We start from the raw sequence: 218,423 nt of genomic DNA on the forward strand, positions 1-218,423 counted from the left end.
CTGGCGCGGCCCATGCTGGACAACCTGGTCCGCTATACGCAGGATTTCACCTTCGAACCCCAGCTTCTGGACCGCTGGGAGGTGAACGACGACGCGACCACCTATGTCCTTCGCCTGCGCCCCGGCGTGACCTGGACCAATGGCGATGCCTTCACCGCCGATGACGTGGTGTTCAACCTGACCCGCTGGTGCGACACCACGATTGCCGGGAACTCGATGGCCGGCCGCATGTCGGCGCTGATCGACGAAGCCACCGGCAAGGCGCGCGAGGGCGCCATCACCCGGACCGACGACATGACGGTGACCGTGCAGATGGCGCGGCCCGACATCGCCTTCATCTCGAACCTCGCCGATTATCCGGCGCTGATTGTCCACCGTGGCTTCGACGGCACGGTCGATACGGCCAAGGGCGGATTTGTCGGCACCGGCGCCTTCGAAATGGAAAGATACGCTGTGGGAGAGCGCGCCACCTACCGCCGCCGGACTTCGGGTGCCTGGTGGGGCGGTGAGGCGCATCTCGACGGGGTGGAGTTTATCGATCTCGGCGGCGATCCCGCGACCGAGGCGGCGGCCTTCGGCGGCGGCGAGATCGACGCCAACTATGCCACCGCTACGGACTATTACGATGTGTTGACCGGCCTTGGCCTGACCCTGCACGAAACCGCCTCGGCCAACACGCAGATGCTGCGGATGAACGTCACCCAGCCGCCCTACGACGATATCCGCGTGCGCCGCGCCTTGCAGATGGTGATCGACGCGCCCAAAATGTTGCAGATCGCGCTGTCGGGGCGCGGGACGCTGGCGGAAAACCACCATGTTGCGCCACTCCACCCGGAATATTTCGACCTGCCCGAGAAGCCGGAGCAGAACATCGCCGAGGCGATGCGCCTGCTGGCCGAGGCGGGCCAGGCCGACACCGAGTTCGAACTGATCTCGGTCGATGCCGATTATCTGCGCCTGCCTGCCGATGCCTTTGCCGGCCAGATGCGCGAGGCGGGGTTGAAGATCAAGCGAACGATCATTCCGGGGTCGAGCTACTGGAACGACTGGACAAAGTATCCGCTGGCTTCCACCTCGTGGTCGATGCGTCCGCTGGGTGTGCAGGTGCTGGATCTGGCCTATCGCTCGGGGGTGGCCTGGAACGAGACGGGCCACTCCAACCCGGAGTTCGACGCCGCGCTGGATCGGGCCCTGGCCACGGCCGATGTCGAGAAGCGCCGCGCGATCATGGGCGATCTGGAACGGATGCTGCAGGACAGCGGTGTGCTGATCCAGCCCTTCTGGTCCAGCATGGGCCGCCATGCCACACCGGCCGTGCAAGGCTTGGGGATGCATCCCACCTTCGTGGTCGATTGCGCGCAGGTCTGGCTGGATGCCTGATTGCGGCAATTCAGACCGCAGGGAAAGGGGGGGCCTCCCCCCTTTCGCCAGCGCGCGCCGAGGTGGGTCATGATCGGCTTTGCGCTCAGGCGCCTGGGAATCCTTGTGCTGACGATGTTGTTTCTGGCCTCGATGGTGTTCTGGCTGACCAATCTGCCCTCGAGCCTCAAGAAGATGGCGAAAAGCGAGGCCAGCGTGCGGATGAGCGACGCCGATGTGGACCTCTGGCTAAGCCAGAACGGCTATGACCGGCCGCTGACCGCGCGTTTCGGGGAATGGCTGGGGGTGCTGCCCGCCTGGCAGCCCGAGACCGAATCAACCCTGCCCGGGCGCTGCGCCGCGGTCGCGGCCGACGGCGGGCAGCCGTTCTGCGGAGCGCTACAGGGGCATCTGGGCCGCTCTACCGTCTTCGACATGCCGGTTTCCGATGTCATTGCGCCCAAACTGGCCGCTACAGGCTGGCTAATGCTCTATTCGATGCTGATCCTGACCCTTGGCGGGATCGGGCTTGGGGTGGTCGCGGGGATCCGCGAAGGTTCGGCGACCGACCGCATCGTCTCGGCCCTGGCCATCGCCTCGACCGCGACGCCGGATTATGTCTGGGCCGTACTGCTGGTCGTCACCTTCGCCTCGGCGACTTCCGGTGTGTCGCCGATCCTGAGGGACTGGGGCCTGATCGACACGCCGACGCTTTTGCTCGGCACGGCCACCAGCGCCGAGACGGCGATCGACTTTCGAAACTTCACCCTGCCGGTTCTGGCCATCGGGCTTTACGGGGTGGGCTATATCGCGAGCATCACCCGCGCCTCGATGGTCGAGGTGATGAAGGCGCAATATATCCGGACGGCCCGTCTGAAAGGGCTGGGCTTGGGCCGCATCGTCCTTCGCCACGCGCTGCGCAACGCGCTGATCGTCCCGGTGACGGTCGTCATGCTGCAGTTCCCCTGGCTTCTGAACGGCGTGGTGATCATCGAGATCATCTTCAACTACAAGGGGTTCGGCTGGCTTGTCGTGCAGGCGGCCGGCAACAACGACATCGAGCTGCTGATGGGCTGCGCCATGGTCGCGGCGGTAATCGTGCTCATCACGCAATTGGTGTCGGACATCGCCTATACCCTTCTCAACCCGCGCCTCCGGTTCGGCTGAAGGCGCGATGACCCGGCTGTCGCTTCTCCAGACCATTGCAGCGATCCTCTCGCAGCTCGGCCTCGTCACGGCTGCCCTGATCGTCCTACTGGGGGCAGCCATGATCTTCCGCCGCCGCCTCGGGATCCTTGGCCACACGATGACCAGTCCGGTCGGTCTGATTGGGCTGATGCTGGTGCTGTTCTGGGTTCTGGTGGGCCTGATGGCGCCCGGTCTGGTGGTGCAGGATCCGCTGTTGCAGATCACCGACATGAAGAACGCTCTGCCGGGAAGCCGCCTGACCCTGCCTGATGGCACGACCGTCACCTATCTGCTCGGCGGCGATGTTTTGGGACGCGACGTGTTCAGCCGGGCTCTCGCCGGCGCGCGCGAGGTGCTGATGATCGCTCCGCCCGCCGCTGCGTTGGCCTATATGGTCGGCATCGCGCTTGGCCTGCCCGCCGGCTACTTCGGTGGCGCCTTCGATGCCGTGGTCGGTTTCTTTGCCAATGCGCTGCTGTCCTTCCCGGTGATCCTGCTGTTCTTCCTGCTGGTCAGCCCCGAGGTGCGCGACTCGGCCATCCCGGCGGGAATCGCAGCTGTGCTTTTCGTGCTGCCGACATTCTTCCTGCTGGCGGCAGTCAACTCCCGTCTCTTCGTCGCTCCAACCCGGCGCAACTGGGTTCTGGGGCTTCTACTGGCTTTCATGGCCTGGCTGGTGGCCGGAGTGGTGTTCGACGCGGACCCGTTGGGCATGGTCTCGCTGGATCCCAACATTCTCAACGTCTTCGTCGCTGTAGCCTTCATCAACGCGCCGACCGTGTTCCGCATCGTGCGTGGCGCGGCAATGGACCTGCGCGCGCGTGACTATGTGCAGGCCGCCCTCACCCGCGGCGAGGGACCCTGGTACATCATGTGCTGGGAGATCCTGCCCAATGCGCGCGGCCCGCTGATCGTCGATTTCTGCCTGCGTATCGGCTATACGACCATTCTTCTCGGAGCGCTCGGCTTCTTCGGGCTGGCCGTCAGCCCCGAAAGCCCCGACTGGGGATCGACTATCAGCGAGGGGCGAAAGCTGATGGCAATCTTTCCTCACATCGCGCTCGCTCCTGCCCTCTGTCTGGTCAGTTTCGTCCTCGGACTGAATCTCCTGGCCAATGCGCTCCGAGAGGAAAGCCTGCGCGACTGAGCGCCGGATGGCGGGCAAGTGAAGGCACCGGAGCGCTGTTCAAGAGTCCGTCTCCAGATAAACCCCTGCGCAATCGTAGGCGACGGCGGCGTCGGTCGCCCCGGTCTTCAGGAACTGCCGCTGCGACAGAAACTGCGTATTGGCGGGCAGCTCGGCGGAAATCTCCTGCTCGAAGACCTCCCTTGTTCTGTGTGGGCCATGGGTGAGTAGCCAGCCGATCACCGCTGGCTCCGCTTCCAGTCGTCCAGTCTTGCGTGGATGGTGACCGCGATGCCGATCAGCGCGATGGCGATCAGCACCCAGCGCAGCGTGTCGAGATAGGGCACCAGCGGCTGGATGGTGGACTGGGTTTCCGCGAGGACGTCCTGCAGCACCTCCACCCCGGCTGCGCCAACGGTCGCTGCACCTGCCGCACCGCCACCGCGCAGCGTGCGGCTTTCCGACAGGACTTCGCGCGCGGGCGGAAGTTCCTGCGCGAAGGGCACGGGCCGTGCTGTGAAAGGATCGCCCCAAGACCGGGCGGGCCCGAGGTCGATGTGCATGAAGCCGGATCGAGGGTAGTAGCCGAAGCCGAGGAAGCCAACCGCCCGAGCCGCCGCCTCGAAAGCCGCGGGATCGTGGTTCGCCATGGCGATGTCGAAAGCGGTGCCCTGCATGTGCTTCGACGCCGGGGCCCCGCCGACGGCGCGGTTGTGTTCCGGGCTGCGATAGGCCGAGCGGACGATCAGCGGCTTGCCAAGGCGGTCGCGCAGGGCCTGCAGCTTGTCCATGGCCTCGGTGTTGATCCTGATCGCGCCAGTGCCGCGGCAGGCGATCTCGGCGGGCGAGAAGCTGGGCCAGCGCCACGCCTTCTCAGGAACGTCGCGCCAGGTCGGGAAAGACAGGGTCGGCATGGTGGATCCTCCAAATGGAAAAACCCGCCTTTTGGGCGGGCGAGGTGGTGGTTTTGATGATGAAATCGGCAGCGCCTCCCGGTCAGGGCGCGCTGCCAAAGATCTTCAGCTTGATCGCAATCCCCGCGAGTAGCGCGAGAATGACGCCGGTGGTGATCAGGTGGACCGCGCTCTGGACGGCCGTGCGGCGGACAAACCGGATGGCATCGAGCAGCGCGCGGAGATCGCGAATGTCGAGGGCCGCTTCCTTGCCGTCGAGGCCAACATCGGCCAGTGCGCGCTTGGCGCCTTCCTCAGCTGCCCGCGCGAGGAGTTCCTCGAACTCGGTATCCGGCATGCGGACGTGGCCCTCTCCTGAACGGCGCGGGCTCATGCGGAGAGGATCCCGACTTCGGCAGGCACCGTGACCGAAGTCCACGCGCTACTGTCGGTGGGGTTCAGCGCCCAAGTGGAATAGACCGACCTCGGCGCGAGCGTCGGCACGGTGACGGAGGGCGCATCGTGATTGACCCCACCCATGCGCAGGAAACCTCCCGTGGCCTGCGGCCCGACCGTCCCTGCCTGCGCGACCTGCTTCACATGCACGCCCGCGATGGCTGCGACGGCCGCAGGTCCGGTCGGCCCGGTCAATGAGAAGGACAGCCGCTGCCCGGCCGCATTGCTGGACACCCGCGTGCCGACATCCTCGTCCTTCAGCGCATCGATGCTGCCCGCCATCTGGCTGAAGGTGGCGATGGCATTGGGCGTGCGGCGGACAAAGCGCCGCCCGATGGTCGACACGCCATCCAGCACCGCGAAATGCGCATAGTACCAGGTGCGGGTGACGCTGGTGCCGTGCAGCCCGACGTTCGGGAAAACGATCTGCACCGGCTTGCCCTTGCCTTGGGTGTTGGCGGCCGTGGCCGTGCTGTGCAGGACGCCATCAACATAGAAGTCGATGGTGATGCTGGCGCCCACCGCCACGCGCACGTCGATCCATTGCGGCTGGCCATTCGGCGGGGTGTAGCTCGAGTTGCCCTGCACGCTCGTGTCGCCGCGTGCGACAGCGTGGTAGCGATCAGTGCTGGCGACCGGCTGGATTTGCGCGACGCGGACCTGGTTTGCGTCGAAGAACTCGATGAAACTGGCATTGCTTTCGGTGATGAGGTCGGCATCCCCGTTGGGCGGCACGTAGCGGAAGCCGAGCCAGAGATCGCCCGCGGGTGCCGCAAATCCGAGGGAGAACGGCATGGCATAGCTGCGCGAGGCGATGAAGCGGATGCCGTTCACGTCGAGGTTGGCATCGAAGCCGATGGCCGTGGTGTTCAGAAGCCCGGAGATGCCCGAGACGTCGGTCGGCTGGTGGCCGAGGTGCAGGATGTAGCTCATGGCAGTTCCACTTCGATATAGAGGTTGGCTTGGGTCCAGGTGGCACCGCGACCCCCACCGTGCTCGAGGAAGAGCGCGGCATCCGCGGCTGTGAGATGCGACCCGCCACCCCGGCTGATCCAGAGGGAGGCACCCGCGATGCTGAGACCGCGGTCCCAACCGATCTCGAGGAAAGCTGCGGCGTCGAAGAAGCGCAGATCCGGATCGAGATAGCCGAGCGCCTTCACGCTTGGGGGGACGGGATAGCTGAACTGCGAGGGCAACGAGCGGAGCGTACCGCCGTCGCCGGGGTTCCGCCCCTGGACTTGCGGGTAGAAGGCCGAGCTTCCGCCTGCGGTCCAGGTGGCGGCGCCGCTCACCGGGTCATCGCGCCAGATGCCGTTCTTGCCGATCCAGAGACGGCCGAGGGCGGGGTCGAGGACGAACATCAGCACATCGTTCGCGCCGAAGGTGGGCAGACCGGTCAGGCGTTGCTCGGCGGTTGCGGTGGCCGAGGACCACAGCGCCCCGGTGCCGCGCCAGCCGATCGAGCCCAGCGTGATCGGGTTGAGGCCTGCATTGAACTCCTCGCGCTGTGCGGCTGCGACGACGCCCATGTAGCCGTCGAAGGTTGCGGCACCCGGGGCGCAAAGGACTTCCCAATAGCGCCGCCCGTCCGTCGGCAGGATCGCTTTGGCGGTTGGCACCCAGCGCAGGTAGTTGGTGCCGCCTGACGTGTTCACTGCGGTCTGGTTGCCGTTCGACAGGGTATAGCCCATGGGACGGCGGGTGGTGTCGAGCTGCCAGACTGCGCCGATATCGACCGGTGGTGCGGTATCCCCGCCTTGGGCAAGAATGGCGCCGCGCATCATCAGGAGGCTCATGCGACGGCTCCCGCCAGCGCGCCCTGGATGATCCAGGCATCGGCCCCGCGCTTCACGAGGGCGACCCCGGACCATTGGCCGTCGACGGCAACGGAACCGCCCACCACCCCATTAAGCGACACTCCGGCCGCAGCCGCCACGGTCGCGACCCCGGCGCCAACCTGCGTCACGTTGATCAGCGCGCCGAACTCGAAGGGAACAGTCGCCTCGGGGGGAATGGTTACGGTGACAGCCGAGGAACCGGTGGTCTCAATGATGCTACCGAGATCGACGGCTTCCAGCGTGTGGCTCGTAGCGGTCAGGGTCCGGATGCGCACGATGCCTGGACGTGGCACCTCGACCCATGCTCCAGCTGCAAACCGCACATGCCGCGCCTCGTCGGCGAGCCAGACCTGCCAGCCCTCCTGCGGGGTGAGATAGACCCAAGCCGCAGCCCCGGCTGGCGACTGGTCCCAGAGTGCGAGCGCATTGGCGTTGGGCCCGGCCGCTGCGGGAACGATGAGCATCTGGCCCATGCTGCCCGTTGCAGGCAGCGGCGTGGTGCGGGAGGTCGCGCGGGCCTGCACGAGGGCCGAGAGGCGGCGCAGGTCTTCGCTGAGGCTGGTGCCCCAGTTGCGCTGGCCGGGATCGTAGAAGGCGCGCAGCCCCAATCCCGGCATGATCCGTTCCGGCATGCTCGTCCTCGTTCATGATGGTGGTCGGTTTGATTGCCGGGGTCAGGTGCCCCAGAGGAATCCCCAGCCGCGATCCCATCCGGCGGCGAAGGGTGCCGTCAGCCGGAACCACCGCGCCTCGCGATCGGTGACCCAACTGCCCTCGACCAGACGCCGGGACCGCACGGCCAAGTCGATCTCGGCCGTGCGGTCGGGAGCGCCGAGTTCCGGGATGGCCTCGGGTGCGAGGGTCCAGCTGGCGGCACTGCCTGTGTCGATGACTGCGCCCGCGAGCAGGATGGCCAACCCCGTGTCAGGGTCTACCCAGCGCACCTCGATGATGTAGCTGACCCCCGGTTCCGGCCCGATGGAGGCCCCGGTGTGGTCGACGATCACGGGACTGGTCTGGGTCAGCCGGTCGCGGTGCGTCCAGGTCATGGCGAGAGGGCCCATGACAAGCGCATCAACATTGGGCTCGTAGCTGCCATTCCCTTGCACACGGCCGGGCGGCAGGGGCCGGATGGCGCGGCGGTCCAGCGTCACGACATCTTCCGGCGCCAGCGCAAATGCCAGCGTGCCGCGCCCGGTCTCGGGCAGAAGCCGCGCGGCCAGCGTCTCGCCAGCCGCCCAGCTGTCTTCGGTGATCCGAGCCCCGTCGTCGAAGAAGATGACCAGCGTGCCGGAGGCATGCGCGCGCGGCACAGTGTCGAGGCAACCCCGACCGACGGTGATGCTGGTTGGCGTGATCCCGTCGACGCGGACCAACTCGCCATTGATGCTGGCGAGCGTCCCGATCTCGACCTCGCCGATATCACGCCAGCTGGTGACCGGGACCACGCGCGCTTCCGGGCTGTCTGTCACATCCGCAGCGAGCAGCGCCGTGGGGGCGAAGGCCACCACGCCCTCCTGCGCGGGTCCGGTGCCGGGATCGATCCAGAGCTGCGCCGCCAGGGCATCGGCGCTGGGGCGTTCGCCAGTGGCGACCAGCGCACCTGCATCCGGATCCTCGGCAAGGCGGCGGTCGGCCTCGCTGTGGCCAAGCTCGCGGACGAGAAGCCAGTACGGCGCTTCCTCGACCATGCGGCGGGACAGTGCCCGCGGCGGGGCGGCAACGCCCGAGCTGGTCGGCATCCGTCCGCCCGCGATGGCGGTGGTGCCCAGCGCGAAGACATCCTCGGCGATCTTGAGCCGGATGCCGTTGTCACGGCCGTCGCCTTGGCCGATCTCCGAAATCCGCATCACGACGTCATTGAGACCCAGCCGCGTCGAACGCAGCCGGATCACATCGCCCGGCTCGAGGTCTGCGCCTTCACGGTTGACGACGATCTCGCCGGTCAGGAGGGGGGCGGACAAGGCACGCAGGTCACGTTCGGCCACGCGTACCGCCAGCCCCTGATAGCGGATGCCGGGATAGTCGAGCGTGGTCGCCAGCACCTCGCCCATCGCCTGGACGCGCGCGGTGTCGGTCACGCTGACGGCACCGGTATCGTCGGTCCAGGCATCGGTGAACCGCACTGTGACGCTGTTCACCAGATCGGAGGGCGAGCGACGGCCAAGACGACCCCAATCCACAACATTGGTCTCGTCGAACAAGGGCAGCGTTGCGGCTGCATAATCCGCCCGGATCAGCTTCAACTCCCAGAGCCCGGTGCGCCGGTCGATGAAGAGCGTGGCATCGATATGGTCGAGGACGCTGGCGATGAACTCCTCGATGGAGGAGTCCTGCTGCCAGATCAGCGAGAGGCCGAAGCCCTCGGTATAGAGTGCATCCGCGGCGGTGGTAAAACTCGCCCCGATCTCAACCGAGGAATAGCCAAGGCCCCAATCCCGGTTGGTCAGGCATTCCCGGATGATATGCGCCGGGTTCATGTCCGGGCCGTTGCCGAAGGCGCCGCGCAGGGAGGCGACCAGTGCCTGCGGGTTGCCGGGCGGGATCACCGGCACGCCATCGACGGGGGTGTTGTCGATCTGGGCCGTGTAGGACGTGTTCGCGAGCGAGATGTTGAAGCCGAAGATGTCGGCAGGCGGTAGGGTGCGGATGATTGCCAGCGCCGCATCGACCGAGGAGACCGGTGCCGGTTCCCCATCGGTCACGAAGATCACGATCCGGCGCTTCGATCCGCCGCCTGCGAAGAAGGCACTGGCTTCCGCGAAAGCCGCGTTGAAGCTGGTGCCTCCATTGGTGGCGTTCGAAAGCCCCAGCATCCAGGTCTCGAGCGCGGCATAGTCCGCAGGCCCCATGTTGCGCCGCTCGATCGATCCGGCGACGGCCGCGTTCCAGAGGACGATGCGGATATCGTTCGGCCGGTCGGGATCCACGCCCGCCGCGATCTCGCGGATCAGGGCGGCGACGCCTGCCTTCTGGGCCGACATTCGCGTGCCCGACATGGAGCCCGAGACATCGAGGGCGATGTAGATCGCGGCATCCGAGATGTTGGCCTCCGGCACGATGGCCGCCTTCTCGGGATACCATTGCGCCGCGCCCGCCTCGCCCGTCAGGACGCGGGTCACGCGCACTGCCCATGGCTTCAGGTAGGGGTTGATGCCGAGATAGACCTGCCGCAGCACGAGGCTGCAGAGGCCGCGATAGGCGGGAACGTCCCCGCCCATGCGCGCGGCGAGGTAGTCGTTCGGCCCCTGTGCAGGCCCGCCCATCAGCACATCGACATCGCCGCGGATCCCACCCTCCCGGCTCTCGCCGCCGAAGAGGTCGGGGTTGTCGATCCGGATGCGCCCGCCGCCGGCACCGGTATTGCTTACGCCGGTCGTGGCCTGGAAGACCTCGACGGTTTGGGCCGCAAAGCTCAGGGCCTCGGGCAGGACTGTCCAGCGTGTGATGTCGGTCGCGGCATCAAAGGTGACGGATTGCAGGGTGATGGTCTGGCTCGACCCGTTGGCGAGGGCCAGTCGGTAGTCACGCCCGATGCGCACGCCCGCGCGGGTGCCGGGAAAGCTGAGGGTTGCACCGCTGTCGCCCGCCAGTGCCGCGGTGGCGGCCATGCCCACGACGGTGCCAATGCGCGTCTCGACTGCAGCCCCGCCGCCTCCCGAAGAGCTCCCGCCGGTCGTTACGGACCAAGCGGTGCGACGGTCGACGAGGATCTCGCGGATGGCGTCGACCGGCCCGTGGCAAAGCGCCAGATGCACGCCCAGCGAATAGCGGTAGCCGACGGTCTGCGCCTTGCTCCTACCGCCCATCGTTTGCCTCCGGCATCGTCGCTTCCCTTGCTTCAGCCTGCAGGATCACCGGTTCCACGAGCGCATCGCCCGTGGCGCGGAGCGTTTCGACGTCAATGCCGCTGTCGAGAAACGCCTGCCAGTCCAGACCATGGCGACGGAACCATGGCCGCACGCCCGCGAGGCAGTAGCGCGCCGCACGCAGGTCCTGGATCATGACGCGTGTCACTTCTTGCCGCCTTTCTTCTGGATGGGATCGACCCTCAGGTCCCCGGCCCAGACGACGTTCGGGCCGGTGATCAGTACCGTGCCGAAGACGACCGGGATCGGACGCCCTTCCTCAGCCGTGGGCAGTGTGAAGTCGTCGAGCCCTGCCGCCTGGGGCTTCTCGACCTTGGGCCGCGGGCTCAGCGCATAGGAAATCGCAGAGAGCACGAGCCCGAGAACGAGCCGCGCGATGAAGGTCCAGACCATGGGGGCGTCTCTTAGTGGTCGCGCTCGCGAACCGAGAAAGTCTGCAACTTTCTCTGCAAGCGCTCGCGTCAGACGATGGAACTGCCGCCGAAGGGGTTGCGGCCGGGGATCTCGGGGAAGCCGCCGAAGTTCGGGAGGTTGCCGAACTTGGCCGCACAGGTGGAGGCGCGAAGATCGCAGCCTGGGGCGATATCAGCTACAACGGGGAGCGGATCGCCAGTCTCGGGGTCGAGCTCGGGTGCGGCCTGCGCCTCTGCCACCTCAGGCATCGGCCGAGATAGCGTGAGGGTCGTCCCGACATGGCCAGTGATGAACCCAAGTTGGACCCCAAACCTCAGCACCCCACCGCGAAACCAGCCATCGGGTTGGCCTGCGGCCTCGGGAACGGTCAGGGCATTCCCCGACACGGCCGTCACCGTACCGGTCTGCCAGTGGAACCCGATATCGAGCCCGCAGCCGCGCCCGTAAAGCGCGTGGCGGCAGAGGCGCTGGTACTTTGCGCGGACACCGGCTCGGCGCAGGGTGCTGAAGACGGATTCGCAGTTCAGTAGGATCCGGACGCCCTCGACCTCGGCACCCACAATGCGCCCCTTCCAATGCGCAACGGTCTCGCCCAGCACCTGCTCGTGGCCGCGGAAGATAGTCAGTGTCACGGGCGTGTTGCCCAAGGGCGCGAGGAACCGGCGCGCGAAAGGGTGCGAGAGCGGCCAGGTCAGTTCCAGCCGCCCACGTTCGATCTCGCTGGTTTGAACAACATCGCCATGGGAGATGGCGGCGGCTTCCCAGCTGATCGTCTCGCCCTCGCTGGCGGCACTGGTCCAGTCGGTGGCCCGGCTGGTGAAGCGCCAGACCTGATCGCCCTCGACGAACTGGTACAGGTAGTAGGGGCGGCCCTCGGCAGTCGAGGACTCGATGGTGGCGTAGGTCATGATTGGATGAGCTCATTGCCGATTGGGATACAGCATGCTCCCGTAGCCACTGCACCGCATGAGGCCCTTGCCGGGAAACGGACGAAAACAGGTTATCGGTACGCCTCTCCTTTGGCTTGAGCAAAGGCACGGCAGATCATAGGCTTGGCTGCAGTAATGGTGCTGTTTGGCTGATCGGGATCAACGTGGCAGGAGTGAGGATGAACATCGACCTGAGCACAAAAACGGACGCCCAGATCAACGCGCTCATCAAGAACCACGAGGACAAGAACGCACGGGATCGTCCGATCTATCCACTCCTGCTGGAAGAAAGGGCGCGGCGTGCCCAAGCCAAGGGTCGTCTCGATTTCAACAAGTCCATCGCACTACTGCGAGATGCAGCGATCAATCAGACCTGTACCTCTTACGGTCAAATTGCCGAGGCCAGTGGAGTAGAGTGGAGCGTCGCCCGTCACCAGATGAATGGGCCGAATGGCCATCTGGACCGGCTTCTGGATCTTTGTCATTCCCGCGGACTACCGATGCTGCCCGCAATCTGTGTAAATAAGCCGAACCTGCTCGTTGGCGATCTCGACCCGACTGCACTTTCCGGTTTCGCCAATGGCGCACGGCGTCTGGGATACGACTTCACCGATGAGCGTGTCTTTCATCGTTCATGCCAGGAAGAATGCTGGGCTTGGGGTCGGGAACAGAAGGCATAGGCAGCTTTCATTGCTGGTTTCTCTCAACTGCAAGAAACCCATAGCAGCCCAGCTCGACCCTATTCCTTGACCTCCACGACCGGCAAGGTCACCTCACTCGCCACCGCCCCATACCGAATTTCGATCCGATCCGCATCAGACCGCACCAGCGTCAGGAAATGCACCTTGGTCCCGATGGCCACCGGCTCGCCGAGGCTGGAAGACAGCGTCAGCCGATAATCCGCACCTTCCGCCACCGCAGCGTTGATCGTCCGGAACCGGAACCCGCTCGGCATCTCGAGCAGGATGGCGCGGCCTACATAATCCGCCAGGTCCGTGATGGGCGCTACGCGCATCAGCGTGGATCCGGAAGTCATGGCCGTACGCAGTTGCAAATCGCGCCCCCAGGTCGGCAGCCAGAAGCTGGCTTGTCGGCCCCGCAACGACCACAGCCAGCGACGCAGTGCCCAACGTTCCGCTGTGCCCTGCGCCTTCAGGGTAATCGCCTCACCCCTCTCGAACAGATCCCGCAACGGTTCGACCACGACCGGCCCGAAGCCGTTGTCGACGTATTCCACGGCGCGACGCAGGCTGGTGGTGATCGGCGAACGGGTCAGGCTCGGGTCGGTCTGGACCGGACGGCCGAGATAGGTTGGCATGACCGGTGCGGACAGATCAGGAGCATCGCACAGCAGGAAGGTTGCCGTGACCATGCCGTCATTCTGGCGGCGACGCGCGATCTCGACGGGGGCAGACAGAACGCCCTCTCGCACCGGCGCAACGGTGATGCGCGCCGCTGCCACAATGGCTCCCGGCAGCTGCCCACCCAGCGGTTCCACCAGGATCAGCCGATCCGCCTCTACAGCGGCGATCTCCGCGACAGATGCCTCGCGGCCATCCACCGCGATAACTAAAGCATCCCCCGCCCGGAAATCCGCTACTGTGATGTCGACGATGATCTCGGTCGCCCCCTGTGCCACATCCGCCGTCGGCTGGACCGCCATATGCCAGAGCGGCACCCGCCAGTCTCCCGCAAATCCCGCCCGCGCAAGTTCAATCGCCCGAGCCATGCCCAGCGCATCACAGCGATGCTGGAAGGTGACGATCTCCCGCGGAAGGGATCTGAGCGCGATGCGCTGTTCGCCCGTCCGGGACTGCAGCACATCTGTGCGCCATTCCAAGACCTCGATGATCTCCTGCGCCGCCGGAAGGGGCCAGAGTTCAGGCATTGATGGCGCCCCTGTTGCGGCGGATCACGTTCAGGATGGCCCGCTCGCCCGAGGGCGTGGCGAGATAGTCGCCGACGACAGACGGGTCGAGCACGTTGATGATGCGGGTCGACATCGAAGATGCAGCAGCCGCGCCATCGCCATTCATCTCGACGCCGAGCCTGCCGCCCTTTCCGCGGCGCAAGGGCAGAATGGCTTCGGGCCCAGCCTCGCCCATCAGTCCCACGCCCTTGGCGAAGGGAAAAACCGTTGGCCGGTTCACCACACCACCCCGCGCGAAGGCGGTCAGTTCCGCGCCACCGGCAAAGACCCCGCCCTTGGCAAAGCCGAAGAGGCTGGCGAAGAACCCGCCGCCCCCCCCGGCACCTCCACCAGTGAAGGCGTTGATCAGCGCGTTCTCGATCGGCTTGAAGGCCAGATCGATCAGCCGCGTGGCGAGGTTCTGCGCGATCCGCGAAATCGCCCCGGCAAAACTCTCCCAGGTGAACTCGCCCGAGGTGAGGGCCTGCTTGATCGGCCCGGTGAGGTCCTGCGCGAGGCCTTGGGCGATCTCGCGCGATTTCTCCTGCGCCCTGCGTACCGCCTCGGCCGTGGCCTCCCAGGCATTCCTTGCCGCATCGGCTCCCTCGCGCAGCGCATTGCCTGCGCCGCGCCCAGAACTGCCAGCGGCGTCCGCGGCCTCGCCTGCCCCCTGCAGGGCGGTGCCGAGGCCTGTTGCGGCCGTGCGCGCATCCTCGAGCCCTACCGCTGCTTCGGTGCCGGATGCCGAGACGGCATCCCGCAGGGCGGCCACGGATTGCAGAGGAGCGGTGGCCGCTGTCGCCACTTCGCCCATCATGTCGCGCAAACGCGCGGCCTCGCCACGCGCCGCCTCGGCTGCAGCGGTGAGGCCCAGATCAGGGGGTGCGATGGGATCGCTGCTGAAGGCCGCCTCGAAGGCCGCGCGCGCTTCCGCCCCCGCATTGGCCGCAGCCCCTTCAAAGGGGTTCTCGATCCCGCCCAGCTCGATGGTCCCGATGAGCGGCACCCGTTTCTCGATGCCCAGCACATCGAGACCGGCATTGATGCCTTCTAGGAAGCCATCGATCCGTGCCGCCACGCCGTTCAGCATGGCCTCGACCCCGCCGATCAGCGCATTGGCTGCACCATAGGCGAACTCGCCGATGGTGGCAGGGAGGGCCGACCAGAGGACCTTCACCGCCTCCATCGCCCCCTGAAACGTGTTCAGCGTGGCATTCCCGAAGCCCACGACCGCCTCGAGCCCGGTCTGCAGCGCCGCAGTGATGCCCGCACTGATCTCGGCCCAGCCCGCCATGATCGAGAGACCCAGCGCCACCATGCCGAGCTTCATGCGGTCCCAGACCTCGCGAGCAGCGTCGCCCAGAAGGCCCAACGCGGCTCCGACACTGCCCGTGCCTTGCACCAGCCGACCGAACTGGAAGATCAACTCGCCCGCGCCGACGATCAGCGCCCCGATGCCGGTGCGGATCAGCGCGCCGCGCAGAGCGACAAGCGCGGTCGCAAGACCCCGGACCGAAAGTGCCGCCGTGGCCAGCCCCGCGACCCAGCGGCCCGCCATGACGCCCACAAAAGCCGCGGCATAGGACGCCATGCGCCCCAGGTTCTCGCCCAGCGCATCGAGTGCCGTCCGAAGCGCGCCGCCTTCGGACGCCAGCGCCACGAAAGCCTCGGCAAGCGAGGTGACGGCGGGCGCCACGGCGACGGCGATCTGATTGCGGATCCCGTCGAAAACCATGCCGAGACTGCCCAGTGCGATCTGGGTCTGGCGCAGCGAGGACAGTGCCTCGCCGTCGAGAATCGCGCCGACCGAGCGGGCCTGATCGCCGAAGCGGGTCATCTCGGCCCCGCCATCGCGCAGGAGCGGCAGGAGGCGCGTGGCGTCCGAGGCCATGGCCTCGAGATAGAAGGTCATCTCCTGCTGGCTGAGCCCGGCCTTCTCGAGCGAGGTCACGTAGAGCTGCAGCGCTTCCGGCCCTGAGAGGCGCGCGAACTCCTCGGCCGTGACGCCCACGCGCGGCGCGATCTGCTCGAAGAAATTCTGCATCGGCCCGCCGCCGGTCTGCAGGAAATCCCCGACCCGGTCGTTCACGTCCTTCAGGATATCGGCAAGCTTCTCCTGCTCGACCCCGACCGTGCGTGCCCCGGCCGCCCAGCGCTGGAAGCTCTCCGGCGTGGCATTGGCGACTTGCGCAAACTGCCGGATCTGGTCGGCGCTCTGGGCTGCATTGCGCACGATGATGCCAAGCCCTGCAGTCGCGGCAGAGGCCGCCGCAGCCATGGCGATCCCGGCACGGCGCGCGAAAGCGGCAAGCCGGGTGTTTGCCGCCTCCATCTCGCGCGACAGGCGCCCGAAGCCGCGCGTTCCGGCCTCGCCGATCCCTTCCAGCTCGGCGCGCACCTGGCGGCCGCCGACGGCCGCGAGGCGGACAGAAACGCGCTTCTCAGCCATCGCGGCGACCTTCTCTCTCTTCGTTTAGCTTGCGGACCATCACCGCCTCGATCACCGGGAGCAGTTCGACGACCGCGCGCGGGGAAATGCCCATGGCGGCGGCCATGGCCAGTGCGGCCGTCATGTCCCAGCCAAGGACAGCGCCCGGGACGGCGCGGATCTGCCCACCCATGCGCTGCGCAAGATCCCAGACCTGCCAGCCCTCATGGCTTAGGGGGGCGTTCAGGATTTGCGGGCAGTCCCGGCAGCGCGCTTCACAGGCCTGGCAGTAGCCGTCGCCCCCACCGAAGACCCATTCGGCGAGGGCGATGAGACGTTTTTTTCCACCTCGAGCTCCAGACCCTTGGCGACATAGGCGGTCTGGAACTTCTCGAAGATAGGCCAGAGGTCGAGAAGCGCGTCGATGGCGTCTGGGCTGATCGGGATCGGGGCGCCATCAGCATCACCCACACCGTCCCAATCGACGATGGCGCGGGCTGCGATGGCCTTCGCGAAGATCACCGCGATGCTGTCATCGGGCGTGCCGGGTGCGATGCCGCGCACGGCCTGGTCCGTGCGTGCGGCGACCATGATGGCGGTGGTCAGGGGTTCGACCTTGACGCGCACGCCCAGCGCGAGGTCCAGCCAGCAAGCCTCACGGGCGAGGTTCAGGCGCAGCATGATCAATACTCCTCGATGTCGTTGACGAGCGTGGAGGTGCACATCCGCCCCAGCGTGGCATCCCGTGCGGCCTGCCAGTCGAAACTGGCCTGGATGCCCTGCGGCCCCGGGATCTCGATCCGCGGTCGTGGCAGATAGACGGCATGCGCCGTGAAGCTGAAGCTCTCGCCCGAGGGCAGGACATAGGCGAAGGTCAGGGCGCAGGGATCGCCCGCAATGGCCTGATTCACCAGCACCTGATCGGCGAAGCGCACCTCGATCTTGCCGGTCAGCGCGGCAATGGAGGGGTCTGCCCCGTCGATGCGGCCGTCAGAGCGGATGGTCTCCACCCGGTCGAGGTTGTTGGCATAGGTGATCTCGGCCGAGATGATGTTGCCGAGCGGCTGGCCGTTGCGCGTGATCGCCCCGTTGAAATGGCCGAAGCGCTGGAGCTCGAGATCGGCCAGTGTGCCTGCGGCGGAGATGCTGGCGATGGTCTCGCCTTGCGCAACGAGGCTTGCCGTCGCGGTTAGCAGCCCGGAGCGCTGCATCTGCCAGCTGAGGCTGTCGAGGACGCAGCCGGAATACATGGCATAGCGCGGCACCTCGGGCATACCGGTCTCGATGGACATGGATGGCAAGGACCAGGCACCTGAGCGGAACTCGTGGGTAAACGGCCCCGGTGCAGCGCCAGTCGTCACAGGCGTCCCGAAGGCGGCCTCAAGCCAGAAGCCAAAGGCCGCGGCATCGATCGGGACGACCACGCTGCCATCGGCCGTCACCGCATCCTTGATCGGCGCGAGTGGATCGCGACCGTAGCCCAGCAGTTCGCTGTTGAGGAGCGGCTGTTCCGACCCCAGCGTGGTGCTGGCGAACGGCATCTTCGTGAAGCCGCCCGTGGGCGGGGTGCCATAGGTGGTCTCGAACGCAAGCGCCATCTGCGCCCGCGCGCCTTGCGCACGTGCCATGGATAGGTCCCTTCTTCCTTAAGCAGTCGATGGTTGTCTTGCAGCAGAGCTGTTTCTCGGGTCTGCTGTCGCAATGTTTGGAAGGTTTCTCATTCGCCGCGTTACCGGCCCGTTCCGCCGTGCGCTTTTTCTTATGGTCGTCCTTGCGATTGGGGCCTCCCTCGCAATCAAGACTGAGGCGCAAAGCCGCTCGTCCGATATGTTCGAGGCAAGGGTCAGCAAGATCCTTGACGGAGACACCTTCACACTTAGCGGAGAGTCCCGCCGTATCCGGGTCTGGGGTCTCGACGCGCCGGAATGGAACCATCGCGGGGGTTCGGCTGCTACTGCCATGCTGCGCGGCCTGATCTCCGGCAAGCGCCTGAGCTGTGCTGTCCTTGACATCGATCGGTACGGTCGCCTCGTCGCCCAGTGTTTCCTGCCTGATGGCCGGGACATCGCCGCAGAAATGATCCGCTCCGGTGCGGCAGATGAATACTGTCGCTATTCCGGCGGTTTCTACGGAACCTGCTGAGCGGGCATGGCAGAGATCATACCATCGCGAGGTACTGCCGGAGCATGATCGAAGGTTTCTTATTTCTGATCGCCGGGCTGGCGGCCCTCTACATCACCCTTTGGCTGTTCATCCTGCTGCCGGCCAGGATGGCAGAAGCGAGGGGACGCAGTGCCATCGGCTGGGTTCTGGTGAGCCTTTTCTTTTCGCCCCTTCTAGCAGTTTTTCTGCTGTGGGTGCTGGGCGACGCTCCAGACCGCAACGCCTGACTGAATTCAGGGCTGATCACGCTCCGGTCCTGGCCCGACGCGTGCCAGTCCACGGCATGAGCATCAGGCAAGCGGATCAGCCGTGGAATAGTGCAACATTACCGGGATCACCGCGGCCTTTAGGCTAGCAGCACCTTCGACCGGCAGATCGACCGGGCGCGGTGCTTCAGCTTCGATCCAGTCGCAAAGACCGCCCAGCGTCCGGTCGGCGGCAATCGCCGCGCCGATGTAGGCGCAGAGAGTATCGAAGGTCGCCTCACGGGAAGCGCCCTGAACGACCGCCTCAATCTCGGCGCGGTGCTGATAGTGGTAGCGAAGCGGCGACAGTGTCACCTCGGGCTCCCCCGGCTCGCCGTCGCGCATGATCAGCAGGCCCGCGGCTGGCATGCGCTCAGGCAGAACGTCGCCGCGGAGGGCTGTGGGAGGTAGCGCCGAAAGCCGCGCGTGCAGCGCGGCGAGGATGGTTTCGCGGGTGGTAGGCATAAGCTCTAACCTAAATGGACGGCGTCAGGCGCTTATCGCGCCCCCTTCTTGCCGAAGATCGGTTGCAGTGTGTCCCACAAGGAGTCTTCAAGATCTTGCCTGCAATCCCGACTAACTTCAGGCGAAAACGACTGCACTCTGACAGTCACCACGCCATCAAACTGTGGGCACCAACGCTGCATATTCAGGGCATAAGTCCCGGCCGCTGCCGACCCGACATGCTCTCTTAATCTACGACGGATGTCTTCCGAGCCGCCAACATACAGTGCGGTTTGCTCTTCCCTTTCAGGATTGCGCCGTGGGAGCCGATACCCTCTCACCTGCTCGGCCGGTAGCCCATCAAATGCATGTCTGATCGTCTGAGCGGCTTCGGCATTATCGACCGAAAGCGAGTAGAGCGATGGACGCGTGATGTTTACACTGAGACTTTGCGCCAGCCATGGCCCAAGCTGTTGCGCTGCGACACCTTCACGGATCTGTTCTGCCGTGAACTGACGCTCTACCGGATTGTTGAACTCGGCATTGCGGATTGATCGCGCGCGATGAAGCATTTTCATTCGTGCGGATCGGATGACTTCAGCGGTAAGCATATATCTTTTCAGCCCGACTATCATTTGTCTTGCTGCAAACGATCACGAACTGGCTTTTCCGTCCACCCAGATCGCCGCGATCAATCCGGGCACACCGTCCACTGCCCGTTCGGCATCCCGCGCCAGATCCAGTCGCTTTGGGAGCTTCACCTGTGGCACCAGCAGGAAGATCGGCGCGGTCACGAGGCCACGGCCGGTTTTCGATCGTGACGCCACGGCGCGGCCCTTTGTGTTCAGCCGCCCTTCGGCTACCAGCAGGCTTGGCCCACGACGACGATAGATGAACCGCAGGCTTAGGCCAGTTCGGCGCTCCCATTCGCCGGGGGTGATCCGGCCGCCGCGCTGGGACTTGCCGGCGGCGGGTGTGGGTATCGCCAGCCAGAAGCCGTTCTTCGAGCGGATCAGCGGGCCGGTGTCATGCGCGCCGATGATGACCGGGGCGTTGGACCAGACCACGGCCGCCGCGTTGAGGCTCGGCGTGGCCTTGGGGAATTGCTCCGACCGGATGGTGCGGGCGAGCCGGGGCCCGAGGCCCGCACCGGTGATCTGCAGCCGCCATGCGGCCTTCAGCCCGGTTCCGGCTTCGCGGATCGCGGCTGAGACAGCCCGCTCGCCCGCCGCGACCTCGGCCGCCATCATCGCGGCGATGTCAGGATCGATGTCGAGCTTCAGTTTCATCGCGGTCACGCCGGGCGGAGGTCGATGGTCCAGACCAGCCGCTCGCGGTCGCGGACGGGCGCTCCCTGGATGAGGAAGGCGTCGCCCTCGATCTCGATGCGGTCGCCGGGGCGTGGGGCTGGAACCTCGGCGACGCGCAGGTCGATCCGTGTGGTCTCGGACCAGAGCCGCGCGTCGCCGAAATCGGTGACCGCATCGGCACGCCGGGCGACGATGCGCACGAGCACCGGCGCGCCACCATCGGCGATGTAGACCGCATCCCGGCCGATGTTCGGATCGGCGAAGAGCGCCGCAAGTGCGACAGAGAGGGCGTCCGGCATGTTTCCTCTTTCCTCAGAAAGGAAGTGATACTATGTTTGCAGCAGACAGGAGAAAGCTATGCCCCTTTCCCATCAGATCGCCCAAAACCCTGTGGCCGGTGCCGTGCTGACCAAGGCCGCGCTGCGGGCGGCAGACCGGCTCGGCCTTTCGGGCCGACAACTGGCCGACATCGTCGGCGTCTCCGAGGCGACCGTGTCGCGCTGGAAAAGGGGCGAAAGCCTGCTCGAGCCTGGCTCGAAGCCCTTCGAGCTTGCGGCCCTTCTGGTGCGGACCTTCCGCTCGCTCGACGCGATCACCGGGGGCGACGAGGCGGTGGCGCGGCGGTGGCTGGTCGCCCCGAACACCGCGCTCGTGGCACGGCCCGTGGAGCGGATGACGCAGGTGCAGGGGCTTGTCGATGTCACGACCTATCTGGACGCACGACGCGCTCCGCTCTGAGGCGCGGCCCTACGCGGGCCCGGCATGGCGGTTCGTCGAGGCCCAGCATCGGGTCTCGACCCTGAAACTTGTCGACAGCCTCGCCGAGCAGGGGGCGCTTGAGGAGATCCTCGAGGCCACAAAGCCGCCCCTGCCGGAGGACTGCCGCGCGCTCGACTACTTGCTGGCCACGCCTTTCCGGTATCGCCCCTATCCGGCGGGATCGCGGTTTCGCCGTGCGGGACTGACGCCCGGCGTCTGGTACGGGGCCGAGGCACCCGAGACGGCAGCGGCCGAAATGGTCTTCTACCGCTTCCTGTTCTACGCCGAGAGCCCGGAGACGCCCTTTCCAGACGATGCGGCCGAATACACCGCCTTCTCGGCGGAGGTCGCAACGCCCGTGGCAGTCGACCTGACGGCCGGGGCACTGGCCAACGATCATGCCGCCTGGGCCCACCTCACCGACTACGCGGCCTGCCAGGCACTGGCCGAGGAGGCCCGCGCGATCGGTACAGAGGTAATCCGCTACGCCTCTGTCCGCGATCCTGCCCGGGGTGCGAACCTTGCCGTGCTGACCTGCCGGGCCTTTGCCGCCCCTCAGCCGGTCGAACGTCAGACCTGGCGCATCCGGATCGGCCCCACCGGCGCGCAGGCGCTGCGCGAGCATCCGCGCCTCGGGATCGAGTTCCCGAAGGACAGCTTCGCCCCGGACCCACGCCTTGTCGGCATGCTATGGGACCGCCCCCGCGCCCGATAGGCCGTCATCACGTCCGCCGCGCCGAACGCAGCACCTGCGGCCGGGTGCAGATCGGCAGCGGGTTGCTCTCGATCTCAAGGCGCACCCATTCGTCGCGGTCGCGGTCGGGGATCATGCGCGCATAGAGCGGCAGGCCAAGCGTGTTCACCGTCTCGAAGGTGTCGGCGGGGGCGAAGTAGATCTCGAACAGGCCCTCGACGCCTTCGGGATAGAAGTACGCCTTGTCGGTCGGCACGCCGAACCCAAGGCCGCCCCGGTAGCGGCGGAAGGTGATGCCGCCGAAGCTGACCTCTTCGCCCACGCGGCCGCGCAGATCGGCGGCGGCTGCGGTGTTGAGATAGGTCTCGCGCACCTCCTTGTGGGCCACGAGATCGGCGAAGAAGGCCGAGCCGCATTCGGCGCGCAGCTGGACCTGACCGGCCGCCAACCCGCCAAGGCTGTCCTCGACGCTCTCGATCAGCGCCTGGCAGCGCTTCCTGAGCGCGCCCGACGCGGGGCTCGCGTTGTCGAGGTCGAAGTCGACCTCCGTGGCGGGCGTGATGCCGAACTCGGTGAAGTAGTTCACCACCGTCGCCCCGTCCTTCGGATCCTTCACCACGCCCTGGATGCCGTTGAAGAGGTGGAACTCGAAGGTGGCCTCGGCGTCGTTCCGGAGTCGCCCCAGCTTGCGGGCCACCTCGGTCTGCACCTGCTGGGTGGCAGATTCCGACCCGTGGTCGCGGATGCCCTGGATCTCCGAGGCCCAGAGCACGTCCTGCTTCTTGAACTGCCGCACGACAAAGGCGCGCATCTCGCGGCGTTCCGGCACTTGGCTCTCGTAGGCCGAGCCACGTTCGGAGAACGGGATCAGTTGCAGCGTGCCGTCCCGGCTCTCGATCACGACAGTGCGCGACCGCACGCCGCGCGGCCCGAAGAGGTTGGCGCCCGAGAGGATCGCGGGCTTGAAGGGGATGTTCTCCAGTGCGCGGGTCAGTTCGATGATCGAGAAGGCATCGCCTTCGAAGATGTCCATGGTCGCCATGGGGATGTCCTTTCGAGGAAGTGATCAGCGCAGCAGGATGCCGAGCGCGGCCAGCGCCGCAGTGGCGGCGGTGATCTGGGGTTCCGTGGCACCCTCGGGCCACACGAGGTCGTTGCGGTTGACGATGGCCGGGCCGCGCAGGACCGCGACGGCGGCGGCATCGGCGGCCGTCGCGTCAGCCGGCCCCCAGAGTATCCCGGCGGCGTTCTGGCTGCCGTTCGACGCGGCGGGGGCAAGCTGGGTGAACTTCCCGCCCGTGGTGATCTTGCCCAGCACCGTTCCGGGGTCGAGCTTGCCCGCGCCGGAGGTGAGGGTGACGGTCTCACGGGTGTAGTCGCGCGAGGTTTCCCAGACGAGGAAGCCGCCCGCATGTCTGCCTTCGGTCAGCGTGGTCATGGAGGATCATCCTTTCAGCTTGAAGGTGCGGGCGATCACGTCGCCCCAGGGACGGGCGGTGGGAGTGGGCCCGGGTTGCGGGTGATGGGGGCTGATCTGCGCCTCCGCCTCCGCCCTCGCGGCAAGAAGGCTCGCGCGCACCGCATCGAGGTTGGCGTCCTCTTCGAGGAAGCGCCCGGCCATCTGCGGCTGTCCCGCAAGGCGACAGAGGTCTACCACGGCACGGGCATGGGCGATGGCGTCACGCCGGATGGCGGTTGGATCGATGCCTGTCACCACAGGGTCTGGACTTGGCGGTGTGCCCGGCTCAGGCTCGGGTTCACCTTGGATCGCGAGAGCCTCGTCGCAGATCTCGCCGCCTGTGACGTCTCCGGCGGCTTCATTGACGTCCTGATTGCTCTCGGAAGCCGGATCAGCGATGGCTTCCGCAAGTGCGGGTGGCGCGTTGCGGAACCGCCCGATGTCAAAGCTGGCTGCAATCCGCACTGGCTCGATCATGCGGGTGGCAAGCCCCGCCTCGAGGGCCGCTTCCGCATCGAACCAGGTCTCGGCCGCCATCAGCGCCGCGATCTCCTCTTCGGTGCGTCCGGACCGGGTCGCATAGCCACGGATCATGCCGTCCGCGATCTTGTCCATGGTGTCTGCCATCTCGCGCATGTCGGTGGCGGTGCCCATGACCAGCCCCGAAGGGTCGTGGATCATCAGAAAGGCATTCTCGGGCATGACGATCTCGTCACCCGCCATGGCCACATAGGAGGCGGCCGAGGCGGCCACGCCGTCGATCCAGACGGTGATCGTTCCGTCATGCCGGTGGAGGGCATTGTAGATTGCCACCGCGTCGAAGACCGAGCCGCCCGGACTGTTGAGGCGCAGATCGATGGGCACCCCGTCCGGCAGTGCGCCGAGTTCCGCGAGAAAGCCCTTGGCACTGACGCCATAGGCGCCGATCTCGTCATAGATCAGCACTTCCGCCCCGGTGCCGCGGGCGCGGATCGTGTACCAGTTCTTCATCCTGTCACTCCTGTTCGGATTGCGCGGCCGCGTCAGATCCATCGGTTTCCGGGTCGGGTCGCCTTGAAGGCGTTGCCCGCGCGCCTTGCGTCTCGCCGGGGCTTGTCCGGTAGCGGAGGCCCAGATCGGCCGACCGCTTGGCATCAGCCGCGTTCTCGCGGTCGACCTCCTCGACGTCGTAGCCGGTGGCCTCGACCACCTTGCGCCGCGAGGTGATGCCCGCCTCCATGGCGAGGACCTGTGCCTGGATATCCTTCAAAGGATCGACCCAGTCCCAGCGCGGCGGGATCCATTGTGCTGCGCGGAATCGGCCGGGTGTGGCAGCGAACTCGGGCAGATCGAGCGCGCCCGACAGCGCCGCGGTTTCCATCCAGCGCGCCCAGATCGGACGGCAGAACTGGTGGACAATCACGCAATGTTGCAGCTGGCCGATGCGGCGACGGAACTCGACCAGTTCGGCCCTGAGGCTCGAGTAGTTCGCCTGCCGTACATCGCCGGTGACCAGGTGATAGGGCAGACCGAGCGAGGCCGAGACGGCGAGCAGCGTGCGGTACTGGAACGCCTCGTAGCCCCCGCCCACATCGGCCGGGCTCGAGAACTTCACGTCCTCTCCGGGCAGCAGAACCTGCATCGTGCCGGGCTCGAGGCTGGCAATCGCGGCACCCTCGGGGTCGGCGGCGCCTTCGCCCATCATCGGCTCTTCCGGCGCGGTCTTGGTGATGAAGCCCGCGAACATCGCCGCGGTCTTCTTCCGGTCGAGTTCCGCATCATCGTACTGGTCGAGCAGGAACAGCCGCACCATGGCAGGTGCCACATACGGCAGGCCTCGGATCTGGCCCGCATCGATGGGCCGGTAGATGTGCAGCACGTCCCCGGCCGGCACGCGGACCGTGTCGGGCACTGCCACCCGCTGGTCCGTGCTGTCACCCGGATGGCGGCGGCGGAAGTGATAGGCCACGCGCCGCCCGATCCCGTCGAACTCGATCCCGCACCGGATGCGGTTGCCGTTGGCGGCTGTCTCGGTCTTCTCGAAGGGCAGCATCTCGGACTGCAGGAGTTGCAATTGCAGCGGCACCATCAGCCCGTCTTCGACGCGTCGGGGACGCAGACGCACGAAGCACTCGCCCGCCACGAACATTTCGCGCGCGACCATGGCCTGCAGTCCGTAGAAGTCAGTCAGCCCGTCCGCGTCGGCCTCGTCCGTCCATGCCAGCCAGAGCTTCTGGACCCGATCGCGAAGGCCCGCATCCTCGATCAACGAGGACGGCTTGATCCCGTCGCCGACCAGGTTTGCCGCAAAGGCCTCGCAGGCGTTTGCCGCATACCCGTTGGTGACAACCAGTTCACGGGCACGGGCCAGAAGGCGCGGACCGCCGGCGGCCACCAGCGCATTGATATTCTCGAGCGGTGGATTCCAGCCCTTGAGCCGTCGCCGCGCCATGGCCCCTTCGAGCCGAGCGCGCACGGCTGCAGGGCTGCCGCTGGCCCGGCCGGGAATGGACCCGCCGCGGAACCTGTCGAACAGCCCCATGCTCAGAGCCCCTTTTCCGTGATGACGCGCACTTGCCGCACGATCCGCCGCCCTTCGGCTGAAGCGATTTCGCGATCCAGCGCCTCGAGGGCCCGGTCGATCTCCGCCACGGTACGGTAATCCACTGTCTTTCCGTCATAGCTGACACGGGCCACGCCCGAGGCACGCTGTGCGGCCAACGCCTCGCGACGGGAGCGGAGGTCCGTGATTGTCGCCATGACGGCCCACCTCTATCCTGCTCGCAACCCGTCCTGACCAGGCCCGCCATGACCGACCGGATTGCCCGCCTTCGCATCGAACTGCTGCATCTCGAGCCCTGCATCTGGCGTGAGCTCGAGGTCAGCCTGACCACCAACCTCCGCGCCCTGCACGAAATCATCCAGGCGGTGATGCCGTGGGAGAACTACCATCTCTATGATTTCCGGGTCGGCGACAGGGTCTATGGCGAACCCGATCCAGAGGACGCAGTGTGGGGCCGCAAGATCTATCAGGCCAAGGGCATGCGCCTCGGCACGCTGATCGATCGCGGCGTGACCGAGTTCCTCTACACCTACGATTTCGGGGACGACTGGCAGCACCGCGTCCTTGTCGAACACGTCGGCGCGGCCGATCCCGGCACAGATTATCCGCTGTTCGTCGCGGGCGAGCGCACCGCGCCGCCCGAGGATGTGGGTGGTCCACCCGGCTTCATGGAGTTCGTCGAGGCCATCGCAAACCGCCGCCATCCGCAGCACAAGGACATGGTCCGCTGGTATGGCGGCCCCTTCAACCCGGTGGACTTTGGCGAACCCGAGATCGCGGCGCGCGTGCGCGATCTTGCCAGCCGGCGCAAGGTTTCCCTCGAGGCCTTCGCCCGCAGCCGCGTGCTGCGACAGCAGTAGTTCCGAAGGTCAGCCCATATAGGTCGAGCGCACCGTCCTGCGCCGAGGCCCCTGTGGAGTCCCTGGAATACGCGCTGGCGTTGGTCCGCTCTCGGCCCGAATTGCGTCCCGGTCCGGGAACTGCCGTTCCAGATCCTGCCACCGGGCCTCCGGCCAGCGATCCGCGCCCGCGATCCAGGCAGCGGCGCGGGCGTAGACCCGGCAGTCCAGCGCCTCGTTGCGCTCGCGCAGCTTCTGCCATTCGAGCTTGGCGAAGCCCCGCTTTGTGCGAACCGTCACCAGCTGTTCGGCCACGACCTGCTTCAGCCATTCGCTATCCACCCATGTCGGCAGGTGGATCGTGCCAGGCGGGAAGGTCGTGCCCTCGGCGCGTTCCTCGGTCGTCGGTCTCTCCAGCCGCAGGAAGCGGTAGGTCTCGGCTTTGAAGGTCGACACCGCCACGGTCCAGAGCCGCGCCCCGCGCCGCAGGCGTTTGCCGCCTTCGGTCGCATCGACAAAGGTCGGGCCCGACACCGGGCTTGCGCGGTTGAACCCCTCGACGCCCTTGACCGGCGACACCTGCGCAAACCCTTGCGCCCGCGACCAGGAGTAGACCGCCGGGGCCTCGTAGCCGGTGTCGATGGCAAGCCGTGCGATGCGCAGGTGCGCGCCGCGTTCGTGAGGCCAGGACCGATCCAGCAGCGCGGTCAGTTCCGACCAGGCGCCATGCCGGTCCGGCCCGCCCTCGATCACGACGTGATCGACCAGCCAGCTTTCCAGCCCACGCCCCCAGGCCCAGACATCGACCTCGATCCGGTCCTTCTGCACATCGGCCCCGGCCGTCAGGAACAGCCCGCCCGCAGGCACCGTGCCGGATGTCCAGCGCTCGCGCCGGTCGTAGAGCCGCTGCCAGTCCGGGGCTTCCCCGGTCTCGACCCAGGTCTCGCCGAGGATGGTATTGCGGAACGCCTTGATCGCCTCGTCCGACCCCTGTGACGCGTCCCATGCCCGCACGATCCGCTCCCAGCTCAGCCAGCCGATCGGCGAGTAAAGCGCCGAGAGGTGATATCCGACCGTGGTCGGATCGGCGGCCGTGGCGGTCGCCCGCCATGCGCCGCCCTCCAGCATCGCCGTCTTGTAGTGTTCCGCGATGGGCTGCTCGCAGCCCTCGCAGTGATATTCAGCCGTCTCCGGGCGGCCCTTCTGCCATCGCAGCCGGTCGAACTTCAGCCACTGCGCGTGGCTGCAATGCGGGCACGGCACGAAGTACCGCCGCTGATCGCTGGCCTCGTACTCGCGCTCGATCCGGCTCAATCCCCGGATGGTGGGCGTCGAGACCAGGAACACCTTGCGCCGGTGGGCGAAGGTCAGTGAGCGCGCCTCAGCCAGCGTGACCGGATCGCCTTCCTCGTCGGCCGAAGCCGGATAGGCATCGACCTCGTCGAGGAAGATGTAGCGCGCCGGGGTAGACCGCAGCCCGACCGCCGAATTCGCCCCGGTCATGATCAGGATGCCGCCCGCGAACTCCTTCGACAGCATCGTGTTGCCCGCGTCGCGGGACCGGGCCGGCTTGACCCGCTCCCGCAGCTCGGGGCTTTCGTCGATCAGCGGATCGATCCGCTGCCGCGAATTGCGCTTGGCCAGTTCCACGGTCGGCTGGACCGCCAGCATCGGGCCCGGTGCCTGGTGGATGGCGAACCCGATCCAGTTGTTCCCGGCCTCGGTCGCGCCGACCTGCGCGGCCTTCATGAACACGATCCGCTGCGTGGGATCGCCGGGCGATAGCCGGTCCATGATCTCGCGCATGTAGGGCGTGCGCGCGGTGCGATAGCGCCCCGGTTCTGCCGAGGCGCGGCCCGACAGCACCCGGTGCCGGTCCGCCCATTCCGAGACGGTCAGATCCGGATCGGGTCGCAGCCCGTTGCCCCAGGTGCGCAGGATCTCCGCCGCGCCGTCGAAGTCGGTCAGGCTCTCATCATCACCGGAAGTCGGGCCGGACCTCGGCAAGCTCGTCGAGGTGGGCACGGACATGTTTTTCCAGGACCTTCTGCATCGCGGCTGGCTCGACGCCCAGATCGGCCGCCATCAGCGCCGCCGCGCGTGCAGGCCAGTTCACCCAAGCATCCCGCACCTCCCGCGCGAGGCGAAACACCAGCGACAGCGCGCGGGCCCGCTCGATCAACTCCCCCTTCAGCTTCTGGAGCCGGATACGCCGCTCCTGCGCCTTCAGCACTTCGTTCGCCGTCTTCGCCTGCAGGAAGGTCGTGCCGCCGCCGACCGCCGGGACCGCCAGCCCCTGTTCGCGGAGCGTGTCGCCGACAGCTATGACGGCAGCTTCTGGCACCGGCTTCAGCTTCGGTTGGGGTGGCTTGCGCGTCTTCGACGGGTCGGTTGTCTCCGCCCGCCTCGCGTCGCTGGCGGCCGCGTTGATGCTGCCGTCTGGATAGAGGACGAGCCGTTCGGCGGTCTTTGCCTTCTGGATCGCGCCGCGCGACAGCCCGACATGCGCGGCGTACTGGCGCTCGCTCATGCCCTGCATCGACGGCTCCGATTATCATTCATTTTCATGTGCTTATCGAGTTGATAAGCGTCGCGGACAGAGGGAACGTGTCGTCAGAAGGACGATGCAACTCACCACGGAGCCACCAGAATGACCCGCCGCGCCACCACCAACGAGAAAGCCCTCGACGCCTTCATCGCCGCCAAGGCCGAGATCGACGCGATGCTGGAACGCCTCGCCGCCCTCAGCGCCGACCACTTCGAGACCCATCCCGACGAGATCAATTGGGGCCATGTCGGCGCCCTGAACCACTACCGCGCCAAGCTGCGCGAGATCACCGACATGGCCTTCCACGAAGGCGAACACGCCGAGTGAAACGATCCGTCCCCGGTCCCGCCCGCCGACTGGCGGGCTCGACCTCGTAGAAGGGCCCGCATCACGCGCGCCCCGATACGGGAGACGACGATGACCAAGCTTTCCGATACCCAAGCCCCGATCCTGAGCGCCGCTGCCCAACGTCCCGAGCGCATCGCCCTGCCGCTGCCCGAGAGCCTGCGGGGGGGCGCCGCCGCCAAGGTGGTCGGCGCGATGATCGCCAAGGGCCTCCTGCAGGAGGTCGACGCCGACCTGCGCAGGGGCGAGCCCATGTGGCGCGAGACCGGAGATGGCCACGGCGTCACGCTGGTCGCCACCGACGCAGGACTCGCCGCCATCGGCATCGAGCCCGAAGACGCGAACCCCGCGCCTGAGGCCGCGACGGACGCGCCGAGCGAGGAGCCTGCGCCCGAGACCCCCAGCGACCCAGACGTCAGGCCCAAGGCGCGCACGCCGCGTGAGGGGACCAAGCAGGCAACCCTGATCGCCATGCTGCGCGCGCCGGAGGGCGCGAGCATCGAAGAGATAATGGTCGCCCTCGATTGGGCTGCACACACGATCAGGGGTGCCATGGCCGGGGCGCTCAAAAAGAAGCTCGGGCTTGGAGTGACCTCGGAGAAAGTCGAAGGGCGCGGGCGGGTCTACACCCTGAAGTAGACACCGAAGACCTCGACGCGCATCGAAATCTGCACTATATTCGCACCTAATTCGATGCGCGTCAGGAGGCCAGCCATGAACATTACCAAGGACATCAGCCCGCTGACCGAGTTCAAGCGGGATTCGGCGCGTCTGATTGCGCAGATAAAAGAAACCGGACGGCCGCAGATCCTGACCGTGAACGGCAAGCCTTCCGTCGTCGTGATGGATGCTGCCGCGTGGCAGGAGATGCAGGACCAACTCGACTATGCCGAAACCGTCGCCGGGATCCGCAAGGGTCTGACGCAGGCCCGTGCTGGTGAAGGCATTGAAGCGGGCCAGTTCTTTGACGGCCTCGCACAGACCAAATGACCACGCCTCTGCCGGTGATCATCACGCCGAACGCGGCGGAAGATCTGACAACATCATGGAACTACCTGCGTGATCGCAACCCGAGGGCGGCGGACGAATGGTTGGCGGGCGTCCGCGACACCATCCTCGCCCTTGGCACGATGCCGGAAGCTCATCCGATTGCCCCGGAGTCGCGTGAATTCGATCTACCGATCCGCCGCGCGCTCTATGGAAAGGCAACGCGCTGGCGGATCTACTATGCCGTCATCGACGGGTCTGTGCGGGTTCTGCATGTCCGCCACGGTCGCCGGAGCGATTGGCAACCCTGATCCCTTCAAACAGCCGTCGCAGTAGGTAGGACCGCGCGATGCTGACCACGGTGAAGACCGCGCCTATCTTCAGGTTCTGCGCCAGCGTCGTGTGCAGGCCGAAGATCGGGAAGATCAGGATCTGCGTCATGACCGCGACGCCGTAGCCGACGATCACGTTGGCGACGGACTCGACCAGAGACATGAAGCGGGATTGCTTCATGCCACCACCTCATCCATCGGCCAGCAGTTCAGCCGCCAGAGTTCGCAGCGCATGCGCCGCAACCAGCGGGACCACTCCGTTGCCACAGAGCCGAAGCCGGTCCACCCGGTGGGCCAGCCCATCAGCGCCTCGACGAACAGCGGGTTCAAGGTCCGGCGCGCATCGGAGGTATCGTGCCCAGCCATCGGCGTCACCAGGACCTGGCGGCCAAGCAGGCCGTTCACCGGCGTATTCGCCAATGTCGTCGCCCCGTCCTTGTGGTCGCGCGCCGTCGGCGTCATCCACATCCCCGCCGAATGGGTAAGGTCGGCCGACCGCCGGTTGCCCGCGCTCGGCTTGCAGCCGTCGTTCGCCATCGGCGTCGGCCACATGGCGGCTGTCGTCGCGAGGTTCATGCCGTGCTGGCCCGCTGTCTGCGACGGCGTCGGCTTCGTCTGCCGGTTCTCGTTGGCGCTGGCCCTCGGCGTCGGCCACAGCCGAAGCAGTTCCGTCCGGTTCCCGCCACTCGACCGGGTGCCAGAGCAGGCGCGCGGGGTCGGCCAGCTCGTCCCCCTCGCGGATGGCGAGGATGAAGAGCCGCTCGCGCTTGTGAGGCGCGCCGACTTCCGCCGCCGTGAAGAGGCCTGCCGCAAGGCGGTAGCCCATGCCGACCAGTCCTGCGGCGACTTCGGGGAAGCCGAGGCGGAGATGATGGGCGACGTTCTCGAGGAACACGAAGGGCGGCCGGACCTCGCCGATGACGCGGGCGACATGAGGCCAGAGGTGGCGCGGGTCGTCCGCGCCCCGGCGCTTGCCCGCGACAGAGAACGGCTGGCACGGATAGCCCGCAGTGACGATGTCCACCGCGCCGCGCCACGGGCGGCCGTCGAAGGTTCCAACGTCGTCCCAGACAACAGCCTGATCCAGGGACGCGTCCTCCATCCGCGCCACGAGAGCGGCTGCGGCGAAGGTCTCCCGTTCGACATGGCCCACAGCACGATATCCGGGGATGGCGATGGCAAGCCCGAGGTCGAGCCCGCCCGCGCCGGAACAGAGGGAGAGGCCGAAGAGGCATGCGTCTCCGACTCCGGAAGCGCGTCCGGAGGAAGGTAAAGCCAGGTCATGCATGTCACGCGGCGGTCTTGCGCTTGCGCGCGGGTTCAAGGGCGGCGTCCTTTGCCGTGGCGTCGGCGGGGGCTTCGGCATCGTCGCCCAGCCGCTCGGTCCTCACTTGCGCGAAGGTCCGGCCATCACCGTCGAGGATCGCGTCGCGGCCGGCCTCGGCCTCCCACCGCTCCACGGCGACGTCGACATAGGCCGGGCTGATTTCCATCGCGAAGACGCGGCGGCCGTTGGCTTCGCCCGCCATGATCTGCGAGCCCGAGCCCGAGAACGGCTCGTAGCAGAGCCCGCCACGGGCGACGTGCTGGCGCATCGGGATGCCGAAGGCGTCGAGCGGCTTCGGCGTCGGGTGATCCGGGCGCTCGTCCTTCGCGAAGGACGGCATTTCCCATGTTGAGGGCAGCGTTTGCTCGGCGACTTTCGGCGGCCGGTTCGGGCGCCGCCAGCCCATGAAACAGGGCTCGTGCTTCCAGAGGTAGTGAGACCGGGTCAGCACCCCTCGCTCCTTCACCCAGATGATCTGCTGGTGGACAAAGGCGCCGGCCTTCTCCCAACAGGCCTCGAGCATCGCCTGGCGGCGCGACGCGTGCCAGCAGTACCAGGCGGCGTCTTCGGTGATCGCCTCGGCGACCGCGGCGGCGATAAAGCCGTCGTAGAGTTCCGCCCCCTGCGAACTGTCGTCCCAGGTGACGCCGTAGGACTGCGACCAGTCCTTGTTCCGCGTCGGATGGTTCGAGCCATCGTAATCCACCAGATACGGCGGGTCAGTGGCGAACAGGATCGCGCGCTCGCCATTCATCAGGCGGCGGACGTCCTCGTGGCTGGTACTGTCGCCGCACAGCAATCGGTGATCGCCGAGGATCCAGAGATCACCTGTCCGCGAGGCCGGATTGCGCGGCGGTTCGGGGATGGTCACCGGCGGCACGGAGCCCCCGGCGCCACCTTCTTCCCCGTCCCCCTCCGGCACGAAAGCCAGCAGCTTGTCCAACTCGCCATCCGAGAAGCCAACCAGCGACAGGTCGAAATCCTCGGCCAACAGGTCGTTCAGTTCCGCCGACAGCAGCGCCTCATCCCAGGTCCCCAGTTCCGTCAGCTTGTTGTCCGCGATGCGGTACGCCCGGCGCTGCGCTTCGGTCAGATGCCCGAGTACGATCACCGGCGCCTCGGTCAGCCCCAGCTGGGTTGCCGCCAGAACCCGCCCATGGCCTGCGATCAGTTCGCCATCCTCGGCCACGAGGCAGGGCACGGTCCAGCCAAACTCTGCCATGCTGGCGGCGATCTTCGCGACCTGATCCGCGCCATGCGCCTTCGCATTGCGGGCATAGGGCTGCAAGCGCGCGAGCGGCCATTGCTCGATGCGCTCCGGGGCGAAGCTCAGGGTCATATGGGGCGTCCTGTTGAAGGATAGGCTGGCTTCGGGGGTGGACCCCGGATGTGGAATCCACACCGGATTTCACCGGCTGCAGGAGCCCGGCGGTATCCACCCCGGAGTCCACCAGCCAAGTGCCTGTTTTATTGTGCTATCTCAGCCGTTTTCGGGTGGCTTCCCGAGGGGGTGGCTTCCCAAAAATCCGGCCCTGTCGCTAGCGATGTGCCGCGCTTCGCCCGCCAGCATAGGAATTTCGCCCGGAAGGAACCGCCAACTCGCCGGCGCTGGACCCCGACCGGACTCTGGAGGCCTGCGGGGGTATCCCCCTCGGGATCAGCCCCGCTTCGCCCGAGCGCACGACCCCGAGCATATCGCCATGGATAGCTTCAGAAAGGCGATCCGTCTCGCTGTCTGGTGTCTCGCCGGAAATTGTCTCACGCGCCTGCCGAGCCTTGACACGCTCACTGAGTCGCGCGGGCCACCACGAACTCCATCGACCGCTTCCCGGTTACTCGCCTCCCGTTCATCCGCCAGACTATGACCGCGATGCCGTACTGCCAGCGCCGGTTCGCGGTGGCGCGGCTGATGCCCAACTCCCAGCAGATCGGCTTCCACTGCTTGCGGTTCGCCCGCAGCCAGAGCAGGCGCGCGTCGCCGGGATCGAGCCAGCGCAGCCAGAGGAGAGCATCCTCGGCCTGCGTGATCTCACGTGGGCCGGGCTTGGGTCGGCGCATCCGAGGCTCCTGGCCGACCTGATCGGCGAAGCTGTGGAAGTACTCGGGCCAGGCATTGAAATAGCCCTGAGGCTTCACCTCGGGCAGCGACCGGAACACGTCGGCAGCACTCTCGAGCCGGTCCTCGACCATGGTGGGCGTCCAGTCAGCCATTCGCGGCCTCCCGTTCGGCCACGAGCGGCCCATACAGCTTTTCGCCCAGCTGACGCACCAGTTCGCGTTCGGGCCAGGTGAGGCGGGGTTCTTCGACAGAAATCGCCAGCAACCCCTGTTCCTGCCACCCCTCCCGCTTGACTTGCTCGGGATCCCGGCGTTGGCCGCCGTAGCCCTTGGGATGCCACCTCATGCGACGCCCCCGTTCGTCTCGATGGCCCAGTGCAGAATTGCGATGGCATCAGCTTCATTGTCATCAGCTGGACTAAACCCCCGGGCCCGCGCTGCGGCGACCATTGCATCCTTGTCGGCGTTTCCCTTCCCGGTGGCATGGCGCTTGATCGTGCCGACCGGAACGCCCTGATAAGGAATGCCGCGCAGTTCGGCCCATGCAGTGAGGGTGGCCATCAGACCGCCATACACGTGGGCAGCGTCTGTACCGACATGGCGGCGAACTTCCTCGAACCAGATGGCTGCGATTGGACCGGACAGTCGGTCGATCTCGGTCAGCCAGTTGGAGAAGCGCAGGTAGCGCATTCCACCTCCGTCGAAACGGCCGGGACGCAGCGAGACGGTGCCGCTGGTGATCGGGGCGTCATGAGCGCGGATCGCCCAGCCGGTCGTGGTGCCGAGATCGAGGGCGAGGACGCAGGACCGGTTGATCGCGTCCGGCTCGGGGCGGTCGTCCTGCGCGAGGATCGTTGTGTTCATCGTGAAGGCTCACAAGCTGTGGGCCTTCGGCTTCGGTCTTTCACAAGATACTGAGGAAGGCCCAGAGAAACAAGCCGGTCCGGAACCGGCATCAGCTGTCTCTGTTCAAGCGATGTCACCGATGATGTGAAATCCTTTTCGGATTGGTGACACGACCTTTCCGATATTTTTCAATATATTACCGGACCTTGTCACCATTCTTGGTGTCACCAACGCCCCATATCATTTCCCTCGCAGAGAAGATATGGCCGCCACCCGTTATGTCGGTCCTCACTTGAAGGTAGAAAACCGGTTGGTGACACTCGGCAACGTTGGTGACACCATTGAAATCGCGGCGTTTCTCGTGTCACCGATTTTCGCGTTGGGATGGTGTCACGGTTGGTGATACTGGCGGTTGGTGACACGAGCCGCTCAAAGGTAACGACCTGCCGCGGTCTCAATTGTCGTTCGGCCATGCTGGCGCGATCGGCTCGTATTCAGTTTTCGCCCGCTCAAGTCGCGCGCCCTTCGTATCCAGTCCCCATCGCCGATTGAAGAAAAACTCCAGAGCCTTCCGCGTTTCAACGCGCAGAAACTCTCCCTCAAAGCCAAATTCGCTTCGGACCACGCTGGCTTGTCGATCCGAAAGCCCCGACTTCGGGCGCAGCCAGATGATTGCCCGAGTGTTCCAATCCACGTCCTCCGGAAGTGGCTCAGCCAGGAGCTTCTCCTCGAACGAGCTGTCAGGATCGATGCGGATCGGGAGGTAGTTACGATATTCGCCGTGCTTGAAGCTGTGGGCACGCACGTGAACGCTTTCACCGTCCGACGTGAAGCGGGTCGGCGCAATCCACTGCTCATCGTCGGCGCCGGACGAGATGGATGTGTATCGGACGTGGACGGCTTTCCCCGACCTGATTGCTTGATGAAGAAGCGCGATGGTCCTCCGATCTGCCTTCCTTTCTGGTCGGGGCAACGCGGCCGAAGGCATGCTTTCATCGCCGCTCGCCAAGATATCGAAGGCTTCGGTCAGGCCGGATGGTGCTAAGGGCTCGTGCTCGGTCGCGGCGATGTAGGTCTTTCGCACCGGATCGTAGATGGGCGGCGTGCTGCGCGCGAGACCTAGGTAGACACGGAAGTCCAGCGCCGCCTGCGCGGTCGAGATGCCGAAGCGCTCGATCAGATCCCTGCGGTTCGCCATGCCCCGCCAAGTCAGGCAGCGGTCCAGAAAGATCAGGCGCTCTCTCTGAGCATGCTTGAGGTCGTCGAGCGTCATGCGTGCATCCCTACCTTGACTCCTGACGAAATGTCCATCTAGAAATTATACGATCAAAAACTATACGGACTAGGGCAATGAGGATTCTCCATACCGCCGACCTTCATCTCGGGCGTCAGTTGAACGGGATCCCTCTCGATGCCGACCACGGCGCAGTTCTCGATCAGATCGTTTCGGCGATCACGTCGAACGGCATTGATGTCCTTGTTATTGCGGGAGATATATTCGATCGGGCTGCCCCGCCGACGTCTGCTGTGCGCCAGTTCAATGGGTTCCTGGCGCGCGTGGCCTCGGAGACTGAGGCAGCCGTGGTGATGATCGCCGGCAATCACGACTCTGGCGATCGAATCGCATCCATGGCGATCATGACCGACACACGGCGCGCGTTGATACGCGGAGCCATCAGTGCAGACGAGAAGCCTCTGGTCCTCAGTGACGCATACGGACCCGTGGCGTTCACAGGGTTGCCCTTCGCTTATGAATATGCCGCTCGCGAATGCTTCGCCGATGAAGCTCTCCACACCCCCGAGGACGTTCTCGCGGCTCAGGTGGCTTGCAGTCGGCGCAACATTCCCGATGGCGCGCGATGGGTCATCGTTTCGCATGCTTTTGTGGCCGGGGCGGCGAGCAGCGAAAGTGAGCGGCCTCTCACTCGAATGGGGGGCGTCGAGACGGTCAGTTCATCCGTGTTCGATGGTGCTCATTATGTGGCGCTCGGGCATCTGCACCGGCCGCAATCGGTCGGTGTACCTCATATCCGGTATTCGGGATCGCCACTGGCTTTCGGATTTGATGAATCTGACTGCCAGAAGTCGATGAGCCTCGTCGAGATCGATGCGGTCGGCCGAACGACGGTAGAGACTATTTCCTTCGAGCCCATTCGTCGAGTGCGCGTTTTGAGGGGACGACACGCAGAGCTTCTTCTTGCTGACCGATCTGACGATTTCATCAAGTTCGTGCTTACCGACGATACGCCCGTGATCGATGGAATGAAGCGCATCCGCGACGTGTTCCCGAACGCTTGTGAACTTGTCTACGAGCGGAACGAACGCGCGCCAGAAGTCAAATCGCTGGCGGGGCGCGCTCCAGCGGTTGCGAGCCCTGTCGAGGTCATTGGCGACTTCCTCGAGCATGTGCGCGAAGACCGGACCTCGGAAAAAGAACTGGCTGTCGTAGCATCGGCCCTTGGTCGCCTGCGTGAGACGGAGGATGTGCAATGAGACCGGTTCGGCTCACGCTTCAGGCGTTTGGTCCCTATCCTGGCCGGGTCGTCATCGACTTCCGGGATGCCGTCAAGGCGGGCCTCTTCGGCATATACGGACAGACGGGGTCAGGCAAATCGACCATCTTCAGCGCAATGACCTTTGCGCTCTTTGGAGAAGCGGCCAAGGCGGAGCAAGACGCTCCGTCGCTGCGCTCGGATCACGCCGATCCAGATGTAATGACTGAGGCAGAGTTCGTATTCGACATTGGTGAGCGGCGATATGTCGTGCTTCGCCGACCCGACCAGATGCGACCCAAGGCGCGCGGTGAGGGCGAGACCCGTAGCGCGCACGAAGCCTATCTGTTCGATGCGACCGGAATGTCGCTCGACGCAATTACAGATGCGGCACGGGGCAAGATCGTAGCCGAGAAGAAGGTGCGCGACGTCGACGCGACTGTCATGGAGATGCTCGGATACGGCTCTGAGCAGTTCCGGCAAATCGTCCTTCTTCCGCAAGGGCGCTTCGAGAAGTTCCTTTCGGCCAAGACGAAAGAGCGTCTCGAAATCCTGCGAGAACTCTTCGATGTCTCGCTGTACGAGAAGCTCATGGCCGATCTCAAGTCCGCAGCCGATGAGGCTGAACGGCAGGTGCGGGATGAACGTGCGCTCTGTGCCAGGCAGCTCGCGGCAGAAGGATTCGAGAGCACCGATGCACTGATCGCGGGCATCGAAAACGCAACTGCGGGGTGTGCGGAACTTCGCGCGATCGAAGAAACCAAGAAGGCGACGGCGGAAGTTGCCGAGAGGGCGTTGCACCAGGCGGAGGCCATCGAGGAAAAGTTCGCGGCGGCCGAAAAGATGAGGGAGCGGCTTCGCGCAATTGAGGCGCGAAAGGACGATATCGACGCGCTTGCCGAGCAGGTCCGACAAGCCGAGCGCGCGCGCGGTCTGATCGATGTCGAGGAACGTGTGAGGGATGCCGAACGCGAGGTTGGTGAAGCCGATACCAAGCGCGAAGAGGCAGACAAGGCCGCCGAAATCGCCGCGAAACAAGCAGAAAAGGCGGCAGAGGCGCTCCGGCGTGAGGAAGACCGTGCCGATGAGGTCGAAACCCTGCGCCGGAGAAGCGATGAACTGGAGCGGTATGGTCGAATCCTCGAGGCAGCAGCCGATAGCAATCAGGCGGTCGACGTCGCGCTGAAAGAGCAGCTGGACGCCGACAACGCTTTTCAGGCGGCAAAGGCACAACTGACCAAGCTCCAGGAAAAGCGCATCACGAAAAGCGCCGAGCTGAAAGCTGCACGCGAAACGGAGGCGAAGCGCGCCGAGATCGCGGGCCGGCGCGCAGAGCTCGACAAACGACATCTGGCCGCCAAGTCCTACGAGGGCGCCTTGCAGGATGTTGCAACGGCTCAGGCCGCTGTCGAAGAACAACTGCGGAAGTCGGAAGCTGCGGTCGGAAAGGCCGAGAAGACGCGAGATGATTATGAGACGGCCGAAAGAAATCTCGCGGCCGCACAGGCGCTGCACCTTGCGACGAGACTGGAAGCAGGGTCGCCATGTCCGGTCTGCGGCGCAACCGAACATCCTGCGCCGGCGACTGGCGAAATCGGTAGTGCCGGCCTGGACAAGGCATTCCGAGAGTCACGAGAAGCATGGCTGGCCGCCGATCGCGAAGCCCGGCAAGCTGGCGAAGCACTGGTCGGAGTGCAAGCGACGCTCGAGGAGCGACAGAAACGCTTGTCCACCCTTGAACCGCCAGAGGAGCGTGCAGCCGTCATCGCGGCACAGATCGGTCGTGAAGAAGACGCACTCGCAGCGCTTGGGCCTCGGGTCGACATTCTTGCCGCGGAGACCGGGATCGAGGAACTGGAACTGCAGATCGAGGAATTGGAGCGGAAACGCGATGAGTTGCGGGACTGCTTCGATGAGCGGCGGAACAAGGCAACTGAGGCCAAAGCGGCGCGCGATGGCAGGCTCGCAGAGGTGCCGGAGAACCTCCGCGATGTGCCGGCGCTCGCGGCCACACTTGAGAAGGTGAACGGGTCGCTGGGGTCGCTTCAGGCGGCGCGGACCGCGGCGGACAAGGCGCTGCACTCCGCTCGCGAAAAAGCACTCGGCGCGGTCAAGGATCTCGAAAGCGCGGACAAGGCGCTCGCGGACAGCAAGACGCGCCATCAGAAGGCGGCGGAGGTCTTCCGAACAAGACTGGCTGGCGCTGGCCTCACAGCAGAGGCGTTTCAGTCTCTCAAGCCGGCCATCGAAACGCTCGATGAGGATAGGGAAGCCGTCGAGACCTACCGGCGCGAGCACAAGAGTGCGTCCGATGCAGCCACAGATGCCGCCTCTGCGATCCAAGGGATGTCCCGGCCTGATCTCGAAGCACTACGGGAAACGCACCAGACCCATGCCGAGGCACTCGGCAGGGCGATAGAAGAGCGCGTCGCCGCCCAGAGCCGTGTCGATCATCTGGATAAACTGAGAACGGGGTTGGAGGAGACCCTGCGCAAGCTTGACGAAGCTGAAGCTGCATCCGGCCCGCTGCGCGAACTGGCAGCTGTGGTAAACGGGCAGAACTCGCAAAGACTGACGTTGGAGACATTCGCAATCGGCGCGATGTTCGACCAAGTGCTGGAAGCGGCTAACTTGCGGCTCGCGCCCATGACCTCCGGCCGCTACAGACTCGAGCGAGATCTCGAAGGGGCCGGACGCGGTAGCCGCGGGCTTGGCATCCAGGTGTTCGATCTTCACACCGGGAAATCGCGCGCCACGAGCACCCTCTCAGGTGGCGAGGCGTTCATTGCCGCGCTCGCTCTCGCACTCGGTCTTGCCGACGTGGTCGAAAGTGCGAGCGGCAAGGTGCGGCTTGACACGATTTTCATCGACGAAGGGTTTGGAAGCCTCGACACCGAAAACGGGTCCGGCACGCTCGACCAGGTACTCCAGGTCCTCAACTCCATCGTCCGACAGAACCGTGCCGTTGGTCTGATTTCGCATGTGCCGCTCGTCCAGGAGGCGATCCCCAACGGCTTCTATGTCAGAAAAGGGATCTCCGGGAGTAGTGTGGAAGAAAGAGGGCTTGTCTGATGGGTCACCGCTGGATCCCAAGACGCTCACATCCGCGGCGGCTGCCGGACGGCAGGACCACTGAAGTCCGTGCAAGCTGGGTGTTGCAGCATTCGCCAGACGAGAAGAAGCGTCGGAGCCTTCGTCACCGATGCCCCATGTGCGGTGCCGAAGTCATCACGGTGCGAATGCCCAACGGCGGGAGCGCCCATTTCGAGGGAGGAAAAGGACTTTCAAGGATCAAGCATCCCTGCCTCCACTTGGGCGAGCGACTTTCGCAAAAGCGAGACGCCGACACACCAGACCTCTTCGCGCTGTATGCCGAAGCAGGGTAGGCTCGAGGCTTAGCGCTAATCTTCCACGCGTTGGCGATATCGCCACACTCTCGGCGCGTTGCGGCCTGATCCAATGCGCACTTGTTCCCGCTTCCAGCCATTCGCCTTCAGATACGCCGCAACACGCGTCTGATCGCGTCTGGTCCAGCGGGCGGGTTCGAGCCCGATGGCCTCCTCGAGGATCTCGCCGACTGACACGTCGGCCAGCGGCTCCGGCCGCGGCACGCTTTCGGTGCGGGAGTTGCCGTAGTCGGGGAAGCCATCGGAGACGGTGCGGAGTTCGTGCGTCAGCCAGTGTTCGATCAGGTCGTCCCACGCGTCGGACTGGTAGCGGCGGTCCTGTTCATTACGAGCTTCGGCAAGGATCGCCGGATCGTCGATCCACCAGATCGCGCCTTCGCGGAAGCGATGGACGGCTTCTGCCCAGAGCTGATCCCGGTCGCGGGCCAGCGCCGCGATGTCAATGGTGCCACAGCGCAGCGGCCAGAAGCGGCGGTTGCCGGTCTCGTCGCGCAGATAGGTGTCGGGGTTCACCGTGCCCGCGAAGACGCATTGGCGCGGGACCTCGACACTGTAGCGACCGTAGGGCGGGCGGAAGCGGTCTGTAGTGCGGGTCAGGAAGGCCTTGATGCGCGAGACCTCGGCCCGGCCGATGGCGTCTAGCTCTGCGATTTCCACGATCCAGACGCCCTGCATGTGGATGGCGGCATCCTTGGACCCAAGCTCGGGCAGTTCGTCGGTGAACCAGTCCTCGCCCGCAAGCACCTTGATGGCGGTCGATTTGCGCGCGCCTTGTGGGCCTTCGAGGATCAGCATGTGATCGGCCTTCACGCCGGGGCGGAAGATGCGTGCCACGGCCGAGATGAGCCAGAGCGCGCCGACGGTATGGTGGAACGGGGTCGGGGCAGAGCCGAGATAGGTGCTGGTCCAGGTCTCTATCCGGGGCGTGCCGTCCCAGCGGAGGTGTTCCAGCCAGTCGCGGACAGGATGGATGCGGTGTTCGCGGGCGACGGCACCAACAGCGCGACCGACCACAAGCGGCGCGACATTGACGCCGCGCAGCTGCAGCCATTCCGCGGTCCGGACATCGTCGGCGTCTTCCCACGGACGAGGATACGGGCCGGTCGCGGCATCCCACGGCAGCGGTTGGCGCACGACGATCTCCTGGGAGAAGTCGTCGAAGGCCAGCACGCCCGCGAAAGCGATGTCGGACGTCAGTGCGATGATGACATTGGCCTCGTTGCGCTCGGGCGTCCCGACGAGATCCTGTCGCAGGCGGTTAAACCAGCCCGGTTTGGCGATCCGCGCATGGGGATCGCCGGAGACGTTCACGCGCTTCACCAGTTCGACCAGCTGCTTGTCGAGGATCGACATGGCGATGCCGGTCGTGGTCTTGATGCGGGCAAGGATCTGGCGCGCGGGCAGCGGGTCCAGCCGCGCAAGGGCAATGCGTCCGAGAAGTTCGCCAAGGGCGGAGATATCGGGCGGGTTGGTCAGTGCATCGGCGGCCGCCACCAGATCAGCGATGATGTCGCCAGCAGACGGCAAGCGATCCATCGCGGCGGGCTGGTCTTCGGTCGGCAGCCCCTGGCGCGGGCCGTAGTCCTCGGCGCGCGCTCCACGCAGCAGATCATCGTTGAAGTCGTCGCCAAGGAGCGGGACGACGATCTCGTTCGGAATGTCGGACTGGTTCAGCCGGTCCGAGAGCGTGGCGGCTGCCTGACGACCGGCATCGCCAGCATCGGCATAGATCGTGACCCGTGTCGTGCCCTCGGGCCAGCGAAAGCGCGCGAGGCCATCCGCGGACAGTGCCGCCCAGACGGCGGTGCCGAACAGGGCATGCGCTGCGAGGGCAGTCTCGATGCCCTCGGCAATACTAAGGTGGCCGCCCGCAGGCATGGCGAACAGGCGCACGGCTGCTTCGGCAACCGAACCCAGCATCTTCTTTCCAGCCGGGCCCTTGGCGCTGCCGTCGTCCATGAGGAAGGTCCTGTGGATGCCCGGCGCGCGTGTGCCGTCCGCCAGTCGAGGCAATGCGATCAGCCCCGGCCACCCGCGTCGCGTGTCGAAATCCGGCAGGTCGGGGTGGAACAGCAGATCCGGGCAGCCCGGGTCCGTAAGGCCGCGCGCAAGCAGGTATGCCTCGCCCACGGTTCCGGAGAGTGGCTGCGCGCCATCGACCAGCCTGGCAACCTCCGTTGAATGGTCGGGCTTCGGACGCGGCAAGGATCGAGGTGCGGGGCGATCCATCCCGGCAATCCGCGCCGCTTCGTCGAAGAGCGCGCCGTCGCTCAGCCCGGTCGCCTGCGCGATCAGATCGATGGGCCCGGCGCTTTCGCCGGTCGCATAGTCGAAGCCCCAGCCCGCATAGGGCCCGTCGAGGTGGATGGTGCACGACCCTTCCTTGCGCGGCGGGCGGCCGGAAAGGTCGGCACAGCGCAAGGAGCGACGGTCGCGCGCAAGCCGCGCCTCCGGAAAGACGCCAGGGAGCCAATCGCCTGCGGTCGCAGCAAGCCGATCTTTCACGGCGGCCAGATCGTGTCGTGCCTTCGGTGTGGCGACATCGTTAAGATCGATCATCGCAGCCCTCACGCCAGGAGGACGAGGCCGCGCTCGGCGCGGGTGATGGCAGTGTATAGCCAGCGGCGGCGGTCGATCTCGCTGCGGCCCAGCCCATCGTCCCAGACGATCACGTTCTCCCACTGCGATCCTTGCGCCTTGTGGGCAGTGATCGCCCAGCCGAAGGTCGCTTCGGTCAGCTTGCGCTTTTCCCGCCAGTCGCGGTCATGGCGCTTGGCATCGTAGGCGACGTGATCCTCGAAATGCCCCTTGTAGATGCGCAGCCGGCCCGGGCGGCCGTCGCTGTCGAATGGCGTCACACGTCGCCCGTCTTCGTCATGCACCACGGCTGAGAAGTAGAGGCTTCCCTCGTCGACGATATTCTCAAGGGTCAGGAACATGCCATTGATCAGACCGAGCGAGTTGTCGTTCTTCAGGCAGATGATCTTTTCCGCCCCGCCGGTGGGAAGATATGTCCCGCCCAGACCGGCCGCCGCGCGCATCGCGTTGTTCAACTGCAAGCGCGTCGCGTTCAGGCCGCAGATCAACTGCCCGCCGCGCAGCGCCTGATCCGGCGTGATGTCGCCTTTGCGCAGCTTGGCGACATGGGCGTCGTAAACCCCGAACCCGATGGGTTCCCCCATCCGCGCCATCGTGGCGAGACGGATGATGGCGCTTTCGGCTGCCTGGCGGTGAATCTCTGTCAGCATCACGTCGGGCGCGTCCCGGGTGAAGGCCCCTTCGCCCTTGATCGGCGGCAACTGGCCGGGATCGCCCAGCACGAGGATCGGCTTGCCGAAACTCATCAGGTCGCGGGCCATCTCCTCGCCCACCATCGACACCTCATCCAGCACGATCAGCCGCGCATCCGCGGCATCGCTTTGCGGGTTCAGGGCAAAGCGGGGATGCTTCATCGCGGACAGCGCCTGGCGCATCGCCTCGATCCCGGCTTCGGCCGCGGTCCTGTCGAAACCGGTCAGCCTGCGTGCGGCGCTCTCGGCCTCCTGAACCTTGGCGGCAGCGGCGGCGATTTCTTCCTCGGTCGCTTCGATCACCGAATAGATCAGGCTGTGGATGGTGCGCGCGGGCGTGCCCTTGCGAGTCAGCACGAGCGCAGCCTTGCCGGTGAAGGTGGCGGTCACGACGCCCGGGACGCAACGGCCGTCCTTGGCGCTGCGATGGGGTGACAGTCCAAGGTCGTCGAGGGCGAACTTCAGGACCGTGCTCTTGCCCGACCCGGCATAGCCGAAGAGCCGGAACACCTGGCTCGATCCGGTGCGGTTTTCGAACCAGTCGCGGACTTCGGCGATGGCGGCGGCCTGCGCGGCCGAGGGGACGAAGTCAGACACCGCCGCCCCTCCAGCACCGCCCCGCCCATGCGCAGGGCGCGTGCCACTTGCCGCCGGCCATGCCGCCCCGGCAGACGACCGCCGTGGGCTCGGTGGCCATCCGGGGCAACCATTCGCCTGCCGCCGAGGCCTGCACGACCGTGACGGCCCGATCCGACATCTCCTGCGCGAGGCGGGCATCGAACGGGACGAGTTCCGCGTGCAATTCCATCGTGTCGCGGTTCAGCGCGGTGAAGAGCGCCGGGTTGGGCAGGTCCATGTAAGCCTGATAGAGGGCGATCTGGGCGCCGTAGACCGGGCGCGCGATGCTGACGCCGCGCTTGACCACATCCTTCCAGCTGGAGGCCCCGAGCGCCTTGTTCTCCCAAAGCGCGGGGTACTCCATCGCGACGGGACCCGAAACGAAGCAGCCATCGATATGGCCCTTGAACCTTCCCGCCATGGCCTCGAAGCCGAACTGGCGGCCATCGGGGCGTTCAGTGCGCAGGTCGAACCCGGCTATCCTGAACCAGCCCGCGACGATGTCCTCGGCCCGATGGCCAGCCTCGAAGATCCGCAGGATGCGCGGCTCGAACTCCTGGCCCTCGTCCTTGGGCACTGCGAGAAAGTCGTACTGGATCTGGCGGAGGCAGTCGCGCCCCAGCCCCGAGGAACTGACATAGGTGCGGGGGCGCTCGGCGCGATTGCGCGCCGTCAGGGCCGCATCGATGGCGGATGAGACGGCCGTGGCGATCGGCGGTCGTGGCGCATCCTGGCCATAGTTGCAGCCAGAGCCATGGTTCAGATCGATCATCGGTCGCGTTCCCAGAAGCCGCCAGCCTGCGCGATGCAGGTCAGCTTGTGATGCTGGGCCTCTGTCAGCCGGGCGCGCGCGCCGAATTTCTCGAGCTTCTGGCGCAGACTCTCGCAGAACTCGACCTCGAAGTCGGTGATGGCGTTCGCCGTCGCGGCGGCGAGAAGGTCGGTCCAGGGGGCGGTCTCGTCGTTCAGATCGATCATGACGGCCCTCTCAAAACGGAATCGGATCGTCATGGGCCGTGCCGGTCCGTTCCTTGCGCGCGCCTTGCGCCAGCATGCTGTCCACGTAGCCGGTGACGGCCGCTTCGATCAGCCGGTCGATGTCGGCGGCGTTGCGGTTGAAGAAGGGCGCCATCAGGCCAAGGTCGGTCAGCGCTTCGGCGAACAGCACCCGGGCGTCGCGGATGGCCTGTGCCTCGCGGGCGGTCTTGTCGATCATGCCATTGTTCCTTTGGGCGATTGCGCTGCCCACGTCCTGACAGCGGAGCGAGCAGAAGCGGTGATAGGGGTAGCGGTCGTGCTGGAGCCGGTGGACGTAACCGAAGCCGCGGGCCTCCCGGGCGCAGACGGCGCAAATCGTCACCCGAGCAAGAGCGTCGCGATCGGGTCGTCCCGTGGCCAGTCCTGCTGGTGAAGCCGTTCCGACTGCATCACGATCCAGCGCGAGATGGCGTTCACCGCCATGGCCTCGAGGTCGGCGAGGGTAAGGCTTGCGATGGGGTGGTGCAGTCTTCCTCGGGCCTCGAGCCATGTTCCGATCTCCAGCGCGGCGGCGCGCGTCACATGCGCCTGCCATTCGTCGGGGGTCATGGGCCGGTCGCCCGGCCCAGCCCCATCGGGCTCGGCGGTGGTGGATCGCACCGACCCACCCGACCGCCGCTTCCGCCGCTCCTCAGCCATTGAGCCACGCGGGCATGGCGGGGGTGCCCGGCGCGGCAGGTGCCGGGGCCTGCGGCGTGGGCGGAGCGGCCGGGGCGTTCTGCGACCCCCAGGCGGGCGCCGGTGCCGCTGCGGGCTGCGGTGTCGCGCCCCAGTTCGGCGCCGCAAGCGACGGTTGCGCCGCGCCCCAGGCCGGTGCCGGGGCCTGCCAGCCCGGCGCCGCGACGCTCGCGGCCTTGCGCGGCGGGGCGTTGACCGGATCGGGCGGGACGGTTTCGCCGCGCATGATGGCGGCATGGTGCAGCTCGTCGGGCAGAACGACGTTGGCGATGCGGTTCTGGTCGCGGTACTGCGGGTTGGAGGCGGGCTCCACCATGATGCGGGCGGCGAAGACGATGCCCTCCAGATGCCGCAGACCGGGTAGAACCCGCTTGGCCTTGGCGGCGGGGCTTTCGTCCCTGGGATCAAGGCCAAGGGCGCTGTCCACGATGGCGCGAAAGGTGGATTTCGAAATCTTCCAGCCGATGGACTGGCCTTTCTCGTCCAGCTTGCCGCCCGCCACGGTGAAGCTCTGCCAGAACTTGCGGCGGGCATGGGGGCCGTCGACGACTGTGAACTCGCAGTCGAGCATGCGGGCGTCGCTGGACTGCGAAGCCTTCAGAAGCCCCGCATCCGCCGGGGTCGCGCCGTTCACGCCACCGGGGCGAATGGTCAGCCGCACCTTGGCGAAGGTGCCGTCGGGGATCAGTTCGCCAATGGGGGCCATCTGCGGCTGGGCGTCGTTCAGATCGTAGCTCATGGGATCATGTCCTTTCAGGGATCAGGAGGCGAAAGCGGATTGGTGGGGGGCGCGGCCGTCGATCCGGGCGAGCAGCGCGCCGAGATCGGGCGGTTCGGTCAGGTCTAGGCGGCCAGACCGGTCCTTGGCGGGAAGGCCCCACGGGTTGCCCGACTTGCAGACAAGGCGACGGTCGGTGGCGGTCTCGTCCAGCACCCAGCCACCCTCGGCATCGCGGGCGAAGAGGTGCATCGAGACGACCTGGTCCACGATGCCCGGCAACTCACGCCCGGCCTTGCTGCCTTCCATCTGCGGTTGCCAGGTGACGGTGCCGAAGTCGTCGGTCACCTTTTCCAGCACGCCGACGAAGATCACGGTCTTGCCGCGCGCATGCTGGAGGTGCTTGAGCGCCTGGATCACCTCTCGCCCCAGAAGCCCGTAGGCGCCCCGGACATCCGGCTTGCCGGTCCGGTCCGAGAAGGCCTCGGGCTGCTGGCGGGCATAGGCCATCGCCTGCCGCGTCAGATCGGTGATCGAGTCGACGAAGACGATGCGACGCTCGGCAAGGAAGGCCTCGATGCCGCTGTCGCGGTGGTGGGCCTGCAGCCACGCATGCCGTTCGGTCCCGTACCAGGACTGCGGATGCTGCGCGGGGTCCGGCCCGCCGATCAGCACGGCAAGATCGCGGAAGTCGGTGAAGCTGCGCACCGGGATCGACGCGCCGCGCCAGTCCTGCACCGATTTCATCCCGGCTTCGAGGTCGAGGCAGACGGTTTCCTCGGCAGGCAGTGACTTCAGAAGCGTGGTCTTGCCCACGCCCGGTGGGCCGAAGATGGCGAGCGAGGTCTTGTTCTCGGCGGCCGAGAGGCGTTCGTCGGCGGTGATGATGCGGAAGGCCATTGGGTTCTCCGAAGGATTGAAAGGGCGCGGCGGCGGGGGTGACCGGGTGCCGAAGGGGAACCTGCCCGGCGTTGCCGCTCGGGCGTCCCGCCGCCGCGCGTCACCGGTCTCGGGTCTCGAGCCGGAACACGGGTTTGCCGGTGGTCTCGGACCGGGCGGCGGCGAAGCCTTCCCGCATGGCGTCGGGCCAGGCCCCGAAACGGCGTTCCGGCACGCGGTAGGCGATCTCGAGATACTGGGTCGGATCGTCGCCCGCCTCGCGGATCCGGGTCGCCATCGCGGCCAGCCGGTCCTGATCCCATGTGACTTTCTTCGGCAGGTCGGCAATCACCACCACGCCCGCATCCTCGATCCGAACGGTGCCCGAGGCCTTGCCCTGCGCAGACCGCTCGGCCTCAGTCGCCGCGCCATAGCGCTGCGCCAGTGCCGCCTCGAAACGGTCCTTCAGCCGCTTCACCCGGGCTGTCTCTGCCGCTGCTGCTTCCTGCATCTCAAAAAGCAGGTCGGGCGGCATGTCGGCGATCTCGCCGATGGACAGCCGGTCGAGGTCATCGAACGTCGGCATGTTGTCGGCCCGCCCCTCGGTCGGCGCATCGGTGGTGGGGAACGGCACGGCCATCAGCGCCCCTCCCGCTTCAGGGCCGCGTCAACGGCGCGGTCCGTGCCGAGAGCCCCGGCCTCGCGGGCGAGGCGGTGGAGCCGTTCGAGCGCCGAGGAGCGGCGGATCGCGGCCGACACGTCGGCATTCGCCGCTACGACGGCGAAGGCGATGTCGTCGATGGTTGCCAACTCGATCAGCAGCGGTTCGGTCTCGTTCCCCTCGCGCCAGGGCGCGGGGATCGCATCCGGCAGGTCGTCGAGGCTGTGAAAGGAACGGCGGAGCCGCGTCATCAGGTTCGGCAGCCGCGCGGGCTGCGGCTCCGTTGTCACTGTCTCGGCCGGTTTACCGGCGATGGCGAAGTAGAGGGACGGCGGGAGCCAATCCCCGATCCAGGCAAGCATGGCGCGCATCAGGCGGCCTCCTCTGTCGCGATGAGTTGGGAAAGCGGGATCGGCGCATGGCGCGGTTTGGTCCGCGCGATGGCCAGATAGGCGAAGCGGTCGGGGCCGACCCGGACCTGCACCAGATGCACCAGCGAAGCCTCGAAGGCGCGGTGAGCAGCACTGGCCAGTGCCCCCAGCCTACGGCGATCCGGTTCCGGAAGGGTCGAGATCACCGCCGTGGCATCGATGCCGAGGAACCCGCGATGATACTCGAGGCGGTCGCCCGGCATGGCCTGACCGATCCAGGCGCAGAACTCGATGTCGGTGAGCGGCCGGGGCCTGGCCGGGATGAAGGCGGTGGGGTGCATGACGAACATCTCCATGTCGGTCCTCTACTCACGCCGCCTTGGAACCGTCCCACTCCGCCCCGAGCCCGCGCATCGCGAGGTCGAGCCGCAGGCGGGCGATGTGGCGGTAGAGGGCGGAACGGGAGATGCCGGTGCGGCTGACGATCTCGGGAACGGCACAGGTGCCAAGTGCTGCGCAGAGGCCACGCATGTCGTCCGGCAGATCGCCCAGCGCCCGGGCGAGATCGTGATGGGTCTCGGCATCATCCACGGCGGAGCGGTCCTGACCATGCCAGGCGGCCAGACCGTCCGCCTCCGCCAGCATGCAACCCAGCGGCTCGGTGCCGCCTGAAACGGGTGCATTCAGTGACAAAACCGTGCCACCCTGCGCGCGGCGCTGACGGTGATGGCGGATGGCGATGCGCGATGACTGGTTGCGCAGGACGATGTTGGCGAAGGCGCCGATGCTGCCACGGCGGGCGTCAAAACCCGGCAACCGGCAGATCAGGTCGACCAGCAGGTCCTGGCGGAGATCTTCGAGATCGGCGGCGGGCAGCACCAGCTTGCGATGCAGGCGGCGCGCGGCAAAGGTCGCTTCTTCGATCAGTGCGGCAAGGTCGTCGGGGGAAATCGGCGGAAACATTCGGGAGCACCTCGGAACATGTTGCTGTTGTTCCGAATGTGCCGCTCAGACCGCTGCTGCCGGTGTGATTGCCGTGTGTTTGTTATGTGCGGATTGTGTGTGACGGCCTCAGGGCTCGATGACCACTTCGGCAGGGTCGAGGCCGAGCCGATAGCCGCGCGCATGCACCGTCGCGACCAACGCCTTTGCTTGGTCGCTGGTCAGCCCACAACTGACCAACGCCTTCCGAAGGTCCCGAATGATCTGGTTGGGCGGCCGGCCGGTCTGCGTCTCGATCTCCTGATTCTTCAGGACAGGATCACGCTTGGCGGATTGCTCGATCAGCAGACGAAACAGCGCGAACATCTGTGTCGGCAGGTCGAGCCGACGCCCGTCGAGAGTGACCGATTGCGCCGAAAGCTTCACGACAAGGCGCGGCACTGAAGATGGCGGATTGAGGACGAGGCGTTCCGTGCCAACTGTTCCCGCCTTGAAAACCGCCGCGATCTCTTGGGGCTCGATCCCAACCTCCCGCAATCTGACAGCGATTGCCGCGGAAAGGTCGTGGACGATTGCCAAGATCGGCTTCGGCCCCACGGCCGCCCTGATCGCCATCACAGCGCCCGGCGCAACCAGATCTTCAGCATCGAATGACAGGACCACGGCATGCCCGGATGGGGTCTCCCCCAACAGCCAGACGCCGTCAGCAATGCAGGCAACTGCGCCGCCCAGATTCCCGCTGGCAGCAATCCGGGCCACAAGCCGGTCAGCGTCGACCGAAAAGCGGCTCAGATCGTCCTTCTGAAGGATCACGTCTTCGGCCGGATCGTGCGGGCAGCAAGCGCGGAACGCGTCGTCCAACTGTTCGAGGGGGCGAGCATCAAGCCCGCAGTCGCACTCGGCGCAGACCGACCAGGTATCTACCTTCCGCTCTTCGATCAGCACCTGCGCCCGCAAAAGGCGCTCGACTTCGCTTGCGGGAAAGCGGCCCAACGCCCGGCCCGAGATCGAGACCCGGGCGCCGCCCTCACTCAGCCGCGTCCACAACCATGCCAGCATCGCGGTCCTTCTCGAGCCCATTGCGCTGCACCAGCGTGTGGATCGCCTTTTCAAACCGCGTCCGGCGGAAGGCGAGCGTGCCCGGCGGCTTCAGCCGCACCGTGACCTGTGCAGGTCGCTTTGCGCCTGTTTCGAAGGCGACCCGGAAGGTGATCTCTCCCAACCTCCAGCCCCGACCGAACCGCACCTCGCTGCCCCGGAAATGCGTCAGCGCGCCGCCGGATGCGTCCTTCGACTCCCAGCTGCGCACATGCCGCCAGCGCTGATCCTCTTCATCCCGCTCGAAGAGGTCAGCAGCGGCAGCCACGATCCGGACCTCCTTGATGGTCGCATCATATCGATGCTGGAACGCGAAATCGGGCCCGGCATCGCTGATCGGATCGAGCGTGTAGAGATCGCGCGCGTCACGCCCCGAGAAGAAGCCCGGCCGCCTCAAGATATGCCGGGCGAAAAGCTCGGCGATCTCGCCTTGCTGCGCCTTGACTACGCCGCCAACGAACAGGCGTCCTTCCATCGGGGAGTAGCGCAGCACCGCATACTTCACCGCGCGAAGAGTGATGATCTCTTCCCGATCGCCGGTGACCACCGGCGTTGTGGTGACTTGCGCCCCATGGCTGATCACCAGGTTGATTTCGCCGTCTTCTTCATAAGGCCCAAGGCGGCAATATTGACCCTGCAGGTCCTGGGAAAACAGATTGATCACCGCGGCCTTGAAAGCCTCGGTCATTTCTTCGGTCAGGTCCGCACCCACGTCTCGCTCTGGGCCGCGGAACTCTGCAGGCGATGTCGGTGCCCGAAGGGCGTGGAAGTCGGCTGCTGCCTCGAAAACGCGGTGATGCAGCAGATAGGTGTGCAGCGCGACGTGTTTGGGATCGTGCCGGACGGGCGCGGCATTGGCGTCATCGGAGTCGGGATCCGTATAAAGAACGACACCGCGGCGACGGGCCTCGCTCAAGATAAGCTGCATGCCCTCGCCTGTACCAAGCTCGGCGACGCGATGCAGATCGGCGACCATTCCAGCATTCCAACCTGTAATGGTGCCTTTGAAATACGCGATCAAAGCTTCGCGAATGGTCGCTGCATCGCCTTCGAACGACAAAGGGAGCCCATCTTCGCCAAAGTGCCGAACGAATAATGTCCGCATGAGTGCAGGATCGACGGTCTTGAGGAACTTCGCATTTACAAACTTCTTGAGATCGGAACCCACGGGAACACCTCGCAAACGGCCGCTTTGTTCTGATTATGTTCTAAACCATGGATCAACCATGAGTCGAGTCCAGCGGCGCATACAGTACACACATACACGCTGGGACGTATTGACGGGGGCGTGAGTAGAGGCAGGGCAAGCCAACCTGGACTTGCCAGCATGAAACGCCCCAATCCCCTGCCGCCCGACCAGATGACCGCTGCCGAGCGTCGCACCGAGTTGTGCACCTTGCTCGCTCTCGGGCTGGTCAGGCTCATGCAGCGCGAGCGGGGCGAACCTTCTGACGAAACTGGAGAAATTCGCCTACACTATCGGGCCGACCGATGCCGTCATGCAACCCCGAACCCAACGGAGACCGCATGACGACACACGACCCCATCCCCGCGCGCCTGGCCGCGCTGAAGACAACGCCGACGCCCGACCTGAAGAAGCAGTGGCGCGACCTGTTCGACAGTGAGCCGCCGCCCTTCAACCGGCGCTACCTCGAGTCCCGCCTTGCCTACCGCATCCAGGAACTCGCCTATGGCGGGCTGAAACCCGAGACCGTCCGGCGGCTGGAACGGCTGGGCGAGGAACTGGACGGCGGCGACAAGAAGAAGCGCGGCATCCGCCTCGACCGTGATCGCCCCATCACGGGCACGCGGCTTCTGCGCGAATGGCAGGGCGTCGAATACGTCGTGACTATCACCGCCGACGGTTTCGAATGGCAGGGACGCCCCTACAAATCGCTGTCTGCCATCGCACGCGCCATCACCGGCACGCGGTGGAACGGCTGGGTGTTCTTCGGCCTCAAGAACCACAGGGGGCGGACATGACGAAGCCGCCTGAAAAATCGAAGGTCGTCCGAAAGCTGCGCTGCGCGGTCTACACCCGGAAATCCTCGGAGGAAGGGCTGGAGCAGGAGTTCAACAGCCTGCATGCCCAGCGCGAGGCCTGCGAATCCTACATCGCCAGCCAGCGGTCCGAGGGCTGGGTGCTGGTCCGCGATCAGTATGACGACGGCGGCATCTCCGGCGGCACGCTGGAACGGCCCGGCCTGAAGCGCCTGATGGCCGACATCGAGGACGGGCTGGTCGACGTAGTGGTGGTCTACAAGATCGACCGCCTCAGCCGCTCGCTGGCCGACTTCGCCAAGCTGGTCGAGGTGTTCGACCGGAACGGCGTGACCTTCGTCTCGGTGACGCAGTCGTTCAACACGACCACCTCCATGGGGCGGCTGACGCTGAACATCCTCTTGTCCTTCGCCCAATTCGAGCGCGAGGTGACGGCCGAGCGTATCCGGGACAAGGTCGCCGCCAGTCGGAAGAAGGGGATGTGGATGGGCGGGGTGCCGCCCTTCGGCTACCGGGTCGAGAACCGGAAGCTGTTGGTCGACCAAGCCGCCGCAGCGCATGTGCGCTGGATCTTCGCCCGCTTCCTCGAGATCGGGTCCTGCACGGTTCTGGCCCGCGAGGTCGGTGCGCGGGGCCTTGGCACCCCGCGCGGCAACCGGATCGACAAGAAGTATCTCTACCGGATGCTGTCGAACCGCGCCTACCTCGGCGAGGCGGTGCACAAGGGCGACAGCTACCCCGGCGAACACGAAGCCATCATCGACCGCGAGACATGGGACCGCGTCCACGCCATCCTGCAGGAAAGCCCACGCAAGCGCGCCGCCCGGACTCGCGCCGACACGCCAGCGCTGCTGAAGGGACTACTCTTCGGTCCCGATGGCGCCGCGTTCTCGCCGACCCATACGCGCAAGGGCGACAGGCTCTACCGCTACTACGTCAGCCAGACAGTGCTGAAGCACGGTGCCGGGTCATGCCCCGTGGGTCGCGTGCCAGCAGGGGAGATCGAGGCCACGGTCATCGACCAACTCCGTGCCGTGTTCCGACAGCCAGAGATTGTTGCGGGGACTTGGAAGGCGGCGCGTGCCCAAGCCGACGACGTCTCCGAGGTCGACGCTCGCGGGGCATTGCAGCAGCTCGACCCGCTGTGGGACGAACTCTTCCCCGCCGAGCAGGCGCGCATAGTCACGCTGCTGGTCGAGCGCGTCGATATCGGCACGAACGGGCTCAACTTCCGGCTCCGGATGGACGGCCTCGGAGGGCTCGCGCGCGAGATGCTGTCTGGCAGCATCGGAGCAGCGGCATGACCCGCGCGACGGCGGTCCCCGAGACGGTCACAATCCACGTGCCATTCCGCATCGTGAAGCGCGGCGGGCGGAAGGAGATGCAACTGCCCGAGGGCGCCACCCTGCCGCGAAGGACCGACAACACGCTGGTCAAGGCGCTGGCCCGCGCCTTCCGCTGGAAGCGGATGCTGGAGTCTGGCGAGTTCTCGACGATCGCCGAGCTGGCCGAGCGCGAGGGGATCGCGTCGTCCTACTTGACTCGGGTGCTGCGCCTCACGCTGCTCGCGCCCGACATCGTCGAGGCCGTTCTCGAAGGACGACAGGGCGGTGACGTCACGCTCGCCCGACTGATGGAGCCGTTCCCGCTGAGCTGGAGCGATCAAAGAGACACTTTCTCCAGTCCTTGAACACCGCGCTTCTGACATCCTGCGCAAACGCCACTATTGCTTCATTGGGCCAAATTGGCCAAAAGTGGCGAAGACATAAGCGGGGAGTCGCATGCAGACCCTGAGCGCGAAAGACGCGAAGTATGGCTTCGGTCGGCTGATCGACCTCGCCCGCGCCGAACCTGTTGCGGTCGCCAAGCATGGTCGGCCCGTCGTTGTGGTGATGTCGGTGGAGGAGTTCGAGCGGTTGAAGGAAATTGAGTTGGAGCGAAGCGCGAAGACGCCACGCTCCGGTGAAAAGAAGTGACGCGGGGCGAAATGGGTGATCAGGCGAAAAAAGACAGTTTCGTGGCGGCATTGGCGGAGCTTGGTGGCTCAGCCGGCAACGGGCTCTTGCGCGAAACCCTGCAATGGGACGAGGCTGCCTACAACTCGGTGAAGGATGAACTCGTCGCCGAGGGCGCCGTAACGCCCGGGCGTGGTCGCGGCGGTTCGGTCTCTCTCGGCGGCGCGGTAGAAGCCGGAGCCGACGAACCCCTGACGGTCGCCGCCCGCGCGAAGGCTCCTCGCGCCAATGGGAATGGCGGAAACCTTGGGTTCGAGGCTGATCTCTTCAAGGCCGCGGACAAGCTGCGCGGCAACATGGAGCCATCCGACTACAAGCACGTCGCGCTCGGCCTGATTTTCCTCAAGCACATTTCCGACAGTTTCGAGGCCAAGCGCGCCGAGCTAATGGCCGATTATCCCGACGGCGCCGAAGACCCGGATGAATACTCCGCCGAAAACGTCTTCTGGGTGCCGAAGGAAGCCCGTTGGTCGCACCTTCAGGCGAACGCGAAGCAGCCATCGATCGGAAAGATGATCGACGAGGCGATGATCGCCATCGAGAAGCGAAACGAAAGCCTTAAGGGTGTGCTGCCCAAGGATTACGCCCGGCCCGCGCTCAATGCAGTGATGCTCGGCGAACTGATCGACCTAATTTCCGGCATCGCGCTTGGGCAGGAAAAGGGCGAGGCGCGCGATGTGCTTGGCCGCGTCTATGAGTATTTCCTCGGGCAGTTCGCAGGATCGGAAGGCAAGCGCGGCGGCGAGTTCTACACGCCAAGCTCCGTTGTCCGAGTGATGGTCGAGATGATCGAACCTTACAAGGGCCGCGTCTACGATCCGTGTTGCGGATCGGGCGGAATGTTCGTGCAGTCAGAAAAGTTCGTGGAACTCCATGGTGGACGCATAGGCGACATCGCCGTCTATGGTCAGGAGTCGAACTACACGACTTGGCGGCTCTGCAAAATGAACTTGGCGGTGCGTGGCATAGACGCGGACATACGGTGGAACAATGAAGGCAGCTTCCACAGAGATGAACTCCGCGATCTCAAAGCTGACTATATACTCGCGAACCCACCATTTAACATATCTGACTGGGGCGGCGAGCGACTAAGGGACGATGTCAGATGGACGCTGGGGACGCCACCTTCGGGCAACGCTAATTATGCCTGGCTACAACACATTCTTCATCACCTGACACCGAATGGAACGGCCGGCGTGGTGCTTGCCAACGGATCGCTAACGTCAAACCAAACTACCGAGGGCCAAATTCGTCGAGCAATGATTGAAGGTGACTTCGTTTCTTGCATCCTGACACTTCCAGTACAGCTATTCTACTCAACTCAAATTTCCGCAAGCATCTGGTTCTTGAGTCGAAACAAGATGTTTCGGGACGGCGCCGATCGCCGAAAACAGGTTCTATTTATTGATGCACGTGGAATGGGCCACCTAGTCGATCGGACCCGTCGCGAATTCTCGAATCAAGAAATTGCGAGGATTGCGCAATCCTATAGAAGCTGGAAGAGCCACTCCTATCGGGACGTTCCGGGCTTCTGTCGATCTGTGAGTGTTGAAGAAATATCAAAGCACCGTTGGGCGCTTGTTCCCGGTCGATACGTTGGTTTCGATCGGTCAGAAATCTCGTCCAGCGCAATAGGCCAGCTAGAAAGCGACTTTGTTCAACTAAAGACTGCTTTGGTCAACCTTCCGGCAGAAGTCGAGAAGTCAATCAACATTTTTGAAGGCCTATTCAATGGCTGAGCCCTTTCTTGATCACCCAAATGGCTGGACTGTCATCTCATTGGAGCCAAACCCGAGATCCGGCTTCATCGAACGCGTTGAAAGCGGAGGGACTCCAAGCACATCCAATGACGACTACTGGGACGGCGATATTCCCTGGCTCACGCCAAAGGAGATAACGCGCAATGAAGGGGGCCTATATGTTTCGAGCACAGAGCGGAATATTACCCCAGCCGGAATGCAAGGGAGCGCCGCCAAGCTGATGCCCGTGGGCACCGTTATGCTGACAAAGCGAGCTCCTGTTGGTGCTGTGGCTATAGCGACGGTGCCCATGTGCACAAACCAGGGCTTCCTCAACTTCATTTGCGGAAAGTCTCTGCTTCCCACGTATCTCGCATACTGGCTTCTTGCAAATCGTCGATATTTAGATGCTGTAGCCAACGGGTCAACGTATCCGGAACTTTACAAGGGAGATCTGTTCGAGTTTGAGATGGCAGTTCCGCCGCTTGAGAAGCAGCGAGAGATATTAAGAATAATTTCCGCTGCAAAGCAGCTTGCCCTGTGTCTCGATGCCACTTCTCATTCCGCGATCGACGTGGAAGAGGTCCTTCACCTCCAAACGCTTCGGGATCGAGTGAACGGGTTTTACTCAACTCTTCTGCCCGTAATCTTTTCCGGCCGATTGATCGGAGAAAAACTCTGATGGCACTGTGTCTATCCGCGGGGTGCCTCAAGAAACAAGGCCATTCCGGTGGCCACAATCCACATCCATCACAAGCATGGGGTTTCCTTGCATCTAAGGACAAGGACAAAATCACAAAGGCAGGCTTTGCTACCCCACGCGGCGGAGCAAAGGGAGCATATCAAAACCACGTCTTGCGAAGCAACAAGGTCATTGTTCCTTTCGAGCGATTAGGCCAGGCACCACTCCACAAATATGAAGATGGCTTCGTTATTCGTCTTTTCCCGGATCAGTATTTCGACGCTCCTGGACAGCCGAAGCCCTACTTCGCTGCGGCTGACGCGCCCAAACCAGGGCAGGACGCATTTGTCCTTTATCGAACCCACCATCAGCTTCAGACCTATCCGCCACCGCCCAACTGGCGGGTGCGCTCTCTGTCTTTAGATGGCGTTCCAATCAATGAGAGATCCGCGGGAGCCATCGACGAAGGTGAGTACGTCTTGCGTATTGCAGCACATGGCAACAACGCCGCGCGAACGGAGGGTCCACCGCAAGGAATATTCGCGCCTGAGTATGCAAACGAGAACGCGAACTTCCTGGCGAAGTGTATATTGGCGTGGCTTACCGCTCACACAGTGGACAGCCCCTATGTTGCTGCTCAAACCGAGCATTTAGAGGCAATCCTCGCTTATTATGGGCTATTCGACCCGAAAGAGTGGGAAGCTCTTGGGTTAGTGAGGAGCGGCTTCAGTTCGTGTCCGTTGTGCATGAAGCTAATCAAATACAACGAGCTTCACGACCAAATCGCCTTCTCCGATGAAGCCTCATTGCTCAATGCAGCTGAACAGGTCGCAAACGCTACCCGATCTACGGTGGTGAACCTTTTTCATATGGTGCCGCTAACCTATTCGGACATTGAGCACATTCCCCAGAATGTCGCGTGGGGGCATGCGATCTGCAACACGAAACTCGGACAGAGGCGATGCTATCCGATTGCGCAACTAATTGCTGACGGACAAAAGGTTGGCACCATTGATACTGAAGGCATCGTTTCTACGTTCGGATGGGCTTCGCAAAATCTGGAAATGATTCGGTCGCCAGCAGGGGCAGTATGGATACGGATTGTTGAGGATCACCTGTCCGCCGAGGAGCAGTCAATGCTTCTTGAATACCTCCAGGTTTTTGAGGGTGGCGAGTGATGGCATACCTTTCGGAAGCTGCCGTTGAAGCTGTCGTGCTCGATCATCTTGCTCGCCTCGGCTACGCGATCGCCACCGATACAGAAATCGGCCCGGACGGAACAGCGCCCGAGCGGGAAGCCTATGCCGATGTGGTGCTTGTCAGGCGGCTGACAGCGGCCATTAAAAGGCTCAACCCTGCGATTCCGGCTGAGGCGCACAGTGATGCACTGCGTAAGGTTCTGGCTACCGAGAAACCGTCGCTCGTCGAAGAGAACCGCCGCCTGCACAAGCTGATGGTCGAGGGTGTCGATGTCGAATTCTACAGCGAAGATGGCACGATCCGCGGCGACAAAGTTCGCCTGATCGATTTCGACGATCTTGCCGCGAACGACTGGCTGGCGACGGGCCAGTTCACGGTGATCGAAGGCAGCGTCAACCGGCGGCCGGATATCGTGGTCTTCATCAACGGGCTGCCTCTTAGCGTGATCGAGCTTAAAGCGCCGGGCGGCGAGAACGCAACGCTTGCCGGCGCTCACAACCAGCTTCAGACCTACAAGGCGCAAGTCCCCTCGCTCTTCCGGACGAACGCCGTCCTTGTCACCTCGGATGGCATCACGGCCCGCGTCGGCTCGCTGACCGCCGATCAAGAGCGCTTCATGCCCTGGCGCACCACGGATGGAAAAGTCATCGCCGCGAAGGGCCAGCCGGAACTCAATATCCTGATCGAAGGCGTTTTCGAGCGTCGCCGCCTGCTCGATCTACTGCACGACTTCACGGTGTTCGGCGAGACAGGTTCGGGCCTCGCCAAGATCATCGCAGGCTATCATCAATTTCATGCCGTGCGGCACGCTGTGGACAAGACCGTTGAGGCGTCGGCGCCCCAGGGCGACCGAAAGGTCGGGGTGATCTGGCACACGCAGGGGTCGGGCAAGAGCCTGCTGATGGCGTTCTATGCCGGGCAGCTTGTGCGGCGTCCTGAACTTGAGAACCCGACGATCGTCGTCATTACCGATCGCAACGATCTGGACGACCAGCTTTTCGGCACGTTTTCGATGTGCCGCGATCTGATCCGGCAAACGCCCATTCAGGCAGAAAGCCGCGAAGATCTGCAATCGGCGCTTAGTCGTGCCTCCGGCGGCGTGATTTTCACGACCATTCAGAAGTTCTCGCCGGCAACCGGCGAAGCGACCTATCCCATGTTGTCGGATCGCCAGAACATCGTCGTGATCGCCGACGAAGCCCATCGAAGCCAATATGGCTTCCGGGCACGGATCGAACAGAAGACCGGCGAGATCGCCTATGGCTTCGCGAAGTATCTGCGCGATGCCCTTCCGAACGCGTCCTTCATCGGATTCACCGGAACGCCAATCGAAAAGGACGACGTCAACACGCCTGCCGTGTTCGGCGAATACATCGACGTTTACGACATCAGCCGGGCGGTAGAAGACGGCGCTACGGTCCCGATTTACTACGAGAGCCGCCTTGCGCGTATCGAGCTTCCCGATGAGGAGAAGCCAAAGATCGATGCCGAGATCGAGGAACTGACCGAAGACGAAGCGGTCACTGAACAGGAGAAGATCAAGCGCAGATGGGCGACCGTCGAGGCGCTGGTCGGCTCCGAGAAGCGGCTGGCGATGGTGGCCGCCGATCTGGTGCGGCACTTCGAGGATCGCGTTGCCGCGATGGACGGCAAGGCGATGGTGGTCTGCATGAGCCGCCGGATCTGTGTGGCGCTATACAACCAGATCATCGCGCTTCGGCCCGATTGGCACAGCGACGACGATGCCGCGGGCGCGATCAAGGTTGTGATGACCGGTTCGGCTGCCGATCCGCAGAGTTGGCAACCGCACATCGGTACCAAGGCGCGGCGTGATCTCTTGGCGAAGCGCGCGAAAGACCCAAAAGATGCGCTGAAACTCGTGATCGTGCGGGATATGTGGCTCACCGGCTTCGACGCCCCGTCCATGCACACGATGTATATTGACAAGCCGATGAAGGGCCACGGGTTGATGCAGGCCATCGCCCGCGTGAACCGGGTCTTCCGCGACAAGCCGGCTGGCCTCGTCGTCGACTATATCGGCATCGCCCAGAACCTTAAGAATGCGCTCGGTCAGTATTCCGGTTCTGACCAGCGCCAGACCGGAATCGATGAAGCCGAAGCGGTCGCCGTCCTCGTTGAGAAGTACGAGGTCGTTAAGGCGATGTATCACGGCTTCGACTATGCCCGGGGGCTGGCTGGTACACCGCATGAACGGCTGATCGTTCTGGCAGAGGCGATCGAGTGGATTCTGACGCGTCAGCATGAAGCTGCAGCAAGGGAATCCAGCGAGGAAGGCAAGCGTCGCGAGAAACGACGCTATCAGGATTCCGTGCTCGCAGTTTCAAAGGCCTTCGCCTTGGCCTCTGCAAGCGATGAGGCCCGCAACATTCGAGATGAAGTCGGCTTCTTCCAGACGGTGCGTGCCGCCCTAGTAAAGTCGTCCGACGGCGTAGGAAAGAGCGCTGCCGATCGCGAGTTCGCAATCCAGCAGATCCTCAATCGGGCGGTCGTCTCGACAGAGATTGTGGACATTCTCGCTGCCGCCGGCATTACGGCACCGGATATCTCAATCCTGTCGGACGAATTCCTTGCAGAGGTTCAGCAGCTTGAAAAAAAGAACCTCGCACTTGAGGCCTTGCGGAAGCTACTGAACGATGAAATCCGCTCGCGCAGCAAGACGAACGTCGTCGAGACCAAGCGCTTTTCTGAGCGCCTGGAAGCCGCTATCGCCCGCTACCACACGAACGCGATCAGCACTGTTGAGGTATTGCAGGAACTGATCGACCTCGCAAAAGAAGTCCGCGCCGCCCGCAGGCGCGGTGAGGATGAAGGCTTGTCTCAGGACGAGATCGCGTTCTATGACGCGCTCGCCGAAAATGAGAGCGCGGTCGAACTGATTGGCAACGACGCTCTCAAGGTGATCGCGCACGAACTCCTCGTCAGCCTCAAGGGTAGCGTTTCCGTGGACTGGTCACATCGCGAGAGTGCCAGGGCTCGAATGCGCGTGCTAGTGAAACGAATTTTGCGGAAGCATGGCTTCCCGCCTGACTTACAGGATGCTGCTGTGCAAACTGTCCTTCGTCAGGCCGAAGCTCTTTCATCGCAGTGGGCAGTGTGAACCCGTTCATTGGCTGAGTGCATTTCGACCCGGGTTCCGGTCCGCATCCAGTTGAACGGTTCGAAGGCCACAGCCTGCGCGAAAGGAGAAAGTGTTACTTTTCATTGTCTTGCAGGAGATTCACCAAAATGGCGCAGGCAACAGGTCTGGAGAATATCGGCCCAGAGAGACCGCTTCCGAGGATCTTGGCACCGGGGTAGGTTAACAGCCCCACCCGCATAACCCCCGAAAACAACGGAAAAATCCGGCCGCAGCCGGATCGGGAGAACGCTTTCGCAAGGGCAAGTGGCGGAGTGGAAGGGATTCGAACCCTCGAGACGGTTCCCCGCCTGCACCCTTAGCAGGGGTGTGCCTTCGACCACTCGGCCACCACTCCGCCGCCTCCTATATGGATCAAGGTCAGCGAAAACAAGGCGATTTTGCATACGACCTCACGGTGGCGCAGGAATTGGCGTACCGCCGGTTCGCGAGCCTGACTGGATGTCTGACAGCCTCAAGGCGGCGACAGCCACAGTCTCTGACTTCACTCCTTGCAGCGACGTCGGCAAGTGAACAACAGCTCCCAAAAAAATGGTCTACATCAATGCTTTTCTAGCCCTGATATGCGAATTTCCAGTTGAGGGGCTTTCTTGACGGAGGAAGTTCGATGACGTCAGTCTATCGGGCAGCTCGAGTTGTGGGAACATCGCCTCTTTCGCGGCATCCCGGTCGAATGCCTTTTCTGTTTGCCAACATCTGCGTGGCAGGAATGGCATTGGTGTCCCTCTCCTGCCCTGTCGTTGCTCAGGAACGGACCGGTCTGGGATGGGGGCGGTTGTTCAACAACGACGGACTTGCCGACCAAGAGGACAGATGGCGCACAGGCTCCTACACGGTCAGCCGTGTGGTCGGACCGGAATGGTCAGGCGAATTGCCGACTTCCTTTGGCGCTATCCTGGAATACCGTTTCCGCGGCGAGATCATTGCCCCAAACAACCTGGAGGACCCGGCAGAGAACGATCGCGACTATGCCGGCAATCTAAGCTTCGGCGTGCACACACACTGGGCCGTTCAGAAACTGGAAGCGAGTGTGGGTCTAGACCTTGTGATGACCGGCGAGCAGACCGGTCTCGCGAGCTTTCAGGAAGATGTCCACCGGGCCTTGAACTTCGGGCAGGTCAACGTCTCCGATCATCAGATAGACAACGGACTGTACCCGACTCTGCTTGGAGAGATCGGTCGGCGGTATCAGGTTGGTCCGAGCGTGAGTGTACGGCCGTTCGCCGAGGCGCAAGCCGGCGCAGAGACCTATATCCGTTTGGGTGCGGACGTTCTCATCGGGCAATACTGGGTAGACTCGCTGCCGCTCCGCGACAGTTCGACAGGCCAACTCTATCGGGGAATCGCGGGCAATCGTACCCCCGGCCTCTCTTTCCTCGTCGGCGGCGACTATGCCTATGTCTTCGACAGTGTGTATCTGCCGTCTGGCGAGATCCCGGAACTGGCCAACAATCGCGGGCGACTGCGTGCTGGCATGTACGCGCAAGGCGACCAGGTCGGCTTCTTCTACGGTCTGACGTGGTTGGGCCGGGAGTTCGAGGGGCAGCCCCACAATCAGGTTGTCGGGTCGCTCCGGATCGACATCATGTTCTGACAGGCGGATTTGGGCTCAGGCCAGCCAAGCCGACATCAGCCACCGCGCGATTGGCCAAGTGACCTGGGTCGAGGCTCCAAAGAAGAGCCTCGTTGGCGCAACCCATCTTCAACATCCACTGAAAAGACCAATCCGGCGACAGCCGTGAACGTCTTCCGCCGCGGCTTTGGCGGGGTACGTACCTGGCTGCAGTCGCTCGACTTGAGCTGAAAACTCCGCCGGCAGGCAACGGCGGGCCAATCGGATTTGTCCACAGGAGATTGATCAAGAAATTGCTTTACAGGCTTCCTCTTTGGCCACACCATATCTAGTAAGCGCGGTGTCGGGCAAACGCCGTAGCTTGCCAGACACCCAGCTTCTTGTGGGTCTCGGCCCGCCGGAAGCTTCATAAAGAGGCCGGGCATATGTCGCTTTCCGAAGACTTCCTGTCGACCGAGGATCTGCATCCGATCGACATCGTCGAAACCCTGGCCGAGCACCACGACTGGGAGTTCGACCGCGTCACCGACGACCAGATCGCCATGGCGGTCGAAGGGCAGTGGCGGACGTATTCGCTGACCCTGGCCTGGTCGGCACAGGACGAGACGCTGCGCCTGATCTGCACCTTCGAGATGGAGCCACCCGAGAAGCGGATGGGCGAGTTCTACGACGTGCTGAACCGTTGCAACGACATGGTCTGGACGGGCGCCTTCACCTTCTGGGCCGAGCAGAAACTGATGGTGTGGCGGTACGGCCTCGTACTTTCGGGAGGGCAGGTCGCAACGCCAGAGCAGATCGACCGCCTCATCGGCAGCGCGGTCATGGCGGCCGAGCGCTTCTATCCGGCTTTCCAGCTTGTCTCCTGGGCGGAAAGGTCGCCAGCGGAGGCCATGAAAGTCGCCATTGCCGAGGCCTACGGGCGCGCCTAACCTCGGCCCCCGAACGATCGGGGAAGGCAGATGAGTTTTGACAAGGTGAACCGCCGGGGGCTGGTCCTGCTTGGCTGTGGCAAGATGGGCTCGGCCATGCTGGAAGGCTGGCTCCGACAGGGATTGGCGCTGAATGCCGTCTGGGTGATTGAGCCGAATCCGACAGACTGGCTGAAAGGCCTGGCAACCAAGGGCGCGCACCTTAATCAGGGGCTGCCTGACAGCCCCGCCATCGTCCTCGTGGCCGTCAAGCCGCAGATGATGTCGGACGCTCTGCCGGTGCTGACACCGCTTGGCGGGGGCGAGACGCTGTTCGTCTCGGTCGCGGCGGGGACCCCGATCGGTTTCTACGAGCAGGTCTTGGGAGCGGCCACACCGGTAGTGCGCGCAATGCCCAACACACCGGCGGCGGTCGGGCGTGGCATCACCGCCATTACCGGCAACGCCGCAGCGACAGAAGAAGATCTGGCGACGGCCGAGACTTTCCTCTCCGCTGTCGGACATGTGGTCCGGCTCGAGGGCGAGCATCAGATGGATGCCGTGACGGCCGTGTCCGGCTCCGGTCCCGCCTATGTTTTCCACCTGATCGAGGCGCTGGCCGCTGCCGGCGTGGCCGAAGGGTTGCCCCCAGATCTGGCGATGCAACTCGCGCGGGCCACAGTCACCGGTGCAGGTGAACTTGCCAACCGCGCACCGGAAAGCGCCGAGCAATTGCGGGTGAACGTCACTTCGCCCGGAGGGACAACCGCAGCGGCGCTGAAGGTCCTCATGGATCCCGAGACCGGCTTTCCGCCGCTCCTGCGGAAGGCGGTGAAAGCCGCGGCAGATCGCGGACGGGAGTTGGGCAAGTGACGATCAGTTTTGACGATTTCCTGAAGGTCGACATCCGTGTCGGCCGTATCACCCGCGCCGAACCCTTTCCCGAGGCGCGAAAACCCGCGATCAAGCTCTGGGTCGATTTCGGACAGGAGATCGGAGAAAAGAAGTCGTCAGCCCAGATCACCCGCCACTACACTCCAGAGGGGCTGGTTGGTCGGCAAGTGCTGGCGGTCGTCAATTTTCCTCCGCGCCAGATCGGCAAGGTAATGTCCGAGGTACTGGTACTCGGCGTACCGGACGAGGACGGCGAAGTGGTCCTGATCGGCCCTGGACATGACGTGCCACTTGGCGGGAGACTTTTCTGATGCGCCTTCTCATTACACGGCCCCTACCCAAAGCCATTGTCGATGCCGCGTCTGCCCGGTTTGAGACCGTGGTTCGGCCGGAAACTGTGCCGCTTGGCGAGACGGAACTGCGGTCGGCCTTGCGCGACTTCGATCTAGTTCTGCCAACCCTGCGCGATGCCTTCAACGCCCAGGTGTTTGCGGATGTCCCGCAGCCCCGGACGAAGCTGCTTGCGAACTTCGGGGTGGGATATAACCATATCGACGTTGCGGCAGCCCGAGCGGCAGGTGTGGCCGTGAGCAACACCCCTGGCGCTGTAACCGAGGCGACCGCCGACATCGGCCTCACTCTGATCCTGATGGCCGCGCGGCGGGCCAGCGAGGGAGAGCGCCTGCTGCGCTCAGGCAAGTGGGATGGCTGGCATCCGACGCAGCTTCTCGGGATGCATCCAGGAGGAAAGACGGTCGGCATCATCGGCATGGGCCGGATCGGCAAGGCGGTCGCGCGGCGCTGCGCGCTCGGCCTAGGGATGAGCGTGATCTTCTATAACCGCTCGCCCGTTCCTGATCCGGGCGTTCCGGCACGGCAAGTTTCCTTCGAAGAGGCGCTCGGGGCTGATGTGGTGGTGGTCACTCTGGCTGCGACGCCCGAGACAAAGCGTCTGATCGACGCGAAGGCCCTCGCGCGGATGAAGCCGAGCGCGATATTCGTCAACATCGCGCGGGGCGACATCGTCCATGAGGAAGCGCTGGTGGACGCCTTGCAGACCGGAATGATCGCCGGAGCGGGACTGGATGTCTACGAGTTTGAGCCGAAGATCACGCCTGCCCTGCTGACGATGGACAACGTCACCCTCCTGCCCCATCTCGGGACGGCCGCGCTGGAGGTGCGAACCTCGATGGGCCTCATGGCGGTGGACAACCTGATCGCCTTCGCCGAGGGGCGGCCGCTTCCGAACGCGGTCTGAGGTTCAGGCGGCCATGATCATCTCGCACGGCCGCAGGTACATCTTTGTCCACATCCCCAAGACCGGCGGCACCGCCCTGACTCTGGCGCTGGAAGCGCGCGCGATGAAGGACGACATCCTGATCGGCGACACGCCGAAGGCCCGCGCCCGGCGTGGGCGGCTGAATGGAGTGAAGGCAGCCGGGCGGCTGTGGAAGCACTCCACGCTTGCCGACATTGCAGGGATGGTCAGCGATGACGATCTGGATGCCGCATTTACCCTAACTCTTGTTCGTAATCCGTGGGATCGCGCTGTCAGCTACTATCACTGGCTACGGGCGCAATCCTTTGCGCATCCCGCCGTTGGTCTGGCCAAGGTCCACGATTTCGCGGGCTTCCTCGCCCATCCGCAAACGCAGGCCAGCCTTGCCGCCTGGCCCTACGGCGCCTACATGCGCGACCCGACCGGGATGGAGCGCTGTTCCCTCTATGCCCGGCTGGAGCATCTGGACGAAGACCTCGCCCCATTCGAGGCGCATCTGGGGTTCAGGGTGACGCCCCTGCCCCGCACCAATGAAAGCGACCGCCAGCGGGACTGGCGGCCTTATTACGATGCAGCGACAGCGGACCTCCTCGCACGCCTCTGCGCCGAGGATATCGGGCGCTTCGGCTACCGCTTCGACCCTTAGGCCGCCTTGGCCGCCGGAGCGAAACGGCCGTAGAAACTTTCGCCTTTCGCCGCCATCTCGCGCAGAAGCTCCGGTGCGGCGAAGCGGTCGCCATGGCGCGCCGTCAGCGCGTCGCAGATCTCCACGGCCCGAGCCGCACCGATGATGTCGAGCCAGCTGAACGGTCCGCCCGACCACGGTGCAAAGCCCCAGCCCAGGATCGCGCCGACATCACCCTCGCGGATGTCGGTCAGTACACCTTGCTCGAGCGCCCGCACTGCCTCCAAAGCCTGGATCATCAGCAGGCGATGCTCGACGTCGGTCAGCGGCGACTGGGCATCGGCGACTGGCCAGTGGGCAGCCAGCCCCTCCCAAAGCCCTTCGCGCTTGCCCGACACGTCATACGCATAGAAACCCGCATTGGCCTTGCGACCCAGCCGCCCCTCGCCCGCCATGGCGAACAGCACTTCGTCCACCGCGCCATCGGGATAGGCTTCGCCCGTGGCCGCCTTCGTCGCCTTGGCGATCTTCACGCCGAGATCAATCGAGGTTTCGTCCACCAGTTGCAGAGGGCCGAGCGGCATGCCGACCAGCTTCGCCGCATTCTCGATGAAGACCGGCTCGACCCCTTCGGCGACCATGCGGATGCCTTCGTTGATGTAGGGGATGATGCAGCGATTGGCGTAGAAGAACCGCGCGTCGTTGACGACGATCGGCGTCTTGCGGATCTGGCGGACGAAATCGAGCGCCTTGGCCACCGCCCGGTCGCCCGTGGCCTTGCCCCGGATGATCTCGACCAGGTTCATCTTGTCGACGGGCGAGAAGAAGTGGATGCCGATGAACTGTTCGGGCCTCTGGCTGGCCTTGGCGAGCCCAGTGATCGGCAGTGTCGAGGTGTTGGTGGCGAAGATGCAGTCCGGACCAACGACCGCCTCGACCTTGGCCGTCACCTCGGCCTTGACCTTCGGATCCTCGAACACCGCCTCCACGATCAGGTCGCAGCCGGCAAGCGCGGCATAGTCGGTGGTCGCGGTGATCCGGCCCAACATCTCGGCCTTCTTCTCGGGCGTGACCTTGCCGCGCTTCATGCCCTTGTCGAGCAGGTCGGCCGAATGGGCCTTGCCGCGGTCGGCCGCCTCTTGCGCCGCGTCGATCAGCACGACCTCGATCCCGGCATTGGCGCTGACATAGGCGATGCCCGCCCCCATCATTCCCGCGCCGATGACACCAAGTTTCTTTACCGACTGGTCCGGCACCTTCGGCCGGTTCGCGCCCTTCTCCAGCGCCTCCTTGTTGATGAAGAGTGAGCGGATCATCGCGGTCGAGGACGGGTTCAAAAGCAGGTTGGTGAACCAGCGCGCCTCGATCTTCAGTGCAGTGTCGAAGGGCACGAGCGCACCTTCGTAGACCGCCGACAGAAGCGCCTTCGCAGCCGGATAGACACCCATCGTCTTGCCCATGACCATGGCATTCGCGCCGACGAAGGTCATGAACCCCGCAGGGTGATAGGGCGCGCCGCCGGGCATCTTGTAGCCCTTGGCATCCCAGGGCTTCACCAGATCGGCATCCTTGGCGCTCAGCACCCACTCCTTCGCCTTAGCAAGAAGATCCTCTGGCGCCACGACATCGTCGATCAGGCCAGCGGCCTTGGCGGCCTTCGGGTCGGACAGCTTGCCCTCCAGAAGGAAAGGCGCCGCCATCATGGCGCCCATCTTGCGCGCCAGCCGCGTGGTGCCGCCACCACCGGGGAAGATCCCGACCAGGATCTCCGGCAGGCCGATCTTGGCCTTGGGGTTGTCTGCCGCGATGATGCGGTGGCAGGCGAGCGGCAGTTCAAGCCCGATACCAAGCGCGGTACCCGGCAGCGCGGCAACGATCGGCTTGCCGCCCTTGAGCGTCTTGGGGTCCATCCCCGCGCGCTCGATCTTGCGCAGCACGCCGTGCATTCCCATCAGCCCGTCGAACAGCGCCTGTGCACCGCCCTCACGCATCCGGGCGATGACGTTCAGGTCCATGCCCCCGGCGAAGTCCTTCTTGGCGCTCGTGATGACGACGCCCTTCACCGCTGGATCGGCGAGTGCTGCGTCGACCAGCCGGTCGAGCAGGTTGAAGGCCTCCATCGACATGACGTTCATCGACTTGCCGGGCACGTCCCAGGTGATGACGGCAACGCCGTCGGCATCGGTGACAGAGGTGAAATCGCTCATGGTCGGGGTCCTTGTGCGTGGCGGCTGCCGTCGCGGCGGAAGTAATGTCGCAAGGTGCCGTCCTTTTCGGTGATGAGATCGTGGTCGGTGTAGTGGATGCGGTCGCGTTCATGCCGCGTGCCAATGACGAGGTAGCGGACAGGCCGGTCCGAGCGGTTGTCGAGCCGATGACCGACCGCAACGCCCGCCGCCCAGCAGGTCATGTCGCCCGGAACGAGGGTGGTTTCGTGGTCCTCGACCAGCACGGCTTCGCCTTCGAGCATCAGGATCATCTCGTCCTCGGTCTCGTGCCAGTGTCGGCGGCCCGAGCGGGAACCGGGCGGCAATTCCTCGACAAAGGCGCCGAACTGGCTGATCCCGCCAAGGTCGGAGATGAGGCGATAGCGGTAAGGCCCCGGACCGGTTCCTAGGATCGGGTGCGCGGTGTCCGGATCGTCCAGCCAAGTGGCCTCAGCGGCACGAAAGACTTGCGGATGCGGGGTCGCGGGATCGAAAGGCGTGCCCCAGACCGCTGGCAGGTTCAGGAGTTCGGCTGGCAAGTCGCCCTCACGAACCACAGTGCCGTCCGCCTCGACCAGCTGCCAGCGCGTGTCGCCATTCTTCAGCACCCGGCCAGAGTCGGGATAGCGGCAGGTGTCCCGCGCGACACGGCTTCCCTGGATCAGGTAACGCACCGGTGCATCGGAGCGGCTGGTCAGGTGATGGGCATTCGGATTGCCATGCGGCCAGCAGACCGCATCGCCCGGATGCAGGTCGGTCATGCCATTGTCGTCGCGCAGCGTGACGATGCCCTCCAGCACGTAGAGGAACTCGTCCTCGCTGTCGTGCCAGTGGCGATGCGAGGACCAGGCGCCGGGCGCGAGCGTCTCGACATAGGCACCGAACTGCGTCAGCCCGCCCGCGACCGACAGGTGCAGTGTGCTGACGCCGTTCTCGCCGCTGACGGGCGCCTTTGCCGGATCGACCTTCACCTCGGCCCCGTCCAGTCGGTGCCGTCCTTGTAGGTGAACCGCGCCTTGCCGCCGCCGATCTCGACCTTGAGATCGACATCGGAATAGGTTGCGACCTCGGTCTTGGCCTTGGTGCCGACGACGAGGAACTTCGCCACCTTGTCAGTGCGGTTCAGGAAATGGTGCCCGTTGGTGCTGCCCGCCGGGAAGGCCGCGCAGTCGCCGGGGCGCATGACCGTCTCGCCTTCGTCCTGCACCATGACGCATTCGCCTTCGGTCACCATTACGAACTCGTCCTCGTTCAGGTGCCAGTGGCGCAGGCTGGACACCGCGCCCGGTTCCAGCATCACTAGGTTGACACCGAACTGCGTGAGCCCGCCCGCATCGCCAAGGCGAAGCGACGACCGGCCCGCCATCATCTCGGCATAGGGAGAGGGGTAGATCGAGCCGGACTTGACCGGCACCTTAGTGAGATCGAGCTTCGGCATTCCTCAGACCCTTTCGATGATGGTGGCCGCCCCCATTCCCGAGGCGATGCAGAGCGTGGCAAGGCCCACGCCCTTGCCCGAACGTTCCAACTCGTCAAGCAGCGTGCCGATGATGATCGCGCCGGTCGCGCCAAGCGGGTGGCCCATGGCAATCGAACCACCGTTCACATTGACGCGGCTGGCATCCACGTCGAAGGCCTGCATGAAGCGCAGAACGACGCTGGCGAAGGCCTCGTTCACCTCGAACAGGTCGATGTCCGAAATCGACATGCCGCTGTCTTTCAGGATCTTCTCGGTCACCGGCACCGGGCCGGTCAGCATGATCGTCGGATCGGTGCCGATCTTGGCGGTCGCCCGGATGCGGGCACGCGGTTTCAGGCCATGCGCCTGCCCGAATTCCTTGCTGCCGATCAGGATCGCGGCAGCACCATCGACGATGCCCGAGGAGTTCCCGGCATGGTGGACATGCTCGACCTTAGCCAGATGCGGGTATTTCATCAGGGCGAGCTTGTCGAAGCCGGGCATGGATTCCCCCATGTCCTTGAAACTTGCCTTGAGCGCGCCAAGCGTCTGCATGTCGGTGCCGGGGCGCATGTATTCGTCATGGCTCAAGATCGTCAGGCCGTTCTGATCCTTCACCGGCACGATGGACTTCGCGAACCGGTTGTCTTTCCAGGCTTCCGCCGCCCGGCGCTGGCTTTCGACGGCGAGGCCGTCCACGTCATCGCGGCTGAAGCCATATTGCGTGGCGATGATGTCGGCCGAGATGCCCTGCGGCACGAAATAGGTCTTCATGGCCAGCGACGGATCGACGGCAATGGCCGCCCCGTCCGAGCCCATGGCAACCCGACCCATCATCTCGACCCCGCCCGCGATATAGGCCTGTCCCGCCCCGCCCTTCACCTGGTTGGCGGCGAGGTTCACCGCCTCCATGCCAGAGGCGCAGAAGCGGTTGATCGACAGGCCAGGGATGCGTTCATCAAGGTCGGACAACAGCACCGCCGACCGCGCAAGGCAGCCGCCCTGCTCGCCCACCTGTGTGACGTTGCCCCAGATCACATCCTCGACCGCGTGCCCTTCAAGGCCGTTCCGCTCCTTCACCGCGTTCAGCATCTTGGCCGAGAGCGAGACGGAGGTGACCTCGTGCAGGCTGCCGTCGGGCCGGCCCTTGCCGCGGGGGCTGCGGACGGCATCGTAGATGTAGGCGTCGGTCATTCTCGTCTCCTCAGGCCCGGTCGGAAGGGTTGCCGGGCATCATGTCGTAGGGGTGCTTCCAGCCCGGCAACTCAGAAATGCGGGTGAGCCAGGCGTCGACGTTCGGCCAGTCCGTGCGGGAAAAGCCGAAGGGTTCGGGATAGTAGAGGTAGGAGCAGCAGGAGAAATCCGCGATCGTCGGCCCGTCGCCAACGATCCAGTCACGCCCGGCAAGGTGGTCGTTCAGGATGCCGTAGGCGACCTTGAGCCGGCCCTGCTGGAAGGGGATCACGCCTTGGGGTCGCTTTTCCTCGGCGAGGAAGTTCGACAGGAACCGCGTGGTGCCGATCTGGCCCGACAGCTTGTGGTTGTCCCAGAAGAGCCAGCGCAGGACTTCCATCCGCTCGACCTCGCCCGCGCCATAGAAGCGGCCGGTCTTGCGGGAGATGTAATCGAGGATCACGCCGGACTGGGTGAGCTTGAGGTCGCCGTCCACGAAGACCGGCACCTCGCCCATCTCGTTGATCGCCTTGAAGGCCGGGCTGCGCGCCTCGCCGCGGAAGAAGTCGACAAAGACCGGCTCCCAGGGCGTGCCGGTGAAGGTCAGCGCCAGCGCCACCTTGTAGGCATTGCCGCTTTCACCGAAGCAGTAGAGTTTCGCGACCATCCGTCCCTCCCATTGGATGCCGTGGAAGCGGGGGTTTCACACCCCCGCACCCCCGTGGGGTACTTTTCCCAAGAAGAATAAGGGTTTGTTAATCTTGAGCAGGTAGGACTGCCCTTGCGGTACAGGCTGGGGAGCCGATGACCGCCCGAGGAGAAGCCGCCCCGGCCGGAGGTCGAGGGACCGGATCGGCGTCGAAAGCGCCGTACGGCCGGGGCGCAGCTTCTCGCCCGTCATGTCGCCCGTCCCGCTCATTTCTTGCGCGCGTCCAGTTCGGAGTTGAACAGGCGCAGCCGGTGGGTGAGGTTGTCCTTGTCCATCACACTGTCGAAATGCTCGAACAGGAAGGACAAGGCCTCGCCCTCTTCCAGCCCCGCTTCATCTGCAAAGCGCTTCAGCCGGCGGTAGCCGTCCTCTGTCATGGCGACCGGAAAGCGGCGGGTCAGGCGAAAGCGCTTCGGCATGCGGTCCTCCCTTAGGGCATGAGCCGAGCCTAGAAGGTCTCGGCAGCGAGTGCCATGACCGGATCGGCTCCGGACTGGATCCGGGCAAGATGCATCGCAGTCGCCGGAAGCTGGCGCGCCATGTAGTAGCGCCCGGTTGCGACCTTTGCCTCGTAGAAGTCCCGGTCGCCCGCGCCCGCGTCGAGCGCTGCATAGGCCGCCTTCGCCATCTTCGCCCACATCAGGCCAAGGCAGACATGGCCCATCATGTGCATGAAGTCATAGGACCCCGCGAGCGCGGTGTTGGGGTTCTTCATGCCCTCGGCCATGAAGAACATGCCGGCCGCCTGCAGGTGTTTCGAGGCGGCCTTGAGCGGGTCCAGGAAACCCGCCTTGAGCCGGGCGTCGCCCTCGTTCTCCTTCAGGAAGGCCTTCACCAGATCGAAGAAGGCCATGGTGTGCTTGCCGCCATCGGCTGCCAGCTTGCGGCCCACGAGGTCCAGCGCCTGGATGCCGTTGGCGCCTTCGTAGATCATCGCGATCCTGGCATCACGGGCGAACTGGGACATGCCCTGTTCCTCGATATAGCCATGCCCGCCATAGACCTGCTGCGCGGCCACGGTCATCTCAAAGCCCTTGTCGGTCTGGAAGCCCTTGATGACCGGGGTGAGAAGCGAGATCAGGCCGTCAGCCTCGGCATCGTTCATGCGATGCGCGCGGTCGATCAGCGAGGCGCCCCAGAAAGTGAAGGCGCGCGCGCCTTCGACGAAGCTTTTCTGGTCCATCAGGTTGCGGCGGATGTCGGGATGCACGATCAGCGGATCGGCCGGGCCCGACGGATTCTCGGCGCCGGTGATTGCGCGGCCCTGCAGACGATCCTTGGCATAGGCGACGGCGTTCTGATAGGCGGCCTCCGCCACGGCATAGCCCTGCAGGCCGACACCCAGACGCGCTTCGTTCATCATGGTGAACATAGCCCGCATGCCCTTGTGCAGGTCGCCAAGCAGCCAGCCGGTCGCGCCATCATAGTTCATCACACAGGTCGCGTTGCCGTGGATGCCCATCTTCTCTTCGACTTTGCCCACCGACACCGCGTTGCGGGCACCGAGAGTGCCGTCGGCGTTGACAAGGAACTTCGGCACGATGAAGAGCGAAACGCCCTTTGTCCCCTCGCCTCCGCCTGGTGCCTTGGCAAGGACCAGATGGATGATGTTTTCAGCCATGTCATGATCGCCGGCCGAGATGAAGATCTTCTGGCCGGTAATGAGATAGCTGCCATCCGTCTGCGGCTCGGCCTTCGTGCGCATCAGGCCGAGGTCGGTGCCGCAATGCGGTTCGGTCAGGTTCATGGTGCCTGTCCATTCGCAGGTCACCATCCTCGGCAGATAGATCGCCTTCTGTGCGTCCGTGCCGTGCGCCTGGATCGCCGAATAGGCGCCATGCGTCAGTCCCTGATACATATTGAAGGCCATATTGGCGCTGACGAACAACTCGTTCGCGGCCGTATGCATCAGGTAGGGCAGGCCCTGACCGCCATAGGCCGGATCGCAATCAAGCGCGGTCCAGCCACCCTCACGAAGGGTGCGGAACGCCTCGGCAAAGCCCGTCGGTGTCCGGACGACGCCGTTTTCCAGCCGGCATCCTTCACGGTCGCCGACCGCGTTCAGCGGCTCGAGGAGGTCGCGTGACAGTTTTCCCGCCTCGTCCAGAACGGCCGAGGTGAAGCCGGCATCAAGATCGCCATAGCCCGGAATACCGGATTCGGAGACCCTGAGCACCTCATGCAGCAGAAATTGCATGTCGGCTACGGGCGGGGTGAAACTGGTCATGCGGTCCTCCTTGGCATGGGCGGGCTCAGGCTGCGTCGCGAGTCAGGGCGGCAAGCGCGTCTTCACCCCAGGCGAGCTGTCCCTTGAGTTCTGCGATGGACTGGTCGAGTTCGGCTCGCTGCGCTTCCATCTCGGACAGGCGCGCCTTGGCAATCTCGTAGGTCCGGGCCAGTTGCAGCGCACCTCCGCCTTCGCGGTCATAGAGGTCGAGCAGCTGCCGAATGTCTTCAAGGCTGAAGCCGAAGCGCTTGCCACGCAGGATCAGCTTCAAACGGGCGCGGTCACGTTTCGTGAACAGGCGCTTCGTCCCCTTGCGGATAGGAAAAAGCAGCTCCTTCTGTTCATAGAAACGCAGGGTGCGCGGCGTCACGTCGAACGCTTCGCACATCTCGCGGATGGTCATCGTTTCTGTCGTCATTCCTTCACTCCACGTTCATGTTTCGATTTGAACGCGGCTCAGATGGGGGTTCGAGCGGACCTTACCAGCCGGCTTGCGGTTGACGTAAATGGAACGTCACGTCACTTCGCAAATGACGTAATGTCAGCAATCCTGACGTAGGGTCAGGCGCAAGATTCTGACCAAAGGGAAATCTGAGGCGGTGCCTCAGGGGCCGGAAATTTCACGCCTGCGAGGCCTTCTGCGCGGTCTCTCGGAGCGACTCCAGGTCGGCTATCGCGGAATCGAGTTCACTGCGCTGTCGGTTCAGTTCCACAAGCTGGCGGTCGGCAAGAGCAACCAGGGCCTGCATTTGCGGGCGTGTTCCGGCGGTCTCGTAAATCAGCAGCCATTGGCGGATTTCCTCGAGCGAGAAGCCAAAGCGGCGGCCACGGAGAATGAGCGTCATGCGGGCGATCTCACGCGGGCCATACCAGCGGGCGCGACCATCCTTTTCGGGTTGCAGCAACTCGATGTATTCGTAGTAACGCAGGGTGCGCGGCGTAACATCGAAGCGCGCACACATGTCCTTGAAGCTAAGCAATCCCTGATTGGCCATCCGCGCCCTCCACGCCGCAGATTAGGCCGAGCCTAGCCTTCACGCAATCGTCTCGCAGTTGCGGCAAATGCGCAGATGTGCCCTTGCGGAGGGATTTCCTCCGCGCGAAGGTCGCGCCCAAGGAGCATCAGATGACCGACCGTGACAGTATCGCCCGCCAGTTCATTCAGGCCATCCCGCATTCCCGGGCACTCGGCATGACGCTGGAGTCCATTGGCGAGGGGCGGGCGACGATCTCCATGCCCTACGACACCCGGTTCATCGGGGATCCTGCCACCGGCGTCATTCATGGCGGTGCGGTTTCGGCGTTGATGGATACGGCCTCGGGCGCTGCCGCAATGAGTCACCCGAGCAATCCGGTGAGCACCGCCACGATCGACCTGCGCATCGACTACATGCGGGCGGCAACGCCCGGACAACGGATCACCGCCGAGGCAGAGTGTTACCACCTGACCCGCTCTGTCGCCTTTGTACGCGCCGTTGCCCGTGATGAGGAAGAAGGCACTCCGGTCGCGACCGCAACAGGTGCCTTCACTGTCGTTCACGCGGAGGGGGCGAGGTGACTGCGCATCTCGGGGAAGAAACTGGATGGCAGGGGCGGGATGCCGCGCTGACCGCGCTGGTCGAACGCGTGCCTTATCTGCGCTTCCTTGGCATCCGCTTCGATCGCCGAGGAGATGAACTGACGGCGATCCTGCCTTATGCCGATAGCCTGATCGGAAACCCGCTGCTGCCCGCTCTGCATGGCGGAGTGATTGCCGCCTTTCTCGAAACGGCAGCGATCATCGAGCTGTCCTGGTCGACGATGTGGGAGGCCATGGAAAGTGGCGCGATCGATCCCGCGGCCATGACGCCTGCGATACTGCCTCCTCTGCCCAAGACGATCGATTTCACCGTTGATTACCTTCGGTCGGGCTTGCCGCGCGATGCTTATGCCCGGGCGCGGGTCAACCGATCGGGCCGGCGCTACGCCAGTGTGCATGTCGAGGCCTGGCAGGAAAACAGGTCGCGTCTGTTTGCCCAGGCCACTGCGCATTTCCTGATGCCCTGAACAATGCGGCCAGCCGACAGCCTTTCCGCGCCGGGCATAGGGCGAATTACAAACGCCCGCGTCCTGAAGATCGCACTGCCGATCGTGCTTTCGAACGCAACGATCCCGATCCTTGGCGCGGTCGATACCGCTGTCGTCGGCCAGATGGGCCAGGCAGCCCCGATTGGCGCGGTGGGCATGGGGGCGGTCATCCTGGCGTCGATCTACTGGGTTTTCGGCTTCCTGAGGATGGGGACATCGGGCCTGGTCGCGCAGGCCAAAGGCGCAGGTGACGATGCGGAAAGCGCCGCCGTCCTGTTGCGGGCCCTGCTGATCGCCGGGGCGGCCGGCCTGACCTTTATCCTGCTTCAGGCGGCCTTGTTCCGCGCGGCATTCCACATCGCGCCGGCGAGCCCCGAAGTGGAGGACTTGGCGCGACAGTACTTGTCGATCCGGATCTGGGGCGCCCCGGCTACGATCGGGATCTACGCCGTAACCGGCTGGCTGATCGCCGTCGAGCGGACGCAGTCGGTTTTCCTGCAGCAGGTGGCCATCAACGGGTTGAACGTTGTTCTGAGCTTTTGGTTCGTCCTCGGGCTGGGCTGGGGCGTGCCAGGGGTGGCCTTTGCGACCCTGATTGCGGAATGGGCAGGCCTGGCGCTTGGCCTTTGGCTGTGCCGGCCAGCCCTGGCGCCGCGCCATATCGCTGACCTGGCGCGCCTGTTCGACGTGAGCCGGCTGAAAGAAATGGCGCGGGTCAACACCGACATCATGATCCGTTCGGTCGCGCTCCAGGTCTGTTTCACGACCTTCGTGTTCCTCGGTGCCGGCGAGGGTGACGTGACGCTTGCCGCAAACCAGGTGCTGCTCCAGTTCCTGGAGATCACCGCCTATGCGCTCGATGGCTTCGCCTTCGCCGCCGAGACGCTTGTCGGGCAGGCCGTCGGCGCGAGATCGCTGGCCGACTTGCGCCGGGCCGCGATCCTGACCAGCGGCTGGGGTGTGGCCGGAAGCGTGGCGCTGGCGACCGCGTTCTGGGTCGGCGGGCCGGCAATCATCAATGTGATGGCCACTGATCCGGCGGTACAGGCCGACGCGCGCCTTTATCTGCCCTGGGTCGCCATCGGGCCGATGATCGGCATTGCCAGCTGGATGTTCGACGGCATCTTCATCGGCGCCACGCTGACGCGCGAAATGCGCAATGCGATGCTGCTGTCATCGGCGATCTACGCGCTGGCACTGGTGATCCTTTTGCCACGCTTCGGCAATCACGGGCTTTGGGCTGCGCTGATGGTTCTGAACACGGCGCGGGGGCTGACAATGGCCTGGCTCTACCACAAGGCCGAGGCAAAGGCCGCCTGATCAGAGCCAGTCGGCCCGACCGCTGCCCACTGCGTCAGCGACCGCCGCAAAACCGTCCCGGGCAAGAAGCGCATCGAGACCCCGTGCGATCCGGCTGGGCAGAGAGATGCCCTCATAGACCAGCGCGGTATAGAGCTGCACCGCCGCGGCTCCCGCGCGGATCTTCTGGTAGGCTTGTTCAGCAGAACCGATCCCGCCCACGCCGATCAACGGCAGGCGCCCCTCGGTCAGCTGAGACAGCAGCGCCAGAATGCGGGTCGATTTCTCGAACAGCGGAGCGCCTGACAGACCGCCAGTCTCGCCCCTATGGCTGCTTTTCAATCCGTCGCGCGACAAGGTTGTGTTGGTGGCAATGATGCCGGAGAGGCCGCTGGCAATTGCGACCTCGGCAATCCCGGCCAGCTCGTCCGCCGTCAGATCTGGCGCAATCTTCAGGAAGACCGGAATTGGACGGACAAGCGATGCCCGCGCCTCCATGACCCCGGCCAGCAGGGCCGCGAGTGCAGCTGGCCCCTGCAGGTCGCGCAGCTTTTCGGTGTTGGGGGACGAGACATTGACCGTGACAAAATCAGCGACAGGACCGCAGATCGTCAGAACACGGGCGAAATCAGCAGCACGGTCGGCGCTGTCCTTGTTGGCGCCCAGGTTGAGCCCGATCGGCAGCGTGCGGGGCCGGTCAACCAGCCGGGCAGCAATCGCCTCCATCCCTTCGTTATTGAAGCCAAAGCGGTTGATCGCCGCGCGGTCCTCGCTCAGCCGGAACAGTCGCGGTCGCGGATTGCCCGGTTGCGGTCGGGGCGTAGCCGCGCCGACCTCCAGAAACCCGAAGCCCGCCCGAGCCAGCGGCGCCAAGGCGACAGCGTTCTTGTCATAGCCTGCGGCAAGGCCAACCGGGTTCGCCAGATCGAGACCGGCCAGCGTCGTTCTAAGCCTCGGAGAAGTAATTGCACCGGGCAAAGGGACCAGTCCGCTACGCAGGGCCGACAGCGACAGCCCATGCGCCGTTTCCGGGTCCAGCCGGTGAAGGGCGGCAAGGCCGACAGTCTCGATCAGCGTCACAGCAGGCCCTCGGGGAAGATATGCCCGGTTGCGCCAAGCGGCAGCGACTTGTCCCAGACGACATCGGAAAGTCGCAGATCGCGATAGAGATGCGGAAAGAGATTCCCGCCGCGCGATGGCTCCCATTTCAGGGCATCGCCAAGTCGGTCGGCGTCCACAGCGACAAGCACAAGGTTGCTCTCGGTCGCGAAATGCCGGGCTGCGGTTTCGGCCACCTGCGAGGGGGTCGAGAAATGGATGAACCCATCCTCCAGATCGATGGGCGCACCGGCGGTCACCCCCTCGGCACGGAAGGCGTCCCATTCGGCACGGCGAAAGATCTTCAGGATCAGCATGGCGCCTCAATGCCCCTTCGGCGGGAAACGGTCAATGCCCTGCGCGATCGGACTGCAGGCCTTTGACAGGAGCCGGAGCGGCCTGCACCCTGCAGGCATCACATACAGGAGTGCCCCATGAGACTCACGCTTACCGCGTCCGTCGCCGCCATCGCCCTGTCCTCTGGTATGGCACAGGCGGACTACACGCTTCACATCCTGCACATCAACGATTTCCACAGCCGGCTCGAACCGATCAACAAGTTCGACTCGACCTGCTCTGCAGAGGATGATGCAGAAGGCAAGTGCTTCGGCGGCGTCGCGCGGGTGGCCGCCAAGATCAATGAGTTGCGGGATAGCATCACCGCTGCGGGAGGCAATGTCATCGTGCTGGACGCAGGGGACCAGTCTCAGGGCAGTCTGTTCTACACCACCTACAAGGGCGCGGCCGAGGCGGATTTCATGGCGATGATCGATTTCGACGCGATGGCGGTCGGCAACCATGAATTCGACAACGGCCCCGAGGGGCTGGCCGTTTTCCTCGACAAGGCCGATACGCCGGTCATTTCCGGCAACCTCGATGTCAGCCAGTCGAACCTGCTGAATGGCCGGCTGCAGAAGCATGTTGTCCTGGATGTGGGCGGGCAGAAGATCGGCATCGTCTCGGCGCTGGCGACCGACACGCCCGAAACCTCGAGCCCCGGTCCGACGGTGATCTTCAAGGACGACATCGACAGCCTGAAGGGCGAGGTGGCCGAGTTGCAGGCCGCAGGTGTGAACAAGATCATCGCGCTGGAACACGTGGGTTATGTGCGTGACCAGAAGATCGCTGCGGAAGTCCCGGGGCTGGATGCAGTGGTCGGCGGCCATTCCCATACATACCTGTCCTCCTCCGACCCGGAGGCATCCGGACCCTATCCCACCATGGTGAAGGGCCCGGAAGGGACAGACGTTCCGGTCGTGCAGGCCTATGCCTATTCCAAGTATCTCGGCCACCTCGAACTGACCTTTGACGATGACGGCAAGCTGATCTCGGCGAAAGGCGGTCCGATCCTGCTGGACGCTTCGGTCAAGCCGGACCCGGCCTATGTGGCCAAGGTCGCGGAACTGGCCAAGCCGCTGGAAGAGGTGCGCGCCAAGGTCGTCGCCGAGGCGGCGGTGCCGATCGACGGGCAGCGCGAAACCTGCCGGCAACAGGAATGCCAGATGGGCAATCTGGTTGCCGAGGCGATGCTGGATAGGGTCAAGGATCAGGGCGTCACCATCGCGATCCAGAACGGGGGCGGCGTCCGCGCCTCGATCGATGCGGGTCCGATCACGATGGGCGAAGTGCTGACCGTCCTGCCGTTCCAGAACACGCTCTCGACCTTCGAGACGACGGGCGCAACGATCATCGCGGCGCTGGAGAACGGCGTGTCGCAAGTGGAAGAAGGCGCGGGCCGTTTCCCGCAGGTCGCGGGTCTGAAATACACCTTCGATCCGGCAAGGCCCGCAGGGTCGCGCGTTTCCGACGTTCTGGTCGAAACCGACGGCAGTTGGGGGCCAATCGACCGCGGTAAGACCTATCTCGCGGTGACGAACAACTATGTCCGGACAGGAGGCGACGGGTTCTCGATGCTTGCGACTGCCCAGAACGCATATGACTATGGTCCCGATCTGGCTGATGTCACGGCGGAGTATCTCGCGGCGCGCATGCCCTACACGCCTGTACTCGATGGTCGCATCACCCGTAAATGACACGTTCGGCGCGCGGCCGGGTCAGCCTTTCGGGTTGAGCCCGGCCGCACCCGATGGTAAGAGCCGCTTCGAGCGCGGGTATGGTGTAGTGGTAGCGCCTCAGCCTTCCAAGCTGATGGGGCGGGTTCGATTCCCGCTACCCGCTCCAAATCTTTCGAAAATGTCCTGTTTTCCTGAGTAGGCGCTTGATCGCTACGGTCCGGCATGTCGATAACTGTCGGCAGGCAGAAGCGGCTGGAGTGCGAACGGGATAATGTTGCTATGGCTCACCAACCAGCCCGCCTGGCATTTCGTTGTCCTTCACGTCGCGCTTCAGGCGCTGTTCGTCGCCCGCGCCCTGCTGCGCCCGCGCCGCGAGCCTGCCGCGCGCATGGCGTGGGCGCTGGTCATCATCATGGCGCCGGTCATTGGGCTTCTGGCCTATGTGCTGTTCGGCGAGACGAACATCGGTCGCAAGCGCGTCGCTCGCGCCCGCGCCGCTGAGGCAGCATTGCCCGATCCGGCCACCATTGGCGTGGCGCCGGGCACGACGAAGTGGCCCGAAGTCGGTCCCGAATACGAAAGACTGTTCCATATCGGCCAGTCGATCAGCGGCTTCGATCCGGTTCCGGGCAACCGGGCCACGCTCATGGCGGATTCCGATAGCGCGGTCGACGCGATGATTGCCGATATCGATGCCGCCCGAAATCATGTTCACCTCGCCTTCTACATCTGGCTGCCAGACAACAACGGCCTGAAGATGGTCGAGGCGCTCAAGCGCGCGGCGGCCCGTGGAGTTACCTGTCGCGCGATGGCCGACGACCTCGGCTCACGCCGGTTGATCCGGTCGCCGCATTGGCAGGCGATGAAGGATGCAGGCATCCACGTCACGATGACCTTGCCCATCGGCAACCCGTTCCTGCGTGTCACCCAAGGCCGGATCGATCTGCGCAACCACCGCAAGATCCTCGTGATCGACAATGCCATCACCTATTGCGGCAGCCAGAACTGTGCCGATCCGGCCTTTCTGCCCAAGGCCAAGTTCGCGCCCTGGGTGGACATCATGCTGCGTTTCGAAGGGCCTGTCGTCCGGCAGAACCAGCATCTGTTCGCGGTCGATTGGATGGCGGAGACGCAGGAGGATCTGACTTTCCTGTTCGACGATCCGCTGCCGCCCGAACAGCCCGGCTTCGTCGCACAGGCGATCGGTACTGGACCGACCGTCCGCCCCACCGCCATGCCCGAGGTCTTTACCTCGCTCATGTATGCAGCGCGGCACGAACTGATCGTGACGACACCCTATTACGTTCCCGACGAACCGATCCAGGCGGCGCTCTGCGCAAGCGCCCGGCGCGGCGTGCACACCACCGTCATCTTTCCCGAGCGCAATGACTCCTGGCTCGTGGGGGCCGCGAGCCGCAGCTACTACGACGATCTGATCGAGGCGGGCGTCCGTATCCATGAATACCGGGGAGGGCTCCTCCACACCAAGTCGATCACGATCGATGGCAAAGCTGCGCTGATCGGGTCGGCGAACCTTGACCGCCGCAGTTTCGAGTTGAACTTCGAGAACAACATCCTCTTGGTCGACGATGAGATGACGGCACAGATCCGCGCCCGTCAGCACAGCTATCTGGCACAGTCCGACGCCGTCTCGCCGGGCACTGTCAGGAACTGGCACATCACCACCCGGCTCTGGAACAACGCTCTGGCGATGTTCGGCCCTATCCTCTGAAATCAAGGGCGACGCCGCGAGAGATCGACCCATTCGCAACTCCGCATTTCAACAGGAGAGATTATGTCTTGCCGTTTGACCTGCCTGATTGCACTTGCCACCATTTCCGCCTTGCCGGCTGCCGCGCAATCCTTGAAAGCCGACGAGATCGTGAGTTCGATCGCTGTCGCTGCGATCGACCCGCCGGTTCCGGTCCTTGGGGCCGATGACCGGGTGCATCTTGCCTATGAACTGCACATCGACAACCATTCGCGGCTGTTCGTGACACCGAACCAGATCGAGGCGGTCGACGCTGGCGGCAAAGTGCTTGGCACGCTGAAGGGCGATGCGCTGACCGCGATGATGACCTCGTTTTCCGGAAAGCCGCGGCTCATCCCGCCGGGCGGAACGGCAACCGCATTCATGGACGTGAGCTTTGCCGTTGGCGAGACTGTGCCCGAAACGGTTTTCGCCCGCGTCACCGCTACGCGTGAACTGGCAGATGAAAACGGCAATCCGGTGCCGCTCGGCAAGGATCAGCCTGTGCCAGCGACCTACACCTTTACCGGGGCGCCCACGCCCGTTTCCGGCAAGGCTGTCGTCATTTCCCCGCCGCTGAAGGGCAAGCACTGGGTTGCCGTGAACGGCTGCTGCGACACCGTGACCTCGCACCGGGGCGAGATCATGCCCGTCAACGGTCAGATGCGACTGCCTGAGCGGTTCGCGATCGACTGGGTCAAGCTTGATGACAAGGGCCAGGTCTTTACCGGCAAGGCTGATCAGCTTTCGTCCTACGCCTACTACGGGACCGAGGTGCTGTCGGTCGCCGATGGCACGGTGGTGAACCTGTACAACGAGGCCGACGAACAGGTTCCCGGCGAGGATCCGAAGGGCATCACCACCGAAAACATCGGTGGCAACATGCTGGTCGTCGATATCGGCAACGGCAACTTCGCCTTCTACGCCCACCTGCAGCGCGACAGCCTGAAGGTGAAGCTGGGCGACAAGGTGACGACCGGTCAGCCGCTGGCGCTGCTAGGCAATACTGGGAACTCCACTGGCCCCCATCTGCACTTCCACGTGATGGATGGCCCGTCGCCGCTGGACGCGAATGGCCTACCCTTTACCTTCACCAGCTTTACCGGTGAGGGCGTTCTCGTCGATCAAGATGAGGCGATGGAAGACGGCAAGCCGGTTAGGCCGGACACGTCGCGCCTGACCGGCAAGATGGAAAACCGGTTGCCACTGAACAATCAGGTCGTGAGTTTCGACTGACGCTTGATCAGGCCAGGTGCCTGGCAAGGAATTGCCCCGCATAGGCAGCGGCAGGGCGGCTGATGTCATGGCCGACCCCCGCACAGGCGACCAGATCGGCAGGGTGGCCGGCCCGGTGCAGCTCGCCCCAGGCCTTCAGGCTGTTCCACGCGGGCACAGCCTCGTCCTGAAGTCCGTGCACCAGAAGCATCGGCGTTGTCGGCGGGGGCGCAAACGGGCGGGTGGTTGCAACGCGACAGGCAAAGGTCGCCATCGCACCGACGGCCCAACGGCCGGAAGCGACGGCATCGAAGACCATCGTCGCTCCTTGCGAAAAACCGACCAGACCGACGCGGTCCAGTCGGCCCGATAGCCCTGCCTCGTCGATTGTCGCCTGCAGCAGGGTGTCCAGGGCCGCCCTCGCGGCCCTTACCCGAGCAGGCCTGTTGCGCGGTGTGACTCCAGCCAGGCTGTACCACTGGTAGCCCCCGCTGCCCTCTTCATGCGGAAAGGGAGCGTTCAGGCGGACAATCCGCGCTTGCGGAACATGCTCCGCTAGGAGCTCGCCAAGCCAGCCAAGCTCTCCGGCATTGTTGGAGTAACCGTGCAGGAGGATCAGAAGCGGGTCGGCAGGCGGCTTTGGCATCGTTGAGTCCGACAGGGAACAGACCGATCATCGCGGCGGACCATGCCACTTGCAATGGGGGCGTCATGCGGGAAAATTCGGTCATGACCGACAGCACCCAGCCCCGCCCCGAGCCGCGCCTGCGTTTGCGCTTGTATTTCGGCAGCGCCATGCTTGGCCCCGGCAAGGCCGAGTTGCTGGAGCGGATCAGGGACAGCGGTTCAATCTCGGCGGCGGGACGGGCCATGGGCATGAGTTACAAGCGCGCCTGGATGCTGGTCGAGGAAATGAACGCTGCCTTCGCGCAGCCAGTCGTGGACAGCGCCCGCGGTGGGGCGGGTGGGGGCGGCGCCCGCCTGACAGAGACCGGTACGACCGTGCTGGCCGAGTTCCGTGCCCTGGAAGCAGTTACCCGGTCCGAAGGAGCAGGTCATATCGCAGCGCTTCAGGCCTTGCTAAGGGATATTCCCGACGAGAAATAACGCTTGCGCGGATGTCAGGGCGAAGTGATATGTCTGAAGAAACATATCGCTCGGAGGCTTTCGTGATTCCGCTTTTCTCCCGCCGCGCCGCCCTCGGTCTTGCCCTCGCCCTTGGCACGGCGCTGCCGTCGGTCGCCGCCGCAGATGAGATCACCGTCTTTGCCGCTGCGAGCCTCAAGAACGCGCTCGACGCCATCGCGACCGACTGGCAGGCCAAGACGGGCAATACAACCAAGATCTCGTATGCTGGCAGCTCTGCGCTGGCCAAACAGATCCAAGAGGGTGCGCCGGCGGATGTGTTCATCTCGGCGGCGGTCAACTGGATGGACACACTGCAAAAGGACAAGCTCATCAAGCCCGAGACGCGGCGCGACCTGCTGGGCAACACGCTTGTGCTGATCGCCCATGGCCCGGATGCGCCGAAGATCGAGGTCGGCAAGAATCTAGACCTGACCGGGATGCTGAAAGGCGGGAAGCTGTCGATGGCACTGGTCGATTCCGTGCCTGCTGGGCAATACGGGAAAGAGGCGCTGACCAATCTCGGCCTGTGGTCGTCGGTCGAAGGATCGGTCGCCCAGTCCGACAACGTGCGTGCGGCCCTGCAACTGGTGCAATTGGGCGAAGCGCCCCTGGGCATCGTCTATGCCTCGGATGCAGTCGCCGACATGGAAGCTGGCGCCGAGGTCACAGTGGTTGGAGCTTTTCCCGCCGACACCCACAAGCCGATTATCTATCCGGCCGCCATCGTCTCAAGCTCGACTTCGCCGGCAGCCGAAGATTTCCTCAAGACCCTTTCCAGCGCGGCAGCAGCCAAGGTATTCGAAGCTCAGGGTTTCACCGTTCTAAAGTAGGGAGGGACGCGGCCATGGCGGACTGGCTTTCGCCCTCCGACTGGCAGGCCGTCGCGCTTTCTCTGCGGGTCGCCCTATGGGCGACGCTGGTCAGTCTGCCCCTTGGCATCTTCGTGGCCTGGCTGCTGGCGAGGAAAGAGTTCTGGGGCAAATCGCTGCTGAATGGCCTTGTTCATCTGCCACTGATCCTTCCGCCGGTCGTGACAGGCTACCTTCTGCTTCTGACCTTCGGGCGGCGAGGCTGGGCCGGCGGATTTCTGGAGCAATTCGGCATCGTCTTCGCCTTTCGCTGGACCGGCGCGGCACTTGCCTGCGGCGTGATGGCCTTTCCGCTGATGGTGCGCGCGATCCGCCTGTCGATCGAGGCGGTCGATCCGCGGCTGGAACAGGCAAGCGCGACGCTTGGCGCACGGCCAATCCTTGTGTTCCTGACCGTCACCCTGCCGCTGATCCTGCCCGGCATAATTGCGGGGGCGATCCTCGCCTTCGCCAAGGCGATGGGCGAGTTCGGCGCGACCATCACCTTTGTCTCGAACATCCCGGGCGAGACCCAAACCCTGCCCTCGGCCATCTACGCCCTTCTGCAGGTCCCTGGGGGCGATGAGCCGGCGGCGCGCCTCGTGGGCATCTCCATCGCCATCGCAATGCTTGCGCTTCTCCTGTCGGAATGGATTGCGCGGGCCGTGGCGCGCAGGATCGCCGCTGGATGACCCTGTCCGTTTCCCTTCGCCATGCCTTCCCCGGCTTTTCACTCGACGTCGCCTTCGAGGCACCCAAGGGTGTGACCGCGCTCTTCGGTCGATCGGGGTCGGGCAAGACGACGGTCGTCAACGCGGTGGCGGGCCTTCTGCGCCCGGATGCGGGCCGGATCGTGCTGGATGAGACCGTGCTTCTGGACAGCGCGCGGCAGGTCTTTCTGCCCCCCCATCGCCGCCGGCTGGGCTACGTGTTTCAGGAGGGGCGCCTGTTCCCGCACCTGACCGTCTCTCAGAATCTGCGATACGCCCAGTGGTTCGCGCCGGCGAAGCGCCGCCGAGACTTCGACAGGGTGGTCGAACTCCTTGGCTTGGGCTCCCTGCTCGATCGGCGTCCCTTGTATCTTTCGGGTGGCGAGAAACAGCGCGTGGCGATCGGGCGGGCTCTGCTGTCGGCGCCCTCGATGTTGCTAATGGACGAGCCGCTCGCTGCGCTTGACACCGCGCGCAAGGCCGAGATCCTGCCCTGGCTCGAACGGCTGCGCGACGAGACGCATCTTCCGATCCTCTATGTCAGCCATTCCCTGCCAGAGGTTGCCCGTCTCGCCACTACGGTCGTGCTGCTGGACGGTGGCCGAATCCTGCGAACCGGCCCGGTTACCGAGCTTCTCTCCGATCCGGACGTGGCGCCTGCGCTCGGCATCCGTGATGCGGGATCGCTGCTGACGGCACGGATCGCCGCGCAGGAGCCCGACGGGTTGACCCGGCTCGACTCCCCTGCAGGTCCATTGTGGCTACCGAAGATTGCGCGCCCAGACGGCGCAACCGTGCGCGTGCGGATCGCCGCGCAGGACGTGATGCTGGCGCGGACAAGGCCCATGGAGATTTCTGCCCTGAACGTGCTTCCCGTGACGATCTCGGCCATACGCACAGATCAAAGCGCAAGCGCGCTGATACAGCTTTCAGCGGGTGGGGATCACATCCTGGCGCGCATCACGCGCCGCTCGCTGACCGTCCTGCAACTGGCCGAGGGCGACCGGCTGTTCGCCGTCATCAAGTCGGTCTCGGTGGCCGACGAGTCGGTCGGCCTGACCGGGCCCTGAGCGTCACTTCTTCTTGGTTTCCAGCGCATCGAGCCGGGCCTTGAGCGCCTCGTTCTCTTCGCGTGCCTTGGCGGCCATCGCCTTGACTGCGTCAAACTCCTCGCGCGTTACGAAATCGCGGTCGGCCAGCCAGCGGTCGATGAGACCCTTCATCGCCGTCTCGGCCTCGGTCTTGGCGCCTTGGGCCACACCCATGGCGTTCGTCATGAGTTGCGACATGTCGTCGAAGAACTTGTTGCGGGTCTGCATGGTGGCCTCCATCGAGTGGCAGTGTTCTATATGGTCTGCCAGGCGGCGGCGCACAAGGTTGACATCGCCGCGGCCCCGCCGGACAACCCCGATGCCGCCCGCGAACGGAGCCGTCGATGAGCTATATCCCCTTCCCGAACATCTCGAACGAGGTCTTCTCGATCGAAATCCTCGGGATGACGCTGTCCCTGCGCTGGTATGCGCTGGCCTATATCGCCGGCATCCTGATCGGCTGGCGGATCATCGTCGCCCTGTTGCGCCGCCCGTTGCTCTGGCGAAACGGCGCGCCGATGACCGAGCAGCAGCTTGAAAACCTGCTGACATGGGTGATCCTTGGCATCGTGCTGGGCGGACGACTGGGGTTCGTTCTGTTCTACCAGCCGGGCTATTACCTCGCGAACCCGTTCGAGATCCTGAAAATCTGGGAAGGCGGCATGTCCTTCCACGGCGGGTTTCTGGGTGTGGTCACGGCCGTCTGGCTGTTCTGTCGCCATCAGGGGATTCCCATTGCCTCGGCCGCAGATGCAATAGCCGTCGCCGCGCCGCCCGGACTATGCCTGGGGCGCATCGCCAACTTCATCAATGCCGAGCTTTGGGGCCGGCCGACCACCCTGCCCTGGGGCGTGGCCTTTCCCGGCGATGCGGCACAAACCTGCCCGGGCGTGCTGACGATCTGTGCCCGGCACCCGTCGCAGATCTATGAGGCTGTTCTGGAAGGGCTGATCCTCGGGTCGGTCCTGCTTTACCTCGTCTGGCGGAAGGGCTGGCTGAAGATACCGGGGCAAACGGCCGGGTTGTTCTTTGCCGGTTACGGGATGGCCCGCTTCATCGTCGAGTTCTTCCGGCAGGCCGACGCCCAGTACATCACCCCCGACAACCCGCTTGGTCACGTGATCCGCCTGACGGACAGTTTCGGTTTCAGCATGGGCCAACTTCTGTCCCTGCCAATGGTGGCCGTCGGTCTTGCCGTCATCTGGTGGGCGCGAACGCGCAAGGCCAAGGCGTGACACCACTTGGCGACCTCCTGATCCGGCGCATCCGCGAAACCGGGCCTATCTCGATAGCCGACTACATGGCGGAATGCCTGTTGCACCCGGTTCACGGCTATTACACCACCCGGCCGGTTTTCGGCGGCAAAGGCGATTTCACGACCGCGCCCGAGATCAGCCAGATGTTCGGCGAACTGATTGGCCTGGCGCTTGCGCAGAACTGGATGGATCAGGGATCCCCGTCCCCCTTTACGCTGGCCGAACTGGGCCCGGGCCGCGGGACGCTGATGGCCGATCTTCTGCGGGCAACGCGCGGTGTGCCGGGGTTCCAGGCGGCGGCGCGGATCACGCTGGTCGAAGCCTCTCCCCGCCTGCGAGAGATACAGCGCGAGGCCCTGGCGGGCCACGAGGTGAGCTGGATCGATACGCCAACCGCACTGCCCGCTGCGCCGCTGCTTCTGATCGCCAACGAATTCTTCGACGCCCTGCCGATCTGCCAGTTCCAGCGTCACCCGATGGGCTGGCAAGAGCGTGTTGTGGGGCTTGATGGCGAACGACTCGTGCCAGGGCTCTCTCCCCCGATGCAACTGGACCTTCTGGAGGCCCGCCTGTCCGATACCGACATCGGCGAGGTCGTCGAGATCTGTCCGGCCGCCGCCGGCATCGTCGCTGAGATTGCGGAGCGCATACGCCGCTATGGCGGAGCAGCGATCGTGATCGACTATGGCGGGTGGCATTCGCGCGGCGACACGTTCCAAGCCCTGGCCGGACATGCCTTTGCCGACCCCTACGCTGCGCCCGGAACAGCCGATCTGACCGCTCATGTCGACTTCGAACCGCTGGCACTTGCCGCAGGGCAATGCGCCGTCACCGCCATGACAGACCAGGGAGTTCTGCTCGAGCGTCTCGGGATCACGGCGCGCGCACAGGCGCTGGCACGGCATTTGTCTGGCACGGCGCTGGAAGCACATGTCGCCGCGCATCGACGCTTGACCCATCCCGAGGAAATGGGAAGGCTGTTCAAGGCGATCGCCATTCACCCCAAGGGCAGCGCGCCGCCACCGGGATTCGACTGATGCTCGAGATCATCACCTCCCCCCTGCTGCAGCCGATCAGGCATGGCTTCTTCACCCGCAAGGGCGGGGCATCCTCCGGAATCTTCGCCGGGCTCAATTGCGGGACCGGAAGCAGCGACCTGGCCGAGGTCGTCGCCATAAACCGAGCCCGCGCGGCCGAGGCGATGGGCATAAGCCCTGCAGCCCTTGTCACCGTCAATCAGGTGCATTCCGCCGATGTCGTGACCGTGACCACGCCCCTGCCGGACCGCCCCCGTGCCGATGCGATGGTGACCGCCACGCCGGGGCTGGCTCTGGCCGTCCTGACAGCCGACTGCCAGCCGGTGCTGTTCGCCGACCCTGATGCGCAAGTCATCGGCGCCGCTCATGCCGGTTGGCGCGGCGCCCGGGATGGCGTGCTCGAGGCGACAGTCGAAGCGATGGAAGCGCTTGGTGCCGTACGGACCCGCATCCGAGCTGTGATCGGCCCGACCATCAGCCAAAGAGCCTATGAGGTCGGACCGGAGTTCGTCGAAGGCTTCATCGACGATGACCGCGACAACGCCCGCTTTTTCGCCAACGGCAAGGGCGACCGGGCGCTGTTCGATCTTCCCGCCTTTGGTCTGCATCGCCTGCGCGGCCTCGGCCTCGCCGATGTGGGATGGACAGGCCACTGCACCTATTCGGACCCCGAGCGCTTCTATTCCTACCGCCGCACCACCCATGCCGGCGAAGCGGACTACGGCCGGCTTCTGTCGGCGATCCGCCTCTGAGCCCTGTAGAATGCGGCGAAAATGCGAGAAACAATCGTATTCTTCGGAATGGATTGTTTCCTGCACGGAAAAAATCAGGCGTTTCCAGTCAGTTGCGCGACAAGCTGTCTGTCAAACTCGAATGGTGGCGGCCTTCACAGGGTCAATCAATCGTCCAACGCCTGCCCGATTGACCTGTCATGGCTATGTCGTGGCCAGTTTGGGGGTCACGGCATGGGTGGCCCGACAAGGCCGGCCGGAGGAGACAGGAAATGACGAAACAGCGCCGCTGGATTCAATCCGCCATCGACACCGCCGCCAACGCGGATTTCATTCTTCCCTGGACCCGGAGAAAGGCAGCCGTTCTGGCCGTCGCAACGCGGGCCTCGGCCAAGCCGGCCCAGCCACGCCTCGCGGTTCCTGGCCTTTCCTCGAAGCTCGCCGCGCGCTGACACAGCCCGGTTGCGCCACGCAAGCAGCCGTAATTTCGTCACATTCTCGAATCGGCTCGCGAACAGAACGAGTGGAATACGCCCTATTGTGCCGCCACCGGGGATTCCTGCGACAAAAGCCGAAACAATCGGGCGGAGGAAGAGGGGATTGATGCGCAAGATTGCGGCACAGCGGCAAATGTTTGACAGACCGCCGCACAACCGACATGGTTAAAACATGACGTTCCATCCGATGCCTGACGGCGTTGTAACGGATCGATTGCTTGCTAAAGGCGGCCCTGGCGTGACCCTCTGACACGCCGAAAGGGGCCGCCTTTCAAATTCCTTCCCCTGAGTCCGAGATCCTGCCCTGCGCGCCGAGTGAGCTGTAGCTCAGGCTGACCGCTTCAGTCGGTCTTCAAGTACATCGAAGGGAACACCCGGCTCGTCCTTGGCACAGCGGATCACGAGGCTCGTCTTGACGCTTGCCACGTTGTCGGCGGCTGTAAGTTCGGCGGTGAGGAAATTCTGGAAAGTCGAAAGGTCCGGCGCGACGCATTTCAGGATGAAATCGATCTCGCCGTTCAACATGTGGCATTCCCGGACCAGCGGCCAGGCACGGGCGCGGGCCTCGAAGGCGGACAGGTCCACCTCTGCCTGACTGTGCAGACGGACCATCGCAAAGACCTGAACCTCAAAACCCAGTTCCCGCGTGTCGATGTCGGCGTGATATCCGCGGATATAGCCCGATTCCTCAAGCGTCCGCACCCGTCGCAGGCAGGGTGGAGCCGATATGCCGACGCGCTTGGCCAGTTCGACATTGGTCATTCGCCCATCGGCCTGAAGCTCCGCCAGAATGTGGCGGTCAATCGGGTCCAGCTTCGATCCGGCCATGTGCAGGTCTCCTTTTCGCGCGGAATGTAGGGGTTGGCAGCAAAGCGCGCAACATTGTTTCGCGACAGCCGCAGGAATTGTTCGGATCGACTAGCCAGCGCCCATCTCTAAGCAATGGCAGCGCGGGGCTTTCGGCTGGTCAGGCTTACCCTTATATGGATGTCCGCAAAGCATCGGGGGCAGACATGGGCGAGACACGTCATAGCAAGGTTCTGATCATCGGATCTGGTCCAGCAGGCTATACTGCCGCCGTCTATTCCGCCCGGGCGATGCTGAATCCTATCCTCGTGCAGGGTATGCAGCCGGGGGGGCAACTCACGATCACGACCGAAGTCGAGAACTGGCCGGGTGACACCCATGTTCAGGGGCCCGACCTGATGATCCGCATGGAAGAGCACGCCCGCGCGATGGGAGCGGAAGTCGTGACTGACATCATCACTTCGCTCGACCTGTCCAAACGGCCGTTTGTCGCGACCGGGGACAGCGGCACGACCTATACTGCGGATGCGGTCATCCTTGCCACCGGCGCGCAGGCGCGCTGGCTGGGCCTGCCCTCTGAAGAGAAGTTCAAGGGCTTTGGCGTCTCGGCTTGCGCGACATGCGACGGTTTCTTCTATCGAGGCAAGGAAGTGGTCGTGATCGGCGGAGGAAACACCGCCGTCGAAGAGGCGTTGTTCCTGACCAACTTTGCCACCAAGGTCACGTTGATCCATCGGCGCGACAGCCTTCGGGCCGAGAAGATCATGCAGGACCGGCTGTTCAAGCACCCGAAGATCCAGCTCCTCTGGAACCATACCGTGGATGAGGTTCTGGGCACGGACACCCCGCTTGGCGTCACCGCCGTGCGGGCCCTCGATGTGAACACCGGGGCAGTCACCGACGTGCCCTGCGACGGCTTCTTCGTCGCCATCGGCCACGCGCCGGCCTCGGAACTGGTCAAGGACCAGCTGGAGCTGCACAACGGCGGGTACGTCAAGGTCGAACCGGGCTCGACGCGCACCTCGATTCCGGGCGTTTTCGCCGCCGGCGACCTGACGGATCATGTCTACCGTCAGGCGGTGACCAGCGCCGGAATGGGCTGCATGGCGGCGCTCGACGCGGAACGGTTCCTCGCCGAGCACGCGTAAGCGTCCCCTGATTGCCGCGCCGCGGCAATCCTCCACTGAATCGCAACAGTCTGTTTCCGATCCGCCTTCGACGGGTCGGGTTTTTGCCACAGTCCGACCACCCTCAGGACACAGCTGCCCCGTGTTCTGCGCAATGTTGCCACAACCATTATTGGAGTGAGGGGATGAACATACGGAAGACAATGGCCATGGCGGCCATCTTGATTGCGGCAGGCTTCGGGGCGCAGGCGGCGACGGTGACCGTCGATTTCGAGGGCGATGCCGCGGGCAATGTTGCCAACGGCTTTACCAGCTCGGGATCGTCGATCGTGTCCTTCACGGACTCGATCGGCAGCAACCTCGAAATCGGCGACTACGGCACCCAGACCGACGGGCAGAGCCTGATCGTCCGGCATGATGACCCCAGCACGCTGATCATGACCTTCACGCAGTTGGTCAGCAACCTGTCGATGTCGTTCGGCAACGACGATCCCAGCTTCTCGCTGGCCGGTGACGTCGCCGTTCTGCAGGGCTACCTCGGTGGAGTGCTGAAGGGGATCTCGCTTGTGGTGATGAACCGCGACGACATCATGAATCAGACGATCGGCTTCTTCGGACAGCCCATCGACAAGGCAGTCTTCTACTATGGTCGGCTGGCAGTCGGGCCGGACAGCAGCGTCGCGATCAATCCCATCGATCTGATCGAAGTGGTCGACAACATCACCTTCGAAGTCCCGGACGTGGCAGAAGTTCCGCTGCCCGCCTCGGGTCTCTTGCTTCTGGGCGCCGGCGGACTGATGGCAGCCATCCGACGCAAGCGTTCCGTCTGAAGGCGAACGCGGAACAGTCTCGCTACACCTCGCTGCACACAGAAGAAGCCGGGCCAGGAGGCCCGGCTTCACCATTCCGAACTGTAAGCCGTCAGACTTGCGGTGACGACCGTTTCGGCAGACCCGGACCTTTCGGGGAAAACATCTTTGGAGTGCCGATCAGGACCAAGATTGCTGTCGGATTATCGTTTCAATCGCAGAAAAACTGTCTCTTTGAGGAAGATTTTCCCTTATTGCCTTGAGTTTGCCCCCCTCTAAAGGATATCTGCCCGCATCCCGCAGCCACCCGGCAACCGCGGTCTTATTCAAGGGCCCATCCTGATGACCATCTCGAACCTGACTCCGATACCGGAGCTCTATGTCTCCCCCGAGTCCGCCCAGAAACTGAAGATCGAGGCCGGCAACCTGCCGTCCTGGGATCTGACTCCGCGCCAGATCTGCGACCTTGAACTCTTGATGAACGGCGGCTTCCACCCGTTGAAGGGGTTCCAATCCGAAGCCGATTACAATGGCGTGGTCGAGACCATGCGCACCGCCGACGGCACGCTATGGCCGATCCCGGTGACGCTGGACGTGAACCAGGCCTTTGCCGACAAGGTCGAACCGGGCCAGGACATCGCCCTGCGCGACCAGGAAGGCGTCATCCTCGCCATCCTGTCGATCACGGACAAGTGGACTCCGAACAAGGCCAACGAGGCGGAGAAGGTGTTCGGCGCCGATGACCTCGCCCATCCGGCAGTCAATTATCTGCACAACGTTGCCGGACCCGTTTATCTCGGAGGCCCGGTGACCGGCATCCAGCAGCCGATCCACTATGACTTCCGCGGCCGCCGCGACACGCCGAACGAACTCCGCGCCTATTTCCGCAAGCTTGGCTGGAAACGCATCGTCGCCTTCCAGACCCGCAACCCTCTGCACCGCGCGCACCAAGAGTTGACCTTCCGCGCCGCAAAGGAAGCTCAGGCCAACCTGCTCATCCATCCGGTCGTCGGCATGACCAAGCCGGGCGATGTGGACCACTTCACCCGCGTGCGTTGCTACGAAGCGGTGCTGGACAAGTACCCGGCAGCCACCACGCACCTGTCGCTCCTGAACCTTGCGATGCGCATGGGCGGCCCGCGCGAGGCGGTCTGGCATGCGATCATCCGCAAGAACCACGGCCTGACCCATTTCATCGTTGGCCGCGACCATGCCGGACCCGGCAAGAACAGCCAGGGCAAGGACTTCTACGACCCCTATGCCGCGCAGGAACTGGTCGCCAAGCACCAGGACGAGATCGGCATCGAGATGGTCGACTTCAAGCAGATGGTCTACGTGCAGGAGAAGGCCCAGTACTATCCTGTCGACGAGGTGCCGGAAGGCTCGACCGTGCTCGACATCTCGGGCACCGAGCTCCGCCGCCGCCTGCGTGAAGGGCTCGACATCCCCGACTGGTTCTCCTTCCCCGAGGTCGTGACCCAGCTGCGCCGCACATCACCGCCGCGCGACAAGCAGGGCTTTACCGTCTTCTTCACCGGCCTGTCGGGCTCGGGCAAGTCAACGATCGCCAACGCCCTGATGGTCAAGCTGATGGAGATGGGCGGCCGCCCGGTGACGCTGCTCGACGGTGACGTGGTTCGCAAGCACCTGTCCTCGGAGCTTGGCTTCTCCAAGGAGCACCGCGACATCAACATCCGCCGCATCGGCTATGTCGCCTCCGAGATCACCAAGAACGGCGGCATCGCCATCTGCGCTCCGATTGCCCCCTATACAGCGACCCGCCGCGCCGTCCGCGAGATGATCGAGGCCTTCGGGGCCTTCGTCGAGGTCCATGTCGCGACAAGCATCGACGAATGCGAACGGCGTGACCGCAAGGGCCTCTACAAGCTGGCCCGCGAAGGCAAGATCAAGGAGTTCACCGGGATTTCCGACCCCTACGAAGCTCCGGAGAATCCCGAACTGCGGGTCGAGACCGAGGGCTCGGATGTCGACAGCTGCGCGCATCAGGTTCTGCTGAAGCTCGAGCAGATGGGCCTCATCCGCGCCTGACGCGAATTCAAGCACACAAAAGGGCCGGTCATGCGACCGGCCCTTTCTGACTGGCGAAGACTTCAACTTCAATGCGCGTTGACGGGTGCCAGATCGTGCTGGCGCGCCAGAAGGAAAGCGAGACTGCGGTCGCGCACCAGCGCCACCCGCTCGCCATCCGGCCGATTGACCGAATAGAGCGTCTCAACACCGCCCAATTGCGCCCTGATTTCATCCGGCAGTTCCGCTGCCGAAACGGGCCGGATGTAGACGATCCGCTCGCCTTCTTCCTCGGGAAAACCTTCGAACTTCGTATCCATATGCCTGCTCCTTATCCCCGACCGATCCTGATCGTCTGCACCACAGGTTCCGGCGCCGAGCGGCGCAGGTCGATGTGCAGCAGCCCGTTTTCCATCGTCGCCGCCGCCACCTCGACACCTTCGGCCAGCACAAAGCTGCGCTGGAAGGCACGGGCGGCGATACCGCGATGCAGGAACACCCTCTGTCCTTCCTCCTCGGCCTGACGGCCGCGCACGACCAGTTGCCGATCTTCGACCGTGATCGAAAGATCCTCCTCGCGGAAACCCGCGACGGCCAGCGTGATGCGATAGGCGTTCTCCGCAACCGCCTCGATGTTAAAGGGAGGATAGCCTTCTCCCGCGGTCTTCGCGGTACGCTCAACCAGCCGTTCCAGCTGCTCGAACCCAAGAAGGTAGGGGTGGGCCCCAAAGCTCAGTTTCGTCATCCGGGATGTCCTTGGACTAAGCGACATACGATGGGACGCCCCCGGGTCGGGCAACGTCCTGAGAGCAAATATGGGGCGGGGCGACGGGTTGCACAAGAGCCCGGAAATACCCAGATTTCTTTCCTCAACTCTGCCAATGACGCTATAGTCCGCCCATCCGGCATCCTGCGACTCAACAGCCGAGCAAGAAGAAATGAACGCGCCCACCGAACTCGATTTCGAGGAAATGCTCCGCATCAAGCTGGAGGTCCTTCGTCGCGAGCACCGGGATCTCGACGATGCCATTCATGCGCTGGCTTCCAGCGGTCGTGGCGACCAGTTGACGCTGCAGCGGCTCAAGAAACAGAAACTGGCACTCAAGGATCAGATCGTGAAGATCCAGGATCAGCTGATCCCCGACATCATCGCCTGACGCCCCGATTTTTCCACGAAAGATCAGAATTTTCGCAGAAAATTCGCCGCAGCTTCGCAGAGGTGGGGTCCGCAACCTTGCCCCTAGGTCCCCCGCCGCTATATTGCGCGCCTCTTGAACCGGAGGCGCGCATGGCCGTGGACGTGGGAATCATCATGGGAAGCCAGTCCGACTGGCCGACGATGAAGGAAGCTGCCCTGATCCTCGACGAACTTGGTGTGTCCTACGAGACGAAGATCGTATCCGCCCACCGCACGCCCGACCGGCTGTGGGCCTACGGCAAGACGGCGGCCGAACGCGGGCTTAAGGTCATCATCGCCGGCGCGGGCGGCGCGGCCCACTTGCCGGGCATGATGGCCTCCAAGACCCGGATTCCGGTGATTGGCGTGCCGGTCCAGACAAAGGCTCTGTCCGGCGTGGACAGCCTTTATTCCATCGTGCAGATGCCGAAGGGATACCCTGTCGCGACCATGGCGATCGGCGCCGCCGGTGCGGCCAATGCGGGCCTTCTCGCCGCCGGCGTCCTCGCGGTCAGCGATTCCGCACTCGCCACCAGGCTCGATGCCTGGCGCGAGGCGCTTTCGGCCTCGATCCCCGAGGAACCGAAGGATGACTGAGGCGCTCCCCTCCGGTTCGACCATCGGCATCCTCGGTGGTGGCCAGCTTGGTCGGATGCTCTCGGTCGCTGCCGCCCGACTGGGCTTCCGCACCCATATCTACGAACCCGCCGCCATGCCGCCCGCTGGCGACGTGGCGCACTACGTCACCACGGCATCCTACGAGGACGAGGCCGCGCTGAGAGCCTTTGCCGAGGCCATCGATGTCGTGACCTACGAATTCGAGAACGTACCGACATCGGCGCTTGATCTGATAGAGGCGCGCCGGCCGATCCGCCCGAACCGCCGGGCGCTGGCGATAAGCCAGGACCGTATTGCCGAGAAGGATTTCCTGACGTCCATCGGCCTGGCGACCGCGCCCTATCGTGCCGTGTCCGACATGGCCTCGCTGGAATCCGCCATCGCGGCCATCGGTACGCCGTCGATCCTCAAGACCACCCGCCTTGGCTATGACGGCAAGGGCCAGGCGCGGCTGATGTCGCCAGTGGACGCTGCCAAGGCTCTGGACGCAATGAACGGCGCAGAGGCGGTACTCGAGGGCTTCGTGTCGTTCAGCCACGAGGTTTCGGTGATCGCCGCGCGTGGGCTTGACGGTTCGGTTGCCTGTTTCGATCCGGGCGAGAACGTGCATCGTGACGGAATCCTGCGCACCACCACGGTGCCCGCCCGCCTGTCGCCGAACCAGCGCAGCGACGCGATTCTGATCGCTGCCCGAATCCTCAACGCGCTCGACTATGTCGGCGTCCTTGGTGTGGAGTTGTTCGTGACGGCTGGGGGCCTGATCGTGAACGAGATCGCCCCCCGCGTGCACAACTCCGGCCACTGGACACAGAATGGCTGCGCGGTCGACCAGTTCGAACAGCATATCCGCGCGATAGCCGGCTGGCCGCTTGGCGACGGGGCCCGTTATGCCGACGTGGTGATGGAGAACCTGATCGGTGACGACATCCTGCGCGTCCCCGGACTTGCGAAGGATGCAGACACGGCGCTGCACCTCTATGGCAAGGGCGCGCCGCGCCCGGGTCGCAAGATGGGGCACGTGAACCGGGTGACCCGCCGCTAGCTGTTGGGCGAGCAGGGGCAAGCACCTGCCCGTCATGGCCCCTCTGGCGGCTTGGTCGTTGTGCCCAGTATTCCTGCGGCTGTCCGCAGACTCATGTCATGCTCGAAGGCTCCAGTCTGAAGGAACCGGATGGTCTGCGCGATGACGACAGGGCTCAGCATGATGAAGGTATGGGTCACGGGCAGAACGATGTGATCGGTCATACCGGCGATGCGGGTGCTTGCGACCGACACCTTGCCGTCGTCGGCGCCCGGGATGATGCCGGAATAGATCGGGTTGATCGACCGATCTCCGGCAATGACGCCCAGTTCGAAATCTGGCAGCGGCAGCGACAGCGGAACCGACCCCTTGCCCGTTCCCAACTCGAGCCCGGCGGGGCCGTTGACCCATTCGAAGGCGGCGATCGAGCCCAGACTGTCAACAAGCTCCGATCCCTGGTTTGGCGGAGCCAGCATGACGACACGCCCCATATTGGCCGGCCTGTGTTGCGCCAGCCAGATCCGCGCGAGGATCCCGCCCATCGAATGGGTGACGAAGTTGACCCGCTCGCCGCCGCATTGCTGAACAGCCGGGCCGACATACCGCCCGGCCAGTTGCTCGACCGGTTCCTCGGTCGAGGGATAATCCACATTGATGACCCGGTAGCCTTGCTCCTCGAGCGCGAGCTTCATCGCCAGAAGCGACGACGACGTGCGCGCAAGTCCGTGCAACAGGATCACGCACTCCGCACGCGCTGGCAGAGCAAGAAGGACGGTCAGAAGGAACAGAAGCATGCGCATGGCGTTGAGCCTATCCGAATGCTGCGGCATGGACAAATGAACGCCCGCGCGCCAACCTTATAGGATGAGCCACCGTACGCCCCGCCTGGCCGTTCGCGCGCTGATCCTGCACGAGGATCGGCTGCTTCTGGTCAACGCCTATGCGGGCCGCCGCTCCGACCTCTGGTGCGCGCCGGGGGGTGGTGCGCAGCCGGGCACCTCGCTTCCCGACAACCTGATCCGCGAAGTGCACGAGGAATGCGGCCTCACCGTCTCGGTCGGCGAGCCGGTTCTGGTCAACGAGTTCCACGATCCGGCCTCGGGGTTTCATCAGGCCGATATCTATTTCCGTTGCTCCATCATCGGCGGCTCCCTGTCCGACGCCTGGCGCGACCCAGAGCGCGTCGTGCATTCCCGCCGCTTCTTCTCGCGGGAAGAGCTTTCGTCAGGTGCCATCCGCTTCAAGCCCGACAGCCTGCCCGCCGCTGCCTGGGGCGGGACGATGCTCTACGACCCGTTGGAGCCGATCGTCCGATGAGCCGTGCCTTCGTGAAGGAGGGCTCGGGCGAGCTTGACCCGCTGCCCGATTTGCCGATCTCTCCCCATCCGAATTATGTCACCCCGCGCGGCCTTGCGTCGTTGCAGGCGCGGCTTGCCGCAACCCAAACCGAACTCGCCCGCCTGCGCGCGCGGCCCGACCGGCTCGACAAGTTGCCGGAAGCCGCAGCCGAGCGCGACATCCGCTATCTCGAGGCGCGCCTGCGTTCGGCGATTCCGGTCGAACCGCCCGCCGCGCCTCAGGAAGTGGCCTTCGCCACCCGCGTCACCGTTGCGGACGAGGCGGGGACCGAAACCAGTTACGAGATCGTGGGCGAGGATGAGGCCGATCCAGCACAGGGACGCATCGCCCCTCATGCCCCCCTTGCCCGCAACCTGATCGGCGCGCGGATCGGCGATACGGTTTTCTGGACGCGCCCGGCCGGCAGGACCGAGCTCGAGATCCTGGCCATTTCGCCCGTCGAAACCGGCCCATGATCCTGCGCCAGCTTTCCCCCGATACCGATCGTGCCCTTGTCGCGGCCCTCTATGCCGAGGCTGCCGATTATGTGGCGATCGAACGCGATGCCGAGCCCGGGCCAGAACTGACCGATGAGTATTTCGCCGATGCCCCGCCCGGCATCGACCCGGCAACATCGTTCCGTCTTGGCGCGCTTGACGGGGAGGGAAGCCTGCTCGGCCTGATCGAGCAATCCTTCGGCTACCCGACGGACGAAGATTCCTATCTTGGCCTGATGCTCCTGGCCCCCCGCGCCCGAGGGCGTGGACTCGGCCGCATTCTACTCGAAGAGGCAGAAGCCGAAGCGCGCCGTCGCGGGAAACGCCGTCTCTACCTCGCCGTGCTCGATGCCAACCCCCGCGGTCGTGCCTTCTGGGAACGCGAGGGGTTCATCCTCCACGAGGGAGGGCGCAGCGTCACGCTTGGCGAAAAGACCCAGACGGCCTCGCGGATGGTGAAGGATCTTTGACCAATCCTTTCAGACGCGCCGGCCAGTCAGGGCCAGCGCCACGCCGCCCAGCACCATCGCCGCGGCCAGCAGAAACACCGGCCCTGGCCCTTCGTGCAAAAGCGCCAGCCCGCCGGTCGCAGCGATCAGCGGCACCGTCAGTTGCGCAACCGCGGCCCTGCTGGCCCCGAGCCGGGGCAGAAGCCGGTACCAGAGCGCATAGCCGAGCCCGGAAGTGACCGCACCGGACAGCAAGGCCAACGCGATCCCCGTCCTGTCTGCCGTCAGCACGATACCGGGCCAGACCGCCACCAGCCCGGAAAACCCTATGGCCGCCAGGACAAAGCTGGCTCCTGTGTCGGCAACCGGATCCCGGCTGCCGCTCCCAAGCAGCGAGTAGATCCCCCAGCCCACAGCCGCGCCCGCCATCGAACCCGCCGCTGGCAGCGGGATCGCGCCCGCACGTCCCGGCGCCAGCAGAACGATCAGCCCGAGAAAGGCCAACCCCGCCCCCAGCCAACGCCGCGCCGGAATGGGCTCTCCTCCCCAGAGCGCCCCGCAGAACATGGTGATCTGCACCCCTCCGAACAGGATCAGCGCCCCGCTGCCGGCATCGATCGAACGGTAGGCAAGGGAAAATCCCGCCATGTAGGCCAGCAGCGCCAGCGCGCGACCCGGACGATCCCTTTCCCCGAGGGCCAGGCGAGACCCACCGAACCAGACAAGCGCCGAAAGAAGCGCAGCACCGGACCAGAGCCGCAGAAGCGCGAACATCGCAGCGCTCGTGTGGTCGCCCCCGACCGCCGCGCGGTTGATGACGGAGTTCGCGGCAAAGGCCGTCATTGTAAGGGCGGCGAGCAGGAATAGCTTCATGGGCTACTCTAACACGCCTTGCCGTATGTCCCTAGGTTTACGCTTCAAGCTGCGGCCGGGATCTCGTCGAGGTTGCGATAGACCGGAATGCCCCGCGCCTCGGCGATGCGCACATCGTTGTCCGCACCAGAACTCGCCCCCGGCAATCTCAGCACCGCATCGCAATGCTGCAGCAGGCGGTGCGCGGCAGGGTGCATCACCCGGTCATAAAGCGCATCGCCAACGGCACCGCCGCCCGCCCCGTGCAGAACCGGCAATGCTACCCATTCGCCGATCATCGGCACATGCCCTTTCTCGAAGATCGGCCAGGCCGCTTCTTCCAGCCGCTTCAGGTTTGCGGCCATCCGCGCCGGGTCATCGCCGGTTCCCGAGCGGTAGGGTCCGGCGATCAGGATCATCATTGGTCTGGTCATGGCAGTCTCCTTTGTCATCACCCCCCTAGCAAACCCGACTGATTCATGCAATCTCGTGCAATCTCGTGTAATCATGGTTGTGGAATGCTGACTGCGCAACGCAAGGCCCTCCTGCTCTCCCGCCTCGCCGCTGAGGGTCGGCTCGTCGCCGCCACGCTCGCAGCCGAGCTGGGCCTGTCCGAAGACACGATCCGTCGCGACCTGCGCGAACTGGCCGCCGAGGGAAAGTTGCTGCGCGTCCATGGCGGCGCTCTGCCGCTGTCGCCGACGCACCGTCCGCTGGCAGACCGGCGTAGCATGGCGGTCGGCGAAAAGCGTCGCCTTGCCGCAACTGCAGCAAGGTTGATCCGGCCCGGGCAGGTGGTCATTCTCGACGGCGGGACCACCCATCTGGAACTCGTCCACATCCTTCCCGCCGATCTTCGCGCGACGATCGTCACGCACAGCCCGACCATCGCCGCTGCGCTGGAGCCTTTCCCTGACATCGAAGTGATCCTGATCGGCGGTCGCCTTTTCCGCCATTCGATGGTCGCGGTCGGTGCTGTCGCCGCCGAGGGCTTCGCACAAATCCATGCCGACCTCTGCCTGCTTGGTGTCACCGGTCTCCACCCCGAGAGGGGTCTGACCACCGGCGATGACGAAGAAGCGGCAATCAAACGCCGGATGATGGCGCAGGCCGGCGAAACCGTGGTGCTCGCCACGTCCGACAAGCTTGGCGCCTCCTCCCCTTTTGCCATCGCACCCCTTGGCGCAGTCGGAACGCTGGTGGTCCCGAAGGAGGCGCGGCTCGACGGCTGGCCTGACGGCCCGGCGATCCTCCGCGCCTGAGGCTTCTCCTCGCCAAATACCCCCGCCGGAGGCAAACCCGAGCCGGCGGCGAAGGCCGCCGGCGAGACAAAAGGCGTGGCCCCGCAAGGGGCCTCCTTCAGATCAGCGGCGGCGGGTCAGCGCCAGGGTCAGGCCAAAGACGAAGGCCGCCACCAGCGACGGCACCCCTCCGGTTTCCGGCGGGGTCAACCCGGCCTGCGCCAGGAACCCCCGCATGGCCCGTTCCATCTCGCCCGGCCCACCGGCGGCGGCGCGCGACAGGGCTTCGAGCGCGTCGCTGTCCAGATCGGGCGCCGCGCTCGTTGGACGGCGCGGCCGCATTGCCGCGACGGCCATCAGGATGGCCCCGAGGCCAAGGAAGCACAGCCCGAGGAAGATCGAAGCGAACAGCGCCCCCTTCAGGGCCGCCAGCGCGATCCAGGCTGCGGCGACAAGAAAGCCCAGACCCACAATCAGGCAGATGACGGCAGCAAGGCCAAAGCCCGCCTTCCGCATCGTGTCGCGCGCCTTCGCCCGCGCAACGAGACCAACCAGCCGGAACACGCCTATCTCCGGTTCAAGAGAAGGCCGACAAGGAAGCCGACCCCCGCAGCCACAGCCATCGCCGTCGCAGGGTTCTGACGCATGGCGGTCTCGGCATCGGCGAAGGCGTGCTGCGCCCTGGCCTTTGCCTCGCCAGCGACATGCTCGCCCCTGACCTTCAGGCCGGCGGCGAATTCTGCGCCCTTCTCCTTCAGATCGGCCGACAGTGCCGCGATCTCGGCCTGAAGTTCGGCGATCTGGCTGGTGAGTTCCTCGACGGTCGGTGCCGCCTCGTCCTTCGGTTCGCGAGCCATGGGACACCTCCTTTCTTCGGCAGGTATAGCCCGGGCGGTGTCATACGTCACGCTTGCGTCGCAGGTATCGCAGCGGGCACCCGCCATGCGGTCAAAGAAAAAGGGCGGCCAGAGGCCGCCCTTTCCCGATGTCGTTTGCTCGGGCGATCAGAAGTCGCCCATGCCGCCCATGCCGCCGCCCGGCATGCCGGCCGGGGCGCCTTTCGGCTCCGGCCTGTCGGCAATCATCGCCTCGGTGGTGATGAGCAGACCCGCGATCGACGCCGCATCTTCCAGAGCGGTGCGCACGACCTTCGCCGGGTCGATGACGCCGAACTTGAACATGTCGCCATATTCTTCGGTCTGGGCGTTGAAGCCAAAGGTCTTGTCGTTCGACTCACGGACCTTCCCGGCCACCACCGAGCCGTCCACGCCGGCGTTCTCGGCGATCTGGCGCAGCGGGGCTTCCAGCGCCTTGCGGACGATGGCGATGCCGGCGTCCTGGTCGCTGTTCACGCCCTTCAGACCGTCAAGCGACTTGCCGGCCTGGATCAGGGCAACGCCACCACCAACGACGATGCCTTCCTGCACGGCCGCACGGGTCGCGTTCAGGGCGTCATCGACGCGGTCCTTGCGCTCTTTCACTTCGACTTCGGTCATGCCGCCAACGCGGATCACGGCCACGCCGCCAGCGAGTTTCGCAACACGCTCCTGCAGCTTTTCCTTGTCGTAGTCCGAGGTGGTTTCCTCGATCTGCGCGCGGATCTGAGCAACGCGGGCCTGGATCTCCGCCTTCTCGCCAGCGCCGTCGACGATCGTGGTGTTGTCTTTGCTGATCGACACCTTCTTGGCGCGGCCGAGCATGTCGATCGTGACGTTCTCGAGCTTCATGCCGAGGTCGTCCGAAATCACCTGACCGGCGGTCAGGATCGCGATGTCCTGCAGCATGGCCTTGCGGCGGTCGCCAAAGCCCGGGGCTTTCACGGCAGCGATCTTCAGGCCACCGCGCAGCTTGTTGACCACGAGGGTCGCCAGCGCTTCGCCTTCGACGTCTTCCGCGATGATGAGCAGCGGACGCTGCGACTGGATGACAGCTTCCAGCAGCGGCACCATCGGCTGGAGCGACGACAGCTTCTTCTCGTGGATGAGGATGAGCGCGTCTTCCAGGTCAGCGACCATCTTGTCAGCGTTGGTGACGAAGTAGGGCGACAGGTAGCCGCGGTCGAACTGCATGCCCTCAACCACGTCGGTCTCGGTCTCGAGGCCCTTGTTCTCTTCGACGGTGATGACACCCTCGTTGCCGACCTTCTGCATCGCGTCAGCGATCTGACGGCCGATTTCGGCTTCGCCGTTCGCCGAGATCGTGCCGACCTGAGCCACTTCGTCCGAGTTCTCGACCTTACGGGACGCGCCCTTGATCGATTCGACCACTTTCGTGGTAGCGAGGTCGATACCGCGCTTCAGGTCCATCGGGTTCATGCCGGCGGCAACCGCCTTCATACCCTCTTTCACGATCGCCTGAGCCAGAACGGTGGCGGTCGTGGTGCCGTCGCCGGCCTCGTCATTGGTGCGCGAGGCGACTTCTTTCACCATCTGCGCGCCCATGTTCTCGAACTTGTCGGCCAGTTCGATTTCCTTGGCAACCGACACACCGTCCTTGGTGATGCGCGGCGCGCCGAAAGATTTGTCGATCACGACATTGCGGCCTTTCGGGCCGAGGGTGACCTTCACGGCGTCGGCGAGGATGTTCACGCCACGCAGCATGCGGTCGCGGGCATCAGAGTCGAACTTGACGTCCTTGGCAGCCATATCAATGCTCCAGTTTTACTTTGTGTTTCGTTCGATGGGCGCCGGTGGCACCCGTTCGGAAAGGCAGTCCTCAGGCGATGATGCCGAGGATGTCGCTTTCCTTCATGATCAGCAGCTCTTCGCCGTCCAGCGTCACTTCGGTGCCCGACCATTTGCCGAACAGGATGCGGTCGCCAGCCTTGACCGACGGTGCGATCAGTTCGCCCGAGTCTTTCCGCGCGCCTTCGCCGACCGAGACGATCTCGCCCTCGGCGGGCTTTTCTTTCGCGGTATCGGGGATGATCAGGCCGCCCTTGGTTTTCTCGTCGCTCTTCACACGGCGAACGAGGACACGGTCATGCAGCGGTTTGAAAGCCATCTGAGAACACTCCCTAGGTTCCAGGTTCAATTGCTATTGGCACTCATCTTGGTCGAGTGCCAACGACGCGTAGTTAGGCATGGCGCTTCGGCCTGTCAACGTCCGCGACGGCAGAATCTTCGATGAAATTTTTGTGGCACCGGGTTGGAGCGCGGTCGCGGACATGCGACCTTCGCCTTGCTCACAAGGAAATGGTCATGCGCCTTCTCATTGCCGGACTTCTCGCCCTGCTGCCCCTTTCGCCTGCCTTCGCGGCCTGCAACGGGCAGGACCAGCTCGCTGCCCTGCCACCTGCGACGCAGGCGGAGCTTCAGTCCGCCGCCGACGCTGCCCCGTTTGCACGGGGGAATTACTGGCGCGCCACCCGCGGGGACGAGGTCGTCACGCTTCTTGGCACCGTCCATATCGACGATCCGCGGCTTGATGCAGTGGTGGCTGCGGCTCTGCCTGATCTCAAGACCTCGACAGTGCTGCTGGTCGAGGCAGGGCCGGAAGAGCAGGCGAAGCTGCAGAAGGCGCTGGCGAGCGATCCGTCGCTGATGTTCATCACCGAAGGCCCGACCTTGGCCGAACGCCTGCCCGGGGCCGACTGGCAGACGCTGAAGGCGGCCTTCGCGGCACGCGGGGTGCCCGCCTTTCTTGGCGCCAAGATGCAGCCGGCCTACGTCTCTCTGGTCCTGTCTATACCACCCTGCGCAACGGAGATGATGCAGGGCAACGGAAACGGTCTTGACCAGAGGCTCATCGGCCGGGCCCAAGCGCAGGACATTCCCATCCGCGCGCTCGAGCCCTTCGACACTGTCTTCAAGCTGATCCGCGCCATGCCGAGCGACGACCAGATCGAGATGCTGGAGATGTCGATCGCCCTTGAAGATCAGGCGGCCGACAGCTTTGCCACTCTACTGCAGGCCTATTTTGCCGAGAACGCCCGACTGATGTGGGAATTCTCACTCTGGCAGTCGGCGCAGACGCCGGGGATGACACCTGAACGGGCCCGCGCCGAGGCCCAGCAGATGGACGAGATGCTTATGTCAGGCCGGAATCGCGCATGGATTCCGGTCATCGAGGCCGCCGCCAAGGAAGGGGCCGTCTTCGCAGCCTTTGGCGCCCTGCATCTGGCTGGCCCCGAAGGCGTTCTGGCGCTTCTGCAGCAGCAGGGCTTTGCGATCGAGCGACTGCCGTTCCCCTCCCCTTAGCCGTCAGGCCAGTCCTAGCTGCGGCGCAGCACCACACGCAGCGCAGGGCGGCGCGGCGTGACAACCCGGCCGCCCGACACTATAAGGCGCGCGGAAAACTCCCCTTTTGCGAAGGCATACCCATGATCAAGGTTTTCGGCCACAAATCCCCCGACACCGATTCCACCGGCTCGCCCATCATCTGGGCCTGGTACCTGACCGAGGTGAAGGGCACCCCGGCCAAGCCCGTGCTCCTTGGCGAGCCGAACACCGAGGCCGCCTTCGTGCTGAAGCGGTGGGATCTGGCCAAGCCCGAGATCATCGCCGACGTCGGCGCGGGGGAAGAGGTGGTGATCGTCGATACCAACAACCCGGCCGAACTGCCCGCCTCGATCAATGACGCCAACATCCTTGGTATCGTCGATCACCACATGCTGGTTGGCGGCATCAAGACCAAGACCCCGATCGACATCACCATCCGCCCGCTCGCCTGCACCGCGACGATCATGCACGACCTGATCGGTGCCGACCTTGCCAAGGCGCCGAAGGCGATCAAGGGCGCAATGCTGTCCTGCATCCTGTCCGACACGCTGGAATTCCGGTCGCCAACCACGACTTCGCATGACAAGGCGGTGGCTGAAAAGCTGGCGGCGGACCTCGGCATATCGATCCCCGACTATGCGGCCGAGCTTTTCGCCGCCAAGTCGGACGTATCGCGCTTCTCGGATGCCGAACTGCTGCGCATGGACTCCAAGGAATACGAACTCGGCGGCAAGCAGCTCCGTGTCTCGGTCCTTGAGACCACCGCCCCCAAGGTGCTTCTCGACCGCAAGGCGAGCTTGATGAAATCGATGGATGGCGTGGCCAAGGAAGACGGCGCCGATCAGGTGCTGCTGTTCATCATCGACATCCTGAAGGAAGAGGCGACGCTCCTCGTGCCGAACGACTTCGTCAAGACGGTGGCCGAGGCGTCTTTCGGCGCGAAGGTCTCGGGCGACACGGTGGTTCTGCCCGGCATCATGAGCCGCAAGAAGCAGATCCTGCCGATGCTCAAGGTCTGACCGCGACGCCAAGACTGCTCGCAAAGTCTTGGCAATATCCTTCAAGGGATCTTGCGGCCCGTCACAGGCTCCGCCGGACGGGCCGCAGGCAACCGGATTACACCTGTCTTTGCGGGCCTACGCCTGCCCCACGGAATCCGAACGGGTTCCAGCCTCCCTTCTAGCAGCGAAAGGCCCTCGCATGACCCGGCTGATCTCCCATCTCGACGAAATCTCCGATGGCTACGGCGTGCTGCTCTGCGATCTCTGGGGCTGCCTGCATGACGGCAAGCACCCCTTCCCCGAGGCTGTCACAGCCCTGCGGGGCTTCCGGGCCCGTGGTGGGAAGGTGATCCTCCTCACCAATGCGCCGCGCCCGAAACCTAGCGTCGCCAAACAGTTGGACCGGATGGGCGTCCCGCGGGACATCTGGGACGACATCGTCAGCTCGGGCGATGCCGCGCAATACGGCCTCGTCACCGGCGCGGTCGGTCGCAAGGTCGCGCATATCGGCGCCGAGAAGGACAAGCCCTTCTTCACCGATTTCAGCGAAGATCTCGCCCGTCTGGCGGCAACCGAACCACCCTTCTCCATCGTTCCGCTCGAGGAAGCCGAAGGCATCGTCTGCACCGGCCTCACCGACGACCTGACCGAAACGCCCGAGGATTATCGCGGGCAGTTGCTTTACGGAAAGACCAAGGGTCTGAAGATGCTTTGCGCCAATCCAGACATCATCGTCGATTACGGCGACAAGCGGTTGTTCTGCGCCGGCGCGCTCGCACAGCTCTACGAGCAGATGGGGGGGACGGCGCTCTATTTCGGCAAACCGCATCCGCCGATCTATGATCTGGCCCGCCGCCGTGTCGCCGAACTTGGGGGAGAGGGCGATCCGCTCTACCTCGCCGTGGGCGACGGCATCGCGACCGACGTCCAGGGCGCACAGGGCGAAGGGATCGATGTGGTCTTCGTCACCGGCGGGATCGCCGTCGATCAATTCGGACCGGATTCACTCAATCCCGACAAAGGCTTGCTTGAAGACTGGCTTGCCAGCCACCAGATGTCGCCCACCTATTCGATCTCGCGTCTCCGGTAGGAGGCAGGCTAGCCATAGCCTTGCGCCGAGCCGGGAGGGTAACAATCTTTCGATCTGTTGCTACAATGCGGTTTAATCTTGCGCGTAGCAATTGCGCTGCGGCGCAGCATCGAGTAAACTCCCTCGTCATGACCGAGAGGATTCGCGAGATGCTCGACAACCTGCCCCGCGGCACGATCTGCATTGAAGACATCGAGATCGGGATGACCCGCCACCTGCGCAAGACGGTGACGGACCGCGATATCCAGCTCTTTGCCGAGGTCTCTACCGATCGCAATCCGGTACATCTGGACGACGACTATGCCCGAGACACGATCTTCGAGGGCCGGATCGCCCATGGCATGCTGACGGCCGGCCTGATCTCGGCGGTGATCGGCGAACAGCTTCCCGGCCATGGGACCGTCTATCTGGGCCAGAGCCTGAAATTCATGGCGCCCGTTCGCCCCGGCGACACCGTTCTGGCCGAAGTCACGGTGACGGCCATCGACCATAGCAGGCGCCGTGTCACCCTTGAAACCCGCTGCTCGGTCGGCAATACCGTGGTGCTGAAGGGCGAGGCGCTGGTTCTTGCGCCCAGCAACAAGTTCGACTGACGGCGGCTGGCCCGCCCGATCCGGCGCGGGGACGAATGAAGGTTCACCATCACTGGCAGGGGCTTGACGCTTCGGATCGGGGCGCGTCCATCGCAATGGGCAATTTCGACGGCGTCCATCTTGGCCACAAGGCGGTGATTGACCTTGCCCGCCGGCCCAACGAGCCGCTTGGAGTCGTGACATTCGAACCCCATCCTCGGCAGTTCTTCGCAGCCGAGTCGCCGCCCTTCCGCCTGATGAACCCCGAGACGCGCGCGAACCGTCTTGCCAAGCTTGGCGTCCAAGAGCTTTACGAGCTGCCCTTCGACAGGAACCTTGCGGCGCTGACGCCCGAGGAGTTCGCCCGCATCATCCTGGCAGACGGCCTCGGCGTGTCGCATGTTGTGGTCGGCGCCGATTTCCGCTTCGGCAAGGCGCGAGCCGGATCTGCGGAGACGCTCCAGTCACTGGGGCGGGACCTCGGCTTCAACGTGACCGTCGCCGAGCTGGTCCAGGCCGGCGGTACGTCGATCTCCTCAACCGCGATCCGCACTGCCCTGTCGGAGGGGCGCACGCGTGACGCCGCCAACATGCTCGGCCATTGGCACCGGATCGACGGCGAGGTGTTGCACGGCATGAAACGGGGCCGCGAGCTCGGCTATCCGACCGCCAACATGTCGGTCGAAGGGCTGCACTTGCCCCGGCCCGGGGTTTATGCCGTGAAGGTTGATGTCATGACCGGGCCACAGATCGGCAGCTACATGGGCGCGGCGAATATCGGCGTCCGGCCGATGTTCGGAGAGAACCGGCCAAACCTTGAAACCTACCTGATTGATTTCAAGGGCGATCTCTATGGCCAGCACCTGTCTATCGCGCTGGTCGACTACCTTCGTCCCGAGCGAAAGTTCGACGGCCTGCCGGCCCTGATCGAACAGATGGATCAAGACGTCGATCAGGCGCGCGCGATTCTTACCTCGCTCTGACCTTCCCTTTTCCGCCGCCCCGGTGCAGGGTCCGCCCATGGCTGCGAAACCCCTTCGTCCCCGCTTCTGGGAAACCGTCCCCCTTCGCAAGATGACCCCCGAGGAATGGGAGGCGCTCTGCGACGGCTGCGGCAAATGCTGCCTGAACAAGCTCGAGGACGAAGACACAGGTGAGGTCGCCTTCACCCGTATCGCCTGCCGTCTGCTCGATGGCGAGACCTGCCGCTGCAGCCAATATGCCATCCGCCGGCAGTTCGTCCCGGAATGCGTGCAACTCAACACCGAGACATTGCCGAAGATTGCCTACTGGCTGCCCCGAACCTGTGCTTATCGGCTGCTGCACGAGGGGCGAAAGCTCTACCCCTGGCACCCGCTCATCACCGGCGATCCGAACTCCGTTCACGAGGCCGGCGCCTCGGTGCGCGGCTGGACGATCCCGGAATTCGAGGTGCCGGAGGAAGAGTGGGAAGATTACCTGATCGAGGAGACCCCCTGATGTTCTTCGCCTCGGACAACACCTCTGGCGCCGCGCCCGAGGTCATGGCGGCGCTGTCCCGCGCAAATGAGGGCTACGCCAAGTCCTATGGTGCCGATGCCATCATGGAGCGCGTCACGGAACGCATCCGCGAGATTTTCGAGGCGCCAGAAGCGGCGGTCTATCTGGTCGCCACCGGCACAGTTGCGAACTCGCTGGCGCTGTCGGTCTATTGCCCGCCCTGGGGTGCGGTTTTCTGCCATCGCAACGCACATATCGCCGAGGACGAATGCGGCGCTCCGGAGTTCTATAGCGGCGGTGCAAAGCTGGTCCTGGTCGAGGGCGCCCATGGCAAGATGACGCCGGACACGCTTGCCTCGGCCCTGTCGCGCATCGGTGAAAGCGGCGTGCATGGCGTGCAACGGGCGATCCTTTCGATCACCAATGTCACCGAGGCCGGCACCGTCTACACCCCCGCCGAGGTTGCCGCGCTGACGGCACTGGCCCGCGCAAAGGGTTTGCCAAGCCACATGGACGGCGCCCGTTTCGCCAATGCGATCGTTGCAACGGGCGCAACCCCGGCAGAGATGACCTGGAAGGCGGGGATCGACGTCCTGTCCTTCGGCGGAACGAAGAACGGCTGCATGGGCGTCGAGGCAGTGGTGCTGTTCGATCCGGCGAAAGCCTGGGAATTCGAACTGCGCCGCAAGAGGGGCGGGCATCTCTTTTCCAAGCACCGCTTCCTTTCGGCACAGATGGAGGCCTATCTGGAGGGCGACCTCTGGCTGCGGCTGGCTGCGCAATCGAACCGCATGGGGGCGCGTCTGTCGCAGGGGATCGCCGCCCTGCCGGGCAGCGGTCTTATCCACCCCGCCCAGGCCAACATGATGTTCGCCTGGTTTCCGAAAGCCGGTCACGACCGTGCAAAAGCCGCAGGTGCCGCCTATTATGACTGGGTGGCCCCGCCCGATGGGGCTGCGCGTCTCGTCTGCTCCTGGTCGACGACCGAAGAGGACACCGACCGCTTCGTGAAGCTCATCAGCTAGAGCTTGCCCTGCAGATGCAGGTCCAGGTCGTCGAGCCGGTCCTGGCCCCAGAATTTCTCTTCGCCGACGATGTAGAACGGCACGCCGAAGACACCCCGCGCGATGGCCTCTTCCAGATTGGCAACATAAGTCTCGGCCGCAGACAGCATGTAGAGATCGGCAATCCTTGGGTCGTATCCGTTTGACGCGAGCACGTCGGCGATAACCTCGGCATCGGCGATATCCTTGTTCTCGGCCCACAGCGCGCGCCCAAACCCGTGGATAAGCCCTGCCACATCGCCACCTCCGTCCCTGATGGCCGCGATCACGGCATAGGAGGACGGCGCGGGGTTCACCGGAAAGAAAAGCGGCTGCAGGTTCAGCTTCAGTCCTGTCTTCACCGACCAGCGGCGCAACTCCTGCAGACGATAGGCCTTCCGGCTGTCGTGGCGATCCTTGAGGATTTGTCCACCGGTGCGCGGGAACAGGGCGGAAGGGTCGACGGGCTTGTAGGCCAAGGTCGCGCCGTTCCGGGCGGCAATCTCTTCGACACGCCGTCCGGCGAGATACACATAGGGAGACACTGTGGAGATATAGCAATCGATCTGTGTCATTGCGTCATTCCCCCAAAGGCATGGTTTCCAAGGACCCTAGCCGGGTGATAAGCGGATGCCAACGTCACGAATCCGTTGCATGACCCTGCTGCGGGGTCAGCTGCGGCGGCTGCCAAGGATATGCCCATGCCCGCCATCACCGAGCCGAAACTGATTTCCGGCAATGCCAATCTCACGTTGGCCAAGTCGATCGCCCGCCGCATGTCGATGCATCGCGGCATGTCGGTCAGCCTCGTCGATGCGCGGGTCGAGCGCTTCAACGACCAGGAGATCTTCGTCGAAGTCTACGAGAACGTCCGCGGCGAGGACATGTTCATCATCCAGCCGACCTCGAACCCGGCGAATGATAACCTTATGGAATTGCTGATCATCACCGATGCGCTGCGCCGCTCCTCGGCCGGCCGCATCACGGCGGTGATCCCCTATTTCGGCTATGCAAGGCAGGACCGCCGCGCCAAGGCACGCACCCCGATCAGTGCCAAGCTGGTGGCCAACCTGATTGCCCAGGCGGGGGTGGAACGCGTGCTGACGCTTGACCTGCACGCGGCACAGATCCAGGGCTTCTTCGACATGCCGGTGGACAACCTCTATGCCTCGCCGGTCTTCGCGCTCGACATCGAGCATCATTTCAAAGGCAAGATGGGCGACCTCATGGTCGTCTCCCCCGACGTGGGCGGCGTGGCTCGCGCACGGGAGCTCGCCAAGCGGATCAATGCTCCGCTTTCGATCGTGGACAAGCGTCGCGAGAAGGCGGGCGAGGTTGCGGAAATGACCGTCATCGGCAGTGTCGAGGGCAAGACCTGCATCATCGTCGATGACATCTGTGACACCGCCGGAACGCTCTGCAAGGCCGCCGAGGTTCTGATCGAGAATGGGGCCAAGGAAGTCCACAGCTATATCACCCACGGCGTGCTTTCTGGACCGGCGGTCGAACGCATCACCAAGTCGGTGATGAAAAGCCTCGTCATCACCGACTCGATCGAACAGGGCGAGAAGGTCAAGGCGGCGCCGAACATCCGCATCGTGCCGACCGCCCCGATCTTCGCGCAGGCGATCCTGAACATCTGGAACGGCACCTCGGTGTCGTCGTTGTTCGAGACGGACACGCTGGTGCCGATCTACGAGGGCATGTATTCGCGCTGATCCGTAGGTTGCGTGCTCGCACGCACCTGCTCTACCTCAGTCTACATCCCAGTCGTCGTCATCCCGCAGCGAGCCAATCGCCATCCAGTCGGCTCGGATGCGGGCTACGCGTGTATCGCCCCAGGTGCGGAAAACCAGCTGAAAGCCCGACTTGGTGATTTTCTCAGCCGAGATGTCTGCACGGGTGTTGGTCTTCTGGTCGAGATCCCACATCGAGATCGACACCATGACCGAGGGCGACTCGCGGAACGGCTCCCTGAAGGTGATCTTGTGTCGGCTTTCGCGCGGGCCGCTGCCCGTCCACATCGGGCCACCATCGGCAAAGTCCGAAAACAGGACCTGCGATCCCTGGTCGATCCCGATGCGCGAACTGGAAAACCGTTTCATGCATGCACCTTCATACCGGCAGACTATCTGCGGCAAACTTGGCGGCAATTGGTCTTTTTGACAGCAAAAGGCCCCGCCGCGATGGCGGGGCCTTCCCAAGGAGTTACGGCTTGGCCTTAGTGACCGGCAGCGGTCTTCAGCGCCAGCATGTCGTTGACAAGCTTCTCGGCATCATCGCGGCCATCGGCCAGCGCCACCTTGGCAAGCTCGCGCGCCTCGTCGATCAGGTCGTCGAGCAGCGTGCCAGACAGTTCCTCGACCGGGGTCGCCCGCTCGGCCAGTACCGTCACGGTCGAACCGGTGATCTCGGCAAAGCCGCCGGTCACGGCGAAAGCGCGAACGCCTTCGCTCGTCAACGCCCGCAGGATGCCGGGCCGCAGGGTGGCGATGGTGGGCTCATGGCCTTCCATCGCCGTCATGTCGCCCGCCGCCGCGGGAATCGAGACCTCGGTCGCCGTGACGGAAGCAAGCTTGCGCTCCGGCGAGACGAGGTCGAAGTGCAGCGTGTTGGCCATGATGCCCCCTTAGGCCGCCGCCGCAGCCAGACGCTGCGCCTTGGCCACCACTTCTTCAATGTCGCCGACCATGTAGAAGGCGGCTTCCGGCAGGTGGTCATACTCGCCATTCACCACGGCCTTGAAGGACGCAATGGTCTTGTCGAGCGGAACCTGCACGCCATCCGAGCCGGTGAACACCTTCGCCACGTCGAAGGGCTGAGACAGGAAGCGCTGGATCTTCCGGGCGCGGGCCACGGTCAGCTTGTCCTCTTCCGACAGTTCGTCCATCCCGAGGATGGCGATGATGTCCTGAAGCGACTTGTAGCGCTGAAGGATGGTCTGCACCTGGCGGGCGACATTGTAGTGCTCTTCACCCACGATCGCCGGGTCCATCAGGCGCGAGGTCGAGTCGAGCGGGTCAACGGCCGGATAGATGCCGAGTTCCGAGATCGCACGCGACAGAACGGTGGTGGCGTCGAGGTGGGCGAACGAGGTCGCCGGCGCCGGGTCGGTCAGGTCGTCGGCCGGAACGTAGATGGCCTGAACCGAGGTGATCGAGCCGTTCTTGGTCGAGGTGATGCGTTCCTGCAGCGCGCCCATGTCGGTGGCCAGCGTCGGCTGGTAACCCACGGCGGACGGGATGCGGCCCAGAAGCGCCGACACTTCCGAACCCGCTTGCGTGAAGCGGAAGATGTTGTCGACGAAGAACAGAACGTCGGTCCCGGACTGGTCGCGGAACTGCTCGGCCACGGTCAGACCGGTCAGCGCCACGCGGGCACGGGCCCCCGGGGGTTCGTTCATCTGGCCGTAGACAAGCGCCACTTTCGACTTCTCGAGGTCGTCGATGTTGATGACGCCCGACTCGATGAATTCGTGGTAGAGGTCGTTCCCCTCACGGGTCCGCTCACCCACGCCGGCGAACACGGAATAACCCGAGTGCACCTTGGCGATGTTGTTGATGAGTTCCTGGATGAGAACGGTCTTGCCCACGCCAGCGCCGCCGAACAGGCCGATCTTGCCGCCCTTGGCATAGGGGGCGAGCAGGTCAATGACCTTGATGCCGGTCACCAGCACCACCGCTTCGGTCGACTGCGAAGCGAAGTCGGGTGCCGACTGGTGGATGGCGCGGCGGGCTTCGGTCTTGAGCGGGCCCTTTTCGTCGATCGGGTCACCGATCACGTTCATGATCCGCCCAAGCGTCGCATCTCCCACCGGGACCGAGATCGGAATGCCCGTGTCGGTCACTTCCGCGCCGCGGACCAGACCTTCGGTCGCGTCCATCGCGATGGTGCGCACGGTGTTCTCACCCAGATGCTGGGCAACTTCCAGCACCAAGCGCTTGCCGTTGTTGTCGGTTTCAAGAGCGTTGAGGATCGCCGGCAGCGTCCCCTCGAAGTGGACGTCCACAACGGCGCCGATGACCTGCGTCACCTTGCCCTGTGATTTCGCTTTCGCCATGTCGTTGTCTCCGGTTCCTCAGAGCGCCTCGGCGCCTGCAATGATCTCGATGAGTTCGGTGGTGATCGCGGCCTGGCGCGACCGGTTGTACTGGATGGTGAGCTTGTTGATCATGTCGCCCGCGTTGCGGGTGGCGTTGTCCATCGCGCTCATCCGGGCGCCCTGTTCCGACGCGCCGTTCTCCAGCAGGGCCGTAAAGACCTGAGTCGCCACATTGCGTGGCAACAGGTCCGCAAGGATCGCCTCCTCGCTCGGCTCGTAGTCATACAGCGTCGAGGTCGACTCGGCCGCAGCAGAGTCGAACTGGGCAGGGATGATCTGCTGTGCCGTCGGGATCTGGCTGATCACGGACTGGAAGCGGTTGAAGAACAGCGTCGCGACGTCAAACTCGCCCGCGTTGAAGCGCGCCAGGATATCCGACGCGATCGATTGCGCGTTGGAGTAGCCGACACGGCGCACCTCGGTCAGGTCGACATGGCCCACGAACAGGGTGCCGAAATCGCGGCGCAACTGTTCGCGGCCCTTCTTGCCGACCGTCAGGATCTTGACCGTCTTGCCATGCGCAAGCAGGTCATTTGCCCGCGCCCGCGCCAGGCGGACGATGGTCGAGTTGAATCCGCCGCAAAGCCCGCGCTCCGAGGTCATGACGACCAGCAGATGGACCTTGTCCGACCCCGTGCCGGCCAGAAGGCGCGGCGCGCCTTCATTGCCGGCCGCGGCAGCGGACAGACCCGCCATCACGGCGTTCATCCGATCGGCATAGGGCCGGGCGGCCTCGGCAGCCTCTTGAGCACGACGAAGTTTCGCCGCGGCGACCATCTGCATCGCCTTGGTGATCTTCCGCGTGTTCTTGACGCTGGCGATCCGGTTTTTGAGTGCCTTAAGGCTGGGCATTTACCTGCTCCCCAATCGGCGCTCAGGCAAAGTCTTTGGTGAACACGTCCAGCGTCTCGCGGATCTTCTTTTCAAGATCGCCCGCGACCTTGCGGTCGTTGTTCGTGATGTCGTCCAGCAGGTCCTTGTGCTTGCTGCGCAGGAACTTCAGCAGTTCCGTCTCGTAGCGGACCACGTCCTTCACCGCGACCTTGTCGAGAGAGCCGTTGGTGCCGGCGAAGATGACGCAGACGATTTCCGCGTTGGTCAGCGGCGCGTACTGCGGTTGCTTCATCAACTCGGTCAGGCGCGCACCACGGTTCAGCAGCTGCTGGGTCGCGGCGTCGAGGTCGGAGCCGAACTGCGCGAAGGCCGCCATTTCGCGGTACTGCGCCAGTTCGAGCTTCACCTTGCCGGCCACCGATTTCATCGCCGAGGTCTGGGCGGCCGAACCTACGCGGCTGACCGACAGACCGGTGTTCACGGCCGGGCGGATGCCCTGGAAGAACAGGTCGGATTCAAGGAAGATCTGGCCGTCGGTGATCGAGATCACGTTGGTCGGGATGTAAGCCGAGATGTCGCCGGCCTGGGTTTCGATGATCGGCAGAGCGGTCAGCGAGCCCGACCCGAAGTCGGCGTTCAGCTTGGCCGAACGCTCCAGAAGGCGCGAGTGCAGATAGAACACGTCGCCCGGATACGCTTCACGCCCCGGCGGACGGCGCAGAAGCAGCGACATCTGGCGGTAGGCGACGGCCTGCTTCGAGAGGTCATCGTAGATGATCAGGGCGTGACGGCCGTTGTCGCGGAAGTATTCCGCCATCGCGGTCGCCGAGTAAGGGGCGAGGAACTGCATCGGCGCCGGGTCCGACGCGGTCGCGGCCACGACGGTCGTGTAGGCCATCGCACCGGTTTCCTCGAGCTTCTTCACCAGCTGCGCCACGGTCGAGCGCTTTTGGCCGACGGCGACGTAGATGCAGTAGAGCTTCTTCGATTCGTCCGAACCGGCAGCGTCATTATAGACCTTCTGGTTCAGGATGGTGTCGAGCGCCACGGCGGTCTTGCCGGTCTGGCGGTCGCCGATGATGAGTTCGCGCTGGCCACGGCCGATCGGCGTCATGGCGTCGATCGACTTCAGTCCGGTCGCCATCGGCTCATGCACCGATTTCCGCGGAATGATGCCCGGGGCCTTCACGTCGGCCACGCGGCGTTCGGCGGCCGCGATCGGACCCTTGCCGTCGATCGGGTTGCCAAGCGCGTCGACGACGCGGCCGAGCAGGGCGTCACCGGCGGGCACGTCCACGATGGACTTGGTGCGCTTGACGGTGTCGCCTTCCTTGATGTCACGGTCCGAGCCGAAGATAACGATACCGACGTTGTCGACTTCGAGGTTCAGCGCCATCCCGCGGATACCGCCGGGGAATTCGACCATCTCGCCGGCCTGAACCTTGTCAAGGCCATAGACACGGGCAATACCGTCACCGACCGACAGCACGCGACCCACTTCGGAAACTTCGGCATCCTGCCCGAAGTTCTTGATCTGCTCCTTGAGGATCGCAGAGATCTCAGCAGCTTGGATACCCATTATCCGACCTCTTTCATTGCATTCTGGAGTGCCGAGAGCTTCGCACGGATCGACGTATCGATCATCGTGGAGCCCAGTTTCACGACGAGACCGCCGATGAGGGATTCATCGACGGTGGTTTTCAGTTTCACGGTCTTGCCGGTGCGCGCCTTGAGGGTCGCAGCGAGCTTCGTCGCCTGATCCTTCGACAGCGCGGTGGCCGAGGTGATTTCCGCAGTGACCTCGCCCTTGTCGGCGGCGATCATGTCCTGCAGCGAGGTGATGAGCTGTGGCAGGACGAACAGACGGCGCTTGCCGGCCATCAGGCCGAGGGTGTTCGCGGTCAGCGCCGAAAGACCCATCTTCTTTGCGACAGCCTCGATCGCCTTGAGCTGGTCTTCGCGCGAAAAGATCGGAGAGCTGATAACGTCCCGCAAGTCCGCGCTCTGGTGCAGAGCGGCTGCGAGCGCATCGATATCGGATTCCAGCGCCTTCAGCGCGCCCGATTCCTTGGCCAGATCAAAGACCGCCGAAGCGTACCGGGCGGCAATTCCTGTGGAAATGGAAGCTGGTTCCGACACGATCACCCCTTCATGTCAGCCACCTGCTCTGCGCTGAGCGTCACATTAGACCGTGACAGCCCGGGGCGCATACAGGAAGCATGCGTCTCAATTTGGGAGGCCGTGTAGCAGAGGCGCTTTCATGCTGCAACCACGAAGGTCACGCAATTGCGAGCCGTTCGTCGCAGGGCCGTCGCAGCCTGCACGCCCAGTCCCTACGACCTCTGACCGCCCCGTTCCGGACGATCTGCAAACGTCGCGGAACCCGCTTCAGGCGCGCGCGGGATTCGGGCGTGCGCTCTGTGTCGATACCGGGGCCGGCACCTGGGCGGGAAGCCCTTCCAGGACGCGCAGCGGGCGCCGGACAACCTCGCGCAGGCCGGGGCGGCTCGGCGCATAGGTCTGCTTCGAGGCCTCGACCACCAGCACCCCCCCGGCCAACCACGGCAGGACGTGGCGCCCGGTTCCGTCCCAGAAATCCGCCGTGCGGAGCCAGAAGCGCTTGTTGGACGGCGGGGCGAAAAGACTTGCCTGGCTGCGCTCGGGCGTGAAGGCGTGCCGCTTCAACTGGCTTTCCAGTTGCGACAGCGAATAGGGGTGGCCAAAGCCAAAGGGCGTGCCGTCCCTGCGCGCCCAGAGTCCCGAGCGGTTTGGCACGATGAACAACGCCCTGCCGCCCGGCCCCAGAACACGCGAGCACTCCTCGAGCAGTGTCGAGGGATGCTCGGACGTCTCCAGCCCGTGCACGACAAGGAGCCGATCCACCATGCCTGTGGGAATCGGCCAGCTCGTTTCCTCGCACAGGACCGATACGTTCGGCATACCCGCAGGCCAGGGCATAACCCCCTGCTGGGCCGGCATTAGCCCGATCACCCGTCGCGCGCTGTCGAGGAACGGACGCAGGAAAGGAACGGCGAAGCCGAATCCCACAACCGTCTGACCGCGGGCATCGGGCCATATCTTTGTGACGGTGTCGCGGATGGAGCGCTGCGCCACCCGCCCCAACTGGGTGCGGTAATAGAAATTGCGCAGATCGACCACGTCGAGATGCATTGCGGCTTCGGCTTTCCAAGGCGACAGTCAGGGCGAAGCATAACCGGAACCGGGCCGAACGCCATGCCACTTGAACTTGTCACCATTCCTTGCCTGAAGGACAACTACGCCTTTTTGATCCACGACGAAGAGAGTGGGCAGACTTCGGTCATCGACGTGCCCGAGGCCGCTCCAATCCTTGCGGCCCTCGCAGCCCGAGGCTGGGAGCTTTCGGATATTCTGCTGACCCACCACCATGACGACCACATTGCCGGCGTTCCGGAGTTGCGGGCCAAGACCGGCGCGCTTGTCACCGGTGCTGAAGCCGACATCCGCCGACTGCCGCCGCTCGATCTGGCGGTGTCGGAGGGGATGAGCGTCACAATCGGTCGCGAGTTCGGTCAGGTCATCGACGTGCCCGGGCATACCGTCGGCCATATCGCCTTCTACTTTCCCCAGTCGGGCCTTGTGTTCACGGGCGACAGCCTGATGGCGATGGGCTGCGGGCGCCTGTTCGAAGGAACGCCGGCCCAGATGTGGGAAAGCCTGTCGAAACTCGCTGCCCTGCCTCCCGATACGCTTGTCTGCTCGGGCCACGAATACACCTCTGGCAATGCTCGTTTCGCCTTGTCCCTTGAACCCGACGAACCGGCGATTAAGTCTCGAGCATCGGCAGTCGAACAGGCACGGGCAAATGGGCAGCCCACCGTTCCCTCGCGCCTGTCGGACGAACTGGCGACCAATCCCTTCCTTCGCGCTTCGAACCCGCGGATGAAAGCGGTGCTTGGCATGGACCGTGCCCAAGATGCCGCAGTTTTCGGCGAAATTCGCGCCCGAAAGGATCGGTTCTGATCGCCGCCACAATTCAGTGGTCAGACTTCCTCCCAGGAACGATCACATTTTGCACAAAAGCCGAAGCAATCGGCAGACGGTTGGAAAAAGAGCTTGAAGGTCGGCAAGGGAAAACCGAACCTTAAGCGTATCAGGCCACGGTTGGTGCGGGGCGCTGGCCCCCTCCGACCAGAGGATAGGAGCACGGTGAAGTGCCATCGTTTTCGAATACACTCGAGCAGGCCATCCACGGCGCCCTGGCGCTCGCGAATGCGCGCAGACATGAACTTGCAACGCTGGAGCATCTGCTGCTGGCGTTGATCGACGAACCCGACGCAGCTCGGGTGATGAAGGCCTGTTCTGTGAACCTCGACGAGCTTCGCAAGACGCTTGTCGACTTCATCGATGACGACCTGTCGACGCTGGTCACAGATGTCGAAGGGTCCGAGGCCGTGCCGACCGCCGCCTTCCAGCGCGTCATCCAGCGCGCGGCAATCCACGTCCAGTCATCGGGCCGGACCGAAGTGACCGGGGCAAACGTCCTGGTCGCGATCTTTGCGGAACGCGAGTCGAATGCGGCCTATTTCCTGCAGGAGCAGGACATGACCCGGTATGACGCGGTGAACTTCATCGCACATGGCGTGGCCAAGGATCCCTCCTATGGCGAGAGCCGCCCGGTGACTGGCGCCGAAGAACAGCAGGAGACGCCAAAGGCCGAAGCCGGCGACGCGAAGGAATCCGCGCTGTCGAAATACTGCGTGGACCTGAACGTGAAGGCGCGGAAGGGGGATGTCGATCCGCTGATCGGTCGCGAGTCCGAGGTGGAACGCTGCATCCAGGTCCTCTGCCGCCGCCGCAAGAACAACCCGCTGCTCGTGGGTGATCCCGGCGTTGGCAAGACGGCGATTGCCGAAGGCTTGGCCTGGAAGATCGTCAAGCACGAGGTCCCCGAGGTTCTGGCGCACGCCACGATCTTCTCGCTCGACATGGGGGCGCTGCTCGCCGGCACACGCTATCGCGGCGACTTCGAGGAACGGCTGAAATCCGTCGTCAAGGAGCTTGAGGATCATCCCGACGCGATCCTGTTCATCGACGAGATTCACACAGTGATCGGCGCCGGTGCGACCTCAGGCGGGGCGATGGATGCTTCGAACCTGCTGAAGCCCGCGCTTCAAGGTGGCAAGCTGCGCTGCATGGGCTCCACCACCTACAAGGAGTTCCGTCAGCACTTCGAGAAGGACCGCGCGCTGAGCCGCCGGTTCCAGAAGATCGACGTGAACGAGCCGTCGGTACCGGATGCGATCAAGATCCTGATGGGTCTGAAGCCGCATTTCGAAGAGCATCACGACCTGCGCTATACCTCCGACGCAATCAAGTCGGCGGTGGAACTCGCGTCGCGCTACATCAATGACCGCAAGCTGCCCGACAGCGCGATCGACGTGATCGACGAGGCCGGCGCCGCCCAGCATCTCATGGCGGAATCGAAGCGGCGCAAGGTCATCGGCACGAAAGAGATCGAAGCGGTCGTCGCCAAGATCGCCCGCATCCCGCCAAAGAACGTCTCGAAGGACGACGCGGAAGTGCTGCGCGATCTGGAAAAGACGCTTAAGCGCGTGGTCTTCGGTCAGGACAAGGCCATCGAGGCGCTGTCTTCCGCGATCAAGCTGGCCCGAGCGGGCCTTCGCGAACCGGAAAAGCCCATCGGCAACTACCTGTTCGCGGGTCCGACCGGCGTCGGCAAGACCGAGGTCGCCAAGCAGCTTGCAAATACGCTTGGCGTGGAACTGCTGCGTTTCGACATGTCGGAGTATATGGAGAAGCACGCGGTCTCCCGGCTGATCGGCGCGCCTCCCGGCTATGTCGGCTTCGACCAGGGCGGGATGCTGACCGACGGCGTGGACCAGCACCCGCATTGCGTGTTGCTGCTCGACGAGATCGAAAAGGCGCATCCGGATGTCTACAACATCCTTCTGCAGGTGATGGACCACGGCAAGCTGACCGACCATAACGGCCGGCAGGTCGATTTCCGCAACGTGATCCTGATCATGACCTCGAACGCCGGGGCAGCCGAACAGGCGAAATCGGCGATCGGCTTTGGCCGCGAGCGGCGTACTGGCGAGGATACGGCCGCGATCGAGCGCACCTTCACGCCGGAATTCCGCAACCGTCTGGATGCAGTGATCTCGTTCGCTCCGCTCGGCAAGGAGGTGATCCTGCAGGTGGTCGAGAAGTTCGTTCTGCAACTCGAGGCCCAGTTGATGGACCGCGGCGTGCATATCGAACTGACGCAGGAAGCCGCCGCCTGGCTTGGCGACAAGGGTTACGACGACAAGATGGGCGCCCGTCCGCTTGGCCGCGTGATCCAGGAGCATATCAAGAAGCCGCTGGCCGAAGAGTTGCTGTTCGGGCGGTTGACCAAGGGCGGGGTCGTCCGTGTCGAGGTCAAGGAAGACACGATCAACCTCGTGATCGAGGAGCCGGCCAAGCCGCGGATCTCGGGCTCCAAGCCGCCCCTGCTGACGGCGGAATAACAAAAGCAAAAGCAAGACCCCCGCTTCAGCGGGGGTTTTTGGTTTGTCCCACATATGATCGTGCGGTATGTTTTTGCGGTATGCATCAAACCGCAGGTTCCAGATGCCCGCCCGCCGCTCCACCTCGATGACACTCGACGCCGCCTTGCTCGATGAAGCGCGAGCACTTGGCGTCAACATCTCCCGCGCCGCTGAAACCGGCCTGCAGGCGGCGGTCAAGCAGGCCCGGCGCGAGGCGTGGCAGCGCGAGAATGCCGAGGCGATTGCCAGTTACAATGATTACATCGAGACCCATGGTCTGCCGCTGTCCAAGTATCGGCAATTCTGAGGAATGCCGGGTCAGTATGACATTTGCCGTTTGCCGGACGGCGCACTGGTTTGCGTGCTGCAGGATGATTTGCATGACACGATTGCAACGCGCGTAGTTGCTCCGATCATCGCTGTCAGCTTGGTCGGCCCCCAGTCGAGGCAACTCTGCCCGCTGGTCGATTTCGGGGAAGAGCCGCATGTTCTGCTGACCCAATCGCTATCCGCTATTCCCGGCCGCCTTCTGGGAAGCAAGGTCGGAAGTCTTGCGGCCCAACGCGACGAGATTGTCCGCGCCCTCGACCTGCTGTTCAATGGGGTCTGACCCCTAACGCTCTGTGAGTTTCAACTCGATCCGCCGGTTCTGGGCGCGCGCCTCGGGCGTATCGCCAGAGGCGACCGGTCGATACTGGCCAAAGCCGGTCGCCGCCATCCGGTCGGGCGGGAAGCCAAGCTGGTCCTGCATGTAGCGCACGACAGCAAGTGCACGGGCCTGGCTGAGTTCCCAGTTGTCCTTGAACTGCCCGGTGCCGGACAGGGGCGTGTCATCTGTATGGCCATCAACCCGGATGATCCAGTCGATGCCCGGCGGAATCTGGTCCTTGATCTCGTCGAGGATCTGCACAACGCCGGCAATCTGCGCCCTGCCCTCGGGCGAGAGGTCCGCCGAAGCGGGCTGGAACAGCACCTCGGACGAGAAGACGAAGCGGTCGCCGACGATCCGAACACCCTCGCGGCCAGCCAACAGGTCACGCAGTTCGCCAAAGAACTCTGATCGGAACTTCTCCAATTCCTGAGCCTGATTTTTCGCTGTCGCAGCTTCGCCAGCCAGCTTTTTCGCCTCTTCCTCCAGCCGCTTGCGCTCGGCTTCCTCAAGCTCTGCGCGCCGCTTCTGCTCGGCGGCGACCTGCGCCAGAGCCGAGTTGAGCTGGTTGCCAAGGGAGTCGAGCTGCACCTGGCTTGATTCATCTCGAGCCTTGGCCGCATCGAGCAACGACTGAAGCGAACCGAGCTGCGCCGTGAGTTCGGCGATCTGCTGGTTGAGCAGAGCCACGCGCCGGGCGTTCTCGGTCGAGACGCTCTTTTCCTGATCCAGCGCCTGCTGCGCCACCGCAAGCAGACCAGCCCGCTTCTGCGCCTCGGTCAGCTGCTGGTCCAGATCGACCTTCGCCGCCTGTGCTGCGGCCAGAAGCGTCAGCGTCTCTTCCGCCTTCTTGCGCTGCTCCTCCAGCGCCAGCGTCATCGCCGTCAGTTCGGCATCCGAGTTCTTCAGCTTCTCGCGCAGTGCCTCTGCTGCCGCAGCCTCTGCCAGCCGGGCCTTCTCGGCGTCCGAAAGCTGGGTCTGGGTCGCGGCAATCTTGCTGTCCTTCTCGGCTGCCTGACGTTTCAAGTCTTCGATCAAAGCGTTCAGGGCATCTGCCTTTGCCGCGGCCAGGCGCGCTGCTTCGGTATTTGCGTCGATCTCGTCCCGCGCCTTGGCCAGCGCCAGGTTCAAGGCTTCCTGATCTGTGAGCAGTTTCGCCTTGGCCGCCTCGAGATCCGAGACCTGCGCGGTCAACGCGCTTGCCTCGCCTCGCGCCTTGTCCCGCTCTGCCAGAAGGCTCGCCACCTGCGCCTCGAAGCTGGTGATCCTGGCCTGGGCGTCGGTCAGCGCGCCCTGTGCGTCGGAAAGCTGCCCGCTCAATGTGGCGATGAGGGCCGCCTGTCGTTCCCCCTCGTCCTTCGCTGCGCCAAGCTGGCTTTGCAGGTTGGCAACATTCTGCTTTTCCAGACCAAGCGCATCCGCGAGTGTCGCGACCTGCGCTGTCAGGGAGTCCAGCTCGGTATCCTTTGTGGTGATCGTGTCGCGCAGAACGGACTGGACCAGAATGAAGATGGTCAGCACGAACATCAGCACCATCAGCAGCGAGGTCATCGCATCGACGAAACCCGGCCAGATCGGGCTTTCTGTCCGCGCGCCGCGCCGGAGCCGTGACATGGCCTAGCCCCGGCTTTGCGGAGCAAGCCGCGCGATCTGGCGGATTGCCGTGGTCAGCGCTGCGAGATCGGTGCGCAGGTCGGTGATGCTTTCCTGACGGCCGGCCGAGATCTCTTCCAGGATACGAAGGAGCTGCACGTCGATCGAGCGCAGACGCATCCGGCTTTCGGCATCGACATGCGCGCCCCCTTCTGGCAGGGCCAACGCCTCGGCAAGCTTCTCCTGCCCTTCGGCGATGCGGCGCAGAAGCGCGGTCTGCCCCGCATCCGCCTCCATTCGTCCTGCAACCCGCTCAACGGCGTCTGCCAGCTGTCCCAGGCGGTCATCGACCATCGCCCGGCTGATATCGGACTGTGTGTAAAGTGCCTGCAGGGTCTCCATCTGCTCGACCATTGTGTCGAGCGCCGCAGCAATCGCCGCGGCTTCGTTCGCCGGCGCTTCGCCGTCGCCAGACGAGAAACCAAGCCTAGTGATGGTCGACATCCACTCTTCCAGCTCGCGATAGAACCGGTTGGTGCCGTGGCCCGCAAAGAGCTCCAGCAGTCCGATCACGAGCGATCCAGCCAGACCCATGAGCGATGTCGAGAAGGCGGTGCCCATGCCGCTCAGCTGCTCTTCGATCCCGGCCATCAGGCCGTTGAAGGCATCGACCATGCTTTGCCCTTCCTGAGGAGCGAGCGCACGGATGGTGGCGACAATGCCGGGAACAGTGGTCGCGAGACCGTAGAAGGTGCCGAGCAGGCCAAGGAAGATCAGCAGGTTCGCAAGGTAACGGGTGATGTCGCGTTCCTCGTCGATCCGCGTCGCGACGGAATCGAGGATCGAACGCGCCGAGGTCGAGGAGATCTGCATCTTCGATCCGCGCGCCCTGAGCAGGGCCGCCAGCGGCGCAAGCAGGCTGGGCGGAAGTGTGGCCTCGCGCCCCGTCTGTTGCACGACCCCCTTGATCCAGTTCACTGAATGGACGAGCTGGATCATCTGCCAGAAACACGACAGGACGCCGATCATGAAGACGAACAGGATCGCGCCGTTCAGCCAGGGGTTGGAGGCGAAGATTCCGCTCAGCGCCGGCAGCATGAACCAGACACCCACCGCGACAAGCGCGAGGACGATCAGCATCAGGAAAATCTGGCGCACCGGCTGGGTGAAGGACAGCTCTGAAACGGGAGCGGACTTCGCCATGTGGTCTCCTGACCGCTGTTGGTTGCGGTTGATCATAAGTGCACCCACAAGTTATGCCAACTGACAATCGGATGAGTGGTGCCGCTGCGAGGTCTCAGCCGGCCAGTTTTCGCACCCGGACATCAAGCCAGGTCAGATCGTCATCAGCGATTCCAAGCTCGGCCAGGTGATGGGCCGTACTGTAGAGGTAGTCGCGGTTTGATCCGCGCCCCCCCGCGGCCCGCAGGATGATCTGCGCCTGCTCTTCCAGCGGCAGTCCGCCGCAATACTGCTCGTGATGCGGGTCGATGACGTAAACCAGCGCCTCGACTTGGCGCCCGTCGCGCAGGGTCACGGGAAGCGAAGTCTCGAGATAAGCAGATGAAATCAGCTCGCGTTCGCGCAACGTCGCCAGCGTGCCGCCTTCCTCGCCCGGCGAGACCAGAAAGGCGACGCCGTCGCAATGTGCGCTTTCTGCCCGGTCAAGCGCCAACACCAGCCCTGGGTCCTCGACGGTCCCGCGGTGGTGGATCGACCGCATGCAGAAGCTGCGATGCCAGCCGTCCAGCCGCGCCACCTGGCGTTCAGCGACGGGAAAACCCGGGTTCCAGATCAGCGATCCATAGCCGAAGACCCACATAGCTTTGATCCCACCGCCCTGTTCGCGCCTGCCGCCTGCCTGTAAACAGCAGCAGGAATGCATTGGAAAGGGGCAACGATGCGGGTGGTCCTGTGGCTCGTGGCGGCGGTGGCGGTGCTATGGACGGGCTACTGGTTCGTCGGCTCGCGCAGTGTCGAGAAAGGTATCGAGGCCTGGGCGGCGAGCCAATCGGACTCGGGTCTGGAGGCAGGATACGAGGGGCTTTCGGTCGGCGGCTTCCCCGGCCGCTTCGACGTGGCGCTGACCGCCCCGCATCTGGCTGATCCAATGGCAGGGACGGGATGGAGCGCGCCAGATCTGCTGGTTACGGCGCTGGCCTACGCCCCCTGGCACCTGATCGCAATCTTTCCGCAGACGCAGACCGTGACCCTGCCCGACCAGACAGTCACCCTGACGGCCGAGAAACTGCTGGGCAGCGTGATCTTCGCGCCCGGAACCTCGATGGCGCTGCAGCGGACCCGCCTCTCGGGCAATGGCCTTGAGCTCGGATCGACGTTCGGCTGGCGGGCAGGTGCGGAGCAATTGAACTTTGCAACTGCAGTTCTGCAGGACGCCCGATCGCATGAGATCGGGCTAGAGATGCTGAAGGTCACACCCGACCCGGCGCTGAGCGCAGCCATGCCAGACCTGCCATCGCAGATCGACCGGCTGCACCTGGATGCGAGCGTGACCTTCGATCGACCGGTCGATGGGACGGCCGCCTCAACGCCGCTGCGGGTCACTGCGATCGAGGTCAAGGACCTGTCAGGCATCTGGGGGGACGCGGTTCTCGCCGGCAGCGGCAGGATCACCGCCGATGAGTTTGGTCGGGCCGAAGGGCAGATAGACCTGCGGTTGGACCACTGGCGCAAGCTGATGCCACTTCTGGTCGCCACGGGCACCGTCACCCCCGAAGTTGCCCCGACATGGGAGCGGATGCTCGACTATCTCGCGCGGGATGGTGGAGGTGACCCAGACGTGCTGCAGCTTCCGCTGACCTATCGCGACGGTCGTGCGAGTCTGGGGCCGCTGCCGCTTGGACCGGCGCCGCAACTCAACTGATCAGTGGCAGTAGGGCCCGTTACGCTGATCAGCCGTGTCGAAATGCATGTGGTTCTTATGATAGCGGTCGCCATCGGGGCCAAGCGTGGTGCCGAAGATGCCGCAGGCGCCGCGATAAGCTGCCTTCATCGGCTTGCCGGCGCTCTTGCGCCAGTCGGATTCGACGCTGATGGTTTTGCCGCTTTCCAGCACGATTGCCCCGATGTCGACGGCGTTGCCCTTGCCATGTTCTGACAGTTTTGCGCCCTTGACGTTGTTACGCGGGCGGCAGGCATAGCTCGCGGCGATCCGCAATTCAGCCACCTTGTCGCGCTTGAAGGCCGGTTGCAGCGCCTGGTCAACCCACCGGTTCAGCGCAATCGCAGTTCCGCAGTCGATCGTCGCGGCGGGGCTGAGTTGCACGCCATCAACGGACGTCACACGGACCGGATCCGCTATACCGCACCCGCGCACCCGCGAGGTGATGGGCGCGATTTCTTCCCCCTTGATGCCCGGCACGCCACAGACAGATCCCTTGCGGCCGAATACCCCCGTCTTGCCAGGCAAGATGCGGACGGCTGCAACCGTCTCGACCCGCTCGATCGCTCCGGTACCGGTCTCTGGGCGTTCTTCAGGCCGCGGCGACGACAGGACGGTCGGGCCGGCGGCCACCACGGACGTATCCGTTTCGGGTGCCGGATCGTCGCCCCCGATGAGAGGGGGCCGGACCTTTGGGCGGAAAGACGATTCGACCGTGGCGAGCGGCACAGCAACGGCCTGCGTCGACAGGGTGACCTTGACGGTGTCGGGACGTGGGCGAGGACGCTGAACCACTGCAGGGTCGCTGACGGCGATCATCACGACACCGGTTGTCGCCGGATCGGAGGCAGGAGTAAGCGCAAGGGTCGCGGGCGCTGCATGCGGGCGAATTGAACTGGCAGGCGCATCGGCGAAAGAAGGCATGCAAAAGCATGCCAGCAGTATCGCTGCCGCGACCGGTGCCTTCATCCGCCTCAGTCCCCCGCTTTTACATCCGCTGCGCGCCCGAAGTCTGGCGCAGATGTATCCTGTCCAGCCTCAATAATACCTCGCCGGATCGCGCGAGTCTTGGTGAAATAGGCATGCAGGTGCTCTCCGTCGCCAAGGCGGATTGCCCGTTGCAAAGCAAAGAGTTCTTCGGTGAACCTGCCCAGGATATCCAGCGTGGCTTCCTTGTTGGTCAGGAACACGTCGCGCCACATCGTCGGATCGCTCGCGGCGATTCGGGTAAAGTCGCGGAAGCCCGAAGCGGAATACTTGATGACCTCGGAATTCGACACGCGGCGCAGATGGTCGGCGACTCCGACCATGGTATAGGCGATCAGGTGCGGCGTATGCGACACCACGGCCAGCACCAGGTCATGGTGCGGCGCGTCCATCTCGTCGACGTTCGAGCCCATCGCTTCCCAAAGGCTGCGCAACCGGGCCGTAGCTTCGAGCGTAGATTTTTCGCAGGGCGTGAGCAGGCACCAACGGTTCTTGAACAGTGTGGCAAATCCGGACCGTGGCCCCGAGTATTCGGTCCCGGCCAACGGGTGGCCCGGCACAAAGGCCACACCTTCTGGGATATGGGGCGAAACCGCCTCGATCACCGCCTGCTTGACCGATCCGACATCGGTCACCGTCGCACCAGGTTTCAGATGCGGCGCGATCTCTTCGGCTAGCTCGCCCATCGCGCCCACCGGTACGGCGAGCACGACAAGATCGGCGCCCTCCACCGCTTCTGCCGCAGAGGTGCAGACGCGATCACAAATGCCGATCTCAAGCGCGACCTTTCGGGTTTCCTCGGTCTTGGCATAGCCGACGATTTCACCCGCCAGACCGCCCGCCTTCATCGCATGGGCCATCGACGAGGCAATCAGGCCCAGCCCGATCAGGGCGACGCGGTCATAGATCGGGGCCATCAGCGCTGTCCTTTGAATTGCCCGATAGCATGGACCACCCGGCGACAGGAGCTTTCATCACCCACGGTGATCCGGAGGCAATGCGGCAGTTTGTAACCCGCCACCTGGCGCACGATCAGACCCTGAGATTTCAGCCAGGCATCGCACGCCTCGGCCTCAGTCGGATCGGCGAAGCGGGCCAGCACGAAGTTCGCGGTCGAGGTGTCTGAGGGCACCCCCATCTCGGCCAGTTGCTCGGCCAGCCAGGCGCGCATCCGGCTGTTCTCTGACCGGCACTTCACCACCCAGTCCTGATCGCGCACGGCGGCCTCGGCCACGTCAAGCTGCGTGGTCGACAGGTTGAACGGACCGCGGATGCGGTTCAGCACGTCGATGATGTGCTTCGGGCCATAGCCCCAGCCGATCCGCAAGCCGCCAAGCCCGAAGATCTTCGAGAAGGTGCGGGTCATCACGACATTTTCGCGCGCCTCGATCAGCCCCAGACCGGCGTCATACCCCTCGACGTATTCGGCATAGGCACCGTCCAGGACGAGGATTGCCTGTTTCGGCAGCCCGTCGGCCAGCCGCGCCAGTTCCGCCTGCGAGATCATCGTGCCGGTCGGGTTGTTCGGGTTGGCGATGAAGACAAGCTTCGTCCGCCGGTTGCAGGCCAGCAGGATCGCGTCCACGTCTGTCGTGCGTTCGCGTTCCTTCACCTCGACCGGAGTCGCGCCAGCCGCAAGAGCCGAGATGCGATACATCAGGAAGCCGTGCTCGGTATGGATCACCTCATCGCCGGGCCCGGCATAGGCCTGGCAGAGGAAGGTGATGATCTCGTCCGACCCGACCCCGCAGATCACCCGATCCGCATCCAGTCCGTACACCTCGGCGATGGCGGAGCGCAGCGGGGCGTGATCGGTCGACGGGTAGCGGTGCAGAGAATGCACGGTGCGTTGAAACGCCTCTTTCGCCTTGTCGGACGGGCCGAAGGGGTTCTCGTTCGAGCTGAGCTTGACCGCGTTCGACACGCCCGCGACATGCGCCTGCCCACCCTGATAGAGCGCGATGTCAAGAATGCCGGGCTGGGGGCGAATGGCGTGTGTCATGATCTATCCCTTGCGATGCCGCCGGTTCTAGCGGCGGCATCGTGGGTTTGCCAGCACCAACTTGGCCCGGAAACTGTCGGTTTCAGACCGCGAGGAAGTTGGTGAACTGCCAAGGGTCGTCGTGATCGACATCCTCGGCAAAGCTGTTGATCCTATGGGCGACCGGTGTCCAGTCGGTGTAGTGCGCCTCGATCCGGCCCAGATAGGGGCGTTGAACCTCAAGACAGCGGACATGGTCCATCTCGTCAGCCTCGACAAAACCCGCGCGCGGGTTCTCGACCGCCCAGACCATCGCCGCCATGACCGCCGAGGTTACCTGCATCCCCGTGGCATTCTGATAGGGCGCAAGCCGGCGTGCCTCGTCGATCGACAGGCGCGAGCCGTACCACATGCCACCCTTGGCGTGCCCATAAAGGAACACGCCAAGATCGTCGCCGCCCGATACGATCTCTTCCTGCGTCAGGATGTGCTTGTTGATCGGCAGTTGCCCGGCTCCGTTGATTTCGTGCAGGGAAAGGATCGCATCGTTGCAAGGATGATAGGCGTAATGGCAGGTCGGGCGGAACTCTGGCCGGGCCCCCTCGCCGACCGTGTAATAGTCCGAAATCGAGATCGCCTCGTTGTGGGTCACGACATAGCCGAACTGCGGACCCACGCCCGGACACCAGCTGCGAACACGGGTATCGGCGCCGGGGCGGTCGATCCAGATCGCACAGCGGCTGCCGAAGTCGAAGCCATGCCCGTTCGGCGGCAGCTTCTTCTCGTGGCTTCCCCATCCGAGTTCGGCGGGCTGGTAGCCCTCGGACAGAAGGCCATCGACCGACCAGGTGTTGACGAAGGTGCCGACCGGCTTCGGCCGGGCGGAAACCTGCGTGTCCCGCTCGGCCACGTGCACGCCCTTGACGCCAAGCGACTGCATCAGGCGCGCCCAGCCGTCGCGGGTCTTTGGCACCTCGACAGGGTGCCCCGTGTCATTGGCCAGCCGCAGAAGCGCCTCCTTCAGCAGCCACGAAACCATCCCCGGGTTGGCCCCGCAGCAGGTGATCGAGGTCGGACCGCCGGGGTAACGCTTGCCAAGATCGCGCACTTCTTCCCTCAGCGGATAGTTGGTGCGGTCCGCATTCGGGATCGACGAGCCGAAGTAGAAGCCCGGCCAGGGTTCGATCACCGTGTCGATGTAAAGAACGCCAAGTTCCTGGCAGAGGATCATCATGTCCACGCTGCCAACATCGACCGACAGGTTCACCACCATGCCGCGGCCATCGCGGAACAGAGAAGACAGGACCGAACGATAGTTCTCTTTCGTCAGGCCAATCTGCACGTGGCGGATGCCACGGTCAGACAGAAGCGTGGCATATTCGTCGCTCGGCTCGATGACGGTAAAGCTCTCGCGGTCATAGTCGAAATGCCGTTCGATCAGCGGCAAAGTGCCCCGACCGATCGAACCGAAGCCGATCATAACCAGCGGCCCGTCGATGCGGGCGTGGACCTTATGCGTCATCGTTCTACTCCGTGACTACTTGCTCGACTTGGCCGTCAGCCAGTCCATGAGGGCCAGCATGACGCCCGTCACCACGAAGGACAGGTGGATGATAGTCAGCCAGTAAAGCTCGGTCTCGCCAAAGCGGGCATCGGCCACGCTTTCGCCGATCTCCATGAAGCGCTTCAGCAGATGGATACCGGAGATTGCCACGATCGAGGCGATCAGCTTCATCTTCAGACCGCCGAAATCGACCGTGCCCATCCATTCGGGGCGATCCACGTCGTCGCCGACCTCAAGCTTGGACACGAAGTTCTCGTAGCCCGAAAAGATCACGATGAGCAGCAGGTTCGCCGCCAGCGTCAGGTCAATGAAGGTCAGCGAGGCGAGGATGATGTCCTCGGGCGTCATGGTCAGTGTCTTCAGCGCATATTTCCAGAGGTCGCGCAGGAAGACGACCATCAGCATGCCAAGCGCAATGACAAGGCCGAGATACATCGGCGCCATCAGCCAGCGTGAAATGAAGAGAAGTCGCTCGAAGCGGTGTTCCACCGTAGTCTTGGGGGTCATCTGTTGGCCTCCTGTAACTTACAGCGGCCCATATAGGGCGCCGCGGCGCAGCATGCATCTGTTTTCGTATCGATTGCAGGCGCCATGAACGCGAAGGGCCGCCGCGGGTTCCCGCAGCGGCCCTTGCCAGCCCCAGAGGGGCCGAAATCAGTTCTTGGCGTAGTATTCGACGACGAGGTTCGGTTCCATTTGCACCGGGTAGGGCACGTCGCCCAGCGACGGGGTGCGCACGAACTTCACGGTCATCTTCGAGTGGTCGACTTCCAGGTAATCCGGAACGTCACGCTCGGTCAGAGCCACGGCTTCCAGCACGAGGGCCAGTTGCTTGGACTTCTGACGGACCTCGATCAGGTCGCCTTCCTTGACACGGTAGGACGCGATGTTGACGCGCTGACCGTTCACGGTGACGTGGCCATGGTTAACGAACTGGCGGGCGGCGAAGATGGTCGGCACCAGTTTGGCGCGGTAGACGACCGCGTCCAGACGGCGCTCGAGCAGGCCGACCAGCATCTCGCCGGTGTCACCCTTCACGCGTTCGGCTTCGGCATAGATCTTGCGGAACTGCTTTTCCGTCAGGTCGCCGTAGTAGCCCTTGAGTTTCTGCTTGGCGCGCAGCTGCGTACCGAAGTCCGACAGCTTGTTCTTGCGGCGCTGGCCATGCTGGCCGGGGCCGTATTCGCGCTTGTTCACCGGGGACTTCGGACGGCCCCAGATGTTTTCGCCCATGCGGCGGTCGATCTTGTACTTGGCAGAGGTGCGTTTGGTCACCGCTGATCTCCTTCATGTTGTCGAAGGGCGTTGTCCTTTGACCCGAGGGCCCGACAGGCATCCCCTTGCGGGGGCCACCAACACCAATGAAAAACCCCGGGCCTTCACCCGGGATCGGCGGGGCTTATACCGTCCCGCAAGGCAGAGTCAACAGCCGCTCACTCCGCCAGTTCGTGCCGAAGGATCGCAGCCTCCGAGGCGGACACATTGCGCCGAGCAAAAGCTCCGTAGGCATCGCGATGGATTGCAAGATCCGGGATCACGTCAAACAGGGCCTTGCGCTGACCGGGTTCGATCATCTCGAGCGACGTGTTCGATGGATGAAAGCTCTCCGCCTGGATACCGTTGGCCCAGACGATCTGATGGTGCTCCAGCAGGATGTGGACATAGGTCACCTCGCGTAACTGCCGGTCGACCGTCACCGAGAGATCGTTCATGAGATCCTCTGCCGCGACCAGCACCTCGGACGTGCCAAAGAGCGATTCCGCCGCCCGGCCGCAGATCAGCATCCGGTGGTGGGGCGAGACGATCAGGTCCGCATCCGGCTGACCCATACCGAAAGCGGCAGACCGGATCCTGATCGGGCGAAGATGTGGCATCACGTGAAGGCGGGCGCCGGACATCCTCCGATTCCCGGTCCACAGAATTTCCTGCGCGCCATTGTCACGGGTTTGAACCTTGTCGCCGGGGCGCAGATCCTCGATCCGGCGAAGTCCCTCGGGCGTCAGAAGACGCGTCCCCTGGGTGAAGCAGATCACACCGCCTTCGTTCGGCACCGGCTGCGGCACATGATCCAGCGAGGCACGCACGATCCAAAGATCGGTATCGGCAGGCGGAATCTCGTCGAAGAACATCAAGAGCCGGGAATCTTGATGCGGCACGTCGATCAGAGTCACGGAATAGGCCTGCCGGCCGTCTGTCACGACGAAATCCTGCGTCGGGGCATCGTCCCCATCCACGCCCGCGTCGTCCGACGATCCGCTCGCGAACGCAGCTCCAACCAGCCGGCGCACCTTGCGCGCAGCCCTTCGACGCAGCTCCGCCGCGCCCATTGCCCCGTCCAGCGTTAGAAGTCCTCCCGCACCGTCCACCCGCACCGCAGTGCCGGTCCAGCGCCAAGCGGCGCCTGTAACCAGCATTGCGACCGGAGCCGAAGCAAGTCCGTCTACTTCTGTCTGCGTCCAGGAAATGACAAACGTGCCGCCTGAGCCCGTCTTCATGCCTGTGTTGCCTGCTCGTTTTGTTATAATTGGCAGGACATTAGCAGCGGAAGTTGCAGCAGACTATGACCTCGGGGCAACATATTCGTTAATTGATGGCCTTGTCGGACCCACCCGACCCTTTCGGGGCAGCGGAGTGGCGAAGTCTGCGAACAGCCTGCCACTTTAATCGGCAGCCGTCGCCATGTAGGCTCTCGCCACCCGGTGGTAGGCCGGACCGTTATCCGTGACCGGCGGGAGGCCGGTCGCCATTCGACGATGCCCGACGGGCCTGACGTCAGAAAGAAAAGGACAAAGGCGCCATGCCGCTTGACCGCAAAACCGCCCCGAATGACCTGAATGCCTTCTGGATGCCCTTCACTGCAAACCGGCAGTTCAAGAAGTCACCACGCATGTTCGTGGCGGCAAAGGATATGCACTACACCACATCGGACGGCCGCCAGGTTCTGGACGGAACCGCAGGCCTGTGGTGCTGCAACGCCGGCCACTGCCGACCGAAAATCACCGAAGCCATCCAGAAGCAGGCCGCCGAGCTTGACTATGCGCCGGCCTTCCAGATGGGCCACCCGATCGCCTTCGAACTGGCGAACCGCGTCGTCGACATTGCACCCAAGGGGATCGAGCATGTGTTCTTCACCAACTCCGGCTCGGAGTCGGTAGAGACCGCACTCAAGATTGCCATCGCCTACCACCGTGCCCGCGGCGAGGGCTCGCGCACCCGCCTGATCGGACGCGAGCGTGGCTATCACGGCGTGAATTTCGGCGGCATCTCGGTTGGCGGCATTGTCAACAACCGCCGGATGTTCGGCACGCTTCTTGGCGGTGTCGACCATCTGCCGCACACTCACCTTCCGGCGCAGAACGCCTTCACCAAGGGCCAGCCGGAGCATGGTGCGACCCTTGCCGACGACCTGGAACGCATCGTCGCCCTGCATGGGGCCGAGACGATCGCGGCGGTGATCGTTGAGCCGATGGCGGGCTCGACCGGCGTGCTGTTGCCGCCGAAGGGGTACCTGGAAAAGCTGCGGGCGATCACCAAGAAGCACGGCATCCTCCTGATCTTCGACGAGGTCATCACCGGCTTCGGTCGCCTCGGCTCGGCCTTTGCCGCCCAGCATTTCGACGTGCTTCCCGACATGATGACCACCGCCAAGGGGCTGACCAATGGGGTCATCCCGATGGGCGCCGTCCTGACCACCGCCGAGGTGCATGATGCCTTCATGACCGGCCCCGAGCACATGATCGAGCTGTTCCACGGCTATACCTATTCGGGCAACCCGATCGCCTCCGCCGCCGGCATCGCCACGCTTGACACCTACAAGGAAGAGGGCCTGTTCGAGCGTGCGGCCGAACTTTCGGGCTACTGGCAGGACGCGATCCACAGCCTGAAGGGCCTGCCGCACGTCATAGACATCCGGAACATGGGCCTGATCGGCGCGGTCGAGCTGGAACCGATCCCGGGAGAGCCCACCAAGCGCGCCTTCGAAGCCTTCCTGCGCGCCTATGACAAGGGTATCCTGATCCGCACCACCGGCGACATCATCGCCATGTCACCCCCGCTGATCATCTCCAAGACCGAGATCGACACGCTCATCGGCACGCTCGGCGATGTGCTGAAGTCGCTCTGAGCTTAAGTCCTGACCCGCGCCGGTGAAGACCGGCGCGGCGCAGCCAGAGCGCGGATCAGGCCTGCCGCAGTCGTGTCAGCCGCACTTCGAAAAGCCGCAGCTTGCGCAGGTCATGCAACCCTCGACCATGCGCAAATCGTAGCTGCCGCAGCTGGAACAGGCCCGCGCCTTGGTGCCGATCACGGCGACCTCGGCCTTGGGATCCGTCTTCAGCCCCATCCCCTCGCCCTCGATGAAACCGATCGAGATCAGGTGTTCCTCGATGACGCCGCCGATCGCTGCAAGGATCGACGGGATGTACTTGCCCTTCATCCACGCCCCGCCGCGCGGATCGAACACGGCCTTCAGTTCCTCCACGACGAAGGAAATGTCACCCCCCCTCCGGAACACCGCGCTGACCATCCGGGTCAGCGCCACGGTCCAGGCGAAATGCTCCATGTTCTTGGAGTTGATGAACACCTCGAAAGGCCGGCGGTGCCCGGCAATGATGATATCGTTGATGGTGATGTAAAGCGCGTGCTCGCTGCCTGGCCATTTCACCTTGTAGGTCTGCCCTTCCAGCGCCGCCGGACGGTCCAGCGGTTCGGAAAGGTAGACCACCTCGGCCCCGTTCCCCGTCGCCTGCTGCGGCGCCTCGGAGGGCGTCGCCTCGGCCTGCTCAGACACGGTCAGCACCGACCCAGTTACCGCATTGGGGCGGTAGGTCGTGCAGCCCTTGCAGCCCTGGTCCCAGGCCGCCATGTAGACGTCCTTGAAGTCCTCGAAGCTGATGTCTTCGGGGCAGTTGATGGTCTTCGAGATCGAGCTGTCGATCCATTTCTGTGCCGCCGCCTGCATCCGCACATGGTCGAGCGGCGGCAGGGTCTGGGCGTTGACGAAGTAGTCGGGCAGGTCCGCATCGCCGTTCTTCTCGCTCCACAGGCGCACGGCGTAATCCACCACCTCTTCCTCGGTGCGCGAGCCGTCCTTTTGCAGGACCTTCCGGGTATAGGCGTAGGCAAAAACCGGTTCGATCCCCGACGAGACGTTGCCGGCATAAAGGCTGATCGTGCCGGTCGGCGCGATCGAGGTCAGCAGGGCATTGCGGATGCCATGCTGGCGGATTGCCGCCTTCACATCGTCGTCCATGTGCCGGAGCGAGCCGGAGGCGAGGTATTTCTCGGCATCGAACAGCGGGAAGGCGCCCTTTTCCTTCGCCAGATCGACCGAGGCGAGATAGGCCGCACGCGCGATGGCGTGCATCCATTCCTCGGTCTTGGCCGCGGCCTCTTCCGAGCCGTAGCGCAGCCCCAGCATGAGAAGCGCATCGGCCAGACCGGTCACGCCCAGCCCGATCCGCCGCTTCGCCTGCGCCTCCTGCGCCTGTTCGGGCAGGGGGAAACGGCTTGCGTCGACGACGTTGTCCATCATTCGGACGGCCATGCGCACGAGGTCGTCCAGCGCCTTCAGGTCGATCTTCGCGCCCTTTTCAAAGGGTTTCGCGACCAGCGTCGGCAGGTTGATCGACCCCAGAAGGCAGGCGCCATAGGGTGGCAGGGGCTGCTCGCCGCAGGGGTTCGTCGCGGCGATCGTCTCGCAATAGGCGAGGTTGTTCATCGCGTTGATGCGGTCGATGAAGATCACGCCTGGCTCGGCCACGTCGAATGTCGAGCGCATGATCCGGTTCCACAGGTCCTGCGCCTGCAACGTCTTGTAGACCTTGCCGTCGAAGATCAGCTCCCACGGGCCATCGGCCTTGACCGCCGCCATGAATGCATCAGTCACCAGCACCGAGAGGTTGAACATCCGCAGCCGTGCCGGGTCCTTCTTGGCCTCGATGAAGGCCTCGATATCCGGATGGTCGCAGCGCATCGTCGCCATCATCGCGCCGCGCCTGCTGCCCGCCGACATGATCGTGCGGCACATGGCGTCCCAGACATCCATGAAGGACAAGGGACCTGAGGCATCGGCGGCCACGCTCTTCACCTCCGCCCCGCGCGGGCGGATGGTCGAGAAGTCGTAGCCGATCCCGCCGCCCTGCTGCATGGTCAGCGCCGCTTCCTTCAGCCCCTGGAAGATGCCTTCCATCGTGTCGGGAATCGTGCCCATGACGAAGCAGTTGAACAGCGTCACGCTGCGGCCGGTTCCGGCGCCAGCGGTGATCCGACCCGCGGGCAGGTATTTGAAATCCTCCAGCGCGGCATAGAACCGGTCCTCCCACAGGGCCGGATCCTTTTCCTCCTGAGCCAGAGCGCGGGCGATCCGTCGCCAGGTATCCTCGACCGTGCCGTCGATCGGCGTGCCGTCCGCCTCTTTCAGGCGGTACTTCATGTCCCAGATCTGCTCGGCAATGGGGGCGGAAAAACGAGACATCGAGCATCCTGCTTTTTGGAGAGGGTGCGGCGACACAACTACTATTAGTACCGCCCGCGCGCGAACCCGCAGGATAGTCCTACTGCCTGGATTGGTCAACGAGTCGGGGCTGCCTTGAAGCGACCGAGCAAAAGGTTAAGATTCCTGTCAAAGGGAAAGAGTCCGATGGCCGACCATATCAACCTCGTCAAGCTCTGCGTCGGCTGCGACAGCGTTGAGGAGCTGATCGCCTGGCGCGACGAGAACCGCCGCAGGCTGGGTGAGAATGTGGATATCCACGTCACCCGCATGTGGCCCAAGCGCGCGGACGAGGTTGTGAACGGCGGATCGCTCTATTGGGTGTTCAAGGGGGTGATCCTGGCCCGCCAGCGCATCATCGGGCTGGAAGAGCGGGTCGGAACTGACGGCATCTCCCGCTGCGCCATCCGCATGGACCCGACCCTCGTGCGCACCGAGGCAGCATCGCGCCGCCCCTTCCAGGGCTGGCGCTACCTGCCAGTCGCGGAAAGCCCGCGCGACCTGCCGCAGGCCCGCCCGCGCGAGGATGCGCTGCCGCATGACCTTGCTCGGGCGCTGGCCGATATCGGGCTTCGCTGACCCCCGCCCGGGCCAGGCGGGGGCAAGCGGTGGCCGTCACTCCGCCGCGATGAGCATATCCTGTTCGGCGAAGACATCGTGATGGATGCCGGCATAGTCGCGGATCTTCGCGATCCGCTCTTCCGAGCAATCCATCAGCGCGGCCATCGCCACCACCTTGCCCATCTGCTTCGGCGTGCCGACATAGCCGTGCGGCGCGTTGCCGCCGCGCTGCAGGACACGGTTCATCACCGGGTCGATCACGGCAATCGCATCCGTGACGCCAGCCGCCATCGCGAATTCGAACGCGCCGATCATGACCTCGCTGGTGACATAGCCGATGGTGTTGCGCCCGCGGCCGGTCTTCAGGCGATTGGTGTCAACGCAGAAGCGCGTCGCCTCCCACAGGCTGGACGACCGCAGCGGCGGCTCGCCATCCATGATCGAGGAAAAGACATCGGCCAGCATGTGCGGACCGGTCGTCTGAAGAAGGCGCATGCAGCCCACGACATGGCCTTCGTCATCGACGCTGATGACATGGGCAGGGTCCATGGCATCGAACTCGTCGATCTCCATCCCGTCCGTAACCTTGACCTCCCAGCCGAGGCGGTCATGGAACACACGCGCCCGCAGGCGGTACATATCCTCGAGCAGCGACCGGTAGGATCCACTGTTCAGGGAATCGACAACATAGATCATTTTTAGCCCCCAATTTGTTCACCGACGAAACAATCGTGGGGCAACCCTAGGGTGAGCGCCATAAGGGAAAACCCGTAAATCCAAGGGTTTTTTCGTTAACTTTTCGGAGGATAGGCTCGCTTCAAAGCGGATAGATCAGGCCCAGGCCGATCGCCCGCCCCACTGCCTGAACGGTTGTAAGTGCGCCCAGCTTCTCGCGCGCAGAGCGCAGATGCACCTCGACCGTCCGAGGTGAAATGCTCAGGATGTCGCCAACGTCCTGCTGGGATTTTCCGGCGGCGATCCACTGCAGAACTTCACGCTCGCGCGAAGACAGGATGGGGCGCAAGAGCGGGCCGGGAACCTCACCCCCGATTCGCAGGACCGCGTCATGCAAGTGAACCGCCGCCTTCTGCAGATCGACCATGATCTGCCGGCTCAGCTTGCGCCACTCGGCCGGCGGCATTCGCGCCGTTACGCTCAGCAAACCCCGCTCGCCAAAGGCGCCCCGTATCGGAACGGTCACGCCTTGATTCGAGATGCCAAAGTCATGCGCCGACCGGAACACCGCATGAAAATTGGAGTTCCGCTCGAACCGGCTCCAGTCGACGGGGGCAAGGCTCAGGATCGACCGATGAATGGTCGGATCGACATGGTGCATCCGGTGGCTGGTGTAATGCTCTTTCCACTCAGCTCGGTAGGTCGCGTAGCCCCGTACCGTCCCGGTTGCAGGATCCATCGAGGCATAAGAGCCGTATTCGACACCGAGACGACGGCAAAGCTGGTCGATGAAACCCTCGAAGTTCTCGGTCGTGCCAGGAAGTTTGCTGAGGTCGATCAGGTCCATCGCCTATTTCAGCAGCCCCTTCTGGGCAGCCAGCGAGGCCGCCTGCACCGGAGTACGCGCATCCATGCGTGCCATGGCGCTTTTCAGCCGCGCCTTCACGGCGCTTTCCGAAATCCCCAGGGCATAGGCGATCTCCTTCAGCCGCATGCCCCGAGACAAGAGCTTCAGCGCGTCGGTCTGCGCCTTCGTCAACGGCTGGTCGCTGTCCGGCTCCTGGAAGTGCGCCGCCCGCAACGTCATCTCGAGTTCGCTCAACTCGCCCGAGGTCAGTTCTCGGTCTGACCGGGCGAAATAGCCGAAGGTACGGCGCGGTCGCTCTTCGTCGGCGGTCACGCAGACCACGGCACCATAGCGCATCCCGAACGCCGCATAGGCAGACAAGACGCCCAGCGGGTCTGGGATCGACAGCTCGCTCCACCTGCAGGCACCGTTGCGCGAGTAGATCCAGCGCATCAGCGGATCATGCAAGGCAAGGCCGTTGACCGTGTAGTGGTCGATCCATTCCTCGGAAAAGGTCGTCAGTTCTTCCTCGGGCGAGAAAAAACCCAGACGCAATGCCGCGTAATGGCCTGCAGGGGCGATCCTACCGAAGGTATCCTTGCAATCACCGAGTCTCATAATGGACAGGTGTTCCAGTCTGAAGTATCACCGTCCGGTGAGGGGTGGTCTGTTCCGTGCCGTTGCGTCTGATCCATGCGCAGTCTCAAGCCCTGTGGTTCACTTCTTACATGATCAAATCGGAAAAGATAAATCACCAACTGCAACGTCTGGTTGAAACGTGCGACTGGCGCTTTGCCGTCGGCCTTCGCGTAAGATTCAATCACCCCACTTTGCTCTATCAGACCTATCCCGCTGCATGGGTCGAATTCTATGCGCAGAACGGCCTGCTGTTCTTCGATCCGACGGTCCGGTGGGCGATGACGCATACGGGCACGATCACCTGGGCAGAGCTCGAGCCCGGTGATACTGCGGGCGTCTTCCGCCAGGCGCGGGAGTATGGCTTGGCACACGGCATCGCCGTTTCGGTGGGCGATGGACCGATGCGGTCGATGGGCTTCTTCACCCATGCCAATCGACCTATCACCAAGGAAGAGACTGCCGTCGCGCTTGATGTCGTGAAGACCCTTCATGACCTGACCGACGGCGTACCGGATCTCCCGGCGGAGCGGATCGCCGCGCTTCAGGCGCTTGGCGACGGTCTGAGCCAAGATAGCGCCTGACGCCATTCGGGCGCTCGAACCCTGATCGACACACAGCCGACTTTTATCCCGGCGCGCCAAGGCCGGGTTGAAGGACGGACCGTCTTTATTGTGCAGGGCCTCTCCCATGTCACAAAAACACAGCATTCCGACCGACAAAAAACAATCCCCGGCGCTGCATTTGACGTGACGGAATGCGCTACCAGTGCGGCGGCCGCTCGTCCGCCAGCGGAAGCGTCCCACCGGTTGCCTCGCGTTCGGCTTCGCGCTCCATCAGCATCTGCACCCGGCGATTGAGCCGGTCGATCTCGACCGCTTGCCTTGCGACCACCTCGGACAGGTCGTCGACCGAGCGGATCAGATGGGCGATGCGTTCCTCGAACTGGGTAATGTCGGTCATGGCGATCTCCTGACTCACCCTCGCACAGGCCCGGACTGCCTTCAACGGCAGGCGCTTAGCTTGCTCCGCCGCGCCCTATCGGCTAAGGCAGCGCCGGACCAAGCCAGAGGAAAAGATCATGGCGGACGGAAAATCCCCGCGCCGGCCACGGGCCGAGACGCCGAAGGGCTTCCGCGACTATTTCGGCGCCGAGGTGACCGAGCGGAAGGCGATGCTGGACAGGATCGCCGCCGTCTATCACCGCCACGGCTTCGATCCGCTGGAAACCTCCGCCGTCGAGACGGTCGAGGCGCTTGGCAAGTTCCTGCCCGACGTGGATCGCCCGAACGAGGGCGTCTTCGCCTGGCAGGATGAGGACCAGGACTGGCTCGCGCTGCGCTACGACCTGACGGCGCCCCTGGCCCGCGTCGCCGCCCAGTTCCGCAACGACCTGCCCTCACCCTATCGCCGCTACGCCATGGGTCCGGTCTGGCGCAACGAAAAGCCGGGGCCGGGCCGGTTCCGCCAGTTTTATCAATGCGATGCCGATACGGTGGGCGCCCCCTCGGTCGCCGCCGATGCCGAGATCTGCGCGATGCTGGCCGATGCACTGGAAGAGGTCGGGCTTAGAGGCGACTACGTTATAAGGATCAATAACCGCAAGGTCTTGAACGGGGTGATGGAGGTCGCGGGCATCCTCGACCCGGCCGATCCCGAAAAGTTCGCCCATGAACGCGGCATCGTGCTCCGCGCCATCGACAAGCTCGATCGGCTGGGCCCGGACGGCGTGCGCGCGCTGTTGGGGGCGGGCCGCAAGGATGAAAGCGGAGACTTCACCAAAGGCGCCGGGCTTTCAGAAAGCCAGGTCGCGCGCATTATGCTTTTTGTGGATGCACCCGCTACCATCGACAACAAGCTCGATAGGCTCGGCGAAAAGTTTGCGGCAGACGAGACTATGACGACCGAGGAAATGCTTTCTTTCGTTGGCATTGTAGCAGCTGCGGCCGGGCGAACTGCAGTATCTCGCGCGCACCAATCGAGATCCCCGGGTGCACTTAGGAATGCTGCCACCGTTAGTGTCCTGCGCGACATCGTGTCTGGCTCGGCAGCGGGAAACGAGGGCGTCGACGAACTCATCCAGATTGCGCTCCTTCTTGAAGACATGGGCTACATGTCTGATCGCATTCGGGTCGACCCTTCAGTCGTCCGGGGCCTCGGCTACTACACCGGCCCCGTCTTCGAGGCGGAGCTGACTTTCGAGATCCTCGACGAGAAAGGTCGCAAGCGGCAATTCGGTTCGGTCGCGGGCGGCGGGCGCTACGATGATCTGGTCAAGCGCTTCACCGGCCAGTCGGTGCCGGCGACCGGCGTTTCCATCGGCGTCGATCGCCTGCTTGCCGCGCTGCGCGCGAAGGGGCGCACCAGCGCCGATACGACCGGCCCCGTCGTCGTGACCGTGATGGACCGCGACCGGATGGCCGACTACATGGCGATGGTGAACGACCTGCGCCGTGCCGGCATCCGGGCCGAGGTCTATCTCGGCAACCCGAAGAACTTCGGCAACCAGCTCAAATACGCCGACAAGCGCGCCGCGCCGGTCGCCGTCATCCAGGGCGGCAACGAGGCCGAGAAGGGCACCGTGATCCTCAAGGACCTGATCCTCGGCGCGAAGCTGGCCGAGGAAGCGACGCTCGAGGAATGGAAGGCCCGCCCCGCGCAGGTCGAAGTGCCGCGCGACCAGCTGGTCGCGGCGGTGCGCGAGATGATCGGTCCATGACCCGCACCGGTCTGGCAGCGCGACGCGCGACCGGCCCGCGGGGTGGGTGCGTCGCAAGACGCGCCCGCCCCGGGGGGGCGGGTCGGGCGCGTGTCGCGCGTTCCGCGCTCCGGCGCCACACCTCCACGGTCAGGCTCGACGGGGCTGCATCATGACCGCCCCCCGCGCCACCGAGCGCGCCGAGGCAGAGCGCCTGTTCACCGCCTTCCTCGACGCGGGCGCCGAGCCGGTCGAGACCGACATCCTTCAGCCCGCCGACATCCTGCTCGACCTCTACGGCGAGGACATCCGCGCCCGCGCCTATGTCACGCAGGACCCGCTGCGTGGTGAGATGATGCTGCGTCCCGATTTCACCGTGCCCGTCGTGCAGATGCACATGGCGCAGAACCGGGAACCCGCGCGCTACGCCTATCGCGGCGAGGTCTTCCGAAAGCAGGACACGCCCACCGAGGCACGGGCGAGCGAATACCTTCAGGTCGGGTTCGAGCTTTTCGCCAGACAGAACCCGGTCGAGGCCGATGCCGAGGTCTTCGCCCTGTTTGCCCGGCTGCTGGCGCCGCTGGATCTTCGCCCGGTTACTGGCGACCTGGGCATCATCCTTGCCGCGATCCGCGGACTGAAGACATCTGACCGCCGCAAGGCGGCGCTGACCCGCCATGTCTGGCGCCCCCGCCGTTTCCGCGCGCTGCTCGACCGCTTCTCGGGCCGCACGCCCCTGCCGGAGGCCCGCGCCCGCCTGCTTGACCGGCTCGCCTCGGACAGCCCCGAGGCGCTGATCGATGCCGCCGGCCCCTTCGTCGGCCTGCGCGCGCCCGAGGAAGTCGCGGCTCGCGCCCGGGCACTGATCGAGGATGCAGACACGCCCCCGATCTCGGCCACCGAAGCTGGCATTCTCGACGATCTCCTGTCGCTGGAAGGTTCGGCCCCGGTCGCCCTCTCCCATTTGCGCGACATCACCGTGGATCTGCCCGCGATCGGCCCAGCCGTGGACCGGTTTGCAGACCGCCTCGTCGCGCTTGAAAGACAGGGGGTCGCGACCGGCAGCTTGCCCTTCGAGGCCAGCCACGGCCGTACGACGCTGGAATACTACGACGGCTTCGTCTTCAGCTTCCTTGCCGACCTGCCCGGCTGGCCCCCCGTCGCCTCGGGCGGCCGCTACGATGCGCTGACCTCGGTTCTGGGACAGGGGCGCGAGATTCCGGCAGTGGGCGGCGTGATCCGCCCCGCCCTCGTCGCCGCGCTGAAAGGGGGCAAGCCTTGACGCTCAAGATAGGCGTGCCCTCGAAGGGCCGGCTCATGGACAAGACCTTCGACTGGTTCGGCACGCGGGGGCTGATCATGCGTCGCGCCGGCACCGAGCGGGAGTATTCCGGCGCCGTCGATGGCATCGAAGGCGTCGACCTCGTGCTTTTGTCCGCCGGCGAGATTCCCCGCGAGCTGGCCGCCGGGCGCATCCATCTCGGCGTCACCGGATCGGACCTGATCCGCGACAAGCTTGCCGACTGGCCATCACAGGTTGCCGAACTGGCCCGGCTCGGCTTCGGCCATGCCGACCTCATCATTGCCGTTCCAATGGCCTGGATCGACGTCGACACGCTTGATGACCTCGACGCCGCGGCGGCGGCCTTCCGCGCTACCCATGGCCATCGCCTGCGGATCGCGACCAAGTATCACCGCCTCGTCCGCGATTTTCTGACCGAGCAGGGCATAGCCGACTATCAGCTCGTCGACAGCCAGGGGGCGACCGAGGGGACCGTCAAGAATCTGACTGCCGAGGCAATCGCCGACATCACCTCGACCGGCGAGACGCTGCGGGCCAACCACCTCAAGATCCTGTCCGACGGCCTGGTCCACAGTTCCGAGGCGACTCTCTATGCCGCCCGCCATGCCGAATGGCTTGTTGCGGAGCGGCAGGCGCTGGAACGTATTGCCAGCTGCCTTGGGCTTGAGGTTCCCGTTGGTCTCTGACCAATCAGCCTGGCGCCAGGCGACGCTTTCGCTCGGCAGGATCGTGACTGGACCAGCACCATGCCAACAGCGAGCCAGACGGCAGCCCCTTTCTTGACTATTCCAGTCGGATTAGCCAGAAGGGTCGGCAGGCTCTCGGCCGTGAGGACTGCACCCATGAACACCCCGGCACATCCGGATCGCCATGCCGGCCACGGCTCCGAGGCGCCTCGTCCGCTCGGGAATCTTGATCGGGGGTTCACTGGCCATGTTCACCACATCAGCGCGAACCATGACACAGGTGCCCTGCCCCCCGAGGAGCTGGAGCGCAGACTGATCGAACTCGGCTTCGTCGAAGGGGCCAGGGTGCGCATCCTGCACGAAGGTCTGTTCGGACGAGACCCGATCGCGGTGCAGGTCAACGGGGCGACCGTTGCGTTGCGGCGGCGAGAGGCGATGGCGATCCTCGTCTCCTGATCCGACATGACCCTGCCCGCCTCCCGCCCGCGCTTTGCCATTGCCGGCCCACCCAACTGCGGCAAGACGGCACTTTTCAACGCGCTGACTGGCAGCCGCCAGAAGGTCGCGAATTATTCGGGCGTGACGGTCGAACGGAAGACCGGCATCGCCCGCCTGGCTTCCGGCGCCGAGATCAACCTTGTCGACCTGCCTGGCACGCATTCGCTTCGGGCCCGCAGCCCGGATGAAGAAGTCACCCGCGACGTGATCCTTGGCCGGCGCCCGGGCGAGCCCGTGCCGGACCTGCTGATCGCGGTCGTCGATGCCTCATCGCCCAAGACCGGGCTTCGGCTGGCGATGGAACTGGTCACGGTCGGGCTGCCGATGATCGTCGTCTTCAACATGATCGACATCGCCCGCCATCGCGGGATCGAGATCGATACAGCGGCAATGCAGGACAAGCTCGGTGTGCCGGTGGTTACCGCCAATTCCGTTCGCAAGGGCGGACTCGATGCCCTGCTGGCGCAATTGCAGGCGACGCTGGACGAAGGGGTTCCGCCCGCAAGTGAGAACTTGTGGAGTCCACCCTCGGCCTCGGACCTGCGCCAAAGCCACCGCGAGGCGGACCGGCTGATCGCCCGCGCCATCACGCTGCCGCCCGAACCCGACACGCTGACCCACCGCATCGACAAGGTGCTGCTGCATCCCGTGCTCGGCCTTGTCTGTCTGCTGGTGATCCTGTTCCTGATGTTCCAGGCGGTGTTCAGCTGGGCGCAACCCGCGATGGACCTGATCGACACCGCCTTTGCCGCGCTTGGCAGCGCAATCTCCACCCATCTTCCCGACGGTATCCTGCGCTCGTTCCTGCTGGATGCGGTGATCGCCGGCGTCGGCGGGGTGATCATCTTCCTGCCGCAAATCCTTGTGCTGTTCCTGTTCATCCTGCTTCTGGAAGACCTCGGCTACATGGCCCGCGCGGCCTTCCTGATGGACCGCATCATGGGCGGGGCCGGGCTGCATGGCCGCGCCTTCATCCCGCTCCTGTCGTCCTTTGCCTGCGCCGTACCGGGGATCATGTCGGCCAGGGTCATCGAGAACCGACGCGATCGGCTGACAACGATCCTTGTGGCACCGCTGATGACCTGTTCGGCGCGGATCCCGGTCTATACGCTCATCATCGCCGCCTTCATTCCTGCGCGACCGGTCTTCGGGGTGCTGAACCTCCAGGGTCTGGTGATGTTCGCGCTGTACGTCGCCGGAATTGCCTCGGCACTGGCAGTCTCTTTCGCCGCCAAGATGCTGGTCTGGCGCCATACGCCAAGCCCGCCCTTCATGCTCGATCTCCCGGACTACAAGATGCCGCGGCCGAAATCGGTGGCGATCGGCCTCTGGCAGCGGGCGCGCGCCTTCCTGCGGCGTGCAGGCACGACGATCTTCGCAATGACCGTATTGATCTGGGTGCTGGCAACACTGCCCGGTGCACCTCCCGACGCGACCGAGCCTGCAATCTACTATTCTTTCGCCGCGAAACTCGGTCACCTGATCGAACCGATCCTCTCCCCGATCGGCTTCAACTGGCAGATCTCGGTAGCGCTGATCCCCGGCATGGCGGCGCGCGAAATCGCCGTCTCGGGCCTGGCAACGGTCTATGCGGTGGGAGGGGATGGCGCCAATCTCGGCTCTGTCCTTGCCCATAACTGGAGCCTCGCGACCGCGCTGTCGCTGCTGGTCTGGTACATCTTCGCCCCGCAATGCATCTCGACCCTCGCCGTTATCCGGCGAGAGACCGGTGGCCAGCGCTGGATGTGGGCCACCTTCGCCTACATGTTCGCGCTCGCCTGGATCGGGTCGTTCCTGATCTACAACGGCGCCGTTGCCATGGGTTGGGGTTGAACCGACGATTTTTCTGCGAGAAATCAGGCTCTGCCCCAGCCAGCATGCCAGATTTTTCGCAGAAAAATCGTCTCCGCGCCGAATCTAGATCTCTTCGACTGCCCGCACACCCGAGATCGCCCTGAGCGCCCCCCGCACCTGCGGCGTGACCGGCAGGCCCTGCGGCAGTTCCAGGTCGATCTCCTCACCGGTATCGGGATCGGCGACACAGATCATGACGGTGCCGCGCGCGCGAGCGGAGTCGGTCTTGACCCGTTCGAACAGCGCCGCGACCGAGGCCGCCGCCTCGACCCGGTCCAGATGGATGCGCAGGCCGGCCGCACCGCCCGCCTCGGCCGCCACCTGATCGATCGGCTGCACCGCGCGGGCCAGTAGCTTCAGAGTCTCGCCCTCCAGCGTTGCCTCGACCGTCAGCACCACATTCCGCCCGGGCTCCAGGTGATCGCGCGCCGCCTCAAGCACGTCGGAAAAGATCGTGACTTCGTAAAGCCCGGTCGGATCGGACAGTTGCGCGAAGGCAAAGCGGTTGCCCTTGGCCGACTTCCGCTCCTGCCGGCCCGAGACTGATCCGGCGATCTTGGCAACCAGCGGCCCGCGCTCGGCAGCAGCCGCAACCTCGGTCAGCGTCCGCACATCTCGGCGCTTCAGGCTCGACAAGTAGTCGTCCAGCGGATGGCCTGACAGGTAGAAGCCGATCGCCTTGTGTTCCTCGGCCAGCCGCTCGACCGGCAGCCAGTCGTCCCGGTTCGCCAGCCGCGGCTCGGGCAGGTCAGCGCCGGCCTCGCCGAAGAGCGACACCTGCGCCGAACCCTGCGCCTCGTGGATCGCCGCCGAATAGGCCACCAGCGCATCCAGCGCCTCGAAGACCCGCGCCCGGTTTCGGTCGAGCACGTCGAACGCCCCCGCCCGCGCCAGCATTTCCAGCGACCGCTTGCCCACCCGTTTCAGATCCACACGCCGCGCCACGTCAAAGAGATTGACGAAGGGTTTGTCCCCGCGCGCCTCGACGATCATCCGCATCGCCTCGACGCCAACGTTCTTCAGCGCCCCGAGCGCATAGACCACTGCCCCGTCCTTGACCGAGAAGGTCGCCTGCGAGGCGTTGACGCAGGGCGCGACGGTGCGGATGCCCAGCTTGTCGATCTCGCGTTTGTACACGGCCAGCTTGTCGGTCAGGTGGATATCGCAGTTCATGACCGCCGCCATGAACTCGACCGGGTGGTTCGCCTTCAGCCAGGCGGTCTGGTAGCTGACCACGGCATAGGCCGCCGCGTGCGACTTGTTGAAGCCATAGTTGGCGAACTTCTCGAGCAGGTCGAAGACCTCACCCGATTTCTTCGCATCGATGCCGTGGGTTTTCGTGCAACCCTCGATGAACTTCGGGCGCTCCTTGGCCATTTCCTCGGCGATCTTCTTGCCCATGGCGCGGCGCAGCAGGTCGGCACCGCCGAGCGAATAGCCCGCCATGACCTGCGCGATCTGCATCACCTGTTCCTGGTAGACGATGATGCCCTGCGTTTCGGCCAGGATGTGGTCGATCGTCGGATGGATCGACTCGATCTCCCTGAGCCCGTTCTTCACCTCGCAATAGGTCGGGATGTTCTCCATCGGGCCGGGGCGGTACAGCGCCACCAGCGCCACGATGTCCTCGATGCAAGTTGGCTTCATGCGCCGCAGCGCATCCATCATCCCCGAGCTTTCGACCTGGAATACCGCCACCGTCTTGGCCGCCGCGTAAAGCTCGTAGCTTGGCTTGTCGTCGAGCGGGATATGCCCGATGTCATCGACCGCCTCGGGCTTCGGGTCATAGAGCCGACGCCCATCCGCCGCCTCGTGCAGATGCCGCCCCCCGGCCTTGATGAGGTCAATGGCGTTCTGGATCACGGTCAGTGTCTTGAGCCCAAGGAAGTCGAACTTCACCAGCCCCGCCGCCTCGACCCATTTCATGTTGAACTGCGTCGCGGGCATGTCCGAGCGCGGATCCTGGTACAGCGGCACCAGTTCGTCCAGCGGCCGGTCGCCGATCACCACCCCCGCGGCGTGGGTCGAGGCATTGCGCAAAAGCCCCTCGATCTGCTCGGCATAGGTCAGAAGGCGGCCCACGACCTCTTCCTTTGCCGCCTCGCGCAGGCGCGGCTCGTCGGCCAAAGCCTTGGTGATCGAGACGGGCTTCACTCCCTCGACAGGGATCAGCTTCGACAGCCGGTCGACCTGCCCGTAGGACATCTGGAGCACCCGACCGACGTCGCGCACCGCCGCCTTCGACAGAAGCGCGCCGAAGGTGATGATCTGCCCGACCTTCTCGCGCCCGTAGCGCTCCTGCACATAGCGGATCACCTCTTCCCGCCGGTCCATGCAGAAGTCGATGTCGAAGTCCGGCATGCTGACCCGCTCGGGGTTCAGGAAGCGTTCGAACAGCAGCGAATAGCGCAGGGGGTCAAGATCAGTGATGGTCAAGGCATAGGCCACCAGACTGCCGGCGCCCGACCCCCGGCCGGGGCCGACCGGGATGCCGTGCGCCTTGGCCCATTTGATGAAGTCGGCCACGATCAGGAAGTAGCCGGGGAACCCCATCTGCTCGATGATGCCCAGCTCGAAGGCCAGCCGGTCCTCGTACTCCTGAACACTGACCGCATGGGGGATGACCGCCAGCCGTGCCCGAAGCCCTTCCCAGGCTTGGCGGCGCAATTCCTCCACCTCGTCATCGGCGAATTTCGGCAGGATCGGCTTGCGTTTCTTCGCGGCATAGGCGCAGCGCCGGGCGATCTCGACGGTATTCTCAAGCGCCTCGGGCAGGTCGGCGAAGAGCGCGCACATTTCGGCTTCGGACTTGAAGTAGTGCTGCGGCGTCAGCCGCCGGCGCGGCGCCTGCTGGTCGACATAGGCGCCCTCGGCGATGCAGATCATCGCGTCATGCGCCTCGAACATTTCCGATTTCGGGAAATAGACGTCGTTCGTCGCCACCAGCGGCAGGCCCAGCTCATAGGCCAGCGTCACCAGCCCCGGCTCAGTCGCCCGCTCGGCCTCGGTCGTCAGCCCGCCCTCGCCCGGATGGCGCTGCAACTCGACATAGAGCCGGTCCGGCCAGATCGCCGCCATGCGTTGCAGCAGCGCCCGCGCCTTCGCCTCCTGCCCGGCCTGCAGAAACCGCCCGACCGGCCCCTCTGCCCCGCCTGTCAGGCAGATCAGCCCGTCGGCATGCGCCTGCAACTCGTCAATCGTCACCTGAGGAAGCTGCCCACCCTTGTCGATGTAGAGGCAGGAGTTCAGCTTCATCAGGTTCATGTAGCCCGCCTCGGACTGGGCGAGCAGCACGATCGGCGCCGGCGGGCGCGGCTTTTCCCCCGGCGCTTGCGCCTCGTAGGCGACCGAGACCTGGCAGCCGACGATCGGCTGCACCCCGGCCCCCGTCGCGGTCACCGAGAATTCCAGCGCGGCGAACATGTTGTTGGTGTCGGTCACCGCAACCGCCGGCATCGACGCCGCCTCGCAGAGCTTGACCAGCTTCTTCACCGGCACCGCGCCTTCCAGCAGCGAATACTCGGTATGGACCCTCAGATGGATGAATCGCGGCGCGTCGGTCATGGCGCACAGCCTAACGACCGGGCATGGCACCGCAAGGCCCGCTCCGCTTTTCGGCAAAAGGCGAAAGTGACATTGGCAAAGCCGGAAAGGTTCCGCTTGCGTTGTGGGCAGGGCGCGGCATTTGATGAAGATATGGGCATCAAGGGCGCGCGCCCCGCTTTACGCCGCATCGGGCGGGCGCGCATCGGCCCCGGGCGAAGAGAAGGCGGCAGGTTTGCACATGGCTGAGACAGCGTTTCTCTTGAACGGAACGCCGGTTCGCATCGCGGATGAACCCTCGACGCGCACCCTCCTCGACTGGCTGCGCGAAACACGCGGCCTGACGGGCACCAAGGAAGGCTGCAACGAGGGCGACTGCGGCGCCTGTACCGTCATGGTCAGCGACGAAGCGGGAACGCGAGCGCTCAACGCCTGCATCCTGTTCCTCCCCCAGCTGCACGGCAAGGCCGTCCGCACGGTCGAGGGGCTGACGGCCCCCGATGGCACGCTCCACCCCGTCCAGCAGGCGATGGTTGACCATCACGGCTCGCAATGCGGTTTCTGCACTCCGGGCTTCGTCATGGCGATGGCGACCGGCCACCTGAACCACCGCACCGACCATGACGACGTGCTCGCCGGGAACCTCTGCCGCTGCACCGGCTACGCCCCGATCATCCGTGCGGCCGAGGCCGCCGCTGATGTGCCCGTCCCGGACTGGCTCAAACAGGAAACCGACCCCGGCTTCTTCTTGGCCAAAATACCCTCGGGGGAAGCGGCCGGAATGGCCGCGCGGGGGGCAGACAGCTCCACGTCCGACGCCTTCCGCCCCTCAACGACCGACGAACTGGCGCGCTGGTACGCAGCCAACCCGAATGCGACCCTGATCGCCGGGGCGACCGATGTCGGCCTCTGGGTGACCAAGGCGCTGATGGACCTCGCCCCTGTCGCCTTCCTGAACGGGATCACTGAGCTGAAGCGGATCGAGACGACCGGGACCGAGATCCGGATCGGCGCAGGCGTCACGGTCAGCGACCTGCTTGAGGCGATGAAAGGCCCGCATCCCGACTTCGCCGAGCTTCTCCGCCGCTATGCCTCGGTGCAGGTCCGCAACGCCGCGACCATAGGCGGCAACATCGCCAATGGCTCGCCGATCGGCGACGGCCCGCCCGCGCTGATCGCGCTCGGCGCCACGCTCCACCTCCGCAAGGGCGACAGCCGCCGCTCGATCCCGCTGGAGGATTTCTTCCTCGACTACCGCAAGCAGGACCGCCAGCCGGGCGAATTCGTCGAGGCCGTCAGCATCCCGGCCACGGCCCCCGCCCTGCGCTGCTACAAGCTGTCCAAGCGCTTCGACCAGGACATCTCGGCTGTGTGCGGCTGCTTCAACGTCACGACCGAAGCCGGTCTCGTTTCGTCTGCGCGCATCGCTTTCGGCGGCATGGCAGGCATCCCGAAGCGGGCGACAACGGTCGAGCAGGCGCTGATCGGCAAGCCGCTCGACCGCAGCACAGCCGAGGCGGTAAAGCCGCTCTTTGCACAGGACTTCACGCCGATGACCGACATGCGCGCATCGGCCGGCTATCGGCTGGAGGCGGCAGGGAACATGCTTGTCCGCTACGCCCTCGAGCTTTCCCACCAGACGCCCCGGATCCTTGACCTCGACCCGCTGGAGGTGCGCGCATGAGCCTGGGCAAACCCCTTCCGCATGATTCCGGGCCGCTGCATGTCACCGGGACCGCGCGCTATGTCGATGACATCCCGACGCCAGCCGGCACGCTGCACCTCGCCTTCGGCCTCTCGCCGGTGGCGCATGGCCGCATCCGCGCGCTCGACCTGTCCGCCGTCCGCTCTTCGCCCGGCGTCGTCGGCGTCTGGTCGGCCGAGGATTTCGATCCTATGCCCGACTGCTCGCCCTCGGCCGAGGATGAGCCGCTACTCGCCACCGGCACGGTGCACTACGTCGGCCAGCAGGTGTTCCTCGTCGCCGCCGAAAGCCACCTTGCCGCCCGCAAGGCGGTGAAGAAGGCGAAGTATGACATCGAGGAACTTCCGGCCCTTCTGACCGTGGATCAGGCGCTCGCTGCGAACAGCCGCTTCGAATCCGGGCCCAGCATCTGGACCCGCGGCGATGCCGCCGGGGCGCTTGCAAAATCCCCGCATGTCGTCGAAGGCCGGATGGAGGTTGGCGGGCAGGAGCATTTCTACCTCGAAGGCCAGGTCGCCCTCGCCCTGCCACTCGAGAATGGCGACATGCTCGTCCATGCCTCGTCGCAGCACCCGACCGAGATCCAGCACAAGGTCGCCCACGCGCTGCATCTGCCGATGAGCGCGGTGCGGGTCGAGGTGCGCCGCATGGGCGGCGGCTTCGGCGGCAAGGAAAGCCAGGGCAACGCGCTGGCCGTTGCCTGCGCGATTGCCGCCGCGCGCACCGGGCGGCCCTGCAAGCTGCGCTACGACCGCGATGACGACATGGTCATCACCGGCAAACGCCACGACCTCGCCATCGGTTACAAGGCGGGCTTCGACGATACCGGCAAGCTGACCGGGATCGAGTTCCTGCATCTCTTCCGCTGCGGCTGGAGCCAGGACCTGTCGCTGCCCGTCGCCGACCGGGCGATGCTGCATGCCGACAACGCCTACTGGCTGCCGCATGTCCGGATCGAAAGCCACCGGCTGAAAACCAACACCCAGTCCGCCACCGCCTATCGCGGCTTCGGCGGGCCGCAGGGGATCATCGGCATCGAGCGGGTGATGGACCACATCGCCCATGCGCTGAAGAAGGATCCGCTCGAGGTCCGCCGGGTGAACTTCTACCGCGAGAACGACGTCGTTGAGGGCCCCGGTCACGGCCACCGCTATGGCGGCCCGCATTCGCCGAAAGCCGAAGAGCTCCAGCCGCAGACGACGCCCTACCTGATGCCGATCGAGGATTTCATCGGCCATGCCATGACGGCGAAGCTTGCCGAGACCTCGGGCTACACTGCGCGCCGCGAGGCGATCCGGGAGTGGAACAAGACCAGCCCGGTTCTCAAGCGTGGCATCTCGATGGTGCCGGTGAAGTTCGGCATTTCCTTCACGCTGACATGGCTCAACCAGGCGGGTGCCTTGGTGCATGTCTATCAGGACGGCTCGATCCGCATGAACCACGGCGGGACCGAGATGGGACAGGGCCTGTTCCAGAAGATCGCGCAGGTAGCGGCCGGCGTCTTCGGCGTCGATGCCGGGATGGTCAAGATCACCGCGACCGATACGGCGCTGGTGCCCAATACCTCGGCCACCGCGGCCTCGTCGGGCGCCGACATGAACGGCATGGCGATCAAGATCGCCTGCGAGACGATCAAGGAGCGAATGGCCGCGCATCTGGCGGAGAAGCACCAGGCCGATCCTACGCAGGTCCGCTTCGCAGATGGCCGGGTGCAGGTGGGCGGTGCCGATTACAGCTTTGCCGAGGTCGCGGCGATGGCCTACCAGTCGCGCATCTCGCTCTCCTCGACCGGCTACTACAAGACACCGAAGATCACCTGGGACCGGGTCAAGGGGCAGGGTCGCCCCTTCCTGTACTTCGCCTATGGTGCGGCGGTGACCGAGGTGGTGATCGACACGCTGACCGGCGAGAACCGCATTCTGCGGACCGACATCCTGCATGACACCGGCCACAGCCTGAACCCGGCCATCGACATTGGCCAGGTCGAGGGCGCCTATGTGCAGGGCGCGGGCTGGCTCACAACCGAGGAACTGGTCTGGGATGACAAGGGGCGGCTCCGCACCCATGCGCCGTCAACCTACAAGATCCCGGCCTGTTCCGACCGACCGCGCGTCTTCAACGTCGCGCTCTGGGACCGCCCGAACCGCGAGGATACCGTCGGCCGTTCCAAGGCCGTAGGCGAGCCGCCCTTCAACCTTGGCATCTCAGCGTTCCTCGCCCTGTCCGACGCGGTTGCGGCCTGCGGCGACGGGTCGATCTATCCCGATCTCGATGCCCCGGCGACGGCCGAGCGCATCCTGATGGCGGTCAAGCGGCAGCGCGGCGATGTTTGACCTGGTTGCCCTTCGCGCCGCCGTTGCGGCCCATGGCCGCGTGGTGCGGGTGGTGATCGCCGCGGTGCTGGGCTCCTCCCCGCGCGAAGTCGGCGCCTCGATGCTGGTTTGGCCGGGCGGTAGCGCAGGCACCATCGGTGGCGGTGCGCTGGAATGGGAGGCGACTCAGCGCGCGCTGGCGATGCTGCCGGAGGGCGGTCATCGCCTTGACCATGAGGCGCTCGGGCCGCGGCTCGGTCAGTGCTGTGGCGGCTCCGTCACGGTGTTGACGGAGGTCCATGACGCCACGACGCTTCCCGCGCTGGAGGGCGAGACGGTGATCGCACGTGCCGTGGATGGCCGGCCGATGCCGCTGGCCGTCAAGCGCCTGCTGGCCAAGGCCAGGGGCGAAGGCGTTGCACCCGAGCCCGCGCTTGTTCAGGGCTGGATGATCGAACCGGTTGCGCAGCCCACCCGCCAGCTCTGGATCTGGGGGGCCGGCCATGTCGGGCGAGCGCTGGTGTCCGTCTTCACGCCGCTGCCGGACTTCGCCGTCACCTGGATCGACGTCGCCGCCGATCGTTTTCCACCTCTGGTCCCTGAAGGTGTCCGGGCCATTCCGGCAGCCGATCCGGCCGTTCTGGCCGATCATGCCCCTCGCGAGGCTGAGCACCTGATCCTCACCTATTCCCATGCCCTGGATCTGGAACTCTGCCACCGCCTGCTTCTTCGTGGCTTCGCTGGCTGCGGGCTGATCGGCTCGGCCACGAAATGGGCGCGGTTCCGAGGCCGTCTTGCCGCGCTTGGACATTCGCCGCAGGCGATCTCGCAGATTGTATGTCCGATCGGCGACCGCACCCTTGGCAAACATCCGCAGGCTATTGCCCTGGGCGTTGGAGTGGCCCTGATCAAGGGTGGTTTGCAGCGCCGCTCGGAGACCGAGACGCGCGACGCGGTTTAGCCCTTCGTAGCCGAATCAGACCACACGGTGCGCGACCGCAGATTCATCAATCCGCGACAGTTCCGCCGATTGGTTCCTGCCTGTATCCGGCCATAGCTTTGCCGCATTGCCGCCCCAATCCCGCCCCGGAAACACCCTGTTTCGTGTTCGTGGCCGGTTCGGGGCGGCAGCCTTGACCGTGCCACGAGCCAAATTGCGCGCGACTGTCCTCACCAGCAGGACAGTGCAAGGCAAACCCGAGGATTGATTGGACTGCAGCACCATTTGGCAAGATCGCCGCTCCAAAACGCGAGAATCGGATGCAAGCCCGCTCCCCCCTTGGTTGTAGGCGGGATCTGGGCGTTCACGAAGCTCGCAATCACTTGAACTTACGGCGTTTGACCTTCCCGCCCGGCGATGCAACCTCGAATTTGCGCGGGGGCGATTTGGGCGAAAGTAAGGAAGTTTCGAGATGAAATTCGTAAAGGTTCTGGCAATTGCTGCCACCCTGGCCACGCCGTTTTCGGCCCATGCCGCGACCGTCACCCAGCAGACAAGTGACATCTTCACGGGCGACGCCGGCAAACTCGGCGGCACCAGGGTAATGATCTTCAACACCACGACCCCCGACCCGCATGATTACATGACGGGACTGGCGGGCGCGTTCCAGCTGCAAAGCCACCTCGACATCGATGGCAATGGCACAATCGGCGATGGCACCAAGGGAGCCTTCGAGAAGTTCATTGGCTTCTGCATCACCCCTTTCACCTATCTGAAGCGCAGCGGCACCTCGCTTGTCGGCGATTACACCCTGCATGATGAAATCACCTCCGGCATCAAGTCGCTCAGCCTCGAACGGCTCAAGATGCTCGGTGCGTTGGCCAAGGGCGCGTGGGACCTGATGGATGACAGCATCGAGAATGCCGTCGCCTTCCAGTTGGCCGCCTGGGAAATCGTCGCCGAGACCAGACCACATCTGAGCGTCTACGAGGTAGGTCCCGCCGACAAGAACTTCCGCGTTCGCGCGCCGAGCAAGTATCTGCAGGCCACCTCGATCGCGACTGCGAATGACTGGCTGTCGAAACTCGGCACAAAGGGGTGGGAGCTGTCGACGGCTGGGCTGAAGATCCTCACCGTTCCGGTCGATACCGCCGGACGAGACACGACGCAGGACCTCATGACCTATGTTCCGCCGGCGCCAGTTCCGCTGCCGGGCGCGCTCGGGATGCTTGCTGCAGGTTTGGCGGCTTTTGCCGCAATAGGGCGGGCGCGGCGGGCCTGATACCCCGAGCCCGATTTCAGACCTGATGAAGGCCCGGCCAAGCCGGGCCTTTTTTCTTGCATCAACTCCCTCTTGAAATCTTTCTTGCCGCCGGGCAGCTTGCTGCAATGATCGACTTCCTCATCATTGGCGGCGGGATCGCCGGCGTTTCGGCGGCAGCGCGCCTGTCGCATCTGGGCAGTGTCGTCTTGCTCGAAGCAGAGCCGGGACTCGCCTATCACACCTCCGGCCGGTCGGCGGCTCTGTATGAACCATGCTATGGCTCTGGAGCTGTTGTCGAACTGACGGTGGCAAGCGGGGAGTATTTCCGGTCCGTGCCAGGACTTCTCTCTCCGCGGGGGATGATGGTTCTCGCACGACCAGACCAGGCGGAGACGTTCCGGAAGGATGTCAGATCCTACAGCCTCGATGTGATCGATGTTCAAGTGGCTGCCGAGCGCGTTCCGGTGATCAACACCGAAGTTGTTTCGCATGCCGCCTGGGCCGACCATGCCTGGGACATAGATACCGACCGTCTGATCCAGAATTTTGCCAGCGAAGCCCGTGCCAATGGCGGGGTCATTGAAACCTCCGCGCCCGTCACGGCCATCCGGCGCGACTCATCTGGTTGGGTGGTCATTACATCAAAAGGCGAGTTTCGCACCCGGCTGCTCGTGAACGCCGCCGGCGCCTGGGCGGACGATCTGGCAAAGATGGCAGGGGTCCCCCCCTTGGGACTTCAGCCGATGCGACGTTCGATCGCCCGCATACCGGCCCCCGGCGGAAATGACCTGCGTTCCTGGCCTATGATGTTCGGGGCGGGCGAGAGCTGGTATGCCAAGCCCGATGCGGGCGCGCTGATCGTCTCGCCTGCCGAAGAGCACCCGATGGATCCGCATGACGCTTGGGCCGACGACATGGTCCTGGCCGAGGGTCTGGCGCGCTACGAAGAGATGGTGACGGAACCGGTGACGCGACTGATCTCGAGCTGGGCCGGCCTGCGCACCTTTTCGCCGGATCGTGTGCTGGTGATCGGACGCGACAAGAGAGAACCGGATTTCTTCTGGTTGGCGGGTCAGGGCGGCTATGGGTTCCAGTCTTCGGCCGCCGCAAGCCAGCTTACGGCAGACCTGATCGGCGGACGGACCTCAGACCTGTCGGCCGCCCTGGTCGATGCGCTCGATCCCGCCCGGTTTGGCTAACACATTCTTTTTTATGCATCCGAATTGATCGAGGTCAATTCAACCCGCGTCGCCTTTCGCTACCTCGGGGCAAAGGAAAGGACGCGACCATGAGCTACAAGCAGAAGATTTCGGAGATGCGCAGCGAACTGCGCGCCATGAACAAGCTGATTCCCGAAGTCGCCAAGGGATTTGCACAGCTCTCGGCGGCGGCCAAGGACAACGGCCCGCTCGGCGTTAAGGAAAAGGAATATGTTGCCCTCGGCATCGCCATCGCCATGCGCTGCGAGCCCTGCATCAATTTCCATGTCGAGGCACTGATGAAATCCGGTGCCACGCGCGAGGAACTTGGCGACATCCTTGCCATGTCGATCCAGATGGGGGGCGGACCGTCGCTGATGTATGCCGCCCATGCGCTGGCCTGCTGGGATGAACTTTCTGCCGCCTGACCCTTCGATCCCCCCGTGACAACCCGCCCCGGTCACGCCAGAAAGCAACCGGACAGACGGGGAATGCGGACATGGCTTGGTTGGGGCGCAAGGCGCTGGTGGCGGCTCTGCTTGTGGTGCTGGCGGGATGCGGTGGCGGCCATCCCACGGGAATCCCCAAGGGATTTGACGACGTTGACCCGACCGAATGGCACGGGCGGAACAAGCCCAGCAACTACGACATCCATGGCATCGACGCCTCGCGCTTCCAGGGCGCCATCGACTTTGACGAGGCAGCCCGCGGCGGCGTGGGCTTCGCCTTCCTAAAGGCCACCGAGGGCGGCGATTTCGCCGATCCGATGTTCCAGACCAACCGCGAGGCTGCTCGGCGTGCTGGCGTGCCGGTTGGCGCCTATCACTTCTACTACTACTGCCGCACAGCTCAGGAGCAGGCCCAGTGGTTCATAGACCATGTTCCGGCAGAACCGGGCGACCTGCCGCCCGTGCTCGACATGGAATGGAACGGCTATTCCCCCTCCTGCCGCCTGCGCCCGCCTCCCGAGACCGTGCGATCCGAAGCGAAGATCTTCCTCGACATGCTGACGGCGCATTACGGCCGCAAGCCGATCATCTACACCTCGATAGACTTCTGGGAAGAGAACGAGATGTGGAAGCTCGGCGATTACCACTTCTGGCTCCGTGCCGTTGCAGGTCATCCGGCAGATGTCTATGGCGGCCACCACCGCTGGACCTTCTGGCAGTATACCGGGACCGGCCGCGCGCCGGGCGTGGACGGGCCGGTTGATCTGAATACCTTCAACGGATCGTCGCGCCAGTGGCGCAAGTGGCTGGAGGCCCATGCGCAGTAGTCAAGGGAGGTGAGCGATGGAATTCGACTCGCAAACCGGCATCTGCCGCTGTGGTCGGCTGGTGATCGAGGTTTCAGCGCCGCCGCTGATGACCGCCGCCTGCCACTGCCGGGGCTGCCAGCGGATGAGCTCCAGTGCCTTTTCCCTAACCGCGATCTTTCCCGCGGCCGCCTTCCATGTGGTGGCCGGAACTCCGGTCAAGGGCGGAGCGCAGGGGCCCGAGCTTGACCACTACTTCTGCCCGGACTGCAAGACCTGGATGTTCACCCGTATCGTCGGGATGGACGACATCGTCAATGTCCGGCCGACCATGTTCGATCGCCCCGACTGGTGCGACCCGTTCATCGAGACGATGACCTCGGCCCGCCTGCCCTGGGCCAGCACCCCGGCCCGCCACAGTTACGCGGCCTTCCCCGAAATGGCGGACTTCCCGGCGCTGTTGCAGGAGTTCGCCAACGAACGCGGCACGCAGGACCCATCCACCTGAGGGCTTTGGGCGCGCCGCTGTCCTTGCCCGCACGAGCGGGTTGCGGCGCGCAGACCAGCTGCCTGCGCAAAGTGGATAGACAGAAGCGCAAGCCGATGTGCCTATGGCGCCGTTGGCCCGTTGCGATTGGAAAAGACATGTTTTGTCTCCGGCATGCTGCCCCGCTGTTCTTGCCTCTGCTGCTTGGGACCACTGCGCTGGCGCAGAGCGCGGCTGAGATCCCGCCTCCAGGTCCGGACGAGCTCTCGTTCTCGATCACCAACATGGACCCGTCGGTCAGCCCCGGAACCGACTTCTATCGCTACGCCTCGGGGGCGTGGCAGGACCGTGTGCAGCGTCCCGAGACGCTGGCAAGCTATGGCATGCTCGACATCATGGGCGAACGGCAGAAGGCGCAGATGAAGGTCGTCCTCGCCCAGGCGGGCGCTGAGGCTGCAACAGCACCCAAGGGCAGCCCTGTCCAGCAGGTCGGCACGCTCTACAACGCCTTCCTTGACACCGCCGCCCGCGACGCCGCCGGCATGAAACCGCTCCAGCCCCAGCTTGACGCCATCGCCGCCATCCAGTCGAACGACGATCTGGTGCGTTACCTGGCGACGTCCTGGATCAACACATCCGCCCCTCCGGCCCTGATCGAACTGAAGCCGGATATCGGTTTCGCGGACAGTTCGCAGTACGTCATGATGGTCTATGCGGGAGCATTCGGCGTTCCCTTCGACGATGTTCTGGCCGAACCGCCGGACGGTCCCCGCCGCTCTGCCTACAAGACCTACCTGACGCAGGTGCTGCAGGTGGCGGGCTATGACCCGACCGAGGCCGCGCGCATGGCGGACCTTGCCACGTCGATCGAATCCGCACTGCAGCCCGGCAAGCTGAACCCGATCGAGGCCAACGAGCCGGTGATGGTCAACAACCCGATCACAGTCGAGGCGATGCAGGCACAGATCCCCGAACTGGACTTGCAACTCTATCTCGACACGATCGGCATTCCTAAGCCCGGCGAGATGAACCTGATGGAGCCGCGCTACTTCGCCGGCCTGTCCAAGGTTCTGCGTGAGCACAGCCTGCAGGACATCAAGGACTACATCACGGTCCTGACCATCGCCGGATATTCGGGTGTCCTGTCTACCGCCTTCGACGAGCCGACGCGCGCTTGGTCTGCCGCTTTGTCGGGCGTGCCCGTCCTGCCCTCGATGGAAGAGCGCGGCCTGGCCCTCGCCGTCGGCGCGCTCGGCCATCCGGTCAGCCAGATCTACGTCAAGGATTTCTTCACCGACGAACAGAAGGCCGGCGCGACCGAATTGATCGGGCAGATTGTTGGGGCCTTCAAGGCGCGCATTCCCACGCGCAACTGGCTGACCGAGGCCACCCGCAGCCAGGCGATGGCCAAGGTCGATGCCCTGACCGTGCGCGTCGGATACCCCGACACCTGGATCGACTTTTCAGGTGTCGAGATCGGCCCCGACCTTGTGACGAACCTCAACGCGACCGCCGCCTTCCAGAACCGCCGGATGCTGGCGAAGTTCGGCAAGCCCGTGGTGCTGGACCAGTTCTCGACCAAGAACACCTATGCCGTCGCCCAGAACGCCGCCTACAATCCGCAATTGAACGGCTTCGAAATTCCCGCCGCGATCCTGCAGGCGCCGATGTACGACCCGGACAAGGACTTCGCCGTGAACGTCTGCCGGATCGGCGCGGTCATCGGCCATGAACTGACCCACGGCTTCGACAGCATGGGGCGCCAGTTCGACGCGCAGGGCAACATCCGTGACTGGTGGACGCCGGCCGATGCAGAGGCCTTTAACCGGCAGGCGCAGAAGCTGATCGATCAGGCCAATGCCTATGAGGTCCTTCCCGGCCTGATGGGCAATGGCACGATCGAGGTCGGCGAGAACATGGCCGATGTCGGCGGCCTGACCCTGGCGATGGATGTCCTGCATCAGCACCTTGCCCAGCATCCGGACCAGAACGTCAAGATCGACGGCCTGACCCCCGAGCAGCGCTGCTTTCTGTCATGGGCGCAGCTGTGGACGACCAAGAGCTCTGACGAGTTCCTGCGCCTCATCATCGCCAACGATCCGCACCCGCCGGGGCCCTACCGGGCAGTCGCCGCACCCCAGAACCTCGACGCCTTCTATCAGGCCTTCGGGATCAAGGACGGCGATCCGATGTGGCTGCAACCCGAGAAACGGGTTCAGGCCTGGTGAAAGGCAAAAGCCGGGGCGACTGACCCCGGCATTCCCGGGCAATGGCCTCAATGCTGTTCAACTTTGATCGCTATTGGGGCAGGTCCAATCCAGAGCCGTCAATGGCCTGTTGTGCCGCAGCAATGGGACCGAATTTGCAGCGATGAAAGTCCACGGCGGCATGCGCATCGCTTCAGAGCGACGTCGCACCACGCCGCAAAAGTGCCATCGTGTCCAGTCAGAATAGCGACATGCAAACCGACACGCGCAGCGCGCTTCGAATTCAGGACATCACGCTCTCGCCGCTAAAGCGCGCCGCCGAATGGCTTCTGTTACTCGGCGTCCTGTCGATTTTGATTGCCATCCTTTTGGCGTTCCCGGCGATCTTCTATGCAGGGGGCGCCAAGTCACGGGTAGGCGCGTTCATGGATCGTGCCGACTACACCGGGCTAAGCATCGTGTTGCTCGGCACGTTCTGGTGGCTGACCACCGCCGTCCTTTCCGAAAGGCAGGCCCATGATCCTGCCCAGCCGGAAAGCGCTCGCGCCGTGAACCAGAGAATCGGCCGAGTCTTCATTTTGGTCCCGGTGACCACGTACATGATTGCCTACGCAACCGTTGCTTTGATCTTTCCTGCAGCCGAAATGGCCTTTCTCGGACGCACGATCCATCTCCCGATGAAGGTCGAGTCTGTCTGGTGGGCCAGGGATCGCGATTGCCATTACAAAGCACGGGTTCATATCCCGGGGTTCCCGGATATGACGGAGTTCTGTCTCTCCCCCACTCTGTTCCGAGCATACCATCCCGCGGACACGTTGGTGGCAAGCATCCGCGTTCATGACACGCTCTACGTGATCCGGGGGATGAATTGGGCGGCCGATGCAAGCACAGGAGCCGGTGCCGACGAGACTCTCCCGCCGGAATTCGCCGCCTTCGTCCTTCACCGCGCATTGGCCAAAGCGGCCACGGCTCACTCGGCCCGTGATCCGGAAAAATGAAAAGGGGCCGCGAGGCCCCAATTTCTTGACTCTACATACGGAATGCATACGGAAATCATACGATTTTCATATGCCCGTCTGTCAGCCATCCACCCGGATGCGGGCGTTCGTCGGGTCGAAGGGGCTGTCCTCGACCACCTCGGCATTCCACAGCTCGCGCAGCATCCTGACCTGCAGCTTCTGCCCCACCTGCGCCAGGTCCGGGCGGACATAGCCCATGCCGATCTGCTTGCCGAACGCCACCGAATAGCCGCCCGACGTGAGGCGCCCGATCTTCTCGCCGTTCAGCACCAGCGCCTCCTTGCCCCAAGGGTCGGCATCAGCCGGGCCGTCGATCAGCACCGTCACGCATTTGGCGCGGATGCCGGTATCGATCATCGCCTGCTTGCCGGTGAAATCCTTGGAAAGATCGATGAATCTGTCCAGGCCCCCTTCCAGCGGCGTCGCATCCCGGCCCAGTTCGTTGCCGAAGGCGCGGTAGGATTTCTCCTGCCGCAGCCAGTTCTGCGCCCGTGCTCCGACCAGCTTCAGCCCGTGCTTCTCGCCCGCCGCCATCAACTGGTCCCAGAGGTAGTTCTGCATCTCGATCGGGTGATGGAGTTCCCAGCCCAACTCGCCCGTATAGGCCACGCGGATCGCGTTGACCGGGCACATGCCCAGCTCGATCTTGCGCGCCGACAGCCACGGAAAGCGCTTGTTGCCCAGCACCGTCTCGGGATCGGCGTCCTTGACGATCTCCTTCAGGATCGCGCGCGAAGTCGGCCCGGCGATGGCGTAAACGCCCCACTGGGTGGTGACATCGTGGATGTCGATGTAACCGCCACCCGCCGCCATGAAGTCATCGGCTGATTTCTGGAGGAAATCATAGTCATAGGCCGTCCAGGCTCCAGCAGAGACGAGGTAGTATTCGTTCTCCTTCAGCCGGACGATGGTGTACTCCGTGCGCACCGTGCCGTGTTCGGTCAGAGCATAGGTCAGGTTGATACGGCCCACGCCCGGCAGCTTGTTGCAGGTGAACTTGTCGAGGAAAGCCGTCGCCCCCGGGCCACGCAGCAGGTGCTTGGTGAAGGCCGAAGCGTTGATGAGTCCGGCGGTCTTGCGGATCGCCTGCGCTTCCAGCACCGCGTATTCCCACCAGCCACCGCGGCGGAAGGACCGCGAGTTGTGGTCGTCGAACCCGATCGGCGCGTAGTAGTTCGGCCGTTCCCAGCCGTTCACCTGCCCGAACTGCGCGCCCGCCGCCTTTTCGCGGTCATAGGAGGGCGAGGTGCGCAGCGGCCGGCAGGCCTCACGCTCTTCGTCCGGGTGGTGCAGGATGAAGACGTGGTCGTAGCATTCCTCGTTCTTGCGCGCGGCATACTCGGTCGTCATCCAGTTGCCGTAGCGCTTGGGGTCGAGCGAAGCCATGTCGATCTCGGCCTCGCCCTGCGTCATCAGCTGGGCAAGGTAATAGCCGGTACCGCCCGCCGCGGTGATGCCGAAGCTGAAGCCTTCTGCCAGCCACATGTTGCGCAAACCCGGCGCCGGGCCGACCAGCGGGTTGCCATCGGGGGTGTAGCAGATCGGGCCGTTGAAATCGTCCTTCAGACCGGCGGTCTCGGACGACGGGATACGGTGGATCATGCTCATGTATTCCGCCTCGATCCGTTCCAGATCGAGCGGGAAGAGGTCGGCGCGGAACGACTCCGGCACGTCGTAGAGGAAGCGCGCAGGCGCGCCCTTCTCATAGGGGCCAAGGATCCAGCCGCCACGTTCCTCGCGGACATACCACTTGGCGTCGGCGTCGCGCAGGACAGGGTGCTGCGGGTTGGTCTTGCGCCATTCGACCAGCGCCGGATCGGGCTCGGTCACGATGTACTGGTGCTCGACCGGGATCGCCGGGATCTTGATGCCGAGGAGCCGCGCCGTGCGCTGCGCGTGGTTGCCGGTGGCGGTCACGACATGCTCGGCGGTGATGTCGAAGGTCTCCTCGCCCGGAACCAGCATGCCGCCCTTCTCGACCATCCGCGAGCAGGACACGATCCATTCCGACCCGGTCCAGCGATAGCCGTTGACCTGAACCTTCCGTTCGATCGTCGCGCCAAGCTGGCGCGCACCCTTGGCCATCGCCTGAGTGACGTCGGCCGGGTTGATGTAGCCGTCCTGCGGATGGAACAGCGCGCCCTTCAGGTCCTCGGTCCGCACCAGCGGCCAGCGGTCCTTGATCTCCTTGGGCGACAGGAACTCGTGATAGACGCCCGCAGTCTCGGCCACGCTCGAATAGAGCATGTATTCGTCCATCCGCGCATCGGTCTGGGCCATGCGCAGGTTGCCCACGACGTAGAAGCCGGGGTTCAGGCCCGTCTCGGCCTCGAGTCCCTTGTAGAAGTCCACCGAGTACTTGTGGATGTGGGTCGTGGCGTAGCTCATGTTGAACAGCGGCAGAAGGCCCGCCGCATGCCAGGTCGAGCCGGACGTCAGTTCGTCCCGCTCGATCAGCATCGTGTCCCAGCCCGCCTTCGCGAGGTGGTAGGCGATGCCGGTTCCGACCGCACCGCCGCCGACGACCAGTGCTTTGACATGGGTTTTCATGGGCAGACTCCGTCCCGAAAGATTTGGCCCATAGATGCCCGATCGTGCCGCCAGCGGGCAAGGTGCGCCGACCTTTGGCGTCCGAAAACGACATGTGCGACATGTCGCAGCCGGAGCTTGACCGGTTAGCTCGCGGCGGATAGCCCAACGGAATGACGCTGCGCCGATCCCCGCCTGATTTGCTCAACCGCCTCGTTCTGGCGGCGATGATGGCCATGATGACGGCTGCAGCGCTTCTGCCCGCCGGCTGGATGCCGCACCGCTCATCGGCCGAGATGCTGACACTGGTCCTCTGCACGCCGGATGGCCCAGAGGAAGTGCAGATGCCGCTTTCGGGCGACACGGCACCTTCCGAGGATCAATCGTCACCGCAGACCTGCGTCTGGGCTCTCGCTCAAGCTTTGGCGCTAGTGCCCGACCTGCCCGCGGTTCCTGCGGCGCCCGAAGTCATCGCACCTGCGCCGACTGACACCGCATGGCATGATCTCGTGCCGAATGCCCCTCCGGAAACACCTACGGCCAGAGGCCCCCCGTTCGTCGCCTGATTTCGACCCTTTTCACGAAATCTCGCAGGAGACCTCTGATGGACAACGTCCAATCCCAGGCCGCCAATCTGGCGCGCCCCAATCGTCATTACTTCACTGCCTGGCGCTGGCACTTCTATGCCGGGCTCTACGTCATCCCGTTCCTGCTGGTGCTGGCCACGACCGGCCTTGTCATGCTGTGGATCAGTGCAACGACAGAACTGAATGGCGAACGCGGTTTTGTCACCCCGAAGGGCAGCCCGCTTGCGGTCTCTGCCCAGCAGGCCGTGGCCGAGGCTGCCATCCCCGGTGGCGCGGCCAGCCAGTACATCGAACCGCTTGGCCCAGATCGCGTTGCCGTCTTCAAGGTCGATGCGGGCGAGGAATCAATGACAGTCGTGATCGACCCCTATAGCGGCGCGGTCGTCGAGACCTTCCCTTGGCGCGCCGGCTGGTACGACTTCGCCAACGACATCCACGGCAGCCTTTTGATCGGAGACTTCGGTGATCGTCTGATCGAGACGGCCGCCAGCCTCGGTGTGCTCCTTGTGGTCACCGGCATCTATCTGCACTGGCCACGCAACGGCTCGGGCAACCCCTTCGCTCCCAGGCTTGCGGCGCGGGGGCGTGCCTGGTGGAAATCACTGCACGGTGTCGTCGGCTGGTGGATGTCACTGGTGATGCTCGTCTTCTTCGTGTCCGGCCTCAGTTGGGCCGGCATCTGGGGCGACAAGTTCGTTCAGGCCTGGAGCACCTTCCCGGCCGAGAAGTGGGATGCCGTGCCGCTGTCGGACAAGACCCATGCCGACATGAACCACGGTGCGTCAAAGGAAGTGCCATGGGCATTGGAAAAGACGCCGATGCCCGAGTCCGGCTCTCTGGCCGGTCAACCGGCGGTGGCCGCCCCCGCGACTTTCGATGATGTCGTCGGTTTTGCCCGGGCACTTGGCTTCGCCGGACGCTTCCAGGTCAACATGCCGGCGGGCGAGGAAGGGGTCTGGACCATCAGCCATGACTCCATGTCGAACGATGGTCACGATCCGTGGGGTGACCGGACGATCCATATCGACCAGTACACTGGCAACATTCTGGCCGACGTGCGTTATGCCGACTACTCGACCTATGCCAAGATGATGGCCTGGGGCGTGGCCTTCCACGAAGGCGACATGGGGATCTGGAACCTTGCACTGAACACGCTGTTCTGCCTGTCGATGATCTTCCTGCCGATCTCTGGCGTGGTCCTGTGGTGGAAGCGGCGCCCTGAAGGCGCGGCGCGCATTGGCGCCCCGCCTCGCCCGCAAGACATGACGCTTTGGAAAGGCGCATTGGTGATCGTTCTGGCGGTCGGCGCCATGTTTCCGCTGGCGGGCATCGCCATGCTGGCTGTGGTTGCCATCGATGCGCTTATGCTGCGGTTTGCTCCAGGGCTGCGCCGCGCCCTGAATTGAAAGCGAAAGGCGCGGCGATTGACGCCGCGCCTTTCGATCTCTTTTTCTCTGTCGACGTCCTGACTTTAGATCCGCAGGAAGGGCTGCGCCAAACGCGGTATCAGGCTGCGGAACCGCAGCGGCGCGTCGGTGGCCGCCAGGCAGATGCAGGCCTCGCCCACCTCGGCCACCGGCGTGTGATCAACCTCCTCGGTCGCTATCTCGACATCGCCGGGACCGAAGCGATCGGTCTCGTCGCGGAACGCACCCTGAAGCACCAGCGTCAGTTCCATACCGCGATGGCCGTGATCGGGCACCGACTGGCCAGCGGGAATGTACAGAAGCCGGGCCGATGCTCCCTTTCCCGTGCGCAGGATCGCTTGCCGAACCCCCATGCCGACGGGGCGCCAGCGGACGGACTCAAGGTCGCCGCCGACATAATCAGTCAGTGGCGCGGGCAGTACCGACCGACGGCGCGAGGTTATGGCCTCTGCGCGAGACTGGGGCAATGCGAGGATACGGGCCAGCATATCGTCCATCTCGCCCGACGGTGCCGATGCCGTTTCGACGAGGGCGCCGCCCACCGCGTCAAACGCGGCGGCGCGGGCGCGACATTCGTCGCACATCGAAACGTGAGTCGCGACAATAAGGCTGAAGGCCTCGGGCAGCTCGCCGGCCGAGTAGGCCATCAAGAGTTGATCTGACAGGTGGTGGCGGATCGTCATGGTCGTCTTTCAGCTCATGTTCCGGCGCAAGCGATCCAGCGCCAGACGAATACGGGATTTGATCGTGCCGAGGGGCAGGCCCGTCTCGGCGGCGATTTCGGAATGGGACAGCTCGCCAAAATAAGCGCGCTGGATCAGGACACGCTGATTTTCAGGCAGGTCGGCCAGAGCTTCGACCAGCCGACGGCTTTCCTGCTGCAGTTCGAAGACGTCGGCCTGATCGGGCTCGTCCTCTGGACCCCACGGCAGATCCTCTGGCTCCGGACGACGCGACTTGCGCAGCAAGTCGATACGCCGGTTGCGGGCGATGGTGAATATCCACGTCGAGACACTGGCGCGGGCGGGATCATACAGATGCGCCTTCTGCCAGAGAATCGACATGACATCCTGAGTGCATTCCTCGGCCTGAGCATCCGATGCCCCTGCCTTGCGCAGGAAGGCCCGGACACGCGGCGCGTAATAGGCGAAGATCGCAGAAAACGCCTGTTCATCTGCATGGTCGCGCACCCTCAGCACCAGTGCCGGCCAGTCAGCCTCGTCCTCCATCCGCTTCACTGCTTTTCCCGACCTCTGCGGATGAAAACTCCGAACACGCACAGGATAGCCGGGCTGATCCAGTGGCGCATCCGCTTTCTCGCAAGGGGACATGTCGAAGCTCATGTGCAAGTTTACGTGGATTGCACGCAACCGGATCACTGCTATCGCACGAGCACTGCAAGAGGTAGCTGCCCATTAATGATCCACGGGCGGAAAGCCCGCGTAGAAATAACTGACCTCGCAAAGAAAAGGCCCAAGTGAACATGCCCTTCGAACGTCTAGCCCAAGTCCCGCGCAGGATCGCCGTCATCGGAGGGGGCATTTCCGGCATGGCCGCCGCGCACCTTCTGGCGCAGGATCACGCTGTCGTGCTGTTCGAGGCCGAACACCGTCTGGGCGGCCATGCGCGCACCGTGGTCGCCGGCAAACGTGGCGACCAGCCCGTCGATACGGGGTTCATCGTCTTCAACCGGGTGAACTATCCGCATCTTGTCGGATTGTTTGAACGTCTCGGCGTACCCTTGGTCGAAAGCAACATGAGCTTTGGCGCGTCCTTCGGCGGCGGCCGGCTCGAATACGGTCTGGCAAGCTGCTCTGCCCTGTTCGCGCAGCGGCGCAACGCGATCGATCCGCGGTTCCTTGGCATGCTGCGCGACATACTGCGTTTCAATTCCAAGGCCGTGGAACTGGCAAAGGACGAGTCGACGTCGCTTGGCGAATTCCTGCGCGAGCTCCGGACCGGGGACTGGTTCCGCGATCATTACCTGCTGCCGTTCTCGGGCGCGATCTGGTCCACACCCACAGAGGGCATGCTGTCCTTCCCGGCGCGGGCGCTTGTGCAGTTCTTCCGCAATCACAACCTTCTTGGCGTGACCGGCCAGCACCAGTGGTACACGGTCAAGGGCGGCTCGGTCGAATATGTCCGCCGGCTCCAGTCGGCAATGCAATCGCAGGGGGTCGACCTGCGACTTGGTGCCGAGGTAGCCGGGGTCCGCCGGTCGGCTATGGGCGTGTCCGTGCGGGTCACGGGCGGCGAATGGGAACCCTTCGACGAGGTGGTCTTCGCCACCCATTCCGACCAGACCCTGCGGCTTCTGTCGGACGCCACGCCAACGGAGGCAGCGGCGCTCTCGGCAATCCGCTACCAGCCAAACGAGGCGGTCCTTCATTCGGATCCTTCGGTCATGCCGCAGCGCAAGGCAGTGTGGTCATCCTGGTGCTACGTCGAGCCGGCAGGCAAACGGCCCGAAAAGATCGCCCTGAGTTACTGGATGAACCTGCTGCAATCCATCCCGCAGGACGATCCGCTGTTCGTGACGCTGAACGGCCAGACACCGATCCGCGACGAGCTGGTTCACGATGTCACGACCTTCTGGCATCCAGTCTTCGACCGGGGCACCCTGGCTGCGCAACAGTCGTTGCGTGAGATGAACGGCAGCCGCGGAACGTGGTTCTGCGGGGCCTGGATGCGGAACGGCTTCCACGAAGACGGCTGTGCAAGCGCGGTCGATGTGGTCGAAGCCATGCGCAGCGCCACGCGGAGTTCGGGTCAGACCCTTGGCGAAAATGCCGGGCATCCCAAGGAACTCGGCAGGAGGATGCTTGCATGACGGGCATCCGGCATCTTCAAGGCGAGACCTTTCACGGGCGAAAGGGCGGGCCGGCGAACAACTTTCGCTATGGCGTGGATTACGTCCTGCTAGACCCCGACCGCGATCGGGGGCCGGCGCTCTTTGCTCGCAACCGGGCCGGGCTAGTTTCCCTGCATGACACCGACCATGGCGGCGCGCCGACGCAGGGTCGCAGCACCGACTGGGTCCGGGAGGTTCTGGCCGAGCGTGGTTTGCCCGGCGAAAAGCGCATCCTGCTCTTGGCGCAGCCGCGCGTACTGGGCCATGTATTCAATCCTGTCTCCTTCTGGCTGTGCCACGATGAGACCGGTGCGCTGCGCGTCGTGATCGCCGAAGTCTCCAACACCTATGGCGACCGTCATTCCTATCTTTGCCACCGGGATGACCTTGCCCCGATGACGGCGACGGACGAAGTGAAGGCAACGAAGATCTTCTACGTCTCGCCTTTCCAGCCGGTCGAGGGCGAATACGCGTTCCGCTTCGACATCACCGAGGACCGGATCGCTATCCGGATCGATTACACGGCCAAAGGCCACGGTCTTGTGGCGACGCTTGCCGGTCCCGTGGTCCCGCTAACCAATTCCGGTATCATCGCGGCCTGTCTCCGGCGCCCGCTCGGCTCGCGCCGGGTCTTGGCACTGATCCATTGGCAGGCCCTGAAGCTCTGGTGGAAGGGCGTCGCCTTCCGCAACCGTCCCCTGCCTCCGGCGGACGAGGTGACTCGGTGACCGCAATGGCCGCGAAGATCCAACTGCGCGGTGCGGGCCTTTGGCCTTGGGCGCTTTTCTCGGGTCTGATCGCCGCGGCCGGGTTGCCGATCTACATCCATGCCCCAAAGTTCTATGTCGACAATTATGGCATCGGCCTGGGCGCGCTTGGGGCGGCGCTGTTTGTCCTGCGGCTGATTGACGTGGTGCAGGACCCTCTGCTGGGCTGGCTTTCAGACCGCCAGGCCAACCGCCGGGGCGTGATGGTGGCAGTTGCGCTGGTGCTGATGGCAGGGGCGATGATCGCGCTTTTCGCTGTCGCGCCCCCGTTCGCGCCACTGCTGTGGTTTTCGGTCACGCTGATCGTGCTGTTCTCTGCCTACAGCTTCCTTACCATCAGCTTCTATGCCGAAGGTGTCCGGAAGGCCGGAACCCTTTCGGGTCAGGGCCACCTCCGGCTTGCAGGCTGGCGCGAGGCGGGTGGCCTCGTCGGCGTCTCGCTGGCGGCGGTCGCGCCTGCGCTGTTGGGCCAGATCATGCCTGACCCATTTACCGGCTTCGCAATCGGGTTCGCGGTGCTTGCGTTGGCGGCCGGATGGGCCATGCGGCGTGACTGGATCGGAATGCGATCAGAGGCAACATCGCCCCTGGCTTCGATCGGCCCCATCCTTTCCGATCCGATCACTCGGCGGCTTCTGCTGATCGCATTGGTGAATGCCATGCCGGTCGCCGTGACATCGACCCTGTTCCTGTTTTTCGTCGAAAGCCGGCTGGACGCACCAGATGCGGCTGGACCGCTGCTCTTGCTGTTCTTTCTTTCCGCCGCGATCGCCGCACCTCTGTGGAGCCATCTGGCGCGACGGGTCGGGGCGCGACGGGCACTTGTTGCAGGCATGTCCCTGGCGATACTGGCGTTCCTTTCAGCGGCGGGTCTTGGCGCGGGCGATGCCTGGCCATTCGCTCTTATCTGCATGCTCTCGGGCGCGGCGCTCGGTGCTGACCTGACCCTTCTGCCAGCCGTTTTTTCGCGACGACTAGCGGCTGTCGCGCCGCAGGCGGGCATGGGATTTGGGCTTTGGAACTTTGTCTCGAAGCTGACGCTTGCCCTCGCGGCAGCGGGAACCCTGCCGCTTCTTGAACGCGCCGGCTTCGTGTCCGGCGGCGAAAACCCACCTGAAGCTCTACTCTGGCTCACGCTGCTCTATGCGGTCCTGCCCTGCGCCCTGAAGGTCGCGGCGATCGGTCTGGTCCTGACTGCACGGTTCGAGGAGGACATGCGATGACCCCTGCGCTTTTCACTGGCCTGTTCCTTGGTCTTGCCTTCGTGCTTCTGCTCGGCTGGGTCATCTCGCGCCGGATGGGATTTGAGGCGCAGACGCCGCGTGACTATGCAGCGACCGGACCCGCGTTTGATTTGCGCGCGCATCTCGACGGGCCCTTGCTATGCGAAGGTGTCATCTACGGCCCCCTGGGGCGGGTCAGCTCGCGCTTCGTCGCGCGGATGGAAGGCAAATGGATCGGTGCGCAAGGAAGACTGACGGAGCGCTTCCACTACGACAGCGGTACGGTTCAGGACCGGGTCTGGTCCCTGACGCTCGGCAATGACGGTTCAATCCAGGCCGAGGCACCGGATGTTCTGGGCGTAGGAGAGGGGCAGGCACAAGGCTCGGCGGTTTGCCTGAAATATCGGATTCGTTTGCCCGACGACGCAGGCGGGCATGTCCTTTCGGTGACCGACTGGATGTACCTGCTGGAGAACGGCACGATCATGAACCGCAGCCAGTTTCGCAAATTCGGAATCAAGGTCGCCGAACTGGTCGCAACGATGCGCAAGGTCCCGGCATGAGAGACTTCCGGGGCCAGCGTTACTGGCTGGTCGGGGCAAGCGAAGGACTCGGCGCCGCACTTGCGCGACGGCTGAGTGCAGCGGGGGTGGACCTTGTCCTGTCCGCTCGGAACGCGTCCAGATTGGCCGAAGTTGCCGCAGAACTTCCCGGCAAGGCCGAGACCTGGGCGCTGGACGTGTCGGACGCCGCTGCGGTCCGGGATGCCGCCCAAAAAATCGGACCGGTCGACGGTGTGGTCTGGCTGGCGGCGCTCTACTGGCCGATGCGGGCACAGGACTGGGACGCTGACCAGGTCGAAGTGATGTGCGATGTCAACTTCACCGGATGCGCTAGGGTGATCGGCGCGGTTCTGCCCGGAATGGTGGCGCGCGACAGGGGGCATGTGCTGATCGTCGGCAGCCTGTCCGGCTTCAGGGGATTGCCCGGCGCAATCGGCTACGGTCCAAGCAAGGCTGGAGTCATGGCATTGGCCGAGTCGCTCCATGCCGACCTTCGCGGCAGCGGCGTTACGGTTCAACTGGCCAATCCCGGCTTCATCAAGACACGGCTAACTGATAAAAACGACTTCAGCATGCCCTTTCTGATGACACCGGAGGAAGCGGCAGATCATGTCTTCCGCCTGATGTCGGGGCGGCGTTTTTCATCGAGCTTCCCCATTCCCTTTGCCTGGCTGTTCCGGGTTTCGCAATTCCTGCCAGACTGGCTTTACTATCGGCTCTTTGCTCCCCGACCGCGCTGACAGGATTTCGTGATCCGCCGCGTTCGGCAATTGCAACTGGCGGGAATCAGGATCAAACCGACAGCCGGGGCAGGATAGAGGCGAGCAGGAGGTCCGTCGTGACGACGGCTCAGATCGATAGCGTCCAGACTTCGGTCTGGCGGAACCGGATCACTCCGCTGATCGTGGCAACTGCCTTGCTGATGGAGAACATCGACAGCACGGTCATATCGACCTCGCTGCCCCAGATCGCGCGCGACCTGAATGCCGATCCCATCCATTTGAAGCTGGCTCTGACATCGTATCTGCTTGCGCTGGCGATCTTCATTCCCGCTTCTGGCTGGGCGGCCGACCGTTTTGGCGCGCGCAAGGTATTCCGGTTGGCGATCCTGGTTTTCACGCTCGGATCCATCGCTTGTGCCCAGTCCGACACTCTGCCGGAACTGATCGCCGCGCGCGTTCTGCAAGGGATCGGCGGGTCGATGATGACGCCGGTGGGCCGGCTTATCGTTCTCCGTTCCACCCCGAAGAGTCAGCTCGTCAACGCCTTGGCCTGGCTCACGGTGCCAGCACTGATCGGGCCGGTCATCGGCCCGCCGCTTGGGGGTTTCATCACCACCTATTTCGACTGGCGCTGGATTTTCTGGATCAACGTCCCTGTTGCCGTGCTCGGGCTGATCCTGGTCACGCTTCATATCCGCGACATCCGCATGGAGGATGTGGCGGAGTTCGACTTCCGTGGCTTCTTCCTCGTCGGGCCCGGCATCGCCGCCTTTCTGACCGGCATCACTCTGTCGGGCCTGACGCTCGCCCCGCCCATTGCTGTCTGGTCCCTCACTCTGTCGGGGATAGCGCTGCTGATCGCCTATGTCTGGCACGCGCTCCGCGTACCGGACCCGATCATGGACTTGCGGCTGCTGAAGTTGTCGACCTTTCGCATCAGCGTGACCGGCGGCACACTGTTCCGCATCGCAACTGGCGCCCTGCCGTTCCTGTTGCCGCTCATGCTCCAGTTCGGCTTCGGACTGTCGGCCTTCCACTCGGGGCTTCTGACGTTCGCCACCGGCGTCGGCGCGCTGACGATGAAGTTCCTGGCGCAGCCAATCCTCCAGCGGTTTGGCTTCCGCCGGGTGATGGTTGCCAATACCGTGATCGCCGCGCTCTTCCTGATGGCTCCGGGGGCGTTCCAGCCGGGCATGTCTTGGCTCCTGATGATAACGGTGCTGTTCGTCGGCGGCATTTCCCGCTCGCTGCAATTCACCAGCATCAATGCCGTCGCCTATGCCGATGTCCCACCTGAGCGGCTCAGCAGCGCGACCTCGTTCAACTCTGTCTTGCAGCAGTTGTCCGGCTCGGTCGGCATTACGGTCGCGGCCTTCGGGATCGAGGTCGCGCGGGGATGGAATGGCTCGGCAGAGTTGACGGCCGCGATCTTCCCACCTGTCTTCGTGATGATCGGCTGCCTGTCGCTGCTCGCGATCGTCCCGTTCGCCCGCCTCTCGCAGAGGGCAGGATCCGGCCTTCTGGGCGAGGCAGAGATGCCGCGGCGTGATCGGGACTAATCCCAGCCTTGGAGTTGCGGCAGCCCGTCGGTGATCCGGTAGTAGTCGCCTTTGTTTGCCACGAAGATGTGGCTGTCCAGCGATGTGCCGGTCGGGCCGTCAACCGCCCCTGCTTCGACCGAGAAATCCCCCGATGCATTTCGGAAGTAGAGGCTCGATCCGCAGGAGGTGCAGAAGCCCCTTTGTCCACCGCCGGGAGTGACGAATTCGGCGATCGTCGTGCGGCTTTGCCACTCGACCTGATCCTCCGGCGCATCGAAAGAGGCCGTGTAGTGGCCTGACAGCTTGCGGCACTGATTGCAGTGGCACGCTCCGACGCCGCCAATCGGGCGTGGCAGGGTGAAGGCGCAGGCGCCACACAGGCAGGACGCCCGAACGCGCTCCGGGGCCTGCACCTTGGACGGTGGCGGTCCTTCAGGTGCGTAGTAATCGCCAGCATCCTCGGTGAAGATATGCTCGGCCATCGCAAGCTCCGTTGGGCCGTCCAGCGCTCCGGGGGCGAAGGAGATCCGTGCCTCGCCAGCAGGCTGCCAGAAGAGAGAGGCTCCGCAGCCCCTGCAGAATCCACGCCGGGCGGACGGCGAGGAGTCGTACCAGGCAAGCGTGGTATCACGGATCAGGCGGAAACGTTCATGGGGAACCGAAGTCGCGGCCCAGTAGTGGCCCGACGTCTTGCGGCATTGGCTGCAGTGGCAGGCGATCACGTCGCGAAGCGGCGGGTCTGCCTCGAAAACTACTCCACCGCAAAGACAGCTTCCGCGCATCATCTCGGCTCCTGATCGACGGTATCAGCCTAACCCGTGGCATCGGCTGGAAAGGGGCGAAATCGTCACTCTGCGTCCTGGAACGTCTCTGCGAGGATGCGGGTCAGATGCCGCGCATCGTTCTCGCTGAAGGCGGCAGGCGTATCGCTGTCGATGTCGAGCACCCCCAGCAGCCGCCCCTTGCCGTTCCAGACCGGCAAGACGATCTCGGACCGCGTCGAAGAGGAACAGGCAATGTGGCCCGGGAAGGCGTCGACATCGGGCACGAGCTGAACCTCGCCAGTCCGGGCTGCGGCGCCGCAAACCCCGCGCGAGAACGGGATGACAAGGCATCCGTGGCCACCCTGATAGGGCCCGATCTTCAGAAGCTCGGGCGCGACGACCCGGTAGAAGCCGGTCCAGTCCGCCATTGGATGGGCAGCGTGAAGCTCGCAGACCACGGTCGCCATCAGCGCGACCGCATCCGTTTCGCCATGACAGAGAGCCCGAAGGCTCGTTTCAAACGCCGCGTAATCCATGACCCTGCCCAAGCCGCCAATCCCCGCCAACCTAGGGTCGTCGCTGAAAAAGGAAAAGGGTGGTGCAGACTTACCTTTGGATAACTTCAAGGGGGCTAGACTGCGACGGCAAGGGATCAAGGGAGAGATGGATGCGACTTCTGCCCAATGTCTGCTCGGACAGTCTGGTGATCGAGGTGGCCGAACCGCGGATCGACGCAGCCGTGGCGATCGAGTTCAAGGAGAAGATGCGCGACCTCATCAAGGATGCGCCTTCGCGCGTCGTTCTGGATCTGTCGCAGGTGACCTTTCTGGATTCGAGCGGTCTTGGCGCCGTGGTTGCCGTGATGAAGCTACTGGCACCAGAGCGGCGCCTGGAACTCGCCGCACTGACACCGACGGTCGAGAAGGTGTTCCGTCTGACGCGGATGGACAGCGTTTTCGTCATTCACACGGCGGTGTCCGATGTGCAGCGCACTGCGATCTGATCGACGTGACGATGCCGGGCTGAGACTGACCATTGCCGGGACTGCCAATGCGATCAGGCGGGCATTGGCCGAAATGGTGACCCGGCCACCTCTGGCCAGTCTTTGCCCTGCCGACCGGGGCACCGCCGAGATCGTGCTTGCGGAGATCCTGAACAACATCTCCGAGCATGCCTATGGGGGCCGCGGCGGACCGATCGAGATCTGCCTTCTTTGGGAAGAGATGGGCATCGCCTGCACTGTCATCGACACCGGTGCAGGCATGCCGCATGGTCAGCTGCCGCGCGGCGATCTGCGCGTGCACCCCGATGCCGCTGACCTGTCGGAAGGCGGCTATGGCTGGTTCCTGATTCGAAGTCTCACGTCCGACCTGCGCTACCTTCGCCAGCACAACCGGAACGAATTGAGCTTTCGGATCGTTCTCGGACAATAGGCGGGAAATGGCCCTTTGGTTCCCTCAGCGGAAACACCGCCAAATTCTTGCCGCATTTTGCCCGCGGCTTCGCCACAAGCTGAGTCAAGAGTCTGTCCTGTAGCTGCCAAAAGCTTCCCTCGGCATCGCGGTAACAGCCCCCACCCAGTCCGCGATGCCGAGGCCCTTCGGCTTGGAACCGGTGCATTCTGGCACTAGTGTCACGCCAAGCAGAGGGGACCACATGCGCGATTTTGAAACTCCTGGCCGGTCAGTCGTTCTGGCACTGAACGGCATGTGTGCAACGTCGCATCCCTTGGCGGCACAGACCGCCATCGGGATGCTCCAGGCGGGCGGCAATGCCGTAGACGCAGCAATTGCAGCAGCGGTGCTGCTTGGCATTTGCGAGCCGCAGATGACAGGCATCGGCGGTGATTGCTTCGTGCTGATGAAGCCAGCTGGCGATGAGCGCGTGATCGCTCTGAACGGTTCCGGCCGCGCCCCGGCCGGTCTGCACTCGGAAGACCTGCGCGCCCGCGGGCTTGCGGCCATGCCGCTGCATTCCGCCGATGCGGTGACGATTCCAGGCGCAATCGACGCCTTCTGCCGGCTGTCGACGGATTGGGGGCGGCTGGGCCTTGACGAGGTGCTCGCGCCGGCAATCCGCTATGCCGAGGAAGGGGTGCCGGTCGCGCCAAGAACGGCACTTGACTGGGCTGAGGCCACACCCGACCTGCAGGGCGCAGCCCGGCAGCATTACCTGTTCGGTGGTGCCCCGCCGCGGGTGGGCCAGATCTTCCGGGCGCCTGGACAAGCCGAAGTGCTGCGCCGGATCGCGGCCGAAGGTCGAAAGGGCTTCTACGAAGGCGAGGTGGCTGAGGACATGGTCGCCTCTCTTCAGGCCCTTGGCGGGGCCCACACGCTTGAAGATTTCGCCTCCAACTCATGCACTTACGGCGATCCCGTATCTGGCAGCTACAAGGGAGTGGAGTTGCTGGAGCATCCGCCGAACGGCCAGGGGGCGACGGCGATCCTGATGCTGAACATCCTGTCGCATTTCGATCTGGCGCCGCTTGACCCCTTCGGGGCCGAGCGTGCCCATCTCGAGGCAGAGGCGGCCAAACTCGCTTACGACGCCCGCAACCGGTTCATCGCCGACCCCGACCACATGGTTCGCGCAATCGATTACATGCTTGCACCCGAGACTGCGAGGCGGCTTGCAGCCCTGATCGACCCGAAGCGGGCGATGCCCGACCCGGCGCCGCTCTCCGAGGCAGTGCATCGCGATACCGTCTACCTCACGGTCGTCGACCGGGATCGGATGGCCGTTTCGCTGATCTACTCGGTCTACCACGCCTTTGGGTCCGGGCTTGCATCGAACCGGTTCGGCATCAACTTCCAGAACCGAGGGGCGGGGTTCACGCTTCAGGCCGGCCATCCGAACGAAGCGGCGGGGGGCAAGCGCCCGATGCACACGATCATTCCGGGAATGCTGCGGAAAAATAGCAATGTAATCATGCCCTTCGGCGTCATGGGCGGCGCCTATCAGCCCACCGGCCACGTGCGGTTCGTCACCAACATGCTCGATTACGGCTTGCATCCCCAGGCGGCAATCGATGGACCGCGCTGTTTTGCCGGCGCAACTGGGCTGGAGGTCGAGCGCGGCTATTCCGAGCGCGTGAAAAACCAACTGGCTGCCTTGGGCCACAGGGTCATCCCTGCAGACGGCCCGCTTGGCGGGGCGCAGGCGATCGGGATCGGCGAAGATGGCGTGCTCACAGGGGGATCGGACCCGCGCAAGGACGGGTGCGCCCTGGGTTACTGATGCGGTTCAGTTCAACTGGAACTGCAGCGGGTAACGACCATCTTCGAAATCGCCGAAAAGATCGGGCAGGTCGGGGTGATCCACCGGCTCGCCCGTTTCGTCGGGAACGAGGTTCTGTTCGGACACATAGGCAACGTAATAGCTCTGATCGTTTTCGGCGAGCAGATGATAGAACGGCTGATCCTTGTCCGGACGGCTTTCCTCGGGAATGGCGTCATACCATTCCTCGGTATTCGAAAACATCGCATCCACATCAAAAACCACGCCCCGGAACGGATGCTTCCGATGGCGCAGTATCTGGCCCAGATGATATTTGGCCTGCGTTTTCAACATATCAAAACAACCCCCATAAAAGGTGTAACTCCGCCCCCCCCAATTTGTCCACATCACCGAGTCGTGAATTGAGGAAACAATCTGTGGGGCTGTCCCCGACAGTCGGTCGCGGCTGTGCCGAAGCGTTGCGCTTGAGCGGCAGTGACGACGACATTGCAAGGGCGTGGGCAACAGCCATTTGCAATGCGGATGAATTGGCTTATCCTTTCGCAAAACAAAAGACTTCGAGAGGCAAATGAGCAGGCTACTCCGCGCAACACTCGTGTTGCTGCTGCTGGCGTCGTGCGGCGGCGGCCGGCAGTCTGCGCCGCGCAATCTTGATGACGCTTGCGCCTTCATCGACGAAAAGCCGCAATACTACTCGGCCATGCGCGCGGCCGAGCGCAAATGGGGCGTGCCGATCTATGTCCAGATGGCGGCGATCCATCAGGAGTCGAAATTCATTGGCAACGCCAAGACTCCCCATCAATTCGCGCTCGGGGTCATTCCGATGGGCCGGCAAAGCTCTGCCTATGGCTACAGCCAGGCGCTGGACGGAACCTGGGACGAGTATCGCGAGGATCAGGGTCGCCGGAACGCCAAGCGCGACCGGATCGGAGATGCGACCGATTTCATGGGCTGGTACATGACCGGTACCTACGCCAAGCTCGGCATTCCCATGGATGACGCGCGCAACCAGTACCTCGCCTATCACGAAGGCCGGTCAGGCTATGCCCGGGGAAGCTATCGCGACAAGCCGTGGCTGATGGATGTCGCCGACCGGGTGCAAAGCCGCGCCGACATGTATCAGACGCAGCTCATCCTCTGCGACCGCTAGCGCTTGGGCTTCTGCAGGTTGATATCGAACAGCGACATCGGGAAGCTTTCGGCCTGAACCAGGGGACCAAGCGTAATCTCGGTTTCGTTGCCCGCCTCATCTGTGATGATCCAGGCCTTGAGCGTCGTGGGGTTCGGCGAAAAGACAAGCTCGATCGTGCCATATTCCGGGTGTTCGGGGTCCTGCGCCAGAACGCGCGTGGTACCCCCTACCTCCCGCTGGCCGATGACCATCTTGGCTTTTCCAAGATCGACCTTGGGAGCAAGCACCAGATTCAGAGGTGTCCGACGAAGCGGATACTGCTCTGGCGGCAGGTTTGACTTGCCGTCGAAGATCGCGACCTGACCGCCGCCGGCGATGACCACGGTCTTCTCGGGAGGCGCATATTCAAACCGCGCCCGGCCTGGCCGGCTGATATAGAGCGTGCCCTTCGACTTTGACCCGTCGCCATTGACCTGAACAAAGTCGGTCTGGGCCTTGGTCAGGCTGTTGATGTAGCGCGACAGCTCGGAAAGAGGGATGGGAGCGGCAAGAGCCGGGAAACTTGCGACCACAAAGGCCGCTACGGCGATGGAAGTGCGAAGCAGTTTCATGCCGCCAATCTAGTGGGCTTTGCGCCGCTCTGCACCCCCGCGCATCTCACGATGCGATGAGCGGGGGCGGCCTTCCGCCGGATTTACTGCTCCGGCAGCAGGATCTCGCGCTTGCCGACATGGTTGGCCGGGGTGACGACGCCCTGCTCTTCCATCTGCTCGACGAGGCGCGCGGCCTTGTTGTAGCCGATGCCGAGCTTGCGCTGGATATAGGAGGTCGAGCACTTCCGGTCCTTGGCGACGATCGCCACTGCCTGATCATAGAGCGCGTCGTCTCCCCCTTCCCCGCCGCCGAGACCAAGGACGAGGTCGATGTCGTCGGCCTTGTCATCCTCCGGCCCCTCGACCACGCCGGACATGTAGACGGGCGGGCCGAAGCTCTTCAGGTGGTTGACGATTTCCTCGACTTCCTCGTCGGACACGAAGGGCCCGTGGATGCGGGTGATACGCGCACCACCGGCCATGTAGAGCATGTCGCCCATTCCAAGCAGCTGCTCCGCCCCCTGCTCGCCCAGGATGGTGCGGCTGTCGATCTTGGAGGTGACCTGGAAGCTGATCCGGGTGGGGAAGTTCGCCTTGATCGTGCCGGTGATGACATCGACCGAGGGGCGCTGCGTCGCCATGATGAGGTGGATGCCCGAGGCACGAGCCATCTGGGCGAGGCGCTGGATGCAGGCCTCGATCTCTTTCCCCGCCACCATCATCAGGTCCGCCATCTCGTCGACGATGACGACGATATAGGGCAGTGCGACAGGCGCGAATTCCTCGGTCTCGAAGACCGGATCACCCGTCAGGTCGTCAAAGCCGGTCTGGATGGTGCGCTTGAACATCTCGCCCTTGGCCAGCGCCTCGCGGACGCGGCCGTTGTAGCCCTCGATGTTCCGTACGCCCATCCGCGACATCTTGCGGTAGCGTTCCTCCATCTCGCCCACGACCCATTTCAACGCGACGACCGCCTTCTTCGGGTCGGTGACGACCGGCGAAAGCAGATGCGGGATGCCGTCATAGACGGAGAGTTCCAGCATCTTCGGGTCGATCATGATGAGCCGGCATTCCTCGGGCGTCAGCTTGTAGAGGAGCGACAGGATCATCGTGTTGATGGCGACCGACTTGCCCGAACCCGTGGTCCCCGCGATCAGCAGATGGGGCATCTTCGCAAGGTTGGCCACGATCGGGTCGCCGCCGATATCCTTACCGAGTGCAAGCGGCAGGCGCATGTTCGAGTCGCCAAAGTCGCGGGCGGCAAGGATCTCGCGCAGAACGACCTTCTCGCGATGCGCATTCGGCAGTTCGATCCCGATCACCGAGCGGCCCGGCACGGTCGACACGCGGGCCGAGAGAGCGGACATGGAACGGGCAATGTCGTCGGCCAGACCGATGACGCGGCTCGCCTTCAGACCCGGCGCGGGTTCGAGTTCGTACATCGTCACGACCGGGCCAGGCCGGACCGAGACAATCTCGCCCTTCACACCATAGTCGTCGAGCACGGATTCGAGCATCCGGGCGTTTTCCTCCAATGCCTCTTCGCTGAGGTGACTGCGGCTGGAGGCCTGCGCCTGCGTCAGAAGCGACAGAGGCGGTGGCTCATAGGCCGTCACCTGTTCTTCGAACTTCAGCCGCGGCTGGGACTCCTGCACGGCCTGGCGCGAAGGTTGCGGTTTCCTGACTGCCGGCTGAACGACCCGCCGGGGCTCTTGCAATTGCAGCGGCGACCCGAGGCGGGGCGAAGCCGGCGGCACGTCCGCCAGGTAGTCCTCTTCGTCGAATTCCTCGTCGTCGAAGCTGTCGTCCTGCACGAAGGCAGTCGCAGCCTGCTGGTGCGGCGCGGTCATTGCGTCGTCTTGCCCGGCTTCCAGGATTTCGTCCTCGTCAAAGAACTCTTCGCCGTCCCATTCCTCGACTGCCGGCGCACGGGTTTGGATCGCGGGGCTCACCTGTTGGGCGGGGGTGCGGCTGAGATCGGCGATCAGCGGCTGCGGCCCGCGTGCCCTGGCCACCGGCGGTTCTGCGCGGGGGGCCGAGATCACGGGCTCGGTCACGGGGCGACCGGTCGCGCGGGTGCGGATCGCGTCGCTGATCCTGGCGCGAATACGATCCTCGGTCGGGGCGTCCGCATAGTCTTCGCCAAGGGTCAGGCGCGGTTCGACCAGCTCCGGTTCGATCGAGCGGCGCAGGATGTTCGGCATGCGCGACAACAGTCCGCCTTTCGGCCGTATCGCCGCGATGGCGCGCACGGGCGCCGCAAGCGTGGACGCCGAGGCGGCCATTCCGATCGCAGCGGCGGGCACGGCAGTGGCAGCGGCGCGCATCACGACTGGTTCGGCCACGGTTTCGCGGGGATAGCGGACATCTGCGCGCAAGCGAGACGGGTTACCCGGCATCGTGCGACCGGACGCAGCCAGCGGTTCGGGCGCGTAATCAGGCTCAGGCTCCACCACCTGTGCGGAGCGAATGCGCGACGACCAGGCAGGGCGAGCCGCTACGGGCTGTGCCACGTGCATGCCAGGCTCTGCAACGGCCCTCGCCTCGCGGCGGGCCTGCTGCCGGTCACGCATGTCGCGCGCAGCGCGGGCTGTTCCGGCGGCCCCCTGCCCTGCCCAGGTCACGAGACGGGCATAGGTCATGATCACGCCGACATAGAGGAAACGCAGAACCGAGCGGACCTCTTCCTTGTCGAAGCCGGTCACATAGAGAAGCATGAGGATCAGTGCGATGCCCGAAAGCACCGACAGGACCTTCAAGCCGATGGCCGCGCCGAAGGGCAGGATGCCCAGCAGCGCACCGACGATCGTGTCGCCGAACAGCCCGCCAAGACCAAAGGAATGCGTCCACGACGCACCCGGCACATGGGTCGAGGCAAAAATCGAGGCCAGTGCAACGCAGATGACCGCAAAGATGGTGCGGCCCATGGCGCGATCCTCGCCCCGGTGCAGCATGAAACGAAGCCCCCAGGACAAGAGGATCAGCGGCACCGTCCAGGCACCCTTGCCGCAGATGATGACGAGGGTCGAAGCTGCCGCCGCGCCGAAGCGGCCCATCAGGTTCTTGGCCGGCTCGGTCGTGGCGACCATCCAGCCCGGATCCTCGGGCGTGTAAGTCCAGAGCATCAGCGTCACGGCCAAAGCCGCGATGATCAGCACGAGGCCCAGCAGTTCTTTCCCCCGACGCTCCAGCATCGCCTGGACGTTCTGGTCCAGAAGGGGGTCACGCTGCCTAGACTGATACGAAGCCATGCCCTGTCGTCCTCACACGTAGAGGCAGTCGCGAAGCCGCTCGAGCCCGCGCTGCGTTTCTTGCCTTGGGGCCACCAAAGCGACCCTGATGTATTCCTTGCCGGGGTTCTGCCCGTTCACGTCGCGCGAAAGGTACGCCCCCGGCAGCACGCGAACGCCGGTCTGCTGCCAGACCTTCAGCGAGGCGGCCTCGCCATCCTCGACAGGCAGCCAAAGGAAGAAGCCACCCTCGGGCAGCTGGAACCCCTGCACGCCCGCGAAGATCACGGCGGCATCGGCGAACTTCTCCTGATAGAGGGCGCGGTTCGCCTCGACATGGTCCTCATCCTGCCAGCACCGTTCCGAGACACGCTGGATCGGCAGGGGCAGCGGCGCTCCGGCAAAGGCTCGCAGCTTGCGGATGCGGGCGATCCCCTGACGCCCTCCGGCCACGAAGCCGGAGCGCAGGCCCGGCAGGTTCGACCGCTTCGACAGCGAATGGAAGGTGAAAACTCGCTCGGGATCAGTATTGGTCGCCGCTGCGACATGAAGCACCCCGGGCGGCGGCGCCGACCGCCAGATCTCGGAATAGCATTCGTCGGCCAGTACGGTGAAATCGTGCTTCTCCGCGAGCGCAAGCAGGCTCGCCCAATACTCGCGCGAGGCGACGGCGCCCTGCGGGTTGGCGGGCGAGCAAATATAGGCCAGCGCCACGCGGTCGAGCAGCTTCGGATCGAGCCCGGCATAGTCAGGCAGGAACCCGTTGGCGGACGTCGCTGGCACATAGACGGGCTCTGCCCCAGCAGCGAGCGCGGCCACGGCGTAAACCTGATAGAAGGGGTTCGGCATCAGGACGACCGGGCGCTGGCCGTTCTTCGTCTCGGGGCACAGGGCAAGCCCCGCGTTGAACAGCCCCTCGCGCGTGCCGTTCAGCACCATCAGCCGCTCCGGCCCGACCTGAACGTGATAGCGGCGCTGGATCCAGCCCGAGATCGCCGAAAGGAGCTCAGGCGTGCCGTCGTTCGGAGGATAGACGCCGAAACCTTCGAGATTGGCCGCCAGCACTTCGCCCACAAAGGCAGGCATAGCATGGGTCGGCTCGCCAATGGACATGGCAAGGGGTTCGCCGCCGGGAGCGTGCGAATCCAGAAGGGCCCGCAGACGCGGGAATGCGTATTCTGGCAGGTTCGAAAACCGCTCGGGAAACGCCATCACTGCCTCATTTCCGGGGTCGTTTCGCCCCGTTTGCGGAAAGGATACCGGCAGTTTGCGGCGCGGTCCAGAAAAAGGCCGCGAGAAAACGCTCCGATCGGGATTCCTTGTTGCTTTTTCGCCGGTTCGCCGCGCTAACGCAGCGCCGCTTCCACCGCCGCGCCCAAGCGCAGAAGGCGCGCCTCGGCAAAGGCGGGGGCCATCAGGCTGATCCCGCAGGACGGTTCGCCGGCCGGAAGGGTCAGAACACAGGAGCCCATCAGATTTCCGATGCGGGTGTTGCGCAGGGCCAGAAGATTCTCGGTTACGAAATAGGCGTCGTCGGTCATCAGCCGGTTGGCATTGGGCGGCAGGATCGGCGAAGTCGGCAGGATCACGGCATCGGCCGTGGCAACGCGCGCCGCCCAGATCCGGCGAAGCTCTTCCAACCGACGCCACGCCGCGACATAATCTGCGGCCGTGAAGCTGGCTCCGGAGCGAAAGCGTTCGAGGATGCGCGGGAACATCTTCTCTGGCGCCGCCTCGATCTTGTCGCGCCAGATGGCATAGGCTTCTGCGGTAAACAGGATGCCTGCCAACGACATCGCCTCGGCCACCTCGGGCGCGACAAGGCGTTCGACGGTCGCACCCGCAGCGATCAGGCGGGCCACCGAGTGGTCGAAGGCCATCTCGGGCGCGGGCCGAAGATCGTCAAGCGCCACGGTCTCGAGCACCATCAGCCGAGCTCCGGCCAGTGCCACACCGCCCAGGTCGGGCGGCGCGGCGCCCTGCAACTGGCCAAGCAGCAGCGCGCAATCCTCGACGCTGCGCGCGATCGGGCCAATCGTGTCGAAGCGCTCGCAGAGCGGAACCACACCATCCAGCGGCAAGAGTCCCGATGTCGTCTTGAGCCCGACGAGATCATTCCAGGCGGCGGGAATGCGAACTGATCCTCCGGTGTCAGAGCCAATGGCAGCGGGTGCCAACCCGAACGCCACCGAAGCCGCGGCACCGGATGACGATCCGCCCGGCGCGGCCCCGGGATCATTGATGCAGGGCGGAGAGGCCGTCACCGGATTGATCCCGAGACCCGAGAAGGCAAGCTCGGTCATGTGCGTCTTGCCAAGGCAAACAAGTCCTTGAAATGTCGCGCGTTCCAGGACAAGCGCATCCCGCTCGGGGACGCGACGACGCAGCAAGGCGGTCCCGGCTTCGGTCGCGACGCCAGCGGTGTCGAAGAGATCCTTCCAGCTGACAGGAACCCCATCGAGCAGACCCCTGCGCAACCCCGCCTTTACCCGGCCCGCTGCGGCCATCGCCTCGGCCCGTGCCCGCTTCGGCGTCAGACGGGCATAGATCCGACCGGCAAGCGGATGCTTGTCGATCGCGTCCAACTGCGCTTCGACAAGCTCGACCGGGTGGATCCGGCCTTTGTCAATTGCGCGCCCAAGCTCCGCCGCCGTCTGCCCCAGCATCGTCATCTCCGATCCGACTGTGGCGAACGGTAGCGGCAGAGCAGCGCATGGACAATCCCGCCATCGGGCGCATATTGCGGGACATGGCATATGACAGCGATATTCTGATCGTGGGCGGCGGGCTGAACGGCCCGGCTCTTGCGCTTGCCCTGGCCCAAGGCGGGCTGACTGTCACGGTGATCGACGCACGTCCGGCCCCGACCCGTGCCGAAAAAGGCTTTGACGGGCGCGCCTATGCGCTCGCCATCGCCTCGAAACGGTTGCTCACGGTTCTTGGCGTCTGGCCTCAGGTCGCCGCGTACAGCCAGCCGATCCTGAAGATCAAGGCGAGCGACGGTCTGGCGGGACAAGGCGCCGCGCCTTTCTTCCTGACCTTCGATGCGGCCGAAATCGAGGAAGGCCCCATGGGCTTCATGCTGGAGGACAGGTTCCTCTACTCGGCCTTCCTGGACGCCATGACCACGACACCGGGGATCACGCTGCTATCCGGGGAAACGGTCACGCAACAGGAGACCACTTCGAACGGCGCCAGCGTGACCCTGGCCTCGGGTCGGCGGATGTCCGGCCGCCTGATCGTCGGCTGCGACGGACGCGGCAGTGGGACGGCCACGCGCGCGGGCATCCGTCGCCATGGCTGGGGCTATGGTCAGACGGCGCTGGTCACGGCGATCGCCCATGACCTGCCGCACCACGGCATAGCACATCAGTTTTTCATGCCGGAGGGGCCGCTGGCCATCCTGCCGCTGCCCGGCAATGTCTCTTCCATCGTATGGAGCGAGCGTGACGATATTGCGCGGCAAATCCAGGCCTTGTCAGACGATGAATACCTTGCCGCGCTGCGCCCGCGTTTCGGTGATTTCCTCGGCGAGATCCGACTGGCAGGCGAACGCTTCACCTATCCCCTTTCGCTGAGCCTAGCCGAGAAGTTCGTACTGCCGCGGCTGGCCTTGGTGGGAGATGCGGCACATGGTGTGCATCCAATCGCCGGCCAGGGCCTCAACCTTGGCCTGCGCGATGTCGCCGCCCTTGCCGAAGTTCTGGTCGAGGCCTCCCGCCGGGGCGAAGACATCGGAGCAATCGATGTGCTGGAGCGCTACCAAGTCTGGCGGCGATTTGATTCAACCATTCTTGCGCTCGGCATGGATACGGTCAACCGACTGTTTTCGAACGACAATCCATTCTTGCGGGCAGGCCGGGACATCGGGCTTGGCCTAGTGAATGCAATGCCGTCCCTTCGGCGCGGCTTCATCCGCCAGGCGGCCGGGCTTGCGGGCGATCTGCCGCGCCTCCTTGCGGGTCAGGCGATCTGACCCGAGGCTCAGTCGAGCGTGCGCGCTTCGCTGACAAGCATGATCGGTATGCCGTCCCGGATCGGGAAAGCCAGCGCCGCAGCACGAGAGACGAGTTCCTGCTTCTCGGCGTCGTAGGTCAGAACCGCCTGCGTCAAGGGACATACCAGCGCCTCGAGCATATGGCGGTCAAACAGTGGGGCGGTTTCGTGTTCGGTCATTGCAAAGTCTCGTCAGTCGAGCCGCCGCGCAGCGTAAACTCGATCAGGGTTACGAGGGTTTCGCGCCGCGTCGGCAGCGACGGGGCTTCCAGAAGCGCCTGTTTGTCCTCGGGTGCAAAGGGGCAAAGCATCGACAGCGAATTGATCAGCAGTTCGTCCTCGGCCTCGTTCAGGCTGCTCCAGTCGGTAGAGAGGTGCATGGCGTCGAAGTACCGGTTGAGCTGACCCAGAAACTCCTCGCGGGAAAAGCCGGGATCGCATTCCGCCGTGCCCAGATCACGGGCGAACGGGGCCCAGTCCACCTCTGCCCGGCGATAGGGAGTAAAGCCGCTGACCTCGTTGGTCAGGCGAAAACGCGAGATCCCGGTCAGGGTGATCATGTAGCGCCCATCCTCGGTTTCCGAGAAACCCGTCAGTCGCCCGGCACAACCGATCGCCTGAAGTCGCTTCTGCGCGGCGCCCGGCACCTCGCGCGGCTGGATCATGCCGATCAGCCGGTGAGAGGTCTTCATCACGTCGTCGAGCATCTGCAGATAGCGCGGCTCGAAGATATGCAGCGGGAGCCGCGCCCGGGGCAAAAGCAATGCCCCGGACAAAGGGAATATGGGGATGACATCGGGCAGGTCGATTGAGCGGGTCATGCCCATGAAGCTAGTCCCCGGCCGTGTTCAGGCAAATATCATCGACGACAGGCGCCGCCGACCCTTGAGCACGATCGGATCCTGCGGTTTCAGCGCATCGAAGATCGTCAGAAGCTGCGTCCGGGCGGCACCGTCGTTCCATTCTCGGTCACGGCGGAACAGTTCCAGCAATTCATCCACGGCCTCCTCGACCTTGCCCGAGGCATGAAGCGCTAGCGCAAGGTCGAAGCGCGCCTGGTTGTCGCCGGGGTTGGCATCGACTGCAGCCCGCAATTCGGTCTCGGGGCCGGCATTCGCGGCCTGCCGGGCCAGTTCGATCTGCGCCCGTGCTGCATCGAATTCCTTGGTTTTTGCGACCTCGGGCGATGCTGCATTTACCAGCGCCTGCGCCTGGTCGATCTGGTCAAGTGCGAGGTGGCTGCGGATCAATCCGGCGTAGGCGGCGCCGTTGTTCGGCTCTTCGCCCAGGATCGCGGCAAAGGTCTCGGCCGCGTCGGTCGCTGCACCTTCGGCCAGCATCTGCTCAGCGGCCTCTATCGCATCGGCCAGGCCGCCATCTCCGGCCAGGGCGCTGACACGGTCGATAAACGTCTTCAACTCCGACGCGGGTAGCGCCCCCTGGAATCCGTCGACGGGCTGTCCCTGCCAGAATGCGTAGACGGTCGGAATGGACTGAATGCGCAACTGGGCGGCAATACGCTGATTCTCGTCGACATTGACCTTGACCATCTTCACCTTGCCGCCAGCCGCCTTGACGGCAGCCTCAAGAGCGGGGCCGAGGGTCTTGCAGGGGCCGCACCAAGGCGCCCAGAAATCGACGATCACCGGCACGGTCTGGCTGGCATCGACCACGTCGGCCATGAAGGTGGCTTCGTTCGAGTCCTTGACGAGATCGCCCTGCGCCTGCGGCTTGTCCCCAAATCCGAACATCGTTCGTCTCCCAAATGATCTGTTGCGCCCTATATGAGCGCGGCACCGTGAAAGGCCAAGGGGGCGCTCACAGGTCGAAGGTCGCAAAGACCGGCACGTGGTCCGAAGGCTGCTCCCATCCCCGGGCATCGCGCAGGATCCGGCTGCCATGCGCCGCACTTGAGATGTCTGGCGTGGCCCAGATGTGATCCAGCCGGCGGCCCTTGTCGGCGGCATTCCAGTCGGCCGAGCGGTAGGACCACCAACTGTAGAGCAAGCCCTGCGGAATGTCCTGCCGGGTCACGTCCACCCAACGGCCCGACTCTTGCGCCGCGGCAAGATGCTCGACCTCGATCGGGGTGTGGCTGACGATCTTCAGAAGCTGCTTGTGGCTCCAGACGTCATCCTCGCGCGGGGCGATGTTGAGGTCGCCGACAAGGATCGACTTCGACGGCCTGTCGGCGCGGAAATGGTCGCGCAGGTCGGTCAGGAAATCGAGCTTCTGGCCGAACTTCTCGTTCTCCGCGCGGTCCGGGATATCGCCCCCGGCCGGCACATAGAGGTTATGGATCGTCACTCCGTTCTCGAGCCGGGCGGCGACGTGGCGGGCGTGACCCAACGTGGCGAAATCGCGGTCACCGGCATCGGAGATCGGCAGTTTCGACAGGATCGCGACACCGTTGTAGCCCTTCTGTCCCCGGGCAACGACATGCGTGTAGCCAAGTGCGCGGAAGCCATCGAGCGGAAGCTTGTCGACCGGGCTCTTGCATTCCTGCAGGCAAAGAATGTCGGGCGCATTCTCGCTCAGCAGCCGGAGCACCAGACTTTCCCGCAAGCGGACCGAGTTGATGTTCCATGTGGCGATGGTGAAGGGCATAGGGCGTCTCCTCTGGGGCCGGCAGACTAGGGCGGTGCCCTGCAATGCTCAAGCCCGCGGACCGATCTGGACATCGAGGAAAAAAGCGGCCGGGCTCGCGCCCGGCCAGGTCCAACAGGGAGGTCGCCGCGCCATTGCCCCGACGCGACCAGGGGATCTCAGAGAGGACAATATACCCTATCGTGCCTTCATAAGACTAGATTCTGTCAACAATGCGGCAATCAGGCAACCAGCCTGTATCCGCCGCTTTCGGTGACCAGCAAACGGGCATTCGAAGGATCGGGCTCAATCTTCTGACGAAGCCTGTAGATGTGCGTTTCCAGAGTGTGAGTCGTGACCCCGGCATTGTAGCCCCAGACCTCGTGCAGCAGCACATCCCGCGCCACCACGCCCTGACTGGCGCGGTAAAGATATTTCAGGATGTTGGTTTCCTTCTCGGTCAGGCGGATCTTCCGCTCCTTCTCGTCGACCAGCATCTTCTGGGCGGGCTTGAAGGTATAGTGGCCCAGCTGGAACACCGCGTCTTCCGACTGCTCGTGCTGACGGAGCTGCGCCCGGATACGCGCCAGAAGGACCGGAAACTTGAACGGCTTGGTCACGTAATCGTTCGCGCCCGCATCGAGGCCAAGGATTGTGTCGGCGTCCGAGTCATGGCCCGTCAACATCAACACGGGGCACTTCACGCCCTGCTTGCGCATACGACGGCACAGTTCGCGACCGTCAGTATCGGGCAAACCAACATCGAGGATGACCAGGTCATAGAGGCCTGCCTTTGCCTTCTCCATACCCTCGGCCCCGTTTCGGGCTTCGAACACGTCGAAATCCTCAGTCATAACCAGTTGCTCGCTCAGGGCTTCGCGCAGATCGTCGTCATCATCGACAAGCAGGATCTTCTTGAGGTTGGCCATCTTGTTGCTCCTTCCCGTTCCTTGTCGCCAGATGCGTCTGGATCACGAATCCCGCAAGAATTGCGACAGAGTTCTCACGCGCTCGTGTCGCTCAGGCGGGAAATGTTTCAATTCTGCATGATCCGACATAGATACGCAGGCAGAAGCCCTGCCCACGGATGCCGCGATGAGCCTTGGTCCCACCATCGTCGAACGTCTTGCCCGCGCCGGGGCGGACCTGCGCATGGGGGTGCCCGTCGTCCTGACCTCCGGGGGGCGAGGCGGACTTGCCGTGGCTGTCGAGACGCTCTCGACCGAACGGCTGGCCGAGTTGCGCGCGCTTGGACGACCTGAACTCGCGATCACGTCCTGGCGGGCGGATACGCTGAAGGCGCGCGCCTATGACAATGACCTGGCGCGGATCGCCGTGCCCGACGAAGTTGGAATCGACTGGCTGCATTGCATCGCGGATCCGGCCGATGACCTGCGCTTGCCGATGAAAGGGCCGCTGTCGTCGCTCCGCGAAGGGCCGGCCGATCTGCACCGGGCCGCGATCCAGTTGGCAAAGTCGGCCCATCTTCTGCCAGCTGCCGTGCTGTTGCCGGTGCCCGACGCGGTTGCAGTCGCCGCGAGATTGAACCTGACCCTTCTGCCACTCGACGAGGCCGCCCCCGAACTTATGCGGTCCTCGCCGCTGCATCCGGTTGTTTCGGCCCGCCTGCCGATGGCTGCGTCGCAAGCGGGTCGCCTTCACATCTTTCGCCCTGAAGACGGGGGCGAGGAACATTACGCGGTCGAAATCGGCCGGCCGGATCGGTCGCGTCCAGTGCTGGCACGGCTTCATTCGGCCTGTTTTACCGGGGATGTGCTTGGCAGCCTGAAATGTGACTGCGGCCCGCAACTGCGGGCGGCGCTGGCGCAGATGGGTGAGGAAGGCGCTGGCGTCCTGCTGTACTTGAATCAGGAGGGGCGCGGAATCGGCCTAGCCAACAAGATGCGGGCCTATTCGCTGCAGGACCAGGGATTCGATACGGTCGAAGCCAATCACCGCCTCGGGTTCGAGGACGATGAGCGCGACTTCCGCATCGGTGCCGGCCTCCTGCGATCGATGGGCTTTTCGACGGTGCGGCTGCTGACGAACAATCCGCGCAAGATCGCGATGATGGAAAACAACGGGCTGACGGTCACCGAACGCGTGCCGCTCAAGGTCGGTCAGACCGCCCAGAACGCGGCCTATCTGGCGACAAAGGCTACCAAGTCAGGACATCTGCTGTGACACCGAACGATTTGGTGGTGACACCCTGGGGTACACGATTTCTCGGGCGCCGATTTGCCTGTTCGATCGGTCGCGGTGGCATCAGCAGCGCTAAGCGGGAAGGCGATGGCGCCACACCTGCCGGAAGTCATCGTATCGTTGGATGCCTCTATCGCGCCGACCGGTTGGCCAGGGCAGAAGTTCCGGACTGGGCGCTGCCAATTGGACCGGGCGATCTCTGGTCGGACGACTGTCGTGATGCCGATTACAATCATCTGGTCGCTGCCCCGCATGGCTGGAGCCACGAACGGCTGATGCGTGCCGACCCGCAATACGACATGCTTCTGGTGACTGACTGGAATTGGCCAGCGGCGGAGCCGGGCAAAGGCTCGGCCATCTTTCTGCATATCTGGCGGCGCCCCCGGCGTCCGACAGCCGGTTGCGTCGCATTCTCGCGCTCCGATCTTCTCTGGATCGCGCAACGCCTGAGCCCGTCCAGCCGGCTGATCGTGCGGGGCTGACAGGTTCAGGCGTAGGTTCTGGCGCCGAAGATGGCGCTGCCGACGCGAATATGAGTGGCCCCAGCCGCGATCGCAGCCTCGAAATCCGCACTCATTCCCATCGACAGGCCCGCAAGCCCGTTACGCTGCGCCATCTCGGCCAGGCTTGCGAAATGAGGAGCCGTATCCTCTCCTTCAGGTGGTATGCACATCAGGCCCGAGATGGGCAGGTCGAGTGTGCGGCAACTGGCGATGAAGTCGTCCGTGTCCTCGGGGAGAATCCCTGCTTTCTGCGGCTCGCGACCGGTGTTGACCTGGATGAACAGTTCGGGACAGACCCCGCGGTCTTGTGCCAGTCGCGCGAGTTTCTCGGCCAGCGACGGGCGATCGACCGTGTGGATGGCGTCGAAAAGCTCGACAGCAAGCTTGGCCTTGTTGGTCTGCAAGGGGCCGATCATGTGGACGGCGACTGGGCCGAACTCGGCGCGCAGGTCGGGCCATTTGCCGGCCGCCTCCTGCACATAGTTCTCGCCGAACAGGCGATGCCCCGCCTCAAGCACGGCTCGGACCCTGTCGAGCGGCTGAACCTTCGACACGGCAATCAGCTTTACGCTGCCGTCCGTGCGGCCCGCGGCCTTAACTGCCGCTGCGATCCGCGCAAGAATCTCGGAATAGGACATGAGTCTTCATCTGGCTGTGGGCGCAACATAAGCAACCCCCGAAATGAAAAGAACGGGCGCTAGGCCCGTTCTTTCCGTCAACCTGATCGTCAGATCAGAAGTTGAACTTCACACCGGCGTCGAAGTAGACGTTTTCGTCATAGCCGTACTGGATGCCGGTCTTGAGGACAGCGCCACCAAGATCGTAGTCCATGCCGATACCGCCAGCCATGTCGTTGTCGTTGCTGTCGGCGCTGTTGTTCGACAGGTAGCCTTTGAAGGTCATCGCATCCACGGTGTAGTTTCCGTAGAGAACGATGGTCTGGCCAAGCGAGTCACCGCCAATACCGTCGACGCCTTCGTCGATGTAGTTCAGGCCGACATTGGCAACGTCGTTGATCGCATAAGCGGCACCGATGAAGTAGATGTCGTTTTCTTTGATGCCCGCGCCGTTCATGGTCGCAGCGCCCGAAACGGTGAACCCACCAGCGTTGTAGGCGGCGAAGATCGAGTATTCCTCGGCTTTACCGTCGAAGGTGTAGATCTGGTTCGGGTCGACATACGACACGCCGCCGCTGAAGCCGCCGACCGAGTAGAAGGCCGACAGGCCGTTCCGGCCGATGTTGTACGGGCCGGACGAGAACGCGAAGAACGACGAGCGCGAGTCACCGAACGAGCTGTCGAGCAGGCCGAGTTCCGAGTCGTAGAACAGCGGAGCCGAGTCGAGCGCGGTGTTGACGTTGCCGACTTCGACGCGGAAGCCCATGTACTCACCGTACAGCAGCGCCGGGCTGATCTGGCCGGTAACGTTGTTGTCCGAGCTGGCAGCGGTCTGGATGTCCAGGTTGCCCGAGGTGCCATCGTCGTACTGCAGGCGCAGCAGGCCGCCGAAGGTCACGCCGGCGTCGGTTTCAACCTTGGCGTTCAGGTTGATACGCAGACGGGTCGTGAAGGTCGACTGGTTCTGGCTGTAATAGGCTTCGGTGTTGCCGTTAGCGTTCGGGATCGTCGCACCGGCTGCAATCGCTGCCGGCGAGAGCTGATAGAGCCCAGACGCATCGCGGCCTTCCGAGTAGACCACACCGAAACGGCCGTAGCCATCGATCGTCACGCCGCTTTCGGCGTGTGCGACGGAACCCAGGCTCGCCAGGATCGTCGAGGCGAAGAGTACCTTCTTCATTTCGTTTTCCCTCGTTGTAAGAAAGGCGCCCAACTCAGGGAAATCCGAATTGGGTATGGCCCTATTTCGAACGTTAGGAGCCGCAATGCAATGCACACTGCACACCCTGTCGATATCTGGGAAACCGATGGTGCAGCTTTGCCACAGTCGATTTCGACACCCCTCGCCAGCTCTGCCTTGGCCCGGGTTTCGTGCCCTGAAGGCTCACGGGGAAATGCCTTGTCCTGCGAGTCAGCCTAAGTTAGACAGCAGCAAATTGTTTCGGAGGCGCGGCCAAATGGCTATCCTGGGCATGAAACGCGCGACGGCGATCGGCGCACTGATCCTGGTCGGCGCAATCGGGGCGACAGACGTTTACGCCCAGAGCACAAGTGACAATCCTGCACTTCAGTCAAACTCGAAGCGCGGGGCGAATCCAAACCCGAACCAAAGCACCGAGACCTCGATCTGGGATCTCTTCCGCAACAGCGCAGACCCCAACACAACCGTCGAGGTGAACAAGTACCTCTGGTTCGCCGCTCTTGATGTGCTGAACTTCCTGCCTGTCGAAACCGTGGATCCCTTTTCCGGCGTGATCGTCATGGGCTATGGCACACCGCCCGGCGGCGGCCGCTCCTATCGCGCGACCGTCTATGTTCAGGACCCTGCGCTTGATGCCCGGTCCATCAAGGTCGCGATCGAATCCAGGGGTGGCGGCGCGGTGCCGGTCGAAACGCAGCGCGCCGTCGAAGATGCGATCATGACGCGCGCCCGCCAACTGCGCATTCAGGACTCCAAGCTCTGAACTTGCGGGCGGCTGCCGCCCCGCTCTGGACCTCTGCCCTTCTGTCGGTGTAATCCCGCGCGGCACCGCAAGGAAATGAGGCCTGTCCATGTCGCGCTACGACCCCGCCAGCACCGAAGCCAGATGGCAGGCCGCCTGGGATGCCGGGGGCGTGTTCACGGCTCGGCACGACGACCGGCCCAAGTACTATGTGCTCGAGATGTTCCCCTACCCATCGGGGCGCATCCATATGGGCCACGTGCGCAACTACACGATGGGCGATGTGATCGCGCGCTACAAATCGTCCTGCGGATTCAGCGTGTTGCACCCGATGGGCTGGGATGCGTTCGGCATGCCCGCCGAGAACGCCGCGATCGAGCGTGGCGGCCATCCCAAGGATTGGACCTACGGCAACATCGCCGACATGCGCGCGCAGATGAAGCCGCTCGGCCTGTCGATCGACTGGAGCCGCGAGTTCGCCACCTGTGACCCGGAGTATTACGGCCAGCAGCAGGCGATGTTCATCGACATGCTCGAAGCGGGGCTCGTCTACCGCAAGAATGCCGTGGTGAACTGGGACCCGATCGACATGACTGTGCTCGCCAACGAGCAGGTGATCGACGGGCGGGGCTGGCGGTCGGGTGCGGTGGTCGAGCGGCGCGAGCTGACGCAGTGGTTCTTCCGCATCTCGGATTATGCCGGCGAACTCCTCGAGGCGCTGGACGGGCTGAAGGACTGGCCCGAGAAGGTGCGGCTGATGCAAGCCAACTGGATCGGCAAGTCGCGAGGGCTGCAATTCGCCTTCTCGACAGTCGGCGCACCCGAAGGCTTCGACCGTCTGGAGGTGTATACCACCCGCCCCGACACCCTGCTTGGCGCCTCCTTCGCCGCGATCAGCCCCGATCACCCGCTCGCCAAGCACCTTGAGCGTCACGATCCGAAGATCGCCGAATTCGTCGCCGAGTGCCGCCGCGTCGGCACCTCGGAAGAGGCGCTGGAGAAGGCCGAGAAGAAGGGCATGGATACGGGTATCCGCGTCCGCCATCCCTTCGACCCCGACTGGGAACTGCCGGTCTACATCGCTAACTTCATCCTGATGGACTACGGCACGGGCGCGATCTTTGGCTGCCCGGCACATGACCAGCGCGACTTTGAATTCGCCACGAAATACGCCCTTCCGATCCCGCCGGTCTTTGTCGCCGAAGAGGGCGAGACCGACCTGCCCTTCGTGCCGATGAAGTCCGAACGTGTGCGCTACGTGCGCCTGCTGGCGGGCACGGAGATCCAGACCGGTGACGAGGCAGTCGCCGCCGCGATCGAGCATTGCGAATCGAAGGATGTTGGCCGGGGCGTCACTAATTACCGGCTGCGCGACTGGGGCCTGAGCCGCCAGCGCTACTGGGGCTGCCCGATCCCGGTGGTGCATTGCGCCGATTGCGGCGTGGTGCCCGAGCGCAAGGAAAACCTGCCGGTCCGCCTGCCCGACGATGTGACCTTCGACAAGCCGGGCAACCCGCTCGACCGCCACCCCACCTGGCGCGATGTGCCCTGCCCGTCCTGCGGCAAGCCCGCGCGGCGCGAGACGGACACGATGGACACCTTCGTGGATTCGTCGTGGTACTACGCCCGCTTCACCGCGCCACACGCCACGACGCCCACGGTTCCGGCGGAAGCCGACTACTGGATGAATGTCGACCAGTATATCGGCGGCATCGAGCACGCGATCCTGCACCTGCTCTATTCCCGCTTCTTTGCGCGGGCGATGCACAAGACCGGCCATCTGCCCGCCAAGGCGATCGAGCCGTTCAACGCGCTCTTCACCCAAGGCATGGTGACGCACGAGATCTACATGACCCGCGATGCGGCGGGCCGTCCGGTCTATCACCTGCCCGAAGATGTCGAGAACGGCGCCGTGAAGGCGTCAGGCGAGGCGGTCGAGATCATCCCGTCGGCCAAGATGTCGAAGTCGAAGAAGAACGTCGTCGACCCGGTGAACATCGTCACCAACTTCGGCGCCGATACCGCCCGCTGGTTCATCCTGTCCGACAGCCCGCCCGAGCGCGACGTGGAATGGACTGCCGCGGGGGCCGAGGCCGCCTACAAGCACCTCTCGCGCGTCTGGCGTCTGGCGGATGAAATCGCGCAATCGCAGGCGCCCGCCTCGGCCGAGGACGGTGCGCTTGACCGTGCAACCGCCAGAGCCATCGCTGACGTGACCGCCGGGATCGAGGGCTTCGCCTTCAACAAGGCGGTCGCCAAGCTTTACGAATTCACCAACACGCTGGCGAAATCGCAGGCCGGGGCAGAGGCCAAGCGCCGCGCGATGAAGGTCATGGCGCAGCTGATGTCGCCGATGGTCCCGCACCTGGCCGAGGACGTCTGGGCAATGCTGGGCGGCGAGGGTCTTGTCGTCCGCGCGCCCTGGCCGAAGGCCGATCCGTCCCTCCTGGTCGAGGATTCGGTGACGCTGCCGATCCAGATCAACGGCAAGCGCCGCAGCGAAATCACCGTGCCCAAGGACATGCCAGCGGCTGAGGTTGAAAAGCTGGTGCTGGCAGACGAGGATGTGGTGAAGCATCTCGGCGGCGTCGCGCCGAAGAAGCTCATCGTCGTGCCGGGCCGGATCGTCAATGTCGTCGTGTGATCGCCGCAGCCTTCTGATCCGTCTGGGCGCCCTCGCGGCAGCGCTTCCGGTGACGGCATGCGGTTTCACACCTGCCTATGCACCGGGGGCTGCGGCAAACTCGTTGCGCAACTCGGTGGTGCCCGACAATCCGCCAAATCGCCTGGCCTACAGCTTCATAGGCCAGATCGAAGCGCGGCTGGGGCCAGCGACCAGCCCGCGCTACCGGTTGTCCTATCGCATCTCGACCCGAAAGATCGAACTCGCGGTAACCACCGAAGGCTCGATCCTGCGCTATAACATCGTCGGCGAGGTCAATTACTCGCTGATCGACCTGAAGACCGGCGCGACGCTGTTCACCGGCCGAGCCAACAGCTTTACGGCCTCGGCGGCCACCCAGGCGACGATTGCGGCGCAGTCGGCAGAGCAGGACGCGAACGAGCGGCTGATGATCATCCTCGCCGATCAGGTTGTTGCCCATCTGACCGCTGCTGCCTCATCCTTCGCAGCCCCGACGGCCGCCCAGCCATGAAGATCACCGCGGCCGAGGTCCTGCGGACCTATGCGCGGCCGGACCCGGCACGGAAGGGTCTGCTGATCTTTGGGGCCGATGCCATGCGTGTCGCGCTGAAGCGCCAAGAGGTCATTGCCGCCATCATCGGCCCGGAAGGCGAAGCGGAGATGCGTCTTGCCCGGATCGCCGCCGCCGACTTGCGGCGGGACCCGGCGCTTCTGGCCGATGCGATCAAGGCGCAGGGTTTCTTCCCCGGTCCGCGGGTGGCCTTCGTCGAGGATGCGGGCGACGGTCTTGCCCCGCTGATCGAAACCGCGCTCGATGACTGGCGATCCGGCGATGCTCTGGTGGTCGTGACCGCGGGATCGCTTGCCGCCAAATCGGCGCTGCGCAAGCTGTTCGAGGCAGGCGCGGCGACACATGCGCTAGGGCTCTACGACGATCCGCCCAGCCGCGAAGAGGTCGAGACGATCATCGCCCAGTCGGGCCTTGCGGTCACAGACCGGGCCGCGATGGCCGATCTGATGGCACTGGCTCAGGCGCTCGATCCCGGCGATTTCCGTCAGACGGTCGAGAAGATCGCGCTTTACAAGCGGGGCGATCCCGCGCCGCTGTCCGGGGCGGAGATCGCCCTCTGCGCCCCAACCACGGTCGAGGCCGATGTCGATGACATCGTCAATGCCGCCGCTTCGGGCCGGGCCGACCAGATCGGGGCGATCATGCGCCGGCTGGACGGGCAAGGCGTCAATGCCGTAGCGATCTGCATCGCGGCCACGCGGCATTTCCGGACGCTTCAGGCCGCAGCCGCTGATCCCGGCGGGCCAGCGAGCGGGCTGGCCCGGGCGCGTCCGCCGGTCTTTGGCCCGCGCCGGGACCTGATGCTGCGCCAGGCTCAGACGCTTGGATTGCACCGGACAGAAGAGGCACTGTCGATGCTGGTCGAAACGGATCTGACGCTCCGCTCATCCAGCCGCGCCCCCGCCCTGGCCTTGCTGGAACGGGCGCTCATCCGAATTGCCATGCTGGTCCGCCGCTAGGCGGATCAGCCAAGCTCTCCCGGCAGGTCCGAGGGGACCTCGTCCGGCCAGGGCTCGCTTTCGTCGGGCCAAGGCTCGCCCTCGTCCGGCAGATCGGCGGGCTCTTCGGGCGGCAACGGATCGGGCAGATCGTTGGGATCCGGCGGGGGCGGCGCATCGGGGTCGGGTCTGGGTATCATCGGGGACTCCCTGCCGTTGATACCACCACTCTGCACCCGTAACTCGCCGGCGCCAAGGACACTGGACAGGGGTCACCCGTGGCGCGCTGCCGCACGGCCTGCCCACAGCCCGGTGGCAAGGCAGGCGGTAAGGAGGTAGCCCCCCGTCGGCGCCTCCCAGTCCAGCATCTCGCCAGCCACAAAGACCCCGGGCAGAGACCGCAGTTCAAGTTCGGGCGTCAGGCTTGCGGCCGTGATCCCTCCGGCAACCGAGATCGCCTCGTCCAGCGGCCGAGGGCCATCAAGGTGGAGGGGCAGAGATTTCAGCCAGTCCGCGGGATCCCCCCCAAGCGGGCGGCCGAATTCCATCGCCAGCGCAACCGCTACAGGGGAAAGACCAAGCTTCCGCAGGCGGTTGGGCAAGGTTTCACCCTTGCGCTGCCGGTTCAGCCGCTCGCGCAAGGCCGCCGAGTCGAGATCGGGAAGAAGGTCGACCCAGAGCGCCGCTCCTTCGCGCAGGGCGCGCGACAGGGGATAAAGACCGCCGCCTTCGATCCCCTTGGCAGAGATCACGAACTCGCCGCGCTGGCGCAATCCGCCTGCCATAAGCGCCGCACCCTTCACCGGCTGGCCGAAGAAGCGCGCCATTTGCGACGACCAAACAACCCTGAATCCGACATTGGCGGGTTGCCAACCAGCAAGACCCACACCCTTGTCCCGCAGCCAGGGCACCCAGATGCCGTCAGAGCCCAGGCGTGCCCAACTGGCACCACCAAGCGCCAGCACCGTTACCTGCGGCGCGATGCTCCGCGCGCCGTCGGGCGTGGCAAAGGTCAGGGCATCCCCGTCGAAGCCCGTCCAGCGCCAGCGCGTCCGCAGGTCCACGCCCAGTCCGTCCAGCTGCCCGAGCCAGCTTCGCAGCAGCGGCGAGGCTTTCATAACCACAGGGAAAACCCGCCCGGTCGAGCCGGTGAAAACCTCCTGCCCGAGCGAACGCGCCCAGTCCTGCACCTCGGCAGGTCCAAAGGCGTCCAGCATGGGGCGCAGCCAGCCTGCCGCCTCGGCATAGGCGCCGAGGAAAGGGTCGCGCGGTTCGACCTTGGTCAGGTTCAACCCCGACTTGCCCGCCATCAGGAATTTGCGGGCCGGTGTGGGCTTGGCCTCGGCAAGCACCACGCTGCGACCGGCGCTTGCCAGTGCCTCGGCGGCCATCAACCCGGCCGGTCCGGCGCCGATCACCAGGGCATCCAGCGTCTCGGTCATCATGACGCCCCTTGCCTGCCGAACGCTCTGCGCCAAACTGGGTTCTGCCGGAGGCCCATGTGACCGACTTGCCAGTCTGCCCGCTCTGCGATCGCCCTATTCCGCCTGATGCGCCGCAAAGCCTGCACCATCTGATCCCCCGCTTGCGTGGCGGAACGCAGGGACCGACCGTTCTTCTGCATCAGATCTGCCATTCCGAAATCCACGCCACGCTGACCGAGACAGAGCTCGCCCGCCGCTTCAATACCATCGAGGCTCTTCGTGCCCATCCCCGCATTGCACGGTTCATCGCCTGGGTGGCCCGCCGCCCAGCCGGTTTCCATGCCCGCAGCGCAGGAGGACGGCGGCACAGATAGGCTCATCAGCCGATCATTCGCTTGATGGCCACCACATGGCTGGCGCTCGCGGCGAGCGGACCGGCGGCCAGCATCAGCGCCTCGTCCATCAGCCGCTCGGGCGGGACGATCCTGTCGATCAGCCCCCAGTCCCGCGCCTCTTCGACCGGGATCTTCTGGCCCGCCATGAGGATCATTTTGGCGCGCGCAGGTCCCACCAGTGCCATGAGGCGACCGGGGTCCGACGGTTGCGGCAGGTAGCCCAGCCGCATGACCGGGTAGAAGACAGTCGCCCCCGGAACCGACAAGCGCAGGTCACAGGCCAATACCATGCCAAGCGCCCCTCCAGCCGCCGTCCCGTTCATCGCGCAGATGGTCAGGCCTGCGAAGCCGGCGATACGCGAGGAAAGCCGTTCCCAGACCGGATCGGTCGCCAGCCCGTCCTTCGCGGCATCAAGGTCGGCACCGGCGGAAAACACCTTGCCCTCACCGGTCAGGATCAGCGCTTTCGCTCCCTCTGCTTCCGCCCGGACGATCTCGGCATCGAGACTGTCGAGCATGGCGCCGGTCAGAGCATTTGCCTTGTCCGGCCGGTTGAGCCTCAGCGTGCAGAGGCCGTCCGTCAGATCACGAAGAATCATCGTCTGTCTTTCCTTCTCAAATCAGTCCGACGGCGCGGCGGATGGCTTCGTCGCGAAGCGAGATTTCCTTGCCCAGCCAAGGGTCGGCCTCTGACCCGCACATCCACAGCAGGGTCCGCGCCGGCCATTCGGCGGGGATATGGACCGACGGGTCGAGCTGGCTCACCGGATTGACGCCACTTGCCTTGATGATGACCTGCATTTCGGTTGCGACAGTTCCTGGCGAAAGCCCCATGACCCGGATGCCAGCCGGTGCCTCCTCCAGATGCGCCGCACGCGTCAGCATCGCGGCGCCAGCCTTGCCGCTGCAATAGGCCCCCCACCCTTCGTAGGGATTATGCGCAGCTCCCGACGATACGGTCAGGATCGTACCACTGCCCTGCCGGCGCATGACCGGCAGCACCGCCCGCATACCGTGGAAAACGCCAAGAAGATTGATCCGGTAGGACCGCGCAACCGCTTCCGGATCTGCCTCGGCCAGCCGCGCGATCGGCTCGATCACTCCGGCATTGTTGATGAGCACATCGATCTGCCCGGCCCAATCCATCACCCTGGCCGTGGCGGCCTCGACCTGGGACCATTCGGCAATATCGCAGGGCAAGGCCAGCGCCGCCGGCCCGATCTCTGCCGCCAGATCGGTTATGGCCGTGTTGCTCCGCGCGACCAGCGCAACCTTTGCGCCGGCATCAGCAAACACCCGTGCGGCGGCAGCTCCTATGCCGCGGCTTGCGCCCGTGATGACGACGACTTTGTCCTTCATGCCGACTCTCCCGCTGGATTTCCCCCTCCTAGCGCAAGGCGCGTTTGATCGGAAAGCCTTGACCCGGCTCGGACCTGCGGGGACTATGCCGGCCAAACCTGATTTCTTTCATGGAAGGCGTGATTATGTTCCAGTCCACCATCCGCGTCGGCGGGGTGCTTGCTGCATTGCTCGTCTCGACCGCCGCGCAAGCTCAAGTGACAGCAGAGCAGGTCTGGCAGAACTGGCGTGATGCCAGCAGCAGCTACGGCCAGACCCTGACCGCGACATCCGAGGCCCGCCAAGGGGATACACTGGTGATCTCTGGCCTGCAGATGTCGTCGACCTTCGAAGGCGGCAGCTTCACAGGCAAGATCGAGACCGTGAACTTCCGGGAACTGGGCGATGGCACTGTCGAAGTGACGATGTCGCCCGAATATCCGCTGTCCTTCAACGCCGCCGACGACAAGGGCAAGGTTGCCGGCGATGTGCTGATCCGCCAGCCGGAACTCAAGGTGATCGCCTCGGGAACACCCGAGGAGACGACCTATACCTTCTCGGCGCCAAGCGTGAAGGTGACGCTGGAGAAGCTTCTGGTCGATGACGTTGAGAAGGACGTGAAGGCTCAGGCGGACGTTTCCACGCTTGCCGGGACTTATGTCGTGACCTCAGGCGAGAAGAAGGGCGCCACCACAAACTTCACCGCCGGTGACGCCTCGATCGACATTGACGCGAATGACACGGAAGCCAAGAACAAGTTCGTGCTGAAGGGCAAGATCTCGAACCTCAGCGGCAAGAGCGACGGCGTCTTCCTGGCGCCCGAGGCCATGGCCGACCTGAATGCGGCCCTGAAGGACGGGTTCAACACCAACGGCCAGTTCGCCTATGGCGTAGGCAGCTACGACTTCGAGTTCGCGGATGCGACCTCGAACGGGAAGGGTTCGGCCACGATCGGCGGGGGTGACATCCATTACACGCTGAACTCTACCGCGCTCGGCTATGGCGGCACGGTGAAGGACGTGGCCATGAAGTTGTCGAGCTCGGACATGCCTTTCCCGGAGCTTGCCATCGGCTACTCGGAAGGCGCGCTTGATCTGCTCATGCCGCCAACGAAATCCGACACGCCCGGCGACTTCAAGTTCCTGATCGCGTTGAAGAACCTGACGATTTCGGACGATGCCTGGAACATGTTCGATCCGAACAAGGTCCTGCCCCGCGACCCGGCAACGGTAGAGGTCGACACGACCGGGACCGGACGCTGGTTGACCGACATCCTTAGCGAAGCTGCTGCAGACCAACCTCCACCAGCGGAAAACCCGGTCGAGATGCAGAGCTTCAACCTCAACAACCTCGTCGTGAAACTCGCCGGGGCCGCCATCTCAGGCAAGGGCGCGCTGACCTTTGACAACACCGATCTGACGACCTTCCAGGGCATGCCCGCCCCTACCGGCACGATTGACCTCAAGCTTTCGGGTCTCAACGGGCTGATCGACAAGCTGATACAGCTTGGCTTCGTCCCCGAGGATCAGGCGATGGGCGCGAGGATGATGCTGGGCCTGTTCGCCAAGCCCGCAGAAGGCGGCGGTCCCGACGACCTCGTCTCGACGCTGGAGTTCAAGGACAAGGGCTTCTACGCCAACGGCCAGCGCCTGCAGTAAAGCCGAGCGCAGGAATGTGATCGGGGCGCCTTCGGACCGGGGGCGCCCCTTTTGCTGGGGTGCTTGCAGGCCGACCACAGGCAGACTACCTCAGCCGGAACCGAAGGAGAGCCAGATGTCGCGATCGCTGCAAGACCTGACCGAAGCCATGCTGGCCGCCGCACGTAAGGCCGGGGCGGATGCCGCCGACGCGCTTGCGGTCGAAGGCACGTCTCTGGCGATCCATCTGCGTCAGGGCAAGCTGGAACAGGCCGAGCGGTCGGAAGGCGTGGATCTGGGGCTGCGGGTTCTGGTCGGGCGTCGCCAGGCCTGTGTCTCGGTCTCTGACACGTCCGACAGCACGATCACCGAGGTTGCCGCCCGTGCCGTCGCCATGGCCATGGAAGCCCCGGAGGATCCCTATATCGGGCTTGCCGACCCAGGCGAGATTGCCCGGAGTTGGGATCTGGACGCGCTGGAACTGGCGGAAGAGGCAGCGGAACCGGGTGCAGCCGCACTTGAGGAGCAGGCGCGGCGCGCCGAAGCGGCCGCTCTTTCCGCTGGCGCGATCACGCAGGTCGAGGCGGCTGCGGGATACTCGATGCGCCGGATGCATCTTGCGATGACTAACGGCTTCTCGGGCGGCTATGCCCGATCGTCGCACAGCGTTTCGGCCGTGGCCTTTGTCGGCGAGGGCACGGGGATGGAGCGCGACTGGGCTGCCGAAGGCCGAACCTTCCTCGGCGATCTGCCGGCGCCTGAAGAGATCGGCCGTCTTGCCGGCGAGCGGGCGCTTGAGCGGTTGGGTGCGCGCAAGCCCGCGACGGGCGCCTATCCGGTCCTATATGACGAGCGCGTTGCCTCTTCGCTGATTGGGCATTTGCTCGGCGCAGTGAATGGCAGCGCAATCGCGCGTGGTGCGTCCTGGGCGCGCGACCTCCTGGGCCAGCAGGTGCTGCCCAAGGGCCTGTCCGTGATCGAGGACCCCTACCGACCACGCATCGGCGCCTCGCGCCCCTTCGACGCGGAAGGCCTCCCGACCCGCCGCCGCGCGATCGTCGATGACGGGGTGCTGACCGGCTGGACGCTTGACCTTGCCACTGGGCGGAAGCTGGGGATGCCGAGCACAGCCAGTGCCAGCCGCGGCACCACCGCGCCTCCCTCCCCCGGAACCGGCAACATCGACCTCACGCAGGGCAGCGCGAGCCGCGACGACCTGATTGCGGCGATGGGGACGGGACTGCTGGTTACCTCGATGATCGGCTCTTCGATCAACCCGACGACGGGGGACTACTCGCGCGGGGCCTCGGGTTTCTGGGTCGAGAACGGCCAGATCGCCTACCCGGTGAACGAGGTGACAGTCGCTGGCAACCTGCGCGACATGCTGCTGCGGATCACGCCGGCCAATGATGCCCGCGCGCATCTGTCGACCCGCGTGCCGAGCCTGCTCGTCGAGGGACTGACCCTTGCCGGAGCGTGACCTTGCACTTCTGACCGAGGCGGCGCTCAAGGCGGGCGAGATCGCCCTGCGTTTCTGGAAGAAGACGCCGCAGGTCTGGGACAAGGGCGGCGGCAACGATCCGGTCACTGAGGCCGATCTTGCCGTCAACGACATGCTGGCCAAGACCCTGCGTGCCGCGCGGCCTGACTATGGCTGGCTCTCGGAGGAAACCGAGGACAGTGTCGCAAGAACCGATGCAGACCATCTGTTTGTCATCGACCCGATCGACGGCACCCGCGCCTTCATCGCAGGCGAGGAAGCCTTTGCCCATTCGCTCGCGGTCGCCTATCGCGGCAAGGTGACGGCGGCAGTCGTCTACCTGCCGGCGCTCGACCGGCTTTACACGGCCTGTGACCACGGACCTGCCCTGCGGGACGGCGAACCTATTCTTGCCAGTCGGCGCGAGGCGTTATCAGGGGCAACGGTCCTGGCCAGCCGCGCAGGTCTCGCGCCCGAGCATTGGCCCGGGGGCGTTCCAGACGTGCAGCGGGCCTTTCGCACGTCGCTGGCCTACCGGCTCTGCCTTGTGGCCGAGGGGCGCTATGACGCAATGCTGACCCTGCGCGACACCTGGGAATGGGACGTGGCCGCAGGGACCCTGATCGCCGAACGCGCCGGTGCCGTCGTCAGCGACCGGGCGGGCGCGAGGCTGAGCTTCAACGCGCGTCATCCACAACTGCCCGGAGTGGTGGCCGCCGCGCCCGCAGTTCATGGCGCTCTGCTCGACAAGCTGGGCGTCAAGGCCGGGCCAGTCTGAGCAACGACGCGGAAGCCTGAAACACCGAAGGCCCCGGGTTTCCCTAGGGGCCTTCTTCTTTCGTCGGATGCTCAGCCCTTCGGCCTCTTCGGTGGCACGAACCGCTTGCTGGTGTCCGATGCATCCGCAGGCGGGCGGCGTGGCGTGTCGGGCTTGCCGTGGCTCTTCATTCCAGCCGAGCGCGACTGTCCGGGCTTGCCGCCATGCGACTTGAACCCGGCGGACTTGAACGGCGGCTTGCCGTTGCCATCGCCTGCTCCGGCACGCTGCGGCCGCGCATCCGGACCCGCATCGGCCTTGGTCTTCCAGCGCGGTTTGCGGGGCTCATCCCCTTCCGCGGCGGGGGCTGCGTCCTTGCGGGCATAGGGTTTCGGCGTGGCGCGATCCGGCTTTGCCCAAGGCTTCGACGGGGCGTCGTCCCGCTTGGCATAGGGCTTCCGATCGCCATAGGCGCCCTTGGGCGCGGGACGACCGTTACCCTCATCGCGCTTCACATAAGGCTTGCGGGGGGCTTCTGCCGCCTCGCCGCGCGGCTTGCGGTCACCATCGGGACGCGCCGCGTAAGGAGCGCGGGTTTCGCCGTCGCGTTTCGGATAGGGCTTGCGCTCGGTATCCTCACGCTTCGCGTAAGGCTTGCGCTCGGCATCCTCGCGTTTGACGTAGGGTTTACGCTCGCTGTCCTCGCGCTTGGTGTAAGGCTTGCGCTCGCTCTCATCGCGCTTGGGATAGGGTTTGCGCGGGCGGTCCTCGCGGGCACTTTCGTCGCGCGGCGGACGGCTGTCCTCACCTTCCGGCCGCGGCGGGCGGGGAGCATAGGGCTTGCGCTCGGTCCTTTCCTCGCGCGGACGACCGCGCGGCGGGGCGTTCAGGTCGGGCTCGCCTTCCATGCGGCGCAGGGTCAGGCCCGGTTCAAGTTCCGTCGAAGCGGCGAACTGCGCGGCAACAGGGGCCGAGATCTGCACGAAGGTCTCGTCCTGCTGAACCCGGATCGCACCGATGCTTGTGCGGGTGATCCCGCCAGCATCGCAGATCTTCGGCAGAAGCCAGCGCGCCTCTGCCCGGCCGGTATGGCCGACCGACAGGGTGAACCATACGGCGGGACCGAAATCGGTCTTGGGCCGGGGGGCGGCAGGCGCAGCAGGCGTCGTCGTATCCGAAAGCTCTTCCGGCGCGGCGCGCCCGATACGCCAGAGCTTCAGGAAAGCCGCAGCAACGCGATCGGCACCATGACGCGCCACCAATTCGGCAGCCAGCGCGGCGTCTTCGTCCGACGGCGCCTCGGTCAGCGCGGCGTCCTCCATCAGGCGAACCGCATCGCGCTCGGCCACTTCCTCGGCCGAGGGGGCCTTCGCCCATTCCGCCACGACCTTCGCGCCCTGTAGCAGACGGTGGGCCTTGCGGAACTCGGCCGGCGGAACGATCAGCACCGACACGCCCTTGGACCCGGCCCGGCCCGTCCGGCCCGAACGGTGCAGCAGCGTCTCGGAGTTCGCCGGCAGATCGGCGTGGATCACCAGCTCCAGCCCCGGCAGGTCAATGCCGCGCGCGGCGACGTCTGTGGCGATGCACACCCGCGCCCGGCCATCGCGCAGCGCCTGAAGCGCGTGCATCCGCTCTTGCTGGCTCAGCTCGCCCGACAGCGCCACCACGTTGAAGCCCCGGTTGCCAAGGCGCGCCAGCAAGTGGTTCACGGCCACGCGGGTCTTGCAGAAGATGATCGCCCGCTCGGCCTCGTAATAGCGCAGGACGTTGAAGATCGCGTGGTCGCGGTCGCGCGAGGCAACGTTCAGCGCGCGATACTCGATATCGGCATGCTGCCGCGCCTCACCCTGCGTCTGGAGCCGCAGCGCATCGGTCTGGAAGGTCTGCGCCAGCTTTTCGATATCCGCCGGCACGGTGGCCGAGAACATCAGCGTACGGCGCTCGGCGGGCGCAGCAGAGAGGATGAATTCCAGATCCTCGGCAAAGCCCAGATCCAGCATCTCGTCGGCCTCGTCCAGCACGACGGCGCGGACCCCCGTGAGGTCAAGCGAGCCGCGCTCGATATGGTCGCGCAGGCGACCCGGCGTGCCGACGACGATATGGGCGCCCGCGCTCAGCGCGCGGCGTTCGGTGCGATAGTCCATCCCGCCGACACAAGTGGCGATCCGCGCCTCGGCCGGTTCGTAGAGCCAGCCGAATTCGCGGGCGACCTGCTGGGCCAGTTCGCGCGTCGGCGCGATCACCAGCGCCACCGGACGGTCAGCGAAGAGCAGAAGGTCCGAACCCTGCAGCACGTCCGGCGCGATCGACAGCCCGAAGGCCACCGTCTTGCCCGATCCGGTCTGGGCCGAGACCAGCAGGTCGCGTCCCTCGGCTTCGGGGGTCAGCACGGCCTCTTGCACGGCTGTCAGGGTTTCATAGCCCTTGGCGGAAAGAGCCTCGGCCAGCGGCCGGGCGATCCGATCGTTCATCATGTATCCTTGCCTAGAAAGGGGGTGCAATTCCTGCACCCGACGCCTGGCGCCATTCCCCTTCACGGCCGGGCCTCCTCGCCCGCCGCCCCGGAAGTCGGAGCCAAGCCGCCCCCGTATCCGAAAGCGGGACGCTTGTATAGGCCCGACCGCCCCTTGCGCCCGCCGCCCGCCCTGCCATCATTCGCCGACAACAAAAGGAGAGCCCCATGCCCCAGGCCCGCACTGTCATCATCGAGGCCCCTGGCGGCCCCGAGCAGCTGAAGATCGCCCTTCGCGATGTTCCCGCCCCCGGGCCGGGGCAGATCACAATCCGGCAGGCAGCGGCGGGGCTCAACTTCATCGACGTCTATCAGCGGACGGGTCTGTATGCCCTGCCCCTGCCTGCCGCGCTTGGAATGGAGGGCGCGGGCACGGTCACGGCCGTAGGTGAGGGCGTGCCCCATCTCAAGGTCGGGGATCGCGTCGCCTATGCCGCTCAGCCACCCGGCGCCTATGCTGAGGCGCGGACGATGCCCGCGGGCCAGGTGTGCCGCCTGCCCGATGCGATCACCTTCGACGAAGCCGCAGGGATGATGCTCAAGGGACTGACGGTGCAATACCTGTTCCGGCGGACTGTGCCGATCGCGCGGGGGGACACCGTCCTGTTCCATGCTGCCGCGGGTGGTGTCGGCCTGATTGCCTGCCAATGGGCCAGAAGCGAGGGAATCACCCTGATCGGCACTGCGGGCAGCGACGAGAAATGCCGTCTCGCGATAGAAAACGGCGCGACACATTGCATCAACTACTCGACCGAGGATTTCACCGCCCGCGCAAAAGACCTGACAGGTGGCAAGGGGGTGGATGTCGTCATGGACTCGGTCGGCGCATCGACCTTCGAGGGGTCTTTGAACTGTCTGCGACCGTTCGGCATGATGATCTCGTTCGGAAGCGCCAGCGGCAAGGTTCCGCCTTTCGATATCCTGACGCTGGCCGCGAAAGGATCCTTGAAGATTACCCGTCCGACCATCTTCACCCATACCGCCGATCCCGCTGTCTGTCAGGAAATGGCCGCCGACCTGTTCGGCAAGGTCAGTTCAGGTGCCGTGAAGATCAGCATCGACCAGCGCTTCCCTCTGGAACAGGTGGCCGACGCCCATCGCGCGCTCGAGGCGCGCAAGACAACCGGTTCGACGATCCTCACGATGTGACGGCCGGTAAGCATTTCTGCGGCGCGGCGAACTTGACCCCGGGGGCGCAATCATTAGGTTGCGTCCGTCCTTCCGCGGCAAAGGAGAGCGCGCCCCATGCCCATGCAACGTCTTCACCTCGTCTTTGGCGGCGAGCTTGTCGATCCGACAAAAACTGTCTTCAAGGATGTCTCCAAGATCCACATCGTGGGCATGTATCCCGACTACGCCAGCGCCTTCTCGGCCTGGAAGGCCGAAGCGCAGCGGACCGTCGACAACGCGCATATGCGCTATTTCATTGCCCACCTGCACCGGCTGCGCGATGAAGAAAAGCCGGGTTCCTCGACCGAGACTTTCGGGGACTGATACCGAGAGCAGATGCAGCAGTCGCTCGTTCTGTCGCTCTATTCCCTGGCGGCTCGCCGCCGGAACGAGCCTCTGCCTGTCTGGCCCGCCCGTCCCGCGGGGCAGCTTGTCTGGCTGCACGCGCCCGGACCCGGATCCTATCGCGGGCTGCTGGAGCTTGGCCGTCGGCTGCGGGACGAGGACGGCTATCAGGCCGTCCTGACCTCTCCGGAGGAAACCGGCCTGCAGTCGGGCGTGCCGAACGTCCGGCCCCCACCCGAGATGCCCGCCGCCGTGCGGGCCTTCTTCGATCACTGGCGTCCGGATGTCGCCGTACTTGCGGATGGCGAGTTGCGTCCGGTTCTTCTGGCCGAGGCGGCGCGGCGCAAGGTTCCGGTGATCATGGTTGACGCTCGCCAGCCCTATTTGCCGGACTCGGCCCCGGGCTGGTGGCCGGGCCTCGCCCGATCGACTCTGGCGCATGTCGACCGCATCGTGGCCGTCGATGACGCGGCCGCTCGGAGCTTCGAAAGGCTGGGCGCCGAGAGCAGCCGGCTGCGCGCCGATGGGCGGATGGAAGAGGGATCGAGCGTGCTTCCCTGCCTCGAGGCCGAGCGGGCCGCGCTGGTCCGCCAGTTCGAGACGCGACCTGTCTGGTTGGCTGCGTCGCTGCCCGAAGCCGAGGAAGCTGCCGTCGTGACCGCACACCGTGCAGCTCTGCGCATGTCGCACAGGCTCCTCCTGATCGTGGTTCCCGATCGCGCAGAACGTGCCGAAGAGCTCGCGGAGTCCTTGCGCAAGAACGAGGGATGGACGGTCGCCCTGCGCAATGCCGACGAAGAGCCCGACAACGAGACCGAGGTATTCGTTGCCTCGACCGCCGAAATGGGCCTGTGGTATCGCCTTGCCCCTATCACCTATCTGGGCGGCAGCCTTTACGGAGCCGGAACGCAGCGTGATCCCATGGAACCCGCGGCGCTCGGCTCTGCCATCCTGCATGGTCCGCGAGCAGGCAACTGGACCGGCGCGCATGCCCGCCTGTCAGCGGCCCGGGCAACACGGCTGGTGAACTCGCCATCGGATCTGGCCGAGGGCCTGACGGACCTGCTTTCCCCCGATCGCGCGGCGCGGCTTGCCCAAGCCGCCTGGGGGGTGGCGTCTGCAGGTGCCGAAGTGACCGATCGCGTCCTCATGATGCTGCGCGAAACGTTGGAGAAACGGGCATGAGGGCGCCGAGTTTCTGGTTCACCGCGCCGGATCAGCCGACTGCGATGGCACGCTTGCTTGCGCCACTTGGCCGGCTCTACGCGGCGGCGACGGCGCGGCGGATTGCAGAGCCGGGATACCGCGCCGGCATCCCCGTGATCTGCGTCGGAAACCTGAATGCAGGCGGCACGGGCAAGACACCGACTGCCATCGCTCTGGTCGATCGGCTGATGGCCCGCGGCGCCAGGGTGGCCATTGTCTCGCGCGGCCATGGCGGCCGCCTGGCCGGCCCGGTCCAGGTTGATCCGCTGCGCCACGGTGCCGCCGATGTCGGCGACGAGCCGCTGCTGCTTGCCGCCTTCGCCCCAACCTTCGTTTCGCAGGATCGCGCAGCCGGGGTGAAGCAGGCCGAAGCGAACGGAGCGAGCGTGGTCCTGCTTGATGACGGGTTCCAGAACCCGTCGGTGGTGAAGTCCTTCTCTCTGATCGTTGTCGATGCTGTCATAGGCTTCGGCAACGGCCTGTGCCTTCCGGCGGGACCTCTGCGCGAGCCGGTCGAGGCGGGGCTGCTGCGGGCCGATGCGGTTTTGTCGATCGGGGGCGAAGCGGCGCAGGCAGGCTTCCGAAGCCTTTGGGGCAGCCGTCTTCGGCAGCCACATCTGACGGGGCGGCTCGATCCGCTGCAGATGGGCATGGACTGGAAAGGCGAGCGGGTGCTGGCCTTTGCCGGGATAGGCCACCCGGAAAAGTTCTTTGCGACGCTGCGCGCCGAAGGGGCCGAGGTGGTGCGTGCCGAGGCGCTAGACGATCACCAGCCGCTTGGTGAGGCTCTGATGACCCGGCTCGAGATCGAGGCCAAGGCCATCGGCGCGCAACTGGTTACCACCGAAAAGGATGCCGTGCGCCTGCCGGCCGGCTTCCGGTCGAAGGTCCTGACCTTGCCGGTCCGTTTGCGTCTGGACGATTGGTTGCCCCTCGATGAGGCATTCGAGCGGATGGGGCTGTGAGCGGGAATGCGCGGTGCGAATGTGACGCTCCACGCCCGGCTCGGGCGTCAATCGACTGTCTGACCACACAGCGATCAAGGTGACCAATGACGTTCCGGACGGCAACGCGACACGAGATGGACCTGATCCTGTCCTGGGCTGCAGAGGAAGGCTGGAATCCTGGCCTGGAAGATGCGGGGGCCTTCTATGATAGCGATCCTCAAGGCTTCTTCGTTGCGGAAGTGAACGGCGCGCCGGTTGCAGCGATCTCGGTCGTCAATCATGACCCGGCCAATGCCTTTCTGGGGCTCTACATCTGCCGCCCCGAATGGCGGGGACAGGGCATCGGCTTTGCCCTTTGGACTCACGCTATTCGGCATGCGGGACCGCGCAGCATCGGGCTGGACGGTGTTGCCGCGCAGCAGGCGAATTATGCGAAATCCGGCTTTGCCCTGATCGGCGCAACGCAAAGGTGGGAAGGTGAGCTTGCCGCCAAAGGCGACGCTGCCGTGCGGATCAGGCGAGACGAGGATCTGCCCCGCCTCTTCGAGCTTGACCGGGTTGCCAATGGCTACGACCGTCCGGCCTTCCTGCGGGCATGGCTTGCGCGCGCCGAGACCCGCCAGACCTATGTGCTGTCGGACGGCGTGATCGCCGGTTTCGCCACCGCACGCCGTTGCCGCAACGGCTGCAAGATCGGACCCATCATCGCACCCGATTCAGAGACTGCGCTGGTGCTCGCCCGCGCTGCGCTGCACGGGATGGGAGAGACACAAGCAATCATCGACCTGCCCGAAACGAACGAGGACCTGCGCAGGCGCTTGATGGCAGAGGGCTTCGTCAATAGCTTCACGACGGCCCGCATGGTGCGAGGCCCAACACCCAAGACGGGGCCGGCCCTGCAGGCGATCGCGACGATGGAACTCGGCTGACAGCTGCGGACCGAACTAGCCCAGAACCTCGTCCTGATGCTCGCCGAGTTTCGGCGCGGGCCGGTCAAGCTTCAGTTCGGCACCCGAGAAGGTGAAGGGCGAGCGGACCCCCGGCACCCCGTCGAAATCAAGCTTCATGCCTCGGGCAACGACCTGAGGATCGGCAAAGACCTCATCAAGCGAGTTGATCGGCCCTGCCGGCACACCTTCGGCCTCGCAGGCGGCCAGGAGATCGGCCTTTGCCCATGTTCGGGTCGCGGCGGTAATCCGGTCCGTCATCGCCTCGCGGTTGGTCACCCGGTCGGCATTGGTCAGGAAATCCGATGCCT

At 64.4% G+C, this 218,423-nt stretch carries 229 protein-coding genes, 2 tRNA genes and 1 pseudogene (2 of these 232 cut by a window edge); 113 read left to right on the forward strand and 119 right to left on the reverse strand.

All coding sequences use genetic code 11. The features are described 5' to 3' along the window. From L0V05_RS16300 to L0V05_RS16310, 3 genes are all read left to right on the forward strand, one after another. Positions 1-1,380 carry the 3' portion of an ABC transporter substrate-binding protein gene (locus L0V05_RS16300; RefSeq protein WP_234872339.1) on the forward strand. The gene continues 264 nt to the left of window position 1, outside the view, so the window shows 1,380 of its 1,644 coding nt (coding positions 265-1,644); the start codon falls outside the window, past its left edge; its stop codon occupies positions 1,378-1,380. Positions 1,381-1,449: 69 nt separating this feature from the next. After that, entirely contained in the window at positions 1,450-2,526 is a 1,077-nt protein-coding gene (locus L0V05_RS16305) for an ABC transporter permease (protein WP_234872341.1), read from the forward strand. A 7-nt stretch (positions 2,527-2,533) separates the two neighbouring features. Then, a complete protein-coding gene (locus tag L0V05_RS16310; protein ID WP_234872343.1) occupies positions 2,534-3,694 on the forward strand; it encodes an ABC transporter permease in 1,161 nt (386 codons plus the stop codon). Between the two features lie 39 nt (positions 3,695-3,733). Here the strand turns inward: L0V05_RS16310 and L0V05_RS16315 are convergent, their stop codons facing one another. The 10 genes from L0V05_RS16315 to L0V05_RS16360 all read right to left on the reverse strand — a co-directional run bounded on the left by L0V05_RS16315 (position 3,734) and on the right by L0V05_RS16360 (position 12,051). Next, the gene (locus L0V05_RS16315) at positions 3,734-3,916 is read right to left on the reverse strand and encodes a hypothetical protein (protein WP_234872345.1); all 183 of its coding nucleotides are present in this window, start codon (positions 3,914-3,916) and stop codon (positions 3,734-3,736) included. Next, positions 3,913-4,587, reverse strand: a complete 675-nt coding sequence (locus tag L0V05_RS16320) for a YcbK family protein (RefSeq protein WP_234872347.1) — start codon at positions 4,585-4,587, stop codon at positions 3,913-3,915. Before L0V05_RS16320 ends, L0V05_RS16315 begins: the two co-directional genes overlap by 4 nt. A gap of 82 nt (positions 4,588-4,669) precedes the next feature. Beyond that, complete coding sequence (locus L0V05_RS16325; protein ID WP_234872349.1) at positions 4,670-4,924, reverse strand: DUF6127 family protein; 255 nt, start codon at positions 4,922-4,924, stop codon at positions 4,670-4,672. Positions 4,925-4,956: 32 nt separating this feature from the next. Further along, the gene (locus L0V05_RS16330; RefSeq protein ID WP_234872351.1) at positions 4,957-5,955 is read right to left on the reverse strand and encodes an FscB; all 999 of its coding nucleotides are present in this window, start codon (positions 5,953-5,955) and stop codon (positions 4,957-4,959) included. Continuing rightward, the gene (locus L0V05_RS16335; protein ID WP_234872353.1) at positions 5,952-6,818 is read right to left on the reverse strand and encodes an SPRY domain-containing protein; all 867 of its coding nucleotides are present in this window, start codon (positions 6,816-6,818) and stop codon (positions 5,952-5,954) included. The genes L0V05_RS16330 and L0V05_RS16335 overlap by 4 nt, the downstream gene beginning before the upstream one ends. Further along, complete coding sequence (locus L0V05_RS16340; protein ID WP_234872355.1) at positions 6,815-7,492, reverse strand: DUF2793 domain-containing protein; 678 nt, start codon at positions 7,490-7,492, stop codon at positions 6,815-6,817. The genes L0V05_RS16335 and L0V05_RS16340 overlap by 4 nt, the downstream gene beginning before the upstream one ends. A gap of 42 nt (positions 7,493-7,534) precedes the next feature. Further along, positions 7,535-10,669, reverse strand: coding sequence for a phage tail protein (locus L0V05_RS16345; protein WP_234872356.1), 3,135 nt, complete (start codon positions 10,667-10,669; stop codon positions 7,535-7,537). Next, entirely contained in the window at positions 10,659-10,877 is a 219-nt protein-coding gene (locus tag L0V05_RS16350) for a hypothetical protein (RefSeq protein ID WP_234872358.1), read from the reverse strand. Before L0V05_RS16350 ends, L0V05_RS16345 begins: the two co-directional genes overlap by 11 nt. After that, positions 10,874-11,122 carry a hypothetical protein gene (locus L0V05_RS16355; protein WP_101923142.1) on the reverse strand — a complete coding sequence of 83 codons (249 nt, stop codon included), beginning with the start codon at positions 11,120-11,122 and terminating at the stop codon, positions 10,874-10,876. The genes L0V05_RS16350 and L0V05_RS16355 overlap by 4 nt, the downstream gene beginning before the upstream one ends. A 68-nt stretch (positions 11,123-11,190) precedes the next feature. After that, entirely contained in the window at positions 11,191-12,051 is an 861-nt protein-coding gene (locus tag L0V05_RS16360) for a phage BR0599 family protein (protein ID WP_234872361.1), read from the reverse strand. A gap of 200 nt (positions 12,052-12,251) precedes the next feature. On the opposite strand from L0V05_RS16360, the gene L0V05_RS16365 reads away from it, so the two are divergent. Next, complete coding sequence (locus tag L0V05_RS16365; RefSeq protein WP_234872363.1) at positions 12,252-12,752, forward strand: hypothetical protein; 501 nt, start codon at positions 12,252-12,254, stop codon at positions 12,750-12,752. A gap of 59 nt (positions 12,753-12,811) precedes the next feature. Here L0V05_RS16365 and L0V05_RS16370 read toward each other — a convergent pair whose 3' ends face one another. The 5 genes from L0V05_RS16370 to L0V05_RS16390 are packed head-to-tail and all read right to left on the reverse strand — an operon-like array spanning position 12,812 to position 18,037. Continuing rightward, positions 12,812-13,960: a hypothetical protein gene (locus tag L0V05_RS16370; protein ID WP_234872365.1), complete on the reverse strand. Its 1,149-nt coding sequence runs from the start codon at positions 13,958-13,960 to the stop codon at positions 12,812-12,814. Then, complete coding sequence (locus tag L0V05_RS16375) at positions 13,953-16,430, reverse strand: phage tail tape measure protein (RefSeq protein ID WP_234872367.1); 2,478 nt, start codon at positions 16,428-16,430, stop codon at positions 13,953-13,955. Before L0V05_RS16375 ends, L0V05_RS16370 begins: the two co-directional genes overlap by 8 nt. Then, a complete protein-coding gene (locus L0V05_RS16380) occupies positions 16,423-16,602 on the reverse strand; it encodes a DUF7697 family protein (RefSeq protein ID WP_234872369.1) in 180 nt (59 codons plus the stop codon). Before L0V05_RS16380 ends, L0V05_RS16375 begins: the two co-directional genes overlap by 8 nt. A 50-nt stretch (positions 16,603-16,652) precedes the next feature. Further along, the gene (locus tag L0V05_RS16385) at positions 16,653-17,090 is read right to left on the reverse strand and encodes a phage-derived protein YdaY family protein (protein WP_234872372.1); all 438 of its coding nucleotides are present in this window, start codon (positions 17,088-17,090) and stop codon (positions 16,653-16,655) included. Positions 17,091-17,092: 2 nt separating this feature from the next. Further along, positions 17,093-18,037, reverse strand: a complete 945-nt coding sequence (locus tag L0V05_RS16390; protein WP_234872373.1) for a phage tail tube protein — start codon at positions 18,035-18,037, stop codon at positions 17,093-17,095. Positions 18,038-18,110: 73 nt separating this feature from the next. Here L0V05_RS16390 and L0V05_RS16395 point away from each other — a divergent pair, with 73 nt between their 5' ends. Both L0V05_RS16395 and L0V05_RS16400 read left to right on the forward strand, forming a co-directional pair. Continuing rightward, a complete protein-coding gene (locus L0V05_RS16395; protein ID WP_234872375.1) occupies positions 18,111-18,551 on the forward strand; it encodes a thermonuclease family protein in 441 nt (146 codons plus the stop codon). Positions 18,552-18,595: 44 nt separating this feature from the next. After that, complete coding sequence (locus L0V05_RS16400; protein ID WP_234872377.1) at positions 18,596-18,799, forward strand: hypothetical protein; 204 nt, start codon at positions 18,596-18,598, stop codon at positions 18,797-18,799. A 63-nt stretch (positions 18,800-18,862) separates the two neighbouring features. Here L0V05_RS16400 and L0V05_RS16405 read toward each other — a convergent pair whose 3' ends face one another. Genes L0V05_RS16405 through L0V05_RS16420 form a run of 4 tightly spaced genes read right to left on the reverse strand, consistent with a single transcriptional unit; the run spans position 18,863 to position 20,870 of the window. Next, a complete protein-coding gene (locus L0V05_RS16405; RefSeq protein WP_234872379.1) occupies positions 18,863-19,282 on the reverse strand; it encodes an acyl-CoA transferase in 420 nt (139 codons plus the stop codon). Between the two features lie 32 nt (positions 19,283-19,314). After that, positions 19,315-19,896 carry a hypothetical protein gene (locus L0V05_RS16410; RefSeq protein WP_234872381.1) on the reverse strand — a complete coding sequence of 194 codons (582 nt, stop codon included), beginning with the start codon at positions 19,894-19,896 and terminating at the stop codon, positions 19,315-19,317. A gap of 18 nt (positions 19,897-19,914) precedes the next feature. After that, on the reverse strand, positions 19,915-20,550 hold the full coding sequence (locus tag L0V05_RS16415) for a DUF6441 family protein (RefSeq protein WP_234872924.1): 636 nt from the start codon (positions 20,548-20,550) through the stop codon (positions 19,915-19,917). A gap of 5 nt (positions 20,551-20,555) precedes the next feature. After that, positions 20,556-20,870, reverse strand: a complete 315-nt coding sequence (locus L0V05_RS16420) for a head-tail joining protein (protein ID WP_234872383.1) — start codon at positions 20,868-20,870, stop codon at positions 20,556-20,558. 58 nt (positions 20,871-20,928) lie between these two features. Here L0V05_RS16420 and L0V05_RS16425 point away from each other — a divergent pair, with 58 nt between their 5' ends. Together L0V05_RS16425 and L0V05_RS16430 are read left to right on the forward strand one after the other, a co-directional pair. Then, positions 20,929-21,309 (forward strand): antitoxin Xre-like helix-turn-helix domain-containing protein, encoded by a 381-nt coding sequence (locus L0V05_RS16425; RefSeq protein ID WP_234872385.1) that lies wholly within the window; start codon positions 20,929-20,931, stop codon positions 21,307-21,309. Beyond that, positions 21,269-22,045 (forward strand): RES family NAD+ phosphorylase, encoded by a 777-nt coding sequence (locus L0V05_RS16430; RefSeq protein WP_234872387.1) that lies wholly within the window; start codon positions 21,269-21,271, stop codon positions 22,043-22,045. Before L0V05_RS16425 ends, L0V05_RS16430 begins: the two co-directional genes overlap by 41 nt. Before the next feature lie 7 nt (positions 22,046-22,052). Here L0V05_RS16430 and L0V05_RS16435 read toward each other — a convergent pair whose 3' ends face one another. Genes L0V05_RS16435 through L0V05_RS16455 form a run of 5 tightly spaced genes read right to left on the reverse strand, consistent with a single transcriptional unit; the run spans position 22,053 to position 26,222 of the window. Further along, a complete protein-coding gene (locus L0V05_RS16435; RefSeq protein ID WP_234872389.1) occupies positions 22,053-23,066 on the reverse strand; it encodes a major capsid protein in 1,014 nt (337 codons plus the stop codon). Positions 23,067-23,090: 24 nt separating this feature from the next. Continuing rightward, positions 23,091-23,462 (reverse strand): head decoration protein, encoded by a 372-nt coding sequence (locus L0V05_RS16440; RefSeq protein ID WP_234872390.1) that lies wholly within the window; start codon positions 23,460-23,462, stop codon positions 23,091-23,093. Between the two features lie 6 nt (positions 23,463-23,468). Further along, positions 23,469-24,473, reverse strand: a complete 1,005-nt coding sequence (locus L0V05_RS16445; protein ID WP_234872392.1) for a head maturation protease, ClpP-related — start codon at positions 24,471-24,473, stop codon at positions 23,469-23,471. A gap of 4 nt (positions 24,474-24,477) precedes the next feature. After that, positions 24,478-26,004 (reverse strand): phage portal protein, encoded by a 1,527-nt coding sequence (locus L0V05_RS16450; protein ID WP_234872394.1) that lies wholly within the window; start codon positions 26,002-26,004, stop codon positions 24,478-24,480. Between the two features lie 2 nt (positions 26,005-26,006). Beyond that, positions 26,007-26,222, reverse strand: coding sequence for a phage head-tail joining protein (locus tag L0V05_RS16455; RefSeq protein WP_234872396.1), 216 nt, complete (start codon positions 26,220-26,222; stop codon positions 26,007-26,009). A gap of 48 nt (positions 26,223-26,270) precedes the next feature. Here L0V05_RS16455 and L0V05_RS16460 point away from each other — a divergent pair, with 48 nt between their 5' ends. Next, positions 26,271-26,885 (forward strand): plasmid pRiA4b ORF-3 family protein, encoded by a 615-nt coding sequence (locus tag L0V05_RS16460; RefSeq protein WP_234872398.1) that lies wholly within the window; start codon positions 26,271-26,273, stop codon positions 26,883-26,885. Between the two features lie 9 nt (positions 26,886-26,894). Here L0V05_RS16460 and L0V05_RS16465 read toward each other — a convergent pair whose 3' ends face one another. Then, positions 26,895-28,895: a phage terminase large subunit family protein gene (locus L0V05_RS16465; RefSeq protein ID WP_234872400.1), complete on the reverse strand. Its 2,001-nt coding sequence runs from the start codon at positions 28,893-28,895 to the stop codon at positions 26,895-26,897. Beyond that, positions 28,843-29,403: a hypothetical protein gene (locus L0V05_RS16470; RefSeq protein WP_234872402.1), complete on the reverse strand. Its 561-nt coding sequence runs from the start codon at positions 29,401-29,403 to the stop codon at positions 28,843-28,845. Before L0V05_RS16470 ends, L0V05_RS16465 begins: the two co-directional genes overlap by 53 nt. Before the next feature lie 111 nt (positions 29,404-29,514). Here L0V05_RS16470 and L0V05_RS16475 point away from each other — a divergent pair, with 111 nt between their 5' ends. From L0V05_RS16475 to L0V05_RS16490, 4 genes are all read left to right on the forward strand, one after another. Then, the gene (locus L0V05_RS16475; RefSeq protein WP_234872404.1) at positions 29,515-29,739 is read left to right on the forward strand and encodes a hypothetical protein; all 225 of its coding nucleotides are present in this window, start codon (positions 29,515-29,517) and stop codon (positions 29,737-29,739) included. A 90-nt stretch (positions 29,740-29,829) separates the two neighbouring features. Next, positions 29,830-30,396 carry a DUF3489 domain-containing protein gene (locus L0V05_RS16480; RefSeq protein WP_234872407.1) on the forward strand — a complete coding sequence of 189 codons (567 nt, stop codon included), beginning with the start codon at positions 29,830-29,832 and terminating at the stop codon, positions 30,394-30,396. A gap of 75 nt (positions 30,397-30,471) precedes the next feature. Beyond that, positions 30,472-30,747 (forward strand): type II toxin-antitoxin system Phd/YefM family antitoxin, encoded by a 276-nt coding sequence (locus L0V05_RS16485; RefSeq protein ID WP_234872409.1) that lies wholly within the window; start codon positions 30,472-30,474, stop codon positions 30,745-30,747. Beyond that, the gene (locus L0V05_RS16490; RefSeq protein WP_234872411.1) at positions 30,744-31,055 is read left to right on the forward strand and encodes a type II toxin-antitoxin system RelE/ParE family toxin; all 312 of its coding nucleotides are present in this window, start codon (positions 30,744-30,746) and stop codon (positions 31,053-31,055) included. The genes L0V05_RS16485 and L0V05_RS16490 overlap by 4 nt, the downstream gene beginning before the upstream one ends. Here the strand turns inward: L0V05_RS16490 and L0V05_RS16495 are convergent. The 8 genes and pseudogenes from L0V05_RS16495 to L0V05_RS16530 all read right to left on the reverse strand — a co-directional run bounded on the left by L0V05_RS16495 (position 30,991) and on the right by L0V05_RS16530 (position 36,580). Next, a complete protein-coding gene (locus L0V05_RS16495; RefSeq protein ID WP_234872414.1) occupies positions 30,991-31,257 on the reverse strand; it encodes a DUF7220 family protein in 267 nt (88 codons plus the stop codon). The genes L0V05_RS16490 and L0V05_RS16495 overlap by 65 nt on opposite strands. Continuing rightward, positions 31,254-31,652, reverse strand: a complete 399-nt coding sequence (locus tag L0V05_RS16500; RefSeq protein WP_234872943.1) for a hypothetical protein — start codon at positions 31,650-31,652, stop codon at positions 31,254-31,256. Before L0V05_RS16500 ends, L0V05_RS16495 begins: the two co-directional genes overlap by 4 nt. A gap of 202 nt (positions 31,653-31,854) precedes the next feature. Beyond that, a pseudogene (locus L0V05_RS16505) lies at positions 31,855-32,442 on the reverse strand (DNA cytosine methyltransferase); the annotation flags it as partial. Beyond that, complete coding sequence (locus L0V05_RS16510) at positions 32,366-33,742, reverse strand: site-specific DNA-methyltransferase (protein ID WP_234872416.1); 1,377 nt, start codon at positions 33,740-33,742, stop codon at positions 32,366-32,368. The pseudogene L0V05_RS16505 and the gene L0V05_RS16510, both read right to left, overlap by 77 nt. 446 nt (positions 33,743-34,188) lie before the next feature. Next, on the reverse strand, positions 34,189-34,614 hold the full coding sequence (locus L0V05_RS16515; RefSeq protein WP_234872418.1) for a DUF6362 family protein: 426 nt from the start codon (positions 34,612-34,614) through the stop codon (positions 34,189-34,191). Next, positions 34,607-34,807, reverse strand: coding sequence for a hypothetical protein (locus tag L0V05_RS16520; protein WP_234872420.1), 201 nt, complete (start codon positions 34,805-34,807; stop codon positions 34,607-34,609). Before L0V05_RS16520 ends, L0V05_RS16515 begins: the two co-directional genes overlap by 8 nt. Next, positions 34,804-35,325, reverse strand: a complete 522-nt coding sequence (locus L0V05_RS16525; RefSeq protein WP_234872422.1) for a crossover junction endodeoxyribonuclease RuvC — start codon at positions 35,323-35,325, stop codon at positions 34,804-34,806. Before L0V05_RS16525 ends, L0V05_RS16520 begins: the two co-directional genes overlap by 4 nt. Before the next feature lie 436 nt (positions 35,326-35,761). Next, positions 35,762-36,580 (reverse strand): BrxR family transcriptional regulator, encoded by an 819-nt coding sequence (locus L0V05_RS16530; RefSeq protein ID WP_234872424.1) that lies wholly within the window; start codon positions 36,578-36,580, stop codon positions 35,762-35,764. A gap of 77 nt (positions 36,581-36,657) precedes the next feature. On the opposite strand from L0V05_RS16530, the gene L0V05_RS16535 reads away from it, so the two are divergent. Together L0V05_RS16535 and L0V05_RS16540 are read left to right on the forward strand one after the other, a co-directional pair. Continuing rightward, positions 36,658-37,800: an exonuclease SbcCD subunit D gene (locus L0V05_RS16535; RefSeq protein WP_234872425.1), complete on the forward strand. Its 1,143-nt coding sequence runs from the start codon at positions 36,658-36,660 to the stop codon at positions 37,798-37,800. Continuing rightward, entirely contained in the window at positions 37,797-40,871 is a 3,075-nt protein-coding gene (locus tag L0V05_RS16540) for an AAA family ATPase (RefSeq protein WP_234872427.1), read from the forward strand. Before L0V05_RS16535 ends, L0V05_RS16540 begins: the two co-directional genes overlap by 4 nt. 329 nt (positions 40,872-41,200) lie before the next feature. Here L0V05_RS16540 and L0V05_RS16545 read toward each other — a convergent pair whose 3' ends face one another. The 14 genes from L0V05_RS16545 to L0V05_RS16610 form a co-directional block, all read right to left on the reverse strand. Next, a complete protein-coding gene (locus tag L0V05_RS16545; RefSeq protein ID WP_234872429.1) occupies positions 41,201-43,765 on the reverse strand; it encodes a VapE domain-containing protein in 2,565 nt (854 codons plus the stop codon). Positions 43,766-43,773: 8 nt separating this feature from the next. After that, positions 43,774-45,093 carry an ATP-dependent DNA helicase gene (locus L0V05_RS20680; RefSeq protein WP_234872431.1) on the reverse strand — a complete coding sequence of 440 codons (1,320 nt, stop codon included), beginning with the start codon at positions 45,091-45,093 and terminating at the stop codon, positions 43,774-43,776. Continuing rightward, the gene (locus tag L0V05_RS16555) at positions 45,086-45,886 is read right to left on the reverse strand and encodes a hypothetical protein (protein WP_234872433.1); all 801 of its coding nucleotides are present in this window, start codon (positions 45,884-45,886) and stop codon (positions 45,086-45,088) included. The genes L0V05_RS20680 and L0V05_RS16555 overlap by 8 nt, the downstream gene beginning before the upstream one ends. Continuing rightward, the gene (locus L0V05_RS16560) at positions 45,883-46,092 is read right to left on the reverse strand and encodes a hypothetical protein (RefSeq protein WP_234872435.1); all 210 of its coding nucleotides are present in this window, start codon (positions 46,090-46,092) and stop codon (positions 45,883-45,885) included. The genes L0V05_RS16555 and L0V05_RS16560 overlap by 4 nt, the downstream gene beginning before the upstream one ends. 10 nt (positions 46,093-46,102) lie before the next feature. After that, positions 46,103-46,330, reverse strand: coding sequence for a DUF6511 domain-containing protein (locus L0V05_RS16565; RefSeq protein WP_234872437.1), 228 nt, complete (start codon positions 46,328-46,330; stop codon positions 46,103-46,105). A gap of 140 nt (positions 46,331-46,470) precedes the next feature. Beyond that, complete coding sequence (locus L0V05_RS16570) at positions 46,471-46,752, reverse strand: hypothetical protein (RefSeq protein WP_234872439.1); 282 nt, start codon at positions 46,750-46,752, stop codon at positions 46,471-46,473. A 31-nt stretch (positions 46,753-46,783) separates the two neighbouring features. Continuing rightward, entirely contained in the window at positions 46,784-47,569 is a 786-nt protein-coding gene (locus tag L0V05_RS16575) for a hypothetical protein (RefSeq protein ID WP_234872944.1), read from the reverse strand. Positions 47,570-47,590: 21 nt separating this feature from the next. After that, the gene (locus L0V05_RS16580) at positions 47,591-48,448 is read right to left on the reverse strand and encodes an ATP-binding protein (protein WP_234872441.1); all 858 of its coding nucleotides are present in this window, start codon (positions 48,446-48,448) and stop codon (positions 47,591-47,593) included. 100 nt (positions 48,449-48,548) lie between these two features. Further along, on the reverse strand, positions 48,549-49,067 hold the full coding sequence (locus tag L0V05_RS16585) for a hypothetical protein (protein ID WP_234872443.1): 519 nt from the start codon (positions 49,065-49,067) through the stop codon (positions 48,549-48,551). Beyond that, complete coding sequence (locus L0V05_RS16590) at positions 49,067-49,459, reverse strand: hypothetical protein (protein WP_234872445.1); 393 nt, start codon at positions 49,457-49,459, stop codon at positions 49,067-49,069. Before L0V05_RS16590 ends, L0V05_RS16585 begins: the two co-directional genes overlap by 1 nt. Next, positions 49,459-49,815 (reverse strand): hypothetical protein, encoded by a 357-nt coding sequence (locus L0V05_RS16595; protein WP_234872446.1) that lies wholly within the window; start codon positions 49,813-49,815, stop codon positions 49,459-49,461. Before L0V05_RS16595 ends, L0V05_RS16590 begins: the two co-directional genes overlap by 1 nt. A gap of 13 nt (positions 49,816-49,828) precedes the next feature. Continuing rightward, positions 49,829-50,422, reverse strand: a complete 594-nt coding sequence (locus L0V05_RS16600) for a sigma-70 RNA polymerase sigma factor region 4 domain-containing protein (RefSeq protein ID WP_234872448.1) — start codon at positions 50,420-50,422, stop codon at positions 49,829-49,831. Between the two features lie 108 nt (positions 50,423-50,530). Further along, positions 50,531-51,460: a winged helix-turn-helix domain-containing protein gene (locus L0V05_RS16605; protein ID WP_234872450.1), complete on the reverse strand. Its 930-nt coding sequence runs from the start codon at positions 51,458-51,460 to the stop codon at positions 50,531-50,533. Beyond that, positions 51,429-52,667 carry a hypothetical protein gene (locus L0V05_RS16610; RefSeq protein WP_234872452.1) on the reverse strand — a complete coding sequence of 413 codons (1,239 nt, stop codon included), beginning with the start codon at positions 52,665-52,667 and terminating at the stop codon, positions 51,429-51,431. Before L0V05_RS16610 ends, L0V05_RS16605 begins: the two co-directional genes overlap by 32 nt. 359 nt (positions 52,668-53,026) lie before the next feature. Here L0V05_RS16610 and L0V05_RS16615 point away from each other — a divergent pair, with 359 nt between their 5' ends. The 8 genes from L0V05_RS16615 to L0V05_RS16650 all read left to right on the forward strand — a co-directional run bounded on the left by L0V05_RS16615 (position 53,027) and on the right by L0V05_RS16650 (position 62,254). After that, a complete protein-coding gene (locus tag L0V05_RS16615) occupies positions 53,027-53,482 on the forward strand; it encodes a DUF2924 domain-containing protein (protein WP_234872454.1) in 456 nt (151 codons plus the stop codon). Continuing rightward, positions 53,479-54,804 (forward strand): recombinase family protein, encoded by a 1,326-nt coding sequence (locus tag L0V05_RS16620; RefSeq protein WP_234872456.1) that lies wholly within the window; start codon positions 53,479-53,481, stop codon positions 54,802-54,804. The genes L0V05_RS16615 and L0V05_RS16620 overlap by 4 nt, the downstream gene beginning before the upstream one ends. Continuing rightward, positions 54,801-55,190 carry a hypothetical protein gene (locus L0V05_RS16625; RefSeq protein WP_234872458.1) on the forward strand — a complete coding sequence of 130 codons (390 nt, stop codon included), beginning with the start codon at positions 54,801-54,803 and terminating at the stop codon, positions 55,188-55,190. Before L0V05_RS16620 ends, L0V05_RS16625 begins: the two co-directional genes overlap by 4 nt. A 91-nt stretch (positions 55,191-55,281) precedes the next feature. Further along, a complete protein-coding gene (locus tag L0V05_RS16630; protein ID WP_234872460.1) occupies positions 55,282-55,476 on the forward strand; it encodes a type II toxin-antitoxin system Phd/YefM family antitoxin in 195 nt (64 codons plus the stop codon). An 11-nt stretch (positions 55,477-55,487) separates the two neighbouring features. Continuing rightward, the gene (locus tag L0V05_RS16635; protein ID WP_234872462.1) at positions 55,488-57,254 is read left to right on the forward strand and encodes a type I restriction-modification system subunit M; all 1,767 of its coding nucleotides are present in this window, start codon (positions 55,488-55,490) and stop codon (positions 57,252-57,254) included. Next, positions 57,247-57,936 (forward strand): restriction endonuclease subunit S, encoded by a 690-nt coding sequence (locus tag L0V05_RS16640; RefSeq protein WP_234872465.1) that lies wholly within the window; start codon positions 57,247-57,249, stop codon positions 57,934-57,936. The genes L0V05_RS16635 and L0V05_RS16640 overlap by 8 nt, the downstream gene beginning before the upstream one ends. Continuing rightward, complete coding sequence (locus tag L0V05_RS16645) at positions 57,936-59,114, forward strand: hypothetical protein (protein WP_234872467.1); 1,179 nt, start codon at positions 57,936-57,938, stop codon at positions 59,112-59,114. The genes L0V05_RS16640 and L0V05_RS16645 overlap by 1 nt, the downstream gene beginning before the upstream one ends. Next, positions 59,114-62,254, forward strand: coding sequence for a type I restriction endonuclease subunit R (locus L0V05_RS16650; protein WP_234872469.1), 3,141 nt, complete (start codon positions 59,114-59,116; stop codon positions 62,252-62,254). Before L0V05_RS16645 ends, L0V05_RS16650 begins: the two co-directional genes overlap by 1 nt. A 286-nt stretch (positions 62,255-62,540) precedes the next feature. On the opposite strand, the gene L0V05_RS16655 is transcribed toward L0V05_RS16650, so the two are convergent. Then, positions 62,541-62,630: transfer RNA gene (locus tag L0V05_RS16655), tRNA-Ser, on the reverse strand. Positions 62,631-62,966: 336 nt separating this feature from the next. Between L0V05_RS16655 and L0V05_RS16660 the strand changes: the two genes are divergently transcribed. The 6 genes from L0V05_RS16660 (at position 62,967) to L0V05_RS16685 (ending at position 67,593) form a co-directional block, all read left to right on the forward strand. Then, positions 62,967-63,887, forward strand: coding sequence for a lipid A-modifier LpxR family protein (locus L0V05_RS16660; RefSeq protein ID WP_234872471.1), 921 nt, complete (start codon positions 62,967-62,969; stop codon positions 63,885-63,887). Between the two features lie 404 nt (positions 63,888-64,291). Next, positions 64,292-64,795: a type III secretion system chaperone family protein gene (locus L0V05_RS16665; RefSeq protein ID WP_234872472.1), complete on the forward strand. Its 504-nt coding sequence runs from the start codon at positions 64,292-64,294 to the stop codon at positions 64,793-64,795. Positions 64,796-64,825: 30 nt separating this feature from the next. Next, on the forward strand, positions 64,826-65,647 hold the full coding sequence (proC, locus tag L0V05_RS16670) for a pyrroline-5-carboxylate reductase (RefSeq protein ID WP_234872474.1): 822 nt from the start codon (positions 64,826-64,828) through the stop codon (positions 65,645-65,647). After that, entirely contained in the window at positions 65,644-65,979 is a 336-nt protein-coding gene (locus tag L0V05_RS16675; protein ID WP_234872476.1) for a tRNA-binding protein, read from the forward strand. The genes proC and L0V05_RS16675 overlap by 4 nt, the downstream gene beginning before the upstream one ends. Then, positions 65,979-66,926: a 2-hydroxyacid dehydrogenase gene (locus L0V05_RS16680; protein WP_234872478.1), complete on the forward strand. Its 948-nt coding sequence runs from the start codon at positions 65,979-65,981 to the stop codon at positions 66,924-66,926. Before L0V05_RS16675 ends, L0V05_RS16680 begins: the two co-directional genes overlap by 1 nt. A 13-nt stretch (positions 66,927-66,939) precedes the next feature. After that, positions 66,940-67,593 carry a sulfotransferase family protein gene (locus L0V05_RS16685; protein WP_234872480.1) on the forward strand — a complete coding sequence of 218 codons (654 nt, stop codon included), beginning with the start codon at positions 66,940-66,942 and terminating at the stop codon, positions 67,591-67,593. On the opposite strand, the gene L0V05_RS16690 is transcribed toward L0V05_RS16685, so the two are convergent. From L0V05_RS16690 to L0V05_RS16730, 9 genes are all read right to left on the reverse strand, one after another. Next, a complete protein-coding gene (locus tag L0V05_RS16690; protein ID WP_234872481.1) occupies positions 67,590-69,779 on the reverse strand; it encodes a 3-hydroxyacyl-CoA dehydrogenase NAD-binding domain-containing protein in 2,190 nt (729 codons plus the stop codon). The two genes, L0V05_RS16685 and L0V05_RS16690, sit on opposite strands and share 4 nt — an antisense overlap. Beyond that, positions 69,776-70,750 carry a cupin domain-containing protein gene (locus tag L0V05_RS16695; RefSeq protein WP_234872482.1) on the reverse strand — a complete coding sequence of 325 codons (975 nt, stop codon included), beginning with the start codon at positions 70,748-70,750 and terminating at the stop codon, positions 69,776-69,778. Before L0V05_RS16695 ends, L0V05_RS16690 begins: the two co-directional genes overlap by 4 nt. After that, positions 70,747-71,217 (reverse strand): cupin domain-containing protein, encoded by a 471-nt coding sequence (locus L0V05_RS16700; protein ID WP_234872484.1) that lies wholly within the window; start codon positions 71,215-71,217, stop codon positions 70,747-70,749. The genes L0V05_RS16695 and L0V05_RS16700 overlap by 4 nt, the downstream gene beginning before the upstream one ends. A 3-nt stretch (positions 71,218-71,220) precedes the next feature. Beyond that, entirely contained in the window at positions 71,221-72,432 is a 1,212-nt protein-coding gene (locus L0V05_RS16705; RefSeq protein ID WP_234872486.1) for an acetyl-CoA C-acetyltransferase, read from the reverse strand. Between the two features lie 10 nt (positions 72,433-72,442). Continuing rightward, positions 72,443-73,078, reverse strand: a complete 636-nt coding sequence (locus L0V05_RS16710) for a glutathione S-transferase family protein (RefSeq protein ID WP_234872488.1) — start codon at positions 73,076-73,078, stop codon at positions 72,443-72,445. Positions 73,079-73,326: 248 nt separating this feature from the next. Then, positions 73,327-73,539 (reverse strand): hypothetical protein, encoded by a 213-nt coding sequence (locus L0V05_RS16715; RefSeq protein ID WP_234872490.1) that lies wholly within the window; start codon positions 73,537-73,539, stop codon positions 73,327-73,329. A 29-nt stretch (positions 73,540-73,568) separates the two neighbouring features. Then, positions 73,569-75,347 carry an acyl-CoA dehydrogenase C-terminal domain-containing protein gene (locus L0V05_RS16720; protein ID WP_234872492.1) on the reverse strand — a complete coding sequence of 593 codons (1,779 nt, stop codon included), beginning with the start codon at positions 75,345-75,347 and terminating at the stop codon, positions 73,569-73,571. A 25-nt stretch (positions 75,348-75,372) separates the two neighbouring features. Then, a complete protein-coding gene (locus tag L0V05_RS16725) occupies positions 75,373-75,765 on the reverse strand; it encodes a MerR family transcriptional regulator (protein ID WP_234872494.1) in 393 nt (130 codons plus the stop codon). A gap of 202 nt (positions 75,766-75,967) precedes the next feature. Next, positions 75,968-76,342, reverse strand: coding sequence for a MerR family transcriptional regulator (locus tag L0V05_RS16730; protein ID WP_234872496.1), 375 nt, complete (start codon positions 76,340-76,342; stop codon positions 75,968-75,970). Between the two features lie 131 nt (positions 76,343-76,473). Here L0V05_RS16730 and L0V05_RS16735 point away from each other — a divergent pair, with 131 nt between their 5' ends. From L0V05_RS16735 to L0V05_RS16745, 3 genes are read left to right on the forward strand one after another with little or no spacing between them, the layout of a single operon-like run. After that, complete coding sequence (locus L0V05_RS16735) at positions 76,474-76,905, forward strand: PaaI family thioesterase (protein ID WP_234872498.1); 432 nt, start codon at positions 76,474-76,476, stop codon at positions 76,903-76,905. Then, positions 76,902-77,393, forward strand: coding sequence for a PaaI family thioesterase (locus tag L0V05_RS16740; RefSeq protein ID WP_234872500.1), 492 nt, complete (start codon positions 76,902-76,904; stop codon positions 77,391-77,393). The genes L0V05_RS16735 and L0V05_RS16740 overlap by 4 nt, the downstream gene beginning before the upstream one ends. A 3-nt stretch (positions 77,394-77,396) precedes the next feature. Further along, positions 77,397-78,734 (forward strand): MATE family efflux transporter, encoded by a 1,338-nt coding sequence (locus L0V05_RS16745; RefSeq protein WP_234872502.1) that lies wholly within the window; start codon positions 77,397-77,399, stop codon positions 78,732-78,734. On the opposite strand, the gene L0V05_RS16750 is transcribed toward L0V05_RS16745, so the two are convergent. Further along, positions 78,735-79,787, reverse strand: a complete 1,053-nt coding sequence (locus L0V05_RS16750; RefSeq protein ID WP_255683841.1) for a quinone-dependent dihydroorotate dehydrogenase — start codon at positions 79,785-79,787, stop codon at positions 78,735-78,737. A 2-nt stretch (positions 79,788-79,789) separates the two neighbouring features. Continuing rightward, on the reverse strand, positions 79,790-80,128 hold the full coding sequence (locus L0V05_RS16755; RefSeq protein WP_234872506.1) for a DUF952 domain-containing protein: 339 nt from the start codon (positions 80,126-80,128) through the stop codon (positions 79,790-79,792). A gap of 117 nt (positions 80,129-80,245) precedes the next feature. Here L0V05_RS16755 and L0V05_RS16760 point away from each other — a divergent pair, with 117 nt between their 5' ends. The 4 genes from L0V05_RS16760 to L0V05_RS16775 all read left to right on the forward strand — a co-directional run bounded on the left by L0V05_RS16760 (position 80,246) and on the right by L0V05_RS16775 (position 84,812). Continuing rightward, the gene (locus L0V05_RS16760; protein WP_234872508.1) at positions 80,246-81,844 is read left to right on the forward strand and encodes a bifunctional metallophosphatase/5'-nucleotidase; all 1,599 of its coding nucleotides are present in this window, start codon (positions 80,246-80,248) and stop codon (positions 81,842-81,844) included. 74 nt (positions 81,845-81,918) lie between these two features. After that, positions 81,919-81,992 (forward strand) — tRNA-Gly (locus tag L0V05_RS16765). Between the two features lie 105 nt (positions 81,993-82,097). After that, positions 82,098-83,558, forward strand: coding sequence for a cardiolipin synthase (gene cls, locus L0V05_RS16770; RefSeq protein ID WP_234872510.1), 1,461 nt, complete (start codon positions 82,098-82,100; stop codon positions 83,556-83,558). 63 nt (positions 83,559-83,621) lie between these two features. Continuing rightward, positions 83,622-84,812 carry a M23 family metallopeptidase gene (locus tag L0V05_RS16775; RefSeq protein ID WP_234872512.1) on the forward strand — a complete coding sequence of 397 codons (1,191 nt, stop codon included), beginning with the start codon at positions 83,622-83,624 and terminating at the stop codon, positions 84,810-84,812. Between the two features lie 7 nt (positions 84,813-84,819). On the opposite strand, the gene L0V05_RS16780 is transcribed toward L0V05_RS16775, so the two are convergent. Further along, positions 84,820-85,437 (reverse strand): alpha/beta hydrolase, encoded by a 618-nt coding sequence (locus tag L0V05_RS16780; protein WP_234872514.1) that lies wholly within the window; start codon positions 85,435-85,437, stop codon positions 84,820-84,822. An 83-nt stretch (positions 85,438-85,520) separates the two neighbouring features. On the opposite strand from L0V05_RS16780, the gene L0V05_RS16785 reads away from it, so the two are divergent. From L0V05_RS16785 to modC, 4 genes are all read left to right on the forward strand, one after another. Further along, positions 85,521-85,898 (forward strand): winged helix-turn-helix domain-containing protein, encoded by a 378-nt coding sequence (locus L0V05_RS16785; RefSeq protein ID WP_234872516.1) that lies wholly within the window; start codon positions 85,521-85,523, stop codon positions 85,896-85,898. A 62-nt stretch (positions 85,899-85,960) separates the two neighbouring features. Continuing rightward, on the forward strand, positions 85,961-86,749 hold the full coding sequence (gene modA, locus L0V05_RS16790) for a molybdate ABC transporter substrate-binding protein (RefSeq protein WP_406565982.1): 789 nt from the start codon (positions 85,961-85,963) through the stop codon (positions 86,747-86,749). Positions 86,750-86,763: 14 nt separating this feature from the next. Further along, positions 86,764-87,459: a molybdate ABC transporter permease subunit gene (gene modB / locus L0V05_RS16795; protein WP_234872518.1), complete on the forward strand. Its 696-nt coding sequence runs from the start codon at positions 86,764-86,766 to the stop codon at positions 87,457-87,459. Then, on the forward strand, positions 87,456-88,547 hold the full coding sequence (modC, locus tag L0V05_RS16800; RefSeq protein ID WP_234872520.1) for a molybdenum ABC transporter ATP-binding protein: 1,092 nt from the start codon (positions 87,456-87,458) through the stop codon (positions 88,545-88,547). The genes modB and modC overlap by 4 nt, the downstream gene beginning before the upstream one ends. 3 nt (positions 88,548-88,550) lie before the next feature. Here modC and L0V05_RS16805 read toward each other — a convergent pair whose 3' ends face one another. Continuing rightward, positions 88,551-88,796, reverse strand: coding sequence for an accessory factor UbiK family protein (locus L0V05_RS16805; RefSeq protein ID WP_234872522.1), 246 nt, complete (start codon positions 88,794-88,796; stop codon positions 88,551-88,553). A 116-nt stretch (positions 88,797-88,912) separates the two neighbouring features. Here L0V05_RS16805 and lgt point away from each other — a divergent pair, with 116 nt between their 5' ends. The 4 genes from lgt (at position 88,913) to L0V05_RS16825 (ending at position 92,044) form a co-directional block, all read left to right on the forward strand. Next, positions 88,913-89,803 (forward strand): prolipoprotein diacylglyceryl transferase, encoded by an 891-nt coding sequence (gene lgt, locus L0V05_RS16810; protein WP_234872524.1) that lies wholly within the window; start codon positions 88,913-88,915, stop codon positions 89,801-89,803. Further along, a complete protein-coding gene (locus L0V05_RS16815) occupies positions 89,800-90,861 on the forward strand; it encodes a class I SAM-dependent methyltransferase (protein WP_234872926.1) in 1,062 nt (353 codons plus the stop codon). Before lgt ends, L0V05_RS16815 begins: the two co-directional genes overlap by 4 nt. After that, on the forward strand, positions 90,861-91,613 hold the full coding sequence (gene pgeF / locus L0V05_RS16820; RefSeq protein ID WP_234872525.1) for a peptidoglycan editing factor PgeF: 753 nt from the start codon (positions 90,861-90,863) through the stop codon (positions 91,611-91,613). The genes L0V05_RS16815 and pgeF overlap by 1 nt, the downstream gene beginning before the upstream one ends. Positions 91,614-91,864: 251 nt before the next feature. Further along, entirely contained in the window at positions 91,865-92,044 is a 180-nt protein-coding gene (locus tag L0V05_RS16825; RefSeq protein ID WP_234872527.1) for a hypothetical protein, read from the forward strand. Between the two features lie 372 nt (positions 92,045-92,416). Here L0V05_RS16825 and L0V05_RS16830 read toward each other — a convergent pair whose 3' ends face one another. After that, entirely contained in the window at positions 92,417-92,917 is a 501-nt protein-coding gene (locus L0V05_RS16830; protein WP_234872529.1) for an Lrp/AsnC family transcriptional regulator, read from the reverse strand. A gap of 185 nt (positions 92,918-93,102) precedes the next feature. Between L0V05_RS16830 and trxB the strand changes: the two genes are divergently transcribed. The 3 genes from trxB (at position 93,103) to L0V05_RS16845 (ending at position 96,881) form a co-directional block, all read left to right on the forward strand. Next, positions 93,103-94,044, forward strand: a complete 942-nt coding sequence (gene trxB / locus L0V05_RS16835; protein WP_234872531.1) for a thioredoxin-disulfide reductase — start codon at positions 93,103-93,105, stop codon at positions 94,042-94,044. A 188-nt stretch (positions 94,045-94,232) separates the two neighbouring features. Continuing rightward, positions 94,233-94,853 (forward strand): hypothetical protein, encoded by a 621-nt coding sequence (locus L0V05_RS16840; RefSeq protein ID WP_234872533.1) that lies wholly within the window; start codon positions 94,233-94,235, stop codon positions 94,851-94,853. A 321-nt stretch (positions 94,854-95,174) separates the two neighbouring features. Continuing rightward, entirely contained in the window at positions 95,175-96,881 is a 1,707-nt protein-coding gene (locus tag L0V05_RS16845) for a bifunctional sulfate adenylyltransferase/adenylylsulfate kinase (RefSeq protein ID WP_234872535.1), read from the forward strand. A gap of 68 nt (positions 96,882-96,949) precedes the next feature. Here L0V05_RS16845 and L0V05_RS16850 read toward each other — a convergent pair whose 3' ends face one another. Then, positions 96,950-97,180, reverse strand: a complete 231-nt coding sequence (locus L0V05_RS16850; RefSeq protein ID WP_234872537.1) for a DUF1150 family protein — start codon at positions 97,178-97,180, stop codon at positions 96,950-96,952. Positions 97,181-97,191: 11 nt separating this feature from the next. After that, positions 97,192-97,605 carry an Hsp20 family protein gene (locus tag L0V05_RS16855; protein WP_234872539.1) on the reverse strand — a complete coding sequence of 138 codons (414 nt, stop codon included), beginning with the start codon at positions 97,603-97,605 and terminating at the stop codon, positions 97,192-97,194. A gap of 193 nt (positions 97,606-97,798) precedes the next feature. Between L0V05_RS16855 and L0V05_RS16860 the strand changes: the two genes are divergently transcribed. The 3 genes from L0V05_RS16860 to L0V05_RS16870 all read left to right on the forward strand — a co-directional run bounded on the left by L0V05_RS16860 (position 97,799) and on the right by L0V05_RS16870 (position 99,697). Further along, positions 97,799-98,017 (forward strand): YdcH family protein, encoded by a 219-nt coding sequence (locus L0V05_RS16860; RefSeq protein ID WP_234872541.1) that lies wholly within the window; start codon positions 97,799-97,801, stop codon positions 98,015-98,017. Between the two features lie 131 nt (positions 98,018-98,148). After that, positions 98,149-98,634, forward strand: a complete 486-nt coding sequence (purE, locus tag L0V05_RS16865; protein WP_234872543.1) for a 5-(carboxyamino)imidazole ribonucleotide mutase — start codon at positions 98,149-98,151, stop codon at positions 98,632-98,634. Next, the gene (locus L0V05_RS16870) at positions 98,627-99,697 is read left to right on the forward strand and encodes a 5-(carboxyamino)imidazole ribonucleotide synthase (protein ID WP_234872545.1); all 1,071 of its coding nucleotides are present in this window, start codon (positions 98,627-98,629) and stop codon (positions 99,695-99,697) included. Before purE ends, L0V05_RS16870 begins: the two co-directional genes overlap by 8 nt. Before the next feature lie 32 nt (positions 99,698-99,729). On the opposite strand, the gene L0V05_RS16875 is transcribed toward L0V05_RS16870, so the two are convergent. Further along, a complete protein-coding gene (locus L0V05_RS16875) occupies positions 99,730-100,476 on the reverse strand; it encodes an esterase/lipase family protein (RefSeq protein WP_234872547.1) in 747 nt (248 codons plus the stop codon). A gap of 64 nt (positions 100,477-100,540) precedes the next feature. On the opposite strand from L0V05_RS16875, the gene L0V05_RS16880 reads away from it, so the two are divergent. Genes L0V05_RS16880 through L0V05_RS16890 form a run of 3 tightly spaced genes read left to right on the forward strand, consistent with a single transcriptional unit; the run spans position 100,541 to position 101,981 of the window. Then, a complete protein-coding gene (locus L0V05_RS16880) occupies positions 100,541-100,993 on the forward strand; it encodes an NUDIX domain-containing protein (RefSeq protein ID WP_234872549.1) in 453 nt (150 codons plus the stop codon). Then, the gene (locus tag L0V05_RS16885) at positions 100,990-101,490 is read left to right on the forward strand and encodes a GreA/GreB family elongation factor (RefSeq protein WP_234872551.1); all 501 of its coding nucleotides are present in this window, start codon (positions 100,990-100,992) and stop codon (positions 101,488-101,490) included. The genes L0V05_RS16880 and L0V05_RS16885 overlap by 4 nt, the downstream gene beginning before the upstream one ends. Further along, positions 101,487-101,981: a GNAT family N-acetyltransferase gene (locus L0V05_RS16890; protein ID WP_234872553.1), complete on the forward strand. Its 495-nt coding sequence runs from the start codon at positions 101,487-101,489 to the stop codon at positions 101,979-101,981. The genes L0V05_RS16885 and L0V05_RS16890 overlap by 4 nt, the downstream gene beginning before the upstream one ends. Before the next feature lie 9 nt (positions 101,982-101,990). Here L0V05_RS16890 and L0V05_RS16895 read toward each other — a convergent pair whose 3' ends face one another. Both L0V05_RS16895 and L0V05_RS16900 read right to left on the reverse strand, forming a co-directional pair. Further along, positions 101,991-102,833: a DMT family transporter gene (locus tag L0V05_RS16895; protein ID WP_234872555.1), complete on the reverse strand. Its 843-nt coding sequence runs from the start codon at positions 102,831-102,833 to the stop codon at positions 101,991-101,993. Positions 102,834-102,877: 44 nt separating this feature from the next. Next, positions 102,878-103,246 carry a hypothetical protein gene (locus tag L0V05_RS16900; RefSeq protein WP_234872558.1) on the reverse strand — a complete coding sequence of 123 codons (369 nt, stop codon included), beginning with the start codon at positions 103,244-103,246 and terminating at the stop codon, positions 102,878-102,880. An 84-nt stretch (positions 103,247-103,330) separates the two neighbouring features. Here L0V05_RS16900 and L0V05_RS16905 point away from each other — a divergent pair, with 84 nt between their 5' ends. Then, complete coding sequence (locus L0V05_RS16905; RefSeq protein ID WP_234872560.1) at positions 103,331-104,074, forward strand: DeoR/GlpR family DNA-binding transcription regulator; 744 nt, start codon at positions 103,331-103,333, stop codon at positions 104,072-104,074. A gap of 102 nt (positions 104,075-104,176) precedes the next feature. On the opposite strand, the gene L0V05_RS16910 is transcribed toward L0V05_RS16905, so the two are convergent. The 4 genes from L0V05_RS16910 to L0V05_RS16925 form a co-directional block, all read right to left on the reverse strand. After that, the gene (locus L0V05_RS16910; protein ID WP_234872561.1) at positions 104,177-104,617 is read right to left on the reverse strand and encodes a hypothetical protein; all 441 of its coding nucleotides are present in this window, start codon (positions 104,615-104,617) and stop codon (positions 104,177-104,179) included. 2 nt (positions 104,618-104,619) lie between these two features. Then, positions 104,620-104,910: an ElaB/YgaM/YqjD family protein gene (locus tag L0V05_RS16915; RefSeq protein ID WP_234872563.1), complete on the reverse strand. Its 291-nt coding sequence runs from the start codon at positions 104,908-104,910 to the stop codon at positions 104,620-104,622. A 147-nt stretch (positions 104,911-105,057) separates the two neighbouring features. After that, positions 105,058-106,698 carry a chaperonin GroEL gene (groL, locus tag L0V05_RS16920; protein WP_234872565.1) on the reverse strand — a complete coding sequence of 547 codons (1,641 nt, stop codon included), beginning with the start codon at positions 106,696-106,698 and terminating at the stop codon, positions 105,058-105,060. Positions 106,699-106,768: 70 nt separating this feature from the next. Continuing rightward, the gene (locus L0V05_RS16925) at positions 106,769-107,056 is read right to left on the reverse strand and encodes a co-chaperone GroES (RefSeq protein ID WP_234872567.1); all 288 of its coding nucleotides are present in this window, start codon (positions 107,054-107,056) and stop codon (positions 106,769-106,771) included. A gap of 197 nt (positions 107,057-107,253) precedes the next feature. Between L0V05_RS16925 and L0V05_RS16930 the strand changes: the two genes are divergently transcribed. The 7 genes from L0V05_RS16930 (at position 107,254) to L0V05_RS16960 (ending at position 113,440) form a co-directional block, all read left to right on the forward strand. Next, positions 107,254-108,252 carry a TraB/GumN family protein gene (locus tag L0V05_RS16930; RefSeq protein WP_234872569.1) on the forward strand — a complete coding sequence of 333 codons (999 nt, stop codon included), beginning with the start codon at positions 107,254-107,256 and terminating at the stop codon, positions 108,250-108,252. A gap of 122 nt (positions 108,253-108,374) precedes the next feature. Next, positions 108,375-109,292 carry a manganese-dependent inorganic pyrophosphatase gene (locus L0V05_RS16935; protein WP_234872571.1) on the forward strand — a complete coding sequence of 306 codons (918 nt, stop codon included), beginning with the start codon at positions 108,375-108,377 and terminating at the stop codon, positions 109,290-109,292. Positions 109,293-109,473: 181 nt separating this feature from the next. Continuing rightward, the gene (locus L0V05_RS16940) at positions 109,474-110,364 is read left to right on the forward strand and encodes a TIGR01459 family HAD-type hydrolase (RefSeq protein ID WP_234872573.1); all 891 of its coding nucleotides are present in this window, start codon (positions 109,474-109,476) and stop codon (positions 110,362-110,364) included. A 149-nt stretch (positions 110,365-110,513) separates the two neighbouring features. Further along, entirely contained in the window at positions 110,514-110,957 is a 444-nt protein-coding gene (locus L0V05_RS16945; RefSeq protein ID WP_234872927.1) for a MaoC family dehydratase, read from the forward strand. A gap of 35 nt (positions 110,958-110,992) precedes the next feature. Then, the gene (locus L0V05_RS16950; RefSeq protein WP_234872575.1) at positions 110,993-111,919 is read left to right on the forward strand and encodes a bifunctional riboflavin kinase/FAD synthetase; all 927 of its coding nucleotides are present in this window, start codon (positions 110,993-110,995) and stop codon (positions 111,917-111,919) included. Between the two features lie 37 nt (positions 111,920-111,956). Continuing rightward, complete coding sequence (locus tag L0V05_RS16955) at positions 111,957-112,415, forward strand: YcgN family cysteine cluster protein (RefSeq protein WP_234872577.1); 459 nt, start codon at positions 111,957-111,959, stop codon at positions 112,413-112,415. After that, positions 112,415-113,440, forward strand: a complete 1,026-nt coding sequence (locus L0V05_RS16960) for a threonine aldolase family protein (protein ID WP_234872579.1) — start codon at positions 112,415-112,417, stop codon at positions 113,438-113,440. The genes L0V05_RS16955 and L0V05_RS16960 overlap by 1 nt, the downstream gene beginning before the upstream one ends. Here the strand turns inward: L0V05_RS16960 and L0V05_RS16965 are convergent. After that, entirely contained in the window at positions 113,437-114,033 is a 597-nt protein-coding gene (locus tag L0V05_RS16965) for a 2-hydroxychromene-2-carboxylate isomerase (protein ID WP_234872581.1), read from the reverse strand. The two genes, L0V05_RS16960 and L0V05_RS16965, sit on opposite strands and share 4 nt — an antisense overlap. Before the next feature lie 126 nt (positions 114,034-114,159). Between L0V05_RS16965 and L0V05_RS16970 the strand changes: the two genes are divergently transcribed. Continuing rightward, positions 114,160-115,176, forward strand: a complete 1,017-nt coding sequence (locus tag L0V05_RS16970; RefSeq protein WP_234872583.1) for a ribose-phosphate pyrophosphokinase — start codon at positions 114,160-114,162, stop codon at positions 115,174-115,176. A 36-nt stretch (positions 115,177-115,212) separates the two neighbouring features. Here the strand turns inward: L0V05_RS16970 and L0V05_RS16975 are convergent, their stop codons facing one another. From L0V05_RS16975 to L0V05_RS17005, 7 genes are all read right to left on the reverse strand, one after another. Next, on the reverse strand, positions 115,213-115,563 hold the full coding sequence (locus L0V05_RS16975; protein ID WP_234872585.1) for an H-type lectin domain-containing protein: 351 nt from the start codon (positions 115,561-115,563) through the stop codon (positions 115,213-115,215). Positions 115,564-115,679: 116 nt separating this feature from the next. Beyond that, on the reverse strand, positions 115,680-116,078 hold the full coding sequence (locus tag L0V05_RS16980) for a F0F1 ATP synthase subunit epsilon (RefSeq protein WP_234872587.1): 399 nt from the start codon (positions 116,076-116,078) through the stop codon (positions 115,680-115,682). A gap of 9 nt (positions 116,079-116,087) precedes the next feature. Beyond that, positions 116,088-117,518, reverse strand: coding sequence for a F0F1 ATP synthase subunit beta (atpD, locus tag L0V05_RS16985; RefSeq protein WP_234872589.1), 1,431 nt, complete (start codon positions 117,516-117,518; stop codon positions 116,088-116,090). 18 nt (positions 117,519-117,536) lie between these two features. Then, a complete protein-coding gene (locus L0V05_RS16990) occupies positions 117,537-118,412 on the reverse strand; it encodes a F0F1 ATP synthase subunit gamma (protein WP_234872591.1) in 876 nt (291 codons plus the stop codon). Between the two features lie 22 nt (positions 118,413-118,434). Then, positions 118,435-119,973, reverse strand: a complete 1,539-nt coding sequence (gene atpA, locus L0V05_RS16995; RefSeq protein ID WP_234872593.1) for a F0F1 ATP synthase subunit alpha — start codon at positions 119,971-119,973, stop codon at positions 118,435-118,437. Further along, positions 119,973-120,533 carry a F0F1 ATP synthase subunit delta gene (locus L0V05_RS17000; protein WP_234872595.1) on the reverse strand — a complete coding sequence of 187 codons (561 nt, stop codon included), beginning with the start codon at positions 120,531-120,533 and terminating at the stop codon, positions 119,973-119,975. Before L0V05_RS17000 ends, atpA begins: the two co-directional genes overlap by 1 nt. A gap of 249 nt (positions 120,534-120,782) precedes the next feature. Beyond that, positions 120,783-121,565, reverse strand: a complete 783-nt coding sequence (locus L0V05_RS17005) for a class I SAM-dependent methyltransferase (RefSeq protein ID WP_234872597.1) — start codon at positions 121,563-121,565, stop codon at positions 120,783-120,785. Positions 121,566-121,628: 63 nt separating this feature from the next. On the opposite strand from L0V05_RS17005, the gene gloB reads away from it, so the two are divergent. From gloB to L0V05_RS17025, 4 genes are all read left to right on the forward strand, one after another. Continuing rightward, positions 121,629-122,396: a hydroxyacylglutathione hydrolase gene (gloB, locus tag L0V05_RS17010; protein WP_234872599.1), complete on the forward strand. Its 768-nt coding sequence runs from the start codon at positions 121,629-121,631 to the stop codon at positions 122,394-122,396. A 191-nt stretch (positions 122,397-122,587) separates the two neighbouring features. After that, a complete protein-coding gene (gene clpA / locus L0V05_RS17015) occupies positions 122,588-124,906 on the forward strand; it encodes an ATP-dependent Clp protease ATP-binding subunit ClpA (RefSeq protein WP_234872601.1) in 2,319 nt (772 codons plus the stop codon). Positions 124,907-125,009: 103 nt separating this feature from the next. Further along, positions 125,010-125,234, forward strand: a complete 225-nt coding sequence (locus L0V05_RS17020) for a type II toxin-antitoxin system CcdA family antitoxin (protein ID WP_234872603.1) — start codon at positions 125,010-125,012, stop codon at positions 125,232-125,234. 3 nt (positions 125,235-125,237) lie between these two features. Beyond that, positions 125,238-125,537: a CcdB family protein gene (locus tag L0V05_RS17025; protein ID WP_234872605.1), complete on the forward strand. Its 300-nt coding sequence runs from the start codon at positions 125,238-125,240 to the stop codon at positions 125,535-125,537. Between the two features lie 3 nt (positions 125,538-125,540). Here the strand turns inward: L0V05_RS17025 and L0V05_RS17030 are convergent, their stop codons facing one another. From L0V05_RS17030 to L0V05_RS17040, 3 genes are all read right to left on the reverse strand, one after another. Further along, entirely contained in the window at positions 125,541-127,190 is a 1,650-nt protein-coding gene (locus L0V05_RS17030) for a peptidoglycan -binding protein (protein WP_234872608.1), read from the reverse strand. 3 nt (positions 127,191-127,193) lie between these two features. Then, entirely contained in the window at positions 127,194-128,372 is a 1,179-nt protein-coding gene (locus L0V05_RS17035; protein ID WP_234872610.1) for an AAA family ATPase, read from the reverse strand. 94 nt (positions 128,373-128,466) lie between these two features. Next, on the reverse strand, positions 128,467-128,991 hold the full coding sequence (locus tag L0V05_RS17040) for a gamma-glutamylcyclotransferase (protein ID WP_234872612.1): 525 nt from the start codon (positions 128,989-128,991) through the stop codon (positions 128,467-128,469). Positions 128,992-129,048: 57 nt separating this feature from the next. Between L0V05_RS17040 and L0V05_RS17045 the strand changes: the two genes are divergently transcribed. Continuing rightward, positions 129,049-130,053 (forward strand): DUF2125 domain-containing protein, encoded by a 1,005-nt coding sequence (locus L0V05_RS17045; protein WP_234872614.1) that lies wholly within the window; start codon positions 129,049-129,051, stop codon positions 130,051-130,053. On the opposite strand, the gene L0V05_RS17050 is transcribed toward L0V05_RS17045, so the two are convergent. From L0V05_RS17050 to L0V05_RS17080, 7 genes are all read right to left on the reverse strand, one after another. Further along, a complete protein-coding gene (locus L0V05_RS17050; RefSeq protein ID WP_234872616.1) occupies positions 130,054-130,995 on the reverse strand; it encodes an extensin-like domain-containing protein in 942 nt (313 codons plus the stop codon). Between the two features lie 50 nt (positions 130,996-131,045). Then, positions 131,046-131,975 carry a prephenate/arogenate dehydrogenase family protein gene (locus L0V05_RS17055; RefSeq protein ID WP_234872618.1) on the reverse strand — a complete coding sequence of 310 codons (930 nt, stop codon included), beginning with the start codon at positions 131,973-131,975 and terminating at the stop codon, positions 131,046-131,048. Next, entirely contained in the window at positions 131,975-133,060 is a 1,086-nt protein-coding gene (gene hisC / locus L0V05_RS17060) for a histidinol-phosphate transaminase (protein WP_234872619.1), read from the reverse strand. The genes L0V05_RS17055 and hisC overlap by 1 nt, the downstream gene beginning before the upstream one ends. Before the next feature lie 82 nt (positions 133,061-133,142). Then, positions 133,143-134,561, reverse strand: coding sequence for a homospermidine synthase (locus L0V05_RS17065; protein ID WP_234872620.1), 1,419 nt, complete (start codon positions 134,559-134,561; stop codon positions 133,143-133,145). Positions 134,562-134,576: 15 nt separating this feature from the next. Next, a complete protein-coding gene (locus tag L0V05_RS17070) occupies positions 134,577-135,110 on the reverse strand; it encodes a TIGR00645 family protein (protein WP_234872623.1) in 534 nt (177 codons plus the stop codon). A gap of 147 nt (positions 135,111-135,257) precedes the next feature. Next, positions 135,258-135,878, reverse strand: a complete 621-nt coding sequence (gene rpsD, locus L0V05_RS17075; RefSeq protein ID WP_234872625.1) for a 30S ribosomal protein S4 — start codon at positions 135,876-135,878, stop codon at positions 135,258-135,260. A 158-nt stretch (positions 135,879-136,036) separates the two neighbouring features. After that, positions 136,037-137,017, reverse strand: coding sequence for a Hint domain-containing protein (locus L0V05_RS17080; protein ID WP_319937946.1), 981 nt, complete (start codon positions 137,015-137,017; stop codon positions 136,037-136,039). A gap of 383 nt (positions 137,018-137,400) precedes the next feature. Between L0V05_RS17080 and aptA the strand changes: the two genes are divergently transcribed. Further along, on the forward strand, positions 137,401-138,726 hold the full coding sequence (gene aptA, locus L0V05_RS17085; RefSeq protein WP_234872629.1) for an omega-aminotransferase AptA: 1,326 nt from the start codon (positions 137,401-137,403) through the stop codon (positions 138,724-138,726). 75 nt (positions 138,727-138,801) lie between these two features. Here aptA and L0V05_RS17090 read toward each other — a convergent pair whose 3' ends face one another. Then, positions 138,802-141,078: an adenosylcobalamin-dependent ribonucleoside-diphosphate reductase gene (locus L0V05_RS17090; protein WP_234872631.1), complete on the reverse strand. Its 2,277-nt coding sequence runs from the start codon at positions 141,076-141,078 to the stop codon at positions 138,802-138,804. A gap of 165 nt (positions 141,079-141,243) precedes the next feature. Here L0V05_RS17090 and L0V05_RS17095 point away from each other — a divergent pair, with 165 nt between their 5' ends. Further along, positions 141,244-141,675 (forward strand): DUF1489 family protein, encoded by a 432-nt coding sequence (locus tag L0V05_RS17095; protein ID WP_234872633.1) that lies wholly within the window; start codon positions 141,244-141,246, stop codon positions 141,673-141,675. A 36-nt stretch (positions 141,676-141,711) separates the two neighbouring features. On the opposite strand, the gene L0V05_RS17100 is transcribed toward L0V05_RS17095, so the two are convergent. The 3 genes from L0V05_RS17100 to L0V05_RS17110 form a co-directional block, all read right to left on the reverse strand. Beyond that, on the reverse strand, positions 141,712-142,353 hold the full coding sequence (locus L0V05_RS17100) for an acyl-homoserine-lactone synthase (RefSeq protein WP_234872635.1): 642 nt from the start codon (positions 142,351-142,353) through the stop codon (positions 141,712-141,714). Between the two features lie 121 nt (positions 142,354-142,474). After that, positions 142,475-143,179, reverse strand: a complete 705-nt coding sequence (locus L0V05_RS17105; protein ID WP_234872637.1) for a helix-turn-helix transcriptional regulator — start codon at positions 143,177-143,179, stop codon at positions 142,475-142,477. A gap of 3 nt (positions 143,180-143,182) precedes the next feature. Continuing rightward, a complete protein-coding gene (locus L0V05_RS17110) occupies positions 143,183-143,797 on the reverse strand; it encodes a helix-turn-helix transcriptional regulator (protein ID WP_234872639.1) in 615 nt (204 codons plus the stop codon). Positions 143,798-143,907: 110 nt separating this feature from the next. Between L0V05_RS17110 and L0V05_RS17115 the strand changes: the two genes are divergently transcribed. Continuing rightward, positions 143,908-144,399, forward strand: coding sequence for an autoinducer binding domain-containing protein (locus tag L0V05_RS17115; protein ID WP_234872641.1), 492 nt, complete (start codon positions 143,908-143,910; stop codon positions 144,397-144,399). 178 nt (positions 144,400-144,577) lie between these two features. Here L0V05_RS17115 and L0V05_RS17120 read toward each other — a convergent pair whose 3' ends face one another. Further along, a complete protein-coding gene (locus L0V05_RS17120) occupies positions 144,578-144,778 on the reverse strand; it encodes a SlyX family protein (protein ID WP_234872643.1) in 201 nt (66 codons plus the stop codon). A 118-nt stretch (positions 144,779-144,896) separates the two neighbouring features. On the opposite strand from L0V05_RS17120, the gene hisS reads away from it, so the two are divergent. The 5 genes from hisS to feoB all read left to right on the forward strand — a co-directional run bounded on the left by hisS (position 144,897) and on the right by feoB (position 150,833). After that, positions 144,897-146,534: a histidine--tRNA ligase gene (gene hisS / locus L0V05_RS17125; RefSeq protein ID WP_234872645.1), complete on the forward strand. Its 1,638-nt coding sequence runs from the start codon at positions 144,897-144,899 to the stop codon at positions 146,532-146,534. Positions 146,535-146,685: 151 nt separating this feature from the next. Further along, positions 146,686-147,795: an ATP phosphoribosyltransferase regulatory subunit gene (locus L0V05_RS17130; RefSeq protein ID WP_234872647.1), complete on the forward strand. Its 1,110-nt coding sequence runs from the start codon at positions 146,686-146,688 to the stop codon at positions 147,793-147,795. After that, positions 147,792-148,502 (forward strand): ATP phosphoribosyltransferase, encoded by a 711-nt coding sequence (gene hisG, locus L0V05_RS17135; RefSeq protein ID WP_234872649.1) that lies wholly within the window; start codon positions 147,792-147,794, stop codon positions 148,500-148,502. The genes L0V05_RS17130 and hisG overlap by 4 nt, the downstream gene beginning before the upstream one ends. 156 nt (positions 148,503-148,658) lie before the next feature. Then, entirely contained in the window at positions 148,659-148,958 is a 300-nt protein-coding gene (locus tag L0V05_RS17140; protein WP_234872651.1) for a FeoA family protein, read from the forward strand. A gap of 6 nt (positions 148,959-148,964) precedes the next feature. Next, positions 148,965-150,833, forward strand: a complete 1,869-nt coding sequence (gene feoB, locus L0V05_RS17145) for a ferrous iron transport protein B (protein WP_234872653.1) — start codon at positions 148,965-148,967, stop codon at positions 150,831-150,833. A gap of 84 nt (positions 150,834-150,917) precedes the next feature. Here feoB and dnaE read toward each other — a convergent pair whose 3' ends face one another. Then, positions 150,918-154,418, reverse strand: coding sequence for a DNA polymerase III subunit alpha (dnaE, locus tag L0V05_RS17150; protein WP_234872655.1), 3,501 nt, complete (start codon positions 154,416-154,418; stop codon positions 150,918-150,920). 220 nt (positions 154,419-154,638) lie between these two features. Between dnaE and xdhA the strand changes: the two genes are divergently transcribed. The 10 genes from xdhA to L0V05_RS17200 all read left to right on the forward strand — a co-directional run bounded on the left by xdhA (position 154,639) and on the right by L0V05_RS17200 (position 166,764). Continuing rightward, positions 154,639-156,081: a xanthine dehydrogenase small subunit gene (gene xdhA / locus L0V05_RS17155; protein WP_234872657.1), complete on the forward strand. Its 1,443-nt coding sequence runs from the start codon at positions 154,639-154,641 to the stop codon at positions 156,079-156,081. Then, positions 156,078-158,435 (forward strand): xanthine dehydrogenase molybdopterin binding subunit, encoded by a 2,358-nt coding sequence (xdhB, locus tag L0V05_RS17160; protein ID WP_234872659.1) that lies wholly within the window; start codon positions 156,078-156,080, stop codon positions 158,433-158,435. Before xdhA ends, xdhB begins: the two co-directional genes overlap by 4 nt. After that, positions 158,428-159,375, forward strand: a complete 948-nt coding sequence (gene xdhC / locus L0V05_RS17165; RefSeq protein WP_234872661.1) for a xanthine dehydrogenase accessory protein XdhC — start codon at positions 158,428-158,430, stop codon at positions 159,373-159,375. Before xdhB ends, xdhC begins: the two co-directional genes overlap by 8 nt. A 451-nt stretch (positions 159,376-159,826) precedes the next feature. Beyond that, positions 159,827-160,636 carry a hypothetical protein gene (locus tag L0V05_RS17170; protein WP_234872662.1) on the forward strand — a complete coding sequence of 270 codons (810 nt, stop codon included), beginning with the start codon at positions 159,827-159,829 and terminating at the stop codon, positions 160,634-160,636. Positions 160,637-160,743: 107 nt separating this feature from the next. Further along, complete coding sequence (locus tag L0V05_RS17175; protein WP_234872664.1) at positions 160,744-161,817, forward strand: NAD(P)/FAD-dependent oxidoreductase; 1,074 nt, start codon at positions 160,744-160,746, stop codon at positions 161,815-161,817. A gap of 89 nt (positions 161,818-161,906) precedes the next feature. Then, the gene (locus tag L0V05_RS17180; protein WP_234872666.1) at positions 161,907-162,245 is read left to right on the forward strand and encodes a carboxymuconolactone decarboxylase family protein; all 339 of its coding nucleotides are present in this window, start codon (positions 161,907-161,909) and stop codon (positions 162,243-162,245) included. 80 nt (positions 162,246-162,325) lie between these two features. After that, positions 162,326-163,093, forward strand: coding sequence for a glycoside hydrolase family 25 protein (locus L0V05_RS17185; protein WP_406565989.1), 768 nt, complete (start codon positions 162,326-162,328; stop codon positions 163,091-163,093). 16 nt (positions 163,094-163,109) lie between these two features. Further along, a complete protein-coding gene (locus L0V05_RS17190) occupies positions 163,110-163,580 on the forward strand; it encodes a GFA family protein (protein ID WP_234872671.1) in 471 nt (156 codons plus the stop codon). A 137-nt stretch (positions 163,581-163,717) separates the two neighbouring features. Beyond that, positions 163,718-165,787 carry a M13 family metallopeptidase gene (locus L0V05_RS17195; RefSeq protein ID WP_234872674.1) on the forward strand — a complete coding sequence of 690 codons (2,070 nt, stop codon included), beginning with the start codon at positions 163,718-163,720 and terminating at the stop codon, positions 165,785-165,787. A gap of 230 nt (positions 165,788-166,017) precedes the next feature. Then, positions 166,018-166,764: a hypothetical protein gene (locus L0V05_RS17200; protein ID WP_234872677.1), complete on the forward strand. Its 747-nt coding sequence runs from the start codon at positions 166,018-166,020 to the stop codon at positions 166,762-166,764. An 81-nt stretch (positions 166,765-166,845) separates the two neighbouring features. Here the strand turns inward: L0V05_RS17200 and L0V05_RS17205 are convergent, their stop codons facing one another. Then, complete coding sequence (locus L0V05_RS17205; protein ID WP_234872679.1) at positions 166,846-169,335, reverse strand: GcvT family protein; 2,490 nt, start codon at positions 169,333-169,335, stop codon at positions 166,846-166,848. Positions 169,336-169,487: 152 nt separating this feature from the next. On the opposite strand from L0V05_RS17205, the gene L0V05_RS17210 reads away from it, so the two are divergent. Both L0V05_RS17210 and L0V05_RS17215 read left to right on the forward strand, forming a co-directional pair. Then, positions 169,488-169,880 (forward strand): DUF2946 family protein, encoded by a 393-nt coding sequence (locus L0V05_RS17210; protein WP_234872681.1) that lies wholly within the window; start codon positions 169,488-169,490, stop codon positions 169,878-169,880. A 38-nt stretch (positions 169,881-169,918) separates the two neighbouring features. Further along, positions 169,919-171,307 (forward strand): PepSY-associated TM helix domain-containing protein, encoded by a 1,389-nt coding sequence (locus L0V05_RS17215; RefSeq protein WP_234872683.1) that lies wholly within the window; start codon positions 169,919-169,921, stop codon positions 171,305-171,307. Between the two features lie 65 nt (positions 171,308-171,372). Here the strand turns inward: L0V05_RS17215 and L0V05_RS17220 are convergent, their stop codons facing one another. Continuing rightward, positions 171,373-172,011 (reverse strand): ChrR family anti-sigma-E factor, encoded by a 639-nt coding sequence (locus L0V05_RS17220; protein WP_234872685.1) that lies wholly within the window; start codon positions 172,009-172,011, stop codon positions 171,373-171,375. Between the two features lie 9 nt (positions 172,012-172,020). Beyond that, positions 172,021-172,557, reverse strand: a complete 537-nt coding sequence (locus L0V05_RS17225; RefSeq protein ID WP_234872928.1) for a sigma-70 family RNA polymerase sigma factor — start codon at positions 172,555-172,557, stop codon at positions 172,021-172,023. Between the two features lie 254 nt (positions 172,558-172,811). On the opposite strand from L0V05_RS17225, the gene L0V05_RS17230 reads away from it, so the two are divergent. From L0V05_RS17230 to L0V05_RS17255, 6 genes are all read left to right on the forward strand, one after another. After that, positions 172,812-174,158: an NAD(P)/FAD-dependent oxidoreductase gene (locus L0V05_RS17230; protein ID WP_234872687.1), complete on the forward strand. Its 1,347-nt coding sequence runs from the start codon at positions 172,812-172,814 to the stop codon at positions 174,156-174,158. After that, positions 174,155-174,907 carry a DUF1365 domain-containing protein gene (locus L0V05_RS17235; protein ID WP_234872689.1) on the forward strand — a complete coding sequence of 251 codons (753 nt, stop codon included), beginning with the start codon at positions 174,155-174,157 and terminating at the stop codon, positions 174,905-174,907. Before L0V05_RS17230 ends, L0V05_RS17235 begins: the two co-directional genes overlap by 4 nt. Before the next feature lie 5 nt (positions 174,908-174,912). Beyond that, positions 174,913-176,169 (forward strand): MFS transporter, encoded by a 1,257-nt coding sequence (locus tag L0V05_RS17240; protein WP_234872691.1) that lies wholly within the window; start codon positions 174,913-174,915, stop codon positions 176,167-176,169. Beyond that, the gene (locus L0V05_RS17245; RefSeq protein WP_234872693.1) at positions 176,166-176,732 is read left to right on the forward strand and encodes a DUF3833 domain-containing protein; all 567 of its coding nucleotides are present in this window, start codon (positions 176,166-176,168) and stop codon (positions 176,730-176,732) included. Before L0V05_RS17240 ends, L0V05_RS17245 begins: the two co-directional genes overlap by 4 nt. Continuing rightward, positions 176,729-177,472 carry an SDR family NAD(P)-dependent oxidoreductase gene (locus L0V05_RS17250; protein WP_234872695.1) on the forward strand — a complete coding sequence of 248 codons (744 nt, stop codon included), beginning with the start codon at positions 176,729-176,731 and terminating at the stop codon, positions 177,470-177,472. The genes L0V05_RS17245 and L0V05_RS17250 overlap by 4 nt, the downstream gene beginning before the upstream one ends. A 98-nt stretch (positions 177,473-177,570) precedes the next feature. After that, entirely contained in the window at positions 177,571-179,013 is a 1,443-nt protein-coding gene (locus L0V05_RS17255) for a DHA2 family efflux MFS transporter permease subunit (RefSeq protein WP_234872697.1), read from the forward strand. Here the strand turns inward: L0V05_RS17255 and L0V05_RS20685 are convergent. Next, positions 179,010-179,777 (reverse strand): GFA family protein, encoded by a 768-nt coding sequence (locus L0V05_RS20685; protein ID WP_319937948.1) that lies wholly within the window; start codon positions 179,775-179,777, stop codon positions 179,010-179,012. The genes L0V05_RS17255 and L0V05_RS20685 overlap by 4 nt on opposite strands. Before the next feature lie 65 nt (positions 179,778-179,842). Continuing rightward, positions 179,843-180,295, reverse strand: coding sequence for a GAF domain-containing protein (locus L0V05_RS17270; RefSeq protein ID WP_234872699.1), 453 nt, complete (start codon positions 180,293-180,295; stop codon positions 179,843-179,845). A gap of 131 nt (positions 180,296-180,426) precedes the next feature. On the opposite strand from L0V05_RS17270, the gene L0V05_RS17275 reads away from it, so the two are divergent. The 3 genes from L0V05_RS17275 to L0V05_RS17285 all read left to right on the forward strand — a co-directional run bounded on the left by L0V05_RS17275 (position 180,427) and on the right by L0V05_RS17285 (position 182,996). After that, on the forward strand, positions 180,427-180,762 hold the full coding sequence (locus L0V05_RS17275; protein ID WP_234872701.1) for an STAS domain-containing protein: 336 nt from the start codon (positions 180,427-180,429) through the stop codon (positions 180,760-180,762). Further along, positions 180,740-181,192: an ATP-binding protein gene (locus tag L0V05_RS17280; RefSeq protein WP_234872703.1), complete on the forward strand. Its 453-nt coding sequence runs from the start codon at positions 180,740-180,742 to the stop codon at positions 181,190-181,192. Before L0V05_RS17275 ends, L0V05_RS17280 begins: the two co-directional genes overlap by 23 nt. Before the next feature lie 223 nt (positions 181,193-181,415). Continuing rightward, entirely contained in the window at positions 181,416-182,996 is a 1,581-nt protein-coding gene (locus L0V05_RS17285) for a gamma-glutamyltransferase family protein (protein WP_234872705.1), read from the forward strand. A 6-nt stretch (positions 182,997-183,002) separates the two neighbouring features. Here the strand turns inward: L0V05_RS17285 and hspQ are convergent, their stop codons facing one another. After that, positions 183,003-183,329, reverse strand: coding sequence for a heat shock protein HspQ (hspQ, locus tag L0V05_RS17290; protein WP_234872707.1), 327 nt, complete (start codon positions 183,327-183,329; stop codon positions 183,003-183,005). Positions 183,330-183,564: 235 nt separating this feature from the next. Here hspQ and L0V05_RS17295 point away from each other — a divergent pair, with 235 nt between their 5' ends. Beyond that, positions 183,565-184,146: a transglycosylase SLT domain-containing protein gene (locus L0V05_RS17295; protein ID WP_234872709.1), complete on the forward strand. Its 582-nt coding sequence runs from the start codon at positions 183,565-183,567 to the stop codon at positions 184,144-184,146. Here the strand turns inward: L0V05_RS17295 and L0V05_RS17300 are convergent. From L0V05_RS17300 to L0V05_RS17315, 4 genes are all read right to left on the reverse strand, one after another. Then, positions 184,143-184,739: a LolA family protein gene (locus tag L0V05_RS17300; RefSeq protein WP_234872711.1), complete on the reverse strand. Its 597-nt coding sequence runs from the start codon at positions 184,737-184,739 to the stop codon at positions 184,143-184,145. The genes L0V05_RS17295 and L0V05_RS17300 overlap by 4 nt on opposite strands. Before the next feature lie 83 nt (positions 184,740-184,822). Further along, positions 184,823-187,972, reverse strand: coding sequence for a DNA translocase FtsK (locus L0V05_RS17305; protein ID WP_234872713.1), 3,150 nt, complete (start codon positions 187,970-187,972; stop codon positions 184,823-184,825). A 12-nt stretch (positions 187,973-187,984) separates the two neighbouring features. Then, positions 187,985-189,163 carry an aminotransferase class I/II-fold pyridoxal phosphate-dependent enzyme gene (locus tag L0V05_RS17310; RefSeq protein WP_234872715.1) on the reverse strand — a complete coding sequence of 393 codons (1,179 nt, stop codon included), beginning with the start codon at positions 189,161-189,163 and terminating at the stop codon, positions 187,985-187,987. A gap of 134 nt (positions 189,164-189,297) precedes the next feature. Continuing rightward, on the reverse strand, positions 189,298-190,623 hold the full coding sequence (locus L0V05_RS17315; RefSeq protein WP_234872717.1) for an amidase: 1,326 nt from the start codon (positions 190,621-190,623) through the stop codon (positions 189,298-189,300). Between the two features lie 77 nt (positions 190,624-190,700). Here L0V05_RS17315 and L0V05_RS17320 point away from each other — a divergent pair, with 77 nt between their 5' ends. Continuing rightward, entirely contained in the window at positions 190,701-191,927 is a 1,227-nt protein-coding gene (locus L0V05_RS17320) for an FAD-dependent monooxygenase (protein ID WP_234872719.1), read from the forward strand. A gap of 8 nt (positions 191,928-191,935) precedes the next feature. Here L0V05_RS17320 and L0V05_RS17325 read toward each other — a convergent pair whose 3' ends face one another. From L0V05_RS17325 to L0V05_RS17345, 5 genes are all read right to left on the reverse strand, one after another. Next, positions 191,936-192,127 carry a Trm112 family protein gene (locus tag L0V05_RS17325; RefSeq protein ID WP_234872721.1) on the reverse strand — a complete coding sequence of 64 codons (192 nt, stop codon included), beginning with the start codon at positions 192,125-192,127 and terminating at the stop codon, positions 191,936-191,938. After that, positions 192,124-192,768, reverse strand: a complete 645-nt coding sequence (locus tag L0V05_RS17330) for an LON peptidase substrate-binding domain-containing protein (protein WP_234872724.1) — start codon at positions 192,766-192,768, stop codon at positions 192,124-192,126. The genes L0V05_RS17325 and L0V05_RS17330 overlap by 4 nt, the downstream gene beginning before the upstream one ends. A 27-nt stretch (positions 192,769-192,795) precedes the next feature. Continuing rightward, entirely contained in the window at positions 192,796-193,698 is a 903-nt protein-coding gene (gene trxA / locus L0V05_RS17335; RefSeq protein WP_234872726.1) for a thioredoxin, read from the reverse strand. A 67-nt stretch (positions 193,699-193,765) separates the two neighbouring features. After that, a complete protein-coding gene (locus L0V05_RS17340; protein WP_234872728.1) occupies positions 193,766-194,554 on the reverse strand; it encodes an exodeoxyribonuclease III in 789 nt (262 codons plus the stop codon). Positions 194,555-194,775: 221 nt separating this feature from the next. After that, positions 194,776-195,462, reverse strand: a complete 687-nt coding sequence (locus L0V05_RS17345) for a response regulator transcription factor (RefSeq protein ID WP_234872730.1) — start codon at positions 195,460-195,462, stop codon at positions 194,776-194,778. A gap of 166 nt (positions 195,463-195,628) precedes the next feature. Here L0V05_RS17345 and ribA point away from each other — a divergent pair, with 166 nt between their 5' ends. Next, complete coding sequence (gene ribA / locus L0V05_RS17350; protein WP_234872732.1) at positions 195,629-196,717, forward strand: GTP cyclohydrolase II; 1,089 nt, start codon at positions 195,629-195,631, stop codon at positions 196,715-196,717. After that, entirely contained in the window at positions 196,714-197,217 is a 504-nt protein-coding gene (locus L0V05_RS17355; RefSeq protein WP_234872734.1) for a L,D-transpeptidase family protein, read from the forward strand. The genes ribA and L0V05_RS17355 overlap by 4 nt, the downstream gene beginning before the upstream one ends. Positions 197,218-197,222: 5 nt before the next feature. Here L0V05_RS17355 and L0V05_RS17360 read toward each other — a convergent pair whose 3' ends face one another. Beyond that, positions 197,223-197,876 (reverse strand): YggS family pyridoxal phosphate-dependent enzyme, encoded by a 654-nt coding sequence (locus L0V05_RS17360; protein WP_234872735.1) that lies wholly within the window; start codon positions 197,874-197,876, stop codon positions 197,223-197,225. A 94-nt stretch (positions 197,877-197,970) separates the two neighbouring features. Then, entirely contained in the window at positions 197,971-199,035 is a 1,065-nt protein-coding gene (locus tag L0V05_RS17365; protein ID WP_234872737.1) for a porin, read from the reverse strand. Positions 199,036-199,312: 277 nt separating this feature from the next. Between L0V05_RS17365 and L0V05_RS17370 the strand changes: the two genes are divergently transcribed. The 4 genes from L0V05_RS17370 to holA all read left to right on the forward strand — a co-directional run bounded on the left by L0V05_RS17370 (position 199,313) and on the right by holA (position 203,972). Next, positions 199,313-199,819 carry a DUF3576 domain-containing protein gene (locus L0V05_RS17370; RefSeq protein ID WP_234872738.1) on the forward strand — a complete coding sequence of 169 codons (507 nt, stop codon included), beginning with the start codon at positions 199,313-199,315 and terminating at the stop codon, positions 199,817-199,819. A gap of 88 nt (positions 199,820-199,907) precedes the next feature. Next, positions 199,908-202,442, forward strand: a complete 2,535-nt coding sequence (leuS, locus tag L0V05_RS17375) for a leucine--tRNA ligase (protein WP_234872740.1) — start codon at positions 199,908-199,910, stop codon at positions 202,440-202,442. Further along, positions 202,429-202,953: an LPS assembly lipoprotein LptE gene (lptE, locus tag L0V05_RS17380; protein WP_234872742.1), complete on the forward strand. Its 525-nt coding sequence runs from the start codon at positions 202,429-202,431 to the stop codon at positions 202,951-202,953. Before leuS ends, lptE begins: the two co-directional genes overlap by 14 nt. Further along, positions 202,950-203,972, forward strand: a complete 1,023-nt coding sequence (gene holA / locus L0V05_RS17385; RefSeq protein WP_234872744.1) for a DNA polymerase III subunit delta — start codon at positions 202,950-202,952, stop codon at positions 203,970-203,972. The genes lptE and holA overlap by 4 nt, the downstream gene beginning before the upstream one ends. Positions 203,973-203,977: 5 nt before the next feature. On the opposite strand, the gene L0V05_RS17390 is transcribed toward holA, so the two are convergent. Beyond that, positions 203,978-204,151, reverse strand: a complete 174-nt coding sequence (locus L0V05_RS17390; protein ID WP_234872746.1) for a hypothetical protein — start codon at positions 204,149-204,151, stop codon at positions 203,978-203,980. A gap of 72 nt (positions 204,152-204,223) precedes the next feature. Next, complete coding sequence (locus L0V05_RS17395) at positions 204,224-205,393, reverse strand: TIGR03862 family flavoprotein (RefSeq protein ID WP_234872748.1); 1,170 nt, start codon at positions 205,391-205,393, stop codon at positions 204,224-204,226. Between the two features lie 59 nt (positions 205,394-205,452). Here L0V05_RS17395 and L0V05_RS17400 point away from each other — a divergent pair, with 59 nt between their 5' ends. Next, entirely contained in the window at positions 205,453-205,749 is a 297-nt protein-coding gene (locus L0V05_RS17400; protein ID WP_234872750.1) for an HNH endonuclease, read from the forward strand. 5 nt (positions 205,750-205,754) lie between these two features. Here L0V05_RS17400 and L0V05_RS17405 read toward each other — a convergent pair whose 3' ends face one another. Continuing rightward, positions 205,755-206,369: an enoyl-CoA hydratase/isomerase family protein gene (locus tag L0V05_RS17405; protein ID WP_234872752.1), complete on the reverse strand. Its 615-nt coding sequence runs from the start codon at positions 206,367-206,369 to the stop codon at positions 205,755-205,757. A gap of 16 nt (positions 206,370-206,385) precedes the next feature. Continuing rightward, a complete protein-coding gene (locus L0V05_RS17410) occupies positions 206,386-207,129 on the reverse strand; it encodes an SDR family oxidoreductase (RefSeq protein ID WP_234872754.1) in 744 nt (247 codons plus the stop codon). A gap of 110 nt (positions 207,130-207,239) precedes the next feature. On the opposite strand from L0V05_RS17410, the gene L0V05_RS17415 reads away from it, so the two are divergent. From L0V05_RS17415 to L0V05_RS17425, 3 genes are all read left to right on the forward strand, one after another. Further along, positions 207,240-208,766: a DUF2125 domain-containing protein gene (locus L0V05_RS17415; RefSeq protein ID WP_234872756.1), complete on the forward strand. Its 1,527-nt coding sequence runs from the start codon at positions 207,240-207,242 to the stop codon at positions 208,764-208,766. Positions 208,767-208,881: 115 nt separating this feature from the next. Then, positions 208,882-210,225, forward strand: a complete 1,344-nt coding sequence (locus tag L0V05_RS17420) for a TldD/PmbA family protein (RefSeq protein ID WP_234872758.1) — start codon at positions 208,882-208,884, stop codon at positions 210,223-210,225. Further along, entirely contained in the window at positions 210,212-211,003 is a 792-nt protein-coding gene (locus L0V05_RS17425; protein WP_234872760.1) for a 3'(2'),5'-bisphosphate nucleotidase CysQ, read from the forward strand. Before L0V05_RS17420 ends, L0V05_RS17425 begins: the two co-directional genes overlap by 14 nt. Positions 211,004-211,074: 71 nt before the next feature. Here L0V05_RS17425 and L0V05_RS17430 read toward each other — a convergent pair whose 3' ends face one another. Next, a complete protein-coding gene (locus tag L0V05_RS17430) occupies positions 211,075-213,459 on the reverse strand; it encodes a DEAD/DEAH box helicase (RefSeq protein WP_234872762.1) in 2,385 nt (794 codons plus the stop codon). Between the two features lie 206 nt (positions 213,460-213,665). Here L0V05_RS17430 and L0V05_RS17435 point away from each other — a divergent pair, with 206 nt between their 5' ends. From L0V05_RS17435 to L0V05_RS17455, 5 genes are all read left to right on the forward strand, one after another. Next, a complete protein-coding gene (locus L0V05_RS17435; protein ID WP_234872764.1) occupies positions 213,666-214,646 on the forward strand; it encodes a quinone oxidoreductase family protein in 981 nt (326 codons plus the stop codon). Positions 214,647-214,742: 96 nt separating this feature from the next. Beyond that, on the forward strand, positions 214,743-214,991 hold the full coding sequence (locus tag L0V05_RS17440; protein WP_234872766.1) for a DUF4170 domain-containing protein: 249 nt from the start codon (positions 214,743-214,745) through the stop codon (positions 214,989-214,991). Positions 214,992-215,003: 12 nt separating this feature from the next. Next, complete coding sequence (locus L0V05_RS17445) at positions 215,004-216,197, forward strand: 3-deoxy-D-manno-octulosonic acid transferase (RefSeq protein ID WP_234872767.1); 1,194 nt, start codon at positions 215,004-215,006, stop codon at positions 216,195-216,197. After that, positions 216,194-217,183 carry a tetraacyldisaccharide 4'-kinase gene (gene lpxK / locus L0V05_RS17450; protein WP_234872768.1) on the forward strand — a complete coding sequence of 330 codons (990 nt, stop codon included), beginning with the start codon at positions 216,194-216,196 and terminating at the stop codon, positions 217,181-217,183. The genes L0V05_RS17445 and lpxK overlap by 4 nt, the downstream gene beginning before the upstream one ends. Positions 217,184-217,269: 86 nt before the next feature. Next, the gene (locus L0V05_RS17455) at positions 217,270-218,094 is read left to right on the forward strand and encodes a GNAT family N-acetyltransferase (protein ID WP_234872769.1); all 825 of its coding nucleotides are present in this window, start codon (positions 217,270-217,272) and stop codon (positions 218,092-218,094) included. Between the two features lie 15 nt (positions 218,095-218,109). Here L0V05_RS17455 and L0V05_RS17460 read toward each other — a convergent pair whose 3' ends face one another. Beyond that, positions 218,110-218,423: the 3' end of a CaiB/BaiF CoA transferase family protein gene (locus tag L0V05_RS17460; protein WP_234872770.1), read on the reverse strand. Its footprint extends 814 nt past the window's final position; 314 of the gene's 1,128 nt are visible here — the last part of the coding sequence; its start codon lies beyond the right edge, outside the window; it ends in the stop codon at positions 218,110-218,112.

It is taken from the genome of Alitabrizicola rongguiensis, assembly GCF_021491355.1.
Lineage (GTDB): Bacteria > Pseudomonadota > Alphaproteobacteria > Rhodobacterales > Rhodobacteraceae > Aliitabrizicola > Aliitabrizicola rongguiensis.

What these genes read in the sequence shown, in the direction of transcription:
- L0V05_RS16470 (WP_234872402.1), bottom strand. Translation starts at nt 29,403, where the DNA reads ATGCAGGGCATGAGCGAGCGCCAGTACGCCGCGCATGTCGGGCTGTCG.
- L0V05_RS16445 (WP_234872392.1), bottom strand. Translation starts at nt 24,473, where the DNA reads ATGAAGAACTGGTACACGATCCGCGCCCGCGGCACCGGGGCGGAAGTG.
- L0V05_RS17040 (WP_234872612.1), bottom strand. Translation starts at nt 128,991, where the DNA reads ATGTGGGTCTTCGGCTATGGATCGCTGATCTGGAACCCGGGTTTTCCC.
- L0V05_RS16915 (WP_234872563.1), bottom strand. Translation starts at nt 104,910, where the DNA reads ATGGCTCGCGAACCGAAGGACGAGGCGGCACCGACCGTCGAGGAACTC.
- hisC (WP_234872619.1), bottom strand. Translation starts at nt 133,060, where the DNA reads ATGACACACGCCATTCGCCCCCAGCCCGGCATTCTTGACATCGCGCTC.
- L0V05_RS17120 (WP_234872643.1), bottom strand. Translation starts at nt 144,778, where the DNA reads ATGACCGACATTACCCAGTTCGAGGAACGCATCGCCCATCTGATCCGC.
- L0V05_RS16730 (WP_234872496.1), bottom strand. Translation starts at nt 76,342, where the DNA reads ATGGCCAATCAGGGATTGCTTAGCTTCAAGGACATGTGTGCGCGCTTC.
- trxB (WP_234872531.1), top strand. Translation starts at nt 93,103, where the DNA reads ATGGGCGAGACACGTCATAGCAAGGTTCTGATCATCGGATCTGGTCCA.
- L0V05_RS16530 (WP_234872424.1), bottom strand. Translation starts at nt 36,580, where the DNA reads ATGACGCTCGACGACCTCAAGCATGCTCAGAGAGAGCGCCTGATCTTT.
- L0V05_RS16965 (WP_234872581.1), bottom strand. Translation starts at nt 114,033, where the DNA reads ATGACACAGATCGATTGCTATATCTCCACAGTGTCTCCCTATGTGTAT.
- L0V05_RS16415 (WP_234872924.1), bottom strand. Translation starts at nt 20,550, where the DNA reads ATGAAACTGAAGCTCGACATCGATCCTGACATCGCCGCGATGATGGCG.
- L0V05_RS16390 (WP_234872373.1), bottom strand. Translation starts at nt 18,037, where the DNA reads ATGGCACGTGCGCAAGGCGCGCGGGCGCAGATGGCGCTTGCGTTCGAG.
- L0V05_RS17360 (WP_234872735.1), bottom strand. Translation starts at nt 197,876, where the DNA reads ATGTCCTATTCCGAGATTCTTGCGCGGATCGCAGCGGCAGTTAAGGCC.
- L0V05_RS16955 (WP_234872577.1), top strand. Translation starts at nt 111,957, where the DNA reads ATGGCTGCGAAACCCCTTCGTCCCCGCTTCTGGGAAACCGTCCCCCTT.
- L0V05_RS17395 (WP_234872748.1), bottom strand. Translation starts at nt 205,393, where the DNA reads ATGACCGAGACGCTGGATGCCCTGGTGATCGGCGCCGGACCGGCCGGG.
- L0V05_RS16600 (WP_234872448.1), bottom strand. Translation starts at nt 50,422, where the DNA reads ATGTTTCCGCCGATTTCCCCCGACGACCTTGCCGCACTGATCGAAGAA.
- feoB (WP_234872653.1), top strand. Translation starts at nt 148,965, where the DNA reads ATGACCCTGCCCGCCTCCCGCCCGCGCTTTGCCATTGCCGGCCCACCC.
- L0V05_RS16735 (WP_234872498.1), top strand. Translation starts at nt 76,474, where the DNA reads ATGACCGACCGTGACAGTATCGCCCGCCAGTTCATTCAGGCCATCCCG.
- lptE (WP_234872742.1), top strand. Translation starts at nt 202,429, where the DNA reads ATGTCGTCGTGTGATCGCCGCAGCCTTCTGATCCGTCTGGGCGCCCTC.
- L0V05_RS16510 (WP_234872416.1), bottom strand. Translation starts at nt 33,742, where the DNA reads ATGACCCTGAGCTTCGCCCCGGAGCGCATCGAGCAATGGCCGCTCGCG.
- L0V05_RS16340 (WP_234872355.1), bottom strand. Translation starts at nt 7,492, where the DNA reads ATGCCGGAACGGATCATGCCGGGATTGGGGCTGCGCGCCTTCTACGAT.
- L0V05_RS16705 (WP_234872486.1), bottom strand. Translation starts at nt 72,432, where the DNA reads ATGACCGACGCCTACATCTACGATGCCGTCCGCAGCCCCCGCGGCAAG.
- L0V05_RS16395 (WP_234872375.1), top strand. Translation starts at nt 18,111, where the DNA reads ATGTTTGGAAGGTTTCTCATTCGCCGCGTTACCGGCCCGTTCCGCCGT.
- L0V05_RS17455 (WP_234872769.1), top strand. Translation starts at nt 217,270, where the DNA reads ATGACGTTCCGGACGGCAACGCGACACGAGATGGACCTGATCCTGTCC.
- L0V05_RS16745 (WP_234872502.1), top strand. Translation starts at nt 77,397, where the DNA reads ATGCGGCCAGCCGACAGCCTTTCCGCGCCGGGCATAGGGCGAATTACA.
- L0V05_RS16805 (WP_234872522.1), bottom strand. Translation starts at nt 88,796, where the DNA reads ATGCAGACCCGCAACAAGTTCTTCGACGACATGTCGCAACTCATGACG.
- L0V05_RS17235 (WP_234872689.1), top strand. Translation starts at nt 174,155, where the DNA reads ATGACGGGCATCCGGCATCTTCAAGGCGAGACCTTTCACGGGCGAAAG.
- L0V05_RS17330 (WP_234872724.1), bottom strand. Translation starts at nt 192,768, where the DNA reads ATGACCCGCTCAATCGACCTGCCCGATGTCATCCCCATATTCCCTTTG.
- L0V05_RS17110 (WP_234872639.1), bottom strand. Translation starts at nt 143,797, where the DNA reads ATGAGACTCGGTGATTGCAAGGATACCTTCGGTAGGATCGCCCCTGCA.
- L0V05_RS16625 (WP_234872458.1), top strand. Translation starts at nt 54,801, where the DNA reads ATGACCCGCGCGACGGCGGTCCCCGAGACGGTCACAATCCACGTGCCA.
- L0V05_RS16450 (WP_234872394.1), bottom strand. Translation starts at nt 26,004, where the DNA reads ATGGGGCTGTTCGACAGGTTCCGCGGCGGGTCCATTCCCGGCCGGGCC.
- L0V05_RS16850 (WP_234872537.1), bottom strand. Translation starts at nt 97,180, where the DNA reads ATGGATACGAAGTTCGAAGGTTTTCCCGAGGAAGAAGGCGAGCGGATC.
- L0V05_RS16460 (WP_234872398.1), top strand. Translation starts at nt 26,271, where the DNA reads ATGACCGACCGGATTGCCCGCCTTCGCATCGAACTGCTGCATCTCGAG.
- L0V05_RS16635 (WP_234872462.1), top strand. Translation starts at nt 55,488, where the DNA reads ATGGGTGATCAGGCGAAAAAAGACAGTTTCGTGGCGGCATTGGCGGAG.
- L0V05_RS17095 (WP_234872633.1), top strand. Translation starts at nt 141,244, where the DNA reads ATGGCCGACCATATCAACCTCGTCAAGCTCTGCGTCGGCTGCGACAGC.
- cls (WP_234872510.1), top strand. Translation starts at nt 82,098, where the DNA reads ATGTTGCTATGGCTCACCAACCAGCCCGCCTGGCATTTCGTTGTCCTT.
- L0V05_RS16500 (WP_234872943.1), bottom strand. Translation starts at nt 31,652, where the DNA reads ATGAACCTCGCGACGACAGCCGCCATGTGGCCGACGCCGATGGCGAAC.
- L0V05_RS16310 (WP_234872343.1), top strand. Translation starts at nt 2,534, where the DNA reads ATGACCCGGCTGTCGCTTCTCCAGACCATTGCAGCGATCCTCTCGCAG.
- L0V05_RS16970 (WP_234872583.1), top strand. Translation starts at nt 114,160, where the DNA reads ATGCCCGCCATCACCGAGCCGAAACTGATTTCCGGCAATGCCAATCTC.
- L0V05_RS17050 (WP_234872616.1), bottom strand. Translation starts at nt 130,995, where the DNA reads ATGCCTTCTTTCGCCGATGCGCCTGCCAGTTCAATTCGCCCGCATGCA.
- L0V05_RS16840 (WP_234872533.1), top strand. Translation starts at nt 94,233, where the DNA reads ATGGCGGCCATCTTGATTGCGGCAGGCTTCGGGGCGCAGGCGGCGACG.
- L0V05_RS16775 (WP_234872512.1), top strand. Translation starts at nt 83,622, where the DNA reads ATGTCTTGCCGTTTGACCTGCCTGATTGCACTTGCCACCATTTCCGCC.
- L0V05_RS16355 (WP_101923142.1), bottom strand. Translation starts at nt 11,122, where the DNA reads ATGGTCTGGACCTTCATCGCGCGGCTCGTTCTCGGGCTCGTGCTCTCT.
- L0V05_RS17195 (WP_234872674.1), top strand. Translation starts at nt 163,718, where the DNA reads ATGTTTTGTCTCCGGCATGCTGCCCCGCTGTTCTTGCCTCTGCTGCTT.
- L0V05_RS16870 (WP_234872545.1), top strand. Translation starts at nt 98,627, where the DNA reads ATGACTGAGGCGCTCCCCTCCGGTTCGACCATCGGCATCCTCGGTGGT.
- L0V05_RS16645 (WP_234872467.1), top strand. Translation starts at nt 57,936, where the DNA reads ATGGCACTGTGTCTATCCGCGGGGTGCCTCAAGAAACAAGGCCATTCC.
- L0V05_RS16325 (WP_234872349.1), bottom strand. Translation starts at nt 4,924, where the DNA reads ATGCCGGATACCGAGTTCGAGGAACTCCTCGCGCGGGCAGCTGAGGAA.
- L0V05_RS16875 (WP_234872547.1), bottom strand. Translation starts at nt 100,476, where the DNA reads ATGCGCATGCTTCTGTTCCTTCTGACCGTCCTTCTTGCTCTGCCAGCG.
- gloB (WP_234872599.1), top strand. Translation starts at nt 121,629, where the DNA reads ATGCCACTTGAACTTGTCACCATTCCTTGCCTGAAGGACAACTACGCC.
- L0V05_RS17140 (WP_234872651.1), top strand. Translation starts at nt 148,659, where the DNA reads ATGAACACCCCGGCACATCCGGATCGCCATGCCGGCCACGGCTCCGAG.
- hspQ (WP_234872707.1), bottom strand. Translation starts at nt 183,329, where the DNA reads ATGTTGAAAACGCAGGCCAAATATCATCTGGGCCAGATACTGCGCCAT.
- L0V05_RS16490 (WP_234872411.1), top strand. Translation starts at nt 30,744, where the DNA reads ATGACCACGCCTCTGCCGGTGATCATCACGCCGAACGCGGCGGAAGAT.
- L0V05_RS17305 (WP_234872713.1), bottom strand. Translation starts at nt 187,972, where the DNA reads ATGGCTTCGTATCAGTCTAGGCAGCGTGACCCCCTTCTGGACCAGAAC.
- L0V05_RS16485 (WP_234872409.1), top strand. Translation starts at nt 30,472, where the DNA reads ATGAACATTACCAAGGACATCAGCCCGCTGACCGAGTTCAAGCGGGAT.
- L0V05_RS16660 (WP_234872471.1), top strand. Translation starts at nt 62,967, where the DNA reads ATGCCTTTTCTGTTTGCCAACATCTGCGTGGCAGGAATGGCATTGGTG.
- L0V05_RS16885 (WP_234872551.1), top strand. Translation starts at nt 100,990, where the DNA reads ATGAGCCGTGCCTTCGTGAAGGAGGGCTCGGGCGAGCTTGACCCGCTG.
- L0V05_RS17390 (WP_234872746.1), bottom strand. Translation starts at nt 204,151, where the DNA reads ATGATACCCAGACCCGACCCCGATGCGCCGCCCCCGCCGGATCCCAAC.
- L0V05_RS17410 (WP_234872754.1), bottom strand. Translation starts at nt 207,129, where the DNA reads ATGAAGGACAAAGTCGTCGTCATCACGGGCGCAAGCCGCGGCATAGGA.
- L0V05_RS17215 (WP_234872683.1), top strand. Translation starts at nt 169,919, where the DNA reads ATGGACAACGTCCAATCCCAGGCCGCCAATCTGGCGCGCCCCAATCGT.
- L0V05_RS16560 (WP_234872435.1), bottom strand. Translation starts at nt 46,092, where the DNA reads ATGATCGATCTGAACGACGAGACCGCCCCCTGGACCGACCTTCTCGCC.
- L0V05_RS16905 (WP_234872560.1), top strand. Translation starts at nt 103,331, where the DNA reads ATGCTGACTGCGCAACGCAAGGCCCTCCTGCTCTCCCGCCTCGCCGCT.
- L0V05_RS16845 (WP_234872535.1), top strand. Translation starts at nt 95,175, where the DNA reads ATGACCATCTCGAACCTGACTCCGATACCGGAGCTCTATGTCTCCCCC.
- L0V05_RS16495 (WP_234872414.1), bottom strand. Translation starts at nt 31,257, where the DNA reads ATGAAGCAATCCCGCTTCATGTCTCTGGTCGAGTCCGTCGCCAACGTG.
- L0V05_RS16830 (WP_234872529.1), bottom strand. Translation starts at nt 92,917, where the DNA reads ATGGCCGGATCGAAGCTGGACCCGATTGACCGCCACATTCTGGCGGAG.
- lpxK (WP_234872768.1), top strand. Translation starts at nt 216,194, where the DNA reads ATGAGGGCGCCGAGTTTCTGGTTCACCGCGCCGGATCAGCCGACTGCG.
- L0V05_RS16335 (WP_234872353.1), bottom strand. Translation starts at nt 6,818, where the DNA reads ATGAGCCTCCTGATGATGCGCGGCGCCATTCTTGCCCAAGGCGGGGAT.
- L0V05_RS16380 (WP_234872369.1), bottom strand. Translation starts at nt 16,602, where the DNA reads ATGGGTGGGCAGATCCGCGCCGTCCCGGGCGCTGTCCTTGGCTGGGAC.
- L0V05_RS16595 (WP_234872446.1), bottom strand. Translation starts at nt 49,815, where the DNA reads ATGGAGATGTTCGTCATGCACCCCACCGCCTTCATCCCGGCCAGGCCC.
- L0V05_RS17280 (WP_234872703.1), top strand. Translation starts at nt 180,740, where the DNA reads ATGTGCAGCGCACTGCGATCTGATCGACGTGACGATGCCGGGCTGAGA.
- L0V05_RS17205 (WP_234872679.1), bottom strand. Translation starts at nt 169,335, where the DNA reads ATGAAAACCCATGTCAAAGCACTGGTCGTCGGCGGCGGTGCGGTCGGA.
- L0V05_RS16405 (WP_234872379.1), bottom strand. Translation starts at nt 19,282, where the DNA reads ATGCCTACCACCCGCGAAACCATCCTCGCCGCGCTGCACGCGCGGCTT.
- L0V05_RS17045 (WP_234872614.1), top strand. Translation starts at nt 129,049, where the DNA reads ATGCATTGGAAAGGGGCAACGATGCGGGTGGTCCTGTGGCTCGTGGCG.
- L0V05_RS17035 (WP_234872610.1), bottom strand. Translation starts at nt 128,372, where the DNA reads ATGGCGAAGTCCGCTCCCGTTTCAGAGCTGTCCTTCACCCAGCCGGTG.
- L0V05_RS16715 (WP_234872490.1), bottom strand. Translation starts at nt 73,539, where the DNA reads ATGCCGAAGCGCTTTCGCCTGACCCGCCGCTTTCCGGTCGCCATGACA.
- L0V05_RS16475 (WP_234872404.1), top strand. Translation starts at nt 29,515, where the DNA reads ATGACCCGCCGCGCCACCACCAACGAGAAAGCCCTCGACGCCTTCATC.
- L0V05_RS16650 (WP_234872469.1), top strand. Translation starts at nt 59,114, where the DNA reads ATGGCATACCTTTCGGAAGCTGCCGTTGAAGCTGTCGTGCTCGATCAT.
- L0V05_RS16585 (WP_234872443.1), bottom strand. Translation starts at nt 49,067, where the DNA reads ATGGCCGTGCCGTTCCCCACCACCGATGCGCCGACCGAGGGGCGGGCC.
- L0V05_RS16690 (WP_234872481.1), bottom strand. Translation starts at nt 69,779, where the DNA reads ATGAGCGATTTCACCTCTGTCACCGATGCCGACGGCGTTGCCGTCATC.
- xdhA (WP_234872657.1), top strand. Translation starts at nt 154,639, where the DNA reads ATGGCTGAGACAGCGTTTCTCTTGAACGGAACGCCGGTTCGCATCGCG.
- L0V05_RS16320 (WP_234872347.1), bottom strand. Translation starts at nt 4,587, where the DNA reads ATGCCGACCCTGTCTTTCCCGACCTGGCGCGACGTTCCTGAGAAGGCG.
- L0V05_RS17105 (WP_234872637.1), bottom strand. Translation starts at nt 143,179, where the DNA reads ATGGACCTGATCGACCTCAGCAAACTTCCTGGCACGACCGAGAACTTC.
- L0V05_RS16525 (WP_234872422.1), bottom strand. Translation starts at nt 35,325, where the DNA reads ATGAACACAACGATCCTCGCGCAGGACGACCGCCCCGAGCCGGACGCG.
- L0V05_RS17445 (WP_234872767.1), top strand. Translation starts at nt 215,004, where the DNA reads ATGCAGCAGTCGCTCGTTCTGTCGCTCTATTCCCTGGCGGCTCGCCGC.
- L0V05_RS16640 (WP_234872465.1), top strand. Translation starts at nt 57,247, where the DNA reads ATGGCTGAGCCCTTTCTTGATCACCCAAATGGCTGGACTGTCATCTCA.
- L0V05_RS16545 (WP_234872429.1), bottom strand. Translation starts at nt 43,765, where the DNA reads ATGATCGATCTTAACGATGTCGCCACACCGAAGGCACGACACGATCTG.
- L0V05_RS16385 (WP_234872372.1), bottom strand. Translation starts at nt 17,090, where the DNA reads ATGCTGCGCCTGAACCTCGCCCGTGAGGCTTGCTGGCTGGACCTCGCG.
- L0V05_RS17065 (WP_234872620.1), bottom strand. Translation starts at nt 134,561, where the DNA reads ATGACGCATAAGGTCCACGCCCGCATCGACGGGCCGCTGGTTATGATC.
- L0V05_RS16605 (WP_234872450.1), bottom strand. Translation starts at nt 51,460, where the DNA reads ATGCTGGCATGGTTGTGGACGCGGCTGAGTGAGGGCGGCGCCCGGGTC.
- L0V05_RS16440 (WP_234872390.1), bottom strand. Translation starts at nt 23,462, where the DNA reads ATGACCACGCTGACCGAAGGCAGACATGCGGGCGGCTTCCTCGTCTGG.
- L0V05_RS16565 (WP_234872437.1), bottom strand. Translation starts at nt 46,330, where the DNA reads ATGATCGACAAGACCGCCCGCGAGGCACAGGCCATCCGCGACGCCCGG.
- L0V05_RS16435 (WP_234872389.1), bottom strand. Translation starts at nt 23,066, where the DNA reads ATGGCGACCATGGACATCTTCGAAGGCGATGCCTTCTCGATCATCGAA.
- L0V05_RS17285 (WP_234872705.1), top strand. Translation starts at nt 181,416, where the DNA reads ATGCGCGATTTTGAAACTCCTGGCCGGTCAGTCGTTCTGGCACTGAAC.
- L0V05_RS16700 (WP_234872484.1), bottom strand. Translation starts at nt 71,217, where the DNA reads ATGCCGAAGCTCGATCTCACTAAGGTGCCGGTCAAGTCCGGCTCGATC.
- L0V05_RS16785 (WP_234872516.1), top strand. Translation starts at nt 85,521, where the DNA reads ATGACCGACAGCACCCAGCCCCGCCCCGAGCCGCGCCTGCGTTTGCGC.
- L0V05_RS16480 (WP_234872407.1), top strand. Translation starts at nt 29,830, where the DNA reads ATGACCAAGCTTTCCGATACCCAAGCCCCGATCCTGAGCGCCGCTGCC.
- L0V05_RS17025 (WP_234872605.1), top strand. Translation starts at nt 125,238, where the DNA reads ATGCCGGGTCAGTATGACATTTGCCGTTTGCCGGACGGCGCACTGGTT.
- modC (WP_234872520.1), top strand. Translation starts at nt 87,456, where the DNA reads ATGACCCTGTCCGTTTCCCTTCGCCATGCCTTCCCCGGCTTTTCACTC.
- L0V05_RS16375 (WP_234872367.1), bottom strand. Translation starts at nt 16,430, where the DNA reads ATGGCTGAGAAGCGCGTTTCTGTCCGCCTCGCGGCCGTCGGCGGCCGC.
- L0V05_RS17365 (WP_234872737.1), bottom strand. Translation starts at nt 199,035, where the DNA reads ATGAAGAAGGTACTCTTCGCCTCGACGATCCTGGCGAGCCTGGGTTCC.
- L0V05_RS17340 (WP_234872728.1), bottom strand. Translation starts at nt 194,554, where the DNA reads ATGCCCTTCACCATCGCCACATGGAACATCAACTCGGTCCGCTTGCGG.
- L0V05_RS16860 (WP_234872541.1), top strand. Translation starts at nt 97,799, where the DNA reads ATGAACGCGCCCACCGAACTCGATTTCGAGGAAATGCTCCGCATCAAG.
- ribA (WP_234872732.1), top strand. Translation starts at nt 195,629, where the DNA reads ATGAGCCTTGGTCCCACCATCGTCGAACGTCTTGCCCGCGCCGGGGCG.
- L0V05_RS17405 (WP_234872752.1), bottom strand. Translation starts at nt 206,369, where the DNA reads ATGATTCTTCGTGATCTGACGGACGGCCTCTGCACGCTGAGGCTCAAC.
- L0V05_RS16305 (WP_234872341.1), top strand. Translation starts at nt 1,450, where the DNA reads ATGATCGGCTTTGCGCTCAGGCGCCTGGGAATCCTTGTGCTGACGATG.
- atpA (WP_234872593.1), bottom strand. Translation starts at nt 119,973, where the DNA reads ATGGGTATCCAAGCTGCTGAGATCTCTGCGATCCTCAAGGAGCAGATC.
- trxA (WP_234872726.1), bottom strand. Translation starts at nt 193,698, where the DNA reads ATGTTCGGATTTGGGGACAAGCCGCAGGCGCAGGGCGATCTCGTCAAG.
- L0V05_RS16945 (WP_234872927.1), top strand. Translation starts at nt 110,514, where the DNA reads ATGCTCGACAACCTGCCCCGCGGCACGATCTGCATTGAAGACATCGAG.
- L0V05_RS16940 (WP_234872573.1), top strand. Translation starts at nt 109,474, where the DNA reads ATGACCCGGCTGATCTCCCATCTCGACGAAATCTCCGATGGCTACGGC.
- L0V05_RS17440 (WP_234872766.1), top strand. Translation starts at nt 214,743, where the DNA reads ATGCCCATGCAACGTCTTCACCTCGTCTTTGGCGGCGAGCTTGTCGAT.
- L0V05_RS17090 (WP_234872631.1), bottom strand. Translation starts at nt 141,078, where the DNA reads ATGTCTCGTTTTTCCGCCCCCATTGCCGAGCAGATCTGGGACATGAAG.
- L0V05_RS17005 (WP_234872597.1), bottom strand. Translation starts at nt 121,565, where the DNA reads ATGCATCTCGACGTGGTCGATCTGCGCAATTTCTATTACCGCACCCAG.
- hisS (WP_234872645.1), top strand. Translation starts at nt 144,897, where the DNA reads ATGGCGGACGGAAAATCCCCGCGCCGGCCACGGGCCGAGACGCCGAAG.
- xdhC (WP_234872661.1), top strand. Translation starts at nt 158,428, where the DNA reads ATGTTTGACCTGGTTGCCCTTCGCGCCGCCGTTGCGGCCCATGGCCGC.
- L0V05_RS16620 (WP_234872456.1), top strand. Translation starts at nt 53,479, where the DNA reads ATGACGAAGCCGCCTGAAAAATCGAAGGTCGTCCGAAAGCTGCGCTGC.
- L0V05_RS16420 (WP_234872383.1), bottom strand. Translation starts at nt 20,870, where the DNA reads ATGCCGGACGCCCTCTCTGTCGCACTTGCGGCGCTCTTCGCCGATCCG.
- L0V05_RS17415 (WP_234872756.1), top strand. Translation starts at nt 207,240, where the DNA reads ATGGAAGGCGTGATTATGTTCCAGTCCACCATCCGCGTCGGCGGGGTG.
- dnaE (WP_234872655.1), bottom strand. Translation starts at nt 154,418, where the DNA reads ATGACCGACGCGCCGCGATTCATCCATCTGAGGGTCCATACCGAGTAT.
- modB (WP_234872518.1), top strand. Translation starts at nt 86,764, where the DNA reads ATGGCGGACTGGCTTTCGCCCTCCGACTGGCAGGCCGTCGCGCTTTCT.
- L0V05_RS17435 (WP_234872764.1), top strand. Translation starts at nt 213,666, where the DNA reads ATGCCCCAGGCCCGCACTGTCATCATCGAGGCCCCTGGCGGCCCCGAG.
- aptA (WP_234872629.1), top strand. Translation starts at nt 137,401, where the DNA reads ATGCCGCTTGACCGCAAAACCGCCCCGAATGACCTGAATGCCTTCTGG.
- L0V05_RS17345 (WP_234872730.1), bottom strand. Translation starts at nt 195,462, where the DNA reads ATGGCCAACCTCAAGAAGATCCTGCTTGTCGATGATGACGACGATCTG.
- L0V05_RS16900 (WP_234872558.1), bottom strand. Translation starts at nt 103,246, where the DNA reads ATGACCAGACCAATGATGATCCTGATCGCCGGACCCTACCGCTCGGGA.
- L0V05_RS20685 (WP_319937948.1), bottom strand. Translation starts at nt 179,777, where the DNA reads ATGCGCGGAAGCTGTCTTTGCGGTGGAGTAGTTTTCGAGGCAGACCCG.
- L0V05_RS17240 (WP_234872691.1), top strand. Translation starts at nt 174,913, where the DNA reads ATGGCCGCGAAGATCCAACTGCGCGGTGCGGGCCTTTGGCCTTGGGCG.
- L0V05_RS16930 (WP_234872569.1), top strand. Translation starts at nt 107,254, where the DNA reads ATGCGCCTTCTCATTGCCGGACTTCTCGCCCTGCTGCCCCTTTCGCCT.
- L0V05_RS16555 (WP_234872433.1), bottom strand. Translation starts at nt 45,886, where the DNA reads ATGATCGATCTGAACCATGGCTCTGGCTGCAACTATGGCCAGGATGCG.
- L0V05_RS16890 (WP_234872553.1), top strand. Translation starts at nt 101,487, where the DNA reads ATGATCCTGCGCCAGCTTTCCCCCGATACCGATCGTGCCCTTGTCGCG.
- L0V05_RS17210 (WP_234872681.1), top strand. Translation starts at nt 169,488, where the DNA reads ATGACGCTGCGCCGATCCCCGCCTGATTTGCTCAACCGCCTCGTTCTG.
- L0V05_RS16975 (WP_234872585.1), bottom strand. Translation starts at nt 115,563, where the DNA reads ATGAAACGGTTTTCCAGTTCGCGCATCGGGATCGACCAGGGATCGCAG.
- L0V05_RS17100 (WP_234872635.1), bottom strand. Translation starts at nt 142,353, where the DNA reads ATGATCTATGTTGTCGATTCCCTGAACAGTGGATCCTACCGGTCGCTG.
- L0V05_RS16425 (WP_234872385.1), top strand. Translation starts at nt 20,929, where the DNA reads ATGCCCCTTTCCCATCAGATCGCCCAAAACCCTGTGGCCGGTGCCGTG.
- L0V05_RS16720 (WP_234872492.1), bottom strand. Translation starts at nt 75,347, where the DNA reads ATGACCAGTTTCACCCCGCCCGTAGCCGACATGCAATTTCTGCTGCAT.
- atpD (WP_234872589.1), bottom strand. Translation starts at nt 117,518, where the DNA reads ATGGCGAAAGCGAAATCACAGGGCAAGGTGACGCAGGTCATCGGCGCC.
- L0V05_RS17310 (WP_234872715.1), bottom strand. Translation starts at nt 189,163, where the DNA reads ATGGCGTTTCCCGAGCGGTTTTCGAACCTGCCAGAATACGCATTCCCG.
- L0V05_RS17245 (WP_234872693.1), top strand. Translation starts at nt 176,166, where the DNA reads ATGACCCCTGCGCTTTTCACTGGCCTGTTCCTTGGTCTTGCCTTCGTG.
- L0V05_RS17030 (WP_234872608.1), bottom strand. Translation starts at nt 127,190, where the DNA reads ATGTCACGGCTCCGGCGCGGCGCGCGGACAGAAAGCCCGATCTGGCCG.
- L0V05_RS17430 (WP_234872762.1), bottom strand. Translation starts at nt 213,459, where the DNA reads ATGATGAACGATCGGATCGCCCGGCCGCTGGCCGAGGCTCTTTCCGCC.
- xdhB (WP_234872659.1), top strand. Translation starts at nt 156,078, where the DNA reads ATGAGCCTGGGCAAACCCCTTCCGCATGATTCCGGGCCGCTGCATGTC.
- L0V05_RS17295 (WP_234872709.1), top strand. Translation starts at nt 183,565, where the DNA reads ATGAGCAGGCTACTCCGCGCAACACTCGTGTTGCTGCTGCTGGCGTCG.
- L0V05_RS16370 (WP_234872365.1), bottom strand. Translation starts at nt 13,960, where the DNA reads ATGCCTGAACTCTGGCCCCTTCCGGCGGCGCAGGAGATCATCGAGGTC.
- L0V05_RS16665 (WP_234872472.1), top strand. Translation starts at nt 64,292, where the DNA reads ATGTCGCTTTCCGAAGACTTCCTGTCGACCGAGGATCTGCATCCGATC.
- L0V05_RS17190 (WP_234872671.1), top strand. Translation starts at nt 163,110, where the DNA reads ATGGAATTCGACTCGCAAACCGGCATCTGCCGCTGTGGTCGGCTGGTG.
- L0V05_RS16725 (WP_234872494.1), bottom strand. Translation starts at nt 75,765, where the DNA reads ATGACGACAGAAACGATGACCATCCGCGAGATGTGCGAAGCGTTCGAC.
- L0V05_RS16615 (WP_234872454.1), top strand. Translation starts at nt 53,027, where the DNA reads ATGACGACACACGACCCCATCCCCGCGCGCCTGGCCGCGCTGAAGACA.
- L0V05_RS16330 (WP_234872351.1), bottom strand. Translation starts at nt 5,955, where the DNA reads ATGAGCTACATCCTGCACCTCGGCCACCAGCCGACCGACGTCTCGGGC.
- L0V05_RS17020 (WP_234872603.1), top strand. Translation starts at nt 125,010, where the DNA reads ATGCCCGCCCGCCGCTCCACCTCGATGACACTCGACGCCGCCTTGCTC.
- L0V05_RS16535 (WP_234872425.1), top strand. Translation starts at nt 36,658, where the DNA reads ATGAGGATTCTCCATACCGCCGACCTTCATCTCGGGCGTCAGTTGAAC.
- L0V05_RS17070 (WP_234872623.1), bottom strand. Translation starts at nt 135,110, where the DNA reads ATGACCCCCAAGACTACGGTGGAACACCGCTTCGAGCGACTTCTCTTC.
- L0V05_RS16400 (WP_234872377.1), top strand. Translation starts at nt 18,596, where the DNA reads ATGATCGAAGGTTTCTTATTTCTGATCGCCGGGCTGGCGGCCCTCTAC.
- L0V05_RS16580 (WP_234872441.1), bottom strand. Translation starts at nt 48,448, where the DNA reads ATGGCCTTCCGCATCATCACCGCCGACGAACGCCTCTCGGCCGCCGAG.
- L0V05_RS16990 (WP_234872591.1), bottom strand. Translation starts at nt 118,412, where the DNA reads ATGCCCAGCCTTAAGGCACTCAAAAACCGGATCGCCAGCGTCAAGAAC.
- L0V05_RS16575 (WP_234872944.1), bottom strand. Translation starts at nt 47,569, where the DNA reads ATGAGCTACGATCTGAACGACGCCCAGCCGCAGATGGCCCCCATTGGC.
- L0V05_RS16680 (WP_234872478.1), top strand. Translation starts at nt 65,979, where the DNA reads ATGCGCCTTCTCATTACACGGCCCCTACCCAAAGCCATTGTCGATGCC.
- proC (WP_234872474.1), top strand. Translation starts at nt 64,826, where the DNA reads ATGAGTTTTGACAAGGTGAACCGCCGGGGGCTGGTCCTGCTTGGCTGT.
- L0V05_RS16950 (WP_234872575.1), top strand. Translation starts at nt 110,993, where the DNA reads ATGAAGGTTCACCATCACTGGCAGGGGCTTGACGCTTCGGATCGGGGC.
- L0V05_RS17230 (WP_234872687.1), top strand. Translation starts at nt 172,812, where the DNA reads ATGCCCTTCGAACGTCTAGCCCAAGTCCCGCGCAGGATCGCCGTCATC.
- L0V05_RS17200 (WP_234872677.1), top strand. Translation starts at nt 166,018, where the DNA reads ATGCAAACCGACACGCGCAGCGCGCTTCGAATTCAGGACATCACGCTC.
- L0V05_RS16780 (WP_234872514.1), bottom strand. Translation starts at nt 85,437, where the DNA reads ATGCCAAAGCCGCCTGCCGACCCGCTTCTGATCCTCCTGCACGGTTAC.
- L0V05_RS17325 (WP_234872721.1), bottom strand. Translation starts at nt 192,127, where the DNA reads ATGACCGAACACGAAACCGCCCCACTGTTTGACCGCCATATGCTCGAG.
- L0V05_RS16360 (WP_234872361.1), bottom strand. Translation starts at nt 12,051, where the DNA reads ATGACCTACGCCACCATCGAGTCCTCGACTGCCGAGGGCCGCCCCTAC.
- L0V05_RS16455 (WP_234872396.1), bottom strand. Translation starts at nt 26,222, where the DNA reads ATGGCGACAATCACGGACCTCCGCTCCCGTCGCGAGGCGTTGGCCGCA.
- L0V05_RS16925 (WP_234872567.1), bottom strand. Translation starts at nt 107,056, where the DNA reads ATGGCTTTCAAACCGCTGCATGACCGTGTCCTCGTTCGCCGTGTGAAG.
- L0V05_RS16365 (WP_234872363.1), top strand. Translation starts at nt 12,252, where the DNA reads ATGAACATCGACCTGAGCACAAAAACGGACGCCCAGATCAACGCGCTC.
- holA (WP_234872744.1), top strand. Translation starts at nt 202,950, where the DNA reads ATGAAGATCACCGCGGCCGAGGTCCTGCGGACCTATGCGCGGCCGGAC.
- pgeF (WP_234872525.1), top strand. Translation starts at nt 90,861, where the DNA reads ATGCTCGAGATCATCACCTCCCCCCTGCTGCAGCCGATCAGGCATGGC.
- L0V05_RS17225 (WP_234872928.1), bottom strand. Translation starts at nt 172,557, where the DNA reads ATGGAGGACGAGGCTGACTGGCCGGCACTGGTGCTGAGGGTGCGCGAC.
- leuS (WP_234872740.1), top strand. Translation starts at nt 199,908, where the DNA reads ATGTCGCGCTACGACCCCGCCAGCACCGAAGCCAGATGGCAGGCCGCC.
- L0V05_RS17370 (WP_234872738.1), top strand. Translation starts at nt 199,313, where the DNA reads ATGGCTATCCTGGGCATGAAACGCGCGACGGCGATCGGCGCACTGATC.
- purE (WP_234872543.1), top strand. Translation starts at nt 98,149, where the DNA reads ATGGCCGTGGACGTGGGAATCATCATGGGAAGCCAGTCCGACTGGCCG.
- L0V05_RS16685 (WP_234872480.1), top strand. Translation starts at nt 66,940, where the DNA reads ATGATCATCTCGCACGGCCGCAGGTACATCTTTGTCCACATCCCCAAG.
- L0V05_RS16755 (WP_234872506.1), bottom strand. Translation starts at nt 80,128, where the DNA reads ATGCTGATCCTGAAGATCTTTCGCCGTGCCGAATGGGACGCCTTCCGT.
- L0V05_RS17300 (WP_234872711.1), bottom strand. Translation starts at nt 184,739, where the DNA reads ATGAAACTGCTTCGCACTTCCATCGCCGTAGCGGCCTTTGTGGTCGCA.
- L0V05_RS17130 (WP_234872647.1), top strand. Translation starts at nt 146,686, where the DNA reads ATGACCGCCCCCCGCGCCACCGAGCGCGCCGAGGCAGAGCGCCTGTTC.
- L0V05_RS17055 (WP_234872618.1), bottom strand. Translation starts at nt 131,975, where the DNA reads ATGGCCCCGATCTATGACCGCGTCGCCCTGATCGGGCTGGGCCTGATT.
- L0V05_RS17180 (WP_234872666.1), top strand. Translation starts at nt 161,907, where the DNA reads ATGAGCTACAAGCAGAAGATTTCGGAGATGCGCAGCGAACTGCGCGCC.
- L0V05_RS16855 (WP_234872539.1), bottom strand. Translation starts at nt 97,605, where the DNA reads ATGACGAAACTGAGCTTTGGGGCCCACCCCTACCTTCTTGGGTTCGAG.
- L0V05_RS17175 (WP_234872664.1), top strand. Translation starts at nt 160,744, where the DNA reads ATGATCGACTTCCTCATCATTGGCGGCGGGATCGCCGGCGTTTCGGCG.
- L0V05_RS16980 (WP_234872587.1), bottom strand. Translation starts at nt 116,078, where the DNA reads ATGGCCAACACGCTGCACTTCGACCTCGTCTCGCCGGAGCGCAAGCTT.
- L0V05_RS16960 (WP_234872579.1), top strand. Translation starts at nt 112,415, where the DNA reads ATGTTCTTCGCCTCGGACAACACCTCTGGCGCCGCGCCCGAGGTCATG.
- L0V05_RS17320 (WP_234872719.1), top strand. Translation starts at nt 190,701, where the DNA reads ATGGCATATGACAGCGATATTCTGATCGTGGGCGGCGGGCTGAACGGC.
- L0V05_RS17115 (WP_234872641.1), top strand. Translation starts at nt 143,908, where the DNA reads ATGATCAAATCGGAAAAGATAAATCACCAACTGCAACGTCTGGTTGAA.
- lgt (WP_234872524.1), top strand. Translation starts at nt 88,913, where the DNA reads ATGAGCTATATCCCCTTCCCGAACATCTCGAACGAGGTCTTCTCGATC.
- L0V05_RS16630 (WP_234872460.1), top strand. Translation starts at nt 55,282, where the DNA reads ATGCAGACCCTGAGCGCGAAAGACGCGAAGTATGGCTTCGGTCGGCTG.
- L0V05_RS16540 (WP_234872427.1), top strand. Translation starts at nt 37,797, where the DNA reads ATGAGACCGGTTCGGCTCACGCTTCAGGCGTTTGGTCCCTATCCTGGC.
- L0V05_RS17270 (WP_234872699.1), bottom strand. Translation starts at nt 180,295, where the DNA reads ATGGATTACGCGGCGTTTGAAACGAGCCTTCGGGCTCTCTGTCATGGC.
- L0V05_RS16825 (WP_234872527.1), top strand. Translation starts at nt 91,865, where the DNA reads ATGACGAAACAGCGCCGCTGGATTCAATCCGCCATCGACACCGCCGCC.
- L0V05_RS16430 (WP_234872387.1), top strand. Translation starts at nt 21,269, where the DNA reads ATGTCACGACCTATCTGGACGCACGACGCGCTCCGCTCTGAGGCGCGG.
- L0V05_RS16520 (WP_234872420.1), bottom strand. Translation starts at nt 34,807, where the DNA reads ATGAGGTGGCATCCCAAGGGCTACGGCGGCCAACGCCGGGATCCCGAG.
- L0V05_RS16760 (WP_234872508.1), top strand. Translation starts at nt 80,246, where the DNA reads ATGAGACTCACGCTTACCGCGTCCGTCGCCGCCATCGCCCTGTCCTCT.
- L0V05_RS16345 (WP_234872356.1), bottom strand. Translation starts at nt 10,669, where the DNA reads ATGGGCGGTAGGAGCAAGGCGCAGACCGTCGGCTACCGCTATTCGCTG.
- L0V05_RS17220 (WP_234872685.1), bottom strand. Translation starts at nt 172,011, where the DNA reads ATGACGATCCGCCACCACCTGTCAGATCAACTCTTGATGGCCTACTCG.
- L0V05_RS17080 (WP_319937946.1), bottom strand. Translation starts at nt 137,017, where the DNA reads ATGCTGGTTACAGGCGCCGCTTGGCGCTGGACCGGCACTGCGGTGCGG.
- L0V05_RS16590 (WP_234872445.1), bottom strand. Translation starts at nt 49,459, where the DNA reads ATGCGCGCCATGCTTGCCTGGATCGGGGATTGGCTCCCGCCGTCCCTC.
- L0V05_RS17315 (WP_234872717.1), bottom strand. Translation starts at nt 190,623, where the DNA reads ATGACGATGCTGGGGCAGACGGCGGCGGAGCTTGGGCGCGCAATTGAC.
- L0V05_RS17250 (WP_234872695.1), top strand. Translation starts at nt 176,729, where the DNA reads ATGAGAGACTTCCGGGGCCAGCGTTACTGGCTGGTCGGGGCAAGCGAA.
- L0V05_RS17420 (WP_234872758.1), top strand. Translation starts at nt 208,882, where the DNA reads ATGTCGCGATCGCTGCAAGACCTGACCGAAGCCATGCTGGCCGCCGCA.
- L0V05_RS16880 (WP_234872549.1), top strand. Translation starts at nt 100,541, where the DNA reads ATGAGCCACCGTACGCCCCGCCTGGCCGTTCGCGCGCTGATCCTGCAC.
- L0V05_RS17170 (WP_234872662.1), top strand. Translation starts at nt 159,827, where the DNA reads ATGAAATTCGTAAAGGTTCTGGCAATTGCTGCCACCCTGGCCACGCCG.
- L0V05_RS16410 (WP_234872381.1), bottom strand. Translation starts at nt 19,896, where the DNA reads ATGATAGTCGGGCTGAAAAGATATATGCTTACCGCTGAAGTCATCCGA.
- L0V05_RS17275 (WP_234872701.1), top strand. Translation starts at nt 180,427, where the DNA reads ATGCGACTTCTGCCCAATGTCTGCTCGGACAGTCTGGTGATCGAGGTG.
- groL (WP_234872565.1), bottom strand. Translation starts at nt 106,698, where the DNA reads ATGGCTGCCAAGGACGTCAAGTTCGACTCTGATGCCCGCGACCGCATG.
- L0V05_RS16935 (WP_234872571.1), top strand. Translation starts at nt 108,375, where the DNA reads ATGATCAAGGTTTTCGGCCACAAATCCCCCGACACCGATTCCACCGGC.
- L0V05_RS16710 (WP_234872488.1), bottom strand. Translation starts at nt 73,078, where the DNA reads ATGGTCGCGAAACTCTACTGCTTCGGTGAAAGCGGCAATGCCTACAAG.
- L0V05_RS16895 (WP_234872555.1), bottom strand. Translation starts at nt 102,833, where the DNA reads ATGAAGCTATTCCTGCTCGCCGCCCTTACAATGACGGCCTTTGCCGCG.
- L0V05_RS16515 (WP_234872418.1), bottom strand. Translation starts at nt 34,614, where the DNA reads ATGGCTGACTGGACGCCCACCATGGTCGAGGACCGGCTCGAGAGTGCT.
- L0V05_RS16465 (WP_234872400.1), bottom strand. Translation starts at nt 28,895, where the DNA reads ATGTCCGTGCCCACCTCGACGAGCTTGCCGAGGTCCGGCCCGACTTCC.